Genomic DNA, 185,517 nt, shown 5'->3' with positions numbered 1-185,517 from the left:
TCGCGACCGAAATAATTGAGTATTTTTACTCGCGCTTGGTCTCTGACGATTCACTTTTACCCCCTCACTGCGTGTATGTGCCAGTTGGGGGTGCGGAATGTGGGCTGTTACTGTACCTCATCTTTCGCTCGAAAGGCTATAAATCAAGAAATCTTTGTAGTTTGCGACGACTTTCGGTAGTATTTGGGTAAGGGAATATTCGCACGAGTCTCTCTAACCTCACTTCCTTCTCAGATTGTATCAAGGGGAGCAAGATTCTGAGTAGAATAAACTGGACTGGTGTCAGTTGTCTTTGTAAGTGGGTCTAATAAAATGTTGGTAACATTATTTTTGGGATAGGCTAGCGTGTAACAATTCGGCTGCCAATCTTTTTTTAGCATAACCGGGCTAAATGTTTACAATCTCTGGGTTTGGGGCGGATTGTCACCCCCCCAGACATTTGCCGCTTATCCTTAAAAAAAAGCGATCTTTTGGTTTAAGTAACACTCTTACGAAGCATAAATTTGCCTTTGAAGCAAATTTATGCTTCAAGTGAGAATTATCCCCAAATCCTGAAATATTTAGTAGATGAGCGCTATCCTCATGCCAAAGTGATTAGTGTGGTTCAAGATAATCTTAATACTCATGTCAAAAGTGCTTTTTATGAAGCTTTTCCTCCTGAATAAACTAAACGCCTCACCGACAAATTAGAGGATAGGAGCAACTGACTGAATTGGAGGTGGGTCGAGCGAACACTCCGCAGAAGAAGGGACATCAGGCAGTTGGCTTTCAACAAGCCGCAGAGGAGGATATAGGTATGCCAAAAAGGTTGTCAATATCATCGATAAGCCCAGGAAGACGAACAGCAGATCGATGCCGCGACCTGTTCCTACGCCAATGATTTGTCCAAGGCTTGATGCTAAAGGACTATCCGTTGTCATTAAAGGTTCAAAAACATAGTCATCTAACGGTCCGGCTAGTAGAGCCGCCAAGGGTAGACATGACCGGGCTACCATCCGTCTAAGGGCAAAAACTCTTCCTTGAACCTCGGGTGCAACTTTTGTTTGCCAGATAACTTGGAGACAAGCACGGATAACTGGGGAACCAAATAAGAAGAGAAAACCACCAATACATAAAAAGAATATGGAACTGTGTAATCCCACAGCCATGATAGACACAGCCATAAATATAGCAACCCCAAATACAGTATTAATGCGCTGAGCTGGACCTTTCCAAATAATCATCAGCAAGCTACCAGCGAGCATACCTATGCCGCTAATCGACTCGACAGTACCCAGCACCACAGGAGAGAACAACTCTAGTATTAAAGGAGGGAACAAGACAGTTATTAATCCCGTAAACAAGTTAATAACCGCGAAAAAAATAAGTATTCCGACTAACCCTGGTCTCGTGGTAATGTAGGTGAAGCCGTAGACTAATTCTTCCCAAAGCGCTTTTATGCTAATTTCTTGCGTAGTGGTCTCCAACTCTGGAAACCGGACACAAAGTAAACTTAATAGCGCAAAAATGAAAGTAGCGAGGTCGAGGAAAATAATACCCCTCAATCCTATTGTTCCTAGAAGAACACCAGCGATCGCGGGAGATAGGATTTGAGCGACGCCTTCTCCTGACTGAACCATGCCACTGGCGCGACTCAACTGTTCTTTGGGAACTAACAGGGTAGTTGCCGCAGTATAAGCAGGCCATTGGAAACTGCTAAATAAGGAATTTAGCGCTGTAATCACATATATGTGCCAGATTTGAAGCGTACCAGTGGCTACCAAAACAGCGATCGCCAGCGTACACATACCGCTACCACAATCACTAAGAATCATCGTCCAGCGCCGACTCCACCGATCCACTAGAGTGCCGGCTATAGGAGAAATTACCACTAGAGGTAGAGTGGCGCACAGAGTGATCAGGGCGAACTGCGTGACAGACCCTGTGTTTTGATAAACTCTTACGCCCAAGGCAAAGCTGGTAAGAGTCGAGCCAATCAGGGAGATTAGCTGACCGAACCAGATGAAGGTAAAGACTTTCATTTTTTCCTTTGTAAATCTTTCACATCTGTAAATAAATGATACATTAATACCTGCGGGGCTACAACTTTGGCTATAAACTACTCTTAATAAGCTTTTGGACTTGGTTATCGCGCTGATAATAAGGACGAAGATGAAGGCTTAATGCCATCAATTGCTCGGTTGAATGAAGATTTTAAGCTATTCCACCCGAGATAAAGGTTATTACAGAGACTCAACAGAAATCTTTGCAATTTCCATCATCAACTTCTCGAACTCGTTTTGACTTAGCTCCGCATCCGGAAAGCTATATATACTGTAACCTCCTGTTTCTTCATCTGTCAAAAGTCTTAAATTACTTAGCCGGCGTTCTGGTTCTGCTACAATACTTTGTAGAAGTGTTTGAAAACTCTTTAGCATTTGAACTATTGTCGATGCCTCAAATAAATCTGTTTTATATCTCAACCGACCTTTTATGCCTTCTGGTATATATTCTAGAATAAATTCTAAATCAAAAATCGCAGTTGGGTTCTCGAATTCCAGCGTTCGCACTTGCAAACCAGTTAATTCTAATCCTTCAACTGCCGTATTTTGCAGAGTATACCATACCTGAAACAAAGGATTACGACTCAAATCTCGTTTTACATTAAGTTCTTTTACTAGCTTTTCAAAAGGAACATTCTGATTTTCGTATGCTTCTAAAGTTACTTGACGCACCCGAGTTAATAATTCCAGAAAACTTGGATTTTCATCCAAATTAAGCCGCAATACCAACGTATTAATAAATAGTCCAATGAGTGGCTCTGTCTCTTTAGGGTAACGGTTGGCGATCGGAGAACCAATAACAATGTCTTCCTGAGAACTGTAACGAAACAATAAAGTTGCTAAAGCTGCTAACAGAATCATATAAAGAGTAGCTCCAGACCTCTTACTGAGATTTTTGAGCTTTTCAGTTACCTCTGCGCTTAACTGAAATGTCTCGCTATCTCCTTGCATACTATCTACTAGAGGACGGGGGCGATCTGTCGGCAATTCTAGCAATGGCGGTGTTCCAGCGAGTTTTTGTTTCCAATAGTCTAGCTTGGGTTTTAGGATATCTTCGTTAAGCCACTGGCGTTGCCAAACCGCAAAGTCAGCATACTGAATTGGTAAGTCTGTTAAAGGTGAAGGCAAGTTTTTTGCAAAGGCTTGATATAAAGTAGACAATTCATTAACAAAGATTGCTGTAGACCACCCATCAAAGACAATATGATGCATGGTAATGAGCAGAATGTGAGATTCTGAACCTAGTTGCAACAAACTACTCCGCATCAACGGGCCGTTGGCTAAATCAAACGTTCGTGATATTTCTTCAATAGCTAACCGTCGCGCTTGGGAAGCTTTTTCCACTTCTGAGTAATGCTGCAAATCGATGACAGGTAATCTTACAGTTAAGCCGGGGTCGATCGCTTGGACTGGTGTACCATTGACTAACTTGAAAGTGGTACGCAATATCTCATGACGCTTAATGATTTCAGCTAAGGTTTGTTCTAGAGCTTTGACATTTAAGTTGCCATTTATCTCTAAGACCGTTGACAAATTATAAGCAGCGTTACTTCCTCCTTCTAGTCTATCTAGAAACCAAAGTCGTTGCTGAGTCCAACTTAAAGGTAGCTCTTGAGTTCGGGAAACTGGACGAATAGAAGGAAATGTTTCTTCTAAAGCCCCTTGCTCCTGTTGCTGCAAGTATGCTATCAGGTCTTGCTTGCGAGCTGTCAATTCAGCCTGTAATTCTGGTGTGAGCATTCCCTTCGGCGCATTACATCGCAGGCGAGCCCCTTCTACCCAAACTTTGATGTCCTGCTTTTGCAAATCTAATAAAAAATCCGAAGTGCTTTTCATATTAAATTTCTATTTCTTCTCTATCTGTTATATTGCTTGTGTCTTTGAGTCCCCGCTCGGCAGAAATCATTCCTTCAATATGATTAGCCATCTGGGTAATCGTAGGGGCTTCAAACAAACTAGCCAAAGATAATTTTACAGAAAAAACTTCCCGCAATCTAGCAATGACTTGCGTAGCCAGCAAAGAATCGCCACCTAAATCTAAAAAGTTATCATGAACCCCCACTTGGTCAATTCCCAAATAATCTTGCCATATTTTAGCCACCTTTTTCTCAACGTCGGTGCTAGGGGCTATGTAAGCACTATTGAGTTGGGGGCGAGGATGGGCAACTGAGGATACTGGTGCTGCTGATTTTGATTCTTTTAAGAAAATACCTCCGGCAGTCTGTGTCGCTTGCTTTAGCCTTGTTGTCAAATCGACGGTAGATACTACAACCTGGGGTAGGTTAGCGCCCAAAATTCGTCTAAAAACTTCTAAACCTTCTTTCGGCAGTATCCCTTGACTGAGCTCTCTTTCACGACTGCGGTAATTGACATCCGCAACAGAGACCCGGTCATTTTTTCCCTGACTTTCCTGACTTTTATGTTCCGCCAGCCCCGGGAAAGACACCACAATCTTCCCGATATGTTTAGCCCGCGCCATATATGCGAAAGCCTCATTCACGGACATTGCCGAGAATACCTTAACCGGAAGCGGACTAAAACTCCCTTTGTCAAATTCTTGCACGATATCTCGAAAAATAGAACTAAATTTTGGAAGTTCAGGCCCCACTAACAGCGCAAATAAAGATAAACCTTTTTTGAATGGTTCTAGACCGAATTGACTATTACTGTATATATCCCGCATCCCTATTTCTATGAAACGTCCGTAGGGAGCCATAATCGCAAAGTTCTTTGCTATAAATTCTCCAGCTAAGCAATTCAAAATGACATCTACACCTTTACTGTTGGTGTATTGCATCACTTCATCAGCAAAATCCAGAGACCGGGAATCCATAATATATTCTATCCCCAGTCCTTGCAGAAATGCGCGTTTTTCTGGGTTGCCAGCCGTTGCCAAAATTTCTGCTCCCACCCACTGAGCCACTTGTACAGATGCCATTCCCACGCCTCCTGTGGCAGCATGAATAAGAACTTTCTCTCCACGTCGTAGCCTTGCCAATTCTATTAAGCCATAGTAAGCAGTCATAAAGGCTACTGGTATTGTTGCGGCTTCTTCTATACTGAGAAATTTGGGTTTTTTAACAATTAATTCTGTAGAACTTCTTAGATACCTACTAAAACAGTTGGAACCAAAAGCTATGACTTCGTCTCCAATTTCAAATCCTTCAACTTTATCTCCCAAGTTGACTATTTTTCCAGCACATTCCAAGCCAAATCTAACAGGTACATCCGGTTCCACCGGCATCATCCCCAATGCTCGGAGTACGTCTTTGAAATTCAGACCCGTTGCCAGAACCTCTATTTCTACTTCACCATATCCGGGTTGGACGCGGGGGACTGACTGAAATTTGAGAGTGTCCAGTAGTCCTAGTTCGGCAATTTCCAAGCAAACGTTTTCACTTTCCTGAAAAAACTGTTCTTTTTCCGTTTTTGGTTCTATCTCTATCATATTTCAATATCTAGTTAAGTGTAAGTATTCAGCCGTCACTTTTCATCTAATCTTTTCATCAAATCAAACCTTTTACCGATCAAATTCATAATTCTTAACTGGCATTTTTGTTTCGTAATCAACGACTAAAGTTACCGCACTATACTATCATGATAGTAAGCTGAAATACTTAGAACTGGCATCTTAACAACTTTAGATTTGTGTGAATAAGCCTGCTAACAAATAGGTACTGCAAAGTATCTTACCCCAGATTTTAATGGTATTATTTGCTGCCATCGATCTTCCTGAGAGTATACTCTTCAATGTCCACTATTACCACTCCCATTTCGTCTGCGATGGTAACATTCATTTTCAAACTGGACGATTTACCATCAACTGGTTGTCGTGTAATATAGCTGTAGACTTTTTCTGGTATCGCTCTAGTGACTTTGACTTTTTTATAAGAAAACGGCAGGTAAGCGCCATCTTGATTTTTCAAGCCCATGAAACCGGTAGCTGTGTCTAATAAAGCTGGGTGTAATTTATAGTCTTTGATGTCAGATATAAACTTTTCGTTCAGTTCCAGAAAGGCTAATCCCTCATTTTGACCAAACTTTACCCATTTTACATTGTCCCATCTGGGACCGAATTCTATCAAACTTGCTTGAGGTTTCTCTACTATAATGGGTGTTTGTTTGTGTTCTAGACATTTTGCTTCTAGTTTTTGGATCGCAAGTTGCGTAGGTTTCTCTACTTCTAGGCTGACAATTTCTCCAACACAATGTTTTTGCCACTGCTCTGAATCGGAATTCAATTTGCTAACTATCTCGAATTCCCACTCATTTCCATTTTTAGTAATAATCGTTCTGACTTCTTTCTCTTCGTCTGATTTCACAGTTAATGGAGTCAAGAAAAATACTTCTCGCAGTTCAACGGTTTCGCTATGAGTGAGGTGTTCAAAAGCCGCTCTCGCTATTTCTAAGTATGCAGTTCCTGGAATAGTTGCTTGTCCCATGACCAGATGTTCTTGGAGTATCCAGTTTTTACTGATACTCATGTTAGATATGTATATTTTTTTGTTGCTTTCATCTACTCCCATAACGCTATCGAATAACGGGTGAGCGATCTGCGAGTAATTGGCTTTTGTTCCTGTTGATTTTTCTGCCGTCGCCGCTGCCATACCAACTTCTTGCCAAGCATCCCAGTTTATAGATACTGTGAATTTACCTTTGGAGTTTTTATACTGAGCGAATGCGTCGAGAAAAGCATTGGCAGCACAATAGTCAACTTGACCCAGTACAGGGATAACGGAATTTAGTGAAGAAGTAACAACAAAGAAATCTAGCTGAGTATCTTTGAGAAGGGCGTCGAGAATGAGAGTACCCCTTACCTTGGGAGCGAGAATTTTTTCAGCCATTTCTCGCGTTTTTTGCTGAATCAAGCCGCCACCAGGCACTCCGGCGGCGTGGATAACTCCGTTGATTTTACCAAAATGTTGCTTTGCGTGGCCGATCGCCTTTTGCATCTGTTGAAAATCAGCAACGTCTGCACGCAAAGGTAAAACTTCAGCGCCAAATTTTTCCAGTTCTTGCAATTTCCGAATTTTGCAACTAACGTTTTCTGCTGAGTCATGAGTCGCCAACCACTCTGACCACTCGTTTCGTTCTGGAAAAGCCGATCGCCCGATCAGAACCAGTTTTGCTTGTACTGTCTGCGCCAGATATTCTGCTAATACCAGTCCCATACCTCCCATTCCGCCTGTTACTAGATAGACTCCTCCTGCGGTTAATCGTTGTATCCCCTCATTTGGTTTGTCTTCCAAGGGTATGGGTGTAAAAGTTTGTACCCAACGATGCTGTCCTCGGTAAGCGATCGCTTCATCAGAGGAAGGAATTTTCAACTCGGTCATCAGTTGGTCTATCGTTTCCTGATACTGTTCGCTTCCTGCTTGAGGAATTTGTATATCAATACTCCGACAGTTAAAAGTAGGATATTCCTGGGGGATGGTTTTCACCTGTCCTATGATTGTTGCCTGTTCTGGACGCAACCGTTCTTGTCCGGTCACATTTTGCAAATTATTGGAGACGACTGCGAGTTGAAAATCATCATTTAAGTTCTGTTTACCTAATGCTTGAGCGAGAAACAGCAGACTGTAAAAGCCTCGATCTAAAACTTCTTCAATTCCCTCCCAGTCGCATGGGGGGCGGTCATCTCCTACCAAACTCCACAGATGCACGATTGTCTTGGGAATGGACGGTAGTTCTGCGAACAATCTTTCATAGTCCTTGATTTCTCTTGGATTAATAGCATACAAGCCCTCGTGCAGCTTGGTAAAGGATTCCCCAATCTTAACCGCGATCGCCTCTCGACTTTGTGCTTGTAGCTGTTTTGCCAGTTGGTCGCCCAAACCATATTCATCAGTAAACACTAGGACGCTAGCTGGTAGTTTGTCCTGTTTAGCGGCCCCGGGCAGAGACCTGTTCCAAGACGGGGTGTAAAACCAATCGGTAATATCTTGCTTTTTACCTTCTTCACCTGACCCGTTTGATTGACTAACCTCCTGTGGTTTTTGAGGTGAAATCCAGTAACGCTGGCGTTCAAAGGGATAGGTAGGCAATGGCAGACGATGGCGTCGCTCCCTACTGTAGAATTCAGACCAATCCACCTTTACTCCAGCCAACCATAACTTGCCCAAAGTATCGAGCAGAAAAGCTAGATCTGCCTGTTCTTCTTGAGGGTGGCGCAGCGACGTTAATACTAGCTGCGCTGCAGGCTTATCTGGATGTCTTTTAGCTAGGGTACTCAAGGTTCGTCCCGGTCCCACTTCTAGCAATACTCGATCGGGATCTGGGAATAAATTTTGCAAACCTTCTTCAAATAGCACGGTTTCACGCAGATGCCTTACCCAATAGTTAGGATCTGTCGCCTGGGTTACTGTAATCCATTTGCCAGTCAGGTTGGAGATGTAGGGAATTTTTGGAGGCTGAAGGCTAACTTGTTTTACCCGCCTTGCAAAGCCGTCTAACATCGGGTCCATCATCCAGGAATGAAAAGCATGGGAAGTTTGTAGGCGACGACATTGAATATCTTGAGATGCGAGTTGTTTTTCTAAAGCATCGACTGCTGCTACCGGACCTGAAACTACGCAGCTAGACTGAGAGTTAATTGTTGCTAATGATAGTTCTGTTCCCAATAAGGTTTGTACTTTTTCTTTAGGCATAAAAATGGAAAGCATAGCACCGATGGGCATTTGCTGCATCATTTCCCCACGGGCTGCCACTAAAGATAGGGCATCTTCTAATGAAAAAACCCCTGCTATACAAGCTGCTACATATTCTCCAATACTATGACCGATCGCCGCTTCTGGGTGCACTCCCCAAGCTTGCCATTGCTGCGCCAAGGCATATTCTATTACGAATAAAGCTGGTTGTGCTATTTTTGTTTGTTTGAGTTCTTGGGCTGCAACCTCCGCTTTTTCCGCACTCGGATAGAGTACCAGGCGCAGATCGATTCCTAGTTCCGGCAGTAATAATTCCGCGCAGCGATCGACTTGCTCCCTAAAGATTGATTCGCTGTCGTATAATTCACGCCCCATATTAATATACTGAGAACCCTGTCCAGAAAACATGTACACGACAGGTCGTTCTTTTGGTTCGATATTGCTGGTAAAAACTTGTGTAGGTTCTAATTTACTGAGGGCGATCGCCGCTTCATCAAGCTGCTGACAAACAAGCATGCGTCGGTGGTTGAATGCTTGGCGACCCATACTCAGAGTATATGCTGCGTCCGCGATGTTCAGTTCCGGTTCTTGCTGGAAATAGGCTGCTATATCTTTTGTTCTTTGCTCTAAGGCATCACTTGTTTTGGCTGAAATGACTAGAATTTGCCAGGGACGTGATTCTCCTGATGCTTCGGTCGGTAGCGCTTCTTCTAAGATAATATGGGCATTAGTGCCTCCAATCCCAAAGGAACTGACCCCAGCGCGGCGCGGAAAACCATTAGTTTCCCATTTTGACAAGCAATTATTAACGTAGAAAGGACTATTTGCAAAATCAATTTTAGGGTTTGGCTTTTCAAAATGTAAGCTAGGAGGTATTATCTTGTTCTTCAACGCTAATACCGTTTTAATCAAGCTCGCGACACCAGATGCTGCATCTGTATGGCCTATATTAGTTTTGACTGAGCCGATCGCGCAGAAGTTTTTCCGATCCGTCTTTTCCCTAAAAGCTTGTGCAAGTGCTGCTATTTCAATGGGATCGCCCAGATTTGTTCCCGTGCCGTGAGCTTCGATATAAGTAATTGTTTCTGGATCGACCCCTGCCACGGCCTGAGCTTCCGCAATAACCGCTGCTTGACCGTCTATGCTAGGAGCTGTATAGCCTATTTTCAAGGAACCATCATTATTAATAGCCGAGCCTTTAATTTTCGCGTGAACGCAGTCTCCATCGGCGATCGCATCTGACAGTCGTTTAAGAACAACAATTCCTACACCATTTCCGCCTACAGTCCCTCTTGCTTGGGCATCAAAAGCACGACAATGTCCATCTGGCGATAAGATCATTCCTTCTTCATACAAGTGGCCTACTTTGTGAGGAACTCGCGCCGACACCCCACCTACCAAAGCCATATCGCATTCACCATTCAACAAACTTTGGCAAGCCAGATGCACTGCTACCAATGACGTAGAACACGCCGTTTGCACGTTGATGCTCGGTCCCTTCAAGTTCAGCTTATAAGACACTCGCGTTGGCAAATAGTCTTTATCGTTGGCTGTCACAAGTTGGTGCAGATTAACTAACTTCAATATATCTGGATTTTGATAAATATTATTAAGTAAATAAGTGTTGATACCTACCCCTGCATAAACGCCAATTAGACCATCATAGATTTCTGGGTTATAACCTGCCTTCTCTATTGCCTCCCACGCACATTCTAAAAACATACGTTGTTGCGGATCCATTAACTTAGCTTCGCTGGGACTAAAACCAAAGAAACTGGCATCGAACATATCTATCTCTGACAGCACTCCACCAGCTCTTACATAGTCAGGGTTACTCAACAACTCTGCTTTTACACCTTCAGCTAACAACTCCTCATCTGAGAACCTAGAAATTGACTCGACACCAGAGAGCAGGTTTTGCCAATATTCTTCGATATTTTTTGCCCCAGGTAAACGACATGACATGCCGATTACTGCTATTTCTAAATCATTCATGTAATACCAATAAAAAAATTAAACATTTTTTTGATCCAGTCATATTTTATTACGACAGGATTAACCAGGTAATTATATGATGCCTGACTGCCTCTTATAAAAATTTTAGTAAATATTTACAATTTCATAATAATGTACATAATGTACATATATGTATATTTTTTGGAAAACCTCAACTATAACACGTTTGCATCATTTCAATAAATTTTATTTAATAGCGTTACGAGTAACGCGACTACTAATTGCATTTGTATAGTCGAGTAAGGGCAAACGGCAGTTCGCCTAGTATTGGGACATAATTTACAGATTACGACGGTGAAAAATATAACTACAGGTAGTATAATACCCAATGGCAGATGTGTTGCGTAACTTCCTCTCCCCAGAGCCCCCGCTGTAAATTAAATTGCTAACTACCACTTAGTATAAGATGGGTACTGCCCATTTTAAGTTTAGAGGGTTAGTGTCAGTCCTGATTCAGTAAAAAAATCTCATTTTAAGTTCCCAGTCAAATGACAAAACTGATTATCCAAATTCCCTGCTACAACGAAGAAGAAACACTAGGTATAACTCTGAAAGAACTGCCGCGTCAGTTATCTGGAGTCGATACCGTCGAATGGTTGGTAATCAATGATGGCAGTCGCGATCGCACAATAGAAGTAGCACAATCCCACGGAGTAGATCATATCGTCAGTTTCCCCCAAAACCAAGGTCTCGCCAAAGCTTTTATGGCCGGACTAGAAGCATCTGTCCAAGCTGGGGCAGATATTATTGTCAATACAGATGCAGACAATCAATACTGTGCCGCTGACATTCTCAAATTAATTCAGCCTATTCTTCTGGAAGAAGCAGAAATAGTAGTAGGGGCTAGATCGATTGAGACAAATACTGAATTTTCTCCACTGAAAAAGCTGCTGCAAAAACTTGGAAGTTGGGTAGTACGCATTGCTTCTAATACCGATATCCCCGATGCCCCTAGCGGTTTTCGTGCTTTCAGTAGGAAAGCCGTTATGCAAATCAATGTTTTTAATAATTATACTTACACCATTGAGACAATTATCCAAGCAGGGCAACAAGGAATAGCAATTACTTCTGTACCGATTCAAACAAATCCGGCATTACGGCCATCTCGTCTAGTGCGAAGCAATTGGAGTTATGTCGTGCGATCGTTTTTTACCATTCTCCGCATTTTCACGCTGTACAAGCCCCTATACTTCTTTTTTTTATTGGGAAATATCCCCTTAAGCATTGGTACTGTTTTAGGGATTCGCTGGCTGATATATTTCTTTATGGGAAGCGAAAGAACCCGCCTTCCCAGCTTAATTCTTGCTGCTATCTTGATTCTAATTGGGTTTCAACTATGGATCTTTGGTCTCGTTGCCGACTTAATAGCAGCTAACCGGAAACTACTCGAAGAAATTCAACGGCAAAGTCGTTGGAATAAATGCTCAAGTTAAATTAATTCACAAGGAAAGGTTAATAAAAAATGGCCGAGCGACAATCTATATCGAAGACAGGAGCGACAAAAATTATATCTTTAATTGTTAGTTTATTGATTCTGGTAGCCATCTACTGGAAAATAGACTTGCATGAATTAATAAAGGTATTTAAGAATTGTCAGGGTAGGTGGATGGTAGTTAGCCTAGGCATGGTTGTGCCCCTAACAATGTTGACTTCTTGGCGACTACAACAACTAATGCCAAGAGGACAAACTTTAGGATTTGGCGAAGCCAATCGCTTAATCCTAGCGTCTAGCGTCTTAAATATGTTATTACCCTCAAAAATGGGGGACATTGCCAAAGCTTATTTTATGAAGCAGCGAGGACATTTAGATGGTTCCCTGTCTCTATCTTTAGTTGTTTTTGAGAAAGCTTGCGATTTATTATCATTGCTACTCTGGTGTGCATTTGGTTTAATAATTTATCCTGCAAAAGATTGGTTGTTTTGGCTAATGACTAGCAGCGTTGCTTTCGGACTATTAGCAGGTATTTTATTACTGAGTTCCTCAAAAATTGCTGAGATTTTTTTCCAAAACGCGGTTAAAATAGCCCCAAATAAAATTGCTTCTAAACTAGAAAATTTGCAGATATCTTGGCTGGAAATGCAAAATTATTTCTGGAGCAACAAAGCTCAATTAGCTAAGATAACTATTGTTTCTATCTTAATCTGGTTTTTACACCTATTACAAATTTGGCTATTTATCCTAGCACTGGGGGCATGGACACCGTTTTTAGCAAATCTAGCCCTTTCACCCCTAGCAATTTTAGCAGGTTTACTGCCTTTAACTTTTGCGGGAGTTGGAACTCGCGACGCGGCTTTGATCTTTTTTTATCAGCCCTATTTCGATGCCCCTACATCTGCGGCATTAGCCCTACTTTGTACCTCACGATATCTGTTACCAGCCCTGGGCGGTTTGCCCTTTTTGGGAGAATTTTTACTAAAAGACTCTCCAGAGTATCAAGAAGTATCTCAAGGGTAAAAAGGAAAAAATGAAACATTTATTTTACTTCTAAGGTTGATATCCATTTAACGTAATTACTTTCCTCTATTTCGCGACAAATCCATTCATCTGCTTGGGGAAAAGACGATCTGATCAGCGCACCTTTACCATTATCTTCAAACCTAGGCGGCAAGAGAACGTGAACGCGCAGAGGGATGCTAGTATAAAAAGCTTGCCGATGTAAATTTGTATCTTGTAAACCTCCGTAAAAATCAGCATGGGTAATGATTGCTCTTCCTGGTAAGTCTAATGCCGCAACCGGATCTGGTAGATACCAGATATCTGTTTGCTCGTTAAAATCTTTGACTAATTCTGTCCGAACCTTAGCTAAGTCTTGAGAAGCTAACCAAGGGTTATATATTTGGCTGGAAGCTGGCGTATAATTAACGGATGTTTCTCGCGCCTTAATAAAAATAGATGTACTACTATAAACCAGAGGAATAACAATATAAAAGATTGCAGCAATACACAAAGAAATTTTGATAAAAAAGCTATCATACTTTTTGTTCCATAGTTCACATCCTGATTGTAAAGCTACAGGTAAAATAGCCAGACTTGCTGCGGTTACATGACGTGCTTCGTAACTAACAGTTGCACCAACTGACCAAATACCAAATATAGCTGCCATACTGGTAAAAAATACAATTTTAGCTAATAAGCTGGCTTCTGATACTGCTCGCTCCTGACGACGTAAAATCAACCATAACAATACTATCCCTCCGGGAATACCGATTAAACCTATCCAAAGCGAATTTGGAGCAATCGAAGGTTGAAAATTAAGGATCAAAGTTTTCCCTAGTAATTCGGCATCGGTCATAGCTAGTGCAGGATTAGCTATCAAATAGATAAAGCTTTGCCATTTTAAGCCAATTATTTTAGCTGTAGCTGTAATAAGATTTGCTGTTTTCGCTAGATTTTGGTTAACTAAGCTGAGAGTTAACAAGGGAATAGCAGAAAATAAGCAGACTAATAGATAAGGTGTTAGTTTACTATTTTTTTGCTGTAGTGAGTTATTAGTAGCACATTGAAATCCTAGATAAATCAACGTTCCTAATACAATAAATAAGAGTGAGTATTTTAGAATAAAGCCCAAGCCGATAATTAAGCCCATGACAGGAGAAATGATTAAAACTTTTACCCAATTTTTAATATAAATAGTTTCATTTTTCCAAAATTTACTAAATTGATAAGTAGCTAACAGCAACCAAGGAGCATAAGCAGAAACTAGCACTTCGGCAGAATACTGAAACAAAGCATGATTGCCATAGCGCAGACTAGGAATAGCAACAGCCAGAATTCCCCCTATCCAAATAGGAAGATCGAACAGAGAAAACCAACTGATCCAACCTAGAGAACCTAAAACAAAGCTGGCGATCGCAATTATGCGGATACTCATACCCACTGGTATTCCCTGTGCCATCAGTGGATAGGTTAGCAAATTAGTTCCTGGAGGCCACCAAGTAATCCATATAGCCTCATTAACAGCAAGGTCATTATAACTAGGTCTTACTAGATGATTAAACGAAGGGGAGTCTCCAGCAATAAACTGTTGTAACGCCTTCATCTGCCACGCAGAATCGCTATAAAGACTCTGAGGATTCTTCAAAGCCACGAATACTAACAATAAACTTGAAATGCTCGTGAGAATAATAAAAATTAACCGAGATTGTTTCATATATTTAGAGGATGTTTTAAAAGTTGAGAACCGAGGAAAAACAAGTCTCATACTATACCGATAAACTGATTAGGTCAATGGGAAATCAAGTAGCAGTAGAAATGATTAGTCAAAAGATTGGTGAAAACGGATTTAGCGCGAAAGCTCTCAAAGTTAAGGATATTTTAGCCTCTAACCAACTTATCTAAATAGGATTCTACATTCAAACGGAATATTCCATCTTCTTTAAAGATTGCGCTCTAATTTTAACAGTTGACGGGGGGCTATTTCTGTGATTTTCTCTGTGAGATCGAGCCAAGGCTGTATTTGACCTATTTGGAAAGTTCGGCTCATAACTACATAAATTGAGGTTTGGTCGCAGCCAATACCTCCACTAACGACATTTTCCCAAGATTCTGCTTGCAGTTGGTCTATGACGCGCCACTTGCCATTTTCCCAGCGCAATTGACGTTCAAAATGGAAGGGGGCTTTTTTCTTACCTGTAATCAACATTTTTTGCAGTAATTTGCGAATTAAGTTAGGAAAGAAACGCCCAAAACTAAGCATAACCACTCGCAGCAATAATAAATTTATCGTTGTCATTTGCTTCTGTTTAGCCCAACCGAGTTGTCCCTGAATAGAAACTTCGTCTTCTGTCAAATGGACTTGATAAGAATCTATCAGATGAGCCACTGCATTTTTAATGGTTTTACCTTTTCTGATTTGCAACGAGAATTGGGTATCGGAAGCCACAAGCTCAGAGCCGCGAAAGAGTTTGAATACTCCGCCTTTGTTGAGTGCTAAATAAAGTTCGGTGTCGTGGCGGCGATCGATCAAAATTTGCGCTTCTTGCAACCAAAGGCGACCTGTAGGTCGTGGGGGTAGTAGGGGTCGATCGAGGACAAAATCTCGCCAAGCTAATAAGTAATTCCACGTATGATGACCGATGATGTGGTCGTCAGCGTAACATGGCGTTTTACCATTAGCAAGTCCGATGAGAAAACTGTCATTAATGTGTAAAGCTTTGGGCAGCCATTTTCCGACCAACTCGAAACCGTGCGGGAAGAAATTGTAGGTGTTGCGGCTGGTATATTCACCTCCAAAAGAACCATCGGGATGAACAAAATGTGAGGCTAAGTCAACGGCGAGGGCGATCGCATCTTTTAACTTTGTTGTTGGTCTCAATTCATAAATCCTTGCCAGACAGGAAATTGTTAAGGTGTGATAACCTGGATCGCAGCCTTCATATTCCTGAAACCAGCCTTCGGGGTTTTGCCAAGACAATACCTTTTCTAAGCGTTGCTGTTTAATTGCATCCCATTTAGCAGTAGACAACAGCTTTGAAACCAGTTCCAAACACAGTACAATTAAGGCTTGGTGGTTGGTTAGCCGTCCGCTTTCATGGTGGTGAGCTAGCCAATCAGCTCGCTTTTCAAAGAAAGTTAAAATCTTAGGGTTGTTCAATCCGATGAGGGTGTAACTTTCAACGCAGGCTAGCAGCGAAAAAGCCGCTGCTCCCCCAGCTCTTTCGTAGGGAAAATAATCATCGCAGGAACCATCTTTGTGTGCGCTTTTGGCGGCGTAGAGAATACCAGCCTCTACCGATTCTCGGATTGTTGATTGGCGATAAAACGGGTTGTCGGGCACGTTGGTATCGTAAGCCAAAGCTAGGGGCAAGACAAATTCTTGCGCCATACCGCTGGGAAAATCAATGATTTTGTAGTGCCAAAAGTTGCGATCGCAACAACCGTAAGTTGGGCTGTGGGGATTGCGATCGAGCAAGGTTAAGATTTTGGGTATTTGGGCGATCGCAAAGCTATAAAATAGTTCTCTACTCATGATTATTGAAAATTAAGAAAAGCGAGATAGTCTCAAACATTAACATAGATGTCACTTCTACTCTTCACTTACTATTTTTTCTGAGAACGATGTCTTTGTCTGAGTTCTCGTTGTTGCGACCTGGCTTCTTGAGCGACGCTACGAGCCTCACCATAAGCTTTACCTGACTCAGAAGAATTATTTATTTTCCCGCTCAAATGTTTAGCCAAAGCCGCTATGGTTGGATACTTAAACAACTCTACCATCGAAAGCTTTTGTGACCCAGCATCTGCATTTGCTAGCAATTGATTGTAAACCTTCACAACTAATAAGGAATTTCCGCCCAATTCAAAAAAATTGTCGTTGATTCCTACTTTTTCTATCCCAAGCACATCTTGCCAAACCTCAGCAATAATTTTTTCTATTCCGGAATTTGGTTTGACGTAATCCACATCAGATCTTGTACTTAAGTTGGGAGCTGGTAGTGATTTACGATCTACCTTTCCATTAGGTGTCAGAGGCAAGCTTGGCATGAGCACGAAAGAGGAAGGCATCATATATTCGGGAAGATGTTTCCTCAAATATTCCCCAATTTTGTTTCCCAGTCCCGCCGCTTGCTTCCCACTGTTAACTTTGGCATTTACAGAACCAGAAAAGTCAGCAAATAATCGCTGATAGAATGGAGTTTGCTTGAACAATTTCTTTGAGTGATAAGACTGATGCTTGAATTCGATCGCTTCCCCATTTGTTTTTAGCAATCTCCCTTCGATCGCATAATCTGGATTCAGTTGATTGTCGCAAAGAGTTCTTTGACAAATTGCTTCGATTTTATCACCTTTTGACACTGAGATTGCAGGCTCAAAAACGGGAAAGTAAATGGGTAGCCAGCAATGTTCGTGTTCCAGAATATCGATTTCCTCTCCCTTGACTGTATGCAGGTTTAGCCAAACTAGAAAACCGTCTAATCTTCCCGAATTGACGATTTCAAACTCTACTTCATGGGCTGCTTCTAAACTTACTGGTTTAGTGAAGTCTAAATCTTCAAATACTTGTATATCAGACAGCAAATTGGATTTAGGAAACCTTTTAATACAGACTCTCAAATCAAAGGGATATCCTACTTGCCCAAATATCTTATCAGTGTAATGCCCAGAAACATTGGTAAATTTCGGATCGGACAAAATTTCATCAGGAAGTGTCACAGCGGCAATCTTGGTAACACTTCTTTCGGGAATCATTGCCCCATCTGGTTTGAGTAACCTCCGAGAATCATTGATAATTACAGCAGCACCCTCCGAACCGCCAATAGAACCCACAATTTCTGAAACGCAGATGTCTGCCAGTTCTGGTAATACTACCTCAGTTGCATCTCCATGAACAATCGTGATTCGATCGGATAACCCCAGATTGGCAACGCAAGTTTCCGCAAGCTTGGCTGTTTTGGCATCTCGCTCGATCGCATAGATTTTTCTTGCCCCAGCCTCCGCACATAATCTTGCTAAAATCGCATCTTTTCCTGTCCCAACTTCTACAACCACCTTATCTTTGACCGACTGGTTAATAGCTACTTGATAGCTCTGATTGCGACGGTAATCGTTGGTCATGGCGTAATACAACAATTCATCATAAACGTAGTATTCCGCCACAGAAGGCCAGAGTTCAACAGAGGTTTCATTACCCTCTCGCACCACATCTTCTTTGTCAAGTTCTGGGACTACATAAGCTACTAAGCGCTTATCACCCAATTGGTCTTCCCTGTGAATAACCACCGCTTCCCGCACTTGGGGATGGCGGCTTAACAATGCTTCAATTTCTCCTGGTTCTATCCGGTAACCGCGAATTTTTACCTGATTGTCTATCCTCCCGATAAACTCTATATTCCCATCAGGAAGATAACGAGCCAAGTCTCCAGTTTTGTAGAGGCGATCGCCCAAAACCGAACTAAAAGGGTTGGCAATAAATTTTGAATTTGTTAACTCCTCCCGGTTGAGATAACCTCTTGCTAACCCTAATCCGCCAATATGAAGTTCCCCAGGTACTCCTATGGGTACAGGTTGCAGATAATCATCCAGAATGTAAACTTTAGCATTAGCGATGGGGCGACCGATCGGCGGCTTCTGGTTAGCATCCTGCACCTGGGCTACCGTAGCGCAAACAGTCGCTTCCGTAGGACCGTAAGCGTTAAACAAACGTCGTCCAGAAGACCATTTCCTGACCACCTCACTCGATACTGCTTCTCCAGCTACAATCAAGACCTCTAAAGATGGCAATTGGTCTGAAGGCAACACCGCCAAAGCAGCAGGTCCGATTGTGGCATGAGTAACCGAATGTTCGCGCAACAACTGTAGCAAATTCTGTCCTACCAACAATGTATCTGATGTGCCTAGAACCAATGCAGCACCAGAAATGAGTGTCGCAAAAATTTCCCATACTGAGGCGTCAAAGCTCAAGGAAGCAAACTGGAGAATGCGGCTATCTGATTTAACATGAAAACCTTTGCTCTGAAATAATGCTAAATTGCACAATCCAAGATGAGTATTTAAAACACCTTTAGGTTTACCAGTAGATCCAGAAGTATAAATGACATAAGCCAGATTATTCGCTTTAACTTTATTCACCCCATTCTGTTTGCTATATTTGTCAATTACTTCCCAATCTCTATCCAAACAGATCGACTTAGCCTGATTTTCAGGTAACGAGGCAACTAATTTTTCCTGTGTCAGGATAACCTTCAGCCCAGAATCATTCAACATATATGCCAAACGTTCTTGAGGATAACTGGGATCTAGAGGCACATAAGCACCACCAGCTTTGATAATTCCTAGCACCCCCACGATCGCGTCGAAAGAACGTTCTACACAGACTCCCACCAGTAATTCAGGTCCTGCGCCAAGGGTTTCTAAGTAACGCGCCAGTTGATTGGCCCGGTCATTTAATTCAGAATAAGTTAGTTGCTTGTTCCCCAGTTCCACTGCTACATTGTCCGGTGTCCGCTCCACCTGTTCTTCAAACAATTCATGGATACATTTATCGAATGGGTAATCACTTTCAGTGTTATTCCATTCCACTAACAACTGATGAGATTCTTCACTGGTGAGTAGGGGTAACTGCCTGATATTCTGTTCTGGATTTTCTAATATTGCCTTGAGGAGGGTCTGAAAATGTCCCAACCAGCGCTTAATTGTTTCAGATGCAAACAACTGCGTACTATAACTGGCTTTTAATGTTAGCTGCCCATCTGTTTCAGTGATTTTCCAATACAAGTCATAATCCTTAAAATCGCTAGGCTGAGGATATAAACTGGTTTCCAACCCCCACATCTGCGGCACAACAATTGGCTGATTTAAGCTAAACATTGTTGCGAGCAAAGGCGAGTTTCTCGTGGCATTTTGATTGTTGAGTTGATCGCTCAATCTGGCAAAGGGATAATTTTTATGTTTTTCGGCTTCTGACAAGACATTTTCAATCTGTTTGAGATAGTCTGAGAATATGATATCGCTCTCCAGCAAACTTCTTATTGGCAATAAATTTCCACAGCAGCCAACCAATTCTTCACTGCCTTCCAAGTACCGTCCCTCTGTCGGCACTCCTACTATAATATCGGTCTGCCTTGAAAGTCGATGTAGCAATACAAAATATACTGCCAGCAGAGTTTCCAAAATAGTGCAACTTCTTTCCCTGCTAAATATTTTAAGTTTTTGACTTACCTGCTCATCTAGATTTACAGTTTCAGTGTTTGTATGAAAATCTCTATTACCGGGACGATTCCAGTCTGTCGGTAAATCTAATACCGGAAGTTCGCCAGCCAATTTCTCCAACCAGTAAGCTTGGGAATTTGCCATTTCCAAAGTATGGCTTTGCTGTATTTGCCAATTTATATATTCTTGAAATTGCTTTGGCTCCTGTAATTGACAAGTTTCTCCCTGACACTCCGCTGAATACCAAACTCCTAACTCTTGGAGAATCAAGAGCATTGAGCGAAAATCTAGTCCGATGTGATGGGCGCTCAACACTAACCAATGGAGTTCTTCTTCTAGCTTAAGAACTTGAATACGCCAAAGTTGTCTCTCATTCACTTGAAAAATATTTCGGCTCTCCTTGTCAAACCAATCAGCCGCTTTCAGGTTGCGTTCACTACTATCTAGATTAGAAAAGTCCAGTAGGGGTAGCTCTAAATTAAGCACAGGCAAAACCTGTTGTTGCTCTCCCGAAGGCAAAATCCGGGTCCGTAAAGCTTCGTGGCGATCTGCGACTTTATGTATTGCCCTCTGCATCGCTGACAAGCTGAGCGAACCGCGCATTTGCACGCTGATTGATTGGTTGTAGGCAATTGAATTCTCGTTCTCTAGTTGGGCTAAAATCCAGTGTTGTTTTTGGGCGTCAGTCAAAGGCAGCAAGATATCTTCTTTAGCGGACTTAGGCATAAAACTATGATCTTGAGAGGTGATCTTTATTGGACTTTGGACAATTTGCCCGAAGTCCGGTTGAGTAGCAATACTTATTTCCCGTCTTCGGAGTGCTTCAGACCCCAGAAGAACTATAACGGACGATCGTCCAGTTTCAGCAATTTTGCCATAAAGTTATATCATTGTTTCAAGCACCGTCAGGATACGGCGATCGACCTGCTGGATGCCTGAAACCCTTACATAGTCTGTTTTGTAGGATATTTTCTTTGGCAGGTGAGGTAGAGCGCAGTATCTATTCTCCCTGCTCAAACCAAATATACGATTCAAATCGCGCCGAATTGCTACAGCCCCAGGTTCCGCCCTTGAACTTCGTGGCGAGGGAGTTTGAATACAAGTGTCATGAACCCCATGCCGAAAGGCAGGGGCTTGTAGACTGTCCGACTAACGCAAGCGGGATACAAGCCAGAACATGACCAGCCTAAGACTTTTGAGGTCTACGTTTTTAAGGTCACGATACCTACAAATGCGTCGCTAGTTTGTAGCCCTATCGTTGGTTGTTAAACATCTGTAATCGGGGTTAAGGAAGTGCAGCCAACATGACAAGCCTTGAAAACATTGGCGAAGCGAACGTTACGAGCAATCAGAGGAGACGCAACAATGTCTAACTTTGTCTTTGTAATTGATACCAATCGCCAACCGCTATCACCCTGTACATCAGCAATAGCAAGGTCATTGCTGAAAGCAGGCAAGGCAGCGGTATTTCGCCACTATCCTTTGACGATTGTTTTGAAAAAAGCAGTTGAGGCGAATCTTGAACCGTTAGAACTGAAATTAGATCCGGGATCAAAAGTCACGGGGATTGCAATCAAACAGGGTAACAAGATTATCTTCGGAGCCGAACTGCAACACCGAGGACAACAAATTAAAGATGCACTTCTCTCCCGCCGTCAACTTAGGCGAGGAAGACGCAATCGCAAAACTCGATACCGTCAGGCGCGGTTCCTCAATCGCACTCGCCCAGATGGTTGGCTAGCTCCATCGGGGCAGCACCGAGTTGAAACAACGCTCACATGGGTTCGCAAGTTAATTCGATTTGCACCCATTGCCCGCATTGTTCAAGAGTTGGTGCGGTTCGATACCCAACTAATGCAAAACCCTGAAATCTCAGGTTTATTGTATCAACAAGGAGAGTTGCAGGGCTACGAAGTGCGACAATATCTCTTAGAAAAATGGCATCGGCAGTGCGCTTATTGCTCGGTTGAAAATGTACCGTTCGAGGTTGAGCACATTCAACCCAAGTCAAGAGGTGGCTCGGACAGGATTTCTAACTTAACGATTGCCTGTCACGATTGCAATCAAAAGAAAGGTAATCAGGATGTTCGAGCATTCCTGGCAGCTAAACCAGACCTGTTAAACCGCCTTATCAAACAAGCAAAGCTACCATTCAAAGATGCAGCAGCGGTCAACTCAACCCGATGGGCATTATTTAATGCACTTAAAGAAACGGGATTGCCCGTCACTACTGCCACGGGCGGACAAACCAAGTTCAATCGCCATCGGTTAGGGTTGGCTAAATCGCACTGGCTTGATGCTGCGTGTGTGGGTAGCGTTGACGCACTCGAAGTATCAACTTCAAAGCCTCTGCAGATTGCAGCAAAAGGTCACGGAACGCGACAAATGTGCGGTACAAACCAGTACGGATTTCCCATTCGGCACAAATCCAGAGTGCAAATTCACAAAGGGTTTCAGACTGGCGATATTGTCAGCGCAACCGTTACCGCAGGGAAGAAAATCGGCTCTTATACAGGGCGGGTTCTATGCCGTGCTTCGGGTAGTTTTGATATCGTCACTAAGTCTGGGAGAGTAACAGGTATTAGCCACAAGTATTGCAAAGCAATTCACAAAAAAGATGGCTATAGCTATGGGTTTTGAAGAAATTAAGTGATTCTTGGAATCACCGTGGCGCAAGCGGGCGTGAGGATGTCAAGCCTAGTATTATCACATTAGCTTGATGGTGGAGAGCTAAGTAATTAAGTTTATTTAACTTTAACCCATTCTGGAACTTGGCCAACACAATTTGTCGCGTTTGGCAAAAAGCGTTACCAGCACTTCCTTTGTAGCCACCGATTTAATAAATTCCACTTTTCAACTCGGAAACTTCGTTCTTAAGTTATAAAGCCAAAAAGTGAGAAAATGAGTAACAAAAAAGTCTATTTAAAAGAAAATGTACAACCAGAGCCATTATTTAATCAATGGTATGCTTGGCCTTACTTGATCTCGCCAACCACTGCTGCCATGTACATGGTTAATTCGCATTTAAAGATCATGGAGTCATTTGTAGCAACTCCCCATTTTCATGTTTCAGCTTTGAAAAATCCCAAAATGAAAGGAGGCCCTTTCATTAACTACGACGAAAGTAGAGTCGAAGAAATTAAACATTTGATGCAAAAAACTCAAGAAGATGGAAAGGAACTAATACAGTTAGCAGAAGCAATTAAAAACCTTAATTTATTATTAATGGATGAAGCTAAGGGTTATTCGATCGAGCCTCTTTATCAAGATGTACCCGATGTCTTAAAAGGTTACGTAGAACTTGCTTACGATATTAACAATCAACCGTCTGTTCGCTTTATAGAAGGATTGTTATATAGAAGCAAGTTTTACAAAGAAGAATTGCAAAGTGTGTCCCTATGTTTAGTTGACAAAGACGAGCGTCCCTTTATTTTCAGTACCCCCAGGCTTGAAGCTGAAAATAGTTTTCGGATCGATACTTGTTTCAAGTCTGACGGTCTAGATGAGTTGTTTAAAATGAAACAAACTTCCCAACCATTAGGTTTTATTGAGGAAGTGTTAGATATTAAAAACGGCGATAAAACTTTGTTTGAATCGTTTTTTACCGAGTCAGTTCCATTACCAATAAGCAAATATACAGAAGAACACGTAAGGGTTCGTTATTTTGGTCACGCTTGTATTTTGATTGAATCAAGAGATGTAAGCATTTTGTGCGATCCTCTGATCAGCTATCAATATGATGGTGAAATTTCCCGTTACACCTATGCCGATTTACCCGATAGTATAGATTATATACTAATTACTCACGCTCACCACGATCACTTTATGCTGGAAGCTTTGTTGCAACTTCGTCACAAAACTAAGACAGTGATTGTACCTAAGAATAATGGGGGCGAGTTAACAGATCCATCAATGAAATTATTGTTGCAAAATATTGGTTTTAAACAAGTAATTGAGATTGACGAAATAGAAACAATAGAGGTACCCGGTGGAAAAATTACAGGTTTACCTTTTTTGGGAGAACACGCAGATTTAAAAATTAGATCTAAAATAGCATATTTGGTAAACTTGCAAGATAACGCGATCGTAGTGGGAGCAGACTCAAGTAATTGCGAATGCAAGATTTACGATAATATTCGAGAAGCTGTGGGAAAAATAGATATAATTTTTCTGGGGGTTCAATGTGATGGAGCGCCCCTTAGTTGGGCTTATGGACCTTTATTAATTAAACCGTTACCGCGAAAAATGGATCGATCCCGCCTATCGAGTGGTAGTGATTGCGAAAAAGCGATCGCTTTAATTGACAGTTTACAACCGAAAGAAGTTTATGTGTATGCAATGGGATATGAACCTTGGTTGAGTTATCTGATGTCTTTTGAAAATCATGAAGAAACTCGGGCTTTCGCTGAAGCAAAAAAATTAATCTCTGATTGTCAAAATCGCGGGATTAAATCGGAATTATTGTTCGGCAAAAAAGAATTATTGTTGAACAAGTAAAATTTGTCATAAGAGCTGGTAAATTAGAATTTTAAAAGGCCGAATGTAATGGAACTAAAAAATGTTGAAGATATCTATATGTTATCCCCCATACAAGAAACAGTATTGGCGGATAATATGCAAGGTTGCGGTCAATTAATTTGTGAGGTGCAGGGAGAACTAAATGTTGAGAAATTGGAACCAGCTTGGCAACTGACGGTAAATCGGCATTCTGTGTTGCGGACTTTGTTTGTTTGGAAAAACTTGTCACGTCCTCGGCAAGTTGTTATTAAAGAATTGAAAGCTGTAATTTTTAAACAAGATTGGAGCAGTTTATCACTGTCAGAAACGGTTCGGAAGCTAGATAATTTTATAGAAAGCGAAAAACAGCAGGGTTTCCAGTTTGATTCGACGATACCTCTTGCTAGGCTATCGCTTTGTCGGATGTCAAAACAGGTATATCAACTTGTTCTGACATATCACCAATTAATTTTAGATCAACATAGTTGTTATCTGCTTTTAAACGAGGTATTTGCTAATTATCAAGCTTGTTATCAAAATCGGCAATTAACAGACAGTGCGCCTTTCAAAGATTATATTACTTGGCTAAAGAAACAGGATAATTCAAAGGCTGAAGTTTTTTGGAGTCAGTGGTTAAAGGGCGTTTCTGAACCTACGCCATTGGTGATAGAACAACATTCGGGGGGTGCATCTGGGACGAGTTGCGATCGCCAGCACCTAAAAATCTCCGCAACTGTAGTATCGTCGTGGCTAGAAAAGACTGAATATCAGTTCAGCTTAAACCTTCTCCTGCAAGGTGCTTATGCTCTATTATTAAGTCGGTATAGTGGGGAAGAAGAGGTAGTATTTGGCATCCAGGTAGCTGGTCGTCCAGAAGCGCTACCCGGATCGGAATCGATAGTAGGGGCTTTTCAAAACAGGCTACCAATACGAGTGCGCGTTTGTCCCGATGTATCTGTAAGGTCTTGGCTGCAAGAATTACAAGCACAGCAAGTTAATTTACAGCAATACGAAGATAATTCGATTCAACAAATTGCGGCTTGGAGTAATATAGAATTACCCATATTCTCCAGCTATATAGATTTTGAGGATACTCAGAAACAAGCTTTGACCCTAACGCAGTATGAGACCATCAGTGTTAGCAACGTAAAAAGTTGGTCAGAAACAAATAGCCCGATCGCCATAACAGCGCGATGGAATAAAGAGAAAGGATTAAACCTAGAAATTACATACGATCGCACCCGTTTTGAGTCAGGGGCGCTCAGCCGTATGTTGGGACATCTACAAACTTTAATTACCAGCATGGTAACAGAACCAGAAAAATGTCTGGCGCAGTTGCCATTGTTAACAGAACAGGAACAGCAACAACTAGCAGAATGGAACAATAGAACAAGTGATTATCCTCAAGATCAGTGCATTCATCAACTAATTGAAGCGCAAGTAGAGAAGACTCCCGACGGAGTGGCGGTAGTTTTTGAGGATCGCCAGCTTACTTATCAAGAGTTAAATCAACGTGCCAACCAACTAGCCCACTACTTGCAAGCAATGGGCGTAGGGCCGGATCTCCTAGTGGGGATTTGTGTAGAACGTTCCTTGGAGATGGTAGTAGGAATACTGGGCATCTTAAAAGCAGGTGGTGCTTACATACCAATAGATCCCAGCTATCCCCTCGATCGCATATCCTTGATTTTGTCAGATGCACAGCCCCCCGTATTGTTAACCCAAGAGCATTTAGAAGCAGAACTACCCGCCCATTGGGGACAGCTAATTTGTCTGGATTCAGAGTGGGAAGAAATAGCTGATAGTCCCGAAGACAGTCCTAGCAGTAACGTTACCGCCGAAAATTTAGTTTATGCGATTTATACATCAGGCTCGACCGGAAAGCCAAAAGGAGTCTTAGTAACCCATCAAAATTTAGTAAATTCGACGAGTAACCGCTGGCATTACTATCAAGAACGACCGCAATCTTTCCTGCTACTATCTTCTTTTGCCTTCGATAGTTCCGTAGCAGGCATTTTTTGGACATTATGCCAGGGCGGTACGCTTGTACTTCCACCACAACAGTTTCAGCCTGAACCGCTACAGCTAGCAAGATTAATTGCAAAACATCAGGTTTCCTATTTGTTGAGCATTCCTTCTCTCTATGCTGTCATTCTGGAGCAAGCTCCGCCACAGCAATTAGAAACACTGCGAACAGCGATCGTGGCGGGAGAAACTTGTCCGGGGAAGGTAATCGAGCAACATCGCCAAAGTCTACCCCATTGCAATCTATTTAATGAATACGGTCCTTCCGAAGGAACAGTTTGGAGCAGTGTTTATAACTGTCAAGATTGGCAACAGGAAGAATCAGTGCCCATCGGTTGCCCGATCGCCAACACTCAAATCTATATTCTCGATCGACATCTCCAACCAGTTCCCATCGGGATTAAAGGCGAAATGTATATCGGTGGTGCTGGGATCGCACGGGGCTATCTGAACCGCCCGGAGTTAACCGAATCAAAATTCATCGGCAACCCTTTTAGCGATCGACCCCATGCCCGCCTCTATAAAACTGGAGACTTAGCTCGCTACCGAGATGATGGTAACATCGAGTTCCTTGGTCGGATAGACGAGCAAGTAAAGATTCGCGGCTTCCGCATCGAACTCGGAGAAATCGAAGCTATTTTGGCACAACATCAGGGCGTAGGAGAGACGGCAGTTATTGCCCGAGAAGACGAAGATGGCGAACGCAAGCGGCTGGTAGCCTATATTGTTCCCAAGGACTCATCCGATGCGCCTGCTGCTAGCGAACTGCGGGATTTTGTCAAGAGAAAACTGCCAGAATATATGGTGCCTGCAACGTTTGTGAGCCTGGAAGTGATGCCGCTCACGCCTAATGGCAAAATCGACCGCCGCGCTCTCCCAGCACCACAGGAGGTAACATCTAGATCGGATTCGGATTTGGCAGCACCCCGCACGCCCGAGGAACAACGCCTCGCAGCTATCTGGAGCGAACTGTTAAGGCTAAAACAAGTCAGTATTCACGACAATTTCTTTGAATTGGGTGGAGACTCGATTGTCAGTATTCAGATGATTGCTAGAGCAAATCAGGCTGGTTTAATACTCAATCCCAAACAACTCTTCGAGCATCAGACAATCGCCAAATTAGCAGCAGTAGCAGGTACTACTATTTCGACTGTTGCCGAACAGGGAATAATTACTGGGGTGATGCCTTTAACCCCAATTCAGCATTGGTTCTGGGAACAAAACTTACCCGAACCGCACCACTTCAATCAATCAATACTATTAGAGGTATCGTCAAAGCTGAAACCTGAGTTACTCAAGCAAGTGGTTCAGCAATTGCTAGTACATCACGATGCTTTACGCCTGCGCTTTAACGGGTTGCCAGGAGAACAAGCGATCGCCCCTGTTGACGATATACCATTTGAAGTCATAAACTTGTCCGATCTTCCGGTTTCACACCAGCCAGGGGCGATCGCCCAAGCTGCAACTGAAATTCAGGCAAGCTTGAATTTGGCAAATGGACCGATAATACGGGTGGTTTTATTTAAGCTGGGCGAAAATAGACCCGATCGCTTATTCTTAGTTATCCATCATCTAGCCGTGGATGGGATTTCATGGCGCATTTTGCTGGAAGATCTCAAAAGCGCTTACCAACAAGGCGATCGGGGAGAAACGATTCAATTGCCCCCAAAAACCACTTCTTTCCAAGATTGGGGCGATCGGCTCATTGAATATGCTCAATCTCCAACAGCCTTAAAAGAACTGGATTATTGGAAACAAGTGTACATTTCGGATGTGACTGCTATGCCAGTAGATTTTCCAGAAGGTAAAGAAAATAACACTGTTGCTTCCAGTCAAACTGTGTCAGTATCTCTGAGCGTAGAACAAACCCGTGTTCTGTTGCAAGAAGTTCCATCTGCTTACAATACTCAAATCAACGACGTGCTGCTAACAGCATTAGCGCAAAGTTGGGCAAAATGGACTGGTGCTAGCGGACTGCTTGTAGAACTAGAAGGTCACGGACGCGAACAACTATGCGAAGATGTAGATTTGTCGCGGACAGTTGGTTGGTTTACAAGTCGATTTCCCGTGATGTTGCACTTGGGCGAAACTGTTAACCAGTCTGGAGAAGCACTCAAAATAATCAAGGAACAACTGCGGAATGTTCCTACCAAAGGCATTGGTTACGGAATACTTCGCTATCTCAGTCCCGATCCGAGTATTCGAGAACTACTGAAAAAACAGATTCAACCAGAGGTAAGTTTTAACTATCTAGGTCAATTTGATTCTCTGCAATCAGAATCAAATTTCTTAGGATTTGCCCGAGAAAATACAGGCTTTATTCAAAGCCCATCTGGAAAGCGCAGATATCTATTAGATCTCAACGGTTTGGTAGTAGAGGGTAAATTCCAATTAGATTGGACTTACAGCGAAAATATCCATAAACAAACTACGGTTGAACATCTGGCGAATAATTTTCTGAAAGCACTGAACTCTTTAATAGAGCATTGCGTTTCGCCAGATACGGGCAGTTATACACCTTCAGACTTTCCTGATGTAGCATTAAGTCAGTCAGAATTAGATAATTTGGTGGCGGAAATTAATTACTAATTAAAAGCAAAACGATGAACAAACAAAACAAAAATATTGAAGCAATATATCCGCTTTCCTCAACACAGGAGGGAATTCTATTTCATACGCTTTACGCGCCCGAATCAGGAATTTACTTTCAGCAATTAAACTTTACATTACAGGGGAATCTTAATGTCCCAGCGTTCCAGCAGGCTTGGCAAAAAGTAGTTGAACGACATCAAGCTTTGCGGACTTTATTTTTGTGGGAAGGTCGCGAAAAGCCGCTGCAAGTCGTGTTAAAGTCCGTAAATCTGCCTTGGGAAAACTTAGACTGGCAACACCTATCTTCTGGGGAACAGCAAGAGCGTTTGCAAGCTTTCAAGCAATCTGAATTAGAGAAGCAGGTTCCCCTGAATCAAGCACCACTCATGCGCTGGAGGTTGGTTCAGTTGCAAGCGGATACCTACGAATTAATATGGAGTCATCATCATCTGGTGACAGATGGTTGGAGTATGTCGATTATTCTCCAAGACGTATTGGCTTTTTATCAGGCGCTTGACAAAAACGAAAATATATCTTTGCCTCCCGTTCGTCCCTACCGCGATTATATTGCTTGGTTGAATAAATATGACCTTGAACAAGCAAAAACATTCTGGGAAAAAACCCTTGATGGGTTTACAAATCCTACTCCTTTAATAGTGGATCGTCGTGCGACAGACCGCATTTCTTTAGAAAAGTCGGCATACGAACAAAAGTATTTATCAGCAAAAACTACAACAGCATTACAGTCACTGGCCAAACAAAATTCTTTCACCTTAAATACAATTGTACAGGCAGCATGGGCACTACTGTTAAGTCGCTATAGTGGTGAATCGGATATCGTATTTGGGGTAACAGTTTCGGGCCGTCCTCCTACTTTGTCCGGAGTGGAATCTATGGTAGGACTGTTCATTAATACAGTACCGATTAGAATTCAAGTACCAAAAGATATACAAGTATTACCTTGGCTCAAACAGTTGTTCTCGCAACAAATGGAGCGGGATTTGTATTCCTACAGCCCTCTTGTAGAAATTCAGGCTAACAGTCAAGTTTCTGATGGAATGCCTTTGTTTGAGAGCCTGTTGGTATTTGAAAACTATCCGTTAGAAGAATCATCTAAGCATCAATTTGGCAGCTTAGAGATTACTAATATAACAGGAGTTGAACAAACTAATTATCCTCTGAGTGCGATCGCCATTCCAGGAAAAGAATTATTAATACGAATCAGCTACGACGCAGAACGCTTTGATGCTGCTGCTATTAGCAGAATGCTGGGACATTTGCAAACATTGCTAGAGGCGATCGCCGCTAACCCTAGAGAGCGATTATTCGAGATTCCGCTGCTAACGCAAGCAGAAAAAAATCAACTTTTAGTAGAATGGAACGATACTAAAACTCACTATCCTTACAATTGCTGTATTGGAACATTGTTTGAAGAACAAGCAGACAAAAATCCCGAAGCGATCGCCGCTATCTACGAAGATAGGCATCTAACTTACCAACAGCTTAACAGCCGTGCAAACCAACTAGCACGTCACCTGCAAAGCATCGGAGTTGGGAGTGAAGTTTTAGTTGGAGTGTGTATCGAACGTTCCCTCGACATGATTGTTGCGATGTTAGGCATTCTCAAAGCTGGTGGTGCTTATGTACCACTCGACCCCGCTTATCCCCAAGAGCGCCTAGCCTATATGTTAGAAGATGCAGGGATATCTGTCTTGGTGACTCAATCTCAATTAACAGCTAACTTGCCCGAACATCGAGCCAAAGTAGTCTGTTTAGATACAGATTCGATTATTTGCAATTATAGCAGTGACAACCCAAAAACTGAAGTAACACCTACCAACTTAGCCTATGTAATGTACACATCCGGTTCTACAGGGAAACCCAAAGGTGTTGCTGTCCCTCACCAGGCGATCGTTCGCTTAGTAAAAGAAACAAATTATGTGCAAATAACACCAAACGAATGTATTGCACAAGCTTCAAACGCGAACTTTGACGCAGCCACTTTCGAGATTTGGGGTGCATTGCTTAACGGTTCTAAGCTCGTAGGAATAACCAAGGAAGTCATGCTTTCCCCAGAGGAGCTTCATCAGCAGTTAAACAAAGATAAAATCACCATTTTGTTTGTCACTACTGCTCTTTTTAATCAGTTAGTCAGCATTCGTGTCGATATATTTCAATCCCTGCGAACTCTATTGATGGGAGGAGAAGCTGTCAACCCATCGTCGGTAGAAGCGGTACTAAAAAATAAACCTCCTGAACGATTGTTGCACGTCTACGGTCCCACAGAAAGTACCACATTCGCAACCTGGTATTTAATAGAAGAAGTGACTGCCGGAGCGACAAACATCCCTATAGGTCGTCCGCTATCCAATACAACCCTTTACGTTTTAGACTCTAAGGAGCAACCTGTCCCGATAGGAGTTCCAGGAGAATTGTATATCGGCGGAGACGGTTTAGCACGGGGTTACTTAAATCGTCCGGAATTAACCGATCAAAAGTTTGTAGCAAACCCGTTTAGCCTGCACCAAAGTCGCCTTTACAAAACCGGAGACTTGGTTCGTTACCTTCTAGACGGAAACATCGAGTTTCTAGGTAGAATAGACAATCAAGTAAAAATACGCGGTTTTCGCATTGAACTTGGAGAAATTGAGTCTGTACTATCTGGACATCCCGCCGTGCAAAAATCGGTTGTTGTCGTGAGAGAAGATGACTTGAAACATAAGCAGTTAGTTGCTTACATTGTTCCAATAGAGTTAAAAACAGATAGTTTACCAAATGAATTAATCGATGACTTGCAGTTTTATCTAAAGCAAAAACTGCCTAGTTTTATGATACCCAGCTTTTTTGTCATGCTGGATGCTCTACCCCTGACTCCTAATGGGAAACTAGATCGCGATGTCCTTCCTGTCCCTGACCCCAAGTTGCGATATGAAATTACTTATATTGAACCAAAAACTGATACTGAAAAAAAGATTGCAGAGGTATGGCAAAAGTTGCTGTCAGTTGAAAAAGTGGGACTTGATGATAATTTCTTTAATTTAGGAGGACATTCTCTGCTGGCAACCCAAATGATTTATCGACTGCGAGCCGCTTTTGAAGTAGACTTATCTTTGCGTAGTGTTTTTGATAATCCTACAGTCGCAGCATTGGCAAGTTTTGTTACAGAACTGCAGCTAGCAGAAGCGGAAGCCGATGCGTTGGAAAAGATTTTGGCCGAAGTTGAGCAACTCTCTATCTGAAGCCGATTTTTGCTTAATTTTGATGTCCGTGTCTGCACTCACTTCTTTGAGCTACACTATGAAAAACCCTGGCAAAATCATTATTATCAATATAGCTGTTACCTTGCTTTTCATCGTATTTTTGAATTTTTTAAGCGAGGGTGTGCTGCTTATTTATGGACTAGCAGAACAGCAAAGGATAATGGTTGACGAACGGGCTAATTTACCTAATTATGCGGATGATAGAGAGACAGCTAAACTTCATTTTCAGGAATTTAATCAGTTATCAACTCAATTTGAACCATTTGTTGGGTGGTCGAGAAAACCGTTTCATGGTGAAACTATTAATATAAATGCTAAAGGAGATCGCATTCATAAAAATGAAACTACAAGTGAAGCAATCTCTCCAGATGTAACGTCAATAGATTTTTTTGGAGGGTCAACAATGTGGGGAACCGGAGTAGTCGATACAGAGACAATCCCTGCCTTGTTTAATAATATATCTAAAATTCCTACTTTTAATAGAGCCGAGACTAACTTTACCTCTCGCCAGTCTTTGGAGAGATTAATTAATCTTTTAACAGTCGAGGCTGAAACCATAAATTCAGTAGTCTTTTATGATGGTGTTAACGATATCCTGAATTTATGTAGAAGTGAAAATCAAGTAGGAGAACATGGATATACAGATTATATAAGGAAACTGCTGGAAAGTAATGGGAATAAATCTCCAGAAAATGATTTTTGGAAATATATAGATTTTACATTTTTGCGGGGAACAAGAAGTTTAATAAAATTAGTAAGGGGAGAAATAATCAATCATTCTGTGAAAACGGATGATTACTGGGATCGGACAATGAATTGCGATAATCAGCCTCAAAAAGCACAACAAATAGCATCAGCATTAATCAAAAATTGGGAAATAGCCCATGTCATTGCTCAGGCGCAAGGAATTAACTTTTTAGGAATTCTTCAGCCAGTTGCTTTTATGGAAAATCCCAAACTAGCTCAGGATTTACATTTAAATGTGGGGTGGAATAATGAATTGAGGAAGCAATACAAAACAGTGTATCCGCTTATACAATCTATGATGCGAGAACGTGGTTATGACTTTTTACTAGACTACACAGATTTATTAAATCGAGATCGAGATATTTATATAGATTTTTGTCATTTATCTAAAAATGGTAACATGATTATTGCCGAGCAACTTTATAGAGATTTTATGCGTAAATAAAACTATAAGGACTAAGACTTAACCATCAGCAAATAATTAATAACAATTTAGCAATTATGAGTGACCTGCAAAAACGTTTAGAAAAACTTTCTCCAGCCCAACGCGAACTTGTACTAAAAAAGCTGCAAGCCGAAAAACAAAACTCGAAAACAAAGGATAAATCAAAAGCCCCAACCATCGCCCCAGTTTCTAGAGAACAACCAATTCCGTTATCCTGGAATCAACAAAGACTGTGGTTTTTAGAGCAACTCGAAGGTAGCAGTTCCACTTACAATATACCCGCAGTAGTAGAGATCGGTGGAAACCTCAGCCTCAAAGCCTTAGAGCAAGCGCTCCAAGAAATTGTGCGGCGTCATGAAGTCCTGCGTACCAGTTTCTCTCAATTCAATGGTGTCCCAGTACAGAACATCGCCCCTGAACTGACTTTAACTCTACCAGTGATAGACTTGCAAGGTTTGTCTGAGCAGAAACAGTCTGAGGAAGTCAAGCGGTTAGTAACCAACGAAGCACAAAAGCCTTTCGAGTTATCAAAAAGTCCCTTACTTCGGGTAACTATATTACGACAGTCGAAATCCCATGTGCTGCTCGTGACCATGCACCATATCATCTCTGATGGTTGGTCGATGGGGATATTTATTAACGAATTGTCAGCTTTGTATCGCTCCTTTTTATTAGAAGTACCTTCCTCTTTACCAAAATTGCCCTTCCAGTATGCTGACTTTGCAGTATGGCAGCGGCAATGGTTGAGTGGAAAAGTCTTAGAAACCCAACTTAATTACTGGAAAGAAACATTATTAGGCGCTCCCGCACTATTAGAATTACCTACAGACCGCTCTCGTCCACCAGTGCAGAGCTTTCGCGGTAGCAGCCAGAAATTTCAACTATCTTCAGAATTAACTAAAAAACTCCAAACTCTGGCTCAAAAGTCTGGGGCTACCCTATTTATGACTTTATTCAGTGCGTTGGCGACTTTACTTTATCGCTATACGGCTCAAGAAGACATCTGTATAGGCACCCCTCTCGCCAACCGTCACCGCGAAGAAACTGAATCGATAATCGGCTTTTTTGTCAACACCTTGGTATTGCGTACTAACTTAAAAGGTAATCCTAGTTTTCTAGAATTGCTCGATCGAGTTCAACAAAAGGCTCTGGACGCCTACGATCGCCAGGACGTGCCCTTCGAGCAAGTAGTAGAAGCTTTACAACCGGAACGTTCTCTCTCGTACAGTCCTCTATTTCAGGTCATGTTTGCATTGCAGAACGCACCTATGGGAGAACTAGAACTGTCCGGTCTTACTCTCAAGCCCTTGTCAGTAGACAGCGTGACAGCCAAATTCGATTTGACAATATCGATATGGGAAATAGAAGAAGGGCTGGAAGGATCCTGGGAATATAACAGTGACCTGTTTGACCGAGAGACGATAGCGAACTCGATCGGGCATTTCCAAACATTGCTGGCAGGAATTGTTGCTAACCCCGATCGCCCTATAGGAGAATTACCTCTGCTGACAAGTGCGGAAACTCAGCAGCTATTATTGTGGAACAATACCAAAACTGACTATCCTGCCGACAAATCTATAGTCGAGTTATTTGAACGGCAAGTTACAAAGACCCCCGATGCCATAGCAGTAAGCTACGAACAAGAACAACTCACTTACGCTCAATTAAACTCCCGTGCCAACCAACTAGGACATTATCTGCAAGCTAAGGGTGTTGGGAAAGAAGTGCTAGTGGGACTCTGCGTCGATCGCTCCGTAGAGGCGATCGTCGCCATGTTAGGCATTCTCAAAGCAGGCGGCGCTTACGTTCCTCTCGAACCGGACTATCCTCAAGAACGCTTGGCATATATGTTGGAAGATTCCCAAGTGCCAGTGTTAATTACTCAATCTGCATTGACAGCCAACTTGCCCGAACATCAAGCGCAAATAGTCTACTTGGACACAGACTGGCAAGCTATCAGCAAAGAAAGCAGCGACAACCTCAATGTGGAGATAAAACCCACGAACTTGGCTTACGTTATTTACACCTCCGGTTCTACAGGCCAACCTAAAGGTGTAGCAGCGATCCAGCAAGCCGTAATTCGTCTGGTGTTTGAGACTAACTACGTGCAGATACAATCAGATGACTGCATAGCACAAGCTTCCAATATATCTTTTGATGCTGCAACCTTTGAAATTTGGGGAGCCTTGCTGCACGGGGCAAAGCTAGTCGGCATTACTAAAGAAGTCATGCTTTCACCCGAACAATTAGCACAACAGCTACAAGCGCAAGAAATTACTATTTTGTTTGTCACGACTGCCCTATTTAATCAGTTGGTCAGTGTTGTGCCAGATATATTCAAGCATCTGCGGACTTTGTTGTTTGGAGGTGAAGCAGTTGACCCCTCTTGGGTAGCAGAGGTACTGAAAAAAGGACCGCCACAGCGACTGCTACACGTGTACGGACCAACTGAAAGTACAACTTTTTCCACCTGGTATTTAGTAGAGTCAGTACCAGAAGGAGCAACTAACCTACCCATCGGCAGTCCTATATCTAATACAACCATTTACGTTCTCGATCGCCATCTTCAACCTGTCCCCATAGGAGTCCCAGGAGAATTGTATATTGGCGGATACGGTTTGGCTCGCGGTTACTTGAACCGTCCAGAATTAACATCTGAAAAATTCATTGCTGACCCTTTTGCTAGTAATGCCCGTCTCTATAAAACAGGAGACTTGGTGCGTTACTTACCAGACGGTAATATCGAATTTAAGGGGCGGATCGACAATCAAGTCAAGGTTCGCGGTTTCCGCATTGAACTGGGAGAAATAGAAGCGATTCTGAGCAAGCACCCGCAAGTGCGAGAAGCGGTAGTCACAGTCCGCGAAGACCAACCGGGCAACAAGCGTTTAACAGCTTATGTACTCCCTTACATAGAAAAACCAACTAGCAGTGCATTGCGCGGCTTTCTGAAGGAAAGGCTACCGGAATATATGGTGCCTGTAGCTTTTGTGATTGTGGAAGCATTCCCTTTAACCCCCAATGGCAAAGTAGACCGTCGCGCCCTGCCAGCACCAGACACAGAAGAGGATCGCGACTCTGGTTATGTCGCCCCCAGAACTCCCACAGAAGAAACCTTAGTGGCTATCTGGAGCGAGATTTTGAGGGTTAAAAAAGTCGGCGTTCACGACAACTTCTTTGCCTTGGGTGGAGATTCTATCATTAGTATTCAAATTATCGCCAGAGCTAATCAAGCAGGTTTGCATCTGGCAGCAAAACAGTTATTTCAGTATCAGACAATCGCCGAATTGGCAGCAGTGGCCAGCACTAATACCTCTATTCAAGCTACACAAGATTGGGTGACGGGTTCCGCACCCTTGACTCCCATTCAACATTGGTTTTTCGAGCAGAATTTACCCGAACCTCATCACTTCAATCAATCTGTACTGCTGTCTGTGCCGGCCGACTTGCAGCCAAAGCTTTTAGAACGAGCAGTACAAAAAATATTAATCCATCACGATGCTCTACGCTTGCGATTTAGACGTTCAGAGGCCGGTTGGCAGCAAGATCGCGCTACCCCAGATGACCAAATACCTTTCCAAGTCGCGGATATCTCAGATATTCCCATAGAAGAACAGCCAGGACATATAGAGGCGATCGCTAACGAAACACAAGCTAGTTTGAACTTGTCAACCGGACCGATAATGCGAGTGGTGCTGTTTGTGTTGGGGAGCGATCGTCCTGGTCGAATGCTAATTGTCATCCATCACTTAGTAGTTGATGGCGTCTCTTGGCGGATTCTGCTAGAAGACTTATCAACAGCTTACCAAAGGAGCGAGCAAAATGAAATCTTTCAACCAAAAACCACCTCTTTCAAAGATTGGGCTTCTCGACTAACGGAATATGCTCAATCTGAAACGCTTTTAAAAGAGTTAAACTACTGGCTTGCCCAGTCTCCATCGAAAATTTCCTCTATCCCGGTGGACTATCCCGAAGGCAAGAATGCCAACATATTTGCATCCAGTCGCACAGTATCAGTCTTCTTAACAGAAGAACAAACTCGTACTTTATTACAAGAAGTTCCCAAGGCTTATAATACGCAAATTAATGACGTGCTGCTGACTGCATTAGTACAAAGTTTTGCTAAATATACTAGCAGTAAATCATTATTAGTTGACTTAGAAGGTCACGGTAGGGAAGAATTATTTGAAGGTGTAGATTTATCGCGGACTGTCGGTTGGTTTACAAGTTGTTTTCCGCTCTACTTGCAACTGGAATCAGTTGATAATCTCGCAGAAAACCTTAAATCGATGAAAGAGCAGTTGCGGAACATACCTTCTAAAGGGATTGGTTATGGTATCTTGCGCTATTTAAGCAATGATGCTGCCACCCGCGAGAAACTGGAAGCTCAAACCCAACCTCAAATTAGTTTTAATTATTTAGGTCAATTTAGCGATCCTACCGTGTTACAATCAGAATCAATGAAATGGGGGCTAGCCCAAGAGTCCTCGGGCATCAATCACAGTCCCTTAGGGACTCGCGCTCATCTGCTAGATATTAATGGATTAGTAGTTGAGAATAAGCTGCAAATCGATTTCATTTACAGTGAAAACGTTCATCAACGAACAACTATTGAACGTCTGGCTTACGCCTTTATTGATGCTTTGAAATCGCTTATTGACCACTGCACATTACCAGAGGTAAAAGGCTACACTCCTTCAGACTTCTCTGCGGCTAGACTAAATCAACAACAGTTAGACAGTTTTCTGGCCAAAATCAAAAAGAACAAATTTTAGGAGAAAGAAATAACAGATAGTACAACAGCAGCTTATATACACCTTATTTTGAGATTTTGAGTTATTCAAAATGACTAAATTGAAGCGTTGGTTACAAAACCTCTTGTTGGTCTTTGGCGGAGTTTTTTTTGCTGTTTTGATAGTTGAAATTGGCTTGCGCCTGATTGGGATGACTTATCCCAGGTTTGATACCTTTGATGAACACAGAGGGTGGGCATACCGCCCAGGTTTCTCAGATTGGTATCAATCTGAAGGAAAAGCCTACCTCCAGATCAATAGTGAGGGGTTCCGCGATAGAGAACACAGCAAGACAAAACCAGAAAATACATTCAGAATTGCCGTGCTGGGAGATTCATTTGTAGCAGCCCAAGAAGTTCCATTAGAACAAACGTTTTTAAACGTTATGGAACGGAAACTGTGTAAAGATGAAGCTTTTTCTGGAAAGAAAGTTGAAGTGATTAATTTCGGGGTGCGTGGTTATGGAACAGCCCAAGAGCTGATAACCCTTAGGGAGAAAGTCTGGCAGTATGCACCCGATCTTGTCCTGCTAGCTTTTTTCACAGATAACGATGTTACTAACAATTACCAATTTCCCGAGTTCAAAGCTTTTTTCAGACCCTATTTTATCTTTCAGGATGACAAGCTGGTTTTTGATGGATCTTTTGTAAATTCAGATGCTTATCGTTCGAGACTGTCATGGTGGACGCTAGCTTATGACACAATCCGAGATAACTCGCGGGTCGTACAGATTATGTTCAAAATAATAAACTATTATTCAGAGCAACTTAAACAACAAAGAGTTTTGACTGAAGGTAGAGAAACGAGTCTTGTTGACAAAGTTTATAAAGAACCTGCTGATACTAATTGGCAAGAGGCTTGGCAAGTCACCGAAGAACTCATTAGGTTAATGCGAAATGAAGTGGTAGAAAAGGGAGCAAATTTTTTAGTTGTTACTTTGAGCAATCCCATTCAAGTCCATCCAGAGCCATCAATCCGCCAAAAGTTTATGGAAGATTTAGGTATTAGTGATTTGTTTTATCCAGATTGGCGCATTAACGCTTTGGCTGAGCGTGAGGGCTTCACAGTCTTAAATTTAGCTCCCTCTTTTCAGACTTACGCCGAGAAGAACAAACTTTGTCTACATGGATTTGACAATTTCGTTCCATGTTTTGGACATTGGAATGCTTTGGGACATCAACTGGCAGGAAAAATAATTGGCCAAAAGATTTCCGAAGAGCAGATAAAGCGCGAAATTTCATCAACGAACAACTATTGAACGTGTGGCTTACGCCTTCATTGAGGCTTTGAAATCGCTCATTGAGCACTGCACATTACCAGAGGTAAAAGGCTACACTCCTTCAGACTTCTCTGCGGCTAAACTAAATCAACAACAGTTAGACATTTTTCTTGCCAAAATTAAAAAGAATAAGTCTTAGGAGAAATAAATGACAGACAATACAACAACAGCTTCTATACACCTTATGACTAAATTGAAGCGCTGGTTACAAAACCTCTTGTTGGTATGAAGGCCCAGTTGTTTTGGCTGCTGGGTAAGAGCATCTCAATCATGCTTGACAAAAGCATTTGAGAATCTGCATCATATAGTCATTGTTCATCGCAGCCCGTTTGATTTTTTGTCGCAAACTACGTTGCAGAGTTGTTTCACAGGTTGACCGCATTAAGTGCGAGCCGTATTACCAAAGCGAAGTTCTCGGGGCTATTCAACGAACGAATGGGACATTTATCTTCATTGAAGGTCACATCTAAACTCCAATGCAGTTGGTTTTCAATGCCCCAATGTTGGCGAACTGCACGACCATTCCGCTTTAGCATCTGCTGGTACAGAACTTAGGTAAAACTGCACCTCGCGTGTGGTTTTGTTTCAGAGATGACGCACTCTTTCTACGATAACGATAGTGCGCAGTCCAGCAAGATTGTTTTTGTTGGTAAAGTCCTCAGAATTGGGCAACTGATGCCGCCTTTGCTTTGCGAGTCTCGACGCTCCGGATGTCCCTTTTCGGTTCGGGAATCATAACTCATTTCAATCCCCTTGAATTCCTGAGTTTTTGCCGTCTCAAACCAGTCTTTCACTTGATGCTAGAAAGTGGGATGATTGCTTTTTAATGCTACGACATAATCCGCTTTTTTCTTGTGAATAAGCCCAACGATCTGTGTTTGAGTTCCCATCGCATCAAGGGTGACGATCGCTCCGGCAATGTCAATTAATATCATTCCGATGAAGAGCGGAATTGATATAATTCTAGGAGGGCTGGAATTGCTGTGATTTCATTGGAATGGTCTTCAACTTTGACTTGCCCGAGGACTAAACGTTGTTCGCTCGCCCAAGCTGTCACTAAATGTAAGTTTTTTAAACCTTTCTCTCGATTGTAGGAACCTCGCAAACTTTTGCCATCTATTGGGATCGCTTCTTCGAGGACTGAACCCATAATTTGTTGCAGCCATTGGGATAACTTCTGAAGAAAAAACTTTAGGGTCTAGCTTTTCACGCTCCCCGACGAAAAGTATCGTCGCTGGGGATACCATTGGGTAATTCTAAAAATTCTTCTAACCATTGCTGCTTGCTGAGACCGTAATTTTCGATGTCTTCCCACCTATCGGCTCCTGCGATCGCAGCTAAAATAGCGATCGCGAGAATCTCTTTGAGTAAGTGTTGTTTGGTTCGATCGACTCTCGGGTCTGGTATGTCATCACAATAATTTGATAAGCTCGCTTGTAAGTGTTGCATGGAGATGGGTTGTGACCTGTCGAGCAGGGCGTGATGATTTTGGCTCATTCACCACACGATCGAATCCTTTCCCCATTGATTTTTCGGGAGCATCTCAGTTTTGCAGCCAAGCTAGAAATTGGAGTTTTGAGGCCCGAGGCTGCGGGGCAGGAGGCAGAAGGAAAGAGGCAGAAGGAAAGAGGCAGAAGGAAGGAGCCAAAAGAAGTATTTTTACAAATATGAGATGCTCCCGATTTTTCCTCACCATTAGTGACACAGATCGAGCAGTATTATAGAACTTATGTGACATCTTCACAGGCTGCGAGTCGTCAGCTCGTTGTCAGCCGTGAGCCCGTTGTCAGTCGATCGTCAAACGATCTCAAATGGGTTCAAAAGCATCGCTACTGACAGGATGCTCTTTGAGAGCTTGCCATTTTTGTCAAGTACAATTTATACCAAATTAGATGAGCTTACCCTGACATCCGAAATCCTCAAGTAACTCAAATTGTTATAAATTTAGACCAGTTTACTTACGACTATATTAACATAAAAGGTGAAATCAGCACTAGAGAAATCCCTACTTACAAAGCTCACAATTGGATTCTGGATACAACCCTATCAGTTGGCATTTTAGGGCTGCTGGCTGCTATTGCACTTTGGGTATCTTATGTATGTTTAGCGCTGAATTCGTCTCTGCGCGGTGTTGAAGCGGTTGCTATTGCTTATCTGATTTTTACTTTCACTTGGTTCGACTGCGCTCAATACGCACATATTGCCTGGTGGACGATTAGTCTCGCCGCAGTTAAATCTGCTTGTGCTACTCGTTTTTCTCGTTTCGGGGCCGAGTCCGGGCAATTACTAATTACCAATTAGCAATTAGCAATTACCGATTACCAAATCTTACATTTCCTGCATCAACCGCAAATAATTCTGCCGCATCTGCGTCATATTTTCCATCATTCTATTAGCCATATCTTTCTCAACATCGCTCATTTGCTGCCAAAATAAAGCCGATCGCCTCGCCATAATAGCCTCTTCCCACAACATCTCCAAAAGTTGCGCCGCCATTGGATTTTCAGCATCGATAATCCCGCACAATTGCTCGAAGGCCCGGTTCGCTTCGGTGTGAGTGCTAACATCCTGAACCAGGCTTAGGCATTTTTTGAGTTGTACGATCGGATTTTCAGAAGAGTAAGTCATAATTTCACTGAGATAAGCGACAAAATTTACACTGATACCTTTGAGATTACTAGAGTTGTGACACAGCCGTAGAGTTCCCTACATACCACCGCCAAGGCAAATCAATTCCTTGAGAAATCCCGATCCGCGTAGTTTGGACAAAATTTATTGTACCCTCCTCCACAGCTTGCTGAAAGTTCTCGCTCCGGTGTTCTAACCGCAGCAGTTGGCCTGCACCCAAAGGAAAACCGCTGAAAGTTCGATCGATCTTCAGTACCTTACACAGTTTCCCAGGCCCGGCGGCGAGGCGCGATCGCTTCTTATCGGGAATTCCAGCGAATTCTTGGGGAACCGCATCTAGCTGCAAAGCTCGAACCAGCACAGCACTAGCAACTCCCTCTGCATCCGTCACTACGTTAAAACAGTGATACATCCCGTAGATTAGGTAAACGTAGCTCATACCCGCAGGCCCGAACATCACCTGATTGCGAGGAGTGCGCAGCCGATAAGCGTGACAAGCGGGGTCTCCTGGGCCGTAAGCTTCGGTTTCCACGATAATTCCCCGAATCGTCTCGCCGTCAGGAAACTGCCGCACCAGCGAGCATCCCAGCAAATCTGGCGCTACGCTGGTAGATGGCCGCGCCAGCCAAAAAGATTCTACAATCTGAGTATTTGCACTCACTCAACAACAGCAGGTAAATTATGGACGTTAAGTTAGTTTTAGCAGTCTTGACAGCAGTTTTCACCGTTTGCTGTCTGTTCTTCGGTACAAAAAACGGATTCTACGATACTGACAAGTATCACGGTAACGGTTCTGCTCACTAATTTTAGGCGTGCAGTTAGTTGCTTAAAAAAACCGCCGCCTGAAAAACAGGCAGCGGTTTTCTTTGTATTTAATCGATTTAAACAGTATTTGCTAGTCTTACTAAGGATGAATTGTGCCATTTGGCATTTGAGCTCCTTGCAAGCTAGCATTCGAGAAGTCAGCGCATCCCATCAGGTTGAAACGCATTGTCGCTCCTCGATCCGTTGCTTTCATATTGAAACCAACTACTGCATTTTCTGGGTTATTCTTTTCGGGGACGGCACTCACTTTAAAATCCATATTAGCTCCTTCTTCATTCGCATCAAAATTAAAAGTGATGCCAGCACAGCCCAAATCAGATCCCGTCAGGTTGGCTTTATTTAAGTTAGCATTTTTGAGGTTCGCATTGGCTAATTTGGCTTCAGATAAATTAGCACCTTCGAGGTTCGCGCCCTGCAAGTTGACTCCTTGCAAGTCTAATCCTTTTAGGTTGGCATTGCTGAAATTGCATTCGGGACACTGTTTTGTTTGCAACAATTCCTTGACTTGGTTTTGTTGATTTGAAAAAGTTAGATATTTGACCGCAGTAAATCCAACTGCGATGGACAATCCAGCAGTAAATAAATTCTTTAATTTCATAAATATCCGAAAAGCTTTGGGGGCTTTCAATCGCGGTTAATAGATTTCTACAATAGTGCGATCGACCTCTCCAGAATTTCCCAAACAAAATCAAAACAAAATTGTCTGCATCTGAGTCAAGCAGTCCACCGGCACAATTAAACACCGCTGGACTTATATAGCAGGAACCGCCAAGACGGTTAGGAGGTTCTTAATTGCTCAAACCATTGCTATTATTCTTTCTTCCTTCTTCCTTCTTTTTACCCGCTCAGCTTCGCGGCGCACTGAGGGCAGTCAAAGTGTCGAAGCGCCTTCTTCTTTCTTCCTTCAGCTCTAAATCTCCCTTTCTTGTTCTCGCTAGTGCTGCTTTGAGTTTCGGACTCCCCGCGTCCGTCTGCTTCACTTCCCTTCGATCGGTTCCCAAACGGAATTTATTCTTACCCGAAGGCGCGCATTTGCATATACCTGCGGACTGAAATAAAAGAAACTTTATTTATATCCCTGGAATGAGTAAGTCTTGTAGAAAATAGAGGATAATTAAACAGAAACGCCATACCGTACCTGCGCTGTTAAGTTCTCAGCAACTGCTTTTTTTGTCAAAATTGCTTTGAGAAATTAATTTACTCTAAAAACTGTTGGCAGCAGCTCAGGTTCCTCAACCTCGCCAGAACACACTCTACCTATAATCCCGACAATTCGGAGCGGCAATGAACACAATCAAACCCGAACCAAAAAGATCGCGCTTCATGGCTCTGCTGCTGACAACGCTGCTGATATTTCCGTTTATAAGTGCTTGCGGTTCTAGCCAGCAAAGTTCCGTTCCTCCGCCTCCTGTTGACGACACTCGCGCTGGAGGAGTGCAAACTAATCGCGGCCCGAGTCCTTCGCCACAAGCAAAAAAAGGATTGAGCAATACTCAAAAAGTAGCGATTTTAGCAGGAGCAGCAGCCCTTTACTATCTGTACCGCCAGCACCAAAACAAGCAAGAAAAGGGGCCGCAGGGAAAATATTACCTTTCCAAAAACGGTCGCGTTTACTACCGCGATGCCCAGAATCGCGCTCACTGGGTAACGCCCCCGCCTGAAGGAATTAAAGTTCCGGAGTCCGAGGCAGCGCCTTATCGCGAATTCCAGGGCTACAACAACCAAACTACCGGTCGAGACCTTACTAGCGTGCCGGAAGCTACAAGTCCTATTCCAGCACAGTAGCCCAACCACTTGAGATTTTAGATTGCCGGTTGCATGATTTTTAATTAAATCTGGGATTCCCAATCTAAAGCAGCCATTTTTCAACACATAAAAAAGAGGAACTTTATCATGGTAGATGGATTTTTCCGGAAGATAAAAGATGCGGTCGTCGGATCGGACAGCGAGCAAGTCGATCCTGACGGCAATTACGAGGATCCCTCAAATCCCGGACAGTTCGGCAACGCGCGTCCAGCCAGCGAAGACCCCTACGGCGACCCGGCTGACTATGGAGAGTTCGGCAACGCGCGTCCGGCGAGCGAAGACCCCTACGGCGACCCGGCTGACTACGCCGGTACCGACTACGGACAGTTCGGCAACCTGACTCCAGCGAGCGAAGACCCCTACGGCGACCCGGCTGACTACGTAGCGGATGCTGGAATGTTCGGCAATGTGAGTCCGGCGAGCGAAGACCCCTACGGCGACCCGGCGGATGAGGAAGAGTTTAGTTGAGTCAGTTGACTAGAAAAATTACCTGGTAAGCAACAGCACCCCTGCAGGGGTGTTTTTTTTGGGGAAATACCGCGAGTCAGCCAAAGATGAGCGGAAAAGGGAACTCTTGAGGCAATAGAGAATCTGAAACCCTTAACGGACAAGAGAATTGTTAAACGGAGAGGGTGGGATTTGAACCCACGGAACCTTGCGGTTCACCTGATTTCAAGTCAGGCGCATTCGACCACTCTGCCACCTCTCCTGGCGCATAAATTTTATCATACCAGCAAATGTCTCTAACTACAAATAGCCGCAGATTCAGCGCGCCGATAAAGAATTTGTTCTCTTTCTACCCCGAAATCTTGCCCTACCCATACCAGAGACACTTCCGACACTGCTCCATTTTCCAGCAGGACGATCGAGAAATTCCGCAGTTTCGAGCACTCTTTCTCCACAATTCGCGGTACGCTGGCCGCATTCAAATACACCGTACCCTCCGCACTCACCTCCAGCGACTTCCGCAACTCATGCTTTTTGTGCCGCAGTTTGTGGTGCATATGACCAAAAGTTACCAGCGGTATGTGCTTTCCTGTGGTACGAGTTCGATCGATCGCCTCCGCAAAATCCGGGTCGCCCCAATCCCCTCCCAAGGGCTTCCAATCTCGCCCGCAGGGGTCTTCAGGAGCATCTCCCAGCCCCGTCGGCCCCGTGTGACCCAAAAAAATCACATTTTCGCAGTCCGCCGCAGCCGCAGCCCCTGCTATGCGTCGTGCCGACTCCTCAAAACTTTCTACCCCAAACCACTCCGAGTAAAAATCCCCGTACTTCCACTCCGAGCCCCCCCAAGTAAACGGGCGGCTTCCCACCACAGTTACGCCCAATTCGGGAAAATCACGCTTCCCGTAACCGACGTGAGCTTCTCCCATTAAATCTAACTGCTGTTTTACCCAATTTTCTTGAGTGCGATCGTAAGGGCACTGACTGCGGCCCCACTCCGTCGCCGTATACCAAGCGTCGTGGTTCCCAAACACCGCTGCTTTCGGAATGTCCAATTGGGCGATCGCCCGCACTACCTCCACCGACTCATTGCCAAAATCCCCCACAAACAGCACCAAATCAACGCCCAGATGCTTCAGGGCCTCGCCGTCTTCAGGTTCCCACAAATCGTGAACGTCCCCCACCACCGCAATTTTGATAGATTTAGCTTTATTCATGTGATTTGTCATCTGCGATCGATCCCTAGCCCCTTCTTACTCAGCATAAGAAACAGCGACCAATTTTTGCACTCTCCCGCAGCATATTTTGGATTTGAGATTTGAGATTTGAGATTGGCTCCACTGAACAGCCAGCACTTTTTGGTGAAATCAACTATAATTCAAAATACACTTTAGCTGTCTTCGCCACCTTCCCCGGAATATTCTAACTGTGTTTACCACCGCACCTGCTCCGAACTTTACTCAAACCCGACTGCCCCACGACTTGTTTGCAGCCATTAACGCCCTCAAACAAGAGTTAAACGCCGTCATTCTCGCCCACTATTACCAAGACTCCGACATTCAAGACATCGCAGACTTCATTGGCGACTCCCTAGAACTTGCCCGCAAAGCCGCCAACACCAGCGCCGATGTCATAGTTTTTGCCGGAGTTCATTTCATGGCCGAAACCGCAAAAATTCTCAATCCCGACAAATTAGTATTGCTGCCAGACTTAAATGCTGGGTGTTCCCTCGCCGACAGTTGCCCTCCCGAAGCCTTTGCAGCTTTCAAAGCCGATCGACCAGGACATTTGGTAATTTCCTACATTAATTGTACCGCCGCAATTAAGGCAATGAGCGATATAATTTGCACCAGTTCTAACGCGGTTAAAATTGTCAACCAAATTCCCGAAAATCAGCCGATAATTTTTGGGCCAGACCGCAATCTCGGCCGCTACGTCATGGAACAAACAGGCAGAAACATGGAGATTTGGCAAGGAGCTTGCATCGTCCACGAAAACTTCTCAGAAAAAAAGATAGTTCAACTCAAAATCGAAAATCCCGAAGCCGAAATAATTGCCCACCCAGAATGCGAACCTCCCGTGCTGCGCCACGCTAATTACATCGGCTCCACCACCGCTTTGCTCAAATATTCTCAAGCTAGTTCCAGCCAAGCTTTTATTGTCGCAACTGAACCGGGAATCATTCACCAAATGGAAAAGCAAGCTCCGCACAAACGATTCATTCCCGCTCCTTCAACCAATAATAATTGCGCTTGCAACGAATGCCCGCACATGAGATTAAATACCTTGGAAAAATTGTATCTATCCCTAAAAAATCAAACCCCTGAAATTACTATGCCCCAAGATATTCAACTAGCAGCCTTGCAGCCCATCCAGCGAATGCTAGAAATGAGCTAACCGCTGGCGATTTTTAAGTGAATTTATTGTATGGTGGGTTGGGCGCGGCGATTAAGTTAAGTCATTGCCTAACCCACCCACAGCGATCGGCAATCTGTGAATCACTTGTCCACTCTTTCTCTTCTCTTCCTCTGCGGTTCCTGCCTTTAAAACTCATGAACAATAAATGATGTCCGAAAAACTGATTGTTTTCACCCGCTATCCCGAACCCGGAACAACCAAAACTCGACTAATTCCGGTGCTCGGAAAAACAGGCGCTGCCAACCTTCACCGCTTGATGGCCCAACGGACGATCGCCTGCGCTCTCTCTCTCCAAAAATCCCGCCGGTTATCCGTAGAAATTCACCGAGTCGGCGGCAGCCAACAACTGATGCAAGAGTGGTTGGGAACTGATATTATTTATCAAAATCAAATAGACGGCGATTTGGGAGCAAAAATGACAGCAGCGTTTCAAAAGTCTTTTAATTCAGGGGTTGAGAAAACTGCAATTATCGGCACTGATTGTCCTGGTTTGAAAGCAGAAATCATGGCACAAGCTTTTGAGGAATTGAGCCAGCACGATTTAGTTTTGGGCCCGGCCAAAGACGGAGGTTATTATCTGATCGGGCTCCGGCGATCGATACCGGAATTGTTCGGTGGCATTCATTGGGGAACCAGTGAAGTATTTGCTTGTACGCGGGCGATCGCCCAAAATCTCGACCTCAATATTGCTTATCTTCCCACTCTTGCAGATATCGATCGACCTGAAGACCTCCTCGGTTTAGATATTAATATGTTGAAATAACTAAACTATATTTAATCTATTTCAATCATTAGTAATTGTCATATTTAATTAGATAAAACTACTTGATTGTGAAACCATAAGGTCATAATATAGTAATTGTATTTGTCTAACCAAATGCTGAATCTCAGTAGCAGTTAGACAGCGCTTGGGACAATAGTCCCAGGCGCGAGAAAACACCAAAAATTAGCAAATAAATTAGCAAATAAATTAGCAACTAACAGATCGGCTTTGTACAAAACCCGCCCTGCCAAATGAAAGCCCAATGTAGGCGCGGGCCCGGTGTAAAAAATGAGCAACTAATAGCTTTGCTTTTTACAAAACTCGCCCTCCCACTTTAATGCCAAATGTAGGGGCGAGTCCGGCGTCAGAAATGGGCAAAATCAGCTTTGTACAAAACCCGCCCTCTCTCTCACGGGCTGCTTGAGTCTGTATGTCGCCAGAAAATCCCCATCTCAAAATTTCCATTATCATTCCAGTCTTAAACGAAGCACCTACAATTGCCTCAGTCATCTCCACCGCCCTTGAGGCCAAAAATGTCGAAATAATTGTCGCCGACGGCGGCAGCAGTGACGGTACTACAGATATAGCCAAATCTTTGGGGGTGCGAGTTCTCTCCACCGCCCCAGGCCGCGCCACCCAAATGAATGCAGGTGCTGCCGCCGCGACTGGAGAGATATTGCTGTTTCTCCACGCAGACACTCTTTTGCCTCGCGGGTACGACGATAGCGCGCGTCGGCTACTAGCTAACCCGTCTGCTGTAGCGGGGGCCTTTCAACTCAAGATTGACGCCCCCAGTCTCAGTCTCTGGCTGGTAGAAACAGGGGTAAAGTGGCGATCGAACTTTCTGCAAATGCCCTACGGCGATCAAGCCATTTTTCTCAACGCAGCTACTTTTGACAAAATTGGCGGTTTTCCCGACTTGCCCCTGATGGAAGACTTTGAATTCGTGCGGCGGTTGAAAAAACTAGGCCGCATCGAAATAGTACCCCAGCCAGTGCTGACCTCCGCCCGCCGCTGGCAGCAGCTTGGGGTCATCAAAACCACCGCCATCAATCAAATGGTAATTATCGGTTATTTCCTCGGAGTGTCGCCCGATCGACTCGCTTTCTGGTATAAGAGGCAAAAGAAAAATTCTTCCAAAAACTAAAGAATAGTGAACTTTTCTAAAGCTCGCCGTTAATTATGTAAATAGGAAACACGTCCCTGCGTAAAATATGACTTGAACGCCTCAAATTTTACGCACAGCGAGGACAAACAGAATATGGCCGATCCCAGAGATGCAGAGCTTATTAAACCCTTTAACGGCGACCCCTTCACGGGTCATCTAGCAACTCCTATCAGTGCTTCTGATTTCACAAAAGCATTCATTGGGAACTTGCCCGCCTACCGCAAAGGACTCTCGCCCCTAGTTCGAGGTCTGGAAATCGGTTTGGCCCACGGTTATTTCCTCGTCGGCCCCGAAATCGTCTTCGGACCCCTGCGGGATTATCCAGAAGCAGCTAATCTCGGCGGATTAATTACAGCCCTCGTTTTAGTTCTGCTAGGTACAGCAGGTATGTCTGCCTACGGTTTGGTGTCTTTCAAGCAAGACAACACCAGCTATCCTAGCGCTAATCCCATGACTCCCGATTCCCTCAGAAATGCTGAAGGGTGGAGCCAGCTTACCGCTGGTTTCTTCATTGGCGGGATGAGCGGCGTCTTTGCTGCCTATTTCTTACTCGAAAACTTTAACGGCGTTGACGCCATTTTCCGGGGTTTAGTCAATAATTAGACTCCACTCGGAAATATCTCTGTTGGAACACACTAACTTTAGCTGGGAGAATTTGATATGACAGGTTCATACGCCGCTTCTTTTTTACCTTGGATCTTGATTCCGGTAGTTTGCTGGCTGATGCCGGTTGTAGTAATGGGTTTGTTGTTTATCTACATTGAAAGCGACGCCTGATCTGTACGCGCAGACCAAGACCTAAGTTGGAAGACAGACAGACAAATGTTCTGAAAACTCTAAATAAATCTAGGGAAAATCAGAAAAAATTGTTTTGAGATTGCTGGTAAGAAAGAAAAATTAATTTCTTTACCCCAACCCCCAGACTTGACTGTGTGGAGCAATCCTTCTGTCTTCTTGCATCTAAAGTCGCGATCGCGAAAAATCCTCTGCCCGCACGGCAGAGGATTTTTTTACAAAGATTTTTTTCCCGCAGGCACAAATCATCCCCTCGTACAACACAAATTGCGAAGTCCTGAGCCACAATTGTTATTGGAAACTATCTCATGAGGAGACAGCGATGCCATTTCCCCTCGCGCGCAAAATTTTAGCTCCATTTCTGATCTCGGTACTGCTGTTAGTGACCGCCTGCGGTCAAACCCAAGCTCCCTCCCGCTGGGACAAAGCCCAGCAGGAAAGCACTCAAAAACCTGGTAAAGCACAGCAGACAACTGCTGATAAATCAAATGCTAGCAATCAAAATCTGCCCCAGAAGGCAGTTGCAGGCGGTCAGTTAAATAAATACTTCCCCTCTTCTGGCGGTGGATTCGATCGCGTTTTTGCTCAAGAAAAGTCCGGCTTTGCTGAAGCTAAATTGAACAAAGGCGGTAAAAATGTCGCGATGCTTTCGATTAACGACATCGCCGGCAACCCCAGCGCAGGTGAAAAATTTAAGCAAAGTACCAAGCAAATCAGCGGCTATCCCGCCGTTAATCAGGGTGCTAATATCACTGCTGTTTTAGTGGCAAATCGCTATCAGGTGAAAGTTCAATCCCGCGATCCTTCTTTTACCGCTAGCGATCGCGAAGCTTGGCTGTCAAAATTTAACCTAGGTGGCCTCGCCCGCGTCAAGTAGCAATGTCTCTTGTCACAGTCCGCGCCGGACTCCAGTCTGGCGCTATTAGAACTAGGTCTGCCAAAGTGACACTGTGAAGTTCTTGCCATCTGCCAAAAGTAATATCTTTGATTTTCGTTCCAGCATAAGGAGTTTTTTGTGAGCAAAACAGTCTTTGAATTAGTCGATCAACTGCCTCAAGACAACATGACTGTCAAAGCCCTCCGAGCGCTTGACTTTGTGGTTCCCGGTGAATGGAACAATTTAGTTGGCTTTGAAAATACCATTCGCACCGTTACTGGTGAAACAGACGAAGAACTGATTCAGCAAATTGGCGATCGCGCCATCTACCTCTTCAACGATAAGTCTCAGGGCTACCAGCGCGCTCTGTGGCTTTACCAAACTATTGACAGTGCCGACAAGGCTTTGGGCAGTGCCGCCCTCGCTAATAAGGTTGCGGAAAATGTCTCGTTTTTGTCGTTCCTCGGCAATATCACTCCGAAGGCTGAAAAAGCTCAAACGATCGACCTTTCTTTGAAGTTAGTCACTGAGTTGCTCGCTTTTTGCCAAATCAACGGCCTTCCCGGCGACAGCATCGGCGATTTTGCCGGGGCTTTGGGCGACTACGGCGGCGAATCCCTGATGCGGATGGCTGCTTTGGTTTGTTTCGACGGTTTGATTCCCCTGGGTCCGGACTTTATCATGGCAACTCAGTCTTGGATTCAAAAGCTCTCCCCGAACGATTTACAAGATAATCAGGCCTTCAAGTCGATCGGCGGCATGATTCCTGGGGGATCTCCTGCAGGCCAACTCGGCTTTATCGGCGAAAGCTTTAACTCGGTTTCTGGCTGGATGAGCTCTTTTGTGAGTGATCGGGGTTTGACTCCTCAAAACGTACTCGGCCACTTGCAGAGTTTTGTGGAAATTTCTGCTGACAAGGTGGACTACGTGGGCGCATTCCTCGACATGACTACCAACTACTACGAACACACCGGTGTTCAAACTCTCGCCCGCCGTTTGATTGAACGAGCTGTCGCTGAGATTTAGAATAACCAAAGGAGTTGCGATCTTTGCGGGCGATCGCCCTGAGTGTGTTGAGTTCAAATTTTTTTGAATCGCAATTTTCTCAGGTTGGTTTTCGATAAAAAGTGTGTGCGATAGAGAAAGTCGATCGCCCGCACCTGCACTCACAACTCCTTACCGATCACTTTTAAAAGGAAGCGTTAATGCCAGAAGAACCGCAAAATCCTACTGCTGGAGAATCGGAAACTCCCAGTGCGATCGAGAACGCCCCGAGTTCCGATGCACCCGAGACAACCGACTTGCCCAGCACTGACAAGCCTCAGCGGGCTGCTAAAAAGCCCAAAGAACCGAAAAATCCTACCGCTGGCGAATCCGAAACTCCCAGTGCTTCGATCGATAACGCCCCGAGTTCCGACACAGCCGAGACAACCGACTTGCCCAGCGCTGACAAGCCTCAGGCGGCTGCTAAAAAACCCGCAGCCAAGGCCGACGGCGACAAGCCCCCAGCTAAAGCTAAAAAGGAAAAAGCACCTGCTGTTGAAGACAAGCCCTTTGCGGAATTTATTCAACAAGATTATTTGCCCGCTTTGCAAACTGCTTTGACTAAGCAGGGCGTTCAGGATTTAGAGGTGAGTTTGGCAAAGCAAAAACTCCCCGTTGCCGGCATGAGTTCCGCCGGCGATTGCTGGCAGGTTATTGGGAAATTCCAAGCAGGTCAGCGCCAATTTAACCTGTATTTTCCTCAAGAAAATATTCAAAGTCAAAGGGCATTTTCCTGCGCTGAAAATAATACCAAAACTAGCACTTTAGAGCCTTTTTTGATAGACGAGCGCAAGGTAACACTAGACCTCATGGTGTTTGGCGTAGTCCAGCGGCTTAACGCTCAAAAATGGCTAAATCTTAATTAGTTAATTGGGAATTGGGAATTGCGAATCGGGAATTGGGCATTGGTAATTGATAACATCATGTCCGGGTAATCCTGATAATTATTGTCCAGTGCGAGCTTCTAGCTCGCGAGCTAGAAGCTCGCACTGTAGCCGTAATCGATTGACCGGACATAATATAATTGGTAATTGCTGATGCCGATAAGATTGTTTTTCGGAAATGCCCAATGTCCAATGCCCAATGCCCAATGACTATTGACTAATGACTATTGACTAATGACAGATTTTCTTCTGATTTTGTCAAAAAATTGCGAGCTTGCATAATCCCGTAAAGGTTAACATCTGTTTCTAACAAACAAGCATGACCGCTGTTAGCCAGCAGCACCATTTGAGCGTGGGGAATTACCTTGACTAAAAGCTTGGCTTCTGCTAGCGAAGGCAGCAGCCGATCGGCGCCGCTAGCAATTACTAGCGTCGGCTGTTTGATGCCGCGCAACTGATTTTCGTCAACATTAAACGATCGCACTAACGCCAATCTCCACACAGACGTATTTTGCGGTACTGCTTGCATCGCTTCTAGCAAAGCTCGGCGATCGTCGCGCCCGATCTTTCCTAATGATGCTAATATCGGCAATAGACCGATTACCGACAGCGGATAAAGGTTGGCCGGCAGCCACTGAGTCAGATACGATCCCCACTGCACCCAAGGCTGCTGTCGAAACGAAGAAGCTGGATTGACTAAAATTAATCGATCGCACAATTGAGGAGCTTCTAAAACCGTTTTCATCGCTAAACAGCCCCCAAATGACTCGCCGCACAGATAAACCGGCCGCTGTTGCTTTCCGACTTGCTTTTCTGCTTCAATTAAAGCAATTGTTTCGCTAACAAGTACCTCCCAACTAGCCATGTCGTCAGCCGGTATAGCCAAGCAGCGAATGTCGAAATGATTGGCTAATTTAGGAATTTGCGACCGCAGCAGCAAACCGCCCCCGTCCATACCGGGCAGAAATACAAATAAAGGGCGATCTGGTTTCGGCGGTTTGGGGGTTAGGAAACGAATCTTGTTGTTAGCATTTGCCATGATTCAAGTCAATCGATTTTAGATTTTAGATTTTAGATTTTAGATTGGAAATCTGACACCAGCCCACAGTCAACAGTCAACAGTCAACAGTCAACAAACTTACAAACAACCTCGTTGGAGTAATTCTGCAATTTCGCCCTGACAGTGGTCTGTGAGTTCAGCCACAACTGCTTTGGCTTTTTTGCCTTGATATTGCTGCTGTCTCTCGGCAGTAATCCAGTAAGGCCGGCCGATTAAAACATTAACTCGCTGATAAATTATCACAGGATGCCACCCAGCTCGATCGAACAGCGGTTCCGAAGGATCGAACAAACTCAACAACTTGAGCGGTACACCCGATCGTACCGAGTGTTCCTCAAAAGAACTAATCGCCACCGGCAAAACCGCCAAATCCCGCACCGGAGCCCGCAAAGCCAAATGAGCAAATCCCCGCTGAAACTTCCCCACAGTATTGGGCCGAGTTAACTTCACCATCGGTTCTGCACCCTCTGGAAACACCCCCACCATCTCCCCGCCTTGGAGTAGCGCTGTCGCTTGAGAGAAAAAATGCTGCTGTCTGTGCTCCGGTGCTTCCAAGGGGAAAGCGCCGAAAGTCGTGACAAGTTCCCGAATCACCGGGACTTGACCCATGTAATGATGACAAGCAAAGCGGATCGATCGACCCAAAGCCGCCGTCAGCAGCACAGGATCTAAGAAACTGCGGTGATTGCTCACCACCAGCACCGGGCTCTGTTGGGGAATTCGGTCTTCGCGGTACATAAACATCTGCGTTCCCAAACTAGCCAGGAAACAGCGCGAAATCAGCAATTTGCTCTCTGAAGACATGGGCGAAAAGACAGGTGCGACGCTATAAAGGTTGATTCCATTCCCACGCAGCTTAACATTACTTTACCAAGTCAGGGCTCCCTCAAAAAGTAGACTTTCCCCTTATGCCTTGGTTTCGCAATCCTGGACGCACGGGCGGCCATCACCTTGGTTTTTTCGCGCGTTTCCTTCTAGTCAGCCCGCCAAAACCCTAAAAAACCAGGTTTCTAGACCTCGGAGGGCGTCAGCTAACTGTTTCGGCCGAATTTCCCAGTCAGAAGCAAAAATTTATCAAGTGTTGTGGCAACTTATCAGGAAATTGGGTTGAAAACCCCGTCGTTATAGGACGGCTTTTTGATACAATAGACATGGTTGTAATTCCCAAGGTGGGCGGTTGTGAAGCGGCGCCATCGTCGGCACCCTAGAACCTGAAAGCTTTTTGAGAGCAAAAAGAAGGGTAGCGAAAACCTTGTAAAACAGAGCTAGGGAATCAACGCATTCTCACCAGAAAATCAATAATTTGTTTCAGTCAAGTAGGGTGGGGCACACCCGAACTCGCTTGCTCGTATCAAGCGTACGCTTTTGGAGATAGGCTCTCTGGGGTGGTTGTGAGTTAAGCTGGTCAATTGGTGCAATGGCACGGTTGAAGAGTTTAAGGATTGCCGCAAGGACACAGCGCTTAAAGGTCAGTCGATGAATTAAGAATCCCCGTGCGTTCACGCCGGGGAGTGTCAATAAAGAATGTTTACAACAACCCCAAAACCAAGTTGCGGCAGCTAAACTTAGAAATTTACAGTGGGCATTGACGCACTGTCAAAGTATTTTTGGACAAGTCGTAATAGCAATCTCGCGAGGCATCAAATGAATAACATCCAAAACTATCGCCTTAGATGTACGCTCACCTTTGGCGACATTTACGGTCAAATCATTGTTTGGCTGATAGTCATCTTCCTAAGTCTAGCGTCGGCACTCGCCTTGTGGAGTAGCGCCCGCCAAATCTACGCCTTGGCTACCGTCGGCTTGATTTTAGTGCTGTCTCTGCCCTTTTTGCTGTTTGCTTTCGTTACAACTCTGCTAAATAACATTGAAGTGCTTGCTGTAGAACCCGGTACGGAACCTCAACCTTCTGCAACGGGAAATCAGTCGCTTCAGAACCCTGCCGAAAGCGCCGGCTAGTCCAATTTGAAATTTTAACTTTTGATTTTCCATTCAAATCAAAAGTTAAAAAACTTCCTGCTCTTTTGGTAGGAAGTTTTTTTTTGCGTCACCATAAGTTGAGCAGAACACTCAAAATAATTAAAAAAAATGCTAGAACACGACGTAATCATTGTAGGCGGCGGTTTAGCAGGTTGCCGCGCTGCAGTAGAAATTGCCCGGACTGACCCGAGTTTAAAGGTAGCTGTCGTCGCCAAAACTCACCCGATTCGATCGCACTCCGTCGCAGCCCAAGGTGGCATGGCCTCCAGCCTGCAAAATGTCGATCCCGAAGATAGTTGGAAAGCCCACGCCTTCGACACAGTAAAAGGTTCAGACTATTTAGCCGACCAAGACGCGGTAGAAATCCTCACCCGGGAAGCACCCGGTGTAATCATAGATTTAGAACACATGGGAGTCCTCTTCTCCCGCCTCCCAGACGGCAGAATTGCCCAGCGCGCTTTCGGCGGACATTCCCACCGCCGCACCTGCTACGCCGCCGACAAAACCGGTCACGCCATCCTCCACGAATTGGTCAACAATCTGCGCCGTTACGGAGTTCACATCTATCAGGAGTGGTATGTCACGCGCCTGATTTTGGAAGAAGGCCAAGCCAAGGGGGTAGTTATGTACCGCCTTCTAGACGGTCAAATTGAGGTTGTCCGTGCTAAGGCGGTGATGTTTGCCACGGGCGGTTACGGTCGAGTTTACAATACCACGTCGAACGATTACGCCTCGACGGGAGACGGTTTGGCGATGACGGCTTTAGCTGGATTGCCGCTGGAAGATATGGAATTCGTACAGTTTCACCCGACGGGTTTGTATCCCGTGGGAGTGTTGATTTCGGAGGCTGTGCGGGGCGAAGGCGCTTATTTGATTAATTCAGAGGGCGATCGATTTATGGCCAATTATGCCCCGTCGCGGATGGAATTAGCACCCAGGGATATCACCTCGCGGTCAATTTCCATAGAAATTCGCGCCGGCCGAGGAATTAATGTTGATGGTAGTGCCGGCGGCCCCTTTATCTACCTCGATTTGCGGCACATGGGACGCGAAAAAATCATGAGCAAAATTCCTTTTGCTTGGGAAGAAGCCCACCGTTTGTTAGGAATTGATGCCGTAAATCAGCCCATGCCCGTGCGCCCTACCGTTCACTATTCAATGGGGGGAATTCCTACTAATGTTAGCGGGCAAGTTCGCAGCAGTCCTGAGGGTTTGGTAGACGGTTTCTTTGCAGCCGGCGAAGCAGCTTGCGTGTCAGTTCACGGCGCAAACCGTTTGGGCAGTAATTCGCTTTTAGAATGCGTCGTTTACGGCAAAGTTACTGGCGCAACCATAGCACAATTCGTACAAAATCGCAAATTGCCTGCTGTAGACGAACAGCGTTATATTACGGAAGCAAAAGAGCAAATTCAGGCACTTTTAGAACGTCCCGGAAAATACCGAATCAATCAAGTGCGGCAGCAGTATCAAGATACTATGACTGAGTATTGTGGCGTATTTCGTAGCGCCGAATTGATGCAGGAAGGTTTAAAGAAATTGGAATATTTAGAGCGACAATATGAGGATGTTTACTTAGACGATAAAGGCAAATTGTGGAATACGGAAATTGTGGAAGCTTTGGAGTTGCGGAGTTTGATAATTGTCGGAAAAATGATTTTAACTTCTGCTTTAAACCGGCAGGAAAGTCGGGGAGCTCATTCGCGGGAAGATTTTACTGAGCGCGATGACAGCAATTTCTTGAAGCATACAATGGCGTATTATTCGCCTGCGGGAATTGATTTGGCTTATATGCCTGTGGCGATTACGATGTTTGAGCCGCAGGAGAGGAAGTATTAAGTTGTAGGGTGGGCGATGCCCACCTTACTAATTAAACGGCAAAAAAAGGGATAAAGAAAACAATGCGCGAACTTCCCGAAAAGGAATTTAAGAACGAAGAAGTTAAATCAACTTTAACAAGCGATCGGCTAGCAGCTTCGATCGTTGATGCACTCATTGATGCAGGCATTATCGATAAACAAAGGGTTCCAGAAGCCATCGAAATCGGTGCTGAAGAAATCGAGGTTCGTAAAGCTCTAGGTGACTACTGAGTGAGTTCGCCTTGTTGATTGCTTTTAGCTTAGGATAAGTCTTGCTAAAATAAATACAAAATATCGTGATTATAAGTAGCAAAAAAAATATGAGTAAAACGACACAAACATCTCAATTCCAGCAAGCTCTTGAAGCTGTAGAAGTTTTATCATTAGAAGATCAAGCCCTGCTTCTAGATATTCTTCAGAATCGTCTGCGACAACAGCGACGAAATGAATTACTCAAGGAAGTAGCAGAAGTTCGTCAAGAGTATGCTGAGGGCAATGTTAAATTTGGATCGGTAGCCGATTTTATGGCGGAGTTGGATGATTGATGAAAATTGGTTGGACTCCCAAATCTATTCGTACTTTCAAAAAGTTAGTTCGTAAAAATCCTCAGCTTCGCCTTTTAATTGAAGCTACGCTTGAACTTTTGTCTGAAGACTGCTTTAACCCCAGCTTGCGAACTCACAAACTGACAGGAGATTTATCGGGTATCTGGTCGTGTTCAATAGATTATGATTATCGGATTTTATTTGAGTTTGTGACCGATCCAGAAGATGAAGAGGAAGCTATTTTATTGCTCAAAATGGGTTCTCATGATGAAGTCTATTAAGACCGATCGCCCTTTTCCCCAATTCTCTCTCACTATCTCACTCTCCAGCATTGTCCGTCACTTCCTCCACAGATAAACTTAACGCCTCTGCCACTTGTTCGGCACTCAATCCCATTCCCAACAAGCGGGGAATTGCATCCCTTATTGCCTGAAATCCAGCTTTTCGTGCCTGCTCTGCACTCTCGTCTCGCTGTCGCAGTTCATTGGTGCGCGCTTTCCGGAGAGTGTAAGTATCAACCAGTCTAGTGACAAAAACGTTAAGCTCTTCGGGATTCCAAGGCTTAGCAATGTAATGGCATAGTTTGCCAGCATCAATAGCTTCAAAGAAATGTTCCGTATAACTAATTAACATAATTTGGCTCGTATCGGGGTACTGTACCGCCGTCAAACGGAGGAACTCAGTCACGCTCATTTTGGGCGTCGGCTCATCGCAGATAATGACGGCAACTTCTCCTTCCCTTGCCAAGATTTCTAAGGCGGCGGGACCTGATTCTGCCCTGAATACTTGAAATTTGCGACGAAACTGGCGGTAAAGCAAGTCAAGACCACTGGCCCTTCCATCCTCAACGATCAGCATTTTTAGGCGAGGATTTGGTGGGTGGGGAAATTTATCCGACATCGCTATAGCCCTCTTTGTGTGAATGTGTTTCCAGTATCTGTGATTTATTATTTGCACCAGTGCCGTTTGCGCAAGCAGCTAGCCATTTGATAAGCTAAAGGCGTAATGTCATTGCTCAACATCGGTTTCCCTGAAAAAGTTTATTGATAGCGATCGCCCTTTTCCCCCATTCTCTCTCACTATGTCACTCTCCAGCATTCTCCGTCACTTCCTCCACAGATAAACTTAACGCCTGCGCCACCTGTTCGGCACTCAAACCCATTCCCAACAACCGGGGAATTGCATCCCTTCTTGCCAGAAATTCAGCTTGTCGTGCCTGTTCTGCACTTTCTGCCCTTTCCCGCTGTTGTTCCCCTCGCAATCTCTCTAATTCGGCTCTTTCATCGCCAATTAACAGCAAATTACCTTCCTCGTCCCACCAGCGCAGCCAAAGCATGGTTTGATTTTGATAACTGCCTTGCCAAAGTCCCAATTCTATGCCTAAAGATGCAATGGGAAAATGACCGCGTTGATTGAGTTCTAACAGTTGATAATACCCCTCAATCAATCGATAAACTTCTAATCGACCGCTGTTAATTTCATAGATGCCGTAATAGGGAATTCGCATCACCTGTTCGTACACCCAAAACTTTCCAGGTTTAGTGACTACCCCTTCCTCGGTGCGAGATAAAGGAGTACGATCGCGCTCTTCATCACCGTTCCCGCTCGCAAATTCCAAAGCAATTAACGGTGCTATGTGTTCTCGCCACAGCACGTAAGAACGGCGAATTTGACCGTCTAAATTAGGAGGTACATTGGGAACATAAAACCAATCAGGAGCTTCTGCACCTTTTTCCGGCGGCTCGGTTTCTCGCCAGTAAATGCCGCAGTCTTGACCGATCGCATATTGTCCGTCAGGATGCCGCTGCTGCAAAATTTGACCGATCGAATCTGTTAAAATTAAACTTTGCGGATGCTCCTGAAAATTTTTCACAAAAGTACCGTCTGACTCTGGTAATTGAGTGTGGTCTGGAAAAGCAGGAGGTAGAACAACGCGGTTAACGCTAGCAGTCATAATTCCCTCCGAGGTCTTACCTAATTGGTATTTAGTAATTGGTAATCTCAAATCTAGGTTAAAGAACGTGGCATGGGTAGGGACACAGCAGTGCTGTGTCCTTAAAGTTATAAGGTACTCAAAACTCCCAACTTTCCTTAAGGTTTCGGTAGCGCACCTTCAGGAATTGGGGAAGCCGCAGGTTCGGGACTGGCATCTTCTGCTGTTGGAGATGGCGAAGGAGTGCCGCTAGCTAACTGATTAATTTGGTCTTTATAGTTAGGAGGAGCTAACTCAGTAGCTCGATCGAACAGCGTTTTTGCCTCATCTGTTTTGCCCTGTTCCTTCAGCACGATCGCCTTTCCTAAAGTGGGGCGAAAATCTTTGGGATTAGCCTTAGCAGATTCGTCGTAAATTGCGATCGCCTCCTCGTAGCGCTTCTGCACAGCATAAACCTGTCCCAAAATCAACTGCACCGAAGTTACATCAACACTTTCCGGTTTCGCCAGATTTGCAGCCGGAGCCGCCTTTAGCGTATCTTGCAGCAGTCCGATCGCAGCTTCCGGTCGCTGCTGCACCAGCAGCAAATTCACCAACCCCTGCAAAGCCTTAATTTCCCCAGGCTTAGACGCTAAAATTGACCTGTAAGCTTGAGCCGCCCCTTCGCGATCGCCCGTGCGTTCCTTAGCCTGAGCCAGCAAAATCCCGTATTCAGTAGTCTCAGGATTCAGCGCAGCCAATTTTTCCAAAGGAGCGATCGCATCCTTAATGTCCCCCACTCCTTGTCCGATCAACTCCAGCCGCACCTGCAACAATCCCCGCAAAGCCGTTACATTGTCAGGTTCCCGCTGCAAAACCAATTCGTACCCCCTCGCCTGAGCTTGCAGCAACTCTGATTGCTTCTCCCCTGACTGCGCCGTTTGAGTAGGCGTTGGAGTTGACGTACTTTGGGCTTGGCTGGCCTTGAGAATACTGTCCAAAATTGGCACAAGGGAAAATCCCAAAAAAGCGATGAGCGACAGCACCACCACCACAGTAATCAACCCACGACGCTTGTTTGCTTTTTCCATAATTCAACTATCCCAGCTTAAAATCTACTATTTTCTAAGAATTAACGCATCGCCCGGGGGCGTCTGCCATTTAACTAGATCCATGCAACCATAAAAGTTCTTAACTTCAAAGTCCCAACTGACAAAGCAGCCTTTTACTTGCAGCTAATATGGTAACAGACCCACAACTCCATGCTAGCTAAACAATTTTGGACACTCAGACCCGCAGTCCCAAGCGCTGCGGTGTCTGTCCAATTTAGTCTGGTCAAGCTAAAAATTACCGAAAATATGGCGGATCAGCCCGTTAGGTAATTGGATTAAGTAAAATAGGCAAGCTGAATATCCTAAATTCTATTAGCCAGCAACTCCAACTCAGCGCTATGGCTGGATCGATCGCTCAGCAACTCCCAAAGTTCTTGCTCGCAAGGATTTTAGCAGCCAGAGAACCGATCGGCACTCGTAGCGTTGAAAGTTGGCGTTGACGGGTCACAACCAGACCTCCGGGCGCAAGCCCGCCTGTCAGGTGCTAGTAGTTTTTAAAGCAGTTTCTTCAGTTTATTCCTAATTTCCCTTAAGGGATGTGTCTCCGCTGCAAGGAGTTTTTATGAACCCCTCTCCCAACCGGTCTTCCAAATCGTCCAAATCTACTTCAACTCGCAAGGCTCAGCCCAGCGAACTGGCCGTCAATCCGCCTAAAGATACAGATTCCATTCCTGAGACACCAGACGAAAGTCCGGTGCCTTCGGCGTTGGCTGCACCTGTTGACCAAAATCAACCGCCAGCGCCAACAGACGCCCCAGCGTCCAAGGATAAGCTGCAACGACCCCGCTACAGTTCTGCCCCCGACAAGGACAAAACAAAGCCACAAGACCAGCCCAGCAATGCTCCTGCACCCCCGGCGCCAGCAGCGTCTTCGACTCCTGTCAGCGATACTCCAGCCCTAGCAGTCGCACCGCCGGCAAACGCCGAGCCTGCCGCTAACGAAAGTCAGGCCGCTGAGGACATACCCTCGGTCATGCGCCAACATCCCATTCCCCCCCCCAGCGAACCCAGACAGTACCGAGCTGTTGGTTTGGTGCGGGGCCGCTACACGCCATCAGAAGAGCAATTCACCCGGGGTATGCTGATAGCTGCCGACGGAACTGCCATCGACGCAGTTTTGCTGGGTAGAGTCATGAGTTTAGTCAAAAATCACCTGGATCTGGAACAAGAACACCTGTGGGTGGTCTATCCCCGCACCAGGCAAGAAGACGGCAACTTGCACGCCCAAATTATGGGGGTTTGGGAGCCGGAAACGCTCAAAAAATCTCCCGAACCGTCCTCTGACGAGGAAAGTCAGGAAGCAGCGGAGATTGAGGCTAGCGGCGAAGCATCTACCGCATCTTTGCCTCCCTCGGAACCTGATGTTGAAGATGGCTATTTTTCGATTAGAGGTGAGGTGATTTATCAATCCCAAGACCAAGAAAAGTATGTCATCGTCAAAATCAAGCAAGCTCCCCGCAAGAATGACGACAAGATGAAGTTTTTTAAGTTGAAACTCAAGGGAGATTTAGCGACAAAAGCGATCGGGTTTTTTTGGGATTTCCACGTCAAATTGAAAGCTGACAGTCTGATGATTGAGCAGGCTAATAATATTGGTGCCCTGCCGATTAAAAAGCGGAAATTCCCCCCTGGCAGCAAGCCGCCCGGTGGTTTCAAAGGAGGAGGGAAGCGTCCGTTTACTCCTAGGCCTAGCGGTGACGGTGCTCCTGTAGGGCGTCCTACCATCAAGTCCGCAGCAGCAGCAGCACCGCCTGTCCCGAAGGAACCTCTTCCTAAGCCGGTTAAGAAGCCTAAGCCGATCGAGGAATGAACCAATTTTAGATTTTAGATTTTAGATTTTAGGTGAGTGCATCAGTTTCCCATGCGTGCAGTTTTTTACCAGAATTCTTCAATCGAACATCTAGAATCCTGGACGCACTCGCCAGGATCAGAAACCGGGTTTCTTGACCAACAACCTAAGCTTTCAGGCCCGGGCTAGCGACAAGAAACCCGGTTTCTGGGACTTTGTGCGTCCACAAATAATCTAAAACCGCTAAATCGCCCATCTAAAATCCTTTATTCCAGCCTCACTTGGGCGCCCCACAAATCTTGCGGGAGAAATACTCTGTCGGTGGGTAGGGGAGCAACTGGGGCCGTGAGGGTAAATTGACCCGCTTCAATTTGCTGCTTCAATTCCAATGCTACTTGCCGGGAGAGAAACATACTCGCAAGGGGGGCGGCCCGTACAGGTTTGCCCTCTATCAGGATGCGGCCAGTCTTTAATTGAGCGTAGCTGACTAAACCGAATGTGGGACGAACGCGCCGGGGGATAGAGAAATCTACCACCGGCGCTACTATTTTTTTGTCTGATACTGCACAGTGGGCGACGACTGTTTCGTTTAAGACGGGAAAGGGGATGCCGACTCCCAGCATCAGGGATGGGCCGTAGTTTTTGAAGCAGCAGCCGCGCACCCATTTCGAGTTCATCTGTTTGGCGTCGCCGATGAGTGCGAGGGTGGCAGCGGGGCCGATGGGGGTGCGGTTGGGCTGGCGTTTTTGTAGCGGGAAGTGCTGGGTTCCTTCCCAAGTGATGTAGCCCTGAGCGCCTCCTAGGAAGATACGGGTGCCGATGCCGATGATTTCGAGGTCGGGGTCGTTGAGCAGGGGAGACATGGCTCCAAGGTTCGAGTAGACGGCGTTGCCGAGGTTTGGTTGCAGGGGGCCGAGGTAGGTGAACAGCGGGCGATCGCCTCCGTTGACGCCAACAATAAAGTTTTGATATGCGTTGCGGGGATTGAATAAATAAAACTGGTTGATGGTATCGCGGGTAATCGTGGTTTCAAAGGAGGCGCGGGGGTAGCAGTCTGTTACTTGTCCGAGGGCGCGCAATTGTACGGGTTTGCCTGCTATTAAATCTTCGATGACGTGTCCGCCGCCCCGTTCGCGCGATTCTTCGCCGTCTTCGGCTACTTGGGTGGCTCCCAGGTACAGGTCTACTGCCCCGAAGCCGGAGTAGGCTAAAACGCCGTCTAGCCAGCACTGGCGGATTTTGATCGGCGGGTCGGTATGGCCGAGGTTGATGATTGCACCGGAGGATTCCATGGGCTCGAAGGTGCCGGTGGTAATCACATCGACTTCTTGGGCTGCTTGGGTAATGCTGGTTTCTTGAACTCTAGTTTTGAGTTCTTCGATTGTCCAGACTGTGGCTTTGCCCTGGCTGATTTTATCGTTGATTTCGTCGATCGATCTCATCTATTTTAGATTTTGGATTTTAGATTTTAGATTTTCAATTGATTGATTTTGGAGTGATTTTGATTTTGGATTGATGGAATGTCGATCGAGCGAATGCTGTTTTGGCGATCGACCTCGGTTTGATAACACCGCAAAATGCTATAACAGATATCAGGATTATATTATAAATAAAATAAAGAGCGATCGCCATGACTCAAGCGATATTAAAACCAGTCACCTTTGATGAATTTATCGACTGGTATCCTGAAAATTATGAAAACCGTTACGAATTGCACAATGGAGCCATTGTTGAAATGCCTAAAGCAACCGGAGAACATTCAGAAGCAGCCGGCTTCCTCTGCCTGAAGCTAGGGATTGAAATCGAGAGGCTAGGGTTGCCCTGCTTCGTTCCCAAGGAATGCGTTGTCAAAGCTGATAATGAGTTATCTGGTTACGAACCGGATGCGATCGTTTTGGACAGGCAAGGGACGGACAGCGAACCGAGATGGAAAAAGGAATCTATCATTACAATGGGTAGTTCTGTCCGGCTAATTGTCGAAGTTGTCAGTACCAATTGGCGGGACGATCACGGCTACAAATTGGTTGACTGCGAAGCTTTGGGCATTTCTGAATACTGGATTGCGGACTATTTGGGACTTGGCGGCAGACGCTATATTGGCAATCCGAAACAACCTACTTTTTCTGTTTACCAGTTGATTGACGGTGAGTATCAAGTCAGTCTGTTTCGGGGTAGTGATAGGGTTGTCTCACCCACATGTGGGCAGTTTAATTTGAGTGTTCAACAGCTTTTTAGCGCCGGCAGAGATACGGTAAAAAATGCGATGCTTGAAGATAGTTAGTTGAGAGTGTTAGTACCACATTTTTCCTAATTTTATAGTGAATACTTCTGTCGTATAACTGGCAATGAATCGGGACTGAAGTCATTATGAACCTTAACTATTGATTTTCAGGAGCCTCATTTTCAGCATGATCGGGGATGTCTGGTTTCTGTTCTGGTAAATATTTTTCTGGCAGGCTTTCGGCGACTCCTATAGATTCATGTTTTTCATGGATAGCAGAATCTATTGCTGCTAAGGTTTTAGGGCTGGCACTCCACTGGTTTAGAATATCTTTAATTAGGGCTTCCCTAATCCAAACTTGAGCTACAACGGTGAGGGGGAGAGCTAGCAATAAGCCTAAAAATCCAAAGAAGGTGGCGAAGAATACTTGAGCTATTAATGTTACTGCTGGCAGCAGTGATACTTGCTGCGCCATAACGTAAGGGGTGAGGAGGTTGCTTTCAAATTGTTGAATTAGAAAGTAAAGGATTAGGACAAAACCGGATTTTAACGGAGAGTCTAAAAGTGCGATCGTCATTGGGGGAATGACGCTCAAACCAGGCCCGATATTGGGTATTAGGTTCAGCAAGCCGGCTAAAACAGCGTGGGCTAGAGCTAGGGGAACTTGCAATACTGACAAACCAATTAAACTCAGGAAAGTGATGACGCTCATGCTAATTAAAGCGCCGATTACCCATCTACCGAGCGCTATCTCGCATTCATCTAAGATGCCATCTATTCGCCGCCGATAAAAAGATGGAAAAAGTTGTATAAATGCTTTGCGGTAAGAGAGAGGTTCTGCTAATGTCATTAATGTCAAAACTATGACTAGCAAAAAGCTGAGAATAACACCTAATGTGTTGCCTACAAAAGCTCCTGCACCGCCGACGAGTTGGTTGAATAAAGGTTGCAGTTGTTGCATGATGTCGTTAACATCAAGATTTGGTAGCCGCTGACCAAATTGTCCTGAAAAGCGACCCTCAAATTGATCTATCCACTGATTTAATCTTTCTATTCCTTGAGGGGCTCTTTGGGTAAGTTGTTGAAACTGTTGGGCAAAGGGCGGTACAATGATTAGGAATAATCCTATGAAGATGAGGACTAGGAAACTAACTGATAACAGTACGGCGATCGATCTTTTGAGTCCGAATTTTTGTAAATACCGTGCTAGTCTGTTTAAGGCGGTGGCTAAGACGACGGCGGCAAACAGCAGCAGTAGGGCCTGCCTGATTTGCCACAGGATGTAACAAGATGCGATGAGGGCTAATAAGCCCATCCACTGTCCTAGCTTCATTAGATTTTAGATTTTAGATTTTAGATTTTAGATTGAGGAATAGGGTATTGGGAATTGCTGCTTGGTAATTGCTCTGCAGCCCTGAAGCGATAAATCGCACCTCTATAAGATACCTTAGATGCGCGCGATCGCATCTTTAATCGGATACCCCTACTCGGACATCAGCATAAGCAGCCTCCTCAATTACTTTTTGCGAACACCTGCTGCGCTGTCAGCTTCAATTCCGGGAAAGTTGGGGACTCAATACCCTCGCTGCCTCTGAACAGTTTGACTTGGTATTCCCCGTCAATTAGTTGGTAAATCGAAAACGTGGGTTGTTTGGGGTTGCCAATAAACCGTCTGCCGCCCAATCCTAGATAGTCTATAATCCAATATTCCTGAATACCCATTGACTCATATGCCTCAAGCTTTAGGGCATAATCATCCCCCCAATTAGTGCTAGTTACCTCGACGATTAGGGGGACTGATGAACCCATTGTGATAATTGATGATTTTTCTTCCCATCGCGGCTCGTTTGCAATGGTTTGTTCGTTAAGTACAATGATATCTGGTTCATACCCCGATTCCTCGCGCATCGGTTTGATGACGGATTCTTTGGGGATAAAGTAGGGTAGTTGTAGCCGTCTGATTTCAAAGTTGAGTTCAGCGAGCAGAAAACCTGTCAATTTAGAATGTTTGCCTGTTGCTTTTGGCATTTCAACAATTTCTCCGTTGTCTAGTTCATAGTGACATCCTGAATTCTCAGGATACCAGTCAATGAATTCATCGAATGTTACTAATTCGGGTAGGATTTGAATCATGGTGAGTGCCTCAAATTTGGTTTTGATAAGCTGTACGAGGAATTAAGATTTGGGCAAAAACAGAGTCTTTAGACCTAGTGTAGATCGCACTTTTTGATGGCGTCTCTACTGCTGCTGTTGGCGCGATCGCCAGCCGAGGATGGCAGCTAAGATGATACTGGGGGTAAAGACGGCGATTAGGGCGCTGAGGTCGGTAGAGGGTATGGATAAGCTAGGCCCTGCGTACTTGATGGCTAGGGAAAGGGCGGCGGAAAGGGTAAATACTTTGAGGATGGGGCTGATGTTGGTGTTCATGGATATCGTAGTTGGTTGTATAATGAGGCATTGAGACTATTATCGCAAGTTTGTGCTAAGCCCGGAAGTAATAGAAGATTAGGAGAAGAGCAGGATTGAGAGCAAAGTACCAAACCTTGGTTTTTTTGCCAGATAGCCGATTTTAACTAAACTTACAATTAAGTTACATCCCGTTAAAACACGATCTATGACGTACACCACACCCAAATTACTTAGCTTGGAGGAGTTTATCGCCCAATATGGGGATAATACACGCTATCAACTAATTGACGGAGAACTCAGAGACATGGAACCTACTGGCCCTCACGAAGCTGTTGCCGGGAGTATTGCGGGTAGAATCTATGTCGAAATCTTTCGGGATAACTTCAACTGGTTGGTGCCTAAAAATTGTCTAATCAAACCACTATATGCTGAAGCTACAGCGCTGCGTCCTGACGTAGTTGTTTTAGATAAATCAGAACTCGGTCAAGAACCCCTTTGGCAAAAAGAACCAGTTATTTGTAACGGTAGTACAATTAAGCTTGTTGCTGAAGTGGTCAGCACTAATTGGCAAGATGATTATGCCAGAAAAGTGGAAGAATACGCTTTTTTGAATATTCCCGAATATTGGATTGTGGACTTTCGGGGCTTAGGTGGTTGGCAATTTATCGGCAACCCAAAGCAACCGACTTTCACGGTGTGCCAGTTAGTTAATGGTTCATACCAGCAGCAACAATATCGCTTGGGAGATACTATTTTTTCTTACCTGTTTCCAAATTTACAACTGAGACTCGACGACATTATGCCGACTTGAAAGTCTAGTAAGCTGTCGCGAATTTAAATTGTATATTCGGGGCGGGCTAGAAGCCCACCCAACAAGAGTTTGATTGTTTTTTGACATATAATTTAAATGCAGAACAGCTTATCTACTTATCGAGTGATCGCACCTTGGGCAAAAAAGGCAATCTAAACTTATCACAGAAATAACGTTAACAGTATTTAATGCTTTATGAATGTTGTTTTAAACCCAGAAATTGATTGAGGTTCCCATGATGGCACAGACACTCTTACAGCCACTAGACCAACGGTTCATTCAGTCCGGGATTAGCTGGGAACAGTTCAAGCTAATTGAACAGGGGTTTTCTGACTCCCCAGGGACGAGGTTGTTTTATTACAAAGGAGAGGTAGAAATATTGGCAGTTTCCCCAGAACACGAATTTTTTAGTCGGACAATTTGTACGCTGCTGGCTATCTACTGCGCCGAAAATGAAATTGAGTTTGCCCCTACGGGAAGCTTTACCCAAGAAAAGGAAGGGGTAGTATCTGCACAAGCTGATGAATCTTATTTTATTGGCCGACGCATAACCCCAAATTATCCCCCAGATTTATGTATCGAAGTTATCTTCACTAGCGGTACTGTCAAAAAATTGCAGCGCTATCGAGTATTGGGAGTTTCTGAAGTCTGGTTCTGGGAGGATGGTGTATTGGCTATGTATCGCTTGGGTTCTGAGGGTTATGAAAAAATTTCTTCAAGTGTTGTTTTGCCAAATTTAGATATTAATTTACTGCGTCGCTGCTTGCTGATGGCTTCGAGTGTGGAAGCGATGAGGGAGTTTAGGAGGGGGATTTCTGGTTAGGGCGGGCGTTTCAGACTATTATTGCAAGTATGTGTTGCGGCCGGGCGGGCGATCGGCTATTTTCTGAGATACTAGAATAACTTGCCAGCATTGAGTGTAATTGAAAATGGATCACCAAAATTTAGAGTTAATACAAAACATTCGCCAGCAATTTGACAATACTCCTTATCCCAGAATCCCGCTGGAACAATCTCCAAAAGACAACAGTGAATTGCTCTACCTTCATAATCTTGTAACTGCTTACTACTTCAGAAATAGAAAAATAATTAATACCTCTGGTAAAGTAATCCTCGATGCGGGATGCGGCACCGGTTATAAATCCTTGGTTTTAGCTATAGCCAATCCAGGAGCCAAAATAGTAGCCATCGATTTATCCGAAGAATCTGTGAAACTAGCTGACCAACGTTTACAGTATCATGGGGTGGCTAATGCAGAGTTTTATGCTTTGAAGATAGAAGATTTGCCAAGTTTAGGGTTAGAGTTTGACTATATCAATGCTGACGAAGTTCTGTATCTCTTGCCCGATCCTATTGCTGAATTGCAAGCGATGAAATCTGTTCTCGCTCCCGATGGCATCATCCGCACCAACCTTCACAGTTCAAATGCTAGAGCAGGATTATTTCGCGCTCAAGCTGCTTTCAAAACAATGGGATTAATGAATGGCTCTCCGGGTGAATTGGAGATAGAAATAGTCCGGGAAACAATGGAAGCATTACAAGACGAAGTAGGGCTTAAGGCATTAACCTGGAATTCCGCTCGCGCTTTTGATGAGGCATGGATTATGGCTAACTATTTATTAGTGGGTGATAAAGGTTGTACCATTCCTGAAGTGTTTGCTATGTTGAGAGGTGCTGATTTAGAGTTTATCAGTATGGTGGCTTGGCGCAGGTGGGAGTTGATGGATTTGTTCAAAGATCCTGATGATTTGCCTCCGTTTTTGGCGATGAGTCTGCCAGAAGCTTCTCTGGAAGAGCGACTGCATTTATTTGACTTGTTACATCCCCTGCACCGTTTGTTTGATTTCTGGTGCGGCCATCCAAATCGAACTCAGGCTTTTGTGCCAGTGGCGGAATGGACGGAAGCTCAATGGCGGGAAGCACGGGTACACCTGCACCCTCAACTGAGGACTTCCCAGATTAGGGAAGACTTGAGTAATTGCATTGAGAGCCAGACGCCGTTTGAGATTAGCCGTTATATTATTGTGCCAACTCTAGCGCCGGTGGCGATCAAGGGTACAATGGCGGCTTGCTTGTTACCTCTGTGGGATGGGCCGCAGTCTGTGGTGTCGCTAGTCCAGAAGTGGCTACAGATTAGGGCCGAGTCTGCTGTTAATCTAGAACCCGCAGCCCAGGAGACGGCCTTTGATGAAGTCAAGGAACTGTTGACTAGGCTAGAAGTCTTTATGTACTTGCTTTTGGAGCGTTAGCCGCCGAACCTCAAAAAAAAAAGGGACGGGATGATAGCAAACCTGAGGAAACTGGGTAAGTTACATATAAGAGTTAGAAACGAGCATCCCACCCCCTCAAGGAGAAAAAAATTATGAAGACTGAATTTAAAACCAAATTCCTGCAACACATCAACAAAAGAAAAAAGGAAGCAGGTTTCACACTGATCGAACTGCTGGTTGTGATCATCATCATCGGTATTCTTTCCGCTATCGCTTTACCCGCCTTCCTCAACCAAGCCAATAAAGCCAAGCAGTCTGAAGGCAAACAGTATGTCAGTTCAATTAACAAGGGTCAGCAGGCTTACTACGCAGAGAATACTAAGTTTGGGGCTAACGTTCAAGTTTTAGGTCTTGGTCTGAAAACTACTACCACAAACTACAGCTACGTTGTAACTGCTACAGCATCAAATGCTAGTGCCCTGGCAAACCCTACTAATACTGCTTCTCTCAAAGGATATGCCGGCGGTGTAGGACTGGTTGAGGCAGGTGAAGCAAAAACCACCCAGAGCATACTTTGTGAAAGCGCCAGCACGGGTAATGCTACGGCCCCAACTTATGGAACCACAGGTGTAACCTGCACGGGTACTGACAAGTTAGTGACCAAGTAGTTTCCGAACTTAACCGTAATTTCGGGTTCAGGATAGCGGGTAGACCTGTATGGACTACCTGCTTTTATATAGTAAATATCTTCCCTAATTATTTTTGGGGTGGCATATTGCCTGCCCTTAATAAGTCTTTGGGAAGAGGTCTAATATTTAAATACTATTTTTGAGCGGCTACAGGTATGTTTTCCAGTAATTTATCGACTTTAGAATCAGATTGGCAGGAAAAAATTTATCAATTTCTGCTTCAAGGAAATTATATCCAGGCTGCCAACCTCTACGAACAGGCAATTGAATGCGAACCAAGTGTCAAGTCACATTACTGGCAGCTAGGATTAATGTTGCTATTGCAGGGACAAGAGGCGGAAGCTCAGACTACTTGGCTGCTGGCAATGGCCGAGGGAGAATCTGAAGAAATAGAGTCTTGGACTCATGAACTAATAGAAGTTCTACAAACAGAGGCTGACAGGCAGCGCGATTTGGGTGAATATAAGGTAGCATGGGCAATTCGGCAACACATCAGAGAAATTAATCCTAAAGATATCAATAACTTGTTGCATTCCATAGGGTTATCCACCATGCTGGAAACTTATAGTGGGGAGGAATTGATAGAGTTAGGCATCATTGAGTTGCTCAAATCAAAATCACCGGAGGATGTGGACTTTGAGCTATTAATGCAAGTTTTGAAGAACGTCCTGGACAGAGCTCCTCTTTATCCTTCATCATTTGACTTGACAGAAGCCTGTATAAAGCATGTCAAAGATACGGAATATTTTCAGAGCATTTTAGTTCCATTTGTTTATGATATTTGCCACTGTGCAAAGCAACCAGAGTTAGCAGCACGCTTCACCGAACTAGCCTTGCGCCTGTCACCTAAAGACCCTGAACTACTGGGTACTTTATCTTCGTTTTATCAAGATTGTGGCGAACATTCTAAAGCAATAGAAACTGCTAAGTTGTACTATTCACTCACGGAAGGATTAGCCAATAAAATTTATGCTAATTTCTCGATAGTACGTGCTTTGATGGGAGAGGGCGGTCGCTGGGATGAAGTTTGTTTGGCATTAGAAACCCAGAAGCTCCTCTTAACGTCTATACTAGCAGAACAACCAACATCCATACCTCCGTTTGCTACTGTTCGTTTATATATTTCTGTATTCTTTTTCCCCTATGTTCAAGATCTGGCTCAGGAAAATATCCAAATTAGGCGTCAAGTAAGTCAGCTCGCTTCATTAAATATTGAAAATTATAGAAAGGATTTAATAGAGAAATATCGGCAGCCAAAATCGGCATATATTAAAATCAATACTCCTAATAAGCGTTTGAAAATTGGATACTTGTCTCATTGCCTGCGAAACCATTCTGTTGGTTGGTTGGCGCGGTGGGTATTTGAGTACCGAGATAGAGATCGATTTGAAGTCAGTGCTTATCTGTTTGGTTCTAAAATGAGCCACGATAACTTAGAAGATTGGTACGTCAGCAAAGTTGATAAAGCCTATAAGTTAGGCATAGATAGTTGCGAAACTGCTGAAAAAATTTACGAAGATGAAATTGATATTTTAGTCGATCTCGACAGTATTACTATAAGCAATTCTTGTGAAATTTTGGCGGTTAAACCAGCCCCCGTGCAGGTGACTTGGTTAGGGTGGGACGCTTCTTGCCTTCCAAATATCGATTACTATATTGCCGACCCTTACGTATTACCTGAAGCAGCTCAAGATTATTATCAGGAAAAAATCTGGCGTTTGCCTCAGACTTACATAGCAGTTGATGGTTTTGAGCTAGGCATACCTACCTTGCGACGCGACAAATTGGATATTGGCAGTGATGCTGTTATCTATTTGAGCGCTCAGAGAGGATATAAGTATAATCCCCATACGGCGCGACTGCAACTGCGAATTATTAAAGAAGTGCCCAATAGTTATTTTTTAGTTAAAGGTTTGGCAGAGCAAGAATCTCTCAAAAAGTTTTTTTTAGAAGTTGCAGAATCGGAGGGAGTGGCACCGGATAGATTGAGATTTTTAGAATTGACAGGCACGGAGGGAGAACACCGAGCGAATTTGGGAATAGCAGATGTGGTGCTAGATACTTATCCCTATAACGGAGCCACCACAACAATGGAAACGCTGTGGATGGGCGTGCCGATGGTAACGCGAGTGGGAGAGCAGTTTGCAGCTCGTAACAGCTACACGATGATGATGAATGCGGGTATTTCCGAAGGTATAGCTTGGACAGACGAAGAATATGTCGAATGGGGAATCCGTTTAGGAAAAGACGCTGTTTTGCGACAGCAAATATCGTGGAAACTGCGACAGTCTAGACAAACAGCTCCCTTGTGGAATGGCAAGCAATTTACGCGAGAGCTTGAGAAAGCTTACGAGCAGATGTGGCAGATATATGTGGAGAAAAATCATTGATACTATTTGTGCAACAGGTTGTTGCACACATTCCTTAACATCTGCAAAGTAATTTACCAACGTTCGAGCAATTAGAAGCAGAGTTATCTGCGGTGTCACAAGAAACAGATGAGGAAATTTAGATGTTGTAGAAACAAGCACTCAGGGAAACAGAGGATTGAATTTTATATTTTTAAACTGTCTAATTCAAGTAACGTTATATTCTCCGCTTTGGCCTGGGCGATCGCCTCTATATTCTCATTATCCAACACAATTCTACCGTGAATTCGAGGTATCAAAGCCGAGCGCTGAATTTCACTTAACAGTCCAATGAGTGCAAGTTCGGGACCGTCGGAAACATCTAAATCTTCCTCCATTAAAAGATTCATCGCCACGCTTGATAAAGCCAGATTGGCATCTTCCTCAGAAATCTTGCTCGTTTCTACTAAGAGAGTTACTTGACTTTTGTTGGGATGAGTTGCGATCGCCCTTACTACTCGTTCTAATTCTAAAAAAAGAGAATCTTCGGGCTGCGTCCAATCGGGGAAAATTATTAAGTTAATTTCTTTCAAATTTAAACTCACTAAAGTCGCTTCAATCAGAGCTGAACAGACTGTTTGAGCCATTTTTGACCAAGAAAACTTTTTAGCTTGTTCAAACCCAGCAGCAATCAATGAATTGCGTACCTTCGGTTTTTGTACCTCACAAAGTGCATCTGCTAAACCCTCAACATCATCATCGTTCACATATAAAGCAGCTTCTCCGGCTACTTCAGGAATTGAGGCGTTAGGACAAGTAATGACAGGACAACCGCAGGAGAGAGCCTCAAGTACAGGCAAGCCAAATCCTTCATATTGAGAGGGATAAACCAGCGCAACAGCACCGGAATAGGCTAAGCTCAACTCTTCATCACTCAGTTGCAGGTTGTGCACAACTGTTCCGGCAGTATAGTTCCTCATTTCTTCTCCTAATACAACTCCACTCCCAGTACAAATAATTTCAAATCCATGTTTAGTGGCAAGTTGAGAAAAAGCCCGGAAGAATAAAATAGAATTTTTATGTCCTGGACGACATCCAACACAAATAAAATAAGGTTTTGAAATACCGTACTTTATTTTAAAAGTATTAACTTCTGCTGGACTCGCTGGCGAAAAAACAGCTTCAACTCCGCAATGAGCTACAGTTATACATTCTCTAGGAATTCCTGGGAAAAACTTTGCCAAATCGCCTGCCGTGTTCTCTGAAATAGAAATATAGGCAGTGGCCTGGCCGATAGCATAGTGTTTTTCCCTCCACATGGGAACATCTAAATTCACGTCTAAAACTTCTGGAATCATGTCATAAGCCATAAACACAGAAGGCGTTGATACAGGGGTTGTATAGTAGGTAGAAATAAAGATGTCTGCCTCGACTTCATCGCAAACTTCCTGAAGAATTGCCCGATCGAGTTCCGTCCGATTGTAGTCGTAAGGGGGTACAAAATAATACTGAATGCCAGGAATTTTAGGAGCTGTACCACCTCTGTCAATCAAAATGAAATGTTTAGCAAAACCGTTTTTTGCCCAAACTTCAAGTAAAGAATTCCATACTCTCGCAATTCCAGTCCGATAAAGTTGGAAAAATACACCATCAATAACTATTTTTGCTAGCTCGCCGGACGGTAGTATAGCCTCCAGATAGTTAGAAATAATTTTCAAGTCTCGATCTCGATCGTAGATCAAATCATAGTCGAGATCGCTGGTATATTTGCAGTCAATAAACTTCAATCCTTCGCTGGTAAACAGAATATTCCAAGGTCGGATATCAGCAACTTTTGCCTCTTCAGAATTACTAATATCATCTAAAAACTTAAACTCTTTCTCGATTTGAAAACTAATTATTTTGAAATTTGGATATAAAATACTTCCAATTTGATGAAGATCGTAAAGCAGTACACCTGGTATTAAGTTGATTGTTTCGTTCAGATGTTCTTTATAAAGTACATTTTTTCCATTGAGGTTTTGAAGACGATAGTTTCGAGGCTGCACAGGATACCCAATATAGGGGAAGCAACTTTCTCTATGATACTTAGGCGAATCTGCATAGTAAAATTCTCTTTTCAGATCGGCATCGCAATGAGTTGTTGATTCATAATCCAATTTTTCAAAAATAGGCTTATACAACTTCAATTTTTCAACCGTCAACTGTTCTCTCAATATCTCCTTACCGCAAACTTTTGATTCATTGGGATTAGGCAGTTCAATAATCAAAGATTTTGATATCTTGCTGAGTTCTTGCAAAAACTCGCTGGCATCCTTCATATGATGCAGAACAGACAGTAATAGAGTTACATCAAAGTAAGTACACGCTTGCGACGCTGCCTTAAGCCACTCTACAGTAACTTCTGAATTGATTAAAATAACATTAGTTAACTTCTCTACTTGCAATAATTCTTTTTGAAGCTTTGCATAGCTAACTTGTTTCTCTACACTAACAAAAACATTCTCAGGAAATATTTTAGCTAGTTCTATAGTAAAAAAACCTACATTAGAACCGATATCTAACACCGTCTGTCCGGGTTTGATTAACTTTTTTATGACTTCCAAACGTTCCCAATCATTCTGTCTCACCCCTTCTCTAATCAACTCGCCTTGAAGGTATATCGGTTGATAAATTTCTGGCAATTCATCAATTAATTTATTAATTCTCTCAAAAGTTTTACTAGAAATAGAGTTAGTTATTGTCATCTTTAGTTACACCTTCTCATTAGTTGTGTGTTTGTAGAATTAGCTTTTGTTTAAACGCACTGCTTTCTTTAGCAGTAATTAACTCTCAGTTAGAAGGCCCTCGCGCCAACGTTCCATCATCTCTGAAAATGCTGATGCGCTTTTGATTGGGTTAGTTAACACTTGCCAGAAAGAGACGTATTTGTCAATTAATTGAGCGGTCAGTTGACCTGCTGGAGTTTGACCACGGTTGACAAAATTATGGCTTTTTGCGTCTGAGTGTTGAGAAATAAACTCTCTAAAAGATTCTGAGGATTCCAATACCGGGTTCAACTTCTCAATGGGCATAAATATGACATCAGACACCAGGCTAGACTGAGGTTGGATCTGGTTGGGATTGGGGTTAAATCGTCCCGTTTCAATAGAAATTCCAAAAGGTAGGAACTCAAGAGTCACTGAAGACTGATCTGAAATCAAAACGTTCGCGAAAGGAAAAAGACTACAAATGTTTATTTCGCGGGGAGCTACAAGAAAATTTGGATTGTTATAGCTAAATAAATACTCCTCCATTTCCTTTGCAGATTGCAAACATTCCTCATAGGTTTTTTCGTGACCTTGAGGATAAGCTTGACCGGGATTGACATAAATGTGATTTTTAACAATCACATTACACTGAAGTTTACATAAGCGAGGCAGTATCTCTTTCCACTCCCAAGTATATGCCCAAGTAGGAGCATATATAACAGTATGCGGGTAAGAAAAATTTTCGAGCTGCTCCCGAAGGCTGTCATACTTTTCTGGAACTTCCATGCGGTCATACTTCGGCCAACCAACTTCTAAAATCACTCTTTTAGTTCCCAAGGATGGCTGAGCATAACTAGGACTTAATGACTTCTGAGCATTTTTTAGGTGTAAAGAGCTTGGAACAAAAATAATATTAAAATGTCGAAGGCGTTGCTTCTCCACTTCATACACATCTAAGTCTCCCAGGTCATGGGACATATAAAATAAATACTGATAACCATCAGGTGATTTGCGGATTTCCGGGTGATGCTGTGTATGGTCGAGTAATATAGCTGCCTCTGCACCAGTTGGTTTTTGGCAGGGTCCTATCTGCCAGCGACAGTCAAAATGCTGACTCATTTCTTCAAACACAGACATTCCAGCCACAGCTTGCAGATCGTGATAGGCAATAAAGTCTACCCGCACTGGTTTGCTGACAAAAAATGACGGAAAGTTAATAATTGGATTAGAGTTTAATTTTTTCATAATTTATCAATAAAAACGTTAAATCGATATCGACTATTGCCATAGTTTGTGATGGCTTGGTCTTCAATCATAACCTTAACAGGTTTATTCGCTAGCACTTGCTGAAACCACTCCTTGCTATAGTACAAGTGTTCTAGTCCCCTATACTTCTCCTCATATTCAGCTTCGCCTAGTTTGGCTTTTCTCAGAATGATAGCTTCTTCTTTTTTGGACAAATCAGGTACGTCAAAAATTCCTACTCGTTTAGTAGCAATCTGTAACATATGAGACAGAACCCCGGCGGCATATTCATAATCGTTAAAGTAGAAAAAAACAGAATTAGCTACCACAATATCGAACGTGGGTTCGTTTGGTATATTAATAGCTTCACCAACACTAATATCGGCTCTAGGCATAATATAGAGGGCAATTTTTGCTAATTTTTCTGAATAGTCAATACCCGCTACTCTGTTTCCTTTTTGGTAGAAGGGATAGAGAAAAGCACCTGCACCGCAACCCACTTCAAATATCGAATCTTTGGGAGTGATTTGCAGCTTGGCAGCCAGGCTTTCGACATATTCCATCCAAGCAGTTTCGTCAATTCCTCCGCAGTTTCCATCAAAGCCATCAACTGCAATCAACTGTTGCAGAGTAGACTTTACGGTGGTTTCTAGCTGCCTTTCATTCCAAATTTTCTGCCAGTTGTTCTGCATCACGTGCCTCCTGTGCCCCTCTATCAGTTTTGTTCACTTTCTTTTCTTTACTAATCCCTACCGCTCTTAGTGGTATTTCAGGGAAGTTTTGTTTCCTCTGAGGCGGACAGGTTGAGTTCTGCTGCTATGTCACTGAAGCACTGAAGGAACTTCAGATTGTCTGCTCCATCTCTAACTGCCAATCTGAGGTAAGATTTTTCATCATTAAACCGATTTGATACATCTTTGACATAGATAGCATATTTTGACAGCAAACCCTGAGTTAGCCGATCTCTTAAGGCAGAACTGCATCGCAAGGAAATTAGTAAAAAGTTACCTCCACTGGGATAGACGGTTTCAACTATAGGTAGAGTCTGAAGCTGAAGCGCAAATTGCTCGCGATCGCTAATTGTTTTACGAAAAGATGCTTGCACTGCATCCCTGTGTTTCAGTATTATTTCCAGAAAATATTCTGCCACAGAATTAATGTTCCAGATGGGGATTCTACTTTGTACATAAGCGTTGAACGCTGAGTTTGAAGAGTAGACATACCCCAACCGCAACCCGGGCACTCCTAAGGTCTTGCTTAAGCTGGCAAGCAGAATTATGTTAGATAGTGGGGCTTCTTCCAGCATGGGTAAAATGCTGCCCTGTTCAGAAAAATCAATAAACGACTCATCTAGCACTACCAGAGTCTCAGGACGTGCAGCAGCAAAATCATAGACCCACTGAGTTGGCAGGACTGAGCCAGTGGGGTTATTCGGATTAACAATTACAAGAACCTCACATTCCTTAACTTTTTCAAGGATATCTGGAACTTCTATACCCACTCGATCCAAATAAGTAGTTGCCTTGGGAAAAATTTTTGGATACTCTGCAAATGACGGGCAAGGTAAGAGGGCTTGTTTGCCCGCTAAATATTGTTCCAAGATGGGATAAATTTGCGACACGCCATTGAGAACGATAACTTTGTCTTCCTGGCATAACAGATAGGTGGCTAGTTTTTGATTTAATATGGCTTGAGTAGAACCATAATTGTGGATCAGGCTCGTCAGGTTATTCTTTAGTTCCGACAAAATGGCACTGCTTGGGAAATACATATTACGGATGAAACAGTAATCCAAAACATCGTAATTCCAGTATCCACCATAGGAGTTATCCAAAATTTTTTGTTGGGAAGACTTGTCGAAAATAAATTTGGCTATTTTCAAATCGTTAGGATCGTCAATCTCGGCCCATTTTTCACCTTCCTCTAAGATTTCAGCGAAGACTTGACCCTTTTGCATATATATAATTATTCCTAAAATTAACTCATAATAGCAATTGTCATCAATAACCTGAGCATAGTAGGTCAGTAATTTTTTGAACGTATTATTACAAAAATCTTGCGAAAATTTATAGATATTTAATGTCTTATATTTATCTTTGAAGTCGAAATCAATTCCCTGTAGGTGGGGCGGGATGACGCTAACGATCGCGTGCCGTTCAGGATCCACTGTAACCACAGTACCATCCATCCCACTTCTGTAACGGTCTACAAGTGCTGCATTTTCATGCTGAGAATTGAGTAAACGGGCAATAATAGCAGGCTCAAAAATTAAATCGGACTCGATCAGTAAGATGTCCCTATCGATCGTCATATTTTGCAGAGCTAGGGACATTGAATAAATATTGTTGGTTTCTCTGTAACGCTCGTTGTAGATATAGTTGATCTCCAGAGAAGGATAAATTTTAGTTAAGTGTGCTTTTATTTCAGATTCGCGATAGCCAGTGATAATTGTAATGTCTGTGAGATTCAATTCTCTCAGGGCATCAATAATTCTTTGAAGCACCGTCTTACCACTGATTTTTAACAAAGTTTTATGAGTGTTATTGGTCAGTGGGCGCATTCGCCTTCCATATCCAGCGGTTAGTATAATCACCTTCATATTGGGTATTTCCTCATTTTAATCTCTACTTCTTTCCTTCACCCTGCGACTTTAACTGCCCTAAAAGCTCCTTATAATCCCCCCGATCGGGATTTAGCTTCACCAACTTCTCCAAAGGCTCGATCGCCCCCACCTTATTATTCATCTGCAACCGCACATTTGCCAAGCCCTCCAGAGCCGTCTGATTCTGCGGTTCCCGCTGCAAAACGGTTACATATCCCCGTTCCTGCGCTGCCAGCAAAGACTCCTGAGAAACTGCCACAGGCGCATGCTTTTGGTTGTCCCGACTGCTCAAACCGCTGGTGAACAGATTTATGAGTCCAAACGCGGTCGAACCCCCAAAGGATATGATCGATACTAAGGTCAAAATCTGCTTAATTCGATCGCTCCGATGAACCGGACGAGCACTAGATTTTTTCTGTGTACTTTCCATTGCTAACTCTTGGCCTCGCTTTTTTCCAGGCACTCAAGAAGCGCCTATATCTAGATTGCCCAAGTTCGATCGCAAAACGATCGCTCTTCGCCATTTAAAATTTGAAACCAATTCTAGCCCGCTACACAAAAACTTAGATTTGTCAAGGACATTTAGGTGACAATAACACGCGGGCGATCTCGATCGGTGAAGCGCGATCGCACCCCTGTGTCTTTAGCCATTATCCTGCGGCAATTGTCCAAACTGCTCTCGATACCGCGCTAGCAAAGATTCGAGTTCAGCAGCCCGTTGACTTTCCGCTTCAGCACGTTGCCGTTCCGCTTCAGCACGTTGCCGTTCCGCTTTTAAAGCTGAAGCCAATTCATCGGGAATCAATAATTTATCTCCATTATCTTCCCGATAAAACCCAATAATTTTTCCCTCTATTTCTAACCGCAGTTGCAATACTTCGCTGCGATTATCTCTAATTAATTGATACCCCTCTACTCCCAGTCTGTACCCCCGCAATTGTTCGGGAATCCATTCACCTCTCGGGTCAAACAACCAATATTCCTGAACTTCTATCCCCTCGTACAAATCTTTTTTATTATTTTGATCTTCCGACTTTGTACCTGGTGATGTAATTTCAAAAATTACTTTCGGCACTTGCCCTTCTTCCCAGATTTTGTAATTATCTCTGCCACCAGGTTCTACATCAAAAATCACCATCACGTCTGGTGCTACGCGGACTTTTGGGAAACCTTGAGCGTAGTATAAAAATTGGTTTGCTAAAACAGTAGCTCGACGGTCTGCTAGGTATTGTTTTAAGACTTCTAAAGTAGTTAAGATTGCGTAAAGATGGTCGTAAGTTTCTGCTACTGGTTCTCCATCAGCGCTAGGGTATACGATTTCAGAAGTTGTGAAGGTGGGAACGACTGCTGTCATGGCCGTGCTTCCTGTGATTTGTATATCTATTATAAACTTATTTTCTGCAACTAATTAGGTTAATTTAATTAAACGTAAAACGAGATCGTGCTTTAGAGTCCCGACTTATTAAAAAATTCGGGGTTCTGGTATTATCTATTTTTGACTGCAAATCCCGATCTATCGCACTTTAAAATTCATCTTATTCCCGCAAAGCCTTGATGAATTCAGTAACAGCATCATATTGATCGAAGTAAGTTACATATCTCACTAACAAAGCAATGTCTAACTCTGGTAACAACTCGCTGCGATCGACTTTTTCGTACTCCTCCCTCAAATAATAGATACTCAGCACTCCATCTTCCCAAAACCAAACTTCAGGTATGCCCAACCGCTTGTATAGTTGAAGTTTATCGATGCCACCGCTGGTGAATACAACTTCGATCGCCAAATCGGGAATTGCCTTTTTAGTCTGCAAATTATATGACTCATCAGGCTCCTTTCTCGCCCCCAGTTCTTTACTACCCAAAGTCTGCCCGCCCTTAACATAAAATCGGATGCCCTTTTCTCTCAGGTATGCTTCTAACAAAAGACCAATGGTACTCTTCGATTCTTCATGTTCAGGGCTAACTGTCATAATTTCTAAAATTCCATCTAAGTAAGCAAATTTGATACCGCCGACAGACTCAAAAGCGGCTTCTAGCGATTCAAATTGCGACCAACTGACTCCTCTTAGAGTCAGGCAACTATCGGTGACAGAGTTTTTGACTGCTGTTTGTGTCATGTTTTCTCCTTATCCTTTTTTTAGATTAAGCTTTTGAGAGCGCAACTGTTTTCTCAATTTTATTAACTTTTGTTCGATCGCGCGAACCCTACACCCTCAAACTCCATCGGGATCGATGCCCTGACTTCTCAAGTATGCTGCAAGTCGATCGGCCCTGTGGCGTTCCTCTTCGGCCCTGTGGCGTTCCTCTTCGGCGCGCTGGCGTTCCTGTTCCACCCGTTCGGCACCCCACAGCAGCAAATTGCCATTCTCATCCCACCAGCGCAACCAATAACCAGTTCTCTGAGATTTTTCACCTTCCCAAACCCCCAGAAATAAACCCATTGATTCTATCCAGAATCGTTGATTAGCATCCGGTTCTTGCAATTCGTATTCTCCAGAAGTCGAGAGTCTGTACACTTCCAATACTCCCGATTTAGGTTCAAAAATTACATAAATCGGTACTTGCAAAATTCGCTCGTAAAACCGCCATTTTCCGTAAGGATATGTCGGTTTATTTGAATATTCACTGCCGTCAGTATCCGATAAAAATTCCATCACTACTGCGGGTACTTCTCCCTCAGCATTGCGCGTATAACTGCGGCGAACTTCTCCTGGTGCTGCGGGCAATACCGAGGGAACGTACACCCAATCTGGGGCTTTTACTACTATTTTGTCGTTGACTTTGGCACACAGTCCAAAATTGGAAGCTATTAGCATTGAAGCTAGGATAAATCCGGCGAGATCCAAGGCTTCTCGGAGGGCGGCGGCTAAAAGTGGTTGGTCGATGTTTTCCACAGGCTCGTCTGGTAATTTAAAGTCATCTGGCAATTTTTCCCAAGTTACAGTATACTGAGTTTTGGTTGCGTCCGGTTTCGATAATGTTTGCGTCATTAGTTTTCCTTGTTGCGATAGAAAGAGTTTTTTGTTAATAGGATTTGGACAATAACTTTAATACCGGGTGCGAAAGGCGCACCTTATTAACTAGCTGTAATTTTGGTGCATATTGCGCTGGTTACTAACTGGAGTAGATCGCGAATATTCGGCAATTGCAGTTATTCAAGTATACCCTATTTTAAGGGGTATTTTGGGGAGCAACTGGTTCTACTGACCTTGCAGTTTGAGAAGGTATAACAGGCAATTTTGGCTGTTTTTGCAAGCGAGGAAATCCAGGCTCTACTGATGGATTTCTGGCAGTTTTACTCGCATTTACTTTCTGAGAAAGGGGAGCTAATGTTTGAGTCACTTTAACTTGCTGTCGCAGTTGTTCTGTCGAACCCAACAAGCCTCCCAATCCGTTGAACAACCTGCGAATGTTGTTGCGGAAAGCCGGATCTCCGGTCAAATCATCCACGTCGGAAGTAATTTTCTGCACGTTCTGAAATGTAGCTCGTGCAGAATCTAGAGTTTGCTGCAATAATAGCAAAGTGGCGGGATTGTTTACCTGGCTGGATAAATCTCGCAAATTACCCGAAGCTTGGGCAGCATTTGCTGATAAAACTTCTAAATTGTTCAGCAATTGTCCTTGGTTGATTCGATTAATTGTCGGACTCAAACTGCTGACAGCTACCCGCAGTTCCTGACTGCTTTGATTGATGTTATTCAGAGTTGAAACTAAACTGGCGCGGTTGGTTGCGACTAAAGAATTGAGTTGATTGGCTGTTAATGTAACTTGATTGGCTGCTTGACTTACTGAATTAGCAGAAGTTATTACAGCGGTAGATACGGCTTTTGTGGAAGTGTCCGCCGTAGCTGCGACTTTAGAAACATCAGCGGCGATTGCTGATATTTCTCCTTTAAGCGATTGATTTAAACTGCTGGCTTCTCCTTTTAATGATTGATTTAAACTGCTGGCTTCTCCTTTTAATGATTGATTTAAGCCGGCTATTTCTGTTTTTACCGATTGATTTAAGCTGCCAATGTCTCCCCTGACAGCTTGATTCAAAGTTTTTATTTCGGTTTGGGCCGTTTGAGTTAAATTCGATAAATCTTGAGTGAGTTTAGCTGCACCTTTAGCTGTGTTGGCTGTATTTTCTGCCAGGGATTTAATATTGTTGAACAGCGCGGGGTCGGTGTAGAAATTAGCTAGGCGGACTGTGGATTTAATTAGTTCGTCGATAGTGACTCCAGCTTGACCTTTTAAGCGCGAATTTTGGCAGATAATCTCACGGGGACAGTCGGCACTAACGGGATTGGCGGTAAGTAACGATTCTGGCAAAATCGAGTTGGGGGTAATGTCGATCGACGATTCGCCAATTAAACCGGATTTATTCGCTTCGATCGTAACATCCCGGGGAATCACTAAAGTACCGGGGGCAATTTCCAGCGTCACGTCTACGCCGTTGGAACCCGGTTTGAGGGCGGTAATTTTACCAACTGCAACCCCGCGATACCTGATGGGCGTGCCTATTTGCATTCCTTGGGCGCTGGCAAATTCTACGGCGAATTTGTAGCTGCGGTTCCCTAGCTGCACGCCCCGCAGCCAGAGCACTAAGCCGCCAAATAAACCGATTCCTACTAAAATTAAGAACCCGACAGAACCTTCTCTTACAGTTCGCGATCGCATATTTTCTCCTCAGTCATTGGTCATTGGTTATTAGTCGTTAGTCATTGGTCATCGGTCATTTCAATCTAAAATCTAAAATCTAAAATCTAAAATTGGCTGACTATCCAAGCGCTTGAATTGGCCCAGTAACACTGCCGCTAAAAAATTGTTTAATTAACAAATTATCTGTCGATGCAATGTCATTAACAGTTCCCTCCCACTGCACTTTGCCTCGATAGAGAAACACGATGCGATCGGCAGTGCGGCGGATGGTACTGTCTTGGTGAGTGACGATCGCATAAGTGCTGCAAACACCTTGGGCCGCCTGCAAGTCGCGGATTAAATCTTCAATTACCGTCGAAGCGATCGGATCTAAACCCGCCGTCGGTTCGTCGTACAGCAAAACCTCTGGATTGTCTCTAGCATTATCGGGATTCGCCATGATGGCGCGGGCAAAACTTACCCGCTTCCGCATTCCCCCAGACAACTGCGCCGGATAGCGTTGGCCAATTCCCGGCAAACCCACCATCTCTAACTTCTCCTCCACCAATTCCCGAATGCGGCGGCGCGGCAGCTTAGAATGCTGGTAAAGTAAAAAACCGACATTCTCCTCCACCGTCAGCGAATCAAACAAAGCCGCTTGCTGAAAAACCATCCCAATTCCGATCGGATCTGCCACGTCGTCCACCCATCCGACCCTGCGCTGTCCCTGAACGAAAACCTCACCGGCATCCGGGGCCAACAAACCGGCAATTATCCGCAAAATAGTAGACTTCCCCGTCCCGGAAGGGCCAATAATTGCCAGGGCTTCTCCCCGATAAATCCTCAGATCGACTCGATCGAGGATCGGGTTCTGGCCGAAGGACTTACTTACTCCCTTGAGTTCGATTAGCGGCTCAACCATAAGATGTTATCAATAAGTTGTCAGTCCTCAGTCATCAGTCTAGCTAATGACTAATGACTCATGACTCATGACTTTAATTGACTAATGACTTAAATTGACTGCCAGAATCAAAACTCTCTTGTATTGTAAATTTGTCAGCTCGAGCTGTTCCAATACCCTTAAGACTAATTAACCATGTCAATTAGTTCACTTCCTAAAGCCCTCCGCGTCTTGGCTAAAGCCAAGCAGGTTTTTGCCCAATCCAGAAATCCTTACCCCCCTTCTTTGCGGAACGGGCGAGTTCACCAGTGGTTTAAGTGGTTAGCCCCCGGACTGTTAGTGAAACGGTGGCTGCTGATTAGTGCTAGCGGCGTGGTACTTGCCACTTTGGGTTTAGCGATTTGGACTGGGATGACTCCCATTTTCTTCTTATTGCAATTGTTGAGAAATTTTTTGGCGTGGATTGCGGAAGTTATTCCCAATTACGTGTCGGGGCCGATCATCATTGCTGGCGGGATTTTGTTAATTCTTTGGGGGCAAACTCGCAGTTTGAACTCTATTACTCAAGTGCTGATGCCCGAAGGGAATGAGGAATTGGTCGATCGACTCCTCAACCACCGCCGCTTGCACCGCGGCCCGAAAATTGTGGCACTTGGGGGCGGTACGGGCCTTTCTAATTTGCTCAGGGGATTGAAGGATTACAGCGCCAAAATCACTGCTATTGTCACGGTGGCGGATGATGGCGGGTCTTCCGGGCGGCTGCGGCGGGAAATTGGGGTATTGCCGCCGGGAGACATTCGCAATTGTTTGGCTGCTTTGGCAGATGAGGAAAAGTTATTGACTGAGTTATTTCAATATCGTTTCCGGGCTGGTGACGGTTTGGTGGGTCACAGTTTTGGGAATTTGTTTTTGACGGCGATGAGCGATATTGCTGGAGATTTGGAACAGGCGATCGCGGCGAGTTCTAAAGTTTTAGCAGTGAGGGGAGAGGTGCTGCCGGCTACTCTGAGCGATGTTTCTTTGTGGGCAGAACTCGCTGACGGCCGCAGGATTGAGGGGGAGTCCAACATTACAAAAGCTAACGGGCAAATCCTCAAAATAGGCTGTAATCCTGCTAATCCTCCGGCATTACCTAGGGCTGTGGAAGGTCTTCGGGAAGCGGATTTTATTATTATTGGACCGGGGAGTCTTTATACGAGTGTCATTCCGAATTTGTTGGTGCCGGAAATTGCTGATGCGATCGCCAACAGCGAAGTTCCGCGCATTTATGTGTGCAATATTATGACTCAGCCGGGGGAAACTGACGGATACAGCGTTGCAGACCACATTCGGGCGATCGACCGCGCTTGCGGCCGGCCGCTGTTCGATGCTGTAGTAGTTCAAGGAAAAGTCCCTTCTGCAAAGGCTTTGATCCGCTATTCTCAGGAGAATTCTTATCCGGTTGTGCTCGATCGAGAAGCCGTAACGCAATTGGGGCGGCGAGTTGTCATCGCCAATGTCATGGATGAAGATCAAAATACGGGTTTAATTCGGCACAATTCTCAAAGGTTGGCGGGAATGTTGCTGCGTTGGTACGGCCGCGCCCAGAACATTTAAGCTGGTGAATGCTGACAGTTGAGTGTTGACTAATTTTATTGGTTATTGGTTATTAGCAGCCACAAGCAAGTAACAAATAACAAATAACTAAGGACTAATGACTAATTATTGAAATGAAAACTTTGCTTCCAGATTCTGAGGCTACGCGCAAGTTTGGTGCTGCGTTAGGTCGATCGCTCCCCGCCGGCACTGTAATCTTATTACAAGGAGATTTAGGTGCGGGCAAAACTACCTTGGTTCAAGGCATCGCTGAAGGTTTAGGAATCTCAGACTCGATCGAGAGTCCTACTTTCACGCTAATTAACGAGTATTTTGCTGGGCGAGTTCCGCTGTATCATCTAGATTTGTATCGACTGGAACCCGAAGAAGCGGAGGCTTTGCACTTAGAAAGTTATTGGGACGGGTTAGAAAGGGATTTGGGAATTGTGGCGATCGAATGGGCGGAAAGATTGCAGTACAAGCCAGAAAATTATTTGCAAATTTCTTTAAGTTATTTAGATAACGGGCGGCAAGCTGAAGTAATTGGTAATGGCGAATTATTGGATTGGGAATGGGAAAAGTGAGAAAGGGCGATTTAATTTAGATGTTGCACCATTCTCACTCAGCCTTTTCTGAACAGGCAAGATGCCTGTTCCACAAGAAGAAAATTCACTCTTTGTGGAACAGGCATCTTGTCTGTTAAGAGAGAATGGTGTAACATCTCAGCGCGAACTTAATGCGGACGGTTAACACGAATCAATTTGCCTCTCAAACTTTCTTCACCAGCAATAGCATCATTGATGCGTGTTGCCAACATTTATACATTCCGATTTTTGGTACAAACAATAATACCAGAGTGGTCTGGCTGTCGGTTGTGCAGTCCGATAAAATCAAACCGATTTAATGTCAAAACAGCTCTATCTTTGCTTATAGCAAATGCTAGCACCTCTTGATCTGGAATCCCAATTCCTGCTTTTCCTGCTTCCTGAACAGTCAGGATATTGTGACCAAAAGCGCGCAGCAATTGCACAACGGGCCAAGGAAATTGTTCGTCTGCATACAAATTCAGCATGACTCAGGCTTCCTCATTCTTGGAGATTGCTTCTTCGATTTCCTCCAGATGTGCATCAGCATAAGTCCAAACATTGACTAAATCGGCCGCGCTGAGATGGGGATAAAATTGTAGAAGTTCAGCATCGCTTGAACCTTCACGGCGAAAACTTTCAAGCAGCCAAACTGGGATGCGAGTTTTGGCAATGCAAGCATCGCCACCACACACGTCAGGAGTTTTGGTAATTCCTGGCCAACTATTGTTTAAACTTTGGGTTAAAAGCCGGATGACTTCAGCTTTCTCAGTCGGAGTTAAGGCCAGGAGTTGTGTTTCTAGTTCTTCGAGGAGCATGGGTAAAATCGCCTTTGCGATGCAGGAATACCCAATTATAACACTTGACCTAAATTCATGCTTGCTCAGCGTCAAATGTCAAAGCTTCTCCCCTCACATTTGTATCCAATTTACCATTCTCAAAAACAACTTTTCCTCCAACAACAGTCACAACGGGCCACCCAGTCAAACTCCAACCTTCAAAAGGACTCCAGCCGCACTTGGTCACCATTTCTTCTCGCACCACAGGTCGATAATTATCCAAATCTACTAATACCAAATCTGCATCAAAGCCCGGAGAAATTGCCCCTTTGTTGGGAATCTTATAAGCCTTAGCAACGGCCGCCGACATCCAATTAGCAACTTGTGCCACTGTACATCTTCCCTCTACTGCTTGCGTCAGCATCAAAGGCAAAGAAGTTTCAACTCCCGGCATTCCCGACGGCGTATTCGGATAATCTTGAGCTTTTTCTGCTAATGTGTGCGGCGCGTGATCGGTGGCGATAAAATCAATTACGCCGTCGAGTAAAGCTTGCCAAAGTATTTCGTTATCCCGGGGTTGGCGCAAAGGCGGATTCATCTGAGCTAAACTGCCAATTTTTTCATAGGCGCTGGTATTTAACAACAAATGCTGCGGCGTAACTTCTGCTGTCACCCAACTCGGTTTTTCGTGGCGCAAAAACTCAGCTTCATCCCCCGTAGACAGGTGCAGGATGTGCAGTCTGCGCTGATATTTATTAGAAAGTTTTACTGCTAGTTGAGTTGCCAATAAAGCTGCTTGATTGTCTTGAATTTGCGAGTGTACGGCAACATCGGAAATCCCGGCAAATTCAAGACGCCTCTGGTTGATTCTAGCTTGGTCTTCTGCGTGCACGGCAATTAGTCGATCGCCCTTTGCGAAAACTCGCTCTAAATTTTCCTCTCCATCCACCAACAACTGGCCGTGCATCGAACCCATAAACACCTTAATTCCCGGAGTCGGATTCGCATTCAACAAATCCGGCAAATTCTCGGGCGTTGCACCAATAAAAAAGCCGTAATTCACCAAACACTTCTCGGCAGCGCGGCTGAGTTTATCATCTAAGGCAGCTTGGGTTGTGGTCAGAGGTCGCGTATTCGGCATTTCCAGAAACGATGTCACGCCGCCTTTAGCGCAAGCACAGCTAGCGGTAAACAAGTCTTCCTTGTGTTCTAAACCCGGTTCCCGGAAGTGTACCTGGGGATCGATTACTCCGGGTAACAGAGTTAAGCCTTTGGCATCTATTTCTCGATCGCCCGATGCGGCAATTTCAGGAGCAACCCGAACAATTTTGCCATCGCAGATTTGCACGTCCCCTACCAAAAACTCGCCGTCGGGTAACAAAATGCGAGCGCGGCGGATTAACAAACTAGATGTGGTCGGCATAAGCTATAATTAAATGAGTGGTGTGTGTGTGTGCCTGGAAAAATTTTATCCTCAAAATAGGTCTGCTAATAGTAAGAAATATGAATGGGACTTGCGCTCGCCAACCCGGTTTATACAAAAAACAAGAGGTTGAGGACGATATATCTATGTAAGAAACCCGGTTTCTTATTGGGCAGGTTTGAAGTGACAGGCAGATTCCTGTAAAGCAACAAATAGTTTTTTATGGGTAGGCATTCCAGCGAGTCATAAAAAAATTATTCGCACACAAATCGAGGTTTTGAACTCGTCAATTAACAGGGCAAATGCAAAAACCCACCCTGCCGGCAAAGATTTTGCAGATTTCCTGAAAAAACTCTGAATTAAGTTTATAATTTGTATCCAGCCCAGTCACTTAATACTTATGACTCGTCTAGACAAGTCAGCCGACGAAAAACCTCCGCAAGACACCGAAAATCCTTGGATAGAAGGAATTAAGACGATCGGCTTAGCAGCATTTTTGGCCTTTGGCATCCGCACCCTGGTTGCCGAAGCTCGCTACATTCCCACTGGCTCGATGCTTCCAACCTTACAAATTAACGATCGATTAATTATAGATAAGGTAAGCTATCGATTCCAAGATCCCCAGCGAGGAGATATTATCGTATTTATGCCTCCTGACCCGGCTAGTTTGTGCACGGGACAGCCGCCACCGATCAAAGATGCCTATATCAAGCGAGTGATCGGACTTCCAGGCGACACTGTGCAAGTCAAAGACGGAAAAGTTTTTATTAACAAGCAGCCGCTACAGGAAAAATATATTGAAGAAATTCCGCAGTATCCCTACGGGCCTGTAGTTGTGGCTCCAAATTCTTACTTGGTGCTCGGCGACAACCGCAACGCAAGCTGTGACAGCCATTATTGGGGCTTTGTACCCAAGCAAAATATCATCGGTAGGGCAATTGTGCGTTTTTGGCCGCTCAACCGCACAGGTTCGATCGACCCCACGCCCCTTTATCCCGCTAAAAATTAGCTACAACGGAAGGAAGAAGGAAGAAGCAAAAAGGCCAATTCAATAATAGCAATGGTTTGGGTGATTGAGAACATCCTAATCGTCTTCTCGTTTGCTATCTCGTTTGCTATACAAAACGCGAGGGATATTAGATCGCCGACTTCTTCAAGAAGCCGGGGCTCTACGCTGACTGACTGGATCAAATCTCAAATCTCAAATCTCAAATCTCAAATCGCCCTAATCGTCTTCTCGTTTGCTATACAAAACGCGAGAGATATTAGAGCCCCGACTTCTTCAAGAAGCCGGGGCTCTAAGCTGATTCATTGGATCAATTCTAAAATCTAAAATCTCAAATCTCAAATCGCCATAATCGCCCTAATCGTCTTATCGTTTGCTATACAAAACGCGAGGGATATTAGAGCCCCGACTTCTTCAAGAAGCCGGGGCTCTACGCTGACTGACTGGATCGATTCTAAAATCTAAAATCTAAAATCTAAAATCTAAAATCGCCTGACGTTTCGCGATCGAGAACTTTCACAACTTTTTTGTACATCTCCTCTGCCTCTTGCTGCGAATTGCCGATACTTGTCAATCCCAACTTGCCAAACTCCGACAAACAACCCATTAAATGAAACACCGTACCCGTCTCAGTACCAGTGTCAAAGTGCAGTTGATTGTCAGCAATAATATCCATCAAATCATTCGGCAACAATCCCCGATAGCGTTCTTTTTGCAAATTGTCGGAAGCCACATAATATTTCGGACGACCCTGCTGACTGTAAAATAATCCTGTAGAACGTTCGTACCGACCATTTGTTAACAGCTTCAGCGCCATAAACGGATGAGTTGTCCCGCCCTTGCGCAGGTTAATTTCTATTGCTTGCATATCCCACTTGCCGTCGGATTGCCGGACTGCCATAAAATCTACTCCAAATCTCTCTAAAGCGCCTTTTTTAGCTAAGTTTTGGCCGACTTTCCATCCCAATTCCTGCAAAGCTATTCGATAAGATTCGTCCGCAGGAAATCGGCAGCCCAAGAAAATTTGGCCGTCTGGGCCTCCTAAAATTTGGTCGTGGGTTGAGAGAATTTCTACTTCGCCGCTGGGAACAATTCTGCCTTGAACGCTGGGCGATAACTTTTCTTCTCCTTCGATAAATGCTTCGGCAATTGCCCCTAATTCGGGAATGCGGGTGCTAAAATTTTCCCAGGTTTCGCCCGTTGCTTGAAAGCGCAAATTAGGGAAGCTATCGCCAATTGCCTTCGCTCTTTCTGTAGGCGCTTTACCTGCGAGGGAATTCAGCTCTAAAATTGCATTTCCTTCACCCGAAAAACCTTCATTTAACTTAATTACGATCCGCTGCAAATGCGGCTGCCTTTCCCACAGTTGAGCTGCTGATTCCGCTAAATCTTCCGCATTCCAAACCAACTCCGAACCGTCAGGATAAGGCAACCCACATTCTTTAAAAATTTGCCTGCTGCCACTTTTTGTTCCCCAGTATAAAAGATCGGGATCGCTGGCCCACAAAGGAATCCCCAATTTAACAGATAACTCGCGTTCTAAGTGCGTCGAGTTGTAACAAACCATATAAGATTTTGTCGGCCGCACTGCTTGACGAATGCGCTCCATCAAGCGGGGACGATCTAAAATTTTCTGGGTGAGGGATTTGGCAGAAGCATCGTAAGTACAGAACAGCAAAAGCCGATCGCGCGCGTGAGAAAACGGAATTCCCGGCAGCAATTGCAGGTAATAATCCACAATCATCGGGTGCAGCGGCTCGGAGGTAATGTAAATTAAGCGCGTGCGGGGATTTCGCAGGCGAATCAATGAAAATAAATGCCGCTCTTCGTAGTGGTAAGCACCCTCAACTTTCTTCATTTCTTGCTGATCTAAGCTGAGAGAAGGAATGATAATAATGTCACAATCTCCGCTGTCGAATTCTTCGATAGCTCGCCAACGTTCGCGTAATTCTTTTTGAAGATTGCGAAATTCCTCTGCGAATTCGGAAGATGAATTATTTAACTCTTGCATTGCGTTTAATCCTAAGTATTCAAATAATTATTGCCGATCGTGTCGGGTGTATAGCGTTTCTCAAGCGTGGTGAGGTATGCCCTATGCCCTATGCTCTATGCCCTATGCCCTATGCCCTATGCCCTATGCCCTATGCCCTATGCACGTCGGGTATCTCATCTTTCTGAGAAAGGCTATATCAGCCCCAATATTTGAGACAACTCACACAGTTTTTTGTCTGACGCACTTTACCGGGAATATTGACAAAAATGTCCAAATAGTGATTTAAGGTGCGTCAGTCGAAACATTTGAGGCAATTCAAACAGTTTTTTCGGGCCCAGCCCATAAACGGATACAAGCCCCCGAATCCTGTCGTGAATATCCAAAAATTTTAGACCAAAGTTTAATCTCCCAGATTCATCTGTGGAATAAATCTAAAATCTACAATCTACAATCTAAAATCGACTGACGCACCCTACCGAGGACGATCGTCCATTTCTGTCAATCTGCTCTAAGAAGCTCGCCGCGCTCGAAAAAGTCTGGCATACTCCAATATTGGCTCTAGGCGGCGTTGATTTTGCTTGAGTGCCGATCGCAATTTTTCCGAAGGGCGGAACACCAGGGGAGCCGAATATTTGTTCAGCATCTCGATTTCTGGCGACTGGCTCATCAGCATCAGCCGCACGTCTTTGTCGAGCAAATAACTCAGAGATAGCAAATCTCCCATATTCGTAAAATCGTTGCCGCGATCGCTAATTACAATTGTATCTTTAATCGATCGGTTAGCTATCGCCTCTTTGTTAATAATTTTGGCAACTTCAGCATTAAAATAGCTCAAGTCTTTGCTCCACCAAGTATCAGAAAAAGCGCTGACCGTACAGGATGCTATACTTGCTGTAAATACCAAGGCTAAAATGACTTGCCAAAACCGCTGTTGAGTTTTCAGGTAACAAGCGAGCAAGTAAGCAACTGCTAGCTGCACTCCCGGAAAGCAGGAAATCAGATAGCGGCTGACGGCGGAACGTTTGCCGCCTAGGATTAGATCCGGTAAAGCCAGGATCGAAAAAGGTACAAAAATTGATGTTACAATAAACAGCCAAGTTGAACTGCTAGTCCGGCGGCAGATTGTGTAAAGGGCTGCCGCAATTAACAGCAAAAATGGCAATCTCAGCAGATAATTCCCAATACGATCAAACCCGAAGTCCAAGTCAAAAAATAAGGCTGTAAAGCTGAGCGCCCACAATTTGACAAGATACAGCAAACCAGGAGATACTCGCGTCCAATCTGTCGTAGCTGATGCTCGTTCCAGGTTGGTTGCCAGCACGTAAATCCACGGAAAATACAATATTAAAGCTGCTATTACTGCTAGAAAAAATAGGGAATTAGTGACGTGACCTTCCAATTCTCTTTTTTTGACAAACAACCAGTAAGCAATTATAAAAACTCCGTGTCCGATGAGTGTTAAACAGAAAAAAGGGTGAGTGTAGAAACCAAGGGCGATCGCCAGCGAGTAAAAGACCCAATTTTGCCAACCCCGCAACCGCACTGCTCTCAGCAGCAGCCAACTGCTGCCAATAACTGTGGCTGTCAGCAAACTGTACTGCCTTGCTGTCTGAGCAAACAATATGTCAAAGGGAGATAAAGCCAAAAGTGCTGTTGCTAATAACGCAGCCAAATTCGAGGCGAAAAGTTCCTGAGCTAAAGCGTACATCAAAGGCAGCGACAGCAAACTCAATAGTGCTGGCAAAGTGCGGGATGCTGTTAGAGAACTGCCAAATTGCTGCATCCACCAACGAGCCATGAGAAAGTATAAAGGCGGATGCTGCGGGTCTTCTAGTGCTAAAGAACGAATTGTGTCTGCTTCTGTACTTCCGGGTTTAATCTGCTGATATTTTTGCAATTCTGGTGCGGGAACAATCCGGTTTTGGAATAGTTCGCCGTCGATTTCTTGGCGGGTGAAACCAGCGGCGCGGATTGATGTGTAAGCTTCGTCGTGCCAGTAAAGTTTGCGATCGATCTCAAAAAACCGAAATCCGATACCTAGTAAAATGCCGATCGCCAATAAGTTCATCAGCCAGCGGGAATTTTTGATATTAGCAGATGTGTCTTGATGTGTTGTAGATCCCATGCTTGTCCTAATTGTGGCGATTCTCTGCGGGATAGCTACGCTTGACGGAATTTGGCACTTTAGACCATCTTAAACCTCACTCCCAGAGCGATCGATACCCAGTACATACCCCAACAGACAATAATTCTACCCTCTGCCGGATGCCGAATACCTTCTAGACCAGAGCCTTCTGAAAGCTGGCTGAGGCTGAACCACCCCCAAAATCAAGAATCTTCAACCAGATCCTCCCAGAAGCTCCAGAGCCCAAAAATAACTGCTAACATACGTGTTGTACAGTTAATCAACAAGCTCCGCAAGGGGTCTACCCGCGTACCACAAATGCCAAAAAAAGAAGCGTCTATAAAAACTTCCACTGAAAACTCAGAAAAGCAAAAAGCTCTAACTTCCGTACTTTCCCAAATCGAGCGCAGCTTTGGCAAAGGGGCGATCGTCCGATTGGGAGACTCCACTCGCATGAGGGTAGAAACCATTCCCACCGGAGCCCTGACACTGGACATTGCTTTGGGCGGCGGTTTGCCAAAAGGCCGAGTCATTGAAATTTACGGCCCGGAAAGTTCCGGTAAAACCACTCTAGCCCTCCACGCGATCGCCGAAGTCCAAAAATCCGGCGGTATCGCAGCCTTCGTCGATGCCGAACACGCCCTCGATCCCACCTACGCCTCAGCTTTAGGCGTCGATATTGAAAATCTCTTAGTTTCCCAGCCGGATACCGGCGAAATGGCCCTAGAAATAGTAGATCAACTCGTCCGTTCCGTCGCCGTCGATATCGTAGTCATTGACTCCGTAGCCGCCCTCGTCCCCCGCGCCGAAATCGAAGGCGACATGGGCGACTCCCACATGGGTTTGCAAGCGCGCTTGATGAGTCAAGCTTTGCGGAAAATCACCGGCAACATCGGCAAATCCGGCTGTACCGTCATTTTCCTCAACCAACTGCGGCAGAAAATCGGCGTAACTTACGGCAACCCCGAAACAACAACCGGCGGTAACGCACTCAAATTCTACGCCAGCGTGCGGCTCGACATTCGCCGGATTCAAACCTTGAAAAAAGGCACAGAAGAGTACGGCAACCGCACGAAAGTTAAAGTTGCTAAAAATAAAGTTGCTCCGCCTTTCCGCATTGCCGAATTTGACATTGTATTTGGAAAAGGCATTTCTACTTTAGGCTGTCTGACTGACTTGGCCGACGAAATGGGAGTAATTATCAAAAAAGGTTCTTGGTATAGCTATAACGGCGAGAACATAGCTCAAGGACGAGACAAAGTGATCCAACACATGGAGAAAAATGCCGACTTCAAAAATGAAATTGAGCAGCTAGTTAAAAAGAAACTTGAGACTGGTGCTGTGGTTTCTGCTAATTCTGTTGCCCCTGTTGACAATGATGATGAGGATGCAGAAGATCTAGACAATGTAGAAGATCTAGACAATGTAGAAGATCTAGAGGATTTGGAAGAAATCTAAATCTTTTAAGCTGAGCTGCATCTAAATTTTACAGTCAAGTGCGATGAAATTCTTGTAGGGTGGGCGTCGCGCCTGCCCTAAAAATACAATTTAGATGCGCGACAGCTTAGCAATATTAGGTTGGCTTGAATTGACCCAAGAACAATATTTTCAAGAACAGGCAAGATGCCTGTTCCACAAAAATTCAATTTTCTTGAGCTTAGCAATAGTATGTTGCCTTGAATTAACCCAAGAACAATATTTTCAAGAACAGGCAAGATGCCTGTTCCACAAAAATTCAATTTTCTTGTGAAACAGGCATCTTGCCTGTTGCTAAAATTGTTGCAAAATATGAGTTTTAACCGCCAGATACTTTTGAGAGCGCGTTTAATGTTGAGGATTTTGGTGGAAGGAAATCTCTAAAACTTCTATCTGCTGGTTGAGAGTAGCAGACCGCTTCTGAGCATATTTGTCGTGCAGAAAAATAGTTAAGCCCACACCCACTGGCAACACAAAATAGATAAATCCCAGCAACATCTGAGCAATTTCTTCTTGCGCTGCTGCATCGAATTGAGGCGCAGCAGTAGGTTGACTTGTCGTGCTGTTGACTGGCTGCTGATTGGATTGCTCGATCGCCTGTGCTTTGACTTGCGGTTGAGCTTCCTGGGCGATCGCCCCAGAAGCAGTTCCCAAGCATCCAGCCACTGCCACACATACTGTCAGAAAACTAAAAAGTCTTGATTTAACCTTTAATCCGTTGTTCATGGCACTGGTTGAGTGGCGATCGCCTTGCTGGGTTTCTGTTTCGGTTAAGCGTACAAGCATTTTTACTTACCTGTTTTTATAATAAATTTAATTTCTGTATTCAAATATACATTTTTTTGAATTTTAACGCAATAAGTATTTATTACTAAATTTAGACTTAAATGCAATAGCCGCATCAATTCGATGCGCTAACTGGCGTTTTGAGGATAAACAGTAACTTTGTATACAATTTTTCCTCTGGACATCCACTTGAATTGGAACGCAACGGATAAAAGCGCGAAAGTAAATAAACCGTTACCCCAAACAGTTAGAAAGTCAACTCGAAATTAATAATCTGTATTATTTATTAGGACAAGTTGTTATATATGCTTCAAGGGCTTTTATCGTTCAGAGGACCTTTTCGGATTCTGAATCTAAGTTGGTTTGCTTTTTTCTTAACTTTCGTAGTTTGGTTCAACTACGCACCCTTCAGCACAACGGTGCAGCACGATTTGGGATTGACAGTTGGGCAAGCCAGAATCATCAGTTTGTGTAACTTAGCTTTCGCAATTCCTGCACGTATTATTATCGGGATGTTGCTCGATCGCTTCGGGCCTCGCATCACCTTCTCTTCACTCCTGGTGTATGCAGCATTTCCAACTTTGGCATTCGCCTTTGCCCAGAACTTCAATCAGTTAGTTTTGAGCCGTTTGGCAATGGGAATTGTCGGCGCTGGATTCGTAGTTGGCATTCGCTTAGTTGCCGAATGGTTTCCCCCAAAAGATATCGGCTTCGCTCAAGGTATCTACGGCGGCTGGGGCAACTTTGGCTCTTTTGCCGCAGAAGCAGCGTTACCGGCGATCGCGGCAGGAACAGCTTTTCTATCAGTCGGACACACAAATTGGCGGCTGGCGATCGCCCTTACTGGAATTGCCACAGCAGTTTTCGGAGTCATTTTTTACTGCAACGTTCAAGACACTCCTCCCGGCAAAATCTATCAGCGCCCGACCCGCAACGGCGCAATGGAAGTCACCAGTGCCAAAAGCTTTTGGGCAATGTCGATGACCAATATTCCTCTATTTGGTGCTTTAGCTTTGATTGTGTGGCGCTTGCAGAAAGCAAATTTTCTGACTGCAAATGTGATGTACGCTATTTGGATTAGTTTGACAGCACTCTATTTAATTCAGGCTTACAAAGCCTGGGAAGTTAACCGAGAAGTTGTCACCGGTCAAAAACATTACCCACCTCAAGAACGCTATCAAATCAGTCAAGTATTCGTATTAGAATTAGCTTATGCAGTCAGCTTTGGTTCAGAGCTCGCTGTGGTTTCCATGTTACCGGAATTTTTTGAACACACCTTCAATCTAAATCATGCGATCGCCGGGCCGATAGCTGCTACCTATCCCCTGATGAACTTGGTCAGCCGTCCAGCCGGAGGCTTAATTTCTGATAAAATCGGCAGCCGCAAGTGGACGCTGACAGTGATGACGGGCGGAGTGGGATTGGGGTATTTAATAATGAGCCAAATTAGCGCCAACTGGCATTTAGCAATTGTGATGATCGTGACCATGTTATGTGCCTTCTTTGTCTTCGCCGCAGCAGGCGCAACTTTTGGCATCGCCCCCTTAATTAAACCAGAAGCAACTGGTCAAATTGCTGGCAATATCGGTGCTTACGGCAGTGTCGGCTCTGTAATTTATGCCACCCTTTATAGCTTTCTGCCCCAAACAGTGGCAGGCAACCGCAGCTTCTTTGAGGTACTCGGAATTGCTGCTGTAATTGTGTGCTTCCTTTGTGTTTTTATCCTGAAGGAGCCGAAGGTTATTGCAAGCAAAGATTTGGCAGAAGAAGCTATGCTGCTGGGCCACTAAATGGCAAATTAGGTTTTAAGTAGAACAACTTAAAAAAAACAGAACACCCAGAAGCCTGACTTGTTTATTGAAGAACTAGGGCTTTAACATCCGCAGCAGTTTATTTATCACTTTTGTCAGATCGAATCCGGCAGCATCGAAATTGTAAAATCCAGTCAACAGTCAACAATTACGGACGGTGCAACCGGACTCGATCTAATTCATCTGCGTTAATCTGTGTTTATCTGCTTGTATCTGCGTAAAAAAAAAGAGAATGTATTAACCGCAGATAACAATGGATTGACGCACATTTACGCAGATAAAGATTGCAGAGATATGAATAATTCCGATACTATAGCAATCCTAAATGATTCAGATAAATTTGTAGGGGTAGTGCCTTTCTTTGCCTACCCCCTATCTATCGGGCAACCACGGGGGGATTGCCCCTACAATAATTATGCCAATGATTTAGGATTGCTATAACAGATTTGATATCACTTACTGCGGCAAAGAAATTGGCTGAATGTATTGAGAATTAGCACGCACATAACAGCCTTTTGTTGTCAAGAGCCAGGATTGACCCTTCTCAATTTTAATTGCATTTGTTCCCCTGAGTTCACCGGAAATTCTATCTTTGTTCGCGCGGTAAACTTGTTTAATTGCTCCGTTTGGCGTCTGGCGACAGTTGAGTTCTCCATCCCGCGACGTGATTCGCCACAATGGCCAAGTTGCTAAACCAGCAGTTTCTGTCAGCCAAGTATTAGCATTGTTAGAAGTGTAGTCGCCGCTAGCATTAGCACGCGGTAAAGGCTCAACTAAATTCATTTGAAATGTCTGGATGGAGGGACAATTTTCTCCTCTCTTCACCTTCCAAGTAACTTTTACTCCCAATTGGCCGCTGGTTCCAACTTGATGCCTGACAATGGCGATATCGCCAGAACAAACAATTTTTCTGCCAGGCGCGATCGCGCGATCTTGGAAAGTTCCCCTGTAGTGGTAAGAGCCGGCCGCGCCTTCAGAACGGTTGATTTTAATATCGCCTATAAATTCGCGATCGCCTACTTTTGTATAATAAAATCCTCGGGGACTATTACCTTCTTCTGATAGGTTTAACGAAGTTTTGCCCGTGGCACTAATATAAGTAGTAGCGCTAGCAGCGCCGCACCAAAATAATGACAAAACTGCTGCGGACAACCAGATATCATGTTTTTTCATAGCTACACTGGGGATAAATTCATACTTTATTTATAGCTATTGGTGAAAATACTTGCCAGTCGCTCGATCGAGTGTCACTCATTCGATCGACAGCGCGGGCGGCCTAAGAGTGCCCAGCCCACAACAAAATTTAATTTTTGTCGAACGCGCCGGAAAGCCTGTTCTTGAGCTCCATTGACGGTATTAACTCTGCAAAACTTCACCCTACTTCAGATCCCTTCAACTCTTTTCACTTGGAAGCACCCGTATCAATAAACCTACACGCTCTCACTTCTGACTCATTGCAAGTGCTAATAATTCCTAGCAAAATAAATTTATATACGTAAGTAAGGAGCTGGAATCACCGTTAAATACTGTGGAGTTTACGGAGTAGTGGCGCGACGGCGAAGTTGGTGTTAGCAACACTAGGGCGATCGTTAAAGCGGGCAAATTTCACATCTCAGGCTGTTTGTAAAGAAATGCAAAGGTTCCTGAAAGCAGATTGCTCGAATAGAAAAGACGAATTTCTGAGCTGACTCGCTCAAAAAATCAAGTTGGTCTAGATCGCGAATGAACTTTAAGCCACGCAAATTAAATTGTGACTAAAATCAAGTTTTTACTTAAGGTAAAATAAATTATGGCTGACGGTCAATTAGAAGTTATATTAAAGATGGCTCAAACAATTAATCCTCAAATTGAGAGCGATCGACATTTTGAAATAGACTTGGCAAAATTGCGCCAACTGCCAGCAGGAACATTAGGGTGCGAAGTGGCGCGATTTCTAGACGAACAAGGCTTTGAGCCGATCGCATCGGGAGACTGGATTCAGCGAAACCACGACGTTTGGCACGTGCTGACCGGTCTTTCAGCTTCAACAGAAGATGAATTGGTACTTCAAGCGTTTACTCGCGCTCAAGTATTTCGTCCTTCCTGTGCGATTTTAGTGTTAGTTGGACTGATCGGCGGCAAATGCACGATCGGACAAATTATCAAAGGCTTAAAACACGGAAAACTAGCCAATCGGCTAATAGATTGGGACGTTGCATCTGATTGGGAAACTCCTTTATCTGAAGTTCGAGAAAAACTCAGAATTCAACCCTTAATTGATTAGATTTTAACTCGTTACCTCATTGCAAAAGTATGCAAAGCAAAAGTTACAAACCGGAAATTAGCCTGAGTCCGCGGGAAAGAGCGATCGCGCAATTAGTAGCCCAAGGTCTGCCAAATAAATGTATTGCCAAAAATTTAAATATCAGTCACTGGACGGTTGCTACTTACGTGAGGCGGATTTTTATCAAACTCGGTGTTTGTTCCCGAACTGCCATGATTGCACTGCTGATCCAAGAAAATTTGCTCTGGGATTAACAAACAGTTGAATTTGTCAGATATCAAGAACGGGCTTTCCGGCCCGTTCCACAAAAATTCAATCTTCTTGTGGAACGGGCAGGAGAGCCCGTTCTTACTTGCAAGTTTTAATTTTTTTCTATGCCAAAGCCAAAGAAGGAGAAGAATTTCTCAGAAAACTCAGCAATTCTCGATTCACCGTTTGCGGCGCTTCCTGCTGAATCCAGTGACCGCAGTTAGGAACTAATTTCAACTTAAACGGAGCCGTAATTAATCGGTCTAAACCTTCTACAAGTTTGTGGCTCAAAAACGCATCTTCTTCTCCCCAAAGCACCAAAGTAGGAACTGTCACGGGTTCTACTTTCTGTCCCCAATTCCAAATCCGCTGCGGGTGAAACATCTGCTGGTAATAATTCATCGCAGCCGCTAATACTCCGGGCTTTTCTAAAGCGGTCTGATAAATCTTAGTTTCTTCAGCGCTAAAAGCTCCTTTGCGAATAGCTTGTCCCTGCAAAATACTTTGCACAAAATCTTTCAAATTTTGCCGGATCAACCATTCGGGGATGCCGGGAACCTGAAAAGCCAAAATGTGCCAACTGCGGCGGATTTGATCTAAGTTGCTCGCCATTTCCTGCACGAATCGCTGCGGGTGGGGAGCGTTTAAAATCGCCAAGCGGTTGAGTTTTTCGGGGAATTTTTGAGCTAAATTCCACGCGATCGCACCGCCGCAATCGTGACCGACAACGTGAGCTTTTGCATAGCCCAAGCTGGCAATCAAACCGCGAATATCGGCGCTCAGCGTATCTAAATCGTAGCCGCTGGCCGGCTTGTCGGAATCGTTGTAGCCGCGCAAATCCGGCACCACAACCTTGAAATGACGCGCTAAAGCAGGGATTTGATGGCGCCAAGAGTACCAAAACTCGGGAAACCCGTGCAGGAGGAGAACGAGCTCCCCTTCTCCTTGAGAAACGCAGTGCAGGCGGATGTTGTTGGTTTCGACAAAGATGTGTTGCTGTTCGGAATCGAAAGAATTCATAGTTGGAAAGTTAGACTTATTTTGGGGAAGTACAGAACCACCCGACTGGTAGCAGGCTGAAACGACCCAATGGTTTTAATGTTTCTGCTTTTATTGTAGCTGCTTTTCGAGTCCCGCCGCTGCAATCTAATTAAACTTAAAACTTGTAGGGTTTTTCGGTGTCCTGCTTTTTAGGTGTAATTACGAATCTTAACTTTCTCACCTTAAAATTGTTGTTTTAACAGCGGCGCAGGCGATTCAATAATAGCACAATTTCGTCAGTTGCCGATCGCATTTTTGCAGCCGATAGGTCAGATTGATTCACGATAATGCTAAACACCAGCGGCTCGTAATTCGGAACTTCGATATATCCCGACAGCGCCGAAACACCGCTCAACGTTCCTGTTTTTGCTTGCAAAATTACGCGGTTTGGTGTAATATTTAAGCGATTTTTCAAAGTGCCGTTTTCGCCTGCGATCGGCAGTGACTGGCGGTAAATCGATGCAGCAGGTGAATTGGCCATAAATCTCAAAGTTTGCACCAAGGCTTCAGGGCTAATTAAATTGTGGCGGGAAAGTCCCGAACCGTCGGCTAATATGTAGCTGTTTGGATTTACTCCTAATTGAGTTAAAACTGTCTTTAACTCTTTCAAACCGATTTCACCTGTATCCTCTTGCGGCAGGGGCATCTTGTCTGTAACTTTTCCCAGCAATCTCAATAAAACTTCTGCATAAAGATTGTTGCTTACGCGATTAGTTTCTCTCACCAATTCCGCCAGTGGCGGCGATTCAACGGTCGCTAATTCTTGATTTAAATTGCGGCGAGAAGCCGATGCAACTAAAGCCTGTTTAACAGGAATTCCCTCTGCTGCCAGGGCTTGTTGAAAATACTGCAAAAAATTATTAGCGGGGTTGACAACTGCCACATAAGCTGATTCAGGTTCCCCACCAACTTTCAACTGTCCGCCCACTCGAATTATAGGTCGATCGAACTCCCGGCCAACTTCAATAAACTCAGATTCGTTTTGAGCGACTGTTAGTGAATTGTTCTGAATTTGCCACTGATTTGCCAGTTTTGGTTCGGCAAAAGTAACTTTCAGAGGTTGCCCCAGAGCCTGTGGGGACAAGAGAAGGTCGATCGCGTTTTGATTGAAAATTAAACTGTTAATCGGCGCTCCGTAGCCAGCTTGCGCGTCTTCCCATTCCCAATTCGGATTGACTGCACTGCCTTGAAAATAGCTGTCATCGCCAATCAACTCGTTAACTTGACTGATTCCCCGCTGCTTCAACTGCTGCGCCAAGGATTTCAACTGAGCCTCAGCAATGCTCGGATCTCCCCTGCCAGCAACGTACAAACTTCCATTTTCGCCGCTGTAAACCGATGTCTTAATCCGAAAATCTGCACCGAGTTTCTGCAAAGCAGCGGCTGTGGTTAGCAGCTTGGCATTTGATGCTGGAATAAAATATTTTTGGGCGTCGCGGCTGTAGAGAGTAGCAGTAGAAGATAGAGGTTGAATCAAAATGCCCCAGCGCGATCGGCTAAATTCGGGACGGTTGACGATCGCATCTACTTGCGCCCCCAATTCCCCAGGACAAATATCCCCAGCAACCGCCGGCGTTTGAGCAGCAACCGCCGGCGGACGCCCCAGAACTAGCACTAACAAACTAAGCGCAATTCCTTTGATTCTCAAGTCGTACATATATTAGAGATCGATCGTACAAACCGGGTTGATGAGCGCAAGTTCCTTAACAATAATTATTAAAATTAAATGCGCCAGAGCTTGGAAGTGTCGCGGAGTAAAGTCAATTTTAATAATAATAACGCGCATGAATTCTCGGATTGAACAGCGCCTCTACAGGTTTTCCCCCTTTGAGGTGCTGTTCCACAATCAACGGTACATCACTCGGTTTAACTCGACAATACCAAATTTCGTCTGGAGTAACTCGTACAGTCGGGCCAGTGTTGCACTGTCCCTGACAGCTACTGGCCTCAACTGTTACCCCTGCAACTTGTTGAGCTTCAAAAGCAGCTAGCACTGCTGCTGAACCGTTTTTCAGGCAAGATTGATACTGGCAAACCAATACACAGCGCGGTTCTGGTTGGGAGTCTGGTTCTGAGGTTGGAGATTCTGGCATCGCTAAGGATTTATCCGCTCTTTAAGATATCTTAACAATCTTGTCAGCCCGATCGCCCGCCGGAGTCCGGGAAAGGGCAGAATTTTACAGTGCGATCGAAAAAAACAGCAAAAATTCTGGCACTCAAAATTTTTCCTTCCTTCTACCTTCTAACGAATACCTTCAGCAGAGCTGCCTTTCTTCAGTCTGTGCCGCGCTTTCCCTATATGATCGATTTAGAGAAACAACTCAATCAACCGCTAATCATGCCAAAAACAGTAGCCGATGTAATGAGCCGCGAGCCGATTTTGGCGCGACCCGAAATGCCCTTGAACGAAGCGATTAAAATTTTAGCCGATCGACGCATTAGCGGTCTTCCCGTCGTAGATGAGAATGACTTGTTGGTAGGAGTCATCTCCGAAACCGACTTGATGTGGCGCGAAACCGGCGTAACTCCGCCCGCTTACATCATGGTGCTCGACAGCGTGATTTATTTGGAAAATCCATCTCGTTACGAGCGAGACCTCCACAAGGCTTTAGGACAAACAGTAGGAGAAGCGATGAGTAAAGAACCAGTTACCATCGGGCCCGACAAATCTGTCCAAGAAGCTGCCAAACTGATGCACGATCGCAGCATCCACCGATTGCCGGTGGTCGATACTGCGGGCAAAGTAATCGGCATCCTCACTAGGGGAGATATTATCCGATCGATGGCTGCAGAATCTTAATTAACGGTTGCAGTTCCAGGACTGTATCAGAAAATGAGTCGTGAAGCGAAGCTATCCCGTAGGGAATCGCTCCTTAAATCTCGCTCGCTTTTGGCAATTACCAATTACCAAATCTAAAATCTAAAATCTAAAATCTAAAATCCGATGAGCATTACCCCTGAGTCTGTCGAACAATTGCTGAATTCCGAGGATTTTGGCGAAAGACTGCTCGCAGTCAACCAACTGCGGCAACTAGAACCCGCGATTGCCTATAAACTGATTCAAAGTGCGATCGGCGACAAAAACGTCCGCGTTCGCTACGCAGCAGTCAGCCAGATATCAACCCTCGGCACGCAGAATCTGCCGAACGCTTTAGAGGTACTGCTCAACAGCCTGCACAAAGACCCAGAACCCGACGTGCAAGCAGCAGCAGCCGATGCTTTGGGCGCATTGAAATTAACCGATGCTTTAGAAGATTTGCAGCAAGTTTACAGCAGTACCTCTGAATGGCTGGTGCAACTGAGCATCGTTGCTGCTTTGGGAGAAATGGGAGATCCCAAAGCCTTTCCGATGTTAGAAAATGCCCTGACTTCTGAAAACGAATTGATCCAAACCATTGCCATCAGCGCATTAGGTGAATTGGGAGATCGACGGGCGCTGCCGCTGCTGCTTCCCTACGCTTCCAATGCAGATTGGCAGATCCGTTACAGAGTCGCCCAAGCTCTGGGGCGGTTGGGCGGTACAGAAGCAGAGGCAGCTTTGGAAATTCTCGCCAAAGATGAGGTTGAGCAAGTTGCTCAGGAGGCTAAAGCCGGACAAGAAAATAGTTTGAAATCTTGAGATTGCTGTGGCGGTCGCGAACAAGCCTGCGCGGTTGTGAATTTTGAATTCATTTAGAATTTTTGGTGCGGATTCTAGTAACAACTCCGTTCGCGATCGCACACAGAATTCAGAAACCCGGTTTCTTCCTATATTGCTCGTTTTTGTCTGCAAAACTCGTAGAAACCGGGTTTCTAGCCAGCCAGCGGGCTGTGCAGCGTAAACCATACTAAACTAATCAGGAAAAATCTAAAATCTAAAATCTAAAATCTAAAATTGTATTGATGCCACAGGCGATCGCGAAGGGAGCATCTCAATGAAAGCAGCCAAGCTAGAAATTGGAGTTTTGAGGCAGGAGTTTTGAGGCAGGAGGCAGAAGGAAAGAGGAAGAAGGAAGGAGCCAGAAGAAGTGTTTTTACAAATATGAGATGCTGCCATCGCGAATTTCCTGTAAACTCTCCTCAAAGTCGATCGCACTCTTCCCGATCCAAACCTGAGTCTGTCTCTTGACATCCCCACTTTGACAAAAGCTATAATTAAAATAAATACGGTAGCGGCAGGGATTAACACAATTATTGAATTGTACCCAACCAGCTAGCGATCGGGGAAACTATCGTTAAGAGGGTAAGTCATCTACCAGCAAAAACAACTCTTAAAACTCTTGATCGTCCCCATGCTTGAACAACTACAAAATTCCGGTTATCAGTCCTCTGACATTTTAACAGGAGAGCGATCGGCCTCTCAAGTCGCACCAGATCCAACCAATCAAAACTTTATTTATAGAGTTTTAGAACTTACCAACATAGAACGCGGCAAATTGAGTTTATCCCCGCTAACCTTAAATACTCAGTTACTAAATGCGGCGCAAACTCACACCCAAAACATGGCAGTGCAAGACTTTTTCGATCACACCGGAAAAGATGGTTCATCACCCGGAACCCGGATTACTGCAACTGGCTATCAATTCTCAGCGGCGGCAGAAAACATCGCTGCGGGATCTTCTACACCCGAACAAGTTGTATCATCGTGGATGAACAGCAGCGGCCATCGCACTAACATTCTCAACCCAAATCTCAAAGAAATTGGCATCGGTTACTATTTCTTAGCCAACGATACTGGCACAGAAAATTGGAATCACTATTGGACGCAAGTTTTTGCGACTTCTCTTGACGGTAGCGTCAATCCCGCACCCACACCAACTCCCACACCAACTCCCACACCAACTCCCACACCAACTCCCAACACATTGGTATCGATTATTTCGCCAATACCCAATGCTACAGGGGACGGCAGCCCGACGACAGCACCCAAAAATACAGCCAGCGACGGCAATTATTTCCTATCAGATAGTGCCGATACTCAAATACCGACAAATGCTGCGGGATTGCCAATTTTTGCCCTTTCCGGCAAAGATAATATCATTGGGGGAGAAGGTGCTGATAGCATTAATGGAATGCAAGGTGCGGATACAATTAATGGCGCAGGTGGCAATGACAGCTTGTCGGGCGGCAAAGAATCGGATTCAATTGATGGCGGTATTGGCAATGATTTTATCAGCGGCAACAACGATAACGATCGGCTAATCGGATCTGACGGTAACGATACTATTCGCGGCGGCAAAGAAGATGATATCTTGATTGGCGGTAACGGCGACGATTTGTTGGCGGGCGATCGCGGGCAAGATATTCTGACCGGCGGTGGCGGAAATGATACGTTTATTTTAGCAGGAGGTTTGTCTGCTTCGGCTACTTTAATTAGTGCAGATTTAATTGTCGATTTTGGGGCTGGGGATAACATTGGTTTGACTGACGGTATCGGATTTGCAAACTTGACTTTTGAAGCTGTGAGTTTGCAGTTGGATGGAGGCGCAAGCGTCGCTTCTTGGGCGATTAAGTCGGGCAGTAATTATTTGGGAATCGTGCAGGGTGTCAGTCAAAGTCAGCTTACATCTTCTGTTTTTGTCAACGCCTAAAAAACAGCATACCCAGATTCCCGACTTCTTGGAGAAGTCAGGAATCTAAAAACGAGAGCGCTTTACGATCGCAGTCCCAGTGAAAGCCAATGGTGCAGCTTAAAAGTGGCTGGCAATAGGGATAGATGCTTCCTCAGACTGAAACGAGTCTTTTAGCAGTTTGGCGATCGTGTCAGCGTTAGCAGGGCGACTGAAGTAAAACCCTTGACCTTCATCGCAGCCTCGCGCTTGCAGGTAATCACGCTGCTCCTTGGTTTCAATGCCTTCTGCGGTGATCGTTAACCGCAGACTTTTTGCCAGAGCAATGATCGCATCGGTAATGGTGGCGCTGTTCGGGTTAGACAGTATATCGTTGACAAACGACCGATCGATCTTGAGCATATTAACCGGAAACCGTTGCAGGTAGTTGAGGGAAGAATAACCCGTGCCAAAGTCGTCTAGGGCGAGGGACACGCCAAGTTCTCGCAGTTGCATTAAGATTTTGACCGATCGCTCGATGTCAGTCATCAAGGCAGTTTCAGTCACTTCCAGTTCTAAATACGCAGCTTCTAGTTCCGTCTGGGCCAAAATTTGGCGAACCATCTCAACCAGATTCGCCTGCTCAAATTGTCGAGCCGACAGATTCACCGAAATCCGCAGCGCTGGCAGCCCAGCCAGTTGCCAGCTACGGGTTTGAGCGCAAGCCGTTCGCAAGATCCATTCACCAATGGGCACGATCTCGCCATTGGCTTCGGCGATCGGAATAAATTTTGCCGGAGAGACCAAACCCTCTGTAGAATGCTGCCAGCGAACCAGCGCCTCCGTTGCTGTCACCTGTCCGCTGTCGAGGTCGATCAGCGGTTGATAGTAAACCAGTAGTTCGTTACGCTCCAGCGCTCCGCGCAGGCTATTTTCTAGGATCAGTCGCTCCTGTAACTGAACGTTCATTTCGGGTGAATAAAACTGATAGTGACTCCGCCCTTGCTGCTGTGCCTGATGAAGTGCGAAGTGAGCTTGCTGAAGAAGTTGCTCTGCAGAATTGGTATTTTCTAAATGGTTCAATGTAATGCCAAGACTGGCGGTGAGGTGGATCGGTTGGCCCTCTACAGAGAAAGGTTTTGCTAGCGTACTCAGCAGCAGTTGGGATAGCTTGACCACACTCTCCAGCGAGGGGAGTTCGCTGCGAGCGATCGCAAACTCACCGTCGCCCAAACGCGCCAAGACATCTGACCGATCCATGCACTGTACCACCCGCTGGGAAACGGCTCTAATTAGTAAGTCCCATATCCCAGGCTCCAACGAATGGCGCATCCCCGTGAAATCGTCGATACCCAATACCAGAACTGCGACCAAGGGTGAGTGATTTTGAGATCGGGTTTGATTCAGGCGATCGCAGAATAAGTCACGATTTGGCAATCCCGTCAGTTCATCGTAGTGGGTAATGTAATGAATCAATTCATCTAGTTTGTAAAGCGTTTGTGAGGAATTTGCCATCAGCGTACCGACTTCATCAGCAAACTCTGTGGGTAAGTTCGGCAATGTTCTTGTATCGAGGTAGTTTTGTAGAGCCTCCGAGGTTAAGATTACCGGCAGAAGGAGGTAGCGCAGCGTATAAAGCGTTGCTGCCGTACCCGCTAATGTCGCCAGCAGAGCAACCAGCAGAACCCCGACTGATGTCTCTACAGAGTAAGCGTTTGAGGTAAGAAACCAAACCATTAAGGTTAGCAAAGGAACGTGCGTGCCTAAAAATGCAACCAGCATAATTTTGGCAGTGTAGCTTTTCTTCAGCCAGGGGAGATACGCCAAGAATGAGTATAGGTTAAGGTTATGTTTTGGTTGCATAGGACTCGGTTTGAAATTTCAAAGTGGGTAGAGTATCCAGCAGTCTCGTACTAGGTGCGTTGGCTTCAGAAACGGCTTTTTTAACTAAGGAGCGATCGCCTTAGATTTGACAGATCTTTTACAAATCGATCGACAATACCTGGCCGCGATCGCTTGTCTGATAAAATATCCAAGCGATCGCCAAAAAATAAGTATATATACTTACAGTAATCGCATTTCTCAAAAACGTCAATGATCCGCGCCAAAAATCACCGAAATTGACTTTTTTGAAAGCTCCCAATTAGATCGACTTTCAGTTTTTAGTCCGCTACTGATAACTAATGACTAAGGAATGAGAATTAAATAACTTACAATGCGTGATGTGGGAGCATCTTATATTTGTAAAAACACTTCTTCTGGCTCCTTCCTTCTTCCTCTTTCCTTCTTCCTCTTTCCTCCTGCCCCGCAGCAAGAGAGCCTTAAAACTCCAATTTCTAGCTTAACTGCTTTCATTGAGATGCTCCCCGTGATGTTCTTGTGGGACGGGCTACGAGAGCCCATCCCACTTTCAAGAGTGTAAATTATTTAATTCGCGATCCTAAATTACTAAAAGGGTAACTATGAAAAAAGTAGCTGTGTTTGGCAATGCTGGAGGCGGTAAATCAACTCTCAGCAAGAGATTATCGGAAATCACTGGTTTGCCACTTTACATCTTGGATAAGATTCAATATCAATCTGGGGGCGCTGAGGTGAACTATGAAGAATACAAGCATACCCATGAGAAAATTCTGGCGACCGAGCGATGGATTATTGACGGGTTTGGTTGCAGGGAAACCCTCTGGCTGCGACTCAATGAAGCGGATAGTCTGGTTTTTGTCGATTTACCGCTATACGTGCATTTTTGGTGGGTGACTAAACGGCTGATTTCAGGTAGCTTTATACCGCCAGAAGGCTGGCCTGAAAACAGTCCGATATTGAAGAGTTCAATTAATAGTTACCGCGCTCTTTGGTTGTGTCACAAGTATTTGACTCCCAGATATCGCGAGTATGTCGATCGCGATCAAAATACCAAAAGTGTTTATCACATCAGATCTGCAGAAGAGATTGCACAATTTTTGGAATCGATATCGCAGATGACTAATGACAGATGACTAATGACAAATAGACCTCTCCAGAAATTAAGTTTTTGCCCAGACAGTGCAAGGGTTTGAGATCCTTTTTAGAAGAGGTCTAATGACTGATGACTGACTAATGACTAATTGATGCCACAGCCGATCGCAAATTGCCTTGAAACTCGCCCAAAATTCGATCGCACTCTTCCTTTTCCAAACCAGTCCAGTGCATCATCAAAGCTAATTTAACAGACTTGCCGCTTTTTTCCAGCAAAAAACCCGCTTCCTCCCGGCTCAAATCAGTCAAATCCTGCAACATCCGCACAGCCCGATCGCGCAATTTCTTATTAGTCACCGCCACATCAACCATCCGATTGCCGTAAACCTTCCCCAGCTTCACCATTACCCCAGTCGAAATGATATTTAAAGCCATTTTTGTGACTGTACCCGCTTTCAAGCGCGTCGAACCCGCCACTACCTCCGGGCCAACCAACAACCGAATATCAACATCAGCCTCAAAATTCACTTGTTCGACGGGTACGCAGGCCATAAACACAGTCTTCGCCCCCCGCTGGCGCGCCGCCTGCAAAGCGCCCGCGACAAAGGGCGTCGTACCTCCAGCCGTAATCCCGACAACCACATCTAAGTGGGTAATTTGACGGTGGGCGATCGCCTCGGCCCCATCCTCAGCCCGATCCTCCAAATCCTCCGAACTCCGCACCAAAGCCCCCGCACCCCCGGCAATTATCCCCTGTACGAGTTCTGGCGGCGTGCAGAAGGTGGGGGGACACTCGGCCGCATCGAGCACCCCCAAACGCCCGGAAGTACCCGCACCGACGTAAAACAGGCGACCTCCTTGACGCAGAGACTCGGCTGCAATGTCGATCGCTCGGGCTAACTGTTCGCGGGCGCGGGCGATCGCGCTTAAAGTTTGGGCGTCTTCCCGGTTGAACAAGTCCACTAATTCGATCGAACTGAGTTGGTCTAAATTCTCGCTGTTGGCATTCACCTGTTCAGTCAGCAGATGACCCCGTTCTTCCAAATTCTTCATTTTTTGTCAATTGTTAATTGTCAGTTGTCGGCCTTCAAGCGAAGTCAAGAGACATCAAGAGTCCCCGGTTCAGCCTGGAAGCCTGTATCTAGAAATTGAGCCTAGGATCGATCGCGCTGGAAGATATCAAATTTATCCTTCTTCCCTCTTCCTTCTTCACCTCGATCCTCAATATCCATCCGTTTAATCCCGTACACTACTCGTTGCCGAACTTCCTATTACAAAAGTCCTTCGAGTCGGCGGCGAATAGAATCGAGCTCGTTTTGGGAAACCTCAGAATCTGGCTCGGGCTCTGGCTCGGACTCCGGCTGCCACTGAGTCTGTGTTACATTGTCTTCTGGCGGAATAGCCAGCGCGCCCGCGGGCACAAGTTCCCAATCATAATCAACACTGTCGCAGAACTCCTTAATTTCCTCCTCGTCGATCGCCTCAACCGTGGGCTCTGGGAAATCCTGAGCTTCCAACATCACGCCAAAGCGGGTGGCGTCGTCTTCTGACTCAAACATCAGAACTTTGTTGCGATCGCCGAGTTGAATGGTATGAATTCCCTCATTCTCGGTGCGGGCATTGAAGAGTAAGACGAACACTCGCATAAGTTTTAAAGACCTTCTTAACCACCGTTTTTTTATCTTAGAAGCGATCGGGCAACCGATTTTAGATTTTATATTTTAGATTTTAGATTGACCGCCGATCCTGCACTGGCGGGATCGAAAGGAGTTGGGGGCTGTTGGAGGAGTTGGTTTGAGATTTGAGATTTCAAATTGACGACCGATCCTGCACTGCGGGGGGAATCTAACCGATTTTAGATTTTATATTTTAGATTTTAGATTGACGATCGATCCTGCACTAGCGGGCTCGAGAGGATTTAGGGGAGTTGGAGGACTTGGTGTTAAATCGTGTTGCGTGTTTTGATTAAGTTTAGTAAAGGTTATTGGACTTTGCCCCGGAGTGCGACGTGAATTTTGAAATTCGATCCTCTGCGTTGGCGTAGCCCCCGTAGGGGCGGGCTTTGCTAACGCGCGATCGGCACTTCCGACCTCACTTGTGAGTCTACCAAAGGCAAAAGGCACTCTGGCGAATCACAGAAATTATACCTGTCTAAAATAAGCTGATTCCCTTAATTCCTGAATTCTCTGATTTCTGAGAAACACCCATGACTAACTCGGACGACGACAAAAATCAACTCGCACCCCGTTCCCACCGCCGCTGGTGGCGTCTGCTGCTGCTTAGCGGTACGGGATTGGGCATTATCGCCTTGGTTGCGACGGCGGTAGGATACCAGTGGGTGCGGGAAAAGTTAGCTCCTTTGGTGGAAACTGAAGTCAGTCAGTTGCTGAAGCGGCCTGTGCAAATCGGACGTTTGGAGAGATTTTCTCCGACAAGTTTGCGGTTTGGCCGATCGACTTTACCTGCAACTCCTACCGATCCCGATTACGCTTCTACAGAAGCAGTGGAAGTGCAATTTTCTATCGGGCAACTGCTGTTCAACCGCACTCTCAAATTAGATATTACCTTAGTTAAACCCAGCGCTTATATCGAACAGGATGCTCAGGGCCGCTGGGTTAATATTCCACCAACTAGGGAGAAGAAATCTCCGGGTTTATTTAAAACTGAAATTGAGGCAATTCGAGCAGAAAATGTCGCCGCAGTTTTGGTGCCGAGTCCCGCAGTCGGACAGAAAAAATCGGCTCCGATTTCTGTAAGCTTGAAAAATGGCAGCGCTCTATTTCGCGACCAAAATCAGCGCGTTCTCTACGAACTAAACGGTCAGTTTAGTAACAGCGATAATTTTATACTTAAAGCTGATTCTATTTTACCTGCCGCTCAAACTCACGTGCAGTTGCAAGGTCAAAATTTGCCTTTGCCCGACCTCGCTCGCTTGCTGAAACTTCCCCGCATTTATTTACAAAAAGGTCTGGCTAATGGCAATTTGACCGTGAAATTGCGAGACAATAAAGTATCGGAAATTACCGGAACCGCTAGTTTTGGAGGAGTGCAAGCGATTATTTCTCCGCTGAAACAGATCGTACAAAATAGCAGCGGTCAGTTGCGGTTTCAGGGAACTAATGTGATTGTCGATAGTCTGGTGGGTAATTACGGTTTAATTCCGCTTAAAATAGCAGGAACAGTTGCCACTGGAACCAATTTTAATTTGGAGAACGCTAGCTTCAATCTGACAACAAACGTGCAACCAGTCGCTTTGGCAAGTGTTGTCAGTGCGGTGGAGACAGAGTTAGGGAAGAAAGTAGTATTACCCGTTGCTGTTGCCGGGGAAGTGAAGGCGGATGCCAAGCTGACTGGAACAGTTGCAATGCCGGTGCTGACAGGTGCGATCGCCTCGACAAAACCCGCTACAGTCGATCGACTGCAATTAAATAATATTAGCACTAATTTCAAATTGGAACGGGGGAGAATGGCTCAAACCCCAACTCCCAATTCTCAATCTTCTATTCCCCCCTTTTCCTCTTTAGCTTTGACTTTGAGCGATATTTTGGTAGTGCCGGCGGCGGGTGGTAAAATTGGCGGGAAAGGTGAAGTCGATATTGCGTTGGGAAGTGAGAATTCGCCATCTGGTTTGGTGTTTGACTTGCAAGCTGAAAACTTGCCTGCAGATAATCTCGCCCAAATTTACGCTCTCCCAATTCCTGCTACTGTTACAATTGGCAGTGTCTCCGCCAAAGCTCAAATTTTCGGCCCGTTAGACAACATTCAAGCGAGAGTTCAATGGCAAGCACCGCAAGCAACTTTCCCCGCAGCCGGCGAAATTAGAGCCGCAAGGAATTCGGCGGATTTACAAAATACAGTTGTGAAAATTGGCAACGCTTCTGTTAACGTGGATGCTGCGCTAAAAGACCGTCAGTGGCAAGCTATCATCGAGGGCAATGGCGTGGCCCTTAACCGTTTGCAGCAAGTCGTACCGGGGCTTAATTTGCCTCCTGAACTAGCGGGTTTGTTCAGCGGAACCCTCGAAGCAGCAGGAACTCTGGACGATTTGAGTTTACAGGCGATCGCTGCGGCGGGCAAAGGAAGGCTGAATATTGCTGACAGTATAGTTGATGTTAATGGCGAACTAGAATCGGGGAACTGGCAAGTTGTTGGCAACACGGAAAAAGTGGCTGTCAATCAATTAATTGATATAGGCTTGCCGTTTTTAGCACGTGCTAATTATAACACTTCAACCGGCTCAAATCTCGACAATCTAAAATCCAAAATCCAAAATCTCAAATCGCTAGGCGGACAGCTAGCAGGTGAATTTCAAGTCTCGGGAAATGTTGACAATTTGACTGCTGGCGGAATCAATGTTAGTGGCAACGGTCTGCTCAATTTTGCCGACAGCAATGTCAACTTAAATGGAGAATTGATAGCGGGAAACTGGCAAGCAACAGCAGAAACCGATCGCACTTCCATCGACCGCTTGGTAGATTTGACCCTGCCGATTTTAGATGTGGCTTCAGCATTCAATCCCGAAAATCAACAATCTGCCAATCTCAACAATCTAAAATCCAAAATCCAAAATCTAAAATCGATTGACGGACTGCTATCGAGTCAATTTACAGCATCGGGAAGTCTTGACAATTTGACGGCTAGCAGCATCAATGCCAGCGGCAACGGCAGACTCAATCTTGCCGACAGCAATGTTAATTTTAAAGGAGAATTGGCAGCGGGAAATTGGCAGGGAACGGCAGAAACAGATCGCACTTCCATCAGTCGCTTAGTAGATTTAGGATTGCCCCTGTTAGATGTTGGCTTAGCTTTCACTGCTGACAATCCCCAAACAGTCGCCAACCTCAACAATCTCAAATCCAAAATCCAAAATCTCAAATCGCTTGACGGACAAATATCGAATCAAATTCAAGCCAGTGGCAATCTTGATAATTCAACCGCCGCCGATATTTCTGTCAACAGCAGCGGCCAACTCAATATAGCCGACGGTAGTGTCGCTTTTAGAGGTAAATTAGAAGACAGACGCTGGCAAGCTTTCGCCGATGCCGATCGAGTTATTCTCAGCCGCTTAGAACAAACTGTTCGCAATCTCCAACTGTTTCCGCGACGTTCGACTTTGCCTAAAGGATTTGACGGCAGAGTTAACGGCGAATTCCAAGCAGCGGGCAGTTTGGATAACTTGACAGCGAAGGGAATTAGTGGTAGTGGAGAAGGACGGATTTTAGTCGATCGACTCGGGGCGATCGATACTACCGCAAAATTGGAAAACGGCAACTTGCAAGCATTGCTGGAAACGAACGGAATTGCCGTCAGTAATTTAGAACAAACCCTCAAACAAACAGGTTTGCTGACAGCGGATTTACCGCCAGAAATTGAGGGAACCCTCGACGGTCAAGTCCGCATTTTGGCAACAGTAGATAATTTAACGGCCAACGGCATCACCGCCAACGGCGACGGACAAATTCGACTCGCCAACGGCGGAGGAATTGTCAATGCTAAAGGCAGCGCCGCATCGGGGAATTGGCGCGCCTCAATAGAGGGCGAGCAAATTGCTCTAAGTCGCTTCCAGCAAGCCTTTGAGTCGCAGCGACAAAGCTTGCAAACCGGAGGTGGAGTCTCTGGTTCCCAAAATCTCCCCCAGCTTGCAGGACTGTTTAACGGCAATATCAATTTATCCGGCCCGATTGGGGCGGGCACGGGGGCACCGCCCCTACAAAATGTTCGCGCCGGCGGCAGTTTCCGCATCTCGGAATTGCCGTTTTTGAAACAACCTTTTGAGGCAGTATTTAATTGGGACGGCAAACGGGTGGAAATTGAGAACGCCACAACTCCCGGTTTGACAGCAAACGGCTTTGTTAACGTCGAACTCGCAGGTAAGAGAGTGCCCTCAATTTCCAATTTAGATTTGGATGTCAGACTCGCCAACTTTAATCTGGAAGCCTTACCTGCAGAACAGTTAGCATTTTTGTCTGCAATTTCGGGCAAAAATTCCTCACAGCAAAACCCACCCCTGCGCGGCAATGTCGATTTTACAGGCAGCCTCACCGGAACCCTCGCCGCCCTCAGCTTAGTTGGCGACGTGGAAGTGCGGGATTTAGCAGTAAATCAAATCGCTTTTGACCCGGTACTGGCGGGGAGTGTGAATGCGGATGCTGGGAAAAGTGTAGATTTGCGTTTGGCCGGCGCCAGCGACAAAATTGAAGTAGCTTTAAATCAATCTTTTCTGCCGACATCTTTCTTAATTCAACGCGGGGAATCCGTGGCTAGGGGCCAAACCGAGGGAGAAACTTTGCAAGTTAATTTAAGCGATTTTCCCCTGGCTGCTTTGAATCTATCACCCGGTAAAGAGGTCGGTTTGGGGCCGATAACCGGTACGGTTTCGGGACAAGTAAATGTGCCCGGTTGGAAGATGCCGTTAAATCCGGCGACTTTGCAAGCAAGCGGACAAATTGCGATCGCCCAACCGGCGATCGGCTACATTAAAGGTGACAGTTTCCAAGCCGAATTCAGCTACGCTAACGGCAGCGCCACTCTCACAAATGGCATCTTCCGCCAAGGCAGCGGTCAATACTTAATTTCCGGCAACGTTCAAACAGGCGCCAACCCGCAATTTGCCGGCAAAGTTAACGTCCAGCAAGGCAATTTGCAGCAGGTTTTAGCCGCTTTGCAATATTTCAATTTAGGCGACTTGGCTAGAGGCCTAAAACCTCCTGTTTACGGTGACAGCGGCGACGTGCAAACTGTGGCAGTGGGAGAACCGGATGCCCCGCTAATTGTACAGTTGCGCCGCTTGGCAGAAATTGAAACAATTTTGCAGCAGCAGCAGGCAGTAAAATCATCAGAAAAATTGCCTCCCTTATCTCAATTGCAAGGCACTTTTGGCGCGGAAATTGCTGTCGCCGGTTCTTTGCAGACGGGTGTGCAAGCTCAATTTAACGTGAAAGGCGATAACTGGCAGTGGGGACAATATGTCGCCGAAAAATTCAGCATTGAAGGCAGTTTTCAGGACGGAATTTTAACTGTTTTGCCTTTGGAAATTCGATCGGGCAAAAGTGCGATCGGCTTTTCGGGACAACTCGGACAAAAAGCTCAATCCGGGCAGTTGCGGGTAGAAAATGTCCCCGTCGAAGAGTTGGCAAAACTGGTGGAATTGCCTTTTGTGGATGTCACCGGAAATTTGAATTTGCGGGCGAATTTGGCCGGCAGTTTGGAAAACCCGCAAGCCACCGGAGAATTGAGTTTGCTTGAGGGTACGCTAAACGGAGAACCGATTAAACAAGCCGACGGCAGTTTCAGTTACAGCAATGCCCGCCTGAATTTTGGCGGCAGCGCTTTGGTAACTCAAACCGAACCGATTGAAGTGCAGGGAAGTTTGCCTTTTGAGTTGCCGTTTGCCACCGTGAAAGCTGACAGCAATCAAATCGATTTGAGGGCGAATTTGCAAAATGAAGGTTTGGCAATTATTAATGTATTGACTCCGCAAGTTGCGTGGGTCAGCGGTCAGGGACAGGTGCAAATCCGCGTCGGAGGGACGCTGCAAGACCCTGTAGCGCAAGGAATCGCGAATTTTGAAAATGCAACTGTCCGCGCGCAAGCCTTCCCAGAACCGCTGACAGGGCTGACTGGGACGGTGCGCTTTGAGGGCGATCGTATTCGGGTAGAAGGAATTCGGGGACAGTTGAGTCAGGGAGAAGTTGTGGCCGCTGGCGTGATTCCGCTGTCTGTGCCCTTCGCGGAGGGCGATGTCGATGCGGATAATCCTTTGGCTGTAAATTTAGACAAGTTGGCAGTGAATCTCAGAGGATTGTACAGCGGCGGCGTTGTCGGTCAAGTGCAGGCAAGGGGCACGGCTAGGCGCCCGCAGTTGAGCGGTAATATTGAACTGTACAACGGCGAAGTATTTCTGCGGAGTCCCGGCGCCGGCACAACTGAGTTAGCTTCTTCCTCTTCTGCTTCTGCTTCTGATTCTGATTCCACATCTTCCCCTTCCCCTGCGACTGAGGTTTCCCCTTCCCCTTCCCCTTCCCCTTCCCCTTCCTTTGAAGTTGGATTGAACGATTTGCGGTTGAATTTGGGCCGGGGAATTCGGGTAACAAGTGCGCCGATATTGAGTTTTCAGGCGACTGGGGGTTTGACGGTGAATGGAACTTTAGATGACCTTCGCCCGGAGGGTACGATTCGGTTGACTTCCGGGTCGGTGAATTTGTTTACGACGGAGTTTAGACTCGATCGAGGATACCCCCAAACTGCTACCTTTGTACCAGGACAAGGACTCGATCCGACGCTGGATGTGAGATTAGCAACTTCGGTGCAGGAAGTAACGCGGTTCCGCACTCCCGGCACATCTGTAGCCTCTGAAATCGCAGACGAACCGACAACTTTCGGCAATGTGCGGAGTGTCAGAATTCAAGCCTTAGTGCAGGGAAGGGCTTCTCAGTTGGCGGAAAGTCTGGAGTTGAGGAGCTCTCCGAGTCGATCGGAAATAGAGATTGTAGCGCTATTGGGAGGCAGTTTCGTGCAGACTTTGGGACAGGGAGACAGTACACTGGCGATCGCAAATTTAGCGGGTGCGGGTTTATTGAACAACATTCAATCTGCGATTACTAACGCCACAGGATTGAGCGAATTTCGCTTATTTCCGACTCGGATTAGAGGCAACGAAGTACAAACAGCTAGTTCTAGTTCAGGTGCGGGTTCTCTCGGTTTAGGTTTAGAAGTTGGGTTTGACATCACGCGCAATATTTCAGCCTCAATCATTCGAGTTTTGTCAGCAAATCAACCGACAGAATTTACTGTGCGCTATCGATTGAGCGATAAAATTTTACTCAGGGGTTCGAGTAATTTTCAAGGAGACAACCGCGTCACTGCTGAATATGAATTGAGGTTTTAGTTAGCAAAAAATACAGTCTAAAAAAAGCTGAATATCCTCAATCAGGAGCCAAAAAAGTGAAAAGGAGAGAAGCACTAAAATTAATAACAGTAAGCATGAGTTCTTTAATAGGGACAATATATTACTCGGGAGACCAATATATGCTTGGAAGTACGGTCAAAAATCATTATGACTGGATATTACTATACTGGATGCCCTATGACAATAATCTCTCAAGATTCGGGCAACCAATTATTCAAATGCTAAGTAAAGGTGTAAAAAATGACAAGGTTTTGGTAGTCGTACAATCAGACGTTAGTGGAGCATCACAAGTTTCTAGAAGCCTCATTAGCCAAGGTAAAGTTGATACGCAATACTTAGAAACAGCAGATAGTAGTAGTGCAGAAGTCTTGAGTGAGTATCTGACTTGGGCCCAATCTCAATTTCAAGCCAAACGCTGGGCTATTGTGTTTTTAGGTCATAGTGGAACGCTTATGGAAATAAGCCCCGACGAACATCCCACCTCCCCTTTAATTTCAGAAATTAGATGGATGAATCTTCAAAAAATAAATCAAGTTATATTGAATTTTAACCGCTCTGTAAAGAGAAATCTAGAATTATTATTTTTCCAAAATTGTAATAAAGGAAATATTGAAGTACACCATACCTTCCAAAATACTGCTAAGTATACGCTTTCATCTCAACTGCAACTTGGAGCGCCAAATTACTATTATGAGCAATTGTTAAGTTATTTGATCGATTATCCAGACATTGATGGTTGTCAGCTAGCTAAAAAGATTATGGATTATGAACAGGCGGATATGTACCATAGTTTGACATTAACTAACAATCATTATTTCCGCTACTTTACCGAAAAAGTTAATGTTGTGATTGATTCTATTTTGCAAGCAGATATTGCGCCAGTGAAAGTTTTTATATCCTCAATTTTAGGAGCTGAAGTCAATTTTTCCAATAACACTACTGTAGTAGTTTATCGTAGCTTTGGAGAAACCTTTGTTGATTTCGCAAACTTTTTACAAAAACTTACCCAATTATCAGGTGCAAGTCCGTCAGCCTGTAACGATTTATTGTTATTTTTAAATAATTTTCTAATTCAGAGAGTGCAACAGAATGGTGAATTACTGGACTCAAGAATTAGGCATAAGTATAAAAATTTATCAGGCTTAGGTTTATTCTTACCTAGAAATCGGCAGAAACTGGAAAAGTATTTGTATTTATCGGTTTATTCAGACTTAAAGCTTGTAGAGCTTTTTGAGGCAGTTGTATTCGAGACAAAAAAGAACTAAAGGTATGGGGGATATTTTACTTTCCCGACTTCACAGAAGCAGTCTGGGAGGTAAAACAACAGCCAGCATTCGCTCCCAATTCCCACTTCCCAATGCTATAATATAAATAGCAGAATTAAAGCCCTGCTGCCAACCCCGCACACAAAATTATAGGAGTTAAGTCAAATGGCAAACAAACTCCAAGTAAAAACAGAGTCGATCGGCTACAGCGACTTTTACTGGAACCGCTTTAGTCCGAGAGTGGCGACTATCAGCAGCGTCCGCAACGCCAATCACTGGGACGGCGGATTTATCACTTATATTGCATTTCCCACAAAAGTAGAAGCTACAGCAGCAATGAAATATTTGCTCTTGCATCAAAAAGCTGCTGATGTCGATATGCGGAAAGCCAAGCGAATGAAAGCAAAAGGCATTCGGTGGGAACTCAAAATTCGGGGTTTAGCTTTTAATGAAGTGCTGAAGCTTGCGACGATGGATATAACTGGAAAGCTAGTTATGTCGCCTGCTACTACTGAAGCCACAGGCTGATAATTGAAAAACTTCGTAGTTGCGCTAAGGGTGGTAAAGCGCAACTACCAACCTAAAAATCCCTAAAATATTGCATTGTCCTTCTTCCTTCTTCCCTCTTCCCTCTTCCTTCTATAATATGCGTTTCATCAGCCCCAAAACAGACTTTGCATTCAAAAAAATATTCGCTTCTTCCGAACATCCAGAAATTTTAATCAGCTTCCTAAATGCAATGCTGTATAACGGAGAACCAACTATCCAAGAATTAGAAATTATTGACCCTTATTCAGCCGGAAGCGTTACAGGATTGAAAGACACTTACTTGGATGTCAAAGCCAAGATTACCGGGAACAAAACCGTGATTGTGGAAATGCAGGTACTCAACGTCGCCGCCTTTGAAAAACGGGTAGTATACAATGCAGCCAAAACCTATTCTACTCAACTCAAAGCCGGAGAAGGTTATTTAAAGTTAAATCCTGTCATTGCTTTAACCATCACCGACTTTATCTTATTTGAAAACACCGAAAAACTAATTTCTCATTTTGAATTCACAGAAACCGAAGAGAAATTCGTCTATCCCAACTGCGAGTTAAAGTTAGTGTTTGTCGAGTTACCGAAATTCAAAAAAGAATTGAATGAGCTCGAAAGTCTGCCGGAAAAATGGATTTATTTTATGAAGAATGCGCCCTCTTTGGAAGCAGTACCCGATACATTGGGGTCTGTTGAAGAGATTAATACCGCGCTGGGAATTGCCAACCGAGCAAATTTGACACTAGACGAATTGAATGATGTAGACAAACGAGAAATGTTTATTCAAGACCAAATCGGGTCTGTGATGAAAGGGATAGAAATTGGTATACAACAGGGGATTGAACAGGGAATACAACAAGGAATCGAACAAGGAATCGAAAGGGGTAAAATTGAGGGGGAAATAGGATTAATTATGCGTCAGATAGTGCGGCGGGTGGGTGAGGTAACACAGGAAGTTCAAACTCGCATCCAGGGGTTATCTGGGGAACAGTTAGATGATTTAGGAGAGGCTTTGTTGGATTTTAGGAGTCAAGAGGATTTGATCGCGTGGTTGGAGTCGGCGGCGGGATGAATTCTCGGAGGGGCGAGTTTTACAAACAATCTGTGCCTTTGACCCATAATCTCATAAACCCGCTCCCACCCAACGGCAAATCTCGCTCTACCTCTATCAAACCTGCTTTAAATCATAGGAGAATTGCCTTAATTGCTGACGATCGCACTTACGGATATAATTACATCGGGAAATGCGATCGGGTTAACTGTTCCACCTGTTAGGGTGAATTTGGAACCGTAATCTCCGTCTTGGGGGTCTCGAAATACGACCAACTGTCTGTTTTTGAGGTTAACTACCCAGTATTCGGGGATTCCGACTTCAGCATAGATTTTCGTTTTCGTCTCCAAGTCTTTGATGAGAGTGGAATCAGAGTATTCAATCAGCCAAAAAATGTTTTCTGGATAGGGGTGATGTTCGAGGTATGTGCGGCCCAAGGGCTGTACGATCGCAATATCTGGTTCTGGTTCCGAGTTGTTAGGAAGGGTAATGGGTTTTGCCGATCGGATTGTAGCGCGATCGCCTAACAGCCGGATCAGATATGCTCCTGCCTCGCTGCTAAAATAGGCGTGGGGTTCTCCTTCCGGCGACATTTCTACAATTTCTCCTTTTAGCAACTCTACGCGCCGATGTTCCAAGATGCCCGCAGATATCATTTGGTGGTATTGGGCGATCGTCCATTTGGCTGCAATTACGCTCATGGCGATGTTTTTTGATTGCTTTTTAATTTTTTATTGTAGCTGATTTTTGATTTTAGGCGATCGGCGATTGAAATCGTTTCTTGTCAAACGAAGTCCTAGCAGAGGTGGACTGAAGAATCAACCCGATATTAAAGCAGGATTTGCTATGATATCGAATTTGGTTTAAATGCCTCCTCGATTTCGCTTGTCTGCGGAGGCAGACTTTGTTTGTGCACGATCGGTTTCAACCGCCGGGTGCAATCTATGCAAATACTGCTTCTACGGCTTTCGGCAATGCGATGGGTACGAAATATGCGACTGGATACAAATAATCTTCACCTGATTCATCAATGACTCGGATAAATTGATGTTTCGCAGCGCGATTATCCGGTATTATTTGGTATATTTTTCGCACTTCCAATGATGCTTGATAGTCTTGATTATTAATGCAAACTACAAATCTGGTTTCTAAGTTAAACTTCAACATATTTGCATAAAGTCCTCGCTTCAGGAATAGACGAACCAGATTGACGCAACTCTTGTAAATAAAAAACTATTGCTGCTTTAATTTGCTGTTCGACTTCCTCGATAGTTGTACCTGTTGCTACGCATCCGGGTAAATCTGGAACATAAGCAGAATAATTGCTTTCTGATTTCTGGATGGCAATTGCATAACGTATAATTCTGCTTTGACTATCTGCTTTTGGGTTTGCCAACACCATAGACCCTTCTGGCGTCAATTCCCATCTGTCACGAGGCGAATTTGTTTCTACATATCGTTTAACCAAGCCATCAGCAGCCAGTTTTTTTAATACAACCATCATGTCAGGTTCTCGCGGTACATCTCGACGGGAAAGTGCATTCGCGAGTTCGTACCAACTCCACTTTCCTTGACCTTTAGCTACTAATTCCAGCAGCACTAATTCAAGCTGGGTTAATTGAGTTAGGTTTTTCATCAAAATTCCTCTACGCTCGGATGAAATAAAACGCCGAATCCTTCTTTTAATTTATAATCTTCCAGAGTAGCTGTGTGAGCATTGTTCCAAAGTTCATAAGCCTGATCCGGGTCGGCTGGTTGTCCAGTTGGGTAGCCAAGCTTTTTATACCTGAGATACTCGCGTAACTCGTGAGTATAAAAGCGTAAATCAACAGGCTCAGCTACAAGGGTTTGGGTGGTGATACGTCTTAACCTGTCAACCATTCTTAGCTCAGCTTCACCAACTGGATTAAATCTGCGAACATGAGCTTCAACTAAGCCAACGCCTTTATCAGTAATTTTAACATTTTGATAAGATAAGTTGAGAATCTTTCCGCCAGCTTTCGAGGGATTGAAAGGTCTGCCACTTATTGCACCTTTTTCTAACATTTTATTCGAGTGGCTTTAATCTATCCGCAGTTAACAAAGTTCTGAAACCTTTAGATGTTACACCTTGCAAGTCTCGACGCGAGAGAAGAGATTTAACAAGCCATAAGCTAACCCCCCCTTATATCCTCGGCCTGGGAGGTGACCTTCTGGTGCTTTGGTGTTAAATTTGAGATCTATATAATGCAACCACTTACTATTCACACGCCAACCCACCCGATCGCCAAAAGCTTCCGAAATTTTTTTATCATATTCCCTGGTTCCCCCCAGACTTTCATAGATGCGTTTCTGCACCGAAAAGCCGAAACGTCCGTTACTGTATTTTACCCAAAGTTGGTCAATAGTTCGTAAGTCTTCACAGGGGAATCGATCGATATCTTCAATGCTGAGCAACCTCTCCTCTGTTCTGCCTGCTGCTTCCAGCATCTTATTCGTCGTTTCCTGATCCGCCTTTTTCCATTCTCCGCTAGCCAACAGCCGATCGAGTTGACGATAATCAACTCCTTTTGCTGAAATCAATTTTACAGGTTGTGGCGCTGGCTGCGGGCTAGGAATCGTTGGCAAAACACCCCCTATTTGCCACCAATTACCAAGGGTAGGTTGGGGAAGCATAGCCAACCATTTTTGAACCGACTGAGGGCGCTTTCTCTCATTCATTTCCATCCCTTTCATAATTGCCCGATGCACCGCATCGCTAATATTAGGATTAATCTGAAACGGCGGCTTTAAAGGATGATTTAAAGCCCTCATAAATGCAGCAGTTGGTGGTGTTCTCGTTAGCATATAGTATAGCGTTGCCGCCAGAGCATAAACATCTGTGTACTCAGCAAATCTGCCACTTTCCGCATACTGTTCGAGAGGCGCAAAACCATGTGTTAATCCAAAAGTCATTTGTTGAGTGCGATTGGGAATAAAACCCCGCGCCAAACCAAAGTCAATCAAAACTGCATCTTGATTGTCACGCACCATAATGTTTTGTGGCTTGATATCCCGATGTAGCAAACCTTTTTCGTGAACTACTATTACGGCTTCTCCCACTTTGCGGATGTAGTTCAAAGCTTCGGTTTCTGACAAAATACCGTGCCTTTCCACCCATTTCCACAAATCTTCTCGTGCCACATATTCCATCGCAATGCAAGGCAAATTACCGTGATCGAAATAGTTGTCTATTTGTACAATATTGGGATGCCTGCACACAGATAGCTTTACCGCCTCATCGCGGAATCTGTCCCGATACCGGGCAAAATTTCGATCGCTCAATAATTCATCTTTCAGCGTTTTGATGACAACCCGCTGCCTGTTTTGCGCCTTCTGCGCCAGGTAGGTGATGCCAAAGCCGCCCTCACCTAACTTGCCTTCAATGATATACCGATCGCCATATAACCCCTGCCCCGGTGTCCAAACCATTCTCCTCACCGCCAACCAATATTAATTTTTATCTCGGCATAGCCTGTATTTTAACTGTATTTTCTAAGTTCGGTTTAGTTCCAGGGGCCCAACTTCAGTTCGCCTTCCCGGTGATGGTTGGCTTTTAGTTCGATCGCCCTTTTCCCACATAATTCGATCGACAAATTCGCCACAATCCCATTAAGAATCCTAAATCCCAAAACCTCTTTGTCCAAATAGACCCTTTCTATGGCAACCTGAAAAATAGGAAACAGAATTTTATAGAGCTTGGTAACAGAACACTAGCAATCACTTATGCAAACTCTACCAAATCCAACTAAAACCGCATCTAGCCAACCGATTTTCGACACCACCATCAAACGTCGCAAAACCCGGCCGGTCAAAGTCGGTAGCGTCACGATCGGCGGCGGCAACCCCGTCGTCGTACAATCGATGATTAACGAAGACACCCTCGACATCGAGGGTTCAGTCGCCGGAATTCGCCGCTTGCACGAGATTGGCTGCGAAATCGTCCGCGTCACCGTGCCCAGCATGGCCCACGCCAAAGCTTTAGCCGAAATCAAGCAAAAACTGCACGCCACCTACCAACCCGTGCCCCTCGTTGCCGATGTCCACCACAACGGCATGAAAATTGCCCTCGAAGTGGCGAAACACGTAGACAAAGTGAGAATCAATCCGGGACTTTACGTGTTCGAGAAGCCGAAAGCCGACAGAACCGAATACACCGACGCCGAATTCGCGGAAATTGGCGAAAAAATCCGCGAAACCCTGGAACCTCTGGTGATTTCCCTGCGCGACCAAGGCAAAGCTTTACGAATCGGCGTCAATCACGGTTCCCTCGCCGAACGGATGCTGTTTACCTACGGCGACACCCCCGAAGGCATGGTAGAATCTGCCCTGGAATTCATCAAAATTTGCGAATCCCTCGACTTCCGAAATATTGTACTTTCCCTGAAAGCCTCCCGCGCGCCCGTCATGGTTGCTGCTTACCGCTTGATGGTGCACCGGATGGACGAACTCGGCATGGATTACCCGCTGCATTTGGGCGTCACGGAAGCAGGAGACGGCGAATACGGCCGCATCAAATCCACCGCAGGCCTGGCACCTTTGTTAGCTGACGGTATCGGCGACACCATCCGCGTCTCGCTGACAGAGGCCCCGGAAAAGGAGATTCCCGTTTGCTACAGCATTCTGCAAGCCTTGGGACTGCGGAAAACGATGGTTGAGTATGTGGCTTGTCCTTCCTGCGGCCGCACTTTGTTTAATTTAGAAGAAGTGTTACACAAAGTGAGAGAGGCGACGAAGCATCTCACGGGTTTGGACGTAGCAGTAATGGGCTGCATTGTCAATGGGCCGGGAGAAATGGCTGATGCTGACTACGGCTACGTCGGGAAGCAGCCGGGTTATATCTCGCTGTACCGGGGCAGGGAAGAAATTAAGAAAGTCCCGGAAGACCGAGGGGTGGCAGAATTGATTGACTTGATTAAATCGGACGATCGCTGGGTCGAACCTGAGTAGGCTTGACTGGATTTAGTTTTGAGGTTTGGGGCGGGCAAGATGCCCACCCCACAAGAGTTGTTGTGGCACAGGCATCTTGCCTGTGGCTTCGGGGGCGGGCAAGATGCCCACCCCACAAGAGTTGTTGTGGCACAGGCATCTTGCCTGTGGTCAAAGGAATACAACTCGGCAAAGTGGAATAATATTATGTGCGCCAAACGCGAGCCGGCCTTGCCTGTGTTAGATTGAGCGTAATTATTCTGAACTCTTTTCCTCCCGCGCGTCAGACAAATGGTTATAACAAAACGAGGGCTTGTTCTAAGTGCAGCAGCAGTGGTACTCACTGCTGTAACTCTTGCGAACACTGGTTGCAGTTCTAAATCTCTGGCTTCTTTTCGGGGAAGCCCTAAAGAGTTGGTTGATGAAGTTTGGCAGATTATTGACAAAAGCTATGTGGATGGCACTTTTAACCAGGTTGACTGGAAAGCGGTGCGGAATGATTATTTGAACCGGACTTATACCAGCGACGACGAAGCTTACAAAGCAATTCGGGAAATGCTGAAGAAGCTTGACGATCCTTATACGCGGTTTATGGATCCTCAAGAGTTCAAGAATATGCAGGTTGAAACTTCTGGGGAACTGACAGGGGTTGGGATTCAGTTGACTCAAGATGAGGAAACCAAAAAGTTGGTGGTGATTTCGCCGATCGAAGATACCCCTGCTTTTAGTGCTGGTATTCTGGCAAAAGATATTATTACTAAGATTGACGGCAAGAGCACAGAAGGCATGGATACGAATCAAGCGGTAACTTTGATTCGCGGCCAGGCGAATACTGAGGTGACGCTGACGATTTTGCGTGGAAGCAAGGAATTAGAATTTAAGCTGAAACGCGCTAAAATAGAAATTCATCCCGTGCGGAAGTCGGTGCAGAAAACCCCGATCGGAGAAGTCGGCTATATTCGCTTAAATCAGTTCAGTGCCAATGCTGCATCGGAAATGCGATCGGCAATTAAGGATTTGGAACAGAAAAAAGTAACGGGCTATATTTTAGACTTGCGTTCCAATCCCGGCGGCTTGCTGTACGGAAGTATTGAAATTGCTCGGATGTGGCTCAAAGAAGGTACGATCGTCTCGACGGTCGATCGAGTAGGTGAAGCCGATAGACAAACGGCAAATAAGGGAGAGCTCACAGACAAACCGTTAGTGGTACTGGTAGACGGAGGTTCAGCAAGTGCTAGCGAGATTCTATCCGGCGCTTTGCAAGACAACAAGCGCGCGGTTTTAGTGGGGACAAAGACATTTGGTAAAGGTTTAGTTCAGTCAGTACGCGGCGTGGGAAATGGTGCCGGTTTAGCGGTGACAATTGCCAAGTATTTTACTCCCAACGGCACTGATATCAACCACGCCGGGATTGAACCGGATTTTAAAGTAGAACTCACCGAGGCTCAAAAACAGGAATTGAGGCGCGATCGCGATAAAATTGCTACAACGGCCGATCCGCAGTACGCGAAAGCTATGGAAGTTTTGACCAAGCAAGTTACTGGTAAAACCGGGAATGATAAGGCGGAGTCGAAACCGAATGCAGCGCCACCTAAGCCGACTGCGGCGCAGGCAAAACCGAGTGCAGCACCTTCTAAATCGAAGTAGAAAACTTGTGTAGGATGTCAGTTAAAAAAAAGCATTCGGGGGAAGAAGTACGGCTAAAAGCCCAGATTTTAAACTCGAATGCTTCGCTATTTCTGGCAATCCTTCATTGCAAGTCACGTTAGCTTTCGCGATTCGGAGGAAAGCAATCGCAATCCGTCATTGCGGCTGGCATTTTCCGGCGCGAATTAATCCGATGCGGCGGGCTATGGCATCTTCGGGCGAATCGTAAGGGCCCCACTTTTCAATAATACTGGGGTTTTGTTCTTCGAGCTGGGCGATCCTCTGCGAGGGCTCCGCCAACGGCAAAATTTCGCAATAACCGGCAGGACGTTTGACAATATAAAATTTTGGTGTTTGTGTCATAGCTAAATTCGTCAAATCAAAGCTGGATACTAACTAAGCCATTGGCTAATTATATCAAGTAAGGTGTTGTGCATTGAAACTGTGATACAATCCTCTGATATCCCCGTGTTTTTGCTCTTTTAAAGCTTTCTTTGGTTTCTCTATCTGTTTTGGATTGAGATGATTTTTGGCTGGCATTTTTGTAAAAATTTAATAAATAAATATTCTACTATACCCTATTTAAATGCACAACAGCTTAGTCTAAAATCCAGTGCAAGAATGAAGCAGGGCGATCGGCTTTTTTGTACCGCTTTTAAAACTTTCCCAGTTGGGTTTGTAGTGAGGACTTTAGTCTTCATCTAAACTCAGGACTCAAATCCTTACTACAAACCAAATTCTCTATTGCCGCCACCTGTCAAATTGGTCTTCGGAACAGCCATTAATAAATTGATTGTTCACCCAACCGTCAAGGATGGTAAAAGTTTCATTAGGAGGATTACCCGAAAATCTGGCCGCAATTTTCACCCAATTACCTTGTCTGCTGAGGGCCCTAACTCCGTCTCCCCTTTTCAATTTAGCAACAACCGGGTACTGATTGCCTGGGCCTTTGCGAATGTTAACAGCGCCACCTTTACCCGTAATAAACGAGCATTGAGTTTGCTTTTTTAAAGCTTCTGCTTTTGCGGGAGCAAGACTTTGCTGCTTCCCGAAAACAGGAAAGCTGTAAAGCGAGAAGCTAAAAGTTGCAACTGCGGCTGCAATAAAAAAGGCTTTTGATTGAGTAAAGATTAGCATTATTTCATTTCCTTGAATTTGCCGAACTGAAGTCCTGACTGTGAACTTTTTGAGAAGGACTTCAGTCATTACTACTAACTGTTATTTGACAGAGGCAAACCATTCGGTAACACCTTGGGCGATCGCCTCAGCTAACTTCTTCTGTTCTGTCGGATTCACAATCCATTCAAACTCTTCGGGATTGATCAGAAATCCCAATTCCATTAAAACAGATGGAGCAACCGCAGGACGAGTCATGGCTAAGTTGTTCCAGAATACACCATAGCTCGGACGGTTCAACTTGGCAACTAAATAATTGTGCAAAAACATTGCCAAACTGTGCGCTTGCGGGTGAAACCAGAAAGCGCCGACACCTTTAGTCTTAATGGCATCCCCGTTATCGGGCAAAGCATTGTAGTGAAGTGAAATTGCGATCGCAGGTTCTTCTTTTTGAATCATTTCCACCCTCGGCGGCAAATCCAAATCGACATCTTCTACCCGCGTCATTAGCACGTTCGCGCCGCGATTTACCAATTCCTGTTGCACCAATTTCGACACTGTTAAAGCTACAGTTTTTTCCCTAATTCCCACTGGACTCACAGCACCAGAATCCTCCGGCCCGCCGTGTCCCGGATCGATGAGAATCTTAATTCCCGACAGCGGTTTTGCTTGCGATACAGGCATCATGCTTGTATTCGCCGGCGGGTGTTTTAAAGACAGCACTAAAGTTGTGCTCTCGTATCTCAATTTATAGCCCCACTGCTGGGCTGATTTGAGATTAAAAGTGTATTGTACTTGCAGCGGCGAGATTTGTTGCCATTCCAAACGCGAAATTACGGGGTCATTAGACACGCGAATAATGTCAGTTTGAGCAGTAGTATTGTACAGGGTTAAAGTGAAGGTGCGTTCTCCTTCTTGCACGGTGACTGGCACGGGTGTTTCTAAGGGAAATAAGACCTCTGTCCAGCCGGAAACTTGACGCGAACTGGCGCTGCGAATAATCGATCGCGGAGGCACTGAATCCTGGACAATTCGCACTTCCGAGGCTTTAATCCAAGCACCGTAATCAAGTCTGACCCATTCTCCCTCGCGCCCGATAACTGTTGCTCGCGTTCCCTTGGGCAGCGGTGTCATCCGAGAAAAATCTGTACTCGCTCCGGTTCTGGCGACCCCAGGATCTGCTGTTACTTCGGCTATTTCTAAGTCAGCCGGAGAAAGAATAGAAATCTTGCCAGTACCCTGCTGGCTGATAGTTTTATCATTCATTGTTAGCTCAAATACAGGCACTCCTAAATCAATTTTTTCTCCTTTTGGTAGCGAGGAGTTAGACTCATCGCCCCCCCTTAGCAAGGGGGGGTTGGGGGGGGTTTTCCCGCAGCCTTGATACTGTTCGCTGCCGCCTTTTTTGATGGGGGAGTTTTCACCTAACAGTACAGATTTGTTGTCGGGTAGTTCGACTTGCGATCGCGCTTTTAAAGGAATAGTAACGCCAGCCAATTTTACCGAAACTCGAGCATTCGCAGGTGCGATCGCCCCAAAGCAAATATATTCCCCCGGCAAACTCGCGACATCGACTTTCGGCGTCAGGGAATCTTTAGCAAAAGCCAATCCTACAGGGGCTTCCGGCTGATTAGACTCGCGCGTCACCTTAACTTTGACTTCCTGATTTTCGTAACGCAAGGTAAAGACATTTTCGCCGAGTTGCAGCGGAAAAGTCGGGGCGAAATGCCCGGATGCGGTGCGCGAAATTTGGTTGCCATTTACCAAAACTTGTCCCGGTGCGGGCGCTGTGCCGATTAAAAAGATGCGATCGGCTGTAGTTTTGTGGTTAGCGGGAGGATAAGCGACAAACAAAGGTTGAGCGGCCACAGCTACAGAGGCGATCGCCATTATCATCCCAAACACAACTAATCCTAAAAATTTTCTCATTCTAAATAGCAGCTAATTGAGAACCTGTTTGTTCTTTTTACTATACTTGCCCAATTCTATCAGGTTTATAATTGCAAATTGTCTAAATTACCGGGTAAAATCTTTAACTTTTAATTCCGAGGTGTTTATCCACAGTCGATCGAGGCGATTCGCCGGCATCGTCAAATACAAAACATCTCCCGCACTCAAACAACTATTCAGCAAATCCCAACCGTGAATAGTTTGACAATTAGTTTCCACATACAAAGGCACAAAATCAGCAGACATAGCAGCATCTTGAATGCGGTGGCCGCAGAAAGGATGTGCCGGTGTAATCAATGTACCCAAAGCAACCCAAAGGCGATCGGCAGTCATCCCGTTGCCCAAAATTCGCCCTCCAATAGCTGCCGCCGCGAAAGCAGGTGCCGCCAATTCCGTCGAACTCAACACAGATTCAAACTCAAAAACTTGCTGCACCATCAAAGCAAAATGAGAGTCTTGATTGCGGACAATAACTGGTAGTTTTGGTGCTAATCCTTTAGCACTTAAGGCAATTTCTAAATTAGACATATCGTTGCTAGTAACTGCCAAAAGAGATGCCGCTTGCTTAATATTAGCAGCTTCTAAAGTGGCGGGAACACTAGCACTTCCTTGAATAACCGGAATTTTGAGAGAGCGAGCCATACTTAAAAACCGACAGTTCGGATCTTGCTCGATCGCCACAACCTCAAAACCATTAGTGTGGAGTTCTTTCGCAATTTGTATTCCCGTGCCGCCGAGTCCACAAATTATGTAGTGACTGCGCCCTGGAACTCGCGCTACATCCCAATATTCAGTAAAACGAGTTCCCAATACGTAGTCGTTGAGCAGTGCGTAGCAGATGCCGATGATGCCTGCTCCAACTAACATCATGACAACTGTAAATACTTTAATGCTTTCGGGAGCTTGTTCGGCAACTTTTTCATGGCCTCCGGCTCCGGTAATCATCCCTACTGAAAAATAGAGAGAATCAACAATTGAGATATTATCGTCAACACAAATATAGGTAGCAGTAGCAACTACAATCATTGACAGAAGTGTCAGTACAACAATTACTGCTGCTTGGCTGTGCTGCTGAAATCGGCGCAGGTTAGTTAAGATTTTGAGGAGTTTTTGACTTAATTTTTTTTGGGGGCTACGCACAGTTGGCTGAGTGGCAACAATTAGCCGATCGCCCTGCTGGCATTGCCGCTCGGCAAGCACCGCCGATACTAAATCAATTTTGTTAGCAGCCGGCAGATAATAAATCAACATTCGCGAACGATCGTTCCACAAATCGCTCAACTTCCGGCCTTTCCAAGCATGATTTTCATCGATATATTCTTCGTGAATCGGCCAAGTGCGATCGAACAAACGCAAATGTCCGATCGCCTGACTTCCGAGAGCGGCAAAGGCAAAAACCGGAGCAGCCAATGATGAAACGCTCATGGAAGCGTGATCGGGCAAAGTGCGATCGAGTCTGTCGCCCAAGCTAGTATTGAACAATCTGTTGATAATGCGAATCCTCGGATTGAGAATCCTCGCCTGCATCAAAATTGCCAAATTCACAGCATCATCGTCTCCTGCAATTACCAAAGTGTTAGCGTTTTGAATGCCCGCCGCCAGCAAAGTAGAAGCTGCTTGCAAATTGCCGACAACCACATCAGAAGTTTCGCTGCGAATTGGGCGATCGCTAATACCAACCACAATCGCTCCTTGCTGTCTCAACAAACAAAAAATCTTGTGTCCCGTGTGACCCAACCCGCAAACAATGATTCGAGGTTTCATAAAAAGTTATTTGCCAGCCAATTTCCGAGCTGTCCTTTGTAATTTTATTTACCATTGTTGACTCTCCTGGCTTTGTAAAATGTAGCTAAAAACACTATCTAGGATGCTTGTGCCGCAGTGGCCCCGAAGTTTTGAAACAAGGAGAGGGCAGTGCGATGCCTCTACAGCCGCGTTGCCAATTTTTGCAAAAAAGACACCGCACTGCCATGTACCTACAGAAATGAGGTGCAACTAACCTAATTTAATATTTGAAAAATATCCGGGTGCAACAGCCAACCAGCAGAATCTGAATAGGCAGGGACACGACACTGCCCTATCCCTGCAACTATGACTTCCTACATAAATTTAGCTGCCTTAGCGGCAGAAGTTATTATGAAATTGACTGCACCCTTATTAGCATCCGCTTTAGTTTTCGCCGGTACTGTAGCCTTTGCAAGCCAAGTGCAAGCAGCAACCAGCAACTCTGGGAATAGCACTAGAACAACCTTTCAGTGCGTTACTTCCGGCCGGAATTTTGTCACAATTGCGCGGCGGGGAAATGTCACGACAGATCCGATGATTTTGTGGAAATCTACCGAGTTCGGCCGCGAATATACACCTTGGCAGCGCTGTCAAATTGTTTCCAATAGATTGACCAAAGCTGTTGCCGAGAATGGCGGAAGATTAGCAAACTTGCAGTTAACAACAGGAATTGTTAATAACTTGCCCGTAGTTTGTTACGTGAACGGACGGGGGCGCTGCAACTCTCAAAATCTGCTGTTCACCCTAGACAAGCGCAATGCTAAAAATCCCGGTGAAGCTTTAACGAGATTGATTAATTTTGCCCAAGACGGCGGCGGGCCAGTTACAACGTTCAGAACCGGAGCTCAATCGTCTGCACCGCAGTTTGTTCCCTTTGGAGATATGGTCGATCGAGCTTTTAATTCTCCCAATAATAAACCGTCAGTTCCTGTAGCAAAACCGCAGGGCGATCGAGGTATTTAATAGCCGCGCCTCTAATATCGTTTCCGGTTGCATTCAGACATGACATAGAGGACACGGCAGTGCCGTGTCCCTACCGCGATTAATAGTAGGGACACGGCACTGCCGTGTCCTGGCTGTAGGTAATATTAATTCCAATGCTTGCACCTGAAAAATTTGGAAACTATTGTGGGGTGGGCTTCTAGCCCGCCCCTAAATATTTATATTAAAAACACTACACTGTCACCCCTTCAATCTTCTCATCAGTTAACTCGTACAACTCGCGCAACTGCTGCAACTTATCCGCATCCGGCTGCCAAAAACCCCGCCCGTTAGCCTCCAACATTCGCCCTACAATATTGCGAAAAGCTTCAGGATTTGCCTCGCGCAACTTCTGCGCCATATCTTCATCCAAAGCATAAGTATCAGCCGCCCGATCGTAAACCCAACTATCAGTAAAATCAGCCGTTCCCCCCCAACCAATTAACGCCGTCATGCGCTGCGAAATTTCATAAGCGCCGCCCGAACCTTGATTTGCCATCGCGTTAGCCCACTTAGGATTCAGCAACTTAGTTCGATATTCCAAACGCAGCAAATCTTCTAAATTGCGAGGAGTTGTATCCTGAGAAAAACTTTCGACAAAACTGGTATTGACTTTTTTGCCGCGCTGCTTTTCTGCGGCTTTCTTCAAACCGCCAGTATTCGCATAATACTCTTGAATATCAGTCAAACCGTATTCAACAGAATCAATTTCTTGAATTATGCGATCGCACCCTTGCAACAACTGAGTCAAAACCTCCGGCCTCGCTTCCCCCTTATCCTTTCTCCCGTAACTAAAAACATTGCGACTTTCCCAAGTTTTCCCCAACTCATCTCCGGATTCCCAACTACCATCAACAACCCTATCGTTAACCAAAGAACCAAAATCACCAGCCGGATTAGAAAACAACCTTGCCGAATAATTCTGGACGCCTTGTGCTTGCAAAATCAAAGCGTGTTTGCGAATAAAATTCTCCGATTCCGGTTCATCAGCATCCGCCGCCCGCACGAACAAATCATCCAACAATTCAATAATATTCACAAAGCTATCACGGAAAATCCCCGAAAGATTTCCCAACACATCAATCCGGGGATGACCGACATCAGCTAACGGTTTTAATTCATAGCGAACAATTCGTCCAGTACCTTCTTTAAGAGGTTCAGCCCCCACCAATTCTAGCAGAATTCCAATAGATTCGCCCCGCGTTTTAATCGCATCCAAACCCCACAACATCACCGCCACAGTCTCAGGATAGTTCCCATGTTCCTTAAGGTGCTTATCAATAATTTTTAGAGCAATTTCGCTGCCCCTTTCATAAGCAGCAGGGGAAGGCATCCGATAAGGATCTAAAGCATGAATATTCCGACCAGTTGGCAACACCCCAGCCCCATCCCGCAACAAATCCCCACCCGGTGCAGGCAGAATATATTCCCCATTCAAACCCCGCAAAAGATTAGTCAACTCATCCGAGGTTTGCAACAACAAATCCCGCACCAACAAACCCTCCTCAAAAACCCCACCCAACCCCTCTTGTGGCACAGGCATCTTGCCTGTGCTTGTTTGTGGCACAGGCAAGATGCCTGTGCTTGTTTGTGAAACAATTGCTTTCACCTGTTCCTCCGACAACCTATCCCCAAAATAAGCCTCAAGATAAGAGGTCATTTCCTCAGAATTAGGCGCTTCCCCGAGAACGTGCAAACCAGAAGAAAACAAGCGAGATTCCACCACCTGCAAATACTCGTAAAGCTTCACAAGATAGCGGTTAAAAGCATCAGCACTGAACATTCCAACATTTTCAAAACTAAAAGCAATTCCTAACTTGCGAGCATCCTCAAACGGACAATCAGCCTCCAAACCGCTATCTAATACTTTCTTGCAAATAGCCTCTTTCAGCACATAATTTTTTGCAGTATCTTCTCTATATTCCGCAATCAAATCCCGCAAAGCTATCAATTCCTTGTACAAGCCCGCGCGACCGTATGGCGGCACGTTGTGAGAAATCAAAACACCGTAACCGCGCCGTTTGGCTAACATAGATTCCGAGGGATTGTTGGCGGCGTAGATATAAAGATTGGGCAAACTTCCCAACAGAATATCCGACCAAGAATAGCCAGTATTTCCCAGAGGAGATCCCGGCAACCATTCAACAGTGCCGTGCATTCCGAAGTGAACCACAGCATCAGCTTGCCAATCATTTTGCAGCCACTTGTAAAAAGCAGCGTATTGAGGGTGAGGTGTCAAATCGCGATCGAACATTAAGCGCATCGGATCGCCCGAAATTCCCAGCGGCGGCTGCAAACCTATCCAAATATTCCCCAGTAGAATGCCACCGATTTGGAACTCATCACCCTCTGTCTTAATGCCCGTACCAGTTAAAGATTTCCACTGTTTTTCGATGCGACTTGTTAACAGATAGCCCAGCCATTTTTCTAAAGTTTTGACATTAACAGTCTCTTTTGTGGTACGGGCATCTTGCCCGTCACAAGTAGTTTCATCCGCCTCTTTTACCCTGCGAATTAACTCCTCACCCTCAGCCGGAATTTCTCCAACTGTATAACCTGCTTCTTGAAGTTTGTGCAGGAAATTTAGCAGCGATTTCGGTACATTTAATAAAGCAGCCGTACCCGCCGCCCCGTAACCGGGAGGAAACCCGTAGAGAATAATCGCAATTTTCCTTTCAGATGGCGGAGTTTGGCGTAGTTTCACCCAATTGTTAATTCTACTTGTCAGGCGTTTGGCGCGATCGGGCACCAGATAAATATCCTCACCCACCAAACCGCCCAGAGGTACAGGATCGATCGCGCCATCCAACTCAGGCAAAGCATACAATACCACACTTTGCAAACCTCCAATCCCCTGACGAGTCCAAGAATGGATATCCTGAATCAGCAGAGGTGCGGACACAAAATAAGGTACATTTTTAGCAGTTAAAATGCGCTTAGCAACTTCCACCTGTCTTCCACCCTCCATCGAACCAGCAGGCCCGCCAACTAGCGGAAAGCCAATAGTAGAAACAATCGCATCAACTTCCACAGCATCTTTAGAAAGCGAAAGAGTTTCAATATTGCCTTGTTTTCGCCGCGCAGTTTCATCAGCAGTCGTCATCCAATCCCGCACAGCCACATGGCCTTCAACGCCATTGATAAAAATCGGCAAAGGCACAATTCCCGCCGCTTCAAAATAGCGAATTAATTGAGGAATATAAGGCTGTTTGGTGATAACGTGCTTGCGGTAAAGTAAGATGCCCACAACCGGAGATTTTACTCGATATGAATTTGCCAACCAATTGCTTCCAAATTTTGTGGAACGGGCATCTTGCCCGTTAAAAACCCGGTCTAAATTTTCAGACAAATTAATCTCAAATTTTGTGGAACTGGCATCTTGCCCGTTATAACTATTTTTATCAAGATGTCTAGCCTCTTTTGTGGAACGGGCATCTTGCCCGCCCCTAGCACCTTGATAACTCAGATACCAATCCAAATATTGCCGAGGCGATTCAAAATAACCATTATAATCAGGATGCAATAAACCCATATTGGGAGTTTCCACAGGCGGCGGAATTTCTGCTACTTTCAGCCCCAAATACTTTTCGGCAATAATCCAAAACATCGAGACAATATTATCCGCACCGCCCGCATTCCAGTAACCATAAATAATCAGCCAGTTGCGCAAATCTTGCACTTTTTGCACCGGCACATATTTTAATAACTTCGGCCCAACCTTCAAAAAACTAATGTAACCAGCCAGCTTATCTTCTTCTCGCCCATTGCCGAACTTATCCAAAATAAACTTAACCGGTTTCGGCATTCCCTTGGGCTTGTCGCCAATTTTAAAAGCACCGATTTGAGTAAGACTCATCAATTCCAAAGCCGACTCAAAAACCAGGCGAATCGGAATATTCTGCACCCTTTCCCGCAGCCACATTACCGCATCGTAATCAAACAGCAAACTCCCGAAAAACACATCAGCATTAGAGAGGGCGGCTGCTACAGCATCGGGTTCATCTGCCAGGGCCCGATCGCTAAAAACCCGTACTTCCAATCCCTGACAGCCAGAAACAGCCAACTCGGCAGCTTTCCGGTACAAATCGGCATTGAAAGATTCAAACCCTGCAATTAAGACAATGCGTTTCACAACAAAACCTCGAAATATTTATTGATTGTAGCCTGTTTTAATTAGGTTATATTATATTAGATAGCATCCTCGGTGGGGGTGGGGCGGGTTTAGTAGATTTCTGGTGTTGTATTGCAGACCTTGGCGAACCCGCCCCTACATTACCAATTATCAATTATCAATTCCTAATTTCCGTCGCAACTCTCATAAAATCTAAAATCTAAAATCTAAAATCTAAAATGGTTCGAGTTCCTCCCGCAATAGTTATCTTAGGTCAAAACAGCCAACCGATCGCCAAAAAAATCTCCGCACATTTCCCCGGTTCCCAGATTTACGGTTTAATCGATCGCACTTCCAACACAGACATCAACTTTAGCAACTTCGGCGAAACATTGCGGGAATTATTTGCAACAGAAACCCCAATCATCGCTATCTGCGCCGCCGGAATCATTATCCGCACCCTCGCCCCGCTGCTGTCAGACAAACGCGCCGAACCGCCAGTTTTAGCCGTCGCAGAAGACGGAAGCGCCGTCGTACCGCTGCTGGGCGGTTTGCACGGCGTTAATGATTTGGCCAGAGAGATTGCAGCAGCCCTCGGCGTACAACCTGCAATTACCACCACCGGAGATATCCGGTTTCGCACCGCGCTGCTGAGTCCTCCCCAAGGCTATTATTTAGCGAATCCAGAGGACGCGAAGACTTTTATTTCAAATTTGCTCGCCGGGGCAAAAGTACGCCTAGAAGGGGCTGCAAGCTGGCTTTCCGAGAGCAATTTGCCGATCGCCCCCGACGCAAAATTGACTATCCGCGTCACCGAAAAAGCAATTGCGCCAACGCCCGATTGTTTAGTTTACCATCCGCAAATTGTGGCAGTTGCACTGACAAAGCTATCGAATATTGAGCCGGAAATAGCGGTTTCATTAGTGCAGCAAGTCTTGGAAAAAGCAGGTTTAGCAGCAGCTTCCGTTGCTGGATTCTTTGCATTAAAACATGAGATGGGAAATCCGGCACTTGAGGCGATAGCACATTTTTTCAAAGTCCCCGTCCGCTTTTTCAATCTCTCCGAACTTGTCGAATTAGACTCAATTGAATTCATCGAAAATCAGGCCGCACAAATTGCCCAGACAGCAGCCGGTGCAAACAGTCACTTAACCGAATGCGATCGCAATTTATCCCTGAATTGCGCGATCGCCCTAGCCGCCCAACCCATAGATGCTAGCACGATCGGAGTTAGCCGGGGCAAACTGGCGATCGTCGGTACCGGCCCGGGAGGCGCGCCCTGGATGTCCCCGGAAGTTAAGGAAATTCTGCGCGAAGCCACGGATTGGGTGGGTTACAAGTTCTATCTCGACTTAGCCGGAACCCTGCGGGAAGGGCAAAAGCGGCACGATTCCGACAACCGGGAAGAGATCGATCGCGCCCGTTTTGCCCTAGATTTAGCAGCATCAGGAAAATCTGTCGCCGTCGTTTCGTCGGGAGATCCGGGTATTTTTGCGATGGCGGCAGCGGTGTTTGAGGCGATCGACTTTGACGCCAAACCCGAATGGCAAGGCATCGATATTCGGGTAGCACCGGGCATTTCAGCCATGCAGGCGGCCGCTGCTGCGATCGGAGCACCCCTCGGACACGATTTTTGCGTGATTTCCCTTTCGGATATTCTCAAGCCCTGGGAGGTCATAGAACAGCGGATTTCGGCCGCTGCGATCGCAGATTTCGCGATCGCATTTTACAATCCGATCTCGAAACAGCGGATTTGGCAACTCGCAAGGGCGATCGAGATTTTGTTGCAAAGTCGCGATGCTAAAACCCCTGTCATCCTAGGGCGAAACCTCGGCCGGCCAGGCCAATCTGTGCGGGTTTGCACCCTCGGCGAATTCCAGCCGCAAGACGCCGACATGAGAACTTTAGTGATTGTCGGTTCGAGTCAAACTCGGATTATTCCCCGCAAATATGGAGATGTTTGGGTTTACACGCCGCGCAGGTATGAAAAATAAGTCAAGCAGCAAAAACTTCGGAAATCAGCAATTGACTGACAGCTAATTGACTTTGAAAAAGAGATATTTTGATATCGCTGGGCGGAGTCTACTTTAACAAATAATATCAATTCCGCTCTTCATCGGAATGATATAAACGGAGGACACGGCTTGGCATAAGGATCGCGAATTAAAGGGAGCATCTCAATGAAAGTAGCCAAGCTAGAAATTGGAGTTAGGAGTCCCTCTTGCTGCGAGCCAGGAGAAAAGAGTCAGAAGGAAGAAGGAAGGAGCCAGAAGAACTGTTTTTACAAATATGAGATGCTCCCGAATTAAATAACTTACAATTTTAATTGTTATGGTGGGATGGGCGTCCCGCCCGTCCAAAAAGGGCGGGCTATAAGAGCCCAACCCCTACTCCCCACTTTCAAGAGTGTAAGTTATTTAATTCTCATTCCTAAGTCCCTACAATCGATCGATTGTAGGGACACGGCGCCGTGTCCTCGCTTATCATTCCGGTGCAGCCGGAATTGATATAATGGCGGATCGCTCGATCGGTCTGTTATTTCATCTCATAGCGGTTACAGAGATTTAGATGAGATCGCCTTTGATTGCAGAAATTCTCGGTACTGAGGGATCTCGGCTTCCTGAAGCCGAGTTTTTCTTGCAGACATCGATCTAATTTAGATATCGATTCAACCGTACTAAGGATTTCAGCTTCATTTTTGGATCTCTATAATTTACATCTCAGAAAACAAAGTAATTTTATATAGCAATAGTAAAGTCAATGGCGATCGATATCGGCTAAATTCCTTAATCTTGCAGTAATCTTACGGTAAAAAAAAAGAGCGCCTTCACCGGGATGACTCTTCTCTATCTGTAGATATACCGAAAAAACATTTTTTTTGATAGCATACCTTTAAACCAAGGTTAAGAGAACCGTTAAGAGAAAATGAAATTCCAAATTCCTCTAACTCCAGGAGCTGTAACCCAGTTGCTGCTGCGAGTGGTTGCCTGTCTAGTTGTACTATCTTTTTTAAGTCAGATGACTTTGTACTTCTTGCCGGATTACCCGTCTAGAGATTACTTCGCAAAGGCATTCAACGTTGATTACGAGCGGAACATTCCAACCTTCTACTCATTTTTGGCATTGCTGTTTAGTTCTCTCTTGCTGGGTGCGATCGCCTATGCGAAAAATTTGGATAGCTGTCGCTACCAGCATCACTGGAAAATTTTATCATTCATTTTTTTATATATATCTGTAGACGAAATTGGTCAATTGCACGAAAAATTGATTGACCCGATGCGAAACCTGATAAATGCCACAGGATTTCTTTACTTTACTTGGATTGTGCCGATGGGTTTTCTAGTAGCGATATTTCTGGTGTCCTACATTAAGTTTCTGTTGCACCTTCCTGTATCTACGAGAAAATTGTTTGTTGCAGCCACCGCTCTTTATATTGGAGGAGCAATCGGAGTGGAAATGCTAGGGGGATACATAGTTTATACAATAGGACCCGGGAATCTATCCTACGTGATGTTAACGACCATTGAAGAGTTGTTAGAAATGCTGGGCATCGTTGTATTTATCCACGCCTTGATGTCATATATTAAGACATATTTAGGCGGGGTAAGTTTGAATATTTACATACAAGGAAAAAACACACCAGTTACCGAGCATCAAAATATAGGCCTACCTGCCTTTAGCGAACCAGCAAACAGAAAGCTATTAAGGTAAATCACTTGAAACCGGGTTTGATGGATGACGAAAATACTGCACTTGGGTCTTTAATCGCAATAAACAACCCGGTTTATGTGGTTCTGCGCTCTTCGGCGCACCAAATGACTAATATGTAAGCTACTTGCTGCACCAAACGACTAATTAGGCGTGGAACAGCTTAGTTCACAGATGACATCCTCACCTTTACCAGAAAATCGCTAAGAACAACCTTTGCATTAGGATTTGACGGCAAATGACTTGTAAAACTTGCATCTTCTAATATATTAATTAGCCGATCGCGCTCTTGCTGATAAAATTCAATATCTGTATCTTCCAGCACAGATTTTTCCTCCCCAGCCAGCTTGCGATCGATCAAATCAGGAATATACGACAATTGGAATTTCTGGTTAAGTTTGACCAAGTTCGCCTCGACTTCCCCCGTTTGCATCAAGTGAATCCCAGCCAGCAACACCCGGTAAACGTACAGCAGCGGCTTAACCCTACGTGGGCGTTCTTTCTCAAACAGTTTCCATTGAGTTTTAGCAAAACCGAGATAGTGGTGGCTGTGGTGCTTGGTAATGCAGTTCGAGGCGAGATCCTTTAATTCCTCGTGTTCCTTTGTACTGTAAACTATGAGCGGCGAATACAGTTGTTCTAGCACGTAGCCGTTGCGCTTCAACAGCAACTCAAAAAATTTCTTGATGTCGTGAGTTACTAAATCTATTTCCATTCCCTCCCGCACCTCAGAAACTTCGATTGTTTCTTCTCCAGAAATCAGTCCAATTACTTTCGGTAGCGGCAAAATGTGTACTCCCCGCAAGTCGAAGTCAGAATCTGCGGAAGGAAAGCCGTATAAGTGCGAACCGCTGACAGTCGCAAACAGCAGCGGATAAGGTCGAACTGATATAATTTGGGCGAGATTCGAGATGTATTCTGTCATTTATTCTAGTCCATGCAGGCGGGCTTTGTTTCACAAGAAGCGATTTCAAGATCCGATTTCGATCGCACCTCTACGAGATTTAATCAAAAACAGGTTCGCTTTCTCGTAATTAGGACGTTCTGGCAATTTAGTTGCAGCAAAAGCGCGATCGAACTCACCGTGCAAGCTCAACCGCCAGCGATTTACCTCATCCCAGGATATTTCTTGGTTGCGGATAGATAAAAGTTGCGATCGATAATCCTGCACCCGAACCGGTACAAACCCCTCCTTGAGCACCGTAATTCCTGACAGCAGCAAGCGAATTAAGTGCATAGCGTGCTTCCAACGAATTTCCCCGGTATTGCGGAGGTCTTGCTCCATTTTTTTAAATTGAGACAAAACGTAGCTATTGTAAGTTTGATAAACCAATTGAGAAAGAAAGATTTCCCGAATTTCCAGCAATTCTTGTGCTACAGGAGAAACCGTTTCTACTAAAGGGGTGTACAAACATTCTAGCACATTTGGATTAGCTTTTAGTGCCAAAATCAAAAACTTTTGCAGTTCCCAATAGCATTCCTGATTTTCCTTGTTTTCCAATTGTTCTGGAATGCCGTAAAGCGACCAATGAAGTATTGCCGGCGGCAGGTAAATCCCGCGTCTGTCTGTATCGGATTGCTCGTTATCAAGACCGTAAGCTCTCGAACCAACAATGCAGCGGTAAATTACAGAATCATAGAGGTTGTATTCTGCAAGAAAATCTCCTCCTGACTGCAATCCTTCGCTCTGAAACTGCTTGCGGATGCTGAGTTCGTGCCGCCGCAGACTAACTTGTGTTCCGTCTGGGAGTTTGACTAAATATGCGTGGGAATTGTCCGTAGGCGATTGAACGATGACGCCTACTAATCCCGGTTTCCAAGATTGGTCGCCGGCGGGGTTTTTGACCTCTATTTTGGTGACAATTTGGGTTCCTGCGGGTAGGATTAAGTTGAAATTTTGAGGAAGATTGGCATTTGCCATGAGGGAACCTCCTGCGGGGGCACGAGCTACAATGTTAGTGTAGCATATATGTAGTATGAAAAAGGGGTTTTGGGCGATTCCCTTCGGGATAGCTTCGCTTCACGCGAATTTGGCTTTGTTGAAAATTGTCTAATTATCAAGGAGGAATATCGCCAGCGAGTTGAGGCGAAGGTATTGGAGATTGTCGAGACTCACCCGACAATTGCAGCAATTCGCAATGGGGAAGCGGTGAGGGACTTGCAAGAGGTGGTGTTAGAGCGTGCACTGAGGCAAGAGTTGCATGGGGGAAACGTGCAGTTGTAGAAGTCGAATATTCCCAAGGCGTTTAATCTGAAGGTTAATAGTTTCTTATTGTTGCTGCGAGAGTAGTTCGAGATTGAGGCATTGCCAGATTATCAGGAAGTGGTAGGCGGAATTTTGATGAGTTTAGTGCTGCCCAACCGCTGTTTAACGCCAATCAGATTCGGTTGTTACGGGCTGTGCAGAATGTATTTTAGAAGAATCGGCGATTGGAAGTGGTGGAGTTGTATGAGGAAGCGTGGGATCTGTTTGTGGAGGATGCTGTGGAAAGGTGGTTTACTGAGGAACAGGTGGATGAGTTAATTGAGTTTACTGAGCAGTTGGCGTCTTCATCATTAATCATTGAGTTCAGAGTCCTAAAAGACCTATTAAATTTATGAATAACAACAGAGCGCTTTCGGTCACAGAACAAGCGATGGAGCTATTGAACCGCCAACATGGCTCATTTAATATAGTAACAATCAGCCGGATCAAAGGTGAAATTAAGGAAGAGATTTTGAGGCAGGCGCTAGATGCAGTTCAAAGCATTCATCCTCTACTGAGTTCTCGGATCGTGGGAACGCTGGAGCATCTCGCATTTACAAATCACGGAACAGGAAAAATTCCTTTATCTGTAGTTTCACAGGGCATAAATGACAACTGGGAAGATGTTGTGAGAGAAGAATTGAACAAAACTATGGATAGCAGTCAGATTCTGCTAAGGTGCATTCTTCTTTACAAGCAATCCGAAATCAACACCAGCTATTTAATCACAACTGTACATCATGCCATATCAGACGGATTATCTTCTATAAGTCTACAATCAGAAATCTTGAAGTGTTACCAAATTATTGCATCGGGAGAGGCCATTGATATAGATTGCGGATCTGCTATTCCACCCTTAGAGGAATTATTACCTAAATGGATGAAAGGAAAGAAAGGGATCAGCAATGGCACATGGTTTTTGCTGAAAATGAAATTACAAATGCTTTTACATAAACCAGAACAATTAGAGTCTGAAGAGACCGTTACCCTTGAGTATCGTACTTGTGGCATGACTCATAGATTTTTAGAAAAAGAGTTAACCAAAAAACTAATTGAACTTTGTCGGCAAGAAAATACCACAGTACATGGGGCGTTATGTGCAGCAATGCTACTTACAGTAGCTAATAAAATTAGCTGGGAAAAGCCAAGAAGCATTAAGGTTTCATGTCGTTCTTATGTGGATTTGCGTAGGCGTATAGAACCTCCGATTAAAAATAAACACATGAGTTTTTTAGCTTCCTTTTTAACTTCATTCCATCACCTAAAACCTCAGATGTCGTTTTGGGATTTATCAAGAGATATTACTAAATATATTGAATTAGGCTTAAACACACAAGATTTTTTTAAACCTTTAATGATATTCCGAAAAATTATTGAATATTATATTAAGAATCCTGATGAATTTCTCATAACAAGTGGGGTTACTAATATTGGCATAGTTGATATTTCAGAAGTTTATGGGGATTTGGAAATAGAAGAAATCAGTTTTGTTGCGTCTGATGCTATTTTTGGCAAAAATTTTACAGTTGCAGTTGCAACTTTTAAAGATAAAATGCTTTTTAATTTCATAGCATCTAAGCCTTCACTTAGTCAAGAGACTATAGAGTTGCTTGCTACTGATGTCATCAATTGTCTGATTGAGGTTTGCCAAGAAAAGGTTATAAGGGCTGTCCAATAATGGCAAAAGATGAAAGAAGTCACCCATGCTAACCGATCCCGAACTGCGATCTCCAGTTGACCCAATTTGGGAGAGATTACGATCGTCGGGACTCGGGAACCCAAAGCAGGATGAGGTTTTTTATCAGCGGCGCAGGTTACAATGGAGAGGTTGCTGAAGTTAGAGCATATTATGGGGATAGAAGTGCGGGAGTTGATGAGTTTTATAGATGAAAAATGAAAGTTAGAGAAGTTATTAAAATGTTAGAAGATGATGGTTGGTATTTAGCTAGAACAAAGGGCAGTCATCGTCAATTCAAACACCCTGAAAAGGCTGGGACTGTCACGGTGTCAGGTAATTTAGGCGTTGATATGCCAATTGGTACGCTTAAAAGTGTTTGGCGGCAAGCTCAACTAGAAGAGGAGGAAGATTAATGCGTTATGCTGTTGTAATTGAGAAGGGTAAAACTAGCTACGGTGCTTATGTTCCCGATTTACCTGGATGTGTAGCTGTGGCTGAAAGTTTAGAAGATGTGAGGCATTTAATTAAAGAGGCGATCGCATTTCATATTGAAGGACTACAAGAGGATGCTTTTCCTATTCCCGAACCTGTCTCTATTTGCGAATATGTTGAAGCTTAAGAAGCTGAGGGCGGTTGAAACCGCAGCTACACAAAATTTCGTCCCAACAGAGGGGGACTAAGAAATAAGACGAATCAGAAAATACATTCGATGGGCAATACAGGATTTGAACCTGTGACCCCTTCCGTGTGAAGGAAGTGCGCTACCACTGTGCTAATTGCCCGCAGATAATTAACATACCATACCAAGTCAAAATTCGCAACTAAAATTTTTCCTAAAAATTCAGCAGCTTGTTTCCCAGTTAAACTCGACACAATGCCAAGAATACAGGCATTTGTCGAGTCTGGCATCAGTTAACCACCCACCAACCCGCCGCAGGGCCGACAAACCGCACTACCACCCACCAAGCCACCAAAAGGCTAATCCCGATCCAGCTTCCGCGGCTTGTCCACTTCACAAAATCTTCGCTTTGGGTTTTCGTGATTGGCAGCCAGGGAACGATGCGTTCTTCTTTACCGTATTCGTCGCCGATCGACTCTTTGCGACGCTTAGCTTCACCCATAATCTTTGTCTGCTAAATTAGATTTCAACTCGATACCTAACCAAATTATAGGCTAACAGGTCAACTCAAGCCTGCGTCAGCCAAGTCGTATCCAAATAATCAATCCTCGCAAAAGGACTCAAAGCCGCTAAAACCTGCTGTCCGTAACTGCGGTGAATCACCCTGCTGTCGAAAATCGCCACCACCCCTTGACGTTCTCGCACCGGCGCGATCGCCCGCTGCAACTCATTCAGCGCCGCCGGCAGCAAATACAACCGAAACCAATCCTTGCGCCGTTCCTTATAATAAGCCACACGCGCCGTCACCAAAGGATTCTCCAAAGAAGGTAGCGGCAAAGTTGCGATCGCCAGCAAGTGAGGCGCCCTCAATTCCCCCTGATGTTCCCGCCAAAACTCCCACCCAGTCACCAAAATCGCATTCTCGCCCACATCTGTTTTTTCTACCTGCACGCGAGAACCGAACTCAGCAGCTAAAATCGCCGCCAGCCTTGCCTTCAGCGGTACATCACCAACAATCAGCACCGTTAAACCCGCCACCGACGCGCTCATCAACAGCAAAGTCCGAATTTCTTCAATTAAAACACCCTGAAATTCCGGCGTATTCGGCAGCGGCAGCCAGTTGGGAATGTACAGTTGAATTAATTCGCTTTGTCGATCGGGCGAAAACTTAACGCTCGTCAATTCTGGCAGTCCCAGCATTTGCCGGAAGATCGGAGCCTTCGGTTCCACATCCACCGCCCCCCCAATCAACACCACAGACTGACAATCCCAAATTTTGCTCAAAACCTCAGCCACCTGCACCGGCGCGCAGAACAGAGAAAATGACCCAGCCTCCCGATGAATTTCCGCCCACCGCAGTGTTCCGTTTGCTTCCCACCGCTGCCAAAAATTGCTCCAAGCAGCCGGAATCAGCGAATTCCGTTCGATCCTTTCAAACAGCCCCTCCAAAATATTTTGCTCTGCCGTTTCCAGCAAATAGCACTCCTCTGGTTTCGCCGGATGCCGAAAGAAAGCCCGCGTTAGCATTACCCGCCCTTGGAGGATTGCATCGGCTTCCAAAGGCTGAGATTGCATTAAATCATTCCAGTCAGCAGGTTGCAAACACGCCGTCAATTGCTGGCGCGTCCAAACTTCCAAGTCATCCACACCGTCAATAATTGTCGGAATATTCCTGTGTAGTTCCGAATTCCCCGCCAAGCGAGCCGCCAGCCAAGACTCTGGATCTGCTAGCATCAATCCTCGTCCAGTGGCATTATCCGAATAAGTCTCGATCGACCCCTCTGTTTCCAGCCACTCTTGCAAACGCGGAATTTCCACTGCTCTCAAATGCTCAATCAGCGGTGTCGGCGCCACTAAAATCACAGGCTCCGGCCACATCAAAATCGGCATCAAATAGCTGACTCGATACCGCTGTCGGTAAGCTCCAGCGGGAAGCCCTGTTTGAATTAGAGCGCTGCGCCCCAAGCGCAAAGCCCGCGCCACGAGCCGCGCCATCGTTAAATGGTGTGGCCAGTGCGGCTCGGAGTTCGATCGCAGGAAGCGGAGCAATGAGTTGTGGACTTCTACCTCAATCAATCGGTTTTACACTTGAGATTTATCAATCAAGATAATCAAAACTTGCCAGAAAATCAACTAATTTTTCACCTGCGGGCAACAGGAATTTACTCTCATGATTATTTCCACCTCGCCGACCAAAATCCTGGTGACACTGCACGGTCAAACTCTTTTCCCCTGAACTAATTAAAATAGTTTGGGTAGGTGACTCAAAAAAATTTGTTTCCTGACTAATAATTAATTTATTTGAGATCAAATTTCTCAATTCATGTAACTTATTTCTAGCTGCACTCAAGGCTTGAGTCAATTGCACCATTCGTTTTTTATCCAAATTTTGACTTTCGATAGTTTTGCCGAGAGCCATAATATTTTTTTGAGTTTGTACAGCATCCTTAAAAGGAAGAATCGCTAAAAAAGCTGCTGGCAATAAATGTTCATCGCTATCAAATCTAAAAGTGAGAGTTGTCCGGCGGTAGCCCACTTCAATATTGGGAGGACAGCTCATTGCTGGGTAATGCTGAGCTATTTCGCTGTAAGCTGTTGCTAAAGTGCTGTTTGCTGAGTAGTCTAAAAGTGCGTCAACCACAATTCGTACTAACCCCGGCGTGTGATTTAAAAATTTTCTCGCTTCTGAGGGCGAATTGAATTGTTTAATCTGAGTGCGATCGCCGGTGGGGCTGAGGTCAACCCACTGGCAAGTAATATCATCTGCAATGATGCCAAACCTGGGAACCAAATAGAGTTTTGCTCCTGTTAAAGTTGCCCCCCTCAAATCAGCGCCCACCCAATCTGCATCAATAAAATTAGTTTCTGTCAAATCAGCGTGAACCAAACTAGCATTGGCTAAATTAGTATTACTTAAATCTGCTCCGTTGAGGTTGGCTCCGCTCAATTTCGCATCGCTCAAATCGGCACCGTTGAGGTTAGCTCCTGTCAAATTCGCCCATTTGAGGTTAGCTCCGCTCAAATTGGCACTGCTGAGATTCACTTGTTGCAAAGAAGCTTGTCTCAAATCTGCATTGCTAAAATTGACCCCATTGAGCTCTGCTTTAGTCAGATCCGTCCCGTGCAAGTTAGCTTCTTGAAAGTTAGCTGAAACAGCCGAAGCACCTCTGAGATTTGCACCGGAAAGATTTGCACCGCACAGATTAGCTTGCGTCAGTTTTACCTCTCTTAAATCTGCTTCAGTTAGGTTTGCGCCGCTGAAGTTAGTTTTGCTGAGTTTGCAGCGGACTAATTCGCTTCTAATTAGAGATGCTCCGATTAATTGAGCTGCACTTAAATCTGCTCTCACTAAGTTTGCTACGTTGAGAGTAGCCCCGTTTAAGATTGCCCGCGAGAGATTGGTGCTGCTGAGTCTAGCCACATTCAGGTTAGCTTCGCTCAAGTTAGCTTCGCTCAAGTTAGCGCCGCTGATGTTAGTGACAAATAAGCTAGCCCGCGTTAAAATTGATTCGCTGAGGTTAATGCGGCTGAGATTAGCTTCATTCAAGTTGATTCCTGTGAAATCTCTGTCGCCTTCTGTGTATCTTTTGACGAGTGCAAATCTTTTGAGAAGTTCTTCAGCTTCCATTTCTTTTACCTGACTGAAAGGGCAATCGGCTAATTTTTATATGGCATGAATAGAAATTATCTCAAATTAATTTATAGTATTTACTCGCCGATCTGATAAAAGCTTTTGACAAACTCAACCACCGTATTTAGCGGCGGGGTTGTGAATCTTTGGGCTTTAATTGCAGGACCGATCGAGGTTTTGGTGACTCCTGGCAAATTTGTCAAGTTTCTGCCAAAGTCTGGGTGATAATGAACCATCAAACTGTCGCCGCTGGAATTAGCCAGTACAGTTTGGGTAGGCGATTGAAAAAAACTCGATACCGATTCGCGATCGAGGCGAACCGGCTGAATTTTCATTTCCCCTATTTTTCTAATTGTTTTGGTCAGGGTCACGTTCAATTGCACTACCAGATTAGAGACTCTGACGCCCAGGCTATTACCGCTTTGGGGTTGAATCATCTTGATCAGAGTAATGAGATTTTTCTGAGTAAATGCCGCGTCGCTAAAGGGAATAATGGCCACGAAAGCTGTGAGAAAGAGTTGGTCGTCCTGGTCTATTCTAAATGAGATGATTGTGCGTCGCGAATTAACTTCTATGCTGGGAGGATGGCTCAAACCCGAGTATTGACGGGCAATTTGGCGGTAGGTAGCTGCGAGGATAAAGTTAGCGTCGGGATCTAGGGGTCGATCGACAATAATTTGAACTGTCGGCGGTGTAGCGTTGAAAAACCTTTGAGATTCTTCTGGGGTAAAGCGCTGAATATGGCTGCGATCGCCGTTAGGACTGAGGTCAACCCAATCGCAGGTAATGTCATCTGCTTTGAGATCGAACCTGGACACCGCGTAAATTTTTGCCCCCGTCAGGGCCGCCCCCGTCAAATCTGCGCCCACCCAATCAGCATGAATCAAATTCGCTTGAGTCAAATCCGCGTGTACCAGAGTAGCGTTCAACAGGTTGACATTGTTCAAATTTGCCCCGTACAAGTTTGCCCCGCTCAATCTCGCTTCGTCGAGGTCAGCGCCCGTCAGGTTCGCCCCGCTGAGGTCAGCCCACCGGAGATTAGCGCCTCGCAAGTCTGCCCCGCTGAGGTTTGCCTGAGAAAGATTAGCTTGTCTGAGTTCGGCATTGCAGAGGTTGACTCCTCGCAAGTCTGCCCTGCTGAGGTCGGCTCTGTGCAAGTTGGCCCGTTCCAAGTTGGCCACTGTCAGACAAGCGCCTCTCAGGTGAGCCCCGCTGAGGTCAGCTTGCTCTAGATTGGCTTCTCTGAGGGTTGCTTCTCTCAAATCTGCTTCGCTGAGGTTGGCACCGCTCAAATTTGCACCGCTGAGGTTGGCTCGAATCAGTTCGGATCTGATCATTGTAGCTTCGACGAGTTGGGCTTCGCGGAGGTCGGCTCGAATCAAGTTAGCTACGTTGAGGATAGCGCCGCTGAGGTTGGCTTTGTGGAGATTGGTACCGCTGAGTCTGGCAACATTGAGTTTGGCTTTTCTCATGTTGGCGTTTGACAAATTGCTGCCGCTCATGTTGGTGAGGCTCAAGATTGCCTCGCTGAAATTAGCCCCGCTGAGATCGATCCTGCTGAGATTTGCCTCGCAAAGGAGGATGGCAGTAAAGTCTCTTTCTCCTGCTGTATATTTGGCGATGAGTTCTTCGGCGTCCATGCTTTTGACTTTCCCTGATGTGTTAGCTAGAACAAAGCTTTGTTATGCCAACCTTTAAAATAGAATAAGCATTTTTTGTAACTAGATGCAATATGCTTAGACATCTATATTGTGGAAGCCTTTTATAAAATCCAAAATGCTAGTGATATTAGCTTGACCCAATTTTGTGCTTTCGGCTAACTTGCCTGGGCTTGAGTTGTTCGGATCGTATTTTTTAATCAGGCGCTTGCCGAAGGCTGGGTGGTGATATACGCTGAGTCTTTGGTCGCGGGAATTAATTAAGATCATCTGTGTAGGAATTTGAAAAAAATTGATGCTTTCGCCGATTTTTGGAAAAGAGCTGGAAATTTTGATTTGGTCTACCTTGCTAATAGCTTGGTTGAGAGCTTTGCTGCATAACTGGACGTGTTTGGATTCTTTGACGTTAAGTTTGCCTGCATCGTGAGATTGAATCATTTTCATCAAAGCAATCAGGTTTTTTTGAGTTGTGGCGGCGTCATTAAAAGGAATGATCGCAACGTAAGCGGTCGCAAATAATTTATCGTCGCTGTCCATTTTAAAGGCGAGTACGGTGCGCCTGGAGCTGACTTCGATCGTGGGCGGCTGGCTTAAACTCGGGTATTGTTGGGCAATTTGGTAATAAGTTGCAGCTAGGGCAAAATGAGCGCCTTGGTCTAAGGGCGAGTCAATCACAATCCGAACAGTGGGCAAGGTTTCGTGAAAAAAGTCGTGGGTTCCTCCAGAGTTCAACCAGTAAATTTGGCTGTGGTCGCCGTTGGGGCTCAAATCGACCCACTTGCAGGTCATGCCTTCGGTTTTGATGCCGAGCCGCGAAACTGCGTGGAGTTTGGCTCCGGTTAAGGTGGCTCCGGTTAAGTCGGCTCCAATCCAGTCGGCGCGGATGAGATAGGCATTTGACAGGTCGGCGTGAACTAAACTGGCATTGAGCAAGTTGGCGTGGCAAAGGTCGGCTCGGCTGAGGTCGGCCCCGCTCAATTTGGCTTCGCTGAGGTCGGCCCACCGCAGGTTGCAGCCGCTGAGGATGGCCCAGCGCAAATTGACGCCGCTGAGGTCGGCTCCGCTGAGTACGGCTTGAGTGAGGTTGGCTTGTCGCAGTTCTGTGCCTCGCAGGTCTGCGCCGCTGAGGTCGGCTCGGCTGAGGTCGGCACCTTGCAGGTTGGCTTGTTCGAGGTTGGCTTCTGTCAAGGACGCGCCACTGAGGTGAGCGCCTCGAAGGTTGGCACCGCTGAGGTTGGCTCCTCGGAGGGTGGCTTCGGTGAGGGTGGCTCCGCTGAGGTTGGCTCCGCTGAGGTTAGCGCCGCTGAGCTCGGCTCGAATTAACTCGGCTCTGATCAGTTTGGCTCCTACGAGTATGGCTTTTTTGAGGTCAACTCGGACTAGGTAGGCGACGTTGAGGTCGGCGTCGGTGAGGTCGGCGCCGCCTAGATGGGCGCCGCTGAGTCTGGCGATGTTGAGTTTGGCACCTGTGAGGTTGGTTTTGCTGAGGTTGGCTCCGCTGAGGTTTGCTACACTCAGATTCGCACCCTTGAGGTTGGCTCCGCTCAAGTTGACGCCGCTGAGGTTGGCCTCAGTCAGGTTGATTCCGGCAAAGTTTCTTTCTCCGGCGGCATATTGTTTCAGGAGTTCCTCGACTGTCATGGGGGCGGCACCGTATCAAATATCCCCATTTTATTGCTATGAATATCGGTATTGTAGGACTGGGTTTAATTGGCGGCTCGATCGGCCTGGATTTGCGATTGCGCGGGTTTAATGTTTTTGGGGTTTCGAGTCGGCAGCAGACTTGCTCTCGGGCGCAAGCTCGCGGTGTTGTCAATGAAGCCAGCATACACCTGTCTCTAATGGCAGCAGCCGATGTGGTTTTTATTTGCACGCCGCTCTTGTCGATCGAGCCGATCGTCCGAGAGTTGGTGCCCTATCTTTCCCGGGATACTATTGTAACGGATGTAGGTTCCGTAAAAACACCTATAGTGCAGGCTGTGTCTTCTCTGTGGCCGAACTTTGTAGGGGGACACCCGATGGCGGGGACTGCTGAAAGCGGAATCGAGGCGGCGATGCCGGATTTATTTGTGGGCCGGCCTTACGTGGTGACGCCGACTGCCCAGACGCCGGCGCTGGCGGTGGATCGGGTTGAGGAAATTGCGCGGTTGCTGGGTGCTAAAGTTTACCGATGTGAGCCGGAAGAACACGATCGAGCTGTGGCTTGGATTTCTCATTTGCCGCTAATGGCAAGCGCGACGCTGGTTGCTGCCTGCGATCGAGAGGGCGATCGGCATATTGTTAATTTAGCCCAACATTTGGCGAGTTCTGGTTTTCGGGATACGAGCCGGGTTGGCGGCGGCAATCCCGAGCTGGGAGTGATGGTGGCAAAGTACAATCGAGAGGAATTGTTGCGATCGCTCTCTATTTACCGCGACAGTCTCGACGAGTTCATCAGCGATATCGCAGCCGAAAATTGGCAAGCTCTGGAACACAAGCTGAAGCTGACTCAACAAACGAGACAGAATTACAAGTTGTGAGCCAAAAATTACTTAAAACAGTCCCCGTCTCGATTATGATTTGTGGATGCCTGTATATTGAGTTTTAATGTACACTTATTCTCGACTCAAGCGATTTTTACTGGGTGAATCTCTCCCCACCAGCGCATCTATTCATGAACGGCTGAGCAACGCTACAGGACTAGCTGTTCTGGCTTCCGATGCACTTTCGTCTGTTGCCTACGCTACTCAAGAAACTCTGCTGGTGCTATTACTAGCGGGGAGTAGCAGTTTGAGTTTATCGCTGCCTATTTCTGCAATTATTATTTTACTGTTGGCGATCGTGGCGCTGTCTTACCGACAGACAATTAAAGCGTACCCCAACGGCGGTGGCGCTTACATTGTGGCGCGAGAAAACTTAGGTATTTATCCCGGTTTGATCGCGGCAGCTTCGCTGATGATTGATTACATTTTAACTGTAACAGTCAGTATTTCGGCTGGGGTGGCGGCCTTGACTTCAGCAGTTCCCTCGCTGCACCCCTACACAGTTGAACTGTGCTTAGTTTTTATTGTCCTAATCATGTTTGCCAATCTCAGGGGATTGCGGGAATCAGGTAATATATTTATGGTTCCCACCTATGCGTTTCTCGTTGGCATTTTTGTTTTGATTGGCTGCGGTTTATTCCAACAGGCAACAGGTAATGTTATGCCGACATTACAAAATATTCCAGCTAAGGAACCTTTGGGATTATTTCTGCTGGCGCGGGCTTTTGCGGCGGGCTGTACAGCGCTGACTGGAGTTGAAGCCATATCAGACGGGGTGTTGGCTTTTAAGCCTCCTGAATGGAAGAATGCGCGCCTGACTTTGAGCTATATGGGGGGAATTCTGGGAGCGATGTTCTTGGGGATTAGTTACTTGGCTCATATTTATCAGGTGATTCCTACAGAACATGAAACGCTCCTTTCTGTATTGGGAAAACAGATTTTTGGTGTCGGTATATTTTATTACTATTTGCAGGCAGCAACTCTGTTAATTTTGCTGTTGGCGGCGAATACGAGTTATGCTGATTTTCCGCGACTTTGTTATTTTTTGGCGCGGGACGGGTTTTTGCCGAGGCAATTGTCGCTGTTGGGCGATCGCCTGGTTTATTCTAATGGGATTAATCTGCTAAGCTTCTGCGCTGCTCTTTTAATTATCATCTTTCGAGGCAATACGAGCGCGGTGCTTCCCCTGTATGCGGTTGGAGTTTTCACTTCTTTTACTCTCTCCCAATCGGGAATGGTAATTCACTGGTTTAAGGAACGAGGTAAAGGTTGGCAAGTTAGTGCTGTGATGAACGGTATTGGTGCAGTGGCAACAACGGGAGTTTTGGGTGTAATTCTCGCTACAAAATTCCTTTTGGGAGCTTGGGTTGTCGTAGTAACTATTCCGATCGCAGTCAGTCTATTTTTAGCTATTCACCGACACTATCGGTATGTAGCGGCTCGCTTGAGCATTCAGGGAATAGAACCGAGGTCTTATCTTCGCAGACCTAGAGTTAAGACGGTGACACATCCGGCAGTGGTGTTAGTCGGGCAGTTGCACCGAGGAACTTTCGAGGCCCTCGATTACGCTCGTTTAATTGCTGATGAAGTTGTGGCAGTTCACGTGGATATTGGTTTGACCGATAGAGAAAAATTACAATTAGCTTGGAAAGATTTGCAGTCTGATATTCCTTTGGAAATTCTGGACTCGCCTTACCGTTCTGTTGGTTCGGCTTTGACACACTTTTTGGCTTTGTTTGAAGAGCAGCGACCGGGAGTATATTTAACACTGATCATTCCGGCTTTTGTGACGCGAAATTGGTGGGAGGGACTGCTGCACAATCAAACTGCTTTCTTTTTGAAAGCGGCTTTGCGGGCTAAAAAAAGTCGGGTGGTAACAACGGTTAGATATTATCTGTAAACTATGAAAACTGGAATTATTTAGGAGATGCTGGGAAAAGAAACCGGGTTTCTGACAAAAATTATGTGTGTTTGCCAAGGATCTAAGCAGAAACCCGGTTTCTGATACTCGCTGGGAAAAGAAACCGGGTTTCTGACAAAAATTATGTGTGTTTGCCAAGGATCTAAGCAGAAACCGGGTTTCTGATACTCGCTGGAAGTTGACAGATAAAAAATAATGTGCCAGGATCGATATAAGTAGAAAAGTTGCCTTCAACTTGTCTCTGAAAAGATTGCGGCTGCTGAACCCAAGTCTTTTGTTCCCTAAAAAATCTCTTCAACTCTTGGGGGTTGCATAGCAACCCGCAACAGACTATTTATGCAGCAGCCAAAAAAATTGAACAGGCTTTTGCGAGCTTTGTCTCGGCAAGGTCTTGATGTTAGTTACAACAACAAAGTCTACTCTATTTCTCTCAATAGTTTTTTGAATGAACACTGGCAAGATGCCAGTGCCACAACAGAACTCAATAGTTCTTTAAATGAACGCTGGCAAGATGCCAGTGCCACAACAGAACTCAATAGTTCTTTGAATGAACGCTGGCAAGATGCCAGTGCCACAACAGAACTCAATAGTTCTTTGAATGAACGCTGGCAAGATGCCATTGCCACAACAGCAGAAGTTTTGCTCCCAGAGAATTTTCCTGTGGAAGCAAAGGCCCTCAAACAGTTAGCAAGTTTGGCGAATGTTCGTCACCCTCAAGGTGGTTGCGTTTGTCGCGCTTGCGCTACTCCAGATTTCCATCCGGGGGATTCGGGGGTGGCGATCGGCTCTATTGTAGAAACAGCAGGAATGGTGATTCCGGCGGCTACCGGTTCCGATATCAACTGCGGGATGCGGTTGCACGTTGCGGATTTGTCGATCGAACAATTCCTCAGTCAGCGCGATCGATTTGTAGAATTGCTCAAAGGTGATTATTTCTTCGGTACTCGCGATGTCAGCATGACTGCAAAAACTGCTCGCGCGATGTTCCAACACGGGATTCCCGGATGGCTGGATGCTTTGCGGGACAAGCCAACCGGCAGCGCGGCTAATTCGGATTTCGAGCAGTTGGCGACAGAGTGCAATCGCATTTTCCTCGGCGGTTCCATGAATGGCGATATCAAATGGGCTCCCGAAGAATTAGTCCCAAAGGACGGCTTAGTCAGGGATGGCGGCTTAGGTACTATCGGCGGCGGCAATCACTTTGTCGAAATTCAAGTGGTTGAGGAAGTTATCGATCGAGCTACGGCTTATACTTGGGGAGTTCGATCGGGACAAATCGCTTTCATGATTCACTCAGGTTCGCGGAATGTCGGCAAATACATCGGCGGAATGTGGCGCGATCGAGCTTGCGACGCCTGGCCGAAAACTCTGAAATACCCTGAATCCAGGCTTTTTCCGCTGTCTGTCGAGGCAAATCCCGAACTTGTGAGCAGCTACCTGCAAGCGGAAGCAACAGCCGCTAACTACGGTTTTATCAACCGTTTGCTGCTAGCAGAACTTCTGCGCTGGCGTTTGCGGCAAGTTTTCGGCGATGTGGAAGCTCCCTTAGTATACGATTTGCCTCACAATATTACTTTAGCTGAAGGTGGTGGCTGGGTAACGCGCAAAGGCGCTTGTCCCGCACATTTGGGCCAGCCTGTAATTGTACCGGGTTCGATGGGCGCGCCCTCTTATTTGTTGGTTGGAAAAGGCAACGATCGATTTTTGCGATCGGCTTCTCACGGTGCAGGAAGGGCGCGATCGCGCTTCGATATGAGTCGCAAAGGTGTTGACAAAACTGACTCCACTTTGGGATTAACCGGCGTAGATTGCATTACCTTGCGCGAAGAACGCAGAATCGAAGAAGCACCGGCCGCTTACAAGCCAATTCAACCAGTAATTGACGTTCAGGTTGACGCGCAAATAGTTGGTGTAGTCGCTAAACTGAAGCCAGTGTTAACATTTAAAGCGTAGCCTGGGGCTATTTCTCGGTTTTCAAGAACTGGTGTCTAAACCAGACTGAAAGCCGATTCTAAAAGACAATTTCTTAGTTGTGGAACGGGTATCTTGCCCGTTTCTAAAGCTGTGAGAATAAGTGCAAAATCTAAAAATTGCCCAATTACCCCCAATCCTCAATTGTCACCAAATCCATCAAAACCTGTCCATCCCCTCAAGCGGCTGCTGAAGTACGGGCGCCGCTACCGCCTGAAAGCTTGGCTGGCAAGTACCTGTTCGCTGCTGAATAAATTCTTTGATTTAGCGCCGCCAGCATTAATCGGTATTGCCGTTGATGTGGTGGTGAAACAGCAAGATTCTATCCTCGCTCAGTGGGGCATAAAAGATGTCTTTTGGCAACTGGCAATTATCACTCTTTTGAGCGCGATTATTTGGACTTTGGAATCTGTTTTTGAATATGCCTATGATTATTTGTGGCGCAATTTGGCTCAGGATATCGAACACGATTTGCGTCTGGAAGCTTACAGCCATTTGCAGGAATTAGAATTAGCTTATTTTGAAGAACGCAGCACGGGCGGTTTGATTTCTATTCTGAATGATGATATCAATCAACTCGAACGTTTTTTGGACGACGGCGCTAATGAGATAATTCAGGTAATGACAACAGTTGTTGTGATTGGCGCGGCTTTTTTTGCTGCATCTCCTCTTGTTGCTGGGCTGTCAATGCTGCCGATACCTTTTATTATTTGGGGCTCGATCGCCTTTCAAAACCGCCTCGCTCCTCTCTATGCTGACGTGCGGGAAAAGGTGAGTTTTCTGAACGGGCAACTGTCGAATAATTTGATGGGAATTACTACTATTAAAAGTTTTACTTCCGAAGATTATGAAATTCAGCGCATCGAAACACAAAGCCAAGCTTACCGGCAAAGTAACCGACGGGCGATCGTACTTTCGGCAGCTTTTATTCCGCTGATTCGGGTTGTGATTTTCTTGGGGTTTATTGCAACACTATTTCTGGGCGGTTTGGAGGTGGTGGCGGGCCGATTGTCTGTGGGAACTTACAGCGTTTTGGTGTTTTTGACCCAGCGGTTGTTGTGGCCGCTGACTCGCCTGGGAAATACTCTGGATCAATACCAGCGCGCCATGGCTTCTACTAATCGGGTGATGAATTTGTTGGATACTCCGATCGCAATTCACACGGGTGATATTCGGCGGCCTGTTAGTTCGATTAAGGGTGAGTTGGAATTTAAAAATGTTACCTTTTCTTACAATCAAAGAAAGCCGATTTTGCAGTATTTTTCCCTGACTCTACCTGCCGGAAAAACTACTGCGATTGTTGGGGCTACTGGTTCGGGAAAGAGTACGCTGGTGAAACTCATCTTGAGGCTGTACGAGGTACAGCACGGCAATATTTATCTCGATGGTATAGAATTAAATAACCTGAATTTAAAAGATTTGCGCAGAGCGATCGGATTGGTGAGTCAAGATGTGTTTTTGTTTCACGGTACGGTGGCCGAAAATATTGCTTACGGCAGTTTTGAGGCCAGCAATCGAGAGATAGTAAATGCTGCGAAAATTGCGGAGGCTCACGAGTTTATCGCCCAATTGCCGGACGGTTACAACACTATTGTAGGGGAACGCGGTCAAAAATTGTCGGGGGGTCAGCGGCAGCGAATTGCAATTGCACGGGCTGTTTTGAAGAATCCGCCGATTTTGATTCTTGACGAAGCTACTTCAGCGGTGGATAACGAGACTGAGGCGGCAATTCAGCGATCGCTCGAACGAATTACCAAGAATCGCACTACAATTGCGATCGCCCACCGTCTTTCTACTGTCCGCAATGCCGATTGCATTTGTGTCATGGAAGAAGGGCTAGTGGTAGAATCGGGGCAGCACGAACAACTGATCGAACAGGACGGAATTTATGCGGCGCTCTGGCGCGTGCAATCTGGTATAAGATAGAAACGCAGCGGTTTTGGGAATTGGGAATTGGGAATTGGGAATTGGTAATATCATGTCTGGTAGTATTATAAGTATATGGGCAGGGCGGGTTTATGAGATAATTAGTTTGACACGTAAATTGTTGGTAAAACCCGCCCCAACGAGATCGAAAATTATCCGATAGCGAATCAACCAGACATGATATAGTTGGTAATTTGAATTCTAACTAATCACAACTGCCAACTGCCAACTGACTGTAAAATATTAGTTTATACAAACAAGAAGAGAAAATGTTTCTATTTGATAGCCCTGAGTCCAAACCCAACGAAAATAGCTGGAGCCGCAAGTTAGATAAATTCGTGAAAGCTAATCAACATGAATTGGCTGCTTTGGCTTGGGGGCTATTTCTGGAAAGGGGAGAGGAAAGCGAGGAGGTTTTAGCAATTGATATTGCAGAAACTGCGCGTTTTGTGTATTGTAAGAAAGAGGCGGTTGAAGAGTTGAACCGTCAAGTGAGAAGTCATATTCAGGAAGTTGTAGGTGTGTTGAACGCTCACAAGCCTGAGAAGGAAGTGGCGATTTTGGCGATCGGGGAAGGTCAAATTAAGTTGATTCTTTTTGAACCTAAGCCTGAACCTCCTGTTTGTTTTGAGGAAGCGGCAACAGATGTTGATACGTTGTTGGCTAAGCTGGAACAGCAGATGGTTGAATGTATGAAATAGGACTTATATCAAATCCGGTGGCATGATAATTGAGATTACTTACAGTCAGGAGACGGCAGTGCCGTTTACCTACAATTAATCCGGCGATGGTTGCATCTCTGATTGAGGAAGATTGATGATTTTGGGCTAGGGAAACCGCACTGTTGTTTCCTGGCTCTGGGTAATATTAATTCTGATGCTACCGGATTTGATATTATTATAAATATAAATATCAGAATAACCAGCAATCAAAATAACCAGGGGGCGGCGCATCGTCATGCAAAATTTGAGATCGCTCTAAATTAGCTACAGCTTCCGCCAATTCTGTACCTAATTTTACTTCCCGCGCTCTTTCTGTTAATGGAAATGAAAATTGATAGCCATCTTGCAAATATTTTGCCCTAGCAACAATCTCATTCTTCTCTAAAATAGCGCTGTTAGTACCAATCAAAACGCTGTTAATATTTTTCCACGGACACACGCACACCTGAGAAAACACGCTTTGAAAAGTCTTGATTTTTTCCGCATAAAACTCATCTCTTTGCAGCAGATTTACTAGCACAACTCCCTCCCTTGACAAGCGTTTTTCGCAGAGTTGATAAAATTCTTTGGTGGCCAGCCTGTGCGGAAAGTAGCCGTTGCCAAAAAATACGTCGGTCATGATGATATCGTACTGCATATCCGGTTTTTGCTGTTCCAGATACTCTCTGCCGTCTTGAATTGTCACACTCAGCCGATCGTCCAACTGCACCCCAAAACACTGTGTAGCTGCTTCGATCGCGATCGGATCGACATCCGCACATTCTATAACAGTTTCCGGCAAATAGTGGTGCAAAATTAAGGGAATTCTGCCGCCGCCAAAACCAGCTATATAGATTCTTTGAGGTTGGTTTTGCCACACTAAACCCAACATCATCGCCTGAGTATATTCAGACACTAGATATAAAGGATTGTTGAAATCGAATACAGATTGCAGTAAATCTGTTTGCTGATTTACTTTTTCTACTAAAGATAGCTTAATGTGCGATCGCTCTTTTGTGACTGCAACATAGTGAACACCAGACTCTTTGCAAAAAATAACTTTGTCTGGCTGTTGCTGCAGCCAAGCCAGCCGCTGTCGAATGGCAGCTAAATTCATAAGTTGCCAATTTTTGCGATCGTCAATCATTAATTTTAAATTTTAGAGTATTGGACGCACGGGCGGTCAGAAACCGGGTTTTTTACCAAAATCCTTCGTCTTAGCCCGCAGATTCAGAAAAAAACCCGGTTTCTTTGGTTTGATGCGTCCAAGACTATTTTATTCAGGAATTACTCAGAAACCGGGTTTGCAGTCAATTTTATTTTCTTTATTATTCAAAACCCAGAGAGAAATTAAGCAGACAGTATCTGTTTATATGCCACCAACTCCAAACCCGAAATCGAAAAATCCACTCTTTCCCAATCTTGTTTGTCACCTTCCAAATTTTCAAAGGCTGCCGAGGTGAGCAAAATCTCTCCCCGTTCCGCCAAATCCTCTCCCAGCTTGGATGCCAGATTAAATTCGGAACCGTACATATCCTCTCCTTCCAGCATCAAAACATCGCCACAGCCGATACCAATGCAGAGGTGAATATCCATTTCCGGCGGCAGTGTCGTGTTGACAGCCGCCGTGTGTTTCACAGAGTCGATCGCAGCTTCCACCGCCGATTTTACATCAGAAAAAACTGCAAAAATATTGTCTGCTTCCTCCTTAACTACAGTGCCACCGTATTCTGACATTATCGGTTTGACAATGCCGTGCATCCGGTGAATCATTGCCAAAAAATGAATAATTCCGTAGCGGACTGTCGTGCGCGAAAATCCCGACATATCCATTACTAAAATTGCGTAATTTTTGCGGAAAGTGGCATTAATTTTTTCATCAATTTCAGCCATTCTTTCGGGATGTTCGTTTCTTTCTTGCAGCAACTTTTCCAAGTAGGCGCGGTTATTTGTTTTCATTTCAGTTTATTTAATTTAATTCCCAATCGCGACACAGTTCTTGAGGGCGCCCAGCCGGATGAACTGCACAGTTTATCCCGTCCCTACCGTAATAATAATCGCAGACTTTGCAAGGTTTAGTTTGCTCTAATTTTTTCATCAAAATTGTCCGGATTGTCTGAACTCGGTTGCGATACTTGTTGGCATTCGAGTGACTCGGTTCAATTGCCAAAGCTTGCTCGAAAGCGGCTAAGCTGGAATCGTACAATTTAATAATTTGAGCGCTGTATTTTGTCCAAGCATCGGCATGGCTTTGATACAGTTCGACTGTACTTAAGTTTAAAATTCCGTATTCTGTCCAAGCGTCCGCTGAAGCTCGATCGAACTTAATATTGGCATTGAGCAAAACTTTTTTGATTGTTGCCAAAAGTTCCCTCGGCTGCCAAGGTTTGCTAACATAAGCCTCAGCGCGATCGATCGCCCTCGAAAATAAACTGAACTGCTGTCCCTTCCCTGTTAAAAATACGATCGGTATATTCCGAGTTTCGGGATTAGCTTTAATTAAACGGCAAACGCCGTAGCCGTCTAGACGGGGCATTATGACATCTAACAATACTAAATCTGGGCAATTTTTCTCAATTTTCGCCAGCGCTTCCACACCGTCAGATGCCTGAATTACATTCAATCCGCTGCATCTCAACTGATGTGAAATGCACTCCCGCTGGCTGCGGGAATCCTCCACCACCAAAACTGTACTCATCACTCCCCACTTGGTTTTTGAGGTAAACTTGTTCGCTGCTTCGAGTTGTCCTTGCTGAAATCAGTTTACCCGCATTGGGTAAATTTGCTATCACTGGCAAGCTAAATTAACTCAAATTGCAACAAATCTTAAAATCGGGAGCCAAGGTGATACTTATCAGAAAATGCTAGTTGCTAATACGCGGATAATTGTTGAAAGTTTGGGCGGCAAATATTCGGCTTTTAAGCCTTAATAACGGCAAATCGTACTGATGTCGGACGAAAACCTTGTTGAATTGCAACAGATAATCGGCTACTGTATACGTTAAAGTTCTTAAGGACGACAAATGAATAGATTGCTCCTCACTTTACTTGTAAGTCCGACGCTGTTTGGATCTTTGATGTCTTTAAGCGCGATCGCAAATCCCGCTCAAATTGGCGAAACACCAAGCCAATCGGCTGATTCGCCCCGCTGCGTGCGATCGCCCCACACTCAGCGCCTGACTTGCGTGCGGCTTCCTGGCAAGTCTCCTGCTGCGGCTTCTAAGCCGAGAATTAGTTGGCAGCGCCCGGGTGAAGAACAGGTGGCGATGCTGGATTTTTCGGAAGAAGAAAGCGATGAGGCGGTGGCGCTGTTTGGCTGCGACTGTCAGATGTGTATCAACTCGCTGCGGCAGTTGCGCGGTTTGCCGCCTCTGGATCTAGCTTCTTGAGGGCGATCCGACAGCATAGGAATGTCAGGCTTAAAAACCAGGTTTCCGATCGCTGGGCGCTTTTTGAGTGCCTTTAGCTTTCTCACTTTTAGAGAAATTGCAGTCAATTTGTTGCAGGATTTCTAGAGATTTTTTATCTCTCAAAATCGGGTCTCTACTTTTTAGCGAGAACTTGTTTAAGTTGAGCAGTAGCTTGTTCAATTTTTTCGATACTCCCAGGGTTGACCAATCCGTAGTAGTCAAAAACGTAAACTCGATTATTTTTTGTGGCTGTTAGTTGATTCCAAAATGAATCAGATTTAAATTGGTCTAAAATTCCTTCTCCCCGATCGACTATAATGATTACTTCAGGATTAGCCTCTAAAACCTTTTCCGCTGAAAGCGTTATGTAGCCTCGCATGGGGCTATCTCCTTGCAGTTGGGCTGCGATATTTTTCACGTTAAACTTACCCAGCAAATCTCCAGCCCAACTGCTTTGATTCGGCGATAAAATCGGTTGTCTGCTTACCAAAACTAAAGTGGCGGGGCTTTGATTCGGGATGTCTGCTAAAAATGTTTGGTAGCGTTTTAACAGAGGTTCGGGATTTGTATTGAGGGATTTAGCTAAAGTGGTTGTTAACTCTTCTAGGGATTTCCAGCTATCAACTTGAGTGAGTAAGGTTTTAATTCCAAGCTGTTGCAATTTTTGCATTGTTTGGTCGTGAAATCCCGACGCACCTACCACCAAATCCGGTTTCAATGCGATGATTTTTTCCAAATTAGGAGGGGTGCGTTCGCCAGTGACTGCGGTAATCCCTTTAAATTTGGGGTTGCTGCTGACTAATGCGCTGCCGGGAATTCCTACAAGTTTGGTTGGGTCGAGTTGATGGATAATATCGGCGGTTAAAGGTGTTAAAGCTACAAATTTTTGTGCTGATTCGCTGTTAGTTGTTTGTGATTGATTAACTGGCGAACCAGCAGGAGTTGATGGCTGAATTTGTGGTGAAGTGGCGGCGGAGCAAGCGGTAAATGCTAAACTCAGCAACAGGATAGCGGTACGATAAAAAAAAGTTTTGTACATAGTTTAGGCTGGAGTTACAGCGAGTTTAAACCAGGTTGAGACAGAACTGACGGGAAGTTCGATCGCACTTTAGCGCTGAATGATTTAAATATCAATAGTCTGCTGTCCAAAGAAACCGGGTTTTTAGGGAATCTGGGGGCTACAACGACGTATTTTCGTCAAAAACCCGGTTTCTGGCCCATGCGTCCAGGATTATTACACGAAGTATGAATATACTAAATTTGGGAGACAGGGGCGATCGCACAAATCTGCAAGCCTACAGAAGTTTCTAAAATGATAGCTTCTACGCCAAAAATCTGAGCTAAATTATCAGGAGTTAAAACTTGTGCGGGAGTTCCTACACAAAAAAGTTCCCCTTTATTTAACATAGCAATCCGCGAACTGTACCTAGCAGCTAAATTAATTTCATGCAGCACTGTAATAATCGTCAAGTTGTGTTCGTGATTGAGTTGGTTAAGCAGTTCTAACAATTGCAATTGATAGCAAATATCTAAATAAGTCGTAGGTTCATCTAACAGCAAAACTTGCGGGTTTTGAGCCAACGCTAAGGCGAGGAAAGCGCGCTGGCGTTCGCCTCCTGAGAGTTGTTCGACGGGGCGATCGCGAAATTCCTCAATCCCAGTTTGAGCGATCGCAACTTCCACCTTTTCCGCATCTTCCTTGCTCAATTCCCACTGCCACCAACCCTGATGAGGAGAACGCCCCAAACTAACTAATTGCCTTACCGTCAAACCTTCCGGTACTGTTTGCTGCTGCGGCAAAATCGCTAATTTTTGAGCTACAACAGCAGCAGGTTGAGCATGAATTGCTTTGCCGTCAAGCAACACACTTCCTTGCTGCGGAGTTAGGATGCGGCTAACTAATTTCAAGAAAGTAGACTTACCAGAACCGTTGGCACCGATGAGACTCAACCACTCACCAGGTTGTAAAGATAAAGTGATGTTGCGGGCGATCGCAACTTCGCCGTAACCACCAGTTAAATTTTGAATTTCTAAAGACATTGTATATTGTATTTGGTAATTGGTAATTGGTTATGGGCAATCGGTAATCAGTAATTAATTTTTCATCTTCCTTTTTCCCTCTTCCCTCTTCCCTCTTCCCTCTTCCTTCTTCCTTCTTCCCTCTTCCCTCTTCCTTCTTCCTTCTTATTAATAACTAGAACGCCGATAAAGCAGCCAGACAAACAGGGGAGAACCCAACAAAGCCGTAACCGTACCCACAGGCAATTCTACCGCACCCAAACGTGCCAAAAAATCAGCAAAAGTCAACACCCAAGCACCGCCGATCGCACTCAGCGGCAACACAAACCGATAATCATTACCAACCAACAAACGCACCCCGTGAGGCACAACCAATCCCACAAAACCAATCAATCCCCCGATGCTGACAGCACTCGCAGCTAGCAAAGTAGCAACACCACCAATCAACAAGCGCGATCGTACCAGCGAAACCCCCAAACCCACAGCTAAATCATCGCCCAAAGCCAGCAAATTTATCGATCGCCCCAAAAAACATCCTAACAGCAAAGCAGCCAAAATATAAGGTGCCGCCACCTGCAAATCCGACCAACCGCGACCGTTCAAACTGCCGATCAACCAATTCAAAGCAGCTTGCAAGCGGCTGTCTTCAGCTAACAGCAACAGTGTAGTTTGTATTGCCCCAAACAGAGAACTCACAGCCACACCAGCTAAAACCAAACGTTCCACAGAAATCCCCGTTTTAGTTTTTCCCAAAAAGTAGACCAGCATCGAAGTTAAAATAGCACCTATCCAAGCCGCCAAAGGCACCCAAGTTTGAAATATTCCCAAAGTCAGCATGGTAATCGCAACCAACCCTGCACCCGCCGAAATTCCTAATACAAAAGGATCGGCTAAACCGTTGCGGAGCAAACCTTGCAGCAAAGCCCCCGACATTCCTAAAGCCGCACCAACCGTCAGCGCTGCCGCAACTCTTGGCAAACGCAATTCCCAGAAAATAGTTTGATTTACAGCATCACCTCGGTGCAGAAATGCTTGCCACAATTGATCGGCACTCATCGGCACCGCACCAAAAGAAAGCGAAAGGGCGATGGTTAACAGCAAACTCAATCCTAAGAATAAAACTGCCTGAAAAACTCGATATTTTAGCCAGATTTTTGGGAGATTCACTAGATTACACCACAATCTTGATTAACAGCACTAAGTACCATATTTCCTCTGTTTTGAACGCTCGAACTCGTTAACTACAATAACAATAACCGATTCACCTGAAGACGGCTTCTGTGGGAGATCCTGAGCAGGCGATCGCACCCGCAGCCAAAATTAAATGTATAATATCAACGAAGTAAACCGCTACCAGTGAATCATGTCCGCAAACACCGCGCTACCGCCAGCCCTAGCTAAAATCGTTCAGCGCTTTCAGCGACACTCCGATCCGAAACAGCGCTACGAACAACTGCTGTGGTATGCCAAGCGACTCCCAGCATTTCCCGAAAGCGATAAACTGCCGGAAAACAAAGTTTCTGGCTGCGTGTCGCAAGTTTATATTACTGCAAATTTGGCAGACGGAAAAGTTCTGTATCAAGGCGATTCAGACGCTCAGTTAGTCAAAGGATTAGTTGGCTTGCTGGTGGAAGGTTTGAGCGGATTAACGCCTGCTGAAATTGTCACCATTACCCCAGATTTCATTCAAGACACGGGATTGAATGTGAGTCTGACACCTTCCCGCGCTAACGGATTTTACAACATCTTTCAAATGATGAAAAATAAGGCACTTGCTTGTGAATTGAGCAAGCAAGCCGAAGCAAATTAAAAGAATAAACAGTCATGACTCAAACTACAAATTTAACAAAATCAGGTTCTGGCAACTATCCTGCGGCGGTCCAAGAATATCTGTGGAATTGGAAAGAAACGCAAATTAAAGTTATTTACGAAACCAGAGGAGAGGGAAATCCAGTATTGCTTCTGCCTGCCTTCAGTACGGTTTCGACGCGAGAAGAAATGCGTCCTTTAGCAGAATTGTTGGCTCCTAAATTTCAAGTTGTGAGCTTAGATTGGCCGGGTTTCGGCGAATCCGATCGCCCGCGCACCGACTATCAACCGCAATTATACCATCAATTTCTCAAAGATTTTGTTGAGGCAATTTTTAACAGTCCGGTTGCTGTAGTTGCGGCAGGTCACGCTGCGGGTTATGTGATGCAATTAGCGCAATCACAGCCCAATGTTTGGTCAAAGATTGTGTTAGCTGCGCCGACTTGGCGGGGGCCTTTGCCGACGATGAGCAAACAGCAAAGCGGGTGGCACGGAATTGTGAGAGAATTAGTACGATCGCCCTTACTGGGACAATTCCTATACAAACTCAACACTGCGCCGTCATTCCTCAGTTTCATGTACCGCCGTCATGTCTACGCGGATGCGGCTAAAGTCACGCCCGATTTCATTCAAGGCAAATGGCAAGTGACGCAAAAACCCGGTGCTCGATACGGTTCCGCTGCCTTTGTGACTGGTGGTTTAGATCCGGCAAAAGTGCGATCGGAATTTACAGATAATTTTCAACAATTAGCAGTGCCGGTGATGGTTGTAATTGCTGAAAATGCGCCGCCAAAATCAAAGGCTGAAATGGAAGCATTAACGGAATTACCGGGTGTTGAATCGCTAGTTATTCCTGGTTCTTTGGGAATGCACGAAGAAAATGCAGCAGCTTTGGCAAATGCGGTTCAATCTTTTATTTGAGAGAATTAAGAGGGGATGAACCGCAGAGGGCGCAGAGAACGCAGAGGGGAGAAGGGAAGAGGGGATGAATGCAAGCTGTTTTTTTAACGTTAGTTTGGATTGTTTGCTGTTGGTTTTGTCTGCCAGTTTATGCTGTCGGAGATTGGCAGATGGTCAATTTGCCAAAGAGTACGATCGAAGGTGCGATCGACTTTCACATTCATTCTTCTCCTGATGTGATTCCTCGCAGGTTGGATGATTTTGAAGTAGCGAAATTAGCTGCTAGGTCGCAGATGAAAGCTGTGGTATTGAAAAATCACTTTGCAAGTACAGCAGCGCGGGCAGTTTTGGTTAATAAAATAGTACCAGAAATCCAAGTTTTCGGAGGAGTTGTTCTCAATCATTCGGTAGGTGGCATTAATCCCGACGCTGTTGATGCAATGCACCGGATCGGTGGCAAATACGGTAAAGTAGTATGGCTACCAACCGTTGATGCTGAGCATCACTTGCAGGTTTTTCACAAGTCGGGAAGGGGGATTAAAGTTGCGGAAAATGGCAAGGTTTTACCCGAAACATCAGCGGTGCTGAAGGTTGTAGCAAAAGAGAATTTGGTATTGGAAACCGGTCATATTTCCTCAGAAGAAGTCATGGCAGTTGTAGCTGAAGCCAACCTGCTCAACATTAAGAACATCCTGATTACCCACGCAATGGCTGATGTACCGGGTTTGTCCCTAGAAAATATGCAAACAGCCGCCGCAGCCGGAGCTTTCTTAGAACTCGCATTTGTCAACGATTTGATGGGAGAAAATGCCGCTGATGACGGACACAAAAACTGGCATCAAGTTTCTATTAGTAAAATGGCAGCAGCGATTAAACTAATCGGAGCCCAGCATTTTGTTCTCAGTACGGATTTAGGAAGGAAACCCGATCCTTTACCTGCTGAAGGTTACAAATTATTTGTTGAAAAATTGAGAGCGGAAGGTATTTCTCAGCGTGAAATTGATTTAATGATGCAGGAAAATCCAGCGCGATTGTTAGGAATTTAGGAGTAAATATTATGTCCGATTGCCTAACTATTCTCAAGCTTGTACTGAGGACTTTTGTCCGGGAGCATCTCATATTTGTAAAAACACTTCTTCTTGCTCCTTTCTTCTTCCTCTTTCCTCCTGCCTCCTGCCTCCTGCCTCCTGCCTCAAAACTCCAATTTCTAGCTTGGCTGCTTTCATTGAGATGCTCCCCTTTTGTCCTCTCTGGGATTTCTAGTCAAGTAGCACCTACTTCAGGTTCTGGAGATTCTGGCTCGCCCGCTGGGGAGTTGGTTTGCAATTGGGATAGCTGCGAATTTAGCTGCCAACGTTCTTGATAGACGGTTTCTAAATGATTTTCTAATTCCCCTACTTGAGATTGCAGTTGATTTTGAGCCTGATTAGCTGTATCGATTTGACTTTGAAATTCCGAGATTTGAGAGTAAAGGTACGATCGCTCTCTGTTAGCTGTTTCTAACTGGGATTGCAGTTTCGATCGCTCTTCTGTGACCAATTCCAGTTGAGTTTGCAAACCCGACAGTTGAGACTGAAGTTGCTGCCGGTCTTGAATGGAGCGATCGAACTTAATTTGAATTTCCGACAACTGGTACTGTAGCTGCAATCTGCTTTGGCTAGCCGTTTCCAACTGACTCTCAAATTCCGACAGCAGAGCGTGAAATTGAGAACGTTCTGCATCCACCGTCTCTAACTCTGCTTGCATTTCCAGCAATTGAGCGTTAAGTTGCGATCGCTCCTGATCCGCAACTTCTAACTGCTCTTTAAGTTCTGCCACTTCTGCTAACTGGGACTCAGCTTGTTGAGCATTTTCTAGCTGAAACTGCAAATCAGCAATCAGAGCATCAATTTGCGATCTATCCCGGGCAATTCCTGCAAAAAATTCTTCCATTTCTGACACTTGATTTTTTAACAATTCTTGCTCGCGAGTCACAGTTTCCAACCGACTTTGCAACTGGGACAATTCAGAATTTAGCTGATTTTCATTCTGCACCTTTTGGCGCAATTCCGAATTTCGGGCTTCCAACTGAGCAGCCAAATTCGAGATAGCCTCCTGCGAACCCTGCATCCGCACCAAATTGCGTGAATTTCGCTTATTCAAAATTAGCCAGCAGATTAATGCCCCGCCTCCAAATCCTATGAATAAAAGTAATGCTTCCATTTGTTTTATCTAATTAATATAAATTGAGTGATTTTGATGCTGACAACAAAATGGAGATCCACAAATCGCTATCTTATATCGTTTCCGGTTGCATCGGAATAATAAAATCGAGTCAACAGTTAATACTCAAGCATTCAGTTTGGCGACTCCGAGTCAACAGCCAACAGTCAATCGATTTGAGATTTGAGATTTGAGATTAAAGAATTGAAGCATTGACCCCACGGATAAATTCGGGGGATCCTTTATCGGATACAGGTTTTTTATTTCTGGACGGATGAATCCGGGGGCTTGTATCCTGGATGCTTTCGGTCAAAAGTCAACAATCATTTCTGAGTGCAATTGGAATTGATATTACTCAAAGCTATCACAACTTGCCAGCCTGTGTTCACTTGGCTCAACAATTTATATTTCTTTACAAATACCTTTTGTTTACAGGTAAGGTGCAGCGCACCCTGCAAGTCCGATTAATGAAGCAAATCCACAATATGAGGAATAATTTCGATATGCTGAGTCAACAAATAATCCAACCTATCCGCCAATAAACTAAAAATTAAATCGTTATAACTCATCCCGTATTCCCCCAAACCTAAAGCCACCAAACTCGTCACATTTTCCCCTGGGTGTTTCAGATCCGGTTTGGGATTTGCTTCCAAAACATAAAGCGAGCCATCAGCATCATTTCGGACATCAATCCGCACCAAACTATTCAAACTAAACTCCCAATAAATTTTTCGAGCTAACTCAATTAACTTTTGTTTGAGTTCCGGTTCCTCGCTCCCCATCAACCGTCCTCGATCTGCCGTAATTGCTTTTCGGTCCATAGAAGTAAAGATACGTTCGTCAGGCTCCAGCACCCGCTCGATTGTCGAAAAAGCAAATGGTTTTGTATTTTTAGAGAAACCGCCTTTAGCATAAGTAACATAGCCGCAAACCGCTACACAAAATTCTCGTCCCGGCAAATATTTTTCAATTAAAGCAGTATTGTGAGTTGCTCGGTGAACTTCCGAAACTGCCTGAGACAAACCCTCAATATTGTCTACAAAATGAACGTGCAGCGAAGCGCGGCCGGATACGGGTTTAACAACAAAAGGCCCTTGATACTCGCCGAAGGCAATGGCAAAACGCTCGTGCAAATTAGGACGCAAAATCCCTTGAGAAGGATGCCAAGTCATAAAAGGAGCGGTTTTAATTCCGACTGATTTTAGTTCCCGTTTAAAAGCGTGTTTGTTATCTAAAGTTGAACTGTTTAAAGGATTGTGACCCACATAAGGCATTCCCAACATTTCTAACAAAGCGGGAGTGTGACAAACAGGATTGTAGCCCTGGACTCCGCCAGTATTCAGCCACACTAAATGGATATTTTTTTGTTTTAGTTGTTCGGCTAACTTCATGTCATCTGGCAGGACAAAGACTTGCTGAAAACCAATTTCTGCTAATGCTTTAGCAATTTCGCGGGCGACGATTTCGTAACTCTTCCAAGCGCGGGGATTGTGAGTTTTGTAAATCACAGAGCCGGGGCGCTCGCAGTCGCCGCCGAACACTACAGCAATCCGCAATTTAGCAAACAGCACCTCCAAATATTGAGGCAACAAACTAAAGTCATAATGCCAGCGATTCAGGTTAATTGATGTTGGATTCATTTAAGTATTTTTTTTTATTTCATTTTTGAGCTACAGAATCGCTAGATTTTCCCAAATATATTCCAGCCAAAACCACAGAAAAAGCAAACCAATTAAACAAGCTCAAACTTTCCGAAAAAAGCACCCAAGCCATAATAGCGGTAATTACGGGCTCTAGCAGCAGGAAAAAAGCTACAAATCCCGACGACAAACGACCTAGACTGTGGATAAGCAGTCCCTGACCGAAAGCTTGGCAAATCACCGCCAAAGCAATTACAGTCAGCCATCCCTGCCAAGAATAAGGGAAAACTCGATCGCCCGCAAGCAGAACCAGTGGCAAAACCAATATACTGCCAATGAAACATCGCCATATCAATATAGTTGTTGCCGGAAACTTGGTTCGCAAATGTTCTGAAATTAGCAGATTTCCTGCATAAAACATCGCCGATAAAAGAGCAGCAATGTCACCGGCAAAATTGTCTCTCACAGCTTGCAAATCGTCCATGCCGATCGCAATTGCGCCGGATAAAGCCACCGCCAGTCCCACCAAAAACCTGTTGTCAAAGCGCCGCCCCAACAGCAGCCATCCCCCCAAAGTAGTAAATAAAGGAGTTAAGTTTCGCAGTACAGTAGAATTAGCGACATTAGTCTGACTCAGTGACCAGGCCCAGAAACCCACAGAAGCAGAAGAAACCACGCCTACCGCTGTTAACAGCATCACATCCTGCAGAGTGTAGTTCGATCGCTCTTCAAGTTGTGCCCCAGACATTCGGCGACGCGCAGCACCCGCACCATTCCACACTCCAAATACTACAGTTGCTATCCACAAACGGTTAAAAACAGTAGCATTCGGGCTGATTTCCCGTTCGCTCAACCTAATAAAAATCGCAGCCAGCGACACCGCTAGCAGCGCCGCCGACAGCGATGCGATCGCCCAAAATTTACCTTGACTCTCAGCTAATTCACCATTTTTAAAATTGTCCGGGCTTCCAGAAACAATACTTGTCTTTTCTTCAGTTATTAAGGCAGAATTTAACTCATTATCATCCAAAACATTGCGCCGAAGTTCAATATTTTGCTCTGGCAATCCCAGTTTTTTTGACATTATTAAAAGTTCCAATGAAGGCAGAAGGATGTTGTGTAGGGTGCGTGACGAAAGAAAATTTGGGCGGCGAAGGGAGTGACTCAAAAGTCACGCACTCTACTTACTAGGGCTGCACAAACTATTTTGTATAGTTAACAGCAGCTTAGGTTGAAGGTTTAACAGAAAGCCTTGTCAAAGCCTCCTTTAGCGCCGGCGGCAATTGGCGGATAATCTTACCCTTGTCGCGATCGACACCAACCAAAGTTACCTGTGCCGTCACATATAACTCCTGAGTATCAGCCGATCGAATTTCGTAATCCCAAAGCAGCCGCACACCCTCGCTAGCAGCTATCCGCGTTCTGACTGCCACAGATTGACCCATTTGTACAGAGCGGTGGTAGCGCAGCGAAAGTTCCACCACGGGCAATTCCAAACCCTGCGCCACCCAGTCGGCATACTCAATGCCGAGAGAGCGCAAACTTTCCACCCTAGCTTCCTCCATCCAAGCCAGATAAGTCCCGTGCCAAACCACACCGCTGTAGTCAGTATGGTGAGGGTACACTCGCACCAAATATTCAAACCAGCCCTCAGAGTCCATCCCGCGGCGATTTTGAATGACACCAGCCGGTGCGAGTTCTGGTTGAGTTCGATCGTTCTCTAACACTTTACAAATCGTTCCAAAACGCTACATTTCTACAAATCATAAAGCAAATTTCAGGCTTATGCTTGACATTAACCAGCCAGAGTACCAACGTTCTAGTTAGAGCGTCGCACAAGAAAACTCAACTGTTTTTACCGCCAAAACCATGATCGAAAAAATTTTAGTAGCCGTAGCCGGTCGCGGCTTGTGCGAAGAGATGTTTAATATGTTGATGGACATCCCTTCCTTGCAACAAACCTCTGTCACCGTCTTGCACGTCGTGCCGCCCCAAGTAACCTCCGACGGCATGGCCGAGAAGTTGGAAGAAGGAGGCAAGATTTTAGCACAAGCAGTCCAGTCTTTGAAAATAGATCCCAGCAAAGTCAACCCCCGGCTCAAACAGGGAGACCCGAAAACCACAGTTTGCCAAGTTGCAGAAGAAGAACAATCCGACTTAGTAATTATGGGTTCGCGGGGACTCGGGCGGCTGCAATCGATTTTGGAAAACTCAGTCAGCCAGTACGTGTTCCAGCTAACATCCCGACCGATGCTGTTAGTAAAAGACGACATCTACGTCAAAAGAATCAAGCGCGTCATGGTGGCCGTCGATCAATCCGAATCCGCCAAACAATCCTTAGAACTAGCCCTATCTTTTGTCAAAGAAGTCAGCGGGGGACAGATAATTCTAGTACACGTCACCAAAGATTTGACTGGAAAAGCCACCGAAGATTTAACAGCAAATGCTGAAAAAGACCCCGTATTAGCCCCTGCTGTAGCACTCGCGAAACAAATGGGAATTAGCTACCGCTGCGTCAGTGCCACAGGCAAGCCTGGGGAAGAAATTTGTCGGATTGCAGACGACTTGAGTGCAGACTTGTTGGTAATCGGTTCCCCGGATCGGCGGCCCAACGTTGCCAAAAACTTTGTGGATCTCGATCGACTCCTGGGAAATTCCCTATCAGACTACGTGCGAGTCTACGCCAACTGTCCCGTCTTGCTAGCCCGCACAGTCGGTTAAACTTTAATTGCTAAGAGTTCGCAGCCAACATTAACCAGTTAACAAAAAAAGCGCCAACAGCTTTTTGCTGAGGCGCTTTTTTTTGCAACCAGCTTGCGCCAGACAAAAATAGCAGCAGTTGCTAATCTTGTCTGCCTTGACGGCTAGCCGTTTGAATGTACAGAATGATTAGAAAAACGCTGGGAACCAATACAAACAGAATGGTTGCCACAAACCCTAATTCGTTAACTTCCATGAAGACGCCCGCCTCTATCGGAAAATAGGAAAACACACAACTAGGATATCACTCAAAGGCAAAAGGCAAACTCGAAGACAAAAGGAGGACTTGCAGATGGGCGACGAAACCCGGTTTCTGTGTGAGTGCCTCGCAGCCCAACCTTTTATTTGTCCTAGAAACCAACTTTCTTTTCCTAGGTCGGCAAAACGATTAATTATACAGTGAAATAGGAAAAAAAAACAAAATTCTTGCATTCTGAATTTTTCTTTCCTTCTGCATCTCTATCATCTCTAGCCTTCTGCCTTCTGAGAGTCACGGCTTAGTCTTCACACTCACCGGGCCGTTGACCAAAGTTTGACAAGCCAACCGATAGTTTTCCGGCTTTTTTTTGAGCTTGCGGTTCTCAAAGTCAGTGCGGGGCGACAGATTTTCACTTCCCTCGACAATTTCCACAATGCAGGTGCCACATTGACCGTAGCCCCCGCAATTCATCATCTTTCCCGAAAACGTGTACAAATCGATGCGGTTTTCTAGAGCTTTGAGCCTCAAATTGGCTCCGTCTGCTGCGATGACTTCCTGATTTTCCTTCACAAACTTGATATTAGCCATTGCTGATTCCCTAGGGCGGTAAACGCGAGTCTTTATTAAAAAATATTAACTAATGTTTCGGTTATTAAGAATATTTAGGGCCCAGAAAGTGGAAATTGGTCGCGGGGCAACTCAAAATGCAACAATGGCATTCCTGATTTTTGAATTGGTGATTTTGACAGGAGACTGGGCGCGCGGGGTCAATCGATTTTAGATTTTAGATTTTAGATTTTAGATTTTAGAATCGACCCCACGGATGAATCCGGGGGCGAGTACAAGATGATTCGGAGCTTTTTTTCTCCCTCCACGGATGAATCCTCTGGCTCCGGACCTAATTACTTGCGGTCAGAAACCCGGTTGATTCCTAAATTTCTGGTCGCCAAACCAATATTTTGCCCAGAAACCCGGTTTCTGAGTCTTAGTGGTATTTGAGTTGCCCGATACCCAATGCCCAATGCCGCTGGCCCTGAAATGTCGTGAAGCGTAGCTATCCCGTAGGGAATCGTCCCAACCGAATCTCAAGGAGCATCCGAGAGGTTATTCGTGGGAAGATTGCTCACAGCCCGCTGGAGAGACGAAAGTCCCAGGTTGTAGGTGACTATTGCCGACAATCGGTTTCTCTCAGCCCTAGTCAAATCTGTTTCCGCCTGAATCACATCCGTCTGAGTACCCACACCAGCTTGAAAGCGCAGTCTGGCCAAACGCAGAGCTTCCCTCGACTGCAAAACCCCCGCCTCAGAAGTTTCGATATTCTCAAAACTCGACTCCAAGCCAAAATAAGCTTGTTCGACTTCCCGGCGCACTTGGTTGCGGAGTTGGTCAAATCGACTTTCAGCGATCGCAATATCCGCATCCCGCTGTTTCACCCGGGCGTTCGCCGCGCCCCCGTCGAAGATACTCCAAGTCAGACTCGCCCGGATCGAATACCCGTCTGCCCACCCGCGAGAAGTATACGGATCGGGGTTATCAGGGTCTTGTCCCAGTACGTTGTAACTACCCCCAACACTCAGTTGAGGCAAACGCCCTGCCTGAATCGCTCGCCTCTGCTGCTTGCTGATATCCCTCTGCACCAACTGCTGTTCCAACTCGGGGCGATTCTTAAAAGCCTGCACGATACTCTCTTCCAAAGACAGCCTCCAAGACCCCGCTTGCTCTACCGGGTCAGCCGCTGTCAAGTTCGCTGACTGGCTGATATTCAAAATCTCAGCCAGACGCCGCTGGGCAACTCGCTGATCGCGGCGGGCCACTGACAGTTGTTGCACTTCGTTAGCCAAATTTGCCTGAGCCTGCAACACAGCAAACCGGGTTCCTACCCCTGCCCGTTCCAGGGCTTCGGCATCCCGCAAACTTTGCTGGGCATTTCTGACCGAAGCTTGGCGGATGGCAACTTGTCCGTCCGCGTTTTGCAAGGTGTAGTAAGCCTCAGCAGTGTCGAAGCGGAGTTCCTCGGCTTGGCGTTCCACATCCAGTTCCCGAAGGCGCAACTGTTCCTCAGCCGCGCGGATGTTCGCGTTCCGGGCTCCGAACAAATCGATGTTGTAGCTCAACTGCAAAGTGCTGTTGAGACTGTTGCTGCCGAAATTTGTGCCGGCTTGGAGGGCGGGCTGCCCGGTTCGGTTAGCCGCAGCGTTGAGGCGGCGCTGGTTAGCCCGGATTCCGAGTTCTCCGCCGGCACTGACAGAACGGCTGGCATCCATTTGAAAATTGAGGTCGGGATAGAGAGCAGCTTGCTGTTCGCGCAAAGCTGCTCTGCTTTGTTCCACTTGCTGTCCGGCTATTTGCAAAACTTGGCTGTTGCGGCGGGCGAGATCGATCGCCTGCTGCAAGGTAATTGACTCTGTTTGCTCGATCGTGACATCCTCGGGGTTTGTCGGAAACTGCAGCGGATTCGGGTTGGGTTCCAGGGAAGCCGGAGGCTTGGTGTCTAAAATGCCCTTCGGAGGGAGAGGGGGGAAACTTTCGTTCGGAGTGCCCCGGAGAATTGGTACCGGGGAACTCGGCACCGGAACATTGTTGAGAGGGTTCGGGGAAGGCTGCTGAGCGTCTGTCGGCCCCAAACCTCTTAGAGGTGTTGCACCGGCCTGAGACAGAGTTGATGGGGAAGCCGGAGCCGCCTGTTGAGGCTTTGATGCAAGCGAAGGCCCGGTTGGGGGAGTTGATGCGATATTTGCTCCCCCTGGCTGCTGAGACTCGGAGGTTTGAGGGTTAAGGGCGATCGACTGTTGGGCCTGTGATGCTGATTCTGTCGCTGTGTTCGAGGTCGATCGAACATTCTGCCCTAATTCGAGCTGATTGCTAAGGGCCAAACTGTCCTGAGATTGAGCCGGAGACTGTGCTGAAGCACTCTGTGCGGCGTTGCTGAAAGTAATTGCAGCGCCCACTCCGACTACGATGATTTGACGAAAAACACGCATAATTTTTTAATTACTCTGCAATCCTAGAGACAATTTTAGAGCAAGATTGAGGTCTCAAGTTTCTAGTCTGTAGCCTGAACTCGACGGTTACAAGTCACAATTACCCTACTCATCTTAACTTTTGAATGTTCGATTCAAAATTTAGAATTTAACTTCAGCAGTTGCCAGACCGATCGCCGTCGAGATTAGTTCCTCTACTCCGCTAACCGGCAAAATCCGGGTTTTCAGCAAGCTGGCGAGCTGTTCGAGGGTCATGTCGTCGAGAAAACGCGGTTCCCCCTGTTTTAGCATCACCGACGGCAGCAGGATGCCGTTTCCCAAGTCTCTCCCCTGCAAAGCTTCGAGTAAATCTTGCCCGGTGAGCAAACCCGTAACAGTGATAGTTTGTCCCCAGTAGCTGCTGCAAAGTGCTGCCATGTTGACGGACAAGCCGGGAATTTGGTTTAGTTGTTGTACGATCGGCTCAAAAGCTTTTTCTACAGCATTCCCCACCACCCAAACCAACTTTCGCGGCGGATTAACTGGCATCGGTTGCAGCTTTTCAAAAGCCGTTTCAAACTGCTGGATAAACTGGCGGATAGATCCCACACCGTTACCAATTTGCGGATAATCTTCGTAATCAGCAGCCGATGGCAAATCTAAACCAGCTATTAAAAACCACTCGTCAGCCAGCCAAATGCACCGCGATTTTGAGTTCTTCCTTTTCGGCTTTCCGCCGCCTTTTCCTATACTTAAAAGCACTTGAATTTTCTGCACTTGCTCGATTACTTCTCGCGCTTTTTCCGCAGTTACTGCAATTAGTTCATCTTCGGCAGGGCGAAAGCGAGTTAAGCCCACCGGCACTACAGCCACCGAGGCGACAGCGGGAATATTTCCGGTATGAAACCTTGCCAAATCTAACAAAGTGCGTTCTAAATGTTCGCCGTCATTAATCCCCGGACAAACAACTACTTGAGCGTGAATTTGCAAGCGGCGTTCTTGAAACCATTTGATTTGTTCTAAAATCTTGCCAGCGCGGAGATTTTTCAACAGCCTAATTCGCACTTCCGGTTCCGTAGCGTGCACCGAAACATAGAGAGGAGAAAGCCGCATTTGTTCGATTCTGTCCCACTCTTTTTGAGTCAGATTTGTGAGAGTGAGATAGCTACCGTAAAGAAAGCTGAGGCGGTAGTCATCATCTTTGAGATAGAGAGTTTCGCGCTTTCCCGGAGGCTGCTGGTCGATAAAGCAAAAAGGGCAGCGGTTGTTGCACTGAATTAGTCCATCGAAGAGAGCCGTTTCAAATTCCACTCCCAAGTCTTCGTCATAATCTTTTTCTATTTCCAACTTGTGAGTTTTGCCTTTGGCATCTAAAACTTCTAATTCTAGAAATTCATCTGCGCACAGGAATTGATAGTCAATTAAATCGCGGGGTTTTTGACCGTTGACGGCGACGATTGAGTCTCCTGGTTCAAATCCCATTTCGGCGCCGATGCTGTCGGGGATAACTTTGGTGATTAGGGCTGGTTTAATTGAGGATTCGCTCATACGATCGCGCTTGCTTTTTCAATTTCGATAAATTGCCGTTTAAAATTTATTTTTTATTTTAACTCAGCCTCAAACTCTAGCACGATTTATATTGTTTGTCAAGCGATATCAGTAGGGAAAAATAGGTGTTTGTGAAGGGCGATCGATGACAACCCGCAAGCTTTTAAAGAGTCTGTTGCGTGTATTTAGTCACCATATAATTATGATACAATCTACTTGCCAGTAGGCAATTGATATACTACCCGACCTTTTAGGTCGGGGGTTTTTGACACTTCACCGAGATTTACCGCCAGCGGTCTTATTATCTCTCCACGTGCGTTTTTAATCCCTCCGGGGTGCAGAAACGCAAGTTGTCAGTCCCTATTGTTCTCCAATATTTAGAGAAAGTTTCATGTTTATTGGTTTTACCACATCTCTACATTAAACGCGATCGCACTCTGGCTAGGTATAGTATCATTACGGCATACGCGGCATTAGACCGCTCTAATTCGGTATAAATTGCCACTTTTGGACAGTTCCATACAAGCGCAGGGTAATACCATTTATGAAGATTCACATCTTCGCTGAAGTAAAGGCAAGAATAGTACACCTTGGATCGTCTCGTGTCTTTGGAGATAAAAAAGAACTACTTGCTGATTCTGAGAGAATTCAGAGATTTGACAAAGTATGGGAAAAGGGTTTGAGAAGCTGTGTTGAAGAAGCGATCCAGGTTCAAAGGATTGTCAAACCTGATGTTGTAAGGGATCGTTTAAAGAAGCAATTCACAAGATATCCTAATGTAGAGCGATACGTTGTAGAGGGCAAAACGCTTTATGAGTTTACATACAAAGTTTTGTCTGTTGCACAAATTTCAGCTACAAGTAAGCCTAATGAATATGAAATAGATCAACTCTGGACTTTTACTTACTCAGATGCGCCACCAGAGCTATTTTGCTTCCAATTCGATAAGTTGGAAGACAAACAGCTCTTTGAAGCAACAGCTAAAAAGTATGGAAAAGAGCCAAGACAGTTTGCCAAAGAGATCGTCCTGGAGAAAATGAATGAAATTATTAAACAGCTACGATAACCTTAACCGCAGTCTGCTTGCATATTAGTAGCTTGTCTTCGGATTAGCCAGATGAAAGGCTCTCCATCAACAATTACAGCAGATTGCACCCTTTATGAAGTACATTCCAGAAACCCGGTTTCTTAAAGAAACCGGGTTTCTCTGTACCTCAGATACCTGAAACTGCTGTATTTTTCTTGTTCCTTTTTTCGGGATTGACATAGTTTGCTTCACTCTTGCTTAGTTGCGGGCTTAAAACGAAAACAATCAAGCATCTGTTTCTGAGGAGATTCACCATTCAACTCTTACTTTTGTTCGACATAGTTTTTGAGTTTTGACAGCAAAAAATCCCAAAAATCGAGCAGTGCAAAATACATCTTTTCCGACTTAAAGTTTTTGTGTTCCACCTCCAGGATAGTTTTACGATAGGCTTCATGGAGCGTATAGCAAATAGTTAAATAGTTTTCTGGCACTCTGGCCGTACCGTGATTGTCGCTCCAGTACCTCTACTGAACTTTTTCATTAGGCAATAAGATTTCAATTGTTCCATAATCCGTAAAATTTCTGTCTCCATTACTTCCCTTGAGAATAATCTCGCTACCAACTTCCCAAGTCGATCGAACTTCTTTCAGTGGATAATATTGGACGATTTTGTCGGAGTTAGTCAGCGCGTCAAATAGAACGCTTGGCGGCACATCGATCGATATTTGTTTTTGGATTGAAAATGTTGTCATAATCTATGCTTTTATTATCAAAAATATTCCCACCGCGATCGTGACGCAGCCAGCAGCAATGTTGATGCCTTTCCTGATTTTAGAACTAATCAGCAATCTAGCTCGATCGGCCGCGAGTGCGTAACCAAGTTTTACACCACCTACAGATACTATAGCAATTGCAATGACGATCGCGGTATCAAAATAAGATATTCTGGAAAGATCGATAAAAGCTGGAAAAAATCCCAAATAAAATAAAGTTGCTTTTTGGTCGCCTAATGTAATAAACAGTCCCGTTAAAAAACTGGACAGCCAAGAGGATTTAACAACTTCCGCCGCTTCTACATCCTGCAATTTTGACCTGCACAAACCTATTCCCAACCATATGAGATAAGCCCCGCCGAGATATTTGATGAGAAAAAATAGGTTTCCCATCTTTTCCGCAAGCAGCGATAAACCTAAAATGGCTATCAGGATGAAAATGATGTCACCAACTACTATTCCTAGGGTGGTAAAAACACCGTGAATAAATCCAAATGCGGCCGATCGAGTGGAAACAGCCAATACGCTGATGCTGGGAATAGCAGCCAAGACGGTCATAGCACAGAATAATGCTACAATACTACTAAAGTTCATATCGCTAACTACTTTCAAATCCGGAAACTAACTGTCGAACATTTCCTATAACTAACAGGTGTAGATTTTTTAGCTGAGAAAAGTCAATGAAACGCAGGTCTCTTGGCTGGCATCGCCTTTTCTTGGGTGCGATCGCCCTATCCATTGAATCGATCGTTTGCAGTTGCATTTCTGTTGCGGCACAAGAGCTACCTACTCTAGCAAAAAATATGTCTTATGGCCAAGCTAGGGCAGGTTTACAAGATGCGGGGTGGCAAGCTGCTTACAATTATTACTCCCCCGGTCGGATTGCAGCCTTAAATTCGATCGAGAAATATATTAAGCTGAGACGCAGCTAGATTGTATAATATAAAAAAATAAGCAATCATTAGTTATAGTGTATGCCAGCCAAAAACCATCTATCTCAAAATCAAAAACAGAGACTCGTTAAACTACTAAAAGAGTCTGACGATAATTACGTGAGGGAAAAGGTTCTAATTTTATTGCTAATAAATGACGGAAAA

General features: G+C 45.1%; 146 protein-coding genes, 2 tRNA genes and 2 pseudogenes. 70 read left to right on the top strand and 80 right to left on the bottom strand.

Annotation, left to right across the window (positions count from 1 at the left end; translation table 11 throughout):
* Positions 1-548 precede the first annotated feature (548 nt).
* Positions 549-662, top strand: a pseudogene (locus tag QUA99_RS01630) (IS630 family transposase); the annotation flags it as partial.
* 24 nt (positions 663-686) lie between these two features.
* On the opposite strand, the gene QUA99_RS01625 reads toward QUA99_RS01630, so the two are convergent.
* The 4 genes from QUA99_RS01625 to QUA99_RS01610 form a co-directional block, all read right to left on the bottom strand.
* A complete protein-coding gene (locus QUA99_RS01625) occupies positions 687-2,021 on the bottom strand; it encodes an MFS transporter (RefSeq protein ID WP_333234674.1) in 1,335 nt (444 codons plus the stop codon).
* 201 nt (positions 2,022-2,222) lie between these two features.
* Complete coding sequence (locus QUA99_RS01620; RefSeq protein WP_333234673.1) at positions 2,223-3,878, bottom strand: condensation domain-containing protein; 1,656 nt, start codon at positions 3,876-3,878, stop codon at positions 2,223-2,225.
* A 1-nt stretch (position 3,879) separates the two neighbouring features.
* Complete coding sequence (locus tag QUA99_RS01615) at positions 3,880-5,490, bottom strand: zinc-binding dehydrogenase (RefSeq protein ID WP_333234672.1); 1,611 nt, start codon at positions 5,488-5,490, stop codon at positions 3,880-3,882.
* Between the two features lie 262 nt (positions 5,491-5,752).
* Entirely contained in the window at positions 5,753-10,684 is a 4,932-nt protein-coding gene (locus QUA99_RS01610) for a type I polyketide synthase (RefSeq protein WP_333234671.1), read from the bottom strand.
* A 509-nt stretch (positions 10,685-11,193) separates the two neighbouring features.
* Between QUA99_RS01610 and QUA99_RS01605 the strand changes: the two genes are divergently transcribed.
* Both QUA99_RS01605 and QUA99_RS01600 read left to right on the top strand, forming a co-directional pair.
* The gene (locus QUA99_RS01605) at positions 11,194-12,138 is read left to right on the top strand and encodes a glycosyltransferase family 2 protein (protein ID WP_333234670.1); all 945 of its coding nucleotides are present in this window, start codon (positions 11,194-11,196) and stop codon (positions 12,136-12,138) included.
* Between the two features lie 29 nt (positions 12,139-12,167).
* Positions 12,168-13,160, top strand: coding sequence for a lysylphosphatidylglycerol synthase transmembrane domain-containing protein (locus QUA99_RS01600; protein ID WP_333234669.1), 993 nt, complete (start codon positions 12,168-12,170; stop codon positions 13,158-13,160).
* 19 nt (positions 13,161-13,179) lie between these two features.
* Here QUA99_RS01600 and QUA99_RS01595 read toward each other — a convergent pair whose 3' ends face one another.
* The 3 genes from QUA99_RS01595 to QUA99_RS01585 all read right to left on the bottom strand — a co-directional run bounded on the left by QUA99_RS01595 (position 13,180) and on the right by QUA99_RS01585 (position 21,077).
* A complete protein-coding gene (locus QUA99_RS01595) occupies positions 13,180-14,856 on the bottom strand; it encodes a hypothetical protein (RefSeq protein ID WP_333234668.1) in 1,677 nt (558 codons plus the stop codon).
* 225 nt (positions 14,857-15,081) lie between these two features.
* Positions 15,082-16,674, bottom strand: a complete 1,593-nt coding sequence (locus QUA99_RS01590; protein WP_333234667.1) for a hypothetical protein — start codon at positions 16,672-16,674, stop codon at positions 15,082-15,084.
* Positions 16,675-16,745: 71 nt separating this feature from the next.
* Positions 16,746-21,077 (bottom strand): amino acid adenylation domain-containing protein, encoded by a 4,332-nt coding sequence (locus QUA99_RS01585; protein ID WP_333234666.1) that lies wholly within the window; start codon positions 21,075-21,077, stop codon positions 16,746-16,748.
* Positions 21,078-21,716: 639 nt separating this feature from the next.
* On the opposite strand from QUA99_RS01585, the gene iscB reads away from it, so the two are divergent.
* The 7 genes from iscB to QUA99_RS01550 all read left to right on the top strand — a co-directional run bounded on the left by iscB (position 21,717) and on the right by QUA99_RS01550 (position 39,968).
* On the top strand, positions 21,717-22,991 hold the full coding sequence (gene iscB, locus QUA99_RS01580; protein ID WP_333234665.1) for an RNA-guided endonuclease IscB: 1,275 nt from the start codon (positions 21,717-21,719) through the stop codon (positions 22,989-22,991).
* Positions 22,992-23,252: 261 nt separating this feature from the next.
* Complete coding sequence (locus QUA99_RS01575) at positions 23,253-24,848, top strand: MBL fold metallo-hydrolase (RefSeq protein WP_333234664.1); 1,596 nt, start codon at positions 23,253-23,255, stop codon at positions 24,846-24,848.
* 48 nt (positions 24,849-24,896) lie between these two features.
* Positions 24,897-29,462 carry an amino acid adenylation domain-containing protein gene (locus tag QUA99_RS01570; protein WP_333234663.1) on the top strand — a complete coding sequence of 1,522 codons (4,566 nt, stop codon included), beginning with the start codon at positions 24,897-24,899 and terminating at the stop codon, positions 29,460-29,462.
* A 14-nt stretch (positions 29,463-29,476) separates the two neighbouring features.
* A complete protein-coding gene (locus tag QUA99_RS01565; RefSeq protein WP_333234662.1) occupies positions 29,477-32,704 on the top strand; it encodes an amino acid adenylation domain-containing protein in 3,228 nt (1,075 codons plus the stop codon).
* Between the two features lie 58 nt (positions 32,705-32,762).
* A complete protein-coding gene (locus tag QUA99_RS01560) occupies positions 32,763-33,917 on the top strand; it encodes a hypothetical protein (RefSeq protein WP_333234661.1) in 1,155 nt (384 codons plus the stop codon).
* A gap of 56 nt (positions 33,918-33,973) precedes the next feature.
* Entirely contained in the window at positions 33,974-38,692 is a 4,719-nt protein-coding gene (locus tag QUA99_RS01555) for an amino acid adenylation domain-containing protein (protein WP_333234660.1), read from the top strand.
* Between the two features lie 70 nt (positions 38,693-38,762).
* A complete protein-coding gene (locus QUA99_RS01550) occupies positions 38,763-39,968 on the top strand; it encodes an SGNH/GDSL hydrolase family protein (RefSeq protein WP_333234659.1) in 1,206 nt (401 codons plus the stop codon).
* Positions 39,969-40,257: 289 nt separating this feature from the next.
* On the opposite strand, the pseudogene QUA99_RS01545 reads toward QUA99_RS01550, so the two are convergent.
* The 3 genes and pseudogenes from QUA99_RS01545 to QUA99_RS01535 all read right to left on the bottom strand — a co-directional run bounded on the left by QUA99_RS01545 (position 40,258) and on the right by QUA99_RS01535 (position 43,278).
* Positions 40,258-41,486, bottom strand: a pseudogene (locus tag QUA99_RS01545) (ISAs1 family transposase).
* Positions 41,487-42,317: 831 nt separating this feature from the next.
* The gene (locus QUA99_RS01540; RefSeq protein WP_333234658.1) at positions 42,318-42,617 is read right to left on the bottom strand and encodes a hypothetical protein; all 300 of its coding nucleotides are present in this window, start codon (positions 42,615-42,617) and stop codon (positions 42,318-42,320) included.
* Positions 42,618-42,666: 49 nt separating this feature from the next.
* Positions 42,667-43,278 (bottom strand): DNA-3-methyladenine glycosylase, encoded by a 612-nt coding sequence (locus QUA99_RS01535; RefSeq protein WP_333234657.1) that lies wholly within the window; start codon positions 43,276-43,278, stop codon positions 42,667-42,669.
* Positions 43,279-43,298: 20 nt separating this feature from the next.
* Here QUA99_RS01535 and QUA99_RS01530 point away from each other — a divergent pair, with 20 nt between their 5' ends.
* Positions 43,299-43,421 (top strand): hypothetical protein, encoded by a 123-nt coding sequence (locus tag QUA99_RS01530; RefSeq protein ID WP_006633228.1) that lies wholly within the window; start codon positions 43,299-43,301, stop codon positions 43,419-43,421.
* Positions 43,422-43,521: 100 nt separating this feature from the next.
* Here QUA99_RS01530 and QUA99_RS01525 read toward each other — a convergent pair whose 3' ends face one another.
* The gene (locus QUA99_RS01525; protein WP_333234656.1) at positions 43,522-44,040 is read right to left on the bottom strand and encodes a pentapeptide repeat-containing protein; all 519 of its coding nucleotides are present in this window, start codon (positions 44,038-44,040) and stop codon (positions 43,522-43,524) included.
* 686 nt (positions 44,041-44,726) lie between these two features.
* Here QUA99_RS01525 and QUA99_RS01520 point away from each other — a divergent pair.
* A complete protein-coding gene (locus QUA99_RS01520; protein ID WP_333234655.1) occupies positions 44,727-45,227 on the top strand; it encodes a hypothetical protein in 501 nt (166 codons plus the stop codon).
* A 108-nt stretch (positions 45,228-45,335) separates the two neighbouring features.
* A complete protein-coding gene (locus tag QUA99_RS01515) occupies positions 45,336-45,716 on the top strand; it encodes a translation initiation factor (protein ID WP_333234654.1) in 381 nt (126 codons plus the stop codon).
* 156 nt (positions 45,717-45,872) lie between these two features.
* On the opposite strand, the gene QUA99_RS01510 is transcribed toward QUA99_RS01515, so the two are convergent.
* Together QUA99_RS01510 and QUA99_RS01505 are read right to left on the bottom strand one after the other, a co-directional pair.
* Positions 45,873-45,957: transfer RNA gene (locus tag QUA99_RS01510), tRNA-Ser, on the bottom strand.
* A 34-nt stretch (positions 45,958-45,991) separates the two neighbouring features.
* Positions 45,992-46,909, bottom strand: coding sequence for a TIGR04168 family protein (locus tag QUA99_RS01505; protein ID WP_333234653.1), 918 nt, complete (start codon positions 46,907-46,909; stop codon positions 45,992-45,994).
* A gap of 211 nt (positions 46,910-47,120) precedes the next feature.
* Here QUA99_RS01505 and nadA point away from each other — a divergent pair, with 211 nt between their 5' ends.
* From nadA to QUA99_RS01465, 8 genes are all read left to right on the top strand, one after another.
* Entirely contained in the window at positions 47,121-48,089 is a 969-nt protein-coding gene (nadA, locus tag QUA99_RS01500) for a quinolinate synthase NadA (RefSeq protein ID WP_333234652.1), read from the top strand.
* Positions 48,090-48,255: 166 nt separating this feature from the next.
* Complete coding sequence (locus tag QUA99_RS01495) at positions 48,256-48,873, top strand: TIGR04282 family arsenosugar biosynthesis glycosyltransferase (protein ID WP_333234651.1); 618 nt, start codon at positions 48,256-48,258, stop codon at positions 48,871-48,873.
* Positions 48,874-49,303: 430 nt separating this feature from the next.
* On the top strand, positions 49,304-50,020 hold the full coding sequence (locus QUA99_RS01490; protein ID WP_333234650.1) for a TIGR04283 family arsenosugar biosynthesis glycosyltransferase: 717 nt from the start codon (positions 49,304-49,306) through the stop codon (positions 50,018-50,020).
* 114 nt (positions 50,021-50,134) lie between these two features.
* Positions 50,135-50,644: a photosystem I reaction center protein subunit XI gene (locus tag QUA99_RS01485; RefSeq protein WP_333234676.1), complete on the top strand. Its 510-nt coding sequence runs from the start codon at positions 50,135-50,137 to the stop codon at positions 50,642-50,644.
* A gap of 57 nt (positions 50,645-50,701) precedes the next feature.
* The gene (locus QUA99_RS01480) at positions 50,702-50,818 is read left to right on the top strand and encodes a photosystem I reaction center subunit VIII (RefSeq protein ID WP_333129573.1); all 117 of its coding nucleotides are present in this window, start codon (positions 50,702-50,704) and stop codon (positions 50,816-50,818) included.
* A gap of 340 nt (positions 50,819-51,158) precedes the next feature.
* On the top strand, positions 51,159-51,713 hold the full coding sequence (locus tag QUA99_RS01475) for a hypothetical protein (RefSeq protein ID WP_333234649.1): 555 nt from the start codon (positions 51,159-51,161) through the stop codon (positions 51,711-51,713).
* A gap of 138 nt (positions 51,714-51,851) precedes the next feature.
* Complete coding sequence (locus QUA99_RS01470; RefSeq protein WP_333234648.1) at positions 51,852-52,739, top strand: hypothetical protein; 888 nt, start codon at positions 51,852-51,854, stop codon at positions 52,737-52,739.
* Positions 52,740-52,918: 179 nt separating this feature from the next.
* Positions 52,919-53,623 carry a DUF2996 domain-containing protein gene (locus QUA99_RS01465; protein ID WP_333234647.1) on the top strand — a complete coding sequence of 235 codons (705 nt, stop codon included), beginning with the start codon at positions 52,919-52,921 and terminating at the stop codon, positions 53,621-53,623.
* A gap of 235 nt (positions 53,624-53,858) precedes the next feature.
* Here QUA99_RS01465 and QUA99_RS01460 read toward each other — a convergent pair whose 3' ends face one another.
* Together QUA99_RS01460 and QUA99_RS01455 are read right to left on the bottom strand one after the other, a co-directional pair.
* Positions 53,859-54,680 (bottom strand): alpha/beta hydrolase, encoded by an 822-nt coding sequence (locus tag QUA99_RS01460; protein ID WP_333234646.1) that lies wholly within the window; start codon positions 54,678-54,680, stop codon positions 53,859-53,861.
* Between the two features lie 99 nt (positions 54,681-54,779).
* Positions 54,780-55,505: a lysophospholipid acyltransferase family protein gene (locus QUA99_RS01455; RefSeq protein ID WP_333234645.1), complete on the bottom strand. Its 726-nt coding sequence runs from the start codon at positions 55,503-55,505 to the stop codon at positions 54,780-54,782.
* An 840-nt stretch (positions 55,506-56,345) separates the two neighbouring features.
* Between QUA99_RS01455 and QUA99_RS01450 the strand changes: the two genes are divergently transcribed.
* The 5 genes from QUA99_RS01450 (at position 56,346) to QUA99_RS01430 (ending at position 59,363) form a co-directional block, all read left to right on the top strand.
* On the top strand, positions 56,346-56,660 hold the full coding sequence (locus QUA99_RS01450) for a hypothetical protein (RefSeq protein WP_333070018.1): 315 nt from the start codon (positions 56,346-56,348) through the stop codon (positions 56,658-56,660).
* 129 nt (positions 56,661-56,789) lie between these two features.
* Entirely contained in the window at positions 56,790-58,517 is a 1,728-nt protein-coding gene (locus tag QUA99_RS01445) for a succinate dehydrogenase/fumarate reductase flavoprotein subunit (RefSeq protein ID WP_333234644.1), read from the top strand.
* A 62-nt stretch (positions 58,518-58,579) separates the two neighbouring features.
* Positions 58,580-58,768, top strand: coding sequence for a hypothetical protein (locus QUA99_RS01440; RefSeq protein WP_333234643.1), 189 nt, complete (start codon positions 58,580-58,582; stop codon positions 58,766-58,768).
* Positions 58,769-58,857: 89 nt separating this feature from the next.
* Positions 58,858-59,082, top strand: coding sequence for a hypothetical protein (locus QUA99_RS01435; protein WP_333234642.1), 225 nt, complete (start codon positions 58,858-58,860; stop codon positions 59,080-59,082).
* Positions 59,082-59,363, top strand: a complete 282-nt coding sequence (locus QUA99_RS01430; protein ID WP_172191064.1) for a type II toxin-antitoxin system RelE/ParE family toxin — start codon at positions 59,082-59,084, stop codon at positions 59,361-59,363. Before QUA99_RS01435 ends, QUA99_RS01430 begins: the two co-directional genes overlap by 1 nt.
* 37 nt (positions 59,364-59,400) lie before the next feature.
* Here the strand turns inward: QUA99_RS01430 and QUA99_RS01425 are convergent, their stop codons facing one another.
* The 3 genes from QUA99_RS01425 to QUA99_RS01415 form a co-directional block, all read right to left on the bottom strand.
* Positions 59,401-59,940: a hypothetical protein gene (locus QUA99_RS01425; protein WP_333234641.1), complete on the bottom strand. Its 540-nt coding sequence runs from the start codon at positions 59,938-59,940 to the stop codon at positions 59,401-59,403.
* Positions 59,941-60,166: 226 nt separating this feature from the next.
* Positions 60,167-61,036, bottom strand: a complete 870-nt coding sequence (locus tag QUA99_RS01420) for a Uma2 family endonuclease (protein WP_333234640.1) — start codon at positions 61,034-61,036, stop codon at positions 60,167-60,169.
* Between the two features lie 137 nt (positions 61,037-61,173).
* A complete protein-coding gene (locus QUA99_RS01415; RefSeq protein ID WP_333234639.1) occupies positions 61,174-62,085 on the bottom strand; it encodes a tetratricopeptide repeat protein in 912 nt (303 codons plus the stop codon).
* Positions 62,086-62,668: 583 nt separating this feature from the next.
* On the opposite strand from QUA99_RS01415, the gene QUA99_RS01410 reads away from it, so the two are divergent.
* Positions 62,669-63,916: a hypothetical protein gene (locus QUA99_RS01410; RefSeq protein WP_333234638.1), complete on the top strand. Its 1,248-nt coding sequence runs from the start codon at positions 62,669-62,671 to the stop codon at positions 63,914-63,916.
* Between the two features lie 245 nt (positions 63,917-64,161).
* On the opposite strand, the gene QUA99_RS01405 is transcribed toward QUA99_RS01410, so the two are convergent.
* Positions 64,162-65,337, bottom strand: coding sequence for a homocysteine biosynthesis protein (locus QUA99_RS01405; RefSeq protein ID WP_333234637.1), 1,176 nt, complete (start codon positions 65,335-65,337; stop codon positions 64,162-64,164).
* 188 nt (positions 65,338-65,525) lie between these two features.
* On the opposite strand from QUA99_RS01405, the gene QUA99_RS01400 reads away from it, so the two are divergent.
* Complete coding sequence (locus tag QUA99_RS01400) at positions 65,526-66,176, top strand: Uma2 family endonuclease (RefSeq protein WP_333234636.1); 651 nt, start codon at positions 65,526-65,528, stop codon at positions 66,174-66,176.
* A gap of 97 nt (positions 66,177-66,273) precedes the next feature.
* Here QUA99_RS01400 and QUA99_RS01395 read toward each other — a convergent pair whose 3' ends face one another.
* The 3 genes from QUA99_RS01395 to QUA99_RS01385 all read right to left on the bottom strand — a co-directional run bounded on the left by QUA99_RS01395 (position 66,274) and on the right by QUA99_RS01385 (position 68,543).
* On the bottom strand, positions 66,274-67,449 hold the full coding sequence (locus tag QUA99_RS01395) for an AI-2E family transporter (protein ID WP_333234635.1): 1,176 nt from the start codon (positions 67,447-67,449) through the stop codon (positions 66,274-66,276).
* 179 nt (positions 67,450-67,628) lie between these two features.
* Positions 67,629-68,249, bottom strand: a complete 621-nt coding sequence (locus QUA99_RS01390; protein ID WP_333234634.1) for a Uma2 family endonuclease — start codon at positions 68,247-68,249, stop codon at positions 67,629-67,631.
* Between the two features lie 105 nt (positions 68,250-68,354).
* Positions 68,355-68,543: a hypothetical protein gene (locus QUA99_RS01385; protein WP_333234633.1), complete on the bottom strand. Its 189-nt coding sequence runs from the start codon at positions 68,541-68,543 to the stop codon at positions 68,355-68,357.
* Positions 68,544-68,730: 187 nt separating this feature from the next.
* Here QUA99_RS01385 and QUA99_RS01380 point away from each other — a divergent pair, with 187 nt between their 5' ends.
* From QUA99_RS01380 to QUA99_RS01360, 5 genes are all read left to right on the top strand, one after another.
* Positions 68,731-69,336 carry a Uma2 family endonuclease gene (locus QUA99_RS01380; protein WP_333234632.1) on the top strand — a complete coding sequence of 202 codons (606 nt, stop codon included), beginning with the start codon at positions 68,731-68,733 and terminating at the stop codon, positions 69,334-69,336.
* A gap of 235 nt (positions 69,337-69,571) precedes the next feature.
* On the top strand, positions 69,572-70,159 hold the full coding sequence (locus QUA99_RS01375; protein WP_333234631.1) for a Uma2 family endonuclease: 588 nt from the start codon (positions 69,572-69,574) through the stop codon (positions 70,157-70,159).
* 106 nt (positions 70,160-70,265) lie between these two features.
* Positions 70,266-71,585, top strand: coding sequence for a methyltransferase domain-containing protein (locus tag QUA99_RS01370; RefSeq protein ID WP_333234630.1), 1,320 nt, complete (start codon positions 70,266-70,268; stop codon positions 71,583-71,585).
* A 113-nt stretch (positions 71,586-71,698) separates the two neighbouring features.
* Positions 71,699-72,214: a type IV pilin-like G/H family protein gene (locus tag QUA99_RS01365; protein ID WP_333234629.1), complete on the top strand. Its 516-nt coding sequence runs from the start codon at positions 71,699-71,701 to the stop codon at positions 72,212-72,214.
* Between the two features lie 176 nt (positions 72,215-72,390).
* A complete protein-coding gene (locus tag QUA99_RS01360) occupies positions 72,391-74,625 on the top strand; it encodes an O-linked N-acetylglucosamine transferase family protein (RefSeq protein WP_333234628.1) in 2,235 nt (744 codons plus the stop codon).
* A gap of 164 nt (positions 74,626-74,789) precedes the next feature.
* Here the strand turns inward: QUA99_RS01360 and QUA99_RS01355 are convergent, their stop codons facing one another.
* The 10 genes from QUA99_RS01355 to QUA99_RS01310 form a co-directional block, all read right to left on the bottom strand.
* A complete protein-coding gene (locus QUA99_RS01355; protein WP_333234627.1) occupies positions 74,790-77,330 on the bottom strand; it encodes a glycosyltransferase in 2,541 nt (846 codons plus the stop codon).
* Positions 77,331-77,408: 78 nt separating this feature from the next.
* The gene (locus tag QUA99_RS01350; RefSeq protein WP_333234626.1) at positions 77,409-78,578 is read right to left on the bottom strand and encodes a hypothetical protein; all 1,170 of its coding nucleotides are present in this window, start codon (positions 78,576-78,578) and stop codon (positions 77,409-77,411) included.
* A complete protein-coding gene (locus tag QUA99_RS01345) occupies positions 78,575-79,270 on the bottom strand; it encodes a class I SAM-dependent methyltransferase (protein ID WP_333234625.1) in 696 nt (231 codons plus the stop codon). The genes QUA99_RS01350 and QUA99_RS01345 overlap by 4 nt, the downstream gene beginning before the upstream one ends.
* A 77-nt stretch (positions 79,271-79,347) precedes the next feature.
* Entirely contained in the window at positions 79,348-81,177 is a 1,830-nt protein-coding gene (locus tag QUA99_RS01340; protein ID WP_333234624.1) for an aminotransferase class I/II-fold pyridoxal phosphate-dependent enzyme, read from the bottom strand.
* A 25-nt stretch (positions 81,178-81,202) separates the two neighbouring features.
* Positions 81,203-81,439 carry a tetratricopeptide repeat protein gene (locus QUA99_RS01335; RefSeq protein ID WP_333234623.1) on the bottom strand — a complete coding sequence of 79 codons (237 nt, stop codon included), beginning with the start codon at positions 81,437-81,439 and terminating at the stop codon, positions 81,203-81,205.
* Positions 81,440-81,823: 384 nt separating this feature from the next.
* Positions 81,824-82,534 (bottom strand): Uma2 family endonuclease, encoded by a 711-nt coding sequence (locus QUA99_RS01330; protein ID WP_333234622.1) that lies wholly within the window; start codon positions 82,532-82,534, stop codon positions 81,824-81,826.
* Between the two features lie 181 nt (positions 82,535-82,715).
* Positions 82,716-83,297 carry a Uma2 family endonuclease gene (locus QUA99_RS01325; protein WP_333234621.1) on the bottom strand — a complete coding sequence of 194 codons (582 nt, stop codon included), beginning with the start codon at positions 83,295-83,297 and terminating at the stop codon, positions 82,716-82,718.
* A gap of 96 nt (positions 83,298-83,393) precedes the next feature.
* Positions 83,394-84,170 carry a Uma2 family endonuclease gene (locus tag QUA99_RS01320; protein ID WP_333234620.1) on the bottom strand — a complete coding sequence of 259 codons (777 nt, stop codon included), beginning with the start codon at positions 84,168-84,170 and terminating at the stop codon, positions 83,394-83,396.
* Between the two features lie 181 nt (positions 84,171-84,351).
* Entirely contained in the window at positions 84,352-85,842 is a 1,491-nt protein-coding gene (locus tag QUA99_RS01315) for an MlaD family protein (protein WP_333234619.1), read from the bottom strand.
* Positions 85,843-85,942: 100 nt separating this feature from the next.
* Positions 85,943-86,725 (bottom strand): ATP-binding cassette domain-containing protein, encoded by a 783-nt coding sequence (locus QUA99_RS01310; RefSeq protein ID WP_333234618.1) that lies wholly within the window; start codon positions 86,723-86,725, stop codon positions 85,943-85,945.
* Positions 86,726-86,899: 174 nt separating this feature from the next.
* On the opposite strand from QUA99_RS01310, the gene QUA99_RS01305 reads away from it, so the two are divergent.
* Positions 86,900-88,300, top strand: a complete 1,401-nt coding sequence (locus QUA99_RS01305) for a gluconeogenesis factor YvcK family protein (protein ID WP_333234617.1) — start codon at positions 86,900-86,902, stop codon at positions 88,298-88,300.
* Positions 88,301-88,413: 113 nt separating this feature from the next.
* Positions 88,414-88,863 carry a tRNA (adenosine(37)-N6)-threonylcarbamoyltransferase complex ATPase subunit type 1 TsaE gene (gene tsaE / locus QUA99_RS01300; RefSeq protein ID WP_333234616.1) on the top strand — a complete coding sequence of 150 codons (450 nt, stop codon included), beginning with the start codon at positions 88,414-88,416 and terminating at the stop codon, positions 88,861-88,863.
* Positions 88,864-89,096: 233 nt separating this feature from the next.
* Here tsaE and QUA99_RS01295 read toward each other — a convergent pair whose 3' ends face one another.
* The 3 genes from QUA99_RS01295 to QUA99_RS01285 are packed head-to-tail and all read right to left on the bottom strand — an operon-like array spanning position 89,097 to position 91,065.
* Positions 89,097-89,351: a DUF5615 family PIN-like protein gene (locus tag QUA99_RS01295; RefSeq protein WP_445250969.1), complete on the bottom strand. Its 255-nt coding sequence runs from the start codon at positions 89,349-89,351 to the stop codon at positions 89,097-89,099.
* A 3-nt stretch (positions 89,352-89,354) separates the two neighbouring features.
* Entirely contained in the window at positions 89,355-89,681 is a 327-nt protein-coding gene (locus tag QUA99_RS01290) for a DUF433 domain-containing protein (protein ID WP_333234615.1), read from the bottom strand.
* Between the two features lie 55 nt (positions 89,682-89,736).
* Positions 89,737-91,065, bottom strand: coding sequence for a dihydroorotase (locus QUA99_RS01285; protein WP_333234614.1), 1,329 nt, complete (start codon positions 91,063-91,065; stop codon positions 89,737-89,739).
* Between the two features lie 400 nt (positions 91,066-91,465).
* Between QUA99_RS01285 and lepB the strand changes: the two genes are divergently transcribed.
* Positions 91,466-92,074 (top strand): signal peptidase I, encoded by a 609-nt coding sequence (gene lepB / locus QUA99_RS01280; RefSeq protein WP_333171045.1) that lies wholly within the window; start codon positions 91,466-91,468, stop codon positions 92,072-92,074.
* A gap of 472 nt (positions 92,075-92,546) precedes the next feature.
* Here the strand turns inward: lepB and QUA99_RS01275 are convergent, their stop codons facing one another.
* Both QUA99_RS01275 and QUA99_RS01270 read right to left on the bottom strand, forming a co-directional pair.
* The gene (locus QUA99_RS01275; RefSeq protein WP_333234613.1) at positions 92,547-94,082 is read right to left on the bottom strand and encodes a peptide ligase PGM1-related protein; all 1,536 of its coding nucleotides are present in this window, start codon (positions 94,080-94,082) and stop codon (positions 92,547-92,549) included.
* A gap of 490 nt (positions 94,083-94,572) precedes the next feature.
* Positions 94,573-96,189, bottom strand: coding sequence for a glycosyltransferase family 39 protein (locus tag QUA99_RS01270; protein ID WP_333234612.1), 1,617 nt, complete (start codon positions 96,187-96,189; stop codon positions 94,573-94,575).
* A gap of 318 nt (positions 96,190-96,507) precedes the next feature.
* On the opposite strand from QUA99_RS01270, the gene recA reads away from it, so the two are divergent.
* The gene (gene recA, locus QUA99_RS01265; RefSeq protein ID WP_333234611.1) at positions 96,508-97,647 is read left to right on the top strand and encodes a recombinase RecA; all 1,140 of its coding nucleotides are present in this window, start codon (positions 96,508-96,510) and stop codon (positions 97,645-97,647) included.
* Between the two features lie 366 nt (positions 97,648-98,013).
* Here recA and QUA99_RS01260 read toward each other — a convergent pair whose 3' ends face one another.
* Positions 98,014-98,451, bottom strand: coding sequence for a hypothetical protein (locus tag QUA99_RS01260; RefSeq protein WP_333234610.1), 438 nt, complete (start codon positions 98,449-98,451; stop codon positions 98,014-98,016).
* Between the two features lie 305 nt (positions 98,452-98,756).
* On the opposite strand from QUA99_RS01260, the gene QUA99_RS01255 reads away from it, so the two are divergent.
* A complete protein-coding gene (locus tag QUA99_RS01255) occupies positions 98,757-100,241 on the top strand; it encodes a NarK family nitrate/nitrite MFS transporter (RefSeq protein WP_333234609.1) in 1,485 nt (494 codons plus the stop codon).
* A gap of 477 nt (positions 100,242-100,718) precedes the next feature.
* On the opposite strand, the gene QUA99_RS01250 is transcribed toward QUA99_RS01255, so the two are convergent.
* Positions 100,719-101,435 (bottom strand): hypothetical protein, encoded by a 717-nt coding sequence (locus QUA99_RS01250; protein ID WP_333234608.1) that lies wholly within the window; start codon positions 101,433-101,435, stop codon positions 100,719-100,721.
* Positions 101,436-102,051: 616 nt separating this feature from the next.
* Between QUA99_RS01250 and QUA99_RS01245 the strand changes: the two genes are divergently transcribed.
* Positions 102,052-102,525 (top strand): Coq4 family protein, encoded by a 474-nt coding sequence (locus tag QUA99_RS01245; RefSeq protein ID WP_333234607.1) that lies wholly within the window; start codon positions 102,052-102,054, stop codon positions 102,523-102,525.
* A gap of 29 nt (positions 102,526-102,554) precedes the next feature.
* On the top strand, positions 102,555-102,779 hold the full coding sequence (locus tag QUA99_RS01240) for a helix-turn-helix transcriptional regulator (protein WP_333036912.1): 225 nt from the start codon (positions 102,555-102,557) through the stop codon (positions 102,777-102,779).
* A gap of 118 nt (positions 102,780-102,897) precedes the next feature.
* On the opposite strand, the gene QUA99_RS01235 is transcribed toward QUA99_RS01240, so the two are convergent.
* From QUA99_RS01235 to QUA99_RS01225, 3 genes are all read right to left on the bottom strand, one after another.
* Positions 102,898-103,794 carry an alpha/beta hydrolase gene (locus QUA99_RS01235; RefSeq protein WP_333234606.1) on the bottom strand — a complete coding sequence of 299 codons (897 nt, stop codon included), beginning with the start codon at positions 103,792-103,794 and terminating at the stop codon, positions 102,898-102,900.
* Between the two features lie 217 nt (positions 103,795-104,011).
* Positions 104,012-105,472 (bottom strand): D-alanyl-D-alanine carboxypeptidase/D-alanyl-D-alanine endopeptidase, encoded by a 1,461-nt coding sequence (gene dacB / locus QUA99_RS01230; RefSeq protein ID WP_333234605.1) that lies wholly within the window; start codon positions 105,470-105,472, stop codon positions 104,012-104,014.
* Between the two features lie 109 nt (positions 105,473-105,581).
* On the bottom strand, positions 105,582-105,908 hold the full coding sequence (locus tag QUA99_RS01225; RefSeq protein ID WP_333234604.1) for a (2Fe-2S) ferredoxin domain-containing protein: 327 nt from the start codon (positions 105,906-105,908) through the stop codon (positions 105,582-105,584).
* Between the two features lie 245 nt (positions 105,909-106,153).
* Here QUA99_RS01225 and QUA99_RS01220 point away from each other — a divergent pair, with 245 nt between their 5' ends.
* From QUA99_RS01220 to QUA99_RS01210, 3 genes are all read left to right on the top strand, one after another.
* Positions 106,154-106,615, top strand: coding sequence for a CBS domain-containing protein (locus QUA99_RS01220; protein WP_333234675.1), 462 nt, complete (start codon positions 106,154-106,156; stop codon positions 106,613-106,615).
* Between the two features lie 144 nt (positions 106,616-106,759).
* The gene (gene nblB / locus QUA99_RS01215) at positions 106,760-107,434 is read left to right on the top strand and encodes a phycobilisome degradation protein NblB (protein ID WP_333234603.1); all 675 of its coding nucleotides are present in this window, start codon (positions 106,760-106,762) and stop codon (positions 107,432-107,434) included.
* A gap of 652 nt (positions 107,435-108,086) precedes the next feature.
* Positions 108,087-109,385 carry a CAP domain-containing protein gene (locus QUA99_RS01210; protein ID WP_333234602.1) on the top strand — a complete coding sequence of 433 codons (1,299 nt, stop codon included), beginning with the start codon at positions 108,087-108,089 and terminating at the stop codon, positions 109,383-109,385.
* Between the two features lie 99 nt (positions 109,386-109,484).
* On the opposite strand, the gene QUA99_RS01205 is transcribed toward QUA99_RS01210, so the two are convergent.
* Complete coding sequence (locus tag QUA99_RS01205) at positions 109,485-111,125, bottom strand: bifunctional diguanylate cyclase/phosphodiesterase (RefSeq protein WP_333234601.1); 1,641 nt, start codon at positions 111,123-111,125, stop codon at positions 109,485-109,487.
* Between the two features lie 680 nt (positions 111,126-111,805).
* On the opposite strand from QUA99_RS01205, the gene QUA99_RS01200 reads away from it, so the two are divergent.
* Positions 111,806-112,336 (top strand): adenylate kinase, encoded by a 531-nt coding sequence (locus tag QUA99_RS01200; protein ID WP_333234600.1) that lies wholly within the window; start codon positions 111,806-111,808, stop codon positions 112,334-112,336.
* 97 nt (positions 112,337-112,433) lie between these two features.
* On the opposite strand, the gene murQ is transcribed toward QUA99_RS01200, so the two are convergent.
* Positions 112,434-113,348: an N-acetylmuramic acid 6-phosphate etherase gene (gene murQ / locus QUA99_RS01195; RefSeq protein WP_333234599.1), complete on the bottom strand. Its 915-nt coding sequence runs from the start codon at positions 113,346-113,348 to the stop codon at positions 112,434-112,436.
* Positions 113,349-113,566: 218 nt separating this feature from the next.
* Complete coding sequence (locus QUA99_RS01190; protein WP_333213049.1) at positions 113,567-113,941, bottom strand: DUF3110 domain-containing protein; 375 nt, start codon at positions 113,939-113,941, stop codon at positions 113,567-113,569.
* Between the two features lie 560 nt (positions 113,942-114,501).
* Between QUA99_RS01190 and QUA99_RS01185 the strand changes: the two genes are divergently transcribed.
* The 4 genes from QUA99_RS01185 to QUA99_RS01170 all read left to right on the top strand — a co-directional run bounded on the left by QUA99_RS01185 (position 114,502) and on the right by QUA99_RS01170 (position 124,077).
* Positions 114,502-121,182, top strand: coding sequence for a translocation/assembly module TamB domain-containing protein (locus tag QUA99_RS01185; RefSeq protein ID WP_333234598.1), 6,681 nt, complete (start codon positions 114,502-114,504; stop codon positions 121,180-121,182).
* 140 nt (positions 121,183-121,322) lie between these two features.
* Complete coding sequence (locus tag QUA99_RS01180) at positions 121,323-122,468, top strand: clostripain-related cysteine peptidase (protein WP_333234597.1); 1,146 nt, start codon at positions 121,323-121,325, stop codon at positions 122,466-122,468.
* 165 nt (positions 122,469-122,633) lie between these two features.
* A complete protein-coding gene (locus QUA99_RS01175; protein ID WP_333234596.1) occupies positions 122,634-122,996 on the top strand; it encodes a hypothetical protein in 363 nt (120 codons plus the stop codon).
* Between the two features lie 118 nt (positions 122,997-123,114).
* Positions 123,115-124,077 (top strand): Rpn family recombination-promoting nuclease/putative transposase, encoded by a 963-nt coding sequence (locus tag QUA99_RS01170; RefSeq protein ID WP_333234595.1) that lies wholly within the window; start codon positions 123,115-123,117, stop codon positions 124,075-124,077.
* Between the two features lie 128 nt (positions 124,078-124,205).
* On the opposite strand, the gene QUA99_RS01165 is transcribed toward QUA99_RS01170, so the two are convergent.
* The 6 genes from QUA99_RS01165 to QUA99_RS01140 form a co-directional block, all read right to left on the bottom strand.
* Positions 124,206-124,757 carry a Uma2 family endonuclease gene (locus tag QUA99_RS01165; RefSeq protein WP_333234594.1) on the bottom strand — a complete coding sequence of 184 codons (552 nt, stop codon included), beginning with the start codon at positions 124,755-124,757 and terminating at the stop codon, positions 124,206-124,208.
* A 241-nt stretch (positions 124,758-124,998) separates the two neighbouring features.
* Entirely contained in the window at positions 124,999-125,223 is a 225-nt protein-coding gene (locus tag QUA99_RS01160; RefSeq protein WP_333234593.1) for a hypothetical protein, read from the bottom strand.
* Positions 125,210-125,692, bottom strand: coding sequence for a type II toxin-antitoxin system HicB family antitoxin (locus QUA99_RS01155; protein WP_333234592.1), 483 nt, complete (start codon positions 125,690-125,692; stop codon positions 125,210-125,212). Before QUA99_RS01155 ends, QUA99_RS01160 begins: the two co-directional genes overlap by 14 nt.
* On the bottom strand, positions 125,692-126,102 hold the full coding sequence (locus QUA99_RS01150) for a hypothetical protein (protein ID WP_333234591.1): 411 nt from the start codon (positions 126,100-126,102) through the stop codon (positions 125,692-125,694). The genes QUA99_RS01155 and QUA99_RS01150 overlap by 1 nt, the downstream gene beginning before the upstream one ends.
* A gap of 57 nt (positions 126,103-126,159) precedes the next feature.
* The gene (locus tag QUA99_RS01145; protein ID WP_333234590.1) at positions 126,160-127,506 is read right to left on the bottom strand and encodes a serine/threonine-protein kinase; all 1,347 of its coding nucleotides are present in this window, start codon (positions 127,504-127,506) and stop codon (positions 126,160-126,162) included.
* Between the two features lie 74 nt (positions 127,507-127,580).
* Positions 127,581-127,721 (bottom strand): hypothetical protein, encoded by a 141-nt coding sequence (locus QUA99_RS01140; RefSeq protein WP_333234589.1) that lies wholly within the window; start codon positions 127,719-127,721, stop codon positions 127,581-127,583.
* 79 nt (positions 127,722-127,800) lie between these two features.
* On the opposite strand from QUA99_RS01140, the gene ispG reads away from it, so the two are divergent.
* Positions 127,801-129,024: a (E)-4-hydroxy-3-methylbut-2-enyl-diphosphate synthase gene (ispG, locus tag QUA99_RS01135; protein WP_333234588.1), complete on the top strand. Its 1,224-nt coding sequence runs from the start codon at positions 127,801-127,803 to the stop codon at positions 129,022-129,024.
* Positions 129,025-129,294: 270 nt separating this feature from the next.
* Positions 129,295-130,650, top strand: coding sequence for a carboxyl-terminal processing protease CtpC (ctpC, locus tag QUA99_RS01130; protein WP_333234587.1), 1,356 nt, complete (start codon positions 129,295-129,297; stop codon positions 130,648-130,650).
* A gap of 156 nt (positions 130,651-130,806) precedes the next feature.
* Here ctpC and QUA99_RS01125 read toward each other — a convergent pair whose 3' ends face one another.
* The 4 genes from QUA99_RS01125 to QUA99_RS01110 all read right to left on the bottom strand — a co-directional run bounded on the left by QUA99_RS01125 (position 130,807) and on the right by QUA99_RS01110 (position 135,480).
* Positions 130,807-131,013: a DDE transposase family protein gene (locus QUA99_RS01125; RefSeq protein WP_333234586.1), complete on the bottom strand. Its 207-nt coding sequence runs from the start codon at positions 131,011-131,013 to the stop codon at positions 130,807-130,809.
* Positions 131,014-131,391: 378 nt separating this feature from the next.
* Complete coding sequence (locus QUA99_RS01120; RefSeq protein WP_333234585.1) at positions 131,392-131,856, bottom strand: SH3 domain-containing protein; 465 nt, start codon at positions 131,854-131,856, stop codon at positions 131,392-131,394.
* A gap of 12 nt (positions 131,857-131,868) precedes the next feature.
* Positions 131,869-133,695, bottom strand: a complete 1,827-nt coding sequence (locus QUA99_RS01115) for an N-acetylmuramoyl-L-alanine amidase (RefSeq protein ID WP_333234584.1) — start codon at positions 133,693-133,695, stop codon at positions 131,869-131,871.
* A gap of 87 nt (positions 133,696-133,782) precedes the next feature.
* Positions 133,783-135,480: an NAD(P)-binding protein gene (locus tag QUA99_RS01110; protein WP_333234583.1), complete on the bottom strand. Its 1,698-nt coding sequence runs from the start codon at positions 135,478-135,480 to the stop codon at positions 133,783-133,785.
* 327 nt (positions 135,481-135,807) lie between these two features.
* On the opposite strand from QUA99_RS01110, the gene QUA99_RS01105 reads away from it, so the two are divergent.
* Entirely contained in the window at positions 135,808-136,464 is a 657-nt protein-coding gene (locus QUA99_RS01105; RefSeq protein ID WP_333234582.1) for a COP23 domain-containing protein, read from the top strand.
* Between the two features lie 211 nt (positions 136,465-136,675).
* Here QUA99_RS01105 and QUA99_RS01100 read toward each other — a convergent pair whose 3' ends face one another.
* Positions 136,676-140,614, bottom strand: coding sequence for a cobaltochelatase subunit CobN (locus QUA99_RS01100; RefSeq protein WP_333234581.1), 3,939 nt, complete (start codon positions 140,612-140,614; stop codon positions 136,676-136,678).
* A 218-nt stretch (positions 140,615-140,832) separates the two neighbouring features.
* Here QUA99_RS01100 and cobJ point away from each other — a divergent pair, with 218 nt between their 5' ends.
* Positions 140,833-142,587 carry a precorrin-3B C(17)-methyltransferase gene (gene cobJ / locus QUA99_RS01095; RefSeq protein WP_333234580.1) on the top strand — a complete coding sequence of 585 codons (1,755 nt, stop codon included), beginning with the start codon at positions 140,833-140,835 and terminating at the stop codon, positions 142,585-142,587.
* A 931-nt stretch (positions 142,588-143,518) separates the two neighbouring features.
* Positions 143,519-144,304: a hypothetical protein gene (locus QUA99_RS01090; RefSeq protein ID WP_333234579.1), complete on the top strand. Its 786-nt coding sequence runs from the start codon at positions 143,519-143,521 to the stop codon at positions 144,302-144,304.
* A gap of 160 nt (positions 144,305-144,464) precedes the next feature.
* Here QUA99_RS01090 and QUA99_RS01085 read toward each other — a convergent pair whose 3' ends face one another.
* Entirely contained in the window at positions 144,465-145,226 is a 762-nt protein-coding gene (locus tag QUA99_RS01085; RefSeq protein ID WP_333234578.1) for a DNA polymerase beta superfamily protein, read from the bottom strand.
* 45 nt (positions 145,227-145,271) lie between these two features.
* On the bottom strand, positions 145,272-146,222 hold the full coding sequence (locus tag QUA99_RS01080) for a DNA polymerase beta superfamily protein (RefSeq protein WP_333234577.1): 951 nt from the start codon (positions 146,220-146,222) through the stop codon (positions 145,272-145,274).
* A gap of 69 nt (positions 146,223-146,291) precedes the next feature.
* Here QUA99_RS01080 and QUA99_RS01075 point away from each other — a divergent pair, with 69 nt between their 5' ends.
* From QUA99_RS01075 to QUA99_RS01055, 5 genes are all read left to right on the top strand, one after another.
* On the top strand, positions 146,292-146,525 hold the full coding sequence (locus tag QUA99_RS01075) for a hypothetical protein (protein ID WP_333234576.1): 234 nt from the start codon (positions 146,292-146,294) through the stop codon (positions 146,523-146,525).
* Positions 146,526-146,737: 212 nt separating this feature from the next.
* Positions 146,738-146,902, top strand: coding sequence for a hypothetical protein (locus tag QUA99_RS01070; protein WP_333234575.1), 165 nt, complete (start codon positions 146,738-146,740; stop codon positions 146,900-146,902).
* Positions 146,899-148,224, top strand: a complete 1,326-nt coding sequence (locus tag QUA99_RS01065) for a phthiocerol/phthiodiolone dimycocerosyl transferase family protein (protein ID WP_333234574.1) — start codon at positions 146,899-146,901, stop codon at positions 148,222-148,224. The genes QUA99_RS01070 and QUA99_RS01065 overlap by 4 nt, the downstream gene beginning before the upstream one ends.
* Positions 148,225-148,439: 215 nt before the next feature.
* Positions 148,440-148,637: a type II toxin-antitoxin system HicA family toxin gene (locus tag QUA99_RS01060; protein ID WP_265237275.1), complete on the top strand. Its 198-nt coding sequence runs from the start codon at positions 148,440-148,442 to the stop codon at positions 148,635-148,637.
* Positions 148,637-148,843: a type II toxin-antitoxin system HicB family antitoxin gene (locus QUA99_RS01055; protein WP_333234573.1), complete on the top strand. Its 207-nt coding sequence runs from the start codon at positions 148,637-148,639 to the stop codon at positions 148,841-148,843. The genes QUA99_RS01060 and QUA99_RS01055 overlap by 1 nt, the downstream gene beginning before the upstream one ends.
* A 91-nt stretch (positions 148,844-148,934) precedes the next feature.
* Here the strand turns inward: QUA99_RS01055 and QUA99_RS01050 are convergent.
* From QUA99_RS01050 to QUA99_RS01025, 6 genes are all read right to left on the bottom strand, one after another.
* Positions 148,935-149,006 (bottom strand) — tRNA-Val (locus tag QUA99_RS01050).
* Between the two features lie 126 nt (positions 149,007-149,132).
* The gene (locus tag QUA99_RS01045) at positions 149,133-149,345 is read right to left on the bottom strand and encodes a DUF2839 domain-containing protein (protein ID WP_333234572.1); all 213 of its coding nucleotides are present in this window, start codon (positions 149,343-149,345) and stop codon (positions 149,133-149,135) included.
* Positions 149,346-149,410: 65 nt separating this feature from the next.
* Positions 149,411-150,919: a helicase C-terminal domain-containing protein gene (locus QUA99_RS01040; protein ID WP_333234571.1), complete on the bottom strand. Its 1,509-nt coding sequence runs from the start codon at positions 150,917-150,919 to the stop codon at positions 149,411-149,413.
* Between the two features lie 22 nt (positions 150,920-150,941).
* Positions 150,942-152,471: a pentapeptide repeat-containing protein gene (locus QUA99_RS01035; protein ID WP_333234570.1), complete on the bottom strand. Its 1,530-nt coding sequence runs from the start codon at positions 152,469-152,471 to the stop codon at positions 150,942-150,944.
* An 80-nt stretch (positions 152,472-152,551) separates the two neighbouring features.
* Positions 152,552-154,114 carry a pentapeptide repeat-containing protein gene (locus QUA99_RS01030; protein WP_333234569.1) on the bottom strand — a complete coding sequence of 521 codons (1,563 nt, stop codon included), beginning with the start codon at positions 154,112-154,114 and terminating at the stop codon, positions 152,552-152,554.
* A gap of 96 nt (positions 154,115-154,210) precedes the next feature.
* Positions 154,211-155,773: a pentapeptide repeat-containing protein gene (locus QUA99_RS01025; RefSeq protein ID WP_333234568.1), complete on the bottom strand. Its 1,563-nt coding sequence runs from the start codon at positions 155,771-155,773 to the stop codon at positions 154,211-154,213.
* A gap of 38 nt (positions 155,774-155,811) precedes the next feature.
* On the opposite strand from QUA99_RS01025, the gene QUA99_RS01020 reads away from it, so the two are divergent.
* From QUA99_RS01020 to ccmS, 5 genes are all read left to right on the top strand, one after another.
* Positions 155,812-156,651 (top strand): prephenate/arogenate dehydrogenase, encoded by an 840-nt coding sequence (locus tag QUA99_RS01020; RefSeq protein ID WP_333234567.1) that lies wholly within the window; start codon positions 155,812-155,814, stop codon positions 156,649-156,651.
* A gap of 67 nt (positions 156,652-156,718) precedes the next feature.
* Positions 156,719-158,554, top strand: a complete 1,836-nt coding sequence (locus QUA99_RS01015) for an APC family permease (RefSeq protein WP_333234566.1) — start codon at positions 156,719-156,721, stop codon at positions 158,552-158,554.
* 357 nt (positions 158,555-158,911) lie between these two features.
* Entirely contained in the window at positions 158,912-160,528 is a 1,617-nt protein-coding gene (locus tag QUA99_RS01010) for an RtcB family protein (RefSeq protein ID WP_333234565.1), read from the top strand.
* A 162-nt stretch (positions 160,529-160,690) separates the two neighbouring features.
* Positions 160,691-162,472, top strand: coding sequence for an ABC transporter ATP-binding protein (locus tag QUA99_RS01005; RefSeq protein ID WP_333234564.1), 1,782 nt, complete (start codon positions 160,691-160,693; stop codon positions 162,470-162,472).
* Between the two features lie 269 nt (positions 162,473-162,741).
* Positions 162,742-163,173 (top strand): beta-carboxysome assembly chaperone CcmS, encoded by a 432-nt coding sequence (gene ccmS / locus QUA99_RS01000; protein ID WP_333234563.1) that lies wholly within the window; start codon positions 162,742-162,744, stop codon positions 163,171-163,173.
* A gap of 211 nt (positions 163,174-163,384) precedes the next feature.
* On the opposite strand, the gene QUA99_RS00995 is transcribed toward ccmS, so the two are convergent.
* The 3 genes from QUA99_RS00995 to QUA99_RS00985 all read right to left on the bottom strand — a co-directional run bounded on the left by QUA99_RS00995 (position 163,385) and on the right by QUA99_RS00985 (position 165,871).
* Entirely contained in the window at positions 163,385-164,320 is a 936-nt protein-coding gene (locus QUA99_RS00995) for a fused MFS/spermidine synthase (RefSeq protein ID WP_333234562.1), read from the bottom strand.
* 203 nt (positions 164,321-164,523) lie between these two features.
* Positions 164,524-165,132: an adenylate/guanylate cyclase domain-containing protein gene (locus QUA99_RS00990; RefSeq protein ID WP_333234561.1), complete on the bottom strand. Its 609-nt coding sequence runs from the start codon at positions 165,130-165,132 to the stop codon at positions 164,524-164,526.
* 10 nt (positions 165,133-165,142) lie between these two features.
* Positions 165,143-165,871, bottom strand: coding sequence for a response regulator (locus tag QUA99_RS00985; protein WP_333234560.1), 729 nt, complete (start codon positions 165,869-165,871; stop codon positions 165,143-165,145).
* 325 nt (positions 165,872-166,196) lie between these two features.
* Between QUA99_RS00985 and QUA99_RS00980 the strand changes: the two genes are divergently transcribed.
* Positions 166,197-166,562: a hypothetical protein gene (locus QUA99_RS00980; RefSeq protein ID WP_333234559.1), complete on the top strand. Its 366-nt coding sequence runs from the start codon at positions 166,197-166,199 to the stop codon at positions 166,560-166,562.
* A gap of 154 nt (positions 166,563-166,716) precedes the next feature.
* Here QUA99_RS00980 and QUA99_RS00975 read toward each other — a convergent pair whose 3' ends face one another.
* From QUA99_RS00975 to QUA99_RS00965, 3 genes are all read right to left on the bottom strand, one after another.
* Positions 166,717-167,622 (bottom strand): ABC transporter substrate-binding protein, encoded by a 906-nt coding sequence (locus QUA99_RS00975; RefSeq protein WP_333234558.1) that lies wholly within the window; start codon positions 167,620-167,622, stop codon positions 166,717-166,719.
* A gap of 215 nt (positions 167,623-167,837) precedes the next feature.
* On the bottom strand, positions 167,838-168,623 hold the full coding sequence (locus QUA99_RS00970) for an ABC transporter ATP-binding protein (RefSeq protein WP_333234557.1): 786 nt from the start codon (positions 168,621-168,623) through the stop codon (positions 167,838-167,840).
* A gap of 147 nt (positions 168,624-168,770) precedes the next feature.
* On the bottom strand, positions 168,771-169,769 hold the full coding sequence (locus QUA99_RS00965; protein ID WP_333234556.1) for an iron ABC transporter permease: 999 nt from the start codon (positions 169,767-169,769) through the stop codon (positions 168,771-168,773).
* Between the two features lie 196 nt (positions 169,770-169,965).
* On the opposite strand from QUA99_RS00965, the gene QUA99_RS00960 reads away from it, so the two are divergent.
* The 3 genes from QUA99_RS00960 (at position 169,966) to QUA99_RS00950 (ending at position 172,357) form a co-directional block, all read left to right on the top strand.
* Positions 169,966-170,412 carry a SufE family protein gene (locus QUA99_RS00960; protein WP_333234555.1) on the top strand — a complete coding sequence of 149 codons (447 nt, stop codon included), beginning with the start codon at positions 169,966-169,968 and terminating at the stop codon, positions 170,410-170,412.
* 14 nt (positions 170,413-170,426) lie between these two features.
* A complete protein-coding gene (locus QUA99_RS00955; RefSeq protein WP_333234554.1) occupies positions 170,427-171,332 on the top strand; it encodes an alpha/beta hydrolase in 906 nt (301 codons plus the stop codon).
* Positions 171,333-171,400: 68 nt separating this feature from the next.
* A complete protein-coding gene (locus QUA99_RS00950) occupies positions 171,401-172,357 on the top strand; it encodes a DUF6282 family protein (RefSeq protein ID WP_333234553.1) in 957 nt (318 codons plus the stop codon).
* Between the two features lie 217 nt (positions 172,358-172,574).
* Here QUA99_RS00950 and QUA99_RS00945 read toward each other — a convergent pair whose 3' ends face one another.
* The 4 genes from QUA99_RS00945 to QUA99_RS00930 form a co-directional block, all read right to left on the bottom strand.
* Positions 172,575-173,513 carry a hypothetical protein gene (locus QUA99_RS00945; protein ID WP_333234552.1) on the bottom strand — a complete coding sequence of 313 codons (939 nt, stop codon included), beginning with the start codon at positions 173,511-173,513 and terminating at the stop codon, positions 172,575-172,577.
* A 464-nt stretch (positions 173,514-173,977) separates the two neighbouring features.
* A complete protein-coding gene (locus QUA99_RS00940; RefSeq protein ID WP_333234551.1) occupies positions 173,978-175,153 on the bottom strand; it encodes an ATP-grasp domain-containing protein in 1,176 nt (391 codons plus the stop codon).
* A gap of 19 nt (positions 175,154-175,172) precedes the next feature.
* A complete protein-coding gene (locus QUA99_RS00935; RefSeq protein WP_333234550.1) occupies positions 175,173-176,237 on the bottom strand; it encodes a DMT family transporter in 1,065 nt (354 codons plus the stop codon).
* Positions 176,238-176,379: 142 nt separating this feature from the next.
* Positions 176,380-176,880 (bottom strand): thioesterase family protein, encoded by a 501-nt coding sequence (locus QUA99_RS00930; protein ID WP_333234549.1) that lies wholly within the window; start codon positions 176,878-176,880, stop codon positions 176,380-176,382.
* Positions 176,881-177,022: 142 nt separating this feature from the next.
* On the opposite strand from QUA99_RS00930, the gene QUA99_RS00925 reads away from it, so the two are divergent.
* Entirely contained in the window at positions 177,023-177,874 is an 852-nt protein-coding gene (locus tag QUA99_RS00925) for a universal stress protein (protein ID WP_333234548.1), read from the top strand.
* Positions 177,875-177,995: 121 nt separating this feature from the next.
* Here QUA99_RS00925 and psbM read toward each other — a convergent pair whose 3' ends face one another.
* The 4 genes from psbM to QUA99_RS00905 form a co-directional block, all read right to left on the bottom strand.
* Positions 177,996-178,109, bottom strand: a complete 114-nt coding sequence (gene psbM / locus QUA99_RS00920; RefSeq protein WP_333234547.1) for a photosystem II reaction center protein PsbM — start codon at positions 178,107-178,109, stop codon at positions 177,996-177,998.
* Between the two features lie 294 nt (positions 178,110-178,403).
* A complete protein-coding gene (locus QUA99_RS00915) occupies positions 178,404-178,700 on the bottom strand; it encodes a 2Fe-2S iron-sulfur cluster-binding protein (RefSeq protein WP_333234546.1) in 297 nt (98 codons plus the stop codon).
* Between the two features lie 497 nt (positions 178,701-179,197).
* Positions 179,198-181,093: a TolC family protein gene (locus QUA99_RS00910; protein WP_333234545.1), complete on the bottom strand. Its 1,896-nt coding sequence runs from the start codon at positions 181,091-181,093 to the stop codon at positions 179,198-179,200.
* A 141-nt stretch (positions 181,094-181,234) separates the two neighbouring features.
* On the bottom strand, positions 181,235-182,620 hold the full coding sequence (locus tag QUA99_RS00905; RefSeq protein WP_333234544.1) for a TIGR03279 family radical SAM protein: 1,386 nt from the start codon (positions 182,618-182,620) through the stop codon (positions 181,235-181,237).
* A 544-nt stretch (positions 182,621-183,164) separates the two neighbouring features.
* On the opposite strand from QUA99_RS00905, the gene QUA99_RS00900 reads away from it, so the two are divergent.
* Positions 183,165-183,686 carry a hypothetical protein gene (locus QUA99_RS00900; RefSeq protein WP_333234543.1) on the top strand — a complete coding sequence of 174 codons (522 nt, stop codon included), beginning with the start codon at positions 183,165-183,167 and terminating at the stop codon, positions 183,684-183,686.
* 485 nt (positions 183,687-184,171) lie between these two features.
* Here the strand turns inward: QUA99_RS00900 and QUA99_RS00895 are convergent, their stop codons facing one another.
* Positions 184,172-184,399: an SRPBCC domain-containing protein gene (locus QUA99_RS00895; RefSeq protein WP_333234542.1), complete on the bottom strand. Its 228-nt coding sequence runs from the start codon at positions 184,397-184,399 to the stop codon at positions 184,172-184,174.
* A gap of 3 nt (positions 184,400-184,402) precedes the next feature.
* Positions 184,403-185,014 carry a LysE family translocator gene (locus QUA99_RS00890; protein ID WP_333234541.1) on the bottom strand — a complete coding sequence of 204 codons (612 nt, stop codon included), beginning with the start codon at positions 185,012-185,014 and terminating at the stop codon, positions 184,403-184,405.
* 86 nt (positions 185,015-185,100) lie between these two features.
* On the opposite strand from QUA99_RS00890, the gene QUA99_RS00885 reads away from it, so the two are divergent.
* The gene (locus QUA99_RS00885; protein WP_333234540.1) at positions 185,101-185,352 is read left to right on the top strand and encodes a hypothetical protein; all 252 of its coding nucleotides are present in this window, start codon (positions 185,101-185,103) and stop codon (positions 185,350-185,352) included.
* The last annotated feature ends 165 nt before the right edge of the window (positions 185,353-185,517 follow it).

Source organism: Microcoleus sp. F10-B2 (assembly GCF_036704965.1).
Taxonomy (GTDB): domain Bacteria; phylum Cyanobacteriota; class Cyanobacteriia; order Cyanobacteriales; family Microcoleaceae; genus Microcoleus.
The sequence above is the reverse complement of the archived record's forward strand: the minus strand, read 5'-3'. Positions and strand labels throughout refer to the sequence as shown.

Excerpts from the sequence above, each read along its gene's own strand:
- QUA99_RS01625 (WP_333234674.1), bottom strand. The coding sequence starts at position 2,021 with ATGAAAGTCTTTACCTTCATCTGGTTCGGTCAGCTAATCTCCCTGATT.
- QUA99_RS01620 (WP_333234673.1), bottom strand. The coding sequence starts at position 3,878 with ATGAAAAGCACTTCGGATTTTTTATTAGATTTGCAAAAGCAGGACATC.
- QUA99_RS01615 (WP_333234672.1), bottom strand. The coding sequence starts at position 5,490 with ATGATAGAGATAGAACCAAAAACGGAAAAAGAACAGTTTTTTCAGGAA.
- QUA99_RS01610 (WP_333234671.1), bottom strand. The coding sequence starts at position 10,684 with ATGAATGATTTAGAAATAGCAGTAATCGGCATGTCATGTCGTTTACCT.
- QUA99_RS01605 (WP_333234670.1), top strand. The coding sequence starts at position 11,194 with ATGACAAAACTGATTATCCAAATTCCCTGCTACAACGAAGAAGAAACA.
- QUA99_RS01600 (WP_333234669.1), top strand. The coding sequence starts at position 12,168 with ATGGCCGAGCGACAATCTATATCGAAGACAGGAGCGACAAAAATTATA.
- QUA99_RS01595 (WP_333234668.1), bottom strand. The coding sequence starts at position 14,856 with ATGAAACAATCTCGGTTAATTTTTATTATTCTCACGAGCATTTCAAGT.
- QUA99_RS01590 (WP_333234667.1), bottom strand. The coding sequence starts at position 16,674 with ATGAGTAGAGAACTATTTTATAGCTTTGCGATCGCCCAAATACCCAAA.
- QUA99_RS01585 (WP_333234666.1), bottom strand. The coding sequence starts at position 21,077 with ATGCCTAAGTCCGCTAAAGAAGATATCTTGCTGCCTTTGACTGACGCC.
- iscB (WP_333234665.1), top strand. The coding sequence starts at position 21,717 with ATGTCTAACTTTGTCTTTGTAATTGATACCAATCGCCAACCGCTATCA.
- QUA99_RS01575 (WP_333234664.1), top strand. The coding sequence starts at position 23,253 with ATGAGTAACAAAAAAGTCTATTTAAAAGAAAATGTACAACCAGAGCCA.
- QUA99_RS01570 (WP_333234663.1), top strand. The coding sequence starts at position 24,897 with ATGGAACTAAAAAATGTTGAAGATATCTATATGTTATCCCCCATACAA.
- QUA99_RS01565 (WP_333234662.1), top strand. The coding sequence starts at position 29,477 with ATGAACAAACAAAACAAAAATATTGAAGCAATATATCCGCTTTCCTCA.
- QUA99_RS01560 (WP_333234661.1), top strand. The coding sequence starts at position 32,763 with ATGAAAAACCCTGGCAAAATCATTATTATCAATATAGCTGTTACCTTG.
- QUA99_RS01555 (WP_333234660.1), top strand. The coding sequence starts at position 33,974 with ATGAGTGACCTGCAAAAACGTTTAGAAAAACTTTCTCCAGCCCAACGC.
- QUA99_RS01550 (WP_333234659.1), top strand. The coding sequence starts at position 38,763 with ATGACTAAATTGAAGCGTTGGTTACAAAACCTCTTGTTGGTCTTTGGC.
- QUA99_RS01540 (WP_333234658.1), bottom strand. The coding sequence starts at position 42,617 with ATGACTTACTCTTCTGAAAATCCGATCGTACAACTCAAAAAATGCCTA.
- QUA99_RS01530 (WP_006633228.1), top strand. The coding sequence starts at position 43,299 with ATGGACGTTAAGTTAGTTTTAGCAGTCTTGACAGCAGTTTTCACCGTT.
- QUA99_RS01525 (WP_333234656.1), bottom strand. The coding sequence starts at position 44,040 with ATGAAATTAAAGAATTTATTTACTGCTGGATTGTCCATCGCAGTTGGA.
- QUA99_RS01520 (WP_333234655.1), top strand. The coding sequence starts at position 44,727 with ATGAACACAATCAAACCCGAACCAAAAAGATCGCGCTTCATGGCTCTG.
- QUA99_RS01515 (WP_333234654.1), top strand. The coding sequence starts at position 45,336 with ATGGTAGATGGATTTTTCCGGAAGATAAAAGATGCGGTCGTCGGATCG.
- QUA99_RS01505 (WP_333234653.1), bottom strand. The coding sequence starts at position 46,909 with ATGAATAAAGCTAAATCTATCAAAATTGCGGTGGTGGGGGACGTTCAC.
- QUA99_RS01495 (WP_333234651.1), top strand. The coding sequence starts at position 48,256 with ATGATGTCCGAAAAACTGATTGTTTTCACCCGCTATCCCGAACCCGGA.
- QUA99_RS01490 (WP_333234650.1), top strand. The coding sequence starts at position 49,304 with ATGTCGCCAGAAAATCCCCATCTCAAAATTTCCATTATCATTCCAGTC.
- QUA99_RS01485 (WP_333234676.1), top strand. The coding sequence starts at position 50,135 with ATGGCCGATCCCAGAGATGCAGAGCTTATTAAACCCTTTAACGGCGAC.
- QUA99_RS01480 (WP_333129573.1), top strand. The coding sequence starts at position 50,702 with ATGACAGGTTCATACGCCGCTTCTTTTTTACCTTGGATCTTGATTCCG.
- QUA99_RS01475 (WP_333234649.1), top strand. The coding sequence starts at position 51,159 with ATGCCATTTCCCCTCGCGCGCAAAATTTTAGCTCCATTTCTGATCTCG.
- QUA99_RS01465 (WP_333234647.1), top strand. The coding sequence starts at position 52,919 with ATGCCAGAAGAACCGCAAAATCCTACTGCTGGAGAATCGGAAACTCCC.
- QUA99_RS01460 (WP_333234646.1), bottom strand. The coding sequence starts at position 54,680 with ATGGCAAATGCTAACAACAAGATTCGTTTCCTAACCCCCAAACCGCCG.
- QUA99_RS01455 (WP_333234645.1), bottom strand. The coding sequence starts at position 55,505 with ATGTCTTCAGAGAGCAAATTGCTGATTTCGCGCTGTTTCCTGGCTAGT.
- QUA99_RS01450 (WP_333070018.1), top strand. The coding sequence starts at position 56,346 with ATGAATAACATCCAAAACTATCGCCTTAGATGTACGCTCACCTTTGGC.
- QUA99_RS01445 (WP_333234644.1), top strand. The coding sequence starts at position 56,790 with ATGCTAGAACACGACGTAATCATTGTAGGCGGCGGTTTAGCAGGTTGC.
- QUA99_RS01440 (WP_333234643.1), top strand. The coding sequence starts at position 58,580 with ATGCGCGAACTTCCCGAAAAGGAATTTAAGAACGAAGAAGTTAAATCA.
- QUA99_RS01435 (WP_333234642.1), top strand. The coding sequence starts at position 58,858 with ATGAGTAAAACGACACAAACATCTCAATTCCAGCAAGCTCTTGAAGCT.
- QUA99_RS01430 (WP_172191064.1), top strand. The coding sequence starts at position 59,082 with ATGAAAATTGGTTGGACTCCCAAATCTATTCGTACTTTCAAAAAGTTA.
- QUA99_RS01425 (WP_333234641.1), bottom strand. The coding sequence starts at position 59,940 with ATGCTGATCGTTGAGGATGGAAGGGCCAGTGGTCTTGACTTGCTTTAC.
- QUA99_RS01420 (WP_333234640.1), bottom strand. The coding sequence starts at position 61,036 with ATGACTGCTAGCGTTAACCGCGTTGTTCTACCTCCTGCTTTTCCAGAC.
- QUA99_RS01415 (WP_333234639.1), bottom strand. The coding sequence starts at position 62,085 with ATGGAAAAAGCAAACAAGCGTCGTGGGTTGATTACTGTGGTGGTGGTG.
- QUA99_RS01410 (WP_333234638.1), top strand. The coding sequence starts at position 62,669 with ATGAACCCCTCTCCCAACCGGTCTTCCAAATCGTCCAAATCTACTTCA.
- QUA99_RS01405 (WP_333234637.1), bottom strand. The coding sequence starts at position 65,337 with ATGAGATCGATCGACGAAATCAACGATAAAATCAGCCAGGGCAAAGCC.
- QUA99_RS01400 (WP_333234636.1), top strand. The coding sequence starts at position 65,526 with ATGACTCAAGCGATATTAAAACCAGTCACCTTTGATGAATTTATCGAC.
- QUA99_RS01395 (WP_333234635.1), bottom strand. The coding sequence starts at position 67,449 with ATGAAGCTAGGACAGTGGATGGGCTTATTAGCCCTCATCGCATCTTGT.
- QUA99_RS01390 (WP_333234634.1), bottom strand. The coding sequence starts at position 68,249 with ATGATTCAAATCCTACCCGAATTAGTAACATTCGATGAATTCATTGAC.
- QUA99_RS01385 (WP_333234633.1), bottom strand. The coding sequence starts at position 68,543 with ATGAACACCAACATCAGCCCCATCCTCAAAGTATTTACCCTTTCCGCC.
- QUA99_RS01380 (WP_333234632.1), top strand. The coding sequence starts at position 68,731 with ATGACGTACACCACACCCAAATTACTTAGCTTGGAGGAGTTTATCGCC.
- QUA99_RS01375 (WP_333234631.1), top strand. The coding sequence starts at position 69,572 with ATGATGGCACAGACACTCTTACAGCCACTAGACCAACGGTTCATTCAG.
- QUA99_RS01370 (WP_333234630.1), top strand. The coding sequence starts at position 70,266 with ATGGATCACCAAAATTTAGAGTTAATACAAAACATTCGCCAGCAATTT.
- QUA99_RS01365 (WP_333234629.1), top strand. The coding sequence starts at position 71,699 with ATGAAGACTGAATTTAAAACCAAATTCCTGCAACACATCAACAAAAGA.
- QUA99_RS01360 (WP_333234628.1), top strand. The coding sequence starts at position 72,391 with ATGTTTTCCAGTAATTTATCGACTTTAGAATCAGATTGGCAGGAAAAA.
- QUA99_RS01355 (WP_333234627.1), bottom strand. The coding sequence starts at position 77,330 with ATGACAATAACTAACTCTATTTCTAGTAAAACTTTTGAGAGAATTAAT.
- QUA99_RS01350 (WP_333234626.1), bottom strand. The coding sequence starts at position 78,578 with ATGAAAAAATTAAACTCTAATCCAATTATTAACTTTCCGTCATTTTTT.
- QUA99_RS01345 (WP_333234625.1), bottom strand. The coding sequence starts at position 79,270 with ATGCAGAACAACTGGCAGAAAATTTGGAATGAAAGGCAGCTAGAAACC.
- QUA99_RS01340 (WP_333234624.1), bottom strand. The coding sequence starts at position 81,177 with ATGAAGGTGATTATACTAACCGCTGGATATGGAAGGCGAATGCGCCCA.
- QUA99_RS01330 (WP_333234622.1), bottom strand. The coding sequence starts at position 82,534 with ATGACAGCAGTCGTTCCCACCTTCACAACTTCTGAAATCGTATACCCT.
- QUA99_RS01325 (WP_333234621.1), bottom strand. The coding sequence starts at position 83,297 with ATGACACAAACAGCAGTCAAAAACTCTGTCACCGATAGTTGCCTGACT.
- QUA99_RS01320 (WP_333234620.1), bottom strand. The coding sequence starts at position 84,170 with ATGACGCAAACATTATCGAAACCGGACGCAACCAAAACTCAGTATACT.
- QUA99_RS01315 (WP_333234619.1), bottom strand. The coding sequence starts at position 85,842 with ATGCGATCGCGAACTGTAAGAGAAGGTTCTGTCGGGTTCTTAATTTTA.
- QUA99_RS01310 (WP_333234618.1), bottom strand. The coding sequence starts at position 86,725 with ATGGTTGAGCCGCTAATCGAACTCAAGGGAGTAAGTAAGTCCTTCGGC.
- QUA99_RS01305 (WP_333234617.1), top strand. The coding sequence starts at position 86,900 with ATGTCAATTAGTTCACTTCCTAAAGCCCTCCGCGTCTTGGCTAAAGCC.
- tsaE (WP_333234616.1), top strand. The coding sequence starts at position 88,414 with ATGAAAACTTTGCTTCCAGATTCTGAGGCTACGCGCAAGTTTGGTGCT.
- QUA99_RS01295 (WP_445250969.1), bottom strand. The coding sequence starts at position 89,351 with ATGCTGAATTTGTATGCAGACGAACAATTTCCTTGGCCCGTTGTGCAA.
- QUA99_RS01290 (WP_333234615.1), bottom strand. The coding sequence starts at position 89,681 with ATGCTCCTCGAAGAACTAGAAACACAACTCCTGGCCTTAACTCCGACT.
- QUA99_RS01285 (WP_333234614.1), bottom strand. The coding sequence starts at position 91,065 with ATGCCGACCACATCTAGTTTGTTAATCCGCCGCGCTCGCATTTTGTTA.
- lepB (WP_333171045.1), top strand. The coding sequence starts at position 91,466 with ATGACTCGTCTAGACAAGTCAGCCGACGAAAAACCTCCGCAAGACACC.
- QUA99_RS01275 (WP_333234613.1), bottom strand. The coding sequence starts at position 94,082 with ATGCAAGAGTTAAATAATTCATCTTCCGAATTCGCAGAGGAATTTCGC.
- QUA99_RS01270 (WP_333234612.1), bottom strand. The coding sequence starts at position 96,189 with ATGGGATCTACAACACATCAAGACACATCTGCTAATATCAAAAATTCC.
- recA (WP_333234611.1), top strand. The coding sequence starts at position 96,508 with ATGCCAAAAAAAGAAGCGTCTATAAAAACTTCCACTGAAAACTCAGAA.
- QUA99_RS01260 (WP_333234610.1), bottom strand. The coding sequence starts at position 98,451 with ATGCTTGTACGCTTAACCGAAACAGAAACCCAGCAAGGCGATCGCCAC.
- QUA99_RS01255 (WP_333234609.1), top strand. The coding sequence starts at position 98,757 with ATGCTTCAAGGGCTTTTATCGTTCAGAGGACCTTTTCGGATTCTGAAT.
- QUA99_RS01250 (WP_333234608.1), bottom strand. The coding sequence starts at position 101,435 with ATGAAAAAACATGATATCTGGTTGTCCGCAGCAGTTTTGTCATTATTT.
- QUA99_RS01245 (WP_333234607.1), top strand. The coding sequence starts at position 102,052 with ATGGCTGACGGTCAATTAGAAGTTATATTAAAGATGGCTCAAACAATT.
- QUA99_RS01240 (WP_333036912.1), top strand. The coding sequence starts at position 102,555 with ATGCAAAGCAAAAGTTACAAACCGGAAATTAGCCTGAGTCCGCGGGAA.
- QUA99_RS01235 (WP_333234606.1), bottom strand. The coding sequence starts at position 103,794 with ATGAATTCTTTCGATTCCGAACAGCAACACATCTTTGTCGAAACCAAC.
- dacB (WP_333234605.1), bottom strand. The coding sequence starts at position 105,472 with ATGTACGACTTGAGAATCAAAGGAATTGCGCTTAGTTTGTTAGTGCTA.
- QUA99_RS01225 (WP_333234604.1), bottom strand. The coding sequence starts at position 105,908 with ATGCCAGAATCTCCAACCTCAGAACCAGACTCCCAACCAGAACCGCGC.
- QUA99_RS01220 (WP_333234675.1), top strand. The coding sequence starts at position 106,154 with ATGCCAAAAACAGTAGCCGATGTAATGAGCCGCGAGCCGATTTTGGCG.
- nblB (WP_333234603.1), top strand. The coding sequence starts at position 106,760 with ATGAGCATTACCCCTGAGTCTGTCGAACAATTGCTGAATTCCGAGGAT.
- QUA99_RS01210 (WP_333234602.1), top strand. The coding sequence starts at position 108,087 with ATGCTTGAACAACTACAAAATTCCGGTTATCAGTCCTCTGACATTTTA.
- QUA99_RS01205 (WP_333234601.1), bottom strand. The coding sequence starts at position 111,125 with ATGCTGGTTGCATTTTTAGGCACGCACGTTCCTTTGCTAACCTTAATG.
- QUA99_RS01200 (WP_333234600.1), top strand. The coding sequence starts at position 111,806 with ATGAAAAAAGTAGCTGTGTTTGGCAATGCTGGAGGCGGTAAATCAACT.
- murQ (WP_333234599.1), bottom strand. The coding sequence starts at position 113,348 with ATGAAGAATTTGGAAGAACGGGGTCATCTGCTGACTGAACAGGTGAAT.
- QUA99_RS01190 (WP_333213049.1), bottom strand. The coding sequence starts at position 113,941 with ATGCGAGTGTTCGTCTTACTCTTCAATGCCCGCACCGAGAATGAGGGA.
- QUA99_RS01185 (WP_333234598.1), top strand. The coding sequence starts at position 114,502 with ATGACTAACTCGGACGACGACAAAAATCAACTCGCACCCCGTTCCCAC.
- QUA99_RS01180 (WP_333234597.1), top strand. The coding sequence starts at position 121,323 with ATGCTTGGAAGTACGGTCAAAAATCATTATGACTGGATATTACTATAC.
- QUA99_RS01175 (WP_333234596.1), top strand. The coding sequence starts at position 122,634 with ATGGCAAACAAACTCCAAGTAAAAACAGAGTCGATCGGCTACAGCGAC.
- QUA99_RS01170 (WP_333234595.1), top strand. The coding sequence starts at position 123,115 with ATGCGTTTCATCAGCCCCAAAACAGACTTTGCATTCAAAAAAATATTC.
- QUA99_RS01165 (WP_333234594.1), bottom strand. The coding sequence starts at position 124,757 with ATGAGCGTAATTGCAGCCAAATGGACGATCGCCCAATACCACCAAATG.
- QUA99_RS01160 (WP_333234593.1), bottom strand. The coding sequence starts at position 125,223 with ATGTTGAAGTTTAACTTAGAAACCAGATTTGTAGTTTGCATTAATAAT.
- QUA99_RS01155 (WP_333234592.1), bottom strand. The coding sequence starts at position 125,692 with ATGAAAAACCTAACTCAATTAACCCAGCTTGAATTAGTGCTGCTGGAA.
- QUA99_RS01150 (WP_333234591.1), bottom strand. The coding sequence starts at position 126,102 with ATGTTAGAAAAAGGTGCAATAAGTGGCAGACCTTTCAATCCCTCGAAA.
- QUA99_RS01145 (WP_333234590.1), bottom strand. The coding sequence starts at position 127,506 with ATGGTTTGGACACCGGGGCAGGGGTTATATGGCGATCGGTATATCATT.
- ispG (WP_333234588.1), top strand. The coding sequence starts at position 127,801 with ATGCAAACTCTACCAAATCCAACTAAAACCGCATCTAGCCAACCGATT.
- ctpC (WP_333234587.1), top strand. The coding sequence starts at position 129,295 with ATGGTTATAACAAAACGAGGGCTTGTTCTAAGTGCAGCAGCAGTGGTA.
- QUA99_RS01125 (WP_333234586.1), bottom strand. The coding sequence starts at position 131,013 with ATGACACAAACACCAAAATTTTATATTGTCAAACGTCCTGCCGGTTAT.
- QUA99_RS01120 (WP_333234585.1), bottom strand. The coding sequence starts at position 131,856 with ATGACTGAAGTCCTTCTCAAAAAGTTCACAGTCAGGACTTCAGTTCGG.
- QUA99_RS01115 (WP_333234584.1), bottom strand. The coding sequence starts at position 133,695 with ATGAGAAAATTTTTAGGATTAGTTGTGTTTGGGATGATAATGGCGATC.
- QUA99_RS01110 (WP_333234583.1), bottom strand. The coding sequence starts at position 135,480 with ATGAAACCTCGAATCATTGTTTGCGGGTTGGGTCACACGGGACACAAG.
- QUA99_RS01105 (WP_333234582.1), top strand. The coding sequence starts at position 135,808 with ATGACTTCCTACATAAATTTAGCTGCCTTAGCGGCAGAAGTTATTATG.
- cobJ (WP_333234580.1), top strand. The coding sequence starts at position 140,833 with ATGGTTCGAGTTCCTCCCGCAATAGTTATCTTAGGTCAAAACAGCCAA.
- QUA99_RS01090 (WP_333234579.1), top strand. The coding sequence starts at position 143,519 with ATGAAATTCCAAATTCCTCTAACTCCAGGAGCTGTAACCCAGTTGCTG.
- QUA99_RS01085 (WP_333234578.1), bottom strand. The coding sequence starts at position 145,226 with ATGACAGAATACATCTCGAATCTCGCCCAAATTATATCAGTTCGACCT.
- QUA99_RS01080 (WP_333234577.1), bottom strand. The coding sequence starts at position 146,222 with ATGGCAAATGCCAATCTTCCTCAAAATTTCAACTTAATCCTACCCGCA.
- QUA99_RS01065 (WP_333234574.1), top strand. The coding sequence starts at position 146,899 with ATGAATAACAACAGAGCGCTTTCGGTCACAGAACAAGCGATGGAGCTA.
- QUA99_RS01060 (WP_265237275.1), top strand. The coding sequence starts at position 148,440 with ATGAAAGTTAGAGAAGTTATTAAAATGTTAGAAGATGATGGTTGGTAT.
- QUA99_RS01055 (WP_333234573.1), top strand. The coding sequence starts at position 148,637 with ATGCGTTATGCTGTTGTAATTGAGAAGGGTAAAACTAGCTACGGTGCT.
- QUA99_RS01045 (WP_333234572.1), bottom strand. The coding sequence starts at position 149,345 with ATGGGTGAAGCTAAGCGTCGCAAAGAGTCGATCGGCGACGAATACGGT.
- QUA99_RS01035 (WP_333234570.1), bottom strand. The coding sequence starts at position 152,471 with ATGGAAGCTGAAGAACTTCTCAAAAGATTTGCACTCGTCAAAAGATAC.
- QUA99_RS01030 (WP_333234569.1), bottom strand. The coding sequence starts at position 154,114 with ATGGACGCCGAAGAACTCATCGCCAAATATACAGCAGGAGAAAGAGAC.
- QUA99_RS01025 (WP_333234568.1), bottom strand. The coding sequence starts at position 155,773 with ATGACAGTCGAGGAACTCCTGAAACAATATGCCGCCGGAGAAAGAAAC.
- QUA99_RS01020 (WP_333234567.1), top strand. The coding sequence starts at position 155,812 with ATGAATATCGGTATTGTAGGACTGGGTTTAATTGGCGGCTCGATCGGC.
- QUA99_RS01015 (WP_333234566.1), top strand. The coding sequence starts at position 156,719 with ATGTACACTTATTCTCGACTCAAGCGATTTTTACTGGGTGAATCTCTC.
- QUA99_RS01010 (WP_333234565.1), top strand. The coding sequence starts at position 158,912 with ATGCAGCAGCCAAAAAAATTGAACAGGCTTTTGCGAGCTTTGTCTCGG.
- ccmS (WP_333234563.1), top strand. The coding sequence starts at position 162,742 with ATGTTTCTATTTGATAGCCCTGAGTCCAAACCCAACGAAAATAGCTGG.
- QUA99_RS00995 (WP_333234562.1), bottom strand. The coding sequence starts at position 164,320 with ATGATTGACGATCGCAAAAATTGGCAACTTATGAATTTAGCTGCCATT.
- QUA99_RS00990 (WP_333234561.1), bottom strand. The coding sequence starts at position 165,132 with ATGAAAACAAATAACCGCGCCTACTTGGAAAAGTTGCTGCAAGAAAGA.
- QUA99_RS00985 (WP_333234560.1), bottom strand. The coding sequence starts at position 165,871 with ATGAGTACAGTTTTGGTGGTGGAGGATTCCCGCAGCCAGCGGGAGTGC.
- QUA99_RS00980 (WP_333234559.1), top strand. The coding sequence starts at position 166,197 with ATGAATAGATTGCTCCTCACTTTACTTGTAAGTCCGACGCTGTTTGGA.
- QUA99_RS00975 (WP_333234558.1), bottom strand. The coding sequence starts at position 167,622 with ATGTACAAAACTTTTTTTTATCGTACCGCTATCCTGTTGCTGAGTTTA.
- QUA99_RS00970 (WP_333234557.1), bottom strand. The coding sequence starts at position 168,623 with ATGTCTTTAGAAATTCAAAATTTAACTGGTGGTTACGGCGAAGTTGCG.
- QUA99_RS00960 (WP_333234555.1), top strand. The coding sequence starts at position 169,966 with ATGTCCGCAAACACCGCGCTACCGCCAGCCCTAGCTAAAATCGTTCAG.
- QUA99_RS00955 (WP_333234554.1), top strand. The coding sequence starts at position 170,427 with ATGACTCAAACTACAAATTTAACAAAATCAGGTTCTGGCAACTATCCT.
- QUA99_RS00950 (WP_333234553.1), top strand. The coding sequence starts at position 171,401 with ATGCAAGCTGTTTTTTTAACGTTAGTTTGGATTGTTTGCTGTTGGTTT.
- QUA99_RS00945 (WP_333234552.1), bottom strand. The coding sequence starts at position 173,513 with ATGGAAGCATTACTTTTATTCATAGGATTTGGAGGCGGGGCATTAATC.
- QUA99_RS00940 (WP_333234551.1), bottom strand. The coding sequence starts at position 175,153 with ATGAATCCAACATCAATTAACCTGAATCGCTGGCATTATGACTTTAGT.
- QUA99_RS00935 (WP_333234550.1), bottom strand. The coding sequence starts at position 176,237 with ATGTCAAAAAAACTGGGATTGCCAGAGCAAAATATTGAACTTCGGCGC.
- QUA99_RS00925 (WP_333234548.1), top strand. The coding sequence starts at position 177,023 with ATGATCGAAAAAATTTTAGTAGCCGTAGCCGGTCGCGGCTTGTGCGAA.
- psbM (WP_333234547.1), bottom strand. The coding sequence starts at position 178,109 with ATGGAAGTTAACGAATTAGGGTTTGTGGCAACCATTCTGTTTGTATTG.
- QUA99_RS00915 (WP_333234546.1), bottom strand. The coding sequence starts at position 178,700 with ATGGCTAATATCAAGTTTGTGAAGGAAAATCAGGAAGTCATCGCAGCA.
- QUA99_RS00910 (WP_333234545.1), bottom strand. The coding sequence starts at position 181,093 with ATGCGTGTTTTTCGTCAAATCATCGTAGTCGGAGTGGGCGCTGCAATT.
- QUA99_RS00905 (WP_333234544.1), bottom strand. The coding sequence starts at position 182,620 with ATGAGCGAATCCTCAATTAAACCAGCCCTAATCACCAAAGTTATCCCC.
- QUA99_RS00900 (WP_333234543.1), top strand. The coding sequence starts at position 183,165 with ATGAAGATTCACATCTTCGCTGAAGTAAAGGCAAGAATAGTACACCTT.
- QUA99_RS00895 (WP_333234542.1), bottom strand. The coding sequence starts at position 184,399 with ATGACAACATTTTCAATCCAAAAACAAATATCGATCGATGTGCCGCCA.
- QUA99_RS00890 (WP_333234541.1), bottom strand. The coding sequence starts at position 185,014 with ATGAACTTTAGTAGTATTGTAGCATTATTCTGTGCTATGACCGTCTTG.
- QUA99_RS00885 (WP_333234540.1), top strand. The coding sequence starts at position 185,101 with ATGAAACGCAGGTCTCTTGGCTGGCATCGCCTTTTCTTGGGTGCGATC.